Genomic DNA, 223,729 nt, shown 5'->3' on the forward strand with positions numbered 1-223,729 from the left:
TTTAAATTATCGTTTAATTCTACTGACGCCTTAAGAGCTGGTTTTGCAATCTGCGTTACGCTGCGCGGCTCTCTGAACCGGCGGCCAACCACATCCTATCGTAAACAATTATTAACTATCTCGCCCGATGGTCTGCAGTGTGCAAAAAAGCTGACAGCACCTTGGGGGGTGGCGGATTTTGTTGACTGGTTTTTCGCTGCGCGTTGCAGCCGTTTGTTTCTCTCGCAAGCACTTGATCGGGGGCGCCCTTGGCGCTGCCGCCGCTCTAAGCGCGTCTCCCGCGGCCGCGCAGGTCATGGAAATCGCCGACGATGGCACGGTTTCAGTCCGTAATGGCGCGGGCGCCTCCAGTTTCGAGGTCGTCACACCCGCGTCCGACAAGATGGTAGATGAGAGCGGCGCACCCGTCGTTCCGGCCTTCGCGTTCACCGCCGTCGCTCCCGCCCCAGTGCCCTCGCAATTCGCCGGTGCCCTGATGCAGGCCGCTGCCGCCAACAACATCAGCCCGACCCTGCTCTCGGCCCTCGTGTGGCAGGAAAGCCGCTGGAACCCGCAGGCGCTGTCCCCCAAGGGCGCGATGGGTCTTGCGCAGCTGATGCCGGCAACCGCGCGCTATCTCGGCGTCAATCCTGCAGATCCCGTCGCAAATCTCCACGGCGGGGCGCGATATCTTCGCCAACTCCTTGATCAATTTGACGGAAATGTGGAAAAGGCACTGGCGGCGTACAACGCCGGGCCCGGCCGTGTCCGCAGCGCTGGGGGTATTCCCGCAATCGCCGAAACCCAGAATTACGTGTCGTCGATCGTGCGCCGCATCGCAGCCAGCTCCGGAGGCAATCAATGAAATCCGTCCGCGGTCTCGCCGCTCTCCCGATGATTCTGACCAGCGCCCCCGCGTTCGCCGCTGCGCAAGACCCGCAGGGGTCGGGCCCGATCGTCAATGCCTTGATGTGGCTGCAGGGTACGTTGCTCGGCAACGTCGCCACCGCTGTCGCGGTCATCGCGGTCGCCATGGTCGGTTTCATGATGCTCACCGGCCGGATGAACTGGCGCTTCGGCGCGACGGTCATCATCGGCTGCTTCATCCTGTTTGGCGCCGGCGCGATTGTCAGCGGCATCCAGGCGGCGTCGGCGGGCTAGGCGCGCGTGGCCATCTCCCGCGCCCCCGTCTTTCGCGCCCTGACCCGGCCGCAGATGTTCGCGGGCGTGACCTACAGCTATTTCATCATCAACGCCGCGGTGACGACGGAAGCGTTCCTCATCACCCGCAGCCTGCTCGCGCTGCCGGTGGCGCTCGCCGTCCACGTGATCGGCTATTTCGCCTGCCTCCGCGAACCGCGGATTTTCGACTTGTGGATCACCAAGGTCAGCCGTTGCCCCCGCACCCGCAATTGGAAGCGGTGGGGCTGCAACAGCTACGCGCCTTGAGAAGGAAGACGTTGAAACCATGACCAAATGGTTGGGACCCGCAGCCTGGAACAAGCGCGAAGCCCGCGGCGGCGATCGCTTGCCCTACGCGCGGCACATCGACGCTTCGACGCTTCGCCTGCGCGATGGCTCCCTGATGCGCTGCATGCGCCTCGCCGGCTTCCCGTTCGAGACCGAGGATGACGAGGTCCTCAACCACCTCCTGGCCGTGCGCGACGTGGTGCTGCGTAGCGCGCTCAATTCCAAGGCCGTGCTTTACCACCATCTGATCCGCCGCCGGGTCGAGGTGGATCTGCAGGCACGCTCGCCCGACGCTTTCTCGGCCGATCTCGACCGCCGCTGGAAGGATCAGCTCAACCAGGAGCGGCTGTTCCTCAACGAGCAGTTCCTGACGATCGTCATCCGCCCGCCGCGCGGCAAGGCCGGTCTTCCGGAGCGGCTCAGCCGCCTCGGTGGCGGCAAACAGGTCGGCGAGCATCTGACCGGCGCCGAAGCGCTGGAACTGGACTCGACGACCGCTGCGCTCAGCGCGGCGCTGCAGTCGTACGGTGTCCGCGTGCTCGGCACCTACGAGACTGAGACGGGCATTTATTCGGAGCCGCTGGAGCTGCTGTCGGCACTCTACAACGGCGAGATGCGGCCGGTGCTCATGCCGCGTCCGGAGCAGGATCTCGGCCAGCATATTCCCTACGCCCGCGTGAGCTTCGGCCTCGACGCGATCGAGGTGAGGGGGCCCGGCCGCCGCGGGTTCGCCAGCATCCTCGGCATCAAGGAATATCCGGATTCGAGCCGCGCCGGCCTGCTGGACTCGCTGCTGCGCGTTCCGCACGAGCTAGTAATCACGGAAAGCTTCGCGCCGATCGAGCGCCAAACGGCGCGTGAGCGGATCGACCTTTCGCTTCGCCGTCTGCGCAGCGCCGACGAAGGCGCTGCGACCGAGCGCGCCGAAATGCTGGCTGCCCGTGACGCCGTTGGCGCGGGTCAGCTGACCTTCGGCGATCATCACCTGAGCCTGCTGGTTCGCAGCCCGACATTGGAAACACTGGAAACCGCGACTGCCGACGCCGCTGCGGCGCTGGCCGACATCGGCGCCGTCGCCGTCCGCGAGGACGTCAACCTGGAGCCAGCCTTCTGGGGTCAGTTCCCGGGCAACGAGCAATATGTCGTTCGCCGCGCACTCATCTCAAGCTCGAACGCGGCCGGTTTCATCTCCCTGCACGGCTTCCCGATGGGCCGCGCGCGCGGTAATCATTGGGGCGACGCGGTCACGACGTTCGAAACAACTAGCTCGACGCCCTACTTCTTCAACTTCCACGAGGGCGACCTCGGCAATTTCACGATCATCGGCCCCTCGGGTTCGGGCAAGACCGTGGTGCTCAACTTCCTCGCCGCCCAGGCGCAGAAGTTCTCGCCGCGCACGATCCTGTTCGACAAGGACCGCGGCTCGGAAATCTTCCTTCGCGCGCTCGGCGGCCGCTACGAACGGATCAATCGCGGCGCACCGACCGGCTTTAACCCGCTGCGCCTGCCGGACGAAGCAGGCAACCGCGCTTTCCTTCGCGACTGGCTGAGCGGCCTGCTCGAAGCCAAGGGCGAGGAAGAGGGCGCCATCGCCAAGGCGATCGACGAAATCTACGCGCACGGCCCCGAGCTTCGCCAGCTGCGCTTCATGCGCGACCTGCTGGGCGGGGGACGCCGCCCGGAGCCGGGCGACCTGCCGTCGCGGCTCGACCCGTTCATTTTCGACGGTGAGCATGCCTGGCTGTTCGACAATCGCGAGGACGAGCTCGACTTCAACAATCGCGTGCTCGGCTTCGACATGACCGAGCTGCTCGAGGACCGCCGCCTTCGCACCCCGGTGCTGCTCTATCTCTTCCACCGCATCGAGCAGCGGCTCGACGGTTCACCGACGATGATTCTCATCGACGAGGCCTGGAAGGCGCTCGACGATCCGTTGTTCGCGGCGCGCATCCGCAACTGGATGAAGACGCTGCGTAAGCGGAACGCGATGATCGGCTTCGCGACCCAGTCGGCCGCCGATGCGCTCGACAGCTCGATCTCCTCGGCGATCGTCGAGCAGACTGCGACCGCGATCTTCATGCCCAACACCAAGGCGCGCGAAGAACATTATTGCCAGGGCTTCGGCCTTAGCGCGCAGGAATTCGAGTTCATCCGCAGCCTGCCGGCGCACAGCCGCTGTTTCCTGGTGCGTCAGGCCAACCGCTCGGTCGTGGTCCGCCTGGATCTCAATGGCATGCCGGATGTGCTGACGGTCCTGTCGGGCCGCGAATCCAGCGTCCGCCGCCTCGACGAGATCCGCGGCGCGGTCGGCAACGATCCCGCCGTCTGGTATCCGATGCTGACCCGCACGCCCTGGCCGGGCTCGCCCGCCAGCGACGATTATTGGCTGGCCGCCGCCGAATGAGTCAGTGCGAGCCTTTTGGCGCCGACGGGCCTGCCGGGATCGCCGACGCGCTGTCGAAGATCGACTGCCTCGCCAATGATGCGACGGCGGTGAGCTTCGGCCGCCTGTTCGGCGCGCACGGCAGTTTCCAGACGGCACTGACAATTATCCTGACGCTCTACATCGGTCTTCTGGCCTTCAACCTGCTCACGGGCCGCTCGGCGCTGCGCCTGTCGGTGCTGACGCCGCGGATGATGACGCTCGGCCTCGTGCTGACCTTCGCGACCTCATGGATCGCCTATCAATCGGTCGTGTGGAACCTCGCCACCGGCGCACCGGACGAGATCGCCAGCGTGCTGGTCGGCTCGAAGGGTAGCGCGACAATGCTGTTCGCGCAGCAACTCGACGGTTTCTTCACCGCCATCTCCGACGCGGCGACCTCGGTGACGCCGGTCAATCCGGCTGTGGCCGCTGCCACTCCGACGATGGCTTCGCCTGCCAATCTGCTGTCGCTCGGCGCGCTTATCATGCTGCTTGGCACCGTGGGCGTGCTGGTCGTTTGCCGGCTCGCGCTCGCCGCGCTCCTGATTATTGGCCCGGTGTTTATCGTGCTCGCGCTGTTCGAGGGGACGCGGGGCCTGTTCGAAGGCTGGCTGAAGAGCGTCGCCATGTTCGCGCTTGTGCCGCTGCTTACCGTGGTCATGGGGAGCGGGGCGCTCGCCGCCATCTCGCCGATGGTCACGGCGCTCGATCAGGCGAACGGCGTCATTCCGCTCCGCACGGCCGTCACCATCCTGACCGCCTCGATCATCTACCTCACGCTGATGATCCTGGTGTTCAAGGTCGCGGGCAACCTGACCAAGGGATGGCGGATCGGCCGTTTCGCGGCAGCGACTCCGGCGAGCCATGCCGCTGCGCCTGTCGCCGCGCATCAGGAGCGCGCGTTTACGCCGTCGACGGTCACGGCCACCAATGCCAACATCACTTCGGATCGCGTCCGCAGCACGGTCGCCAGCATCGAGGCGACGGCCATGAGCAGCCGTCTTCCGGCGCCGGCCATGGCCCGCATCGCGGCTTTGCCGGCTTCGGCACCGATCCCGGCGCTTCCGGGGCCGAGCGATGCGCGGGGTCAGATGCGCTACCTTCATCACCGGGTTGCCGGTGCCACCAACAATGTTTCGCGAGAGATTTTTCGATGATCCGCAAGGTTTGTTTCGCCGCGCTTGCGCTCCTGGTTTCGACGGCTTCCGTGGCCGCAACGGACAGCCGCATCCGCTCTGTCGCCTACGATCCGGAGCAGATCGTCCGCATCGTCGGCAAGTCCGGCATCCAGTCGACCATCGAATTTTCGGGCGACGAGAAGATCGAGAATGTCGCGGTGGGCGATTCCTCCAAGTGGCAGATCACGCCAAACCGCCGCGCCAGCCTGCTCTTCGTCAAACCGCTGGCGCAGCACAGCCGCACCAACATGACCGTCGTCACCGACAAGCGGACGTACATGTTCGACCTCGTGGCGGGTGAAGCGTCGGCTTCCGCGGTCTACGCCATGAAGTTCAGCTATCCGAACGAGAAGAAAGCTGAGCTGCCCAAGCCGACGCAGCAGGTTGCCGCAGCAAACACGCGGCCGACCGCAGCGGCGGTCGCGGAGAAGCTGCACTTCGACTGGAAGAGCAACGGCAACAAGGGCCTGCTTCCGGCGCGCGTGTTCGACGACGGCTCGTCGGTCTATCTGGCGTGGGACAAGGAAACGCCGCTCCCCGCGATCCTGACCCAGAATGAGGATAAGCAGGAAGGCCCGGTCAACTATCAGCTTCGCGGCGAATATATCGTGATCACGCCGGTGCCGGCGAACCTGGTGCTCCGCTACGGCAAGCGCAGTGCCGCCCTCTGGCCGACCCGCCAAGTCGTCCCGCAATCGCGCGCCGCCACAGCCGACACGCGCGTTGCGCAGCAGGCACCCGCGCCCGCCCCGGTGGTCAGCGAGGCCGCGCCTCCGCCGGCGCCGCAAGCAGCGCCCGCGGTGAAACTCGCCAACATGACTTCGCTCTACAGCGACAAGGTGACCGACAATGGACGCTAAACGGGTCGTCACTGAGGATCTCGGCAACGGCGCCGTCCGCGGCCCGTGGGAAGATCCGGTTCGCAGCTCTCTTCCGGCGATCGTCCCGCAAACCGATCCCCGGCTCGAGATCGACGAGCAGGCGCTCGTCATCGCCAGCCAAAATGCATACCCCGTCGTCGCGCGCCAGAAGAGCCGGAAGGATAGCCTGGGTCTGGCAGCGGGTGGAGCCGTGGCCTTGGTGCTCGGGGCGGCAACTTTCATGTCGCTGAGCTCGCATCGCAGCGGACCAGCGACCGCTCCGGCGGTGACCACGGCTAAGCCAACTGCCTTGGCGCCGGCTGTGCCAGGCGCAGCAACGATCCCCGGGCGCCCCCTTGGCCTGCCAGTCGAGCCGGGCGCTGTGCCGACGATGGCTCCGCAGCCGATGCCAATGGCCGGCGCGAACCCAATGCCGGGTTCGATGCCCATGCCAGGAATATCTCCGCAGTCCGCACCGGTCCTCGTCTATGACGGGAGCGGGTCTTCAGCTGCTACGACAGGCGCCGTCATGAATGGCGCTCGCGATGTCAGCGGCGCCCCGGCATTGCTTGCGGGCGGCGCGGCCGCTGCCGGGGTGGTCGGCGATAATAGTTCAGCGCGGTCGAGCCGTTTGGTCGAGCCGGCGAGCACGGTCGTCCAGGGCACGCTGATCCCAGCCGTTCTTGAAACCGCGATCAACACCGACGTTCCCGGATACGTCCGCGCGGTCGTCAGCCAAGATGTGCGATCATTCGATGGTACTCGAGTGCTAATCCCGCGCTCTTCACGCCTGATCGGCGAGTACAAGGGTGCGACGCAGGCGGGCCAACGCCGGGCATATCTCATGTGGACCCGACTCGTCCGTCCGGATGGAGTTTCTGTAGCCTTGGCCTCGCCCGCAGCGGACTTCGCCGGTCAGGCTGGCGTTGGCGGCCAGGTTAACAGCCATTTCTTCTCGCGCTTCGGCTCAGCGATTCTGCTCTCCGTGTTGGGCGGCGCTGGTGGCTTGATGAGCGGAGGAGCCTCGACGGTCGTCGTGGGCGGCGGCTCAAGCGCAGCCTCGGCTGCCATTCAGCAAAGTGGCAACCGCGGCCCGACCATCAGGGTTCGCCAGGGTGAACCGATTCGCGTGTTCACCGCGCGGGATCTCATCTTCCCTGAGGGCGCCAACGGGTGAGCGTTACCGCGCTCCCGACAAACAGGCGCGACGGGATCGACCCGTTTCTCGACGCGTATTTAGAGCCGTTCCGTGCCTGGTTGGCGCAGGATGACGTCACGGAAATTCTCGTGAACCGGCCGGGCGAGGTCTGGGTCGAGCAGCGGGGCAAGATGACCCGTCATGCGTCCGACAAGGTCGACGACAATCTCCTGCAGCGCTTGGCTGAACAGGTGGCCAGGGTCAGCAACCAAGGCATCAGCCGCGAGCGGCCATTGCTGGCAGCGATGCTGCCCAACGGCGCCCGCGTCCAATTCGTCGCTCCTACGGCGACAAGAGCGCACTGGGCACTCGCGATGCGTCGGCATTGTCTTTTGGATTTGCCGTTGGACGCGTACGCGACGGGGCCATTGAAGCCGCAAGCCGTCGAGACGAAGATTTCAGCCGAGGAAGACCCTGTGGGCTTTCTCCGGCAGGCGGTCAAAGATCGCAAGACGATCCTAATCAGCGGCGGTACTTCCACCGGCAAGACCACTTTCCTAAACGCCATGCTTCGTGAAGTTCCGGTTGAGCAGCGCGTGATCGTTGTCGAGGACACCGCCGAAGTTCAGCTGCACGGCCCCAATGACCTCGGTTTGATAGCGGTAAAGGGCGAGCTAGGTGAGGCGCTCATCAACACTGATGACTTGCTGCAGGCCGCGCTACGCCTGCGGCCAGATCGTATTCTCCTAGGCGAGCTTCGCGGCAAAGAGGCGGTCAGCTTCCTGCGGGCAGTGAATACTGGTCACCCTGGGTCGTTCAGCACCATCCATGCTAACTCAACGAGCGGTGCACTTGAGCAACTGTCGCTAATGGTGATGCAATCGGGTCTCGGTCTCTCGCGATCGGAGACGATTGAGTACGCACGGTCTGTGATCGACGTCGTAGTTCAGCTTGGCCGCGATGGACCGGATCGCAAAATAGTCGCGATCGACGAGCTCGCTGCCGCTTAGTTGCGGACGGCGCGTTCCGACCGATTGGGGATGATTTTCGCGGGCACGCCAATCGCGGTGTGTCCCGGCGGCACATCCTTTGTCACCACCGCATTGGCGCCGATACGAGCGCCGTCGCCAACATGAACTTTGCCTATGATTTTTGCGCCTGCGCCAATGTAAACGCCGTTCCCGATACTTGGCACTTCGCCCTCGCCGATCATGCCAATGGTCACCTGCTGCATTATCATGCAGTCATCGCCAACGACAGCATCTTCATGGATCACGACGCCGTTGGGATGCGGAAGCTGCAACCGTTGACCAAGCTTCGCGTGCGGGGAGATGTCGGAGTGTGTCAGGAAACTCCATCCGACGTGTCGCAAGCGAGCAAGCCGCCGCAACATCTTGTAAACGAGGCCGCTCTGGCTTCGGTAATGGCGATATGCTTCGCCGCTAGCTAAGAGTCTTCGGGTAAAGCTGGTCATGAGGCTTCAAAGGCTATCCGCTTAGCCTCGCCCATGTCTTGCGGTACCAGCGTGGAAATTTCGTCGAGCATGTCATACCGACGACGGTACATAGATCGTTTTTTTGGTGCGACTTCTTCCAGCTCGCGGCGCTTCGAGCTTATGGGCAATTCATATGACGAGCTAGACGATCGCACTGCTCCGCGATCCTCCCAGATTTCATTATAATTGAGGCCGCCGCTGGCGCCGCCGTAATATGCGTGGCGAGATATTTTCGCTTCGTCGGCGACTGCATCAATGCGTGCGATATTGAGCTTAGACGCCAGCTCTCGGAGCATTTCTATAATGAGGTCGCGCGGGCGTACACCGTTAAAATCCTTGGTAAGGTCGCGATAGGTCGACAAGATGTCTTTGTCTTGCCGGCCTTGAATACTGCCGACAAATATCGAGGGGACAGGATTTAGGTTTATTGAGAAAGTGAGGGTGAAAGCCCGAAAATCGTTCTTGAACAGACTGACTGTCAAATGGCCCTCACGCGATAGCCAGCGAGGTCGATCAATTATGATCCTCGTGCCCTCGCTGAACTTATGCAGGTCAGCGACCACCAGCTTTTCATCCGGCTTCAACCAAAGGCCGGGGATCGACCTTATCGCCTGCAGATGGGCGGCAATCCGTTCAAAGCGGGTTTCCGGGCTCCAAGCGGCGCACTGATAAGGCGCCAACAGGAAACCCAACGTTTCCGGCCACTCTTGGATTAGGCTCCCTAGCGGTGACGCGGGATCTTCGCTTTGTAGATCCTTGGCGAGCTTCCGATGACGGGCGGCAGCTAGCGCGAACTTGGCGCGCCACTTGAGGTCAGGGTCGACGTCCTTGCTGACGCCCCAAGCCCAGCCGATCACCCGAATAACCGATGGGCGAAGCGCTGCAGGCGCGGCGGGACCCAATCATTGACCAAATGGTGTCGCCTTATCCGCCAGTCCGCTTTGTCGGTGCTGCCGGGTCGAGCGCGGAAATTCGTCGTTCGCTTTGGCAGAGCCACAAGACCTTCCTCGGGCGCCGAGTAATAATACGTGGCAATCGATCGCCGCGAGCGCTCCGGTGGACAGTTCAGAGGATCAGGGTGTCCATGGAAACTATCTAGGTCCGTGTTGAAAATCACCGCTCGCCCAAAGATAGGGCTGACCCGGACCGCGCAGCGTTGCATCTGCTTATCCCAGAGTTCGAGCTGTCCCCCGTATTCGTCGGGCCAATCGTCATTGAGATATATGAGCAGATTTAATCGTCGCTGGACTTTCAATCGGTCATTAACATTGAAATCCGCGTGCACTCCCAAGTGACCACCGCGTTTCGTCTCGTGCAGGCCTCCACCTTCAAATCGGGGATCGGGTATCAAGCCGGTAATGCCCGTGAGTTCTTCTAAGAAGCTCAGAAACGCGCGGCTATTCAATTCAGCGAATAGATTACGGATGACACCTGAATCTATTGTGTTTGGCTCGAACTGGAACTTTAGCCTTTCCTGCTCGCGGTCGAAGAAGTCCTTATTCCTGTTGGACGGGAATTCGCCGAGGACCGCTCGAAGAGGTTCAGCCTCCATGAAATTGTCGATGACGATGTGCGGGAACGGCTCAGCATTCCGATACTTTTCCGAAAGGGACCGCCCGAAACTCAAGCATTCTTCTTCGTTGAACGCGAGATATCCGCCTGTTTTAGCGAGGTGTAGCATATCGGGCATTGTACAGTTCGGCCTTGGCAAGCCAAGTGGTCAGGCCGCGCGGGGGAGCATCTGTCACGGAGAGGGACGCCTAAGATTGAACTGTTACAGATATGTAGACGCGTGACGGCTTGGGCGACAAAGATTGGCCCGTGAAAGCTGCCAATGGACAAATGGGCGGAGCAATTAGCCGCGTTTGCGCGATCATCGTCAATTACCGGACGCCCGATCTGACGAAGCGGTGCGTCGAAGCGCTGGAGGCGGAGAAGAACTCTCTTCCAAATTTGACGGTCATCGTCGTTGACGGTCATTCGATGGATGATTCAGTTGAGATTCTGGCTGCCTTTTGTTCGTCACCCAAACGCAATGAATGGGTGAGATTTTTGCCCTTGCCGATCAATGGAGGTTTCGGCTGGGCGAACAATCAGGCTATCTTGATTGCAGCGAAGGAAACGCCGGCTCCCGAATTCATTTACTTGATTAATCCGGATGCGACGGTCGAGCCTAATGCGGTGGTATCGCTTGCAGCCTATTTGAATGCCCATGCCGAAGTTGCTGCGGTCGGGAGCCAGATGCTCAATTCCGATGGCACTACCTCAGGTAGCGCATTCAACTTTCCAACCGTTCGTGGAGAATTCGGAAGAGCAGCAAGGACAGGCTTGGTCGAAAAAGTGCTACGGATACCCCCGATCTCCGTCGCAGCGACTCAAGCCAGGTATGTCGATTGGGTGACAGGCGGAAGCGTGATGCTTCGGCTAAGTGCCTTGCGAGAAGTCGGCCTCTTCGATGAAGGCTTTTTCCTCTACAACGAGGAAGTCGAATTGATGTGGCGCCTTAAAAAGCACGGCTGGCGTGTAGCCACGGAACCTTCGAGCCGCGTCCTACACATGGGCGGCGCAGCAACTGGGGTTGGTGGAGTCAACCCGGACGTGAAGCTTGGGAAACGATTACCGCGCTATATCTTTCGATCGAGGTCACGGTTCTTCGGCCTTACTAGAGGCCTAGAGGGCGCGACCGCCGCTTACCTAGCTTGGACCGCCGGTAATTTGTTTTGGTGGATGCGGCGCTTCCTCGGATTGGCGAAGGGAGCGCCGATCGATCATCAGTTGCGCGACCACCTTCGTGCCGCTTTTCCTCGAATTCATGATGCGGAGCCTAGCATCGCAACGTTGGCCAGCCACCCGGGACAACCTCCTGCCTGGATGATAAATCGATGGCAGTGAGCGGTAATCGTATTGTTGCGGTCGTAATCGGCCGGAATGAGAGCAAATCATTACAACTCAGCCTCGGCTCTATCCAGAGTCTCGGCCTGCCCGTGGTCTATGCTGATTCCGGTTCGGTAGACGACAGCCCTGGCATTGCGAAAAGACTTGGTGCGGAAGTCGTTGAGCTGTCGAGCGATCGCCCTTTTTCCGCCGCTCGCGGACGCAACGAGGGGCTGGCCTTGGCGCTGACAAGGTGGCCGGAAGCCGAATTTGTCATGTATTTGGACGGAGATTGCACGCTCCACAGCGCTTTTCCCGAAGCGGCGATGGACGAGTTTGATCGTGACGCGAAACTTGCGATCGTGACCGGCCATCTGACGGAGAGAAATCCACAAGCTTCGCTCTACAATCGACTTTGCTCGATCGAATGGCGCTCCCCAGCAGGGCGGATCGAGAATATGAACGGCTTAGGTGGTATCATGATGGCTCGCGTTGCCGCTCTGCGCGAAGTCGATGGTTTCAATGAGATTGCCATAGCGGGAGAGGAACCGGATCTCGGCGCACGTCTCAGCCTGGCCGGCTGGAAATTGCTTAAGATTGATTGTCCGATCGCGACCCATGATGCGGATATGATGCATTTCGGTCAGTGGTGGCGTCGGGCAGTGAGAGGTGGCCACGCGATCGCTCATCGGTACGATCGCCACGGCACAAGCCCTATGCGCGATGGACGGCGCGAGGTTCTCAGCGATCTTTTTTGGGGGTTGGTGCTGCCGCTGTCAGCCATAATTCTTCTTTGGCCAAGCCATGGGATCTCACTGCTGCTTTTGGCCGGGTACGGGCTGCTGTATCAGCGGGTCCTAAGGCATTATCACGCGACAGGACTAAGTTCGGACGATGCGCGACTTGTGTCGAGATTTACGATCTACAGCAAATTTGCGCACGTCGTAGGTATCGTTCGCTATCTGCGCGCTCGGCTATCGGGCCAGTACAGGATCATCGACTGGAGGTGACCTGCCGAAAGATTATTGAGCATTCTCAGCGATGAGTTGAGCGTTCCGACTGGCATCGTGCATTGCCAACACGCGCGCGCGCCCAATCTGGCCCATGGAAAATAGATCGTCCGTCGAAGTTTCCAGAGCAGATTTCATGGCGTTGACGAGTGCCTCCTCCGATCCGGCGGGTATGACCCATCCGCACGTTTGGTCGACGAGCTCAGGAATGCCGGCGATCGACGTCGCGATGACCGGACGGGCGAGGGCGAGAGCCTCCATGATCACAACCGGCAATCCCTCGGCAAAGCTCGGCAGGACAAATGCGCGGGCGGATTGCAGCGCTTCTTGAATTTCCTGTGAGGAGCACGAACCGGCAAGTTTGATTGTTTGCTCAAGACCTCGATTTTTGATTTCGCTATCGATCTGCTCCCGCAATTCTCCGTCACCGATTAAGGTGAGCGAGAAAGACTTACCGTCTCGTTGCAGTCGTTCGCAGGCAGAGATGAGCAGCGGTAAGCCCTTCTGAGCCGACAGGCGAGCGACGCAGACAAAGCTTTTGGTATCATCGGGGAGGGGGAGCGGCTGTCTAACCAGAAACGAGGCATCAAGTCCGCAACGCACAATCTTAATCTTGGGCCAATCCGCCAGGTCAGCCCATCGTTTCAACTGGGCGGAGCCGAAACTGCTGATTGCCGCCACGAATTTTGCACGCCTGATTTTTTCCGTCAGGGATAGACCAACTGGAGCATCAAACTCATCCGGGCCATGCACGGTGAAGCTAAAAGGTGGGCCTCCCCAAGCCTGCGCGATAGTAGCTACGGCAGCCGGGTTGGTCCCGAAGTGAGCATGGAGATGCTCGATATCGTATTTACTCATTCGTCGGAGCAGCCACGCGGCTTCAGCCCAGTAAGCTAGGTGACGAGCTTTCTGCTTGAGTCCCGAACTGCTCAGGCAATAGGCTGTGTTTAGCGATCTGAGGCTAAGTATTGGCCGAGTCACGATCAGTCTTACCGCTGAAAGCAGAACATCGAATTTGTTGCTAAGCGCGGCTTCGGTGATTTCAGCCTCGCGGAGATCTTTGGAATCTTTGAGCGTGCCGTGTGGGCGCAGGCTGAAACGCCAAACTTCATGACCCGCAGCTTCCAGGCCTTCAATTTCGCGGCGAACGAAAGAGTGGCTGATGGCCGGATAAACATTGCACAGATAGGCTAGGCGCAAGATCGCTCCGCGTGTCGATGGTCGGCGCGTATACTGAGGAAGCTCAGTGGAGAAGTAAAAGGCCGAGCTTAGATATGCCCGCCGGACAGTGCCTTAGCCACCAAATGCGGCTTGTTACGCGCGTTGAGCTTGTTGCGCAGATTTTCGACGTGGCGTTCCACTGTGCGGGGGGCGATGCCGAGCTCTACCGCGCATTGCTTGGATGACAGGCCTCGGGCAATGCACTGCATCACTTCCCGTTCGCGCTCCGAGAGCGTCACGAAGTCTTCCTGTTGTCCCAGCTGGTTCACCATTCACCCCTTAGTGGGTCGTCCTGAGTAATTTTCTCCTAGTAGGCCTAGTTACCTAGGCATTACAGGTCGTTGAACCGCGCTGTGTCACTTCAGGACACGAGGTCTCCGTTCTTGGCTGAAAGCGATGCCACTTTTCCAGGCCGCGCTCTCACAGCTGCCAAATCGATGTACAAATTTACGTAGGGAAATTTCAGTCGACTTCTCGGCTTGTGGTTAACTAAGAATTATTGCGAATCGTTAAAAAAGCGTTTATCCGCAACTTACTTCGAACTGGTCGGTCAATTGTCGACGAGTCGTCGTGGCGGGGGCCGTCACCTTCAGTTGCATCTGGTGATGGCGGATCCCCTTCAGGGGCAAGAAAGGGATTTCTATGCGACGTGTACTATTGGCAGCACTTGCGACTGCAGCGATTGGGATGGCCACCTCCGCCAATGCTGCGGGGACGCTGACAACTGCAACCAGCAACCTCAACACGCACATCCAGGCGCAGGGTGCAGTTGCCGGTGATCCACTCTCGACCATTAACGATGCGTTGTCGGTATATGGAACGACCGGCATCACTTCTTCCGACGTCAAATTTACTGGCGATACCGCGATCCACATTACGGACGGCGGCGGCTTCGCCTTGATTCGTGACTCGAACCAAGACGATGCGACGCTTTTCAAAATGCTCGTGATCGATCCGAATCTGAATTTCACCGCACTGCAATTCAGCGCTTCGCTGCTAACAGCATCGAATATCCTCGTGCAGTATTCGACGGTTGCGGGTGGCGCGAACAATTGGATTAACGCGATCATGGGCGCGGATAATCCCCCGCTCCAAGGTGTTTCCAATCCGATTGGGCAGAATGCGAACACGAACAAGGACTATACGCTGACCGCAACGGGCGGCGATATCTTCACCGCGGTCCGCATCAGCACCTGCGCCGGAACTACGATTGCGACCTGCACGCCGGGCACTGGTGGTGGTTTCCAGTACATCAAACAGAATTCGATCACTCTGGCTCCAGGCGCTGTTCCGGAGCCCGCTACCTGGGCGATGATGCTGCTTGGTTTTGGCGGGATCGGCATGACCATGCGTCGCAAGCAGCGCCGCACCGGCGCGCTGATGCAGGTCGCATAAGCTAGACTGAACAGTGTAATCCTTGCGGCCCGGCTTATCACCGGGCCGCATTTTTTTGTCCGCTTCGCCAGCGATGTTAGTGCTTTTGCCTAACAGCCTGCTGCGGCGGCCCCGACGCGGAGGTCATTCTTTCCAAGCGGCGAAACTTTTTGGCCGCCGGCCGCAGAGCAATCGACCGCTTGCCTAGCTTTCTTCGCTGCCGAAGTCGGCGCTGGTCCGCCGAGAAGGAGCGTGCTGGTATTGGTGTCTGCCACTAGCGGCGAAACGGGTACCGGAGCAGCTTTCTCGACGTCCTTGATCCCGCTCGTGACGCCGTCGTCCATCAGCGTGCTCGCAAGATCCTCAGGCACAGTCGGTGGGGTGCTCACCAGCGACTCGTCGGGTTTCGGTGGGAGCAGGGGCTCGTGACCTGCATAGCGTTGAGAGAACGCATTTCCGTCGCCATAGGCCCCGCGGAGCCGATAGAAGATGTGCCGGCCGATCTGCACCGTCTTGTCCAGCGAGTCCGCCCAATAGGGGACGACATAATCGGCATGATAGTGCGTGGCGTGCCCCACCGGCGCGAACACTTTGCCGGCCAAGGCTTCCTGAGCGATCTTGCGGGACCTGTTCCACAGCGCCGCTGCGGGCGGGCGGAGCAGTGAGCCATCGCACGTGAAAGTGAACTGGCAACCGGTTGCCCGTTCCGACCCTTGATAGATCACACCACAAACGCTCGCGGGGTATCCAGGGTGACGCATGCGGTTAAGGACGATTTGGGCCACCGCCCGGCCGCCGTCCGTTCCTTCGCCGGCGGCTTCGTAATAGACTGCCTGCGTGAGGCACGTCAGTGCCCGGTCCGCCTCGTCCGCCGCGACCTTAAGCACAAACTTGCGCGCCGCGGAGTCCGGTCGGTTCACGAACGGACGCTCCGCATTTTCGCGAGCCGCTTCTTCGGGCGTGATGGGCCGGACAAGATCGGGGGGTGGAAGACCGACGACGGCCTGCGCTGCTGCAGCCGGTGGCAGATCCGTCCGACTTGTTGACCTTGCGCCCGAATCGCCCAACGACGAGAGCGTTAGATAGATGGTCCAGCCCACAAACGCGACCGCCACCAGAGATGTCGTCACCACGAGCGGCTTGCGCCAGCGCAAGGTGCGCCCATGCCGCGAGTGAATTCCGGGCCTTTCAAGCAGAGGCACGGTCAAGAGGGTGCCCAACGCAAGAATATGGGTATGATGCGGAGGCCCTCGACCAGGTAGCGTTTCCACAGTCGACGCGGACTTCCTGCAAGTCGATAAGCCCATTCAAGGCCCACTGACTGAAGAAAGCGCGGCGCCCGCTTTTGGCTTCCGGTGACAAAATCCAGGCCAGCTCCGATGCACAGGCCGAAGCCACGCGCGGACGGGTGTTGGCGAACCTCGTGAGCTATCATTTCCTGCTGTGGGCTGCCGACCGCGATCAAGGTGAATCTCGCGTTTGACGAAGCAACGAATTCCGCAGCCTTCGTTCTAGCTTCGGCGTTCGTGCGTAAACCCATCGGCGGTTCATGATGAACCACTCGGATCGCCGGGTACATGGTTCTGAGTTTCGCGACCGCGACACTGCTACCGCCCACGACAGCTATAGTGTCGCCTGGATGGATAAGATCGTCGAAGAGCGCCTGGCAGAGATCGCTTCCGCGTACCAACTCAAGTTTCACGCCGCGCAGACGGGCAAGCATCCGGAGTATTTGACTGTCGCATACGCATAGATCCGCGGACGCCCAACTGTTCATCAGGGATGGCTGCCGATGCAGCAGTACGACGTGATCCACGTTCGGTGTGACAACGTACCGGTACGGGCTTTCAGATGTCGCCTGGCGTAACACGTCCTTCACGGCTTCAAAGTTGAAGCCGTCGAAATTCACGTCCAGGAAGTTGACCGGCTCAGTAAGCATCTTTGTCGAACAGCACGGCGCGGACGGTGGCGAGCAGGATCCACATGTCCAGCCAGAAAGACCAGTTGTCGACATAGTGCTTGTCGAGTTCCACGCGGCGTTTGGCACGTTCGATCGTCCGAACCTCGCCGCGGAGGCCTTTGACCTGAGCGTAGCCCGTGATGCCAGGTTTCACCCGATGCCGTCCGGCGTAGCCACGAACGGCATCGTGATAGAAGCGGTCGCCGACCATCATCTCGGTGCCGTGCGGCCGCGGGCCGACGAGCGACATACTGCCCTGCAAGACGTTGAATAGCTGCGGCAACTCATCGATGCTGAGACGGCGCAGCCATTTGCCAACGGGCGTAATGCGGGGATCGTCTTTCGTAGTCGTCTGCCGGGCACCGATGTCCGTCATGTGCGTGTACATTGTGCGGAACTTGAACACGCGGATGGTCTCGTTGTTGAAGCCGACGCGCGGCTGCACGAACAGGATCGGACCCGGGCTGGTGAAGCGGATCAGCAGCGCAGCGAGGGCGAGGATCGGCGATAATAGAATAATCGCGACGACGCTGAAGACGAGATCCTCAGCCCGTTTCATCACCTGACTCATGTCGCGGAAAGGGCGCTGCCAAAGGGTCAGGACCGGCACCGTGCCTAGCAAGTTGACGCTGTAGTTCGGTGCGAGTTCGATGGCTTGGGCCGGAATCAATGACACGTCGACGGCGACTTCGCTCAACCCTTCGACGATCTGCTCGAGCCGCGAGGTGGTGAAATTGGCGCCGCTGATGAGAACCTGATCAACTTCTCCGTCGCGGGCGAGATCACACAATCTGGCGAGGTCTCCGAGCATTGGCAGACCTTCGAGCTTCGTCTCTCGCGCGCGATCGTCCGCAATGCCGACGAAGCGAAGATGTGGAAATTTGAGAGATTCAAGCAGTTGCCGGGTGAGGGCTACTGACGCAGGATCGGCTCCGTAGAAGGCGATGCGCTGTTCGATCTGACCACGCTCGGCAAGGCGGGTGATGAGCCGGTGGAGAAGTGGTCGCGATACCGAAAGCGCAAGGACCACCGTTAAAAGGAAGAGTAAGGCGATGCCCCGCGAATAGTCTTCGACGAGGCCGCCTTGCCAGATCAGCGCCGAGGCAATCAGACTGCTGATGACAGCATCGAACGTCGTGTCGCTGCTGTCACGCAAGTCGAGCAAGCTGCGGCGATAGGCTTGGCGCGACAGTCGGATCAGCAGGAAGCTGCCCAGCATGAGAATGAACGCCGTCACGTGCACCGAAACGGCGTAGTTCGAGGAACGGACGAGGGAATATGCCGTGAGCGCGAGCGGAACGCTGAAAACAAAACAGAGAATGTCGGTTAGCAGGTAGAGCGTGCCGACCACGTTCGATGTGAACCGGATGCGTCGTCGGCCGCGGGAGGGTGCGTTCGCGATGGTAGGTGGGACCTGATTTTCCGCAGGCACCAGACTTTGCTTGTCCACCATACGCATCACGCGAAGCCTCTACTTAGGTTCGCGTCGCGCTGGCGGGCGAATTCATCTTGCAACTCCTGGGTCGCATTAGCATCGCCCCGGCGCGTTGCCAGCAGCGCATTGAAAATCGATTGGTTCGCGGGAATGTCCTGAAAAGCTGCCCACAAGGTGCGTTCGGCCCAGGGCTTGTTATCGGCGGCCATAAAACTCTTGGCGAGGAGCAGCCGCGCATCAGCGTCGGCGGGCACGACCGTGACCAGCTTCTGGGCATCCTTGACCGCTGCATTCGCATTACCTGTGCGTAGGAACAGGTTCGCGCGACCCTCAAGCGCAGTTGCGTTTCCAGAATCAAACGCAAGCACGGCATCGAACCGCTGTCTCGCCTCTGCGACCTTTCCGGCGCGTCCCAAGGCATCCGCCGCGACGGCATTCGCCTCGGCATTGGCAGCCGAGATGGGCATCGTGGCCAGCGGTGCCGCGAGCCGAAAAGCATCCTGTGGCGCGCCCCAGAGGCTGAGGTAGCGGGCATACACCATTTGCTGTGCGGGACCTGCATTCGCAGCAAGCTGCCGGGCCTCAGCCAGTCGCTGCGGTCCCGCCCAGTCGCTATCCCAAACGTCGAGAACCGACGCGATCAGGACTGGCAAGCTGGCCGGCTTCAATAACTGCGACGACGCCTGCCGTGCCAACGGTGCATTGTCCGATCGCAAGGCAGCCCTGATTAGCATCAACAGATTGTCTTGGTCCCCCGGCGCCACCGAAGCCAACTTTTGAGCCGTGGCGGCCAGTTGCGGCCAATCGCCGTTTCGCTCGTACAGACGCTCAAGCAAGCGCATGCTGCCGGCATCGGACGGTTGGGCTTCGATCTGTTTTTCAAGCAGGACTGCAGCATCGTTGCCGCGGCCCAACCCGATCAGGGCCCGCCCCTTGAGGACCGTTGCCGACGGGTCGAGCGGCATTGTTGCTAGCAGGGCATCGCTAGCCTCGAGCGCCTTGTCGAATTGAGATTGCGCAATCGCCGCCCATCCGCGCGTCAGCTTTACCCAAGGATCGTCCGGCGCCAAAACTTCGAGCTCGGAAGCTCGACGTTGGGCAAGCTCGAGGTCGCCACCCTTCAAGGCTAGCTGCGTTACGGCGCGCACCAGGTCCGGGTTGCGCCGGTCAAGCTCATAGGCGCGCGTGAAGGCGTAGTTGGCCTCGCCGAAACGGCCCGCGTTCAGTTCAAGCTTGCCCAGTTCCGTCCAGTACTCGGGGACATCATCCTTGGCGGCCACGAGCTTGAGCAGCGCTTTGCGAGCCGCGGCCACATCATTGGCGGCGGCAGCAGCCTGATAATCGTTCATCGCCGCCTGCGCCTTGCGGTCAGACGTGTCACAACCGGACAATGCCCCGAGCAGGCATAGGCAAGCGACAGCGCGCGTTATAAAGGCATTCGGCAAGAACAAGATTGGCTACCTCGAGGCCGGGATTATCCTTTTTTAAATTTAACAAGACAATACAGTGGGTAGGCACGTGCCCCATCGGCAGGGTAAGTTGAGTGCGGATGTTTCAGAAAGGGACGCGTAGTGATTAGACAGGCGCTAGCGCTAATGATTGGGCTGCTGATGGTCGGCTGGAGCGCGAGCGCAGCTGCGCAGGCGCGCCCGGCGCCCGCTGCCGCACAAGCGTCCGCCTATCGGATCAATCCGGGTGACGAGCTAGAGATCCTCGTCTGGGGTGACGAGCGGCTGCAGCGCAGTGTGCTCGTTCTGCCTGATGGCACATTCGCATTCCCGCTGGTCGGGCAGGTGACTGCTATCGGACGCCTGCCGAGCGAAATCGAGCGTCAGATCACTGTGGGCTTACAACCGCAGTACAAGGGGCCGGTCCCCCAGGTCACCGTCTCGGTGAAGAAGGCCAGCGGTTATCAGTTCTCGGTCATCGGCAAAGTGCGCGGTCCAGGCACTTTCACCCCAGGCCGTTACGTCAATGCGCTCGAAGCGCTGGCAATTGCGGGAGGACCCTCGGAATTCGCCAATACGAATGGCGCACGCATCATTCGCAAGGCGGGCGACCGTCTTTTCGTGGTGCCTGTCCGTATTGGAGACGCACTGCGCGGCGACACTGCACGGATTAACCAGACCGATCTGCCGCGCATCGAAAGCGGCGACACATTGGTGATACCCTAATGGGTGCGCTCGTTGCCGTTGCGTTGGCCGCCCAAGCGACCACAGTGCAGCCATCCCCGCCGCCCAGTTCGGCACCGCCGGCCGCCGCCTCGACGGCCGAGCCCATCTCCCGCGGAACGATGACTTACGTCGATCTGGAGGCTGGCGCCGGCTATTCGACCAATCCGACGCTTAGCATCACCGACGCCAAAGGTGCCGCTTTTGGGCGTCTGTCCGCCCGGGCTGTGCACACCCGGATCACGGATCGCACGACCACTGTTTTGACAGGGTTCTTGCAAGGCCAATTTTATACGCGTGGGCAGTCATCTCAGAAGACGGTCAATTTAAGCGCGAGCCACGATGCGCGCGTGAGCGAGAAGCTTCGCGTATTTGGCGACGCCTCACTGGGCTACGACGAGGGCGGGCAGTACGATAACCGCGTCTTCAGCGCACCGAATGTTCCTCTCCCGCCCGGCGTCATCCAGCCGCCGATCGTGATTGGGCCGGGGGGGGGATTTCTTTTCCGTTAGCTCCAAGTCGTATTCCGCATCAGCGCATATCGGCGGCCAGCTTGCGATTAGCGCGCGCGACTTCTTGACGGCTTCCACGGGTCTCAATCACCTGGTCACCAAGAATGGGGCGTTCGACACCCGCTACACGACGATACCCGTATCCATTGGTTGGGATCGGCAGTTGTCGACCCGGACCACGGTCGGCGCGCGCGTGGCGGCGTCCTACACAGACTACAATGGACCGGTGAACATTCGGACCGTATCGCCGCAGTTCACCATTCAGTCGCTGCTGTCTGAGCGTTTGTCTCTCAATGCAGCCGTTGGCGTGGCATTCTCTCGGACGGACAATGGGATCACGACGCGGCGATCGACAGGTCCTTCGGGGAATGTCTCGCTGTGCTGGCGTGGCGAGAAGGATAATATGTGCGCCGACGCGTCGATTGATCAGCAAACGGCAACGGCAGCTGGTCCGGCCAAGAGTGTGTCGGTCGGCGTAAATTACTCTCGGCGGCTCGATGCGGATCAGACGCTTGCGTTCTCGCTGAGCGCAAGCCGCTATTCAAACCCGGTACTGGTGACGAACGTCTATTCCTTCAGTCGCGCGACCTACCTCCGCGCAGCCGCAGATTACTCGCGCCGGATCGGCAATCGACTCTTTGCGGGCGCAACCTTGGCGGGGCGTAAGGTCGGTCAAACTGGACCAGATCCAAAGGCCGATTTCAGCGGGTCCCTCTACATTCGCTACCGATTGGGTGACATTCGATGAGCGATATCGAGCTCACTGAACGCGAAGGCAATTCGGGATGGATGATCAACCATCTACCGATCATGCTTTGGCAGCGTCGCTATCTGGTGCTGGCCTGTATGGTTGCGTTGCTGCTTGCCGGCATCGTCGCGGCGTTCGCTTTGCCACGAACTTATCGGTCAACGGCGACCTTGCTCGTGCAGTCGCAGGATCTACCGGAATCTATCGTTGCAGCTCCTGAGTCCGGGGAGGTCGAGCAGCGCATCGCCCGAATTCGCGAGCAAGTCCTAAGTCGCGGTGACCTGATCCAGCAGATCGAGCAAAATGACCTGTATCCAGAGGAACGCCGGTCGAAGCCGCTGTCGACGATCATTGAAAAGATGCGTCATTCGACGTCAGTCGCGGCGCTATCGAGCGACATCGGCCAGCAGTCGGGGTCGAAGAACAACACGATCGCGATCGGGATGAGCTTTGACTACACGGATCCAGCCAAGGCCCAGGCCGTCCTTCAGAGTTTTGTCACAAAGTTCCTTAGCATGAGCAGCGAGGACGTCGAAGATCAGGCGACCCTGACCGTCCGCTTTCTGCAGGATCAAGCCAACAAGCTTCAGGCGCAGATCTCGTCGATCGAGGGCGAGCTCACCTCGCTCAAGGCCCGCAACGGCGCAGCGCTCGCCAACAGCGGTGCGCCACCACTAATTGATACCGGCAGCTTCAGCGCGCAAATCACCTCGCTTCAAAACGAGAACCGGCAGTTGATGCTTCAAAGCCGTCGGCCCTCTGCGGGCAGCAGCCCGCTGGCTGCGGCGGAGGCGGCGCTCGCATCGGCGCAGGCTCAGTATTCCGATACTCATCCGGATGTCGTCGCGTTGAAGGAGAGAGTGGCTCAGCTTCGCCGATCGCAGCAGACTACCAACGACTCCTCGATGATCGCCGAGCAAATTGCAGCCAACAACGCCGCCATCCATCAATTGATGGGGCAGCGCGATGCAGCGCTCTCGCGCGCGAACGCAGCCATGGCCGGCCAGTCGCGCGCACCGGCGATCATGGAACAGGCGATGCAACTGGAAAACCGGGCGTCGACTTTGCGCACTCAGTACCAGCAGGTTTCCGAGAACCTCTTGAAAGCGCAGAACAGTTCCCGGATGGCGACTGAGCAGCGCGCCGAGCGGCTTTCGCTTGTCGAGCCGGCAAGCCTTCCGGACAGCCCGGCATCGCCGAATCGACTTCTGCTGATTGCCGGCGGCGCAGCTGCCGGACTTGGTCTGGGCCTTTTGCTTGCACTCGGACTGGAACTATTAACGAAGCCTATTCGCAGCCCACGTCAGATCGAGCAGTTGGGCCTTCCCATCATCGGTGTCGTGCCGATGATTACCCCAAAGGGGCGAACGCGCCGTTTCCCCGCAATCTTCTCGCGGGAGAAGCGACTTGCAGCATAGTAATATCGACTCTCGGACAAGTGTCGGAGATCTCCACGCGGTGCGCTCCGCTCCGACTTTCCCGACGCTTGCCCAGGCGAATCCAATCGCTTGGAGTCCGTTTGAAGCGCGCGAGCGGCTCGTTCACGGGTTTGACAGCCGTAACGCGAGCTCGCGTAGCTTCAACTTGATCCGGTCGAAGCTCGTCGCGCTGCATCGTGAGCGCGGCTGGCGGATGATCGGCATCGTTTCGGCGACTCCGAGTGTCGGCAAATCTTTTGTGGCCGCCAATCTGTCGGCGGCCATGAGCCGTGATCCGCGCTTTCAGACTTATCTGGTGGATCTCGACTTGCGCCGCGGCACGATCAAGGACATTTTCGGGTTTGAGCCAGAGCGCAGCCTGGTTGAATATCTTGAGGATCCCAAATCGTCGGAGAGCCTCCCCGGGTATGTGCCCGATGGGCAGGAACTCATCATCGTTCCGAGCATCGCCAGTGGCGTACATTCGGCTGAATTGCTTGCCGGTGAGCGGGGGTTGGCCCTGTTCCGGGCCATGCGCAATTCGGACGAACGCAATTACTTCGTGTGCGACTTACCGCCCGTCTTTGCGAACGACGACGCTTCGATCGTGATGGAATCGCTCGACGGCTATGTAATTGTCGCTGAGGACGCCAAGTCGACGCAGCGTGAGGTCGAGTCCGCGGCCGGGATGCTAGGTCTCGAGCGCCTGGGCGGCGTGATCCTGAACAAATATCGCGGCGGTTTGCTCAGCGAAGGTTACGGCATCGAGGATCGCTACGCGCAATATTACGCGCGCGATCCCGACTGAGCGTCCTTATTTCTTCGGCGGTTCGAAGCCCGGCTGATATTCGATCTTCGCGCCAGTCTTGAGGCCCTTCACGCGATCCTGCAGGAAGGTGCCAACTTGCTCCCGCTTCATCGCCGCGATAGCCACTTGGCGCGTCTGATCGGGCGTCAAAGGGTTAGGCTGACGTTCGGTGATCACGCTGGCGACGGCCTTATCGGGGCCCGGCACGATGAACGCCTCGTTCGGCTTAAGATTGGACAGCTGCGTGTAAATTGGCGGCGGGAGAACGGCGGTGTCGATCTGGCGCGTTGAGCGCTGGAACTGAACCTTCGCCCCAGTCAGCGCATCGGCGACCTGGTCGAGCGTCTGAGCCGCCTTCAGCTTGGCAGAAACATCGGCACTGACCGGCAGCGGGTACACGATCTGTGACAGCGTCCAGCTCTCCCGGCGGCCGAACATCCCTGGGTGGCTGGCTTCAAACGCGTTGATTTGCGCCGGTGTCGGAACGTCCGTCGTGTTCACTTTCCGTGAGACGAGCATGTTGATCAGCAGGTCCTCGGTCCCGCGCCGCTGCTGGTTGATGAATTCAGGCGACTTATCGAGGCCGTCCTTCTTCGCCTGCTGAACAAGAAGTTTGCGATCGACCAACTGCTGAAGGACGGCGGCACGCGCCTCCTTCGTGTTCGCTCCTTGAGGCGCGTTCTTGCTCAACGCGTCATTGAGTTCGGCAGCAGTGATCTCTTCACCGTTGACCACGGCGACGGTCTGGCCGGAAGCCTCCTTTTTACAGCTGGCTGAGATGATCGCGACCGAGAGAAGAAATAGAATACGCTGACGCATAAAAGATGCCCCGTTGAATTAGATTAGTTTGAGCCATAGCATGCGCTTTTTAGCCGTTCCAGCGGCGGCGAAGGGGATGCGCATTGAGCACTGTCTATGATTGGGTCTCGCTGGGGATCTTCGCGGGCCTAGTGGTGCTGTTCTTGCAGCGGTCCACGGGCGAGGGTGCAGAGAAGGACGCGTCGCTCTTATACTATCTTGGAGCAGGCGTCGGATGCGCCGCGGCCAATTACTTTGGGAACGAGAAGCAGCACGTGATCGCGATCGCGCTACTTGTCGCAACCATCGGCTTCATCATTTACTTCTTGAAGCCTTTTCCCACGAAGCCGGCAGCGTGACTGTCGGACTTACTATGCAGTGAAGACCCGCTGCATTTGCGAGGGGACGGCAGCAATCATCGCCTTTGTGAATTCATCGATTGCGGCATACGCCGTCGGACCGTCGTCAGATACCGCGGAGATCCTGATCAGGATCGCATCGGGAATGATGCCTTCCAGGTTCTGGATCGCGACTGCCAGTTTTTGATCTCGCCAGCTGGGTGGAATCCTGCTGCCGACGCGAGTCCAATATACGATGTGCTCAGTTCGTCCCTCTAAATCCGCCTCCATGCTATTCGCAGGTATAACCTTCGAACCAACGTTAATCGGATGACGCTTTAACGGCGAAATCTGGTACCCGCCCGCAGTGTAACAAGTTTCCGGACGGTGGATCTGCAAAAATCCTGTCTGGCTTCCATTTTGCGCCAGCAACAGCATGATCGGCGGCCCCTCGCCATCAGAATACACTCGCGTGAGCTGCTGCGCGTATATTGCTTGGGCTAGCTGGTCTTGTGGCGGCACGACTAGTCCGCTCGACGTCACAAACTTCCATCGACCGATTTGTTCGGGGACAAGTTTGTCGAGCTTAGCTTTGCCGAGATAATCAATCCGCTCCCGTGGCTGCCGTGCTGCAGCGACACCGGCGGCAGAGCATAACAACAACCCCACCATGAACTTACGACGGTTCATTTCCGGCTGAACAAACTTGTCGAGGGCCGGCTTCATTGCCCGTAGCTTCGACGTAAGCGGGCGACGATCGGTGTGACTAGCATATCGAACCCGAAGATGGTCGCCAGGGCCACGGCGAACATCAGCAGGCCGGCGAAATCATGAAGGAACCCTTGAGCTGCAGCGTCACCCATGTGGTAGGTGATGAGCACCAACAACAGCACGCGAACAAAGTTGGAAATAACGGCAACCGGGATCGCGGCGATCGCAATGAGAATGAAGGCGATCGGATCGGACCGGTGGCGGAGATACACATAAAACAGGCAGAGTGCAGTCAGTGTGATGATGGAGTTGAGTCCCGCGCAAGCCGCGGCGACCAAGAGTTCGTACTGTCCAATCTGAATAGTGACGCCCGTGCTGGCGACCGGGTAGCCGAACCAATGGAGAAGCGAGACAGCGGACGACGAAATGGCGATTTTGATCGGCTGAGTGATCGCCGCGACCACCGTGTCCGGCGGCGGCAAGGTAAAAGCGAGATAGACGAGCGGAAACCAGATGGCCTTGAGCAGATTGCCACCCCAAAGAAGGTAGGCGCCCGCGATAAGGGCCCCATACATGGAAAATGCTTCGACCTCGAGAATGCCAGTTACGCGAGCCAAGATGAAAAGGCTCGATGTGAAAACCAGCGCGGGCAGCCCGATGAGAAGCCTTCCGGGCGCTAAGTGAAGGTCTTTTCCCTTAAGCTCTCGCCACACTGCCCAGAGGCCGGTGGCTAAGACTAGTGGTCCATGGCCACCCTGCTCAGTCGACCATGTATCGCGCGCGACCTGAAGCATTGTCGGTGTAAGTATTGCCAGGAGCCCGACGGCGAGCACCAAGTTTGCGGCCGAGACCCAGCCCTGCGGGTCTGGCGAAGGCAGGACCTCTGCGGCCGACGACGGCGTCTCGAATTTGATCCTTGCCTCCATGCGCTCGCGCTAACGCTAAACTTTGGTAGTTTTAACCGCAAGTTACGCAATGTCTCGTGTAGAGACGCACTTGGCCGCAACTTAAGATAGAAAGCCACCGTGACACTGATCGTCGTCTTGCTTTTGTTGCCATTCGCAATCCCCACGCTGTGTTTCGCGATAGAGCTTTTCGCGGGCCTGCGGCCAACCACCCGAAGTTCAAGCAAGCCAGAGACTGACGTCCGAGCCTTTATTGTCGTGCCGGCGCACAACGAGGCTTCTGGCCTGCGTGGAAAGCTTGCTGCCTTGAAATTGGCTGCAGAGCCGGTTCCGATTCTCGTCGTTGCAGACAATTGTGATGACTCCACGGCGTCAATAGCGCGCGAAGTAGGCGTCGACGTCATTGAACGGTTCGACAAGAACCAGCGCGGCAAAGGCTTCGCATTAGATTTTGCGCGAAATCATCTTGAAAAAGATCCGCCGGAAATTGTCCTTATCGTCGACGCCGACTGCTCAATGGATGCCCCGAGTATTAAGGCTTTGATCGCGCGTTGCGCCGCAAGCCAGACAGCCTGCCAGGCAATCAACTTGCAGAAGCCTAGCGGGAACGCATCACCGAGCGTCCAGCTTTCTACCTTCGCTTTCTTCGTCAAAAACGTGATTAGGCAGCGCGCGCTGATGCGGCTGGCAGGAAGGGCGAGCCTGCTGGGTACGGGAATGGCGCTTCCTTGGCATCACTTTCAAAAGGCTGACTTGGCGACCGCTAGCATCGTCGAAGATCTCAGGCTGGGGCAGGAACTGAGTGATTTTGGCCATGCTCCGATATTGGTTGAGGACGCGACGGTATGGAGCGCTGCTGAGACAACCGCGAACACTTTAGCGCAGCGGAGACGCTGGGAAGGGGGGTTTCTCGCGGAAGCATTCGTCACTGGCCCGTCGCGGCTCTGGCAAGCAATTCGGCGCCGCGACCCTCAGGCCGCTTGGGCCTCGCTTAGCATCATGGTGCCACCTGTAGCCTTGCTCATGCTGTTGGATATCGTGGTTCTCGCGACCGTTGCGCTGCTGCTGGGGCTCGTCGCTGGTTCGTACTGGACCCTGTTGATTTTGGCTGGCCCGCTGTTCGCTGCCTGCGTTGGCTTGTGGTTGGTCTGGCGAAGCGGCGGCTCACAGTTCGTGAGCGCGAGCGCAATACTGCGGGCACCTCTATATATCCTGTGGAAGCTTCCGATGTATTTGGGCTTTGTTCGAAGGGGCGCACCACGGGAATGGGTTCGGACTAGCCGCGACTAAACGCTGCCTTCGATTGATTTCATCCCGCTACTGAATCGCTTCGCCGATACATCTGGTAATCGGCGTGTTAAAGCCTTCTCAACCATTCGCCTCCACCCTAGCAGCAAATCGTTACAAACGAACGATTTTCTGTTAATTCGGGGTGGGTGGAAAAAATGGTGAGCAATATGTTGCAGCGCGCAGCGTGCGCGGGGCTCGTGTTGTGCCTGTTGGCGACGACAGGTTGCGGGTCTGAGAGCGCCGCTGCGTCGGCTCCGACGGCGCCGCCAGGTGTCACTGTAGCTACACCTGCTAGTCAGCCAGCAGCCACGCCACCAGCCGCAACCTTGGTGCAGAATGCTGCGGGATTGCTTGGCGAAATTGGAGTTGATGACAACTTCGACCTAACGGGCTGGTTGGAGCCGGGTGAGCCGCCAGTCGCGAGTCCCGACGAAGTCGGCGCGTTCCGCTTTAACTGTTTAGCGGGACACGTGGCAAAGGACGATCCCATTGTTTACCCGGGCCGGCCAGGCGCTTCTCACATCCATCAATTCTTTGGAAACACGGATACTGACGCGAACTCGAACTACCAAAGTCTGAGGACTAAAGGCGGCTCAACCTGCACGAGAAGCACCGGTACGTCGCCACAGCGCTCCGCGTACTGGATGCCGGCCATGCTCGATGGCGCGGGTAACGTAGTCAAAGCGGACTGGATGAATACTTACTACAAGCAGTTGCCAGCGAATGATCCCAATTGCGCAGTAACAATGGACCCGGCCGTTACCGGTCGGTGCATTGGGATGCCAAACGGCATCCGTTTCATACTTGGCTATAATATGCAGACAATGAGCGGCGGGCCGGCGGACACGAAGAGTCGCGATTGGTGGGCGATGGGGTTCGATTGTGTGGCCAAGCCAACCGGCGGCGACAGTTTCACAGGCATCAAGCACACGATCAAAGAGATTGTCGATAGCGGCAAATGCCCCGCCGGCGCATGGTTACGCGTGTTCGTCGCTTTCCCGCAATGCTGGGATGGCAAAAACCTCGACACGCCTGATCACCGGTCGCACATTGTGATGCCACCGCAATCGATCTGCCCTGGCGATCACCCCTACCGTATACCCGAAATCGCAGTTTCCGCTTTCTTCACCGTCGACGAGAATTTTTTCCAGGGTAAGTGGCACCTGGCCAGCGATGAAATGATGCCGGGGGCAGTGGCGGGATCAACGCTCCACATGGATTACTGGGAAGCGTGGAGCCCGACCTTCAAGGGCTTGTGGCAGAGGAATTGCATCGACGGCCATCTAACCTGCTCAATCGGCAACGTCGGCGACGGACGGAAGATCAAGGGTATGGGCTTCGACGGCCCGCCGCCCGAGCACGTTCTGCTGCCGGTCTCGTCAATCAAGTAACACTTCCGGATATCCGCTACTCTCTCATTAACCAAAGGTATCAGGGGAATTCGCACCCCTCTCACCTAGGCTGACCCCGTGCAGTCGAAAGATGTCGACACTACGGGGGTTGGGGAATGAAGAGTCGGGTGTTTGTCGCGATTTGCGCGATGCTGATAAGTGGATGCAAAAGCGATACTAGCGCGCCGGTCGCAACGGCGGACGCGACCGGTAGCGTGGCCGCAGCCAAGGTTACGACTTGTCCTGACGGGACAGTCTTGAAAGGCAACAAGAATTGCCCGACGGCTCCGCCGGTCGTCAGTTCTCCGACAACCGTTTCGACGGATCTTACCGCGCCGGCCGGTCTCACTGGCGAAGTTGCGATTGCTGATAATTTTGACCTGAGCAACTGGCTCGAACCGGGCGAAAGTCCAGTCGCCTCACCCGACGAAGTCGGCGCTTATCGCTTCAATTGCCTGGCCGGCCACATCGCGAGAAACGATCCCATCGTCTATCCGGGCCAGCCAGGCAAGTCGCACATCCATCAATTCTTCGGCAACACCAACACCGACGCAAACTCAAATTACAGCAGTCTGCGCACGACGGGCGGTTCGACCTGCACGCGTAGCACGGGTACCTCGCCGCAGCGTTCGGCGTATTGGATGCCGGCGATGCTCGACGGAGCCGGCAACGTCGTCAAGGCGGATTGGATGAACACCTATTACAAGCAGCTGCCGGCCAATGACCCGAACTGCAAAATCACGCTCGATCCCGCCGTCACGGGCCGCTGCATCGGCATGCCCAACGGCATTCGCTTCATCCTCGGCTACAACATGGCGACGATGAGCGGCGGCCCGGCCGACGTGAACAGTCGCGATTATTGGGCCATGGGCTACGATTGCGTAAGCAAGGCTTCGGGCGGGGGCGATAGCTACACCGGCATCAAACGCACGATCACGGACATCTTGGCGACGGGTAAATGCCCTGCTGGCGCGTGGCTTCGTGTGTTTGTCGCGTTCCCGCAATGCTGGGACGGCAAAAACCTCGATAGCGCCGACCACCGATCGCACATCGTGATGCCGCCGCAATCGATTTGCCCTGGCGATCATCCCTATCGCGTACCGGAAATCGCTGTATCAGCCTTCTTCACCGTCGATGCGAACTTCTTCGCCGGTAAATGGCGTCTCGCCAGCGACGAGATGATGCCAGGAACGGTTCCGGGCTCCACCCTACACATGGATTATTGGGAAGCCTGGAGCCCGACGATCAAGGATTTGTGGCAAAAGAATTGCATCGACGGTCACCTGACCTGCTCGATCGGGAACGTGGGCGACGGCCGGAAGGTCAAGGGAATGGGTTTCGACGCACCACCGCCGGATCACGTCTTGGTGCCTATTTCGTCAATCCAGTGACGACTGAGTGGCTCGGTGGCGCAAGCTAAGTCTTGCGGTACCGAGCTTGCACTTCGAACGTGAGAAAGCTTCGGAACAGCCGAAATGTCGTGAGATTGATAGCCCGATAAACGTTCCGCTTGAAGAAACTGAAGTCGTAAAGATCGAACTCAGCCTCTTTGGTGAGGCCGGCGTCCCGGCACCACCGATCGAGCCTCTTATGGGTCATTACCTGAATGTGGGTCTCGTCGAATATACCCAGTGGGTATTCCGGCCAGTCCCCTTTGAAAAGTAGCGGCACGAGCGCTTCGACATAACGGTTGTTAGGGACGCTAATGACCACCCAACCGCCTGGCTTAACTGCTTCCATCAACCTTCGGAGCCTCAGCCATGCCATCGGCATGTGCTCCAGCACATCGGCCAGTATTAGGCCGTCCAGCGAGTTTGCCTCGAACGGGGTTTCGTCAGCCGGCTTGATCACACGTGCGCTCGTCAAGCGCGACTTTGCCACCTCGATTGCTTCGGCAGAAACGTCCACGCCGTGAACCTCTCTGCCGTCGCGAACGAGCTGCAATTCAGTCGCCGCGCGCCCGCAGCCTATCGTTCCGATAAGTTTCCCGTCAGGCGGGATCATTCGGTAAATATCGGGACGAGGTTCATCCAGATATTGATAGTCACTCATCGGATCCCCCGCTCTAGTAACGCCGAAGCAGGTTGTAGCCGCGGCGCAGCAAGGCAGCGAGCGGCTTCGTTGCGCTCACGCGATCGAGCAACATGCTTCCGGGGGTGATGTCCGACGGCGAGCTCCGCTGCCTACCAAGGGTCGGAAAGGCCGCGACGGTGACATACTCGGGATTCAGCATCCGGAACACGGTGTAGGCTCCATCGACGTGCATGGGTCCGTAATCGGGCGACCCCGCCGGGCGAGTCAAAATGCCTTCAAGAAAATTGACCAATGGCGCGATGACCCGGGCTGAAAAGCCCAAGCAGGACGCAGTCATCACCGGCTCATTCGGCGAAAGTTTCTCGAGGCCTTGCCGGCCATCCGCCGCAAGTACGTGCGCGCCGTAGAAAAAGTCCCACGAGCTGGCGTTCAAGTTGGTGGCCGTTTGGCTCAGGCGGTTCCGGCCGTCGCGGTTGAAATCGAGGTCGTCCTCAAGTAGTAGAAGGCTCCCGGCTTTGGCATCTCGCGCCGACCTCAGCACTGCGAGGTGGCTCTCGAAGCAGCCACGAGCTCCGAGGCTTGGGAATTCACCGGGCGCGCCTGGACGTCGAGCAACATAAAATTGGAGGTTGGTAGCCGAGGCGCCGATGCGGGTCAGCTGCGCGGCCATCTCCTCGCGTCGATCTGGCCGGTCTACCAGATTAATGACACGTACTTGGCCAAAGGAGTCAAAGAACGACGTGGTCAAAGAACGGCTCCAACAAAGCAATTTTTTGACTTTGTCGGAGGTCGCAGCAATAGCAAGACCATAGAATTCAGCTGACTAGCGCGTTCCAATGTGAGCCAGTGCTGTTTCTCCCGCGACAAGGTCTACCGATTTCCGCGCAGCGGTGGCATTGAGGTTGCAAAGGGGGGGCATGCGACAAAAAGTCCAGCGTTTCGGGAAGCATGACAATGCGTTTGGCTTGCTGCGCCTGATCCTCGCGTCGCTCGTGATCGTTTCCCACACGCCTGAGATCGTGGATGGGAACCGCAATCGCGAGCTTTTTACTCGCGTATTTCACACGATTTCGTTCGGTGATTTTGCCGTTAACGGCTTCTTCGTGATCAGCGGGTTTCTCATCACAGGCAGCTACCTAAGCAGTTATAGTCCGTGGTCGTACCTGTGGAAGCGAGTGGCGCGGATCTATCCCGGGTTCATCGTCGCTTCGCTATTTTGTGTGCTCGTCGTAGGACCAGTCACCGGCGCTTACTTCACTGGAGGGTTAGTTGGCGCGATAGTTTCGATCGTTGGGCACATCGCATTGCTCTTGCCGCCTGCGATGAAAGGCGTCTTTCCCGGAACTAATTATGCCGTCCTAAACGGCGCGGCTTGGACCATTCAGTACGAATTTGCCTGCTACCTAGTCATTATTTTACTGGGACAACTTAAAGTCCTTCGGTCCGGTCCATTCGTCGGATGCGCGGCAGTCCTCTGTTTAGCGCTGGCAACCTTTGCGCCTTCAGCCGGCGAATTTCTGAATAGTCTACCATTTAACAATCTAATTTTGATCGGTGACCGGATCGCCATCCTACGCCTTCTAGGCCTCTTTCTGGCAGGCGGATTTTTTTATCTTAAGCACGATCAGATACCTGTAAAGCTGAGTTACGTGGTCATTTCAGTAGTACTTCTTTCAATCTCATTGCGCTCTCCCACTTTTGTCAATTTTGGTTTCGCTATTTTTGGGGCCTACGCTCTAATGGCGATCGCTTCTCTCGGGTCGGGAACGGTTTTGTCGAAGATTAATAACCGTAACGACATCTCTTACGGTGTTTATTTGTACGCGTGGCCGATCGAAAAAATGCTTATCTGGGCCGGGTTTGGCACTAGCGTACTGTTTTTGGGGACCGCCACGTTTGCTCTGGCTGCCATCGCCGGGGCCGTAAGCTGGTTCGTGATCGAAAAACCCGCCATGAAACTTGGGCGTCCTTCGATATATCAACAGTTTGCACGGCGCGATGGGGGTCTACCATCGACCCATGATCTGAAGAGAGAGAGTCCGCCGCCGGGCTCAATTTGATTGACTGCGCGTAGTCATAGTCCAACACCAATCTGCCACGCGATAAAAATGCGGTGCGTAAGGCGGTCAGCCATAAAGGTTAAATGTTCGCATTGAGATGGCCGGTCGTTTTTAACTAAGCGTCAACCGAAGAACTTCAGCTAATCCATTTCGCCGATCGTAAAATGGGTCTCCAAGCTGATCGCATGCGTCGACCTTAGACTGCCACAGACTACGATCTTGAGCGAGCGCCAGAACCCCGGCGGCGATGCTAGTTGGATCATCAGGCTTTACTTCTACGGAGGCAGGTCGAAGTAACTCGAGCGCCGGAACCACACAATTAGTCACAAGGGGACGATAAGAAAGGATCGCCTCCACTGCACTCATTGCCAGACCTTCGGTGAAACTGCTCTTCGTAGGAACGATTACCGCTTGGCAGTCGGATCGCAGGGCGACCTGTTCCTCGCCGTTCACAAATCCAAGGACGTCGATGGGCAAACCTTTCGCCTCTTGCCGCAATCGATCGACAGCGGACCCGTCTCCGCATATCGTCCAGTGAACTATGTTTCCGCAGATTTTCGCTGCCTCCACAATATCGAAGACGCCTTTGTCTACTTCGACGCGACCGACATACAGCACATTGAAGGGTGCCTTGAATTGCGGCGGACTTATCCGGGCAAAATATTCCCGGGTGAACTGAGCGCGCATTTGGTGGCCCCGGCCCACTTGCCTGTAGACTGCCGGCGAAACGCTGATCGGACGACTCAGCCTGATCGCTGCTTTCGAAAGGGGAAGGGTTAGGCGTGATAAAGCGGATTGTCCCTGCACAGGCCTCAAGGTGTTATGAAAAACAGGCACAACACGCATCCCCGACGCGCTGAACAGCGCCAGCATTGGAAGGGGCATGGTACCGCTGTCGATGATTGCTGTGTCAGCGTTAAAGTTTCGAGCTAAGCGAAGCAGTCTCAATCCGTAACGGATATGTTCGAGGTGCCAGCGCACGCCGTGAGCTGGCCAACGTGGCTCATGTTTGATCACGAAGCGACCGTCAGTGGTTGATTGTCTATCAGGATGCCCCGAAACCATCATGCAGTCAGCGCCTGCTCGATCTGCGAAAGTGGCAATTTGACCGGAGAATGGAAGCGCGACGCTGTCCTCGGTGCCCTCCCGCCAATGGCGATGAGCCTCCATAAAATCGGCGCCGGCCGACGTGGCGTAAAACAGGCGCACGACGTCAGCTATCGCGGTGCTTGGCGGCCTTGAAGAAACCCCAGGCTATGAACAGCCAGAAGATCCCGCCTATGAATTTCTCAACCACCAAACCTCGCTTAATGACGATTGCGAAATTATAGGCAAGCCACAGAGCAGCGAGGCTCCTGCGTAACTCAATAATTTGCGCCGCGCGTCGCGGAAACCTAGCATCATTCAATGATATCGCGAAACACCCCCTACTCATGAGACCAGACGCCAATTGGTTTGCGGTGATCGCCCTTTTCGGGTGGCCGCTTGTGTGCCCTTATCTGTTTACTAAGTTGCCGTTTGCGAAAGCGGTCATCTGGTCTTTGCTTGGCGCTTATTTCCTCTTGCCTTCGGCGTTGGACATCGATCTCCCACTGCTGCCGTCTCTCGACAAGATGAGCATCACTGCGGTGGCAGTTCTGTTGCTATGCTGGGTATATGGCGCGGAAGCGCCTCGACCGACGCGATCGCCGATGCTCTACCTATTCGCCACGGCGTTCATCATCTCGCCGATCCTGACCAGCTTTACGAATAGCTACGAGTTGTCGACCGCGGGTAAGAGTATTCCCGGATACTATCCATTGGATGGTTTGAAATTTGCCGGCCGCAATGTTCTTCTTCTGGTCCCGATGTATATCGGCTCGCGCTTTCTCTCGACAAACTATGCGCGGGCGGCCCTTCTCAAGGCGATGCCGGCAGTGGCGCTGGTCTACAGCCTGCCTATGCTCTTCGAGATCCGCATGAGTCCGCAGCTCCACCGATGGGTTTACGGCTATTTTCCGCACGAAAGTTTCGCGCAACAGATCCGGGGGGGCGGTTTCCGCCCGGTCGTGTTCCTCAACCACGGCCTGGCGCTCGCGACCTTCATCGCGCTTGCACTGTTGGCGACCGTCGTCTTGTGGCGAATGAAGGCCCGGATATTCGGGCAAGCGCCGGCGCTGGTCGCGCCTTATATCGGTGGCTTGCTCATTCTGTGCAAATCGCTGGGGCCGGTCATCTACACCGTGATCTTCGCACCGGTGATCATGTTCCTGCGGCCGCGATCATGGGTCAAGATCGTCTGTGCCGCATCCTTGTTCGTCTGCGCTTACCCATTCCTCCGTAACAACAATTTGAGTCCGCTCGACTTGGTCTCGAAGGTCGCGAGTTCCGTTAGCGCCGATCGGCTCGCTTCCTTCGACGTACGCGTTGAGAACGAGGACGCGCTGCTTGCCAAGGCCAATGAGAAGCCGTTTCTGGGGTGGGGCGGCTGGGGCCGAAATCGCATTTTTGATCAGTGGACCGGGCAAGACATCTCGGTGACCGATGGCGGCTGGATCATCTATTACGGCGTTTTCGGCTGGTTCGGATATCTGTCGCTGTTCGGCCTGATAGCTGTCGCGTCATTTCGAGCCTTGAAATACATCGGAAAGCAGATGACGCCGGAGAACCTCACTCGCGGGGGCCTGGCATTGTTAATGGGAGTCTATGTGCTCGATTCCATTCCAAACGGCGCCCAGCTTACATTGATCTTCATCATCGCTGGGTCGATCGCGAGCACAGCGAAAGAAAAGGCGTCACGACCATTGCGACCGTCCCAACTGGCGGTCGGGAAACCGGCAACGGTCTGATCTTCAAAGTTTTGGGAAGATCGCCAAGGCGGCCATGTCGATTAGTAGGCCGACTATCAACCCCGCCACGATCGTCGCGACAAGCGATAATTCGCGCCCCCAGCGGATCTGGTGAAGCTGCGACATCCGGAACAGTCCGAACGCGTAGATGGGGATTTCGAGTAACCCAATTGTGAAGACGAGAACAGCCGGCTGGCCGCGGAAGAAAGCGAGGCCAGCGGCGCCCAGCAGGCAAACAACGCGCAAGACGTTGAATTCGAGCGCCACTCGCTGATGACCGCTCGCCACCTGAACCGATTCCATCGACCGCGTCGTCATCTGCAATGCGGTACTGACAGCGAGGATCGATAGATAATGCGCGGCTGGCAGATAGCGCGGGTCATAGAGGATGCGGATCAGCAAGTCGGCGACCCCGACCAATGCTCCTCCTCCGAATGCATATAAATAGAAGAAGCGGCCCCAGCAGCGGTAATAGGCGTTCGCTATCGAACGGGACCCGCGCGTTGCGACTGCTGCAGCAGGATAAACGATTGCTCCTGCGTAATTTGCAGCGAATGCGATCGGTGCCGCCGATAAAGACGCAGCAATAACGTAGATGCCAAATTGGCTGAGCGGGAGCATCCGAGCCAAGACGAGTTTATCGACCTGCCCGATGATGAGTGTGAGCGCACTTGAGACAGCAATAACCTGAGAAAACTTCCACAGGTCAGCGGCAACGGTCCGGTCGGGCCGAAAGCGGAAACGGGAGCCAGGGAAAAGAATGTAGCCGGCCCAAAGCTTCATCGCGCTCGCCACGAACATCGACGCCACGATGGCCCAGACGTTTCGAAAAAAGAACGCGAGAATGATCGCGGACAGCGTTTGGCTGGCGGCACTAACCAAGTCGATGAGCGAATAACGCTGAACGCGCCCGTCGCGAAGGCCGCGGAACTGGTGCAGCGTCACCTGTCCATCGATGATTAGTACAAGCGATGCGACCAGAAGGGGTAAGGTGAGCTGCGGTTTTGCAAGCGCGACGGACAACGGCCAGGCAAGCGCCATCCCGATTGCGGCTAAAACAAAACCGCGCACCGCGTGGATCGTCCACACAGAACTCAGAAAGTCAGGGTCGTCGCTGCGCTGGTGACGCACAACGTAGGCCTGCAAGCCAATATCGGTCACCATGTTGATCATGTAAAAAACCGACATGATAATGCCAGTGATGCCGTAGACCTCCGGCGCGAGCAGACGGGTCAGGCAAACTGTGCTGACGATGCGCAGCATATTTGCGAAGATTGTGCTCAGAGCGAGCGCTGAACTGCCCGTAAGCCGAACCCGCGGAAGAGCGAAAGCAGTCATCGGCCGAGGACCAGTTTGGCGAATTCGCGCCAGCTCTCTATTCGCCCGGGCGCCATCTTCAGGGACGCCAGTGCGTAGCGCAGGGCACGTCGTCGATCGCCGGCCTCAAAGGCTCCCCGCGCCCATGTTAGCAGAACGTACGGAAGGAGCTTGCGTTCATCGCCGCTCTGGACTGGGGGTAAGGTGACTTCTTCCCCAAGCTGGAGCCGATCGCTCCCTTGCTCGCGCCGTTCTTCTGCGAGTTGCAATATTATCCTGCAGATTTCAGGCCAGTTCTGTCCGTAGGCCGTGCATGTGTTAAGAAGATGTTGCCGGTAGACGTAGAGTATTTCGGTGAGGTTGCTGACCCGGCCGCGCTCAGCAACGCGAAGTAGGAAGTCCAAATCCTCGCCCATGCGAAATGGATGCCGGAAGCCTCCGGTATCCAACGCTACTGAGCGCTTCTGCATGGTCGAGGCGAAGCGGAGACCATTGCCGGCCGCCTGATCGGACCGGATTGCCGAATCCTCGGCCGGATAGTGCTCGATGCCCAAGCTATGACCGTCAGGATCGATGCGCTCGACGTTGGTCCCGACACAAACGAGCGAAGTGTCGACTTCGAAGGCACCGACCTGCTTTTGCAATCGATCCGGATGCGAGAGGTCATCAGCATCCATCCAAGCAATCAGATCGCCGCTTGCCTCTGACAGCAATTCGTTGCGGGTTTCGATAAGGCCTCTGTTCGTGCGTTCGATTAGACGCGTTCTAGGGTCCTGCTGAGCGAACGCTCTGAGTATCTCCGATGAGCCATCGGTAGACCCGTCATTTACGATTACCAACTCGAAATCTTTGAAAGACTGTCCTCGAATACTTTCTAGGGCGTCCGGTAGGTAAACTCCCGCGTTGAATACCGGCATCAAAATGCTGACCCGAGGCATCTAAGCGATAGTAACTTTGGAGGGGGTGGGCAAAGTGACGGCCTCATCAAAGTCGAGGTCAACTACCCCGCGAAACTTTTCATACAGATGCAAAGCAGCGTGGCTCCAAGTAAATAAACGTGCTCGCTTCGCAGCTGCCGCTCCCATTGATCGGCGCAGCTCTTCGCTCGTTGCTAATCGGGTGATTGCATTAGCAAGTTGATCGACACTGAGTGGGTCGACAAGTAAACATTCGATATCCCCGCGTACGATGCGTCCTGTGCCCATTGGGCTGACGATTGAGGCCAGTCCGCAACCGGCAGCCTCGTAAACGACTTGGGGCCCACCCTCTTCGTGCGTTGGAAATACGAACACGTCGGCTGCGGCATAAACCTCAGCAATATCCCCGACGTAACCTAGTGTTACGACGTCTGGTCGCGAAAGTGTGTCAGCGTAAGCATTGCGAAGGTCTTCGTCGACATTCCCAGCGATTAGCAATGTGCCGTCGATGTCGGCCCGCTTCCACGCCTCGAGCAAGACGTCAAAACCCTTCCGGACTATGCCGAGGCCGACAAACGCAAAGACTGGGCGTCTCTTTGGTCGATCAATATCGATAGCGCTCGCCAAGCGCACAGGGTCAAAGCCGTAGAAAGTGTCGAGAATTCGTGATTGATCAATTCCAGATTCAAGAAGGCTCTGCGCGACGAGGGCATTTGGTGCGGTGATGTAGTCGCACGCGAGCATTTGTTGATGCTCCTCAGCGATCTCTTCCCGAGTGTACCAGCTTGGCGGGAGTTCATGTCCACGACGCGCGAAGGCCGCGACCAGTCTTTCACGGCCCATTGGTGCCATGCAGTTGGTCCGTTCCGCCACAACGATGGCGCCTCGCTCCCGCGCGTCTTTGATCAGACGAATGTCGTACGGAGGCCAAACGTACATGATATCGCCCGGGCTCAGCGCGGACAGCACTTTGGCGCCGGCTACCCTGCCTTGAAAGTGAGCAGGGGCCTTAACCTTGCATAGCATCCGATAAACCAAGGGTGAGAGCGCCGATTTGAAATACGGACGCGGCGAAAGTGGACTGCCGCCTAGATACCAAAGGGTTTTACCTACCCCATTCTCGGGCATGTTGTTTAGGAGCTCGGTTAAGGCGTGAGCGACGGACCCGTGACCGAGGGTATTCCAAAAAACCGCTTGTACCTGCATCGGCCCCGGTTGCGGCGATGTCTCGACCCGAGCCCGGGCGTCCGCCATGGTCAAAAACCCTTCTAAGCTGCCGATGTGATCGCCGATTGTCTCGACCGGGATTGGTGGTCAATTAATCCGCATGACTTGAAAATGAGTGAATTCGCGCCCTAACGGCCTCGATCAACGAGGAAAAGTGATTTGCGCGGGTGAAACGCGGACCAAAGCTTCTCTATTTCTTTCGCGGCGACGAGCATTCCGGCCGGCCAGGTTTTGGCGCAGAGCTCGAACGTCGCGGATGGCGCGTCGACTGCGTGCCGGTGAGTGATGCGGCAGCTCTTCGGGGCATCCCCGAAGTGTTCGCCAAGAAGCACGATTTGTCAGAATATGACGTTGTTGCTGCCAGCGAATATTTTCTCACTTGGGCGCTGAGTCTGCGCGCATTGCTCAACCGCAATGTACCTGCGGTTGCCGCGCTCTCCTTTAATCAGTCTTCGCGGCGGCTGATCGAAACCCACATTCGCCCGGTCGACTGGCTTCTGAACCGCGTCTGGCGACGTGTGGCGCTTTTCGTCGTGCACTCCCGGGCTGAAGCGGACATGTTTGCCAAGGTCCACGACATTCCTGGCGATCGGTTCGTCTTCTCGCACTGGGGTTACGATCTTCCTGCTTTCCGTGAAGCGAGGGTTTATAGCGACCCAACGCCTTATGTGACGATGATCGGCCGAAATAATCGCGATATTGCCGCGTTTTGTGAGGCGGTCCGCCTAGCTGACGTGCGCGGTGTTCTCGTCACGGCTGGTTACATGCTCGAGCGCAATCCACTCAGCGTACCGACGAACGTCAAAATACTGACAGACCGTTCCATGGAAGAATGCCTGAGCTTGGTCGCTGGCTCATTTGCACATCTTGTTCTGGTGACTGACGCAAAACGCGGTGCCGGACACATCAGCGCCGTCAGCGCAATGTTACTCGGCAAGCCCCAGATATTCACCGAGGTCCCTCCGCTTCAGGATTATTTGATCGACGGCTTCAATGGCATCGGCGTTCCTCTGTCTGACGCGCAAGCCGTCGCTCAAGCAATCTGCAAGCTTCGCGATGATTCCAACTTTGCTGATCAATTAGGGACGGCCGGTAGGCGCTTTGCGCTCGAGAAAATGTCTAATGCTGGCTCGTCCGCTCGAATGGCAGACGCAATCGAAGCCGCCCTTAAGCCCGGCGCTCGTCTTGCCTAGCGTTTTTCGGAAGGTCGGACGGTCAAGCTAACGAGCATTTGTTCGCAGCACCTCGCGTACGGCCCGAAGCTTTGGTGCGGTCGCCTCGAGCTGGCCTTGATACTCCATAAGGCCAAACCCTGCCTTTCCGACGCCGCCAGTCAGCGTGAACAAGGCCATTGTATCCCCGATCTCACTGTTCCATCTACTTAGATACGCCCTGTAGAGCGCGTACATTCGAGGGTCGCGCTCGATTTGCGCAACGAGTTGCTCGCGATCATTAAGCCAGACATGCTGACCGCCTTCATAAGCAATGTATCGTTTGCGAAATTTATTCGCGACTGCCTTTTGTTTTTTCGCCCACTCAAGGCTTTCGGACAATTTTTCTGGCAGTAGTTTATCCATCACATCGTCCAAGCTTTTGCCGCCAACATCCTCATCGCCAGCACCCCAATATGGTGCGGAAGCAAGCGCATCCACGCTCTCTGCGGTACCTGCCGTTGAAAGAATGTATTCCGACCAAAAAGGGCTCACGTTCTGCGCGCTAGCCACCCGAACGAGGCGGTCCATCTGCCCTACGAATACGCTGCCCCAGATCTGCATAACGTGACGGGTCTTTTCAGCGTACCGAGTCATCGCCTGCCCGTAGTTGCCGTGACTGGCGTCTAGGCCTTCTTTGATGCCTTCCTGCTGAGCTTGGAGCATCACGGGGTAGCCACCGTTCCACACCTCGTTGCTCACCTCGACATAAACGCGGTGGTTAAGATCGAGGTTGTCACGCACATAAGTCGCGAACTTTGCGACATAGTCGTCGTCGGCGTTCCAAGGCATTGCGAACCACGGATCAGCTCGCAACGAGTTGGCCAGCGTGACCATATGCTCCACCGGGACGCCGTCGTTCAGGCTGAAGTCGCCATCCCCCGGTTTGTTGCGGTGCGCCCAATTGACGGCAGTGTTGGCCTCGACGGCCCGCTGCCACTTCATAAAGCGAATGACCGAAAAGCCCTTCAGCAAATTTGTGAATGTCGGATCGAAAACTGCTGCTGGGTTATCCCCGTCTTCGCGACAGTCGATGTTACGAACGTAATTGGCTGAGTTGACTGTGTAGGAAAGGTAGGCAGGCCTAAGCGTGCCAGCGTAACTGGAGGTATAGTCGAAGCGGAGTTCTCGCGATCCCGCTATCCGTCGAAAACGGACGGCACCGTTCGAATCTGACACTTGCATGGTATCGCCGTCATCGCCGTCCCAGCGACATACGATGTCTGCAGGTTGTACCGGAATTGATAGAGCGCGGACCGCTTTTGCTCCGGGCGGAAGGAGTTTAACCCAACCGTTGGTGTCAAGATTGGCACCTGGGATCGTCATCCCAGCGCCATTGGCCGTCTTCATCTCCCAGCCTCCACCGTAGATGAGATTCTTGAAGGGTCGGCTGCCATCCCAGAACGCAATCGTGCTCACGTTGGCGCCGATATTATTCCCTGGGGGTGCAACCCCCGAAACTTGCGCCCGACCGCATGCGGAGAGCTGAATCATCGCTCCGACTATCGAGACATGTAAAATCCAGTGAGTAGTAGAACCGGCCACGACTGAAGGCTGGACCTATCGCCGCATGTCATCAACAATAATCGCGACTATCATAGTGTCTGACTGACCTGAGAGGCGTGATGAGATACGGCCGAATACTGCTGGGGACTGCTGCCATCGCATTCACGGCCTGCAGCCGACAACCTGCGGGCGAATCTGTCCGCGTCAGCAATCAGAGCGCTGCTGCTTTCCAACAGCCTGCTGATCCGTTCGGCTGGCCAATCCTTGATGTTTCGGGCCGCCGCGTGGGGACCATCTTCACCAAGCTAGCTCAACAGGGTGTGATACGTGTATCCCTCGACACCGCTGGACTACCACCAGGCGCGCATGGCGTTCACATCCACGAGGTTGCGAAGTGCGAAGGACCAAATTTCGAGAGCGCGGGCGCTCATTGGAATTGGAGCGGCAAAAAGCACGGTCATGCCAATCCCTCGGGCCACCACGCGGGCGACCTCGGCAATTTAATTGTTGGGGTGGACGGAAGAGGCCAGGAGACCTTTTCTATAGATCCAAGGGAGTGGGACCCAAAAGCTAACGGGCCTCTTTCATTGGTGATTCATGCGTCGGAAGACGACGAGAGAAGCGACCCTAGCGGCAACAGTGGCGCTAGAATCGCTTGTGGTACATTTTATCTGCGCAGACATATTTAAGCCAAGAGACGTCCACTGACCATCTCAGGGTCTGCGGCGCGCTAAACAAGGCGAACGACGAGCGAACTCTTTCGCAAGATCAAGCAAGCTTAAGTCGTACTTCTGCTCGAATGAAGTTTCCCCAGTCCTGTGTTGCTCAGCATGGTGATCGCGGCACAGGCTCACCGTCCATATATCGGACGGCTTGAGGCCCATTCCGCCGTCGGATCCTCGCCGGACGTGCGCGCATTCGATTGGCGTCGAATTGCATCCCGGTACTGAGCAGTGATGGCTTGCAACCCACTTGCGGTGAGCGGGGATGCTCCCCGGCTGCGATTTTTTGGGCAACCGAGGTTTGCGCCTGGGGAACCGCACCTCAGGCATTTTCGAGCTCACCTGTCGGGACCTTGGACCCGCGCTGTGAGGAGACGGTCTTTGATCGCCGTTTTGGTTTAGCGAGTGTCTGCCGACGTCTATCGAACGATTTGCCGAGATCTGCATAAAGGTCATCCCTTTCCCGCGCGAGCGCCGTCAGAAACTCCCGGTGGCGTTCCTGCACCAAACTAAGTGCCTGCTCGCTTTCGCAGACCTCTATGATGTCCGTAATATCGCGGACCCATTGCTCCCAACCTTGGGGAGGCGCCGCGATATGCCTTTGCGCATTAGCCCGGTAGCTCGCTTTGTCCGGCTCCTCCGAACCCGCAAAGGGGATACAGAAAGTCTGCACCATTGCACTCTTGTAAGCAGCGGACATGGCTTTCGCTGTTGCCTTGTCGCTTGGGTCCAGGGCTTCGCCAAATGCCTCGACGATTTGTTTCGAGCCGTCGTCAACGCTCGTGAGCTCGAAAGCCACCCTAAGCACGGTATGGAACAGCGAGCGATCTGCTTCATCATGCCGCTCTGCCGCTTCGCGTTCGAGAACGCGCGGAGATATGCATAGCCGGTGCTTGGCCAACAGCGGCGCGAGCCTGTCGAGCACATCATCGATGGACCGGTACTTGTAATCATCGACTGCATTGGTGTGGGTCTTGGCGATACCGCTCTGCGCTAGCTCGGCAGAAACGGCGTTGATTGCGCCGTAGACGCTCGGAGCAGCCATTATGCGAGCTCCCGGATGCTGATTGCACCGGACTTGCTGCGCTTGGCCTCGATGCCATGGCCGAAGGCCCGTGCGACATCATCTTCAACCAGAGACTTGATGGAGGCGCACGCTGAAGAATGCAGCTTGGCCGCCTCGCGATGCTTCAGCCAATCGAACGCCGCGGATGCCCAGGCGTTATTCCCTTCAAGGCAAACCTCACGAATGCCGATCGGTCGCGGGGCTGGCGGTGGAGTTGCCGGCACCGGCTTTTTACCGCTTATCACGCAGTCCCAGAAGCGATGCTCAGCATCGAGCAGCTCCAGCTGGTAAAGCCAGTCAGACGCGATCTCGAAGATCTCGAACCGCTGGTTGCCGAAAATCACCGACAGGATCGCGCGCTCGACGCCAACGACTGCCATGTTGTGTTGCAGCTGGGGCATGTACCGCTCCAGCACTTCGTCGTTCTTGGCGAATGCGCTCGTATGCTTGGCTTCCCATATGGCACCGTCGGGCTTCACCAAGCCATCCACCGTACATCGCCGCCAGTGATAGCGTTCGCAGGCGAAGCTCTCTCCAACCGCACCAATCTCTTCATTGGTCAGCTGCTCGTACCAAGCTCGATTGAAAGGCTCTGTCCAGCACCCGAGCATGACGTGAAGCTTGTCGGATAAGTCGGGCGGCGAGGCTTCCCCACGCTTCTCCAGCCAGAGCTCGCGAATTCTATCCGGATGGCCTGACAGGATGACATTGGCATCGCTGCCGCCGACGCCTCGATTGCGCGCGCGCTGCTGCTGGTCGCTCAAAAGAAGGCGATGCATCTCCGGCCACCGCAGCTTTTGCGAGGTGCCTCGCGCTTGTCGCCTGCGCTCTTTGGACGGCTCGCTCAGTAATTTGTCCACCGTAGGATTGTTATGCACCGCGCGCCGGCTTTCAGCCGCCGCCGCGCAAGTAGTTTCAAAGTTATCCACAGACTTACATCCTCCAACAGATTACAAGACAAGCGAGTCGCGTACTTGTGTTGCTCTGGTAGAAGATTGTCTCAAGACTATATTTCACTACTAGTACTATTCACAACAGCTACTACAATAAGCTGGTGCGTAAAGTTCACAAATTGTTCCCGTGAGCTTTTTTCAGTAACCTTTCCAGTGCATCAAACTCCTCGTCATCAAGCAAACTGAGATCTGGTTCGCAATCGGAGGCTCCAATAGCATGTCGTTCGATAAACTGGAGGGTTGGAATTAGCAAAGTACGCGGACCCAAAACCGCTTCTCGCAACAACCGCATCACGAGAGCTTTAACGATAGGGACCGACTTTCTCTTATCACCGACCTTAAGGTCGACGGTTTCAGTCAGCTCGCCTTGTAGGATCGCGGCGAAATCAGACGTTCTTTTCTTTCTACCCCGCGGATTGCCAGAAATGCCTTTCTGAAATTGGTGAGCTTTGGGTGGGCGTTTGTACCCAACGCGATCTTTGTCCGAACGCGCGCCGTGCCCTGGGCCATGTATCTTCGTCACTGCCCGCTTCCGGAATAGCTCTTGTTGGCTGCAGTTTCGACACTCTGCCCTGTCCAGACATTCGTGGGTGGATCGCCAGTCGCCTTGAAGTATCGCCGCAAGGTAACATCCACATACCGTGGTTCCAGCTCGATCAGCCGAGCGCGTCGACCTGCCTGCTCGGCTGCCAGCAGCGTTGTGCCGGAGCCACCGAATTGATCTAAGACTATGCCATTGCGACTGGAACAATCGTAAATTGCGTCGCGGACCAACTCGGTTGGTTTGACGGTGGGGTGCATTGCAAGCTTCGCGTCGCGATCTTTCTGGAATCCGTTCATCCCCGCGTAGTTCCAGACGTTTGTGCGGCATCGTCCATGCCGGCCGAGCTCAACGTTGTTTACGTGCTTTGCTTCTCCAAATTTGAACACGCCGACCAGCTCATGCTGCGATCGGTAGAGCGAGCCCATCCCGCAATTGGATTTTACCCAGACGCACAAGTTCTTGAACTCTGAGTAGACGCCGGCGCTCGCGTTTAGGAGCTCTCCGACGTGTCGCCAGTCGATGCACATAAAGTGAATTGCGCCATCAACAGAAACGTCAGCAGAGTTCCGCATCGCCGTGTTGAGAAAGCTCGTGAATTCGCCGCGAGACATCTCACCTGAAGCCATTAGAAAATCTGGATGGCGCTGACTGCCAAGCCCCAACACATGCCCTCTTACCGGGACGTTGTAGGGCGGATCAGTGAAGACCATTTGGCATTTTTCGGAGCCTAGAAGCACGCGATAGCTCATCGGATCGAGTGCATCGCCGCAAAATACTCGGTGGTTCCCCAGCGCCCATAGGTCTCCCGGCCGAGTCACAGCCGGAGCATTGCTTAGTATGCTCGAGTCTTCACTTTGTGAGTCGTCGTCATGGCGGGCGCGTTCGATCAGCACCTCCATTTCAGGCATTTCAAAACCTGTATCCGTAAGGTCGAAGTCCAAATCGAGACTGAGTAGGTCGCTAAATTCGACCGCTAGCAGTTGCTGATCCCAACCCGCCAGCTCGGCCAGCTTGTTGTCGGCAAGTAAGTAGGCCCGCTTCTCTTCGGGACTCAGGTGATGCAGTCCCACAGTCGGAACCGTATCCAAGCCCAACTGGATCGCCGCGAGAACGCGACCATGGCCAGCAACAATTTCTCCCCGTGAATCGAGTAGGATCGGATTATTGAAGCCGAAAGTTTTGATCGACTTCGCGAGTTGACCGACCTGCTTGGCGCTATGAGTCCTCGAGTTGCTCGCAGAGGGTGTCAGCGATTTTGGGTCGCGATAGGTGATTGAGAGATTTTCGGTACGATAATTCATGTGGGCAGAATGCCATTCAAGGCACCGCTTCGATAAGACCGAACGATTAAAAATAGCTCAAATCTAATTTCTTTAGGGAATTCAAATAGATGCCGTCGCCACCGCTCGAGTAAGACCAATCAAGCTCTCATTTATTTGGCGCGAGCCAACGGCGGGCGGTGGCTAAATGCCCGCGTACCATTCGTAGTCGACGTTATCTTCCCAGTAGCCGCCCTTGCCTCCGTAGATGTCTGAAAGACTCTCAACCGCCTGGACGCGCTCTACGTACTTGGCGTGTTTATAGCCTAGCTGGCGCTCAACTCGCAGGCGAAGCGGCGCGCCGTTCGGGATTGGCAGCAGGTGCCCGTTCATCCCCCAAGCAAGAATCGTCTGCGGGTGGAACGCGTCCACGAGATCGATGCTCTCGTAGTAGGGCTTGTCGCCAAACCGATCCGCGCAGTGGAATACAATGTACTTCGCTCGAGTACTTAGTCCCGCGTACTCCAAGATGCGCGATAGCTGCACGCCGTGCCACTTGCCGATGGCACTCCAGCCCTCGACGCAGTCATGACGGGTAATCTGGGTACGAACGGGGAGGCGGCGAAGCGTCTGAATCGGAACCGACAGTGGCCGCGTTACCAGGCCATCGACCACCAGCCGCCAATTGGCGAACTGCTCAGCGGCATGACGGGCATAAGCATCTCCGCCAGGCACGCGGGTCCCATTGGACCGGAAGATCGGCGACATGTCTGCTTCACCATACTCGCGCGCCAATGCATCGCGCGACGAGATCAGCCGCTGGCTTGCCATCGTGAGCTTCTCCGCGGAGCGCAAAACGCCGCGGAAATTGGAACTGTTATTCAGTCTGTCACAACCACCCACCATCAGGCCCGCCGCGCCGGTTGCGATGAACCTCCGCCGCTCGATCATGACACTGTTTCCTCAGGAGGAACGCGAAAGCGTCCTGTTATCATCGACGTGATCTCATTCATTGGACCAGCGAGTAGCACCATCACGAGATGCACTATGATAAACGCCAGCAACGCAGCCGCGCAGATGAAATGGATGGATCGCGCAGACTGCCGTCCTTGGAAAACGTCGAGTAACCACGGCCACGCCGCGTCCATGGCGGGAGACATGGCGAGCCCTGTCAGCACCATCATCGGAATTAGGACGAAGATTACCGCAACATAGCTTAGCTTCTGCAGAATATTATACCGAAGCGCCGCTTCGCCCGTCGGGAAGCGCAGGCGCGCATGCTCCTGAATGTCTTGCCAGATGTGGCGCGGCTTAATCTCATCAGCGCTTGGCTTGAGATCACGCTGCGCGTGGCGATTCAGAAAACTGGCTATCAAAAACAGGATGAGGCCGATTGACAGTAACCAGGCGAAGGCGAGATGCCACCGCCGTGCAGCTGCTAGATTGTAGGTTGAAGGAATAGTCGCCCAACCGGGAAACGGACGTCCCGGGAATGACAGCCATGGGTGATCAAAATTCGCGCCAAACTGCCCCCAGTACAGGTGCGGATGCGCGTTGAAGATCATCATTCCGGACATTAGCAGCACCATGACCGTAAGCGCGTTTATCCAGTGCCACAGCCTGGTTGCTAGTGCATGACGGTAGACCGTCCTTCGAAGGGGCCGCGAACGCTCGGTCGACAATGTCTCCCGTTCAGGCCGTTCCGTCGGGTCGGACGCAGATTCTTCCATCAGAACTGCCGCACATAGCCGAGATAAGCATCCCGGTCATGTTCGCATGCAACCACCGGGGACAGCTTACGAAGTGGCGGGAATTACCAAGTGTTTTCAGGATTAACAAAGGCCCTTAATTTGTTTAAGGATTATTTAACCGTTGAGTCGATTCGCGGGGCAACAGGGAGTTTACTCATGAAGCGTTATCTACTTGCAGCAACGGCCGCGGCCGCAGTTGCTTTCGCCGCGACGCCTGCCAGTGCAGCCGTCTGCATCGGCATTGCCGTAAATGGCGGTGCAATTTCCAATGTCGGTTGTGATGGCGGCACAGGTTCGGCCAGCTACGTATCGACCAGTGGTCCCGGTGGCTATCTGTACAACATTGGCGGCACCGGCGCTCCAGCGCTCACGATGCCCCAGTTGCTGACCCAGTCGATCAACATTCAGCAAGCTAATGCCGCAAACGCGATTATCGACGTTTACGTCACCCAGAGCGATCTCACTTCGCTCAATTCCAGCTTGCTGAGCGCGTTCACTTCGAACACGCTGCAGGGTTTGTCTGCTACGATTAGCTCATATTACAGCACCACGAACGCGCTTTTTGGCGGCACGTTGCTGCAAAGCTCAGTATTCAACGGTACTGGCGTTTTCAGTGGTGCAAACGCGCTGAACGTCACCGGTCCGTGGTCAGAGACGGTTCGTTACAGCCTTAACTTCAGCGGTGGTCCAGGCTCGAACTTCAACGGCACGGCCAATCTTCGCGCAGTTCCGGAACCGGCGACTTGGGCCCTGATGCTGATGGGCTTCGGCGGAATCGGTTTTGCGATGCGTCGTCGTCGTCAGCCGATCCTCGCGCAAGTCGCGTAAGGCACCACCTAAACTTTAGCAGCGGCCCCGGTAACTCGGGGCCGCTTTCATTTTTTGCGATCAAGGGAGCGCTAAGCGTGCGCTTGCCCAAGGCGCATGCCGGCAGGGCGGCCAGAATCGACCTTCGCGGCCGCCCTGCCACCTCATGAATTGGCTACTAGACCGAGCGCGCGCTAGACGCGCTGGCGCTCAGGTAAATGTGACAGCCGCACTGTTGGATTAACCCGGCAGAGCTGCTCAAACTCAGCTGCGTTCTGCAGCCTTTCTTCAAATAGGTCCCGCGCAGCTTGCAACTGTAGCCAGTACTCCGCCGTGAGCCCCGTCGCTATTTCCAGCCGTATCGCGGTGTTTGGCGTTATCGGCGTTTTCCCTTTCAGGAGGTAGTGCATTCGCGCGCGGGAGATCCCCATGGCTGCCGCGAGTCCGACGGGCGCCAGGCGAAGATCCTTAAGCAGCGCCGACAGAACCTTTCCGGGATTAGGTGGCAATTCTTGGGATTGCATCTTCGCGAAAATGCCAGCGAACCGATACCTCCGCAACGATCAATGATGGAGAACGCTGCTCGTCGTTGTGCCCCGGATTTTAGCTATTTTCGGCGCCCCCGAGCTAGCGGTTCAACCGGATTCAGGCGTAAATCGGCGGCCGGGCTGCCACTTTGCCCTAAAGTTGAGCCATTCGCGCAATCAGTGGAGAACAAGAATGCATTTTGGTTTCACCGAAGGCGAAAGAGGAATGCGCATTGTGGCGCTTCAAACGCCGCTGGCAGCCGATTGCGCGGCAGATGAGGAGGTCGATGCTGTCATTGATGAGTTGCGAGCGGACCTTGATCGTCTTCGCGACGTCATGAAGCAAAAGCTGAAAGAGCGACCTACAAAATCATTGTTCGGCAGGTTTCATTCCTGACCGGCTGCTTCCCTGATACGGAGCAGCTCATTCCCTGTTAGGTCCCTGCAAATTCCCTGTTACGCACGAGCAGGGAAATCAGTAAAAATCAGCGAATTTCTAACATTTTCAGCCGCGAAATTCGGCCGAATAGAGCGATTCTGAACCGCTTTCCCTGTAAATTCCCTGCAAAACAGGGAAAACAGGGATGCGCAGGCCGCGGCGCGCCACGCGTTGAGTCCAAAGATCGAGGAGCCCGCTCCGCGCCGGAGCAGGCAATCAAAGATCAGGAGCGTCAGCCTAGTCGCTGCCTATCAGCGGAAGTTGTCGGCGTACGCCTGGAGTTTCAGCCGCACCGGCTGCGAGGGAATCAGGTGGTAATTCAGCCCGTGCTTCTCGCAATAAGCGACGGCTGCTTCCTTCGTTGGGAAATTCATCCGGACCTGTGGGTTGGTGTCGCCAGAGCCGTTCCATCCCGTGAGCGGATCAGGCCGCAACGGTTCGCGCCGCTCGAACTCCAGGAGCCAGCGGCCGTTGTAGGCCTTGCCGGACTGGGTCGTCTTGCGTTCGAGTTCGGAAATGCGCGCGATCATGCACGGACGAGTGGCTGACTGTGGTCGCGGAATCAAGGTCTAGCCGACGCGCGCTTCGTCTTGAGCGTTGGGGCGGCGGCGGCGGGATCGTCGGGCCACGGATGCCTTGGGTAGCGGCCACGCATGTCTTTCGCCACGTCGCGCCAGCTCCCGCCCCAAAAGCCAGGCAGGTCGCGTGTGGTCTGGATCGGCCGGCCCGCGGGCGAGGTTATCGAAAGAATCAGCGGTACGCCGCCGCCCCCAATCATGGGGTGGGCGGACAGGCCAAACAACGCCTGCGGGCGAACTTCCACGGTGGGTCCTCCAGCGGCTGTATAGTCGATCGCGTGACGGCTTCCCGCCGGGCTGACGAAATCGGCCGGCGCGAGCGCCTCCAGACGACGGGCTGCCGCGTAGCTCAAGAGGGCCATGAGTCCCGATTGAAGTGCAGCCGGCGAAATATCGCTGAGCCGTCGCTTTCCCGTGAGCAGCGGCGCCAGCCATTCGTCGGCGCAATCGAGCAAGCTTTGGTCGTCGAGAGTCGGAACCGTTTCTTCAATCTGAGCGGCAAAAGCGGCGCGGGCGCGGAATTGCGGCGTCTGTTCGTTCCAAGGCAGCATCTCCAAGCCATGTTCGCGGACGCCGCCGAGAAGCGCCTGCTCGATAGCATTGGTATCGGGGTTCGGATCGGGACCGCTAGTAAGTCGGATCGCGCCGAGGCGCCGGGAGCGTGTCGGCGTCACCGCGCCGGTCGCCGCGTCGAAGTCGCCCTCATGCCTGGTTTCGATGCGGTCGCCGAACAACTCCAGCACCGCGTCCTCAGCTATCCTAACCGCGGAAAGAATGCGTGGCCCGGACGCATGGCCCGCGACCTCGCCAACGGCCAGCCATTGGCTTGCCGCAAGTGAGGAGGCGGGGTCGAGGCGGAACCCTCGGCCACCCACGGACTGCCAATGCTCGCCCGATGCATCGCGCCGGCGAGACACCCGGTCGGGAAAGGCGAGTGCGAGTGCGGTGCCAAGCTGGGGCTCGCTGACGCTAGCGTCAGCTACCTCCAGCCGCTTGCGCCAGCCTGATGCGAGTTTGCGGGCAGCCTCGGCACGGGCAGACCGATCCGAACGCCAGCGCCGCCAGCGGAGTTCGAGATCCGGGTCGTTACCCCCAAGCCCGCGTTCGCTAAGCAAAGCCGCGACATCCGCTGCCGCCGCGCCGAAGCCGCGATCCCGCGCTTCCAGCAACATGTGTGCAAGGCGCGGCTCAAGCGGCAGTCGCGCAAGAGCGCGGCCATGCGGCGTAACGCGCCCGTCTTCGCCAACCGCGCCGAGGTAAAGGAGCCGCCGCTTGGCCTCGCTGAGCGCCGCATCCGTCGGCGGATCAAGGAACGGCAGTTGTCGAGGATCGGCTGCACCCCACAGCAGGCACGTCAGCAGCAAGCTTGAGAGATTTGCCTCCAGGATCTCCGGCGGATCGTGGGCGGGAAGGGAGGCATTGGCCGCTTCCTCCCACAGGCGGATCGCGACGCCGGGCGCCTGGCGCGCCGCGCGGCCTGCTCGCTGGGTCACTGCAGCGCGGCTGGCCCGCTCGGTGGTGAGCCGCGTCAGCCCGGCGCCGCGATCATAGCGCGGGCGACGCGCCAAGCCGCTGTCGACGACGATGCGAACATCTTCGAGCGTCACGCTGGTTTCGGCGATGCTGGTGGCGAGCACGACCTTCCGGCGGCCAGTCGGTGGCGCCGCCAGCGCCGTACGCTGCAAGACGGGTTCGACCCCGCCGTGAAGCTTATGGAGGTCGACATCGGCGGACAGGTTTTCCAACGCCGCGGCGGCGCGTTCGATCTCCGCGACGCCGGGCAGGAACGCCAGCAACGATCCTTCGCGGTCGCGAAGGGCTGATCTTATGGTCGCCGCCATCTGCGGTTCGAGCCGCGCCGCGGCATCGCGGCCGACGTACTCTATTTCTAGCGGATAGCTGTTGCCTTCGCTGACGACCGTCGGCGGATACTCGAGGAGTCTTTCGAAGCGCTCGACATCCAGCGTTGCCGACATTGCCACGAGCTTCAGATCCGGGCGCAACGCAGAAGCGGCGTCCAGTGCCAGCGCGAGCGCAAGATCATTGTCGAGGCTTCGCTCGTGGACTTCGTCGAACAAGACGGCCGACACGCCGGCCAGCTCCGGATCCGACTGGATACGCGCCAGGAACACGCCATGGGTCATGGCCACTACGCGTGTGCCTTTGCCCATCCTCGAATCGAGCCGCGTCGCATATCCAATGGTTTGACCCGGCGCTTCACCGAGCTGGGCGGCCATGAATTCGGCGGCCGACCGCGCGGCCAAGCGTCTCGGCACCAGCAGGAGAACTTCTCCGGTGCACCAGCCCTCTGCCAGCAGCGCCGGAGCGACTTTTGTCGTCTTGCCGGCGCCGGGCGGCGCAATCAGCAGCGCACGCGCGTTGCCCTGCAAGGCTGCCAGCAAGTCTGGCAGGACTTGGTCGATCGGCAGTATCATCCGCGAATGTTCCGAATGTTCACAGTGACGGGCCGGTTTCCGCGCCTTCCTGCCATCATGATCACGCGGCGGTCGAGTTCATCGAGGCGCCGCTGTTGCGCAAGCACGGGCCTGTAGGACAGCGCCTCAGAAAGCGCGGGCGACCGCGAATTCGGCGGCCTCGGTCAGCGCGGCCTTGGCCTTGCCGGCGGGGAACATGGCGAGCGCATCGATTGCCCGGCGGCCGTAGAGCCTCGCGCGTTCCAGGGTGTCGGCGAGCGCGTCGGTCTGGCGAAGCATCCGAATGGCCAACGCGAGGTCCTCGTCGTCCACACGCTTGCCGCCGATGGCATCGCGCCAGAAGTCGCGGTCGTCGTCGCTGCCGCGGGCATAGGCGAGGATGACCGGCAGCGTCATCTTGCCGTCGCGAAAGTCGTCGCCGACGCCCTTGCCCATGGTCGCGGCGTCGGAGTCGTAGTCGATCACGTCGTCGCTTAGCTGGAAGGCGATGCCGAGATTGCGGCCGTAAGCTTCGAGGGCCTGCTCCGCATCTTCGCCCGCTTCCGCGACCACCGGCGAGATGCGGCAGGCGGCGGCGAATAGGGCGGCCGTCTTGGCGCTGATGATCTGCAGATAATGGTCTTCGTCGGTTTCGATCCGGCGCTGCGCTGTGAGCTGATCGACTTCGCCTTCGGCGATCACCGCGGAGGCGTGGCTGAGGATCCGGAGCACCTTTAGGCTGCCGTCTTCCACCATAAGCTCGAAAGCGCGACTGAACAGGAAATCGCCGACCAGAACGCTGGCCGGGTTGCCCCAGATGAGGTTGGCCGTGCGCTTGCCGCGCCGCATGCCAGAGCCATCGACGACATCGTCGTGGAGCAGGGTCGCGGTGTGGATGAATTCGACGGCGGCCGCGAGCTTGTGATGACGGGTGCCGGGGTAGCCGAGCAATGCTGCGCTCGCGAGGGTCAGCATGGGCCGCATCCGCTTGCCGCCGCCGGCGATCAGGTGACCGGCAAGCTCCGGGATAAGCGCGACCTTGCTCTGCATGCGGTCGAGGATGACGGCGTTGACGCCGTTCATGTCGCTGGCGACCAGCGCCATCAGCGCTTCGAGCGACGGGGGCTTGCGGACTGGAAGGTCGTGAATGGTGGCGGACACGGCGCCGCCCTAGCCGGACAGCGCCGTTTTATCAAAGCCGCTTACCAGACGTGCACGCGCTCCTCGGGCGGCAGGTAGAGCTTGTCGCCAGGCTGCACGTTGAACGCCTTGTACCAGGGGTCGAAATTGCGGACGATTCCGTCCACCCGGTATTGGTCGGGGCTGTGCGGGTTGCTCAGCAACTGCTGTCTCAGCGCACCCTCGCGGCGCTTGCCCTGCCATGCTTGCGCGTAGGCGATGAAGAAGCGCTGGTCGCCGGTGTAGCCGTCGATGATTGGCGGCTCGCCGTGACGCGCGACGTAGCGGCGGTAAGCGGCGTAAGCCGTCTCCAGCCCGCCAAGATCGGCAAGGTTCTCGCCTAGCGTCAGCCGGCCCTTGATATGCACGCCGGGGATCGGCTCATACTGATCGAACTGGGCGGCGAGGCGGTCGGCCTTCACCTTGTACTTGGCGGCAGTCGCGGGCGTCCACCAGTCGCGCAGGCGTCCCTTGGCGTCATATTGGCGACCTTGGTCGTCAAAGCCGTGGCCCATTTCGTGGCCGATCGTGGTGGCGCCGGTCTCGGCGTAATTGACCGCCGGATCGGCGTTCGCGTCGAAGAAGGGCGGCTGCAGGATCGCCGCGGGAACGGTGATCTGGTTCAGGGTCGGATCGTAATAGGCGTTCACCGTCTGCGGCGTCATTTCCCACAATCCGCGATCGACGGGGTTGGGGAAACGCTTCAACTGAAGCTGCCACAGGAAGTTTTCCGTGGCGATTTCGTTGGCGAGCGGATCGGTGCGGCTGATCTGCAGAGAGGAATAATCTATCCACTTCTTCGGGTGGCCGATGCGCGGATCGAAGGTGCCGAGCTTTTCAAGCGCCTTGGCGCGGGTGGTCGCGTCCATCCACGAAGCGCCACTGATCTTCTCACGATAGGCTTCGCGCATGTCGGCGACGAGCTCGTCGGCCATGCGGGAGGTGTTCGCCGGCCAATATTGCGCGACGTAGAGCTGACCGACCGCTTCGCCGAGGCTTTCGTCTAGCAACTCCATGCCTCGCTTCCAGCGGGCACGCTGCTCGGGAACGTCATTCAACGTGCGGCCGTAGAAACCGAAGCGGGCGTCGTCGAACGCCTTCGGCAGCTTGTCGGCATGATCGCTGAGGAACCGGAAGGTGAGGTATTCCTTCCAGGTGCTAAGCGGCACGTCGGCGATGCGCTTACCCGCGGCGGCGACCGCGGTTGTTTCCGCCACGTCGACCTTTTTTGCCGCGCCGAGGCCCATCGACTGCAGCGTTTCGGCCCAGTTAAACTGCGGCGCGAGCTTCATCAGTTGCGCGCGGGTCATCGGATTGTGCGTCGCGACCGGATCACGGCGGCGCTCGGGCGTCCACTGGTCCTTCGCCAGCCGCGTCTCGAGCGCGATGATGCGGTCCGCGCGGCCGGCGGCGTCGGGCAGGCCAGCGAGCGTGCTGAGATCGATGATGTACTGACGATAGGCCTTGCGGATCTTGTCGTACTTCTCGCCCGTCAGCAGGTAATAATCGCGTGTGGGAAGGCCAAGGCGCGCCTGGCCGGCCACGGCCGTGTAACGGGTGGGATCGTCCTGATCCGTGGAGATGCCGAGGTAGATGGGCGCGGCATAGGAAGGCTGCGCCATGAGCTTCACCAACTCGGCACGGTTCGCAACAGCGTCGATCTTGGCAAGGTAGGGCTTGGCCGGATCGAGGCCGCGGGCCTCGATACCCTTCTCGTCCATCCACGCGGCGTAGGCATTGCCAATCTTCTGCGCGATCGGCGAGCCGGGCTTGGCCGTCTCGGCCTCGACCATCTTCTTGACCTGCTGCTCGATCTCGTCCGGCAACTCGTAATTATAACCAGCGCCCGTCTTGTCGGCCGGAATCTGATAGTTCTTCAGCCAGGTGCCTTCGGCATATTCGAAGAAGCCGTCGCCCGGCTTCACGTTCTTGTTCATGTCCTTGGTTTCGACGCCCCAGGTGCCGTAGCGCGGTCCGGCGGCAAGCAGGATCGACGGAATTGCAGCGGCAAGCGCGCCAGTCAGCAACAAGTGGCGGAAACGCATAGGAAACTTCCTCCCCGAATCATTGGCGCGAACCCTAATCGCGGCGCTTGGCCGTGCAATCGCCAATTCGACGAAAGGGCCGTCTGCGCTAACCCGCGGGCAGGCTCAGCCGAGCGAGAAGGCCACCGAGGTCCTCACTCTCTTCGAGATGGATCGTGCCGCCGTATATTTCCGCGACGTCTCGCACGATTGCCAGGCCAAGGCCTGTCCCCGGCTTGCCAGTGGTGTCCAGGCGAGCGCCGCGTGTGAACAACTCTCCGCGCCTGTCTTCCGGTATACCGGGCCCATCGTCTTCGACGAGAATGTCGATCATCTTGCCCTTTGGCTCGACCGTTACGAACACCCGGCCGCCCCCGTATTTCGCAGCATTCTCGACGAGGTTGCCAAGCATTTCATCAAGGTCCTGGCGCTCGACCCGAACCTGCGCCGCGTGATCGCCCGCGATGTCGATCGTCACGCCATCGTGCAGCCGGTCGACCGCCCGCTGCACTGCTTCAAGGCTGTCCCAAACGCGAGCGCGCGATTGCGCGGCGGCACGGCGTCCGATGGCGCGCGCGCGCGCGAGGTGATGGTCGACTTGCCGCCGCATGACGGACGCCTCGCGAACGACGGTGCGAACGAGATCGGGGTCGCTGGCCGTGGCGGCGTTGGTGATCACGGTAAGCGGCGTTTTGAGCGCATGGGCAAGATTGCCGGCGTGGCGCCGCGCTTCTTCCGCCTGCGCCTCGCTATGGGCCAATAGCTGATTGATCTCTTCCGTCAGAGGCCGGATCTCGGTCGGGAATTCATCGCTGATCCGGGTTTTGTCGCCAGACCGGATCGCCGAAACCTCGTCGCGGACGCGGCGCAGCGGCCACAGGCCATAGAAGGTCTGCAAAGCGGCCAGGACGAGCAGGCCTACGCCCAAGGCGGAGAAACTCCAGATCAAGGTCGAACGGAGTCGGCGGATCTGATCGTCGATCGTCTCGCGCGACTGCGCCACCTGAAAACGCCAGCGCACGTTCGAGCCGGGAAGGATGGCGTCCCGTTCCGCGACACGGATCGGCTCGGCATGGTCGCGGGTCGAGAATTCATCGCTATCGTAAAGGTGCGGCTTCACGTCGGCATGGCTGTCGCTGACGCGGAGCCGCCGGTCCCAGAGCGATCGGGACGGGAAGGTTTCGGCGCCGGAGCCGCTGATCTGAAAATAAAGCCCTGAATAGGGTTCGACAAAGCGTTGATCGGCCGGCGCTCGGTTAAAGCGAACCTCGCCCTGATCGCCGGTATCGGATGGACCGATCTCCGACGACGCGATCATCGAATTGAGCACGAAGACGAGCTGATTGTCGAAGCTGTCGACGATCGAGCGGGTCAGCACTCGGTCGAGCGCGAAGCCGCCGATCAGCAAGAGCGCGCCGATCCACACGCCGGCGATGCCGATCATGCGGCGGTTGAGCGAGCCCGTTACCCGCCGCCTGGCGGCTGGCCTCTTTTCGGCCGCCGCCGTCACCGGGGCGGCTTGGTCGTTCAACTCGTCGGTTCTTCTAGGCTGTAGCCGAGGCCGCGGATGGTCGTGATGACGTCGGCGCCGAGCTTCTTGCGGATACGCGTCACGAACACTTCGATAGTGTTAGAATCCCGGTCGAAATCCTGATCGTAAATGTGCTCGATCAATTCTGTCCGGCTGACGACCTTGCCTTTGTGGTGCATCAGGTAAGAGAGGAGCTTGTATTCCTGAGCGGTCAATTTGACCGGCTCACCATCCTTGGTGACCTTACCCGAGCGAGTGTCGAGGCGGATGTCGCCGGCGATCAGCTCGCTCGACGCATTGCCCGAGGATCGGCGGATGAGCGCGCGCAGGCGGGCGATCAGCTCTTCGGTCTGGAACGGCTTAGCCAAATAATCGTCAGCGCCGGCATCGAGCCCGGCCACCTTGTCCGACCAGCTGTCGCGCGCGGTCAGCACGAGCACCGGCATCTTGCGCGCTTCCTTGCGCCAGCGGTCGAGCACTGTGAGCCCGTCGACCTCGGGCAGGCCGAGATCGAGGATCACCGCATCGTAATTCTCGGTCGAGCCGAGATAATGGCCGTCCTCGCCATCGGTGGCGAGATCGACCGCATAGCCGGCGCCTTCCAGCGTCGAGCGCAGTTGGCGGCCCAGATTGGGTTCGTCTTCGACGATCAGAATGCGCATGGAAGGTCCCCGGAGCTGTTCATATTCGCGCCGTCAACCGTTGTTGCGACGAGAAGTTGCTTATCCGGAACAACTGGGAACTGCGGCCGAGAAGTCAACCGCGAAGGCTTTAGTGGTCGCGCGAACGGCGGACGACGCGGCCCTGGCCGTCAACATCGACCCAGATCACGCGGCCGTTCTGCATGAACTTGAAGCGATAGGTGTCGCCGTTCATCTCGGGACCGAGATAATCGGCACCGCTGCCCATCATCGGCATGACCCGACGCTCGAGCTGCGGCAGCGGCATCGACCGGCCCTGCTCACGCGAGCGGAAAGCCCGGTCCGCATCGCGCGGGGGATCGGCCAGCGCCGGAGCGCTGGTCAGGCCACCGGCGACGGCCGCGGCAAGAAAGATGGTACGCAACAGTTTCATTGACCGACTCTCAGTTCGGAAGCGTTTCTAACACCTTGCATTGAATAGGCTATGAATACTGCCGTCGTGCCGCGTTCATCGCTTGAGGCACCGGCAGTGCTCGCTTAAGCGCCCGCCATGGCCGCGCCTGTATTATCTTATGAAGACCTTGGCTTGATCCAAGGTGAAGGCTGGCTGTTCCGCGGTTTGGATCTGTACATCGGCGAGCGCGACCGGCTGGCGCTGATCGGCCGCAACGGCGCGGGCAAGACGACGTTGCTCAAGTGCCTCGCCGGGACGATCGATACCGACGAGGGCAAGCGCACGATCAAGCCCGGGACGCATGTCGTCATGCTGGAGCAGGATCCGAACATGGCCGGCTTCGATACGCTGGAGGCGTGGGTGCTCGGCGGCAAGGATGCGCCGGAAGCGCATGAGGCGGCGGCGATTGCCGACCAGCTCGGTATCGACCTGTCGCGTCCGACGGCGACGGCCAGCGGCGGCGAACGGCGGCGCGCGGCAATTGCGCGGGCGCTGGCGCAAAACCCGGACGTGCTGCTGCTCGACGAGCCGACCAACCATCTCGACCTCGGTGCGATCGAATGGCTGGAAGAATGGCTGAAGCGTTTCAAAGGCGCTTTCATCGTCATCAGCCACGACCGCACGTTCCTGACCCGGCTGACGCGTAGCTGCATCTGGCTGGACCGCGGCGGCCTGCGCCGCGCCGAGATCGGATTCGGCGGGTTCGAGGCGTGGACCGAGCGCGTCTATGACGAAGAAGCGCGCGCGGCGGAGAAGCTGGACGCAAAGCTGAAGCTGGAGCTGCACTGGTTGCAGCGGGGCGTGACCGCGCGGCGGCGGCGCAACCAAGGGCGGCTGACGAAACTGCACGAAATGCGGGCACAGCGGGCAGCGATGCTGGGGCCCGCGGGGTCTGCAAAGCTGGCGCTGGCGAAGGACGACGTCCGGTCCAAGACGGTCATCGACGCAGAGCAGGTGTCGAAGAGCTTTGGCGAGCGGCCGATCATCCGCGACTTCACGCTGCGCATCCAGCGTGGCGACCGGATCGGTGTCGTCGGCCCGAACGGGGCGGGTAAGACGACGCTACTCAAGCTGCTGACCGGGGAGATGAAGCCGGACAAAGGCACGGTGACGCAGGCGAAAACCCTCAGCGGCATCGTCATCGACCAGCAGCGCAAGTTGATGGACCCGGCCAAGCGCGTGAAGGACGTGCTCGCCAATGGCGGCGACTGGATCGAGGTGCGCGGAGCCAAGAAGCACATCAAGGGCTATCTCAAGGAATTCCTGTTCGATCCGTCGCTGACCGATGCGCCGATCGGTTCGCTATCGGGCGGCGAGCGGTCGCGGCTTTTGCTGGCGCGAGAGTTCGCGCGTGAGGCGAACCTGCTGGTGCTGGACGAGCCGACCAACGACCTCGACCTCGAAACGCTCGACCTGCTGCAGGAGGTGATCGCGGATTATGACGGCACGGTGCTGATCGTCAGCCACGACCGCGACTTCCTCGACCGCACGGTGACGATCACGCTTGGCCTCGACGGCTCGGGCAGGGTGGATGTCGTCGCAGGCGGTTACGAGGACTGGATCAAACAGCGGTACGAGGCGGCGCGTGCGCCGGCCAAAGCGCCGTCAAAGGCTGCAGCTGCGGAAGCGCGAGCACCGGCGGTCGCAAAGAAGCTGACCTACAAGGATCAGCGGGATTACGACCGGTTGCCGGGCGAGATTGATCGCCTGCAGGCAGCGGTCGCGGCCGACGAGGCGGCACTGAATGACGCCGACCTGTACACCCGCGATCCCGACCGCTTCGCCAAGCTGACGGAGCAAATCGCGCGCAACCGCGCCGAGATCGAGGCCGCAGAGTTGCGCTGGCTCGAAGTCGCGGAAATGGCCGAGGCGCTGGGCGCTTAGGCCAGCGCTCGCGCCCGCTCTTCGACACGCCGTTCCAGGATCGTCAGCGGCATCGAGCCGTCCTTGAGCACCTCGTGGAACTGCTTGATGTCGAACTTGGCGCCGAGGATGCTCTTCGCTTTCTCTCGCGCGCGGAGCCAAGCGAGGTGACCGACCTTGTAGCTGCAGGCCTGGCCGATCGAGATGCAGTAGCGCTCGACTTCGCGTTGAACGCGGGCGCGCGGGAAGCCGGTGGTTTTGGTCATGTAATCGACCGCCTGCTCACGGCTCCAGCCTTTGCTGTTGAGGCCGGTGTCGACGACGAGACGCGCCGAGCGGAAAAGGAAGGACTGCAAGTAGCCGCCCTTTTCGATTCCCTTGTAGCCGCCGAGCTCGTCAGCGAGCTGCTCCGAATAGAGCGCCCAGCCTTCGATGTAGGACGAGTAGAAACTGAGCTTGCGCAGCATCGGGATATCTTTCGACTCCTGCGCCAGGCTGATCTGCAGGTGATGTCCAGGGACGCCCTCGTGATAGGTTAGCGAGGGCAGCGAATATTTGGGCCAGTCGCCGGTCGACTTGAGGTTGATGAAATAGATCGCCGGGCGTGAGCCATCGAGCGTCGCGGGGCGGTAATAGCCGTTCGACGCGCCGTCCTGAATTTCCGGCGGTACACGGCGGATTTCCAGCGGCTGGCCGGGCAGGGTGGCGAAGGCCTTGGGCAGCAGGCCCATCATTTCCTTCACGTTCGCATTGAGGCTGGCGATCAGCTCGACGCGGCCTGGATCGGTATTCGGATAAAGTTGCGCTGGAGAATTGTTCAGCGTCGCGAGGCGCTCACCGACCGTGCCGGTCGCGAAGCCCGCCTGCTTGAGAACGGAGTCGAGCTGCGCCGTATATTCGGCGACCTGGGACAGGCCGAGCTGGTGCACCTCCTCCGGCGTCATGCTGCTGGTTGTCGCCTGCGCGAGTGCGGCCGCATAGATTTCCGCGCCGCGGGGCAAGCGGGTCGCGCCATCGCCCGGCCTGGTCGTCGGCTTAAGCTTGCGGACGGCGGCCATCTGCCGGTCGAGCGCGGGGTATACTTGCTGCTCGACGATTTTTGCAGCGCGGGCGCCCCAATCGCCGGCAAGGTTCTTCGCCTTCGTTCGGCGCACGAGCGACTGCACCATGTCGCTCTCGGCGGCCGCCGGTTTGCGCAACGCTTCCATCTGACCAAGCGCGAGGTCGAGCGACCATGCCGGGGCGAGGAAGCCGCGCTGCGCCATCTCGATCTGATCCTGGGTGTCGAAGTCGAGCAGCTTCCCGAACTGGCCGAGGCGGGTGAGGTAAGCTTCCGCGTCGCTGCGGGTCTCGATCGGATGCGCGCTGTTGAGGAAGTCGGGGATCGAGAAGTAGGCGCCGCTCTGCTGCGAGATGATGTAGGGCTGCTGGACGGAATCGATCTTGAACTTGTCGTAGGACGAGAGGTTGGTTTCGAGGTCGTAGATGACGATTTCGCGATTGAGCTGCGCGGTCGGCGAAAGCGTCGATGGCGCGATCGCGCGGACGGCGGCGAGGGCGGCCCGATCACGCGCGGCATTGGCCTTCCGCTGCACATTGGGCGGGCGCATGTCGAAGGTCGAGCGCAGCTTCGCATTCGCGCCGTTGTCGAGCCCAAGATAGGTCGCGAACGTCGGGGATTCACGGACCTGCCGCTGAAAGATCTGGTCGAACAGAGCGTTGAGCTTGGCGTCGTTCGCGCCCTTTGCCGCTTGCGCGATGGCACGCGTGTCGATCAGCGGGAGCAGCGCAAGCGTCGCGCTGCTGGCGAGAAATGAACGACGATCCATCGAGAGTCCCCTTCTTGTGGAAGGACACTTACCGCCGCCGTTTCGCCGCGCAAACTCCGCCGGTCGAAAAGGTCCTTACGCTTGCAGACGATATTGTTTCAGCAAGTCGTAAAGCGTCGGCCGGCTGATGCCGAGAAGCTTCGCGGCGCCCGAGATATTGTTCTCGGTCCGCGTCATTGCCTGACGGATCGCCTTGCGGTCGGCCACTTCGCGCGCGGCGCGCAGGTTGATCGGTAGCACATCGTCACTCGGCACGACGCCAGCCTGAAGGTCGAGATCGCCCGCGGTGATGCTCTTGCCGTCGGCCATGATCACCGCGCGCTTGATGCGGTTCTCCAGCTCGCGAACGTTGCCTGGCCAGCCGTAGACGTCGATCGCTTCGGCGGCTTCGGGGCTGAGCGACAGAGGCCCGACATTCAGCTCGCGGCCGAAGCGGTTGATGAAGTGGCGCGCCAGCAGCACCGCATCGCCCGCGCGCTCCGCGAGGGATGGGATCTTCACCACGATCTCGGCGAGGCGGTAGTAAAGGTCTTCGCGGAAGCGCCCGTCGGCCTGCATCGCGGCAAGATCCTGGTGCGTCGCGCAGACGATGCGCGTGTCGACCGCGATCGGCTGACGCCCGCCGATCCGTTCGATCACGCGCTCCTGCAGAAAGCGCAGCAGCTTGACCTGCAGCGGCAGCGGGATGTCGCCGACCTCGTCGAGAAAGAGCGTGCCACCCTGCGCGACTTCGATCTTGCCGATGTTCGACTTAACCGCGCCGGTGAACGCACCGCGCTCATAACCGAACAACTCGGCTTCGAGCAGGTTTTCGGGGATGGCGGCGCAGTTGATGGCGACGAATTCGCCCTTTCGGCCGCTCTTCTCATGGACCGCACGGGCGAGCAGTTCCTTGCCGGTGCCGCTCGCGCCGAGGAGCATGACGGAGACATCGGCCGACGCGACACGCTCGATGGTCTTGGCGACCTTCTGCATTTCCGGAGCGGCGGTGATGATCGAGCCGAGCACGGTCGCGGCACCGGTCTCCAGGCGGCGGTTCTCGCTCTCGATCTCGTGCAGGTGGAACGCGCGGGCGACGATGAAGCCGAGTTCGTCGATATCGACCGGCTTCTTGTAAAAATCGTAGGCACCCATGGCGACAGCGCGGGTGGCGCTTTCGCGCGCGCCGTGGCCGGTGGCGACGACGACCTTGGTGTCCGGCTTGAGCTGCAGAATCTCAGCCAGCGTCGCGAAACCCTCGTCCGTACCGTCGGGATCGGGCGGCAGGCCGAGGTCGAGCGTGACGACCGCCGGCTCGTAGGCGCGCAGCATTTCGATGGCGCTTGCGCGGTCGCTGGCGACGACGACCTGATAGCCGTCGTAAGCCCATTTAAGCTGGCGCTGCAGGCCCTCGTCGTCCTCGACGATCAGCAGGACTTTGGATTGGTCGGTCATGCGCTTTTCCTAATTGGCTCAGCCAGTGCCTCGGGGGCGGGGAGCAAGATGGTGAAGGTGGTGCCCCGGCCCGGACGGCTGTCGACGGACAAGCGGCCGCCCATGGCAGCGACGAGCGATCGCGCTTCGAAGGCGCCGATGCCAAAGCCGCCGGGCTTGGTCGAGGCGAATGGCTCGAACAGACGATTACGGACGAAGTCGCCGTCCATGCCGATGCCCTTGTCAGCAATGGCGATAGTGACGCCCGATGGATGCCGATCGACACGCGCCGTCACCGCCTCGCCGCTGCTTGCATCCAGCGCGTTCTGCAGCAGGTGCCCAACGGCTTGTTCGAGCGCGACCGGATCGACCAGCGCTTCCACATTGGCGTCGCCGAGTAGTTGGACTTCCCGGTCGCGGCGCTTGGCGGCGATTGCGGCTGTCAGGATGGGGCGAAGGATCTGCGAGTCCACGCGCTGCACGCGCGTCGCCGAATGCGGCGACAGTCGCGCCAGCAGGTCGTTCATCTTGCCGACGGACGAGCGCAGCGTCGCGACCATGTCGGCGCGGAATTCAGGATTGTCGGCATGCCGCTCGGCGTTGCGCGCAAGCAGCGACAGCTGGCTCACCAGATTCTTGATGTCGTGCAAGATGAACGCGAAGCGGCGGTTGAACTCCTCGAACCGCTGCGCGTGGTTCAGCGCTTCCTGACCCAGTGCTTCGGCAAGCGAACTGGCGGCCTGAATTCCCGCCGTCTTCAACAGATCGAAATCTTCCCAATCGAGCTGACGGCGGAATTCCGGCGCGGCGAGCACGACGAGGCCGATCGGCCGCTGGTGATGAAGCAGCGGCACGCCGACCCATGCGGCCGGTTCGTCTAGCAGCCATTGCGGAACGACGGGCGTTCGTTCGCGCTCGCTGCGCAGCGTTCCGAAGCCTTTGAACTCGATCACGCGGCCGCTGGCTTCCATTCCATTCCAGAAGTCCGGTGCGCCGTCGAAGGCGTCCGGTCCCGGCGTCAAACCCGGCCAGTTGCTGGTGTCGGCGACCGCCAGACCCGCACCCTCACGAACGAGGAGCATTCCGCCTGGCGCGTCGACCACGTCGGCAAAGGCGGTCACGATCCGCTCGGTCAGCGGCGGGGCGTCGGCGCCGTCCCGGCCGAGCGTTTCGGTAAAGCGCAGCCATTCGACGCGATAATCGTAGCGGTGCTCGAACAGATGCTTTGCAAGCTTGACCTTGAACCAGGCGCGAGCCTTCGCGCTGGGCAGCAAGACCATTGCTCCAATTGTCATGCCGGCAAGGAGCAGAACCGTCGCGACTGACGACCAGTCCGCGCTGCTGCCGCGCAGGGCAGTTGCCAGGATCGCCATCAGCGCGAAGTAAGCGCAGATCGCGAGCAGGGAGAGAGACTGGAAGGTCGCCGCGCGTGATAGCCTCACCCGCCATTGACCGTGGTTCCGCATCGAGGCCGCAAACAGCGGCGCGGCCAATGCAATGGCGATGCCGCGCCACTGGAGTAGACCCGGGCTCGTCCCGGCGATGTAGGACAGCGTGTAAAGGTTGAGGTCGTAGGTCCAGATCAGCGCGAGGCCGACCATCGCCGAGCGGATGTGCGAGCGGCTGGCAGGCGCCGCCTGGCCATAGACGTTGTGGACGAGGACCAGCGCGCCCGCGGCCGTCGTAATCCGCAAAACGACCGCCGTTTGCGCAATGGACGCGCTTGGACTGAATGCCTGAAACAGGCCGCCGATTAGCTGCAGCCCGATGACGCCGGCGACGGCGCCGTAAACGAGCTTCAGCGCCTGTTGGCGATCCTTTTCGGCGGATGACAGACTGTAGAGGACGCTGATCCAGATGAGATTGCGGGCGCTCTCGGCGAGCGATGTAAGCTGATCGTCGGGTACGACCGCAGCAAGCCAGGCCCAGCAGGCAGTCATCGCAAAAGCGCCAGCCAGCAGCCGCTGTTCGGGCCGGCGTGCCGCCTCGCCAAGCCGCCACAAGGTCAGCGCAGCAAAGCAGGCCGCGCCGAGGGCGTGACTCCAGAAGGTGATCAGCGCGTCCATGCGCGATCCGCTGTCAAAGCGCCCGACATGTGCCGGGGTGTCGCTAAACTTTACAAAGGAATGGTGAACGCGGCGGAAAGAAAGCGGCGAATCAGCCCTTCTTCAGGATGTCGAGCGTGGCCACGGTCATTGCTTCTGTAGCGGTGGAGATCACGGCTTCGGCGTCGGGTGCCCAGAAGGGTGAGTGCAGCGAGGGCAGCTTGGTCTCGTCGCCCTTTGCGGCGTCCCATTTGTCGCGCGGCGTGCCGCCGACCCAGAACAGCAGTGACTGCTTGCTCTTGTCGGCAAGCCAGTAGCGGCTGAAGTCTTCACTCGCCATGATCGGCCTGGATTCGACCACCCGATCGGCGCCGAAATGCTGGCTGAAGACGCCGCGCATACGCTGGCCGAGTTCGTCGGTGTTGAAGGTCGAGGGCGCCGATTCCGGCACAGTCACCTCGGGCATCTTGTCCTCGGGAATGCCGGCGGCGATGGCCTCGCCGCGGACAATGCGGCGGATGCCGGCGATCAGTTTCTCCTGCACTTCGGCCGGATAAGAGCGGACGGTCAGCTGCAGCTTGGCCTCGTCGGAGATGATGTTGTTCTTCGTGCCCGCATGGAAGCTGCCGACCGTCACCACCGCGGGTTCGAACGGATTGTTCTCGCGACTGACCAATGTCTGCAGCGCTTCGACGATGCGCGCGCCGAGCACGATCGGATCCTTGGTCGTGTGCGGATAGGCACCGTGCCCGCCGACGCCGTGGATGGTGATGTTGACGCTCGAAGAGTTAGCCAGGGCGTAGCGGGGTGTAATGCCAATTTGCCCAGCCGGAAGGGCCGCCGCATCGTGGAACGCGACCATGTAATCCGGCTTCGGAAAGCGCGTGAACAAGCCGTCGTCGAGCATGGCCTTGGCGCCGAGGACTCGCTCTTCGCCCGGCTGCAGGACCATGACGAGAGTGCCTGACCATTGGTTCTTCATGGCAGCGAGACGGCGAGCGGTCCCTAGCCAGGTGGTCACGTGCGTATCGTGCCCGCAGGCATGCATGACGGGCGTCTCGGTACCGTCCGGAAGCTTGCCCATGGCCTTGGAGGCGAAGGGCAAACCGGTCTGCTCCTTGACCGGGAGCGCGTCCATGTCCGCGCGGAGCATGAGCACCGGGCCAGGACCGTTCTTCATGACCGCTACCACACCCGTCTTGCCGACATGCTCAGTGACCTCGAAGCCGAGCTTGCGCATTTCCGGCGCAAGCTTTGCGGGCGTGCGCACCTCCTGCATCGACAGTTCGGGATTGGCGTGCAGGTCCCGATAAAGGTTCATCAGCATCGGCATGTCCGCGCGGATGGCGTCGGAGAGCGCGGCGGCGCCGGCGGGGACGGGAAAAGCGGTCATGGCAGCGGCGAGCCATAGCATGGACTTCAAGGCGTTGCTCCTGCGGGAACGAGTTCCATCACATCGATGCGCGATTCGAACCGCGGCTCGGGCATGATCAGCCGCCAGCGCTGCGGGCCGATCCGTTCAACATAAGCGGCGACGTCGCGCTGCTCGTCCTGGCCATATTGCATGGCCCGCGTCTCATCGCCCAGGACGAGCGTGCCGAGAAAGACGTTGCGGAGCGCGTCGCCCGGGAAGATCAGACCAACGTAGCGCTGCGATCCCGTCAGCTTGGTCAGCCGTTGCAGTTCACGCTCGGCGCGGACCCGGCAGGTAAATGCGGGATAGCTGACGAAGGTGAGATTCTCGGGCTGCCTCGCGCCGAGCTTGATCACGCGGCAGCGGTAAATACCGTTCGGCAAACCGGGCTGGGTCAGCGCCGCATCCGGATTGAGCAGCGCGCCTTCGCGGTCGATCTCGGCGCTGTGGCCGGTCGCGCGAGCGCTCGCCAGCGCTTCGGTGAAGCTGGTTCGCCAGTCGCGCAGGCGCACGCGATCGTCGTCGTGGATGATCTGGCGATAGGCGGTGGTCCAGCGCGGGATGAGTCCCGACGGCTGCTCGACGACGCTGCAACTCGCAAGGACCGAAGCGGCAGGGAGGAGCAGGGCGAGGCGCATGGCGGCGAGCTTAAGCGGCGGTCCAGCCACCGTCCATGCTGACGTTCGTCCCCGTCATCGCCGAAGCCTCGTCGCGGCAGAGGAACAGCGCCAATGCGGCGACCTGTTCGGGCGTCACGAACTGCTTGGTCGGCTGAGCCGCCAGCAGCACGTCGTTCATCACCTGCTCGCGGGTGAGGCCGCGCGTCTTCATCGTGTCGGGGATCTGCGCCTCGACCAGCGGCGTCCAGACATAGCCGGGCGAAATGCAATTGGCGGTGATGCCGTCGCGCGCCATCTCCAGCGCGACGCTTTTGGTGAAGCCGGCGATGCCGTGCTTGGCCGCGACGTAGGCGCTCTTGTTGGGCGAGGCGATCAGGCTATGCGCGCTCGCCGTGTTGATGATCCGCCCCCAGCCCTTGGCCTTCATGCCAGGGACCGCGAGGCGCGTCGTGTGGAACGCCGCGGTCAGATTGATGGCGATGATCGCGTCCCACTTCTCCGGCGGGAAATCCTGGACCGGCGAGACGTGCTGGATGCCGGCATTGTTGACGAGGATGTCGGGTCCGCCGAGCTCCGATGCGCAGCGCTCCATCATCCGGGCGATGTCGTCAGCCTTGGACATGTCGGCACCGTCGTGGATCGCGCCGAGCTCTGCGCACTCGCGGTCGATCGCCGCCTGGTCGCCGAAGCCGTTGATCATGAGCTTCGCGCCTTCCGCCGCGAGCGCTTTGGCGATGGCGAGCCCAATGCCCGAGGTCGATCCGGTGACGAGTGCGACTTTGCCTTCGAGCAGCATGCGAATGATCTCCTTTGCAGCGATCCCTTGCCGCGATGCCGGTCGATTGCAACCGCCGCCGCGCTTAAGCATTACGGCTGTGCAACAGGAGGGTTACCCATGCGGCTAGGCGACGGTGGCGACAATTTCGACGATCGCACGGGACAGAGCGGTGGCGGATTTGGACTGGGTGGCGGCGGCGGCAATGCGCTTGGCTGCCTGCTTCCGCTAGTCGCTAGCCGCTTTGGCATCGTCGGAGTGGTCATCCTCCTGCTCGGCTACTGCGCGCTGACACAGCTTGGGGGTGGCGGCGGTGGACTGATCCCATCGGGACCGAGCACGACACAAAGCGCTCCGAACGGCCAATCAACGCTGACGCCGGATCAGCGCCACATCTTGTCCAGCGCGGTCGCATCGACCAATCAAGTGTGGGGCCAACTCTTCCAGCGTGCGGGCGAGCGGTACACGCCGCCGCGGCTGGTTGCGTATACGAGCCGTGAGCAAACCGCGTGTGGGATGGGCCAAGCGGCAATGGGTCCATTTTACTGCCCGAATGACCAACGCATCTACATCGATCCGGAATTCTTCACGGAGCTAAGTCAACGCTTCGGCGCACCTGGTGACTTCGCGCAATATTATGTCGTTGCTCACGAGGTCGGCCACCACATCCAAAATCTGGAAGGGACGCTCGACCAGGCGCACAATTCACAGGCGCGCATGAGTGAGGCGCAAGGCAATGCGGAGCAGGTCAAGGTTGAGCTGCAAGCCGACTGCTACGCCGGCGTGTGGGCCGCAAACGCTAAGGATCCTCAGGGGCAGCGAGCGATCGAACCGGGCGATGTCGAAGAGGGTATGCGTGCCGCCGAAGCGATCGGCGACGATACCTTGCAAAAGCAGACGCAGGGCGTGGTCGTTCCGGAAAGCTTCACGCACGGCACCTCGGCCCAGCGGATGAATGCCTTACGGACGGGTCTCCAGTCGGGCGACCCGGCCGCCTGCAAGTTCAACGGCTAAAGCCGGACGAGCATCTTTCCGGTGTTCTGGCCTGTGAAGAGGCCAAGAAAGGCGTCGCGCGTACTGTCGAGGCCGTCCATCACGGTCTCGCGTGACTTGACCGTGCCGTTCGCCACCCACGGGCCCATTTCGGCGTAGAAGTCCGCCATTTTCGGGAAGAAGTCGAAGACTATGAAGCCTTTCAGCATGATCCGCGCGGCGATGATGCGCTGGATGAAGCGCAAGCTCATCGGCTCGGCGGCGTTGTAGCTGTCGATCATGCCGCAGATCGCGAAGCGGGCGTTCTGACGCGCCACCGCCAGCGCCGCATCCAGATGGTCCCCGCCAACGTTATCGAAATAGACGTCGATGCCTTCTGGAGCGGCTGCGGCTAGACCCTTGAGGACCGAGCCGCCTTTGTAATCGATCACATGATCGGCCCCGAGCGAGCGGACGAACTCGCATTTTTCCGGTCCGCCGGCCGAGCCGATGACGGTCATGCCCTTCGCCTTGGCAATCTGCACGACCGCGGAGCCCACAGCACCTGCTGCGGCGGAAACGAACACGACGTCACCAGCCTTGGCTGCGGCGGTTTCGAGCAAGCCGAAATAAGCCGTGGCGCCCGTCACTCCAAGCAGTCCGAGAAACATCTCGGGAGGTGCGCCTAGCTCGGGCAGCTTCTGCGCGGTGCGGGCATCGATGACCGCCTCGTCCCGCCAGCCAGCCATGTGCTGAACCAGATCGCCGGCTTTCAGACCGTCTGCCTTGCTGTCGACCACTTCGCCAATCGCGCCGCCCTCAAGGGGCTCGCCGACCTGAAACGGAGGGACGTAGCTTTTCACGTCGTTCATCCGCCCCCGCATATAAGGATCGACCGACAGCCAGCGGTTGCGCACGCGCACCTGGCCTTCGCCGAGTTCGGGTAGCGAGAGGTCCTTCAGCTCGAAATTGTCGGGGGTCGGCATGCCGCTGGGGCGGCTCTTCAGGTGCCAGGCGCGGGCCATCGCTCTTCTCCTCAAGGATCGCGGTCGGCCTTACGGGCTGTACTCCAGATACAAAAGACCCGGCGGAAGGGGATGCCGCCGGGTCTCGTGTCAGCCCCCGCTGACCGGAGGCTTGCGTGCTACCGGATTAGCGGTAGGTGCCCTCGAAGCTTCGATCGAGAATACGCGGGCCCATCTCGCCCTGGTCGTCACGCTCGAACAGCGCGCGGCTACGGCTTTCGTCGCGCCAGTTCTTGCGCGCCTGGTCCGCCGAGCAGTCCAGGATGACGCGATTCTCTTCGATCCGGTCGATAGTCGAGCAACTGAGCGAATGGTGAGCTCCGCCGGCGTCCGGGTCGGACTTGGTCAGGATGATGCGATCGCCCGCGACCTTGTCGACCGTGCCGACGTGCTGATCATCGTTGCCGACGACTTCCATGTGCTCGCGGACTTGACCGAGCAGACCGCGCTTCTGCTGACGAGTTTCGCGCCAGCTGCCGAATTCGCTCTCGAACTTCGACTGATGCTCGCGGCGATAGTCGTCATAGTCGCGGTCGAGCTCACTCATCTGGCGATCGCGCCAGTTGCGATAGTGCGGGTCCGTATCGCGGTCATGACGCGAGCGGTCGGACTGGTCCCACGTCCCGGCGCGGCTGGTGTTGCGATAATCGTCGCGGCCCCAGGGGGTGCGGGCGTTGTCGCCGCCAAGATCATAGCTGCCGCTGCGCTCAGCGCGATCGAAGTTCCTGTTCGACGAGAACCGGTCGGATTCATATCCGCGGCCGTAATCGCCGGTCATCGGCCGGTAATCGCGGTCGCGTTCGCCGAAGCGGTCCGAACGATCGTCATCGCGGCCGCGGCTCCACATGCCGCTCAACGAGCCGCGGCCGTAGTCGCGTTCGCTCGAGCCGCCGCGGGAAAACAGACCGCGGTTCTCGTTCCAGTCGCGACCGCGGTCGCGGTCGCGGTCCTGGCCGCTGAACCCGCGCTCGCGCTGATCGCGCATCTGGTCTTCGCGGCGGCGGCGTTCGGCATCGTCATCGCCGAACCAGGACGAAATCTCGTCGCCGGCACGTTCGAAAAAGCCGCGCTCATCACGGCGGCCGCTGCGGTCGTTGCCGCGCCAAGCACGTTCGGAATTGCTGTCGTCTCGCCAGCGCTGGCGGTCGTCGCCGCGGTCGTAACGGTCATAAGCCATGAAATGTCTCCTGTACTCGGACTGGCCGCAGGGGATCGGCCAGGCACAGGTTTTGAAACGAACAGCCGTGGCTCGCCGTTCCTATCGTGACGGCTCGGCAAGGACGCTTATTCGATGAGGTGAGGGATGCGCGGGCCAGGCGATTGCAAGGCCGGAAAATCGCGGCTAGGGAGCCGCTTCCTCGCGGGTCCGATCCCATCGGCCCGATGCCAGGCTGGAAGGCGCGGGGCTGTAGCTCAGATGGGAGAGCGCTGCAATCGCACTGCAGAGGTCAGGGGTTCGATTCCCCTCAGCTCCACCAGCCCATGCTTAGACTTAACGGGGGCGCGCCGTGCCCTGGGCCGCCTTTGGCCGAAGAACCTTGGGTTGCGCTAGCCGTGTTGCCGTAACCGCGATGGCGAGAATGGCGTTCATTGCCCCGAACTCCTGTGACTCTCGACGCAATTATGCGCCTTCTGGCAGCTGAAGTCACGCTGCGCGCGCGGAGTCGTCCCTGAATGAACCGCTGCGCGTTAGTCCTGGAGTTCCGCCAGATCACTCAATCGGCGGGTCAACGATGCGAGAGTGTACGGTTTCTGCAGCACCGGCCGAGAGCGATGCTTGTCCGGCAACTGGCTTTGCTCGCCGTAACCGGTGGCAAATATATACGGGATGCCAAGCTCGCTGAGACGGTTCGCGATCGGCACGCTGTCGTGATCGCCAAGATTGATGTCGAGGATCGCGATGTCCGGGCGCCGCGTCTCGACGGCGGCGATTGCGCCCACCGCTGACGACTCCGTGTGCACCGAAGCCGCACCGAGACGGTCGAGGAGGTCCTCGGCGTCGAGGGCGATGATGAGACTGTCTTCGACGAGCAGGACGTTCTTGCCGCGAAGCAATGCGCTCACTTCCCGCGCTTCAACCGGCGGCGTGCCGGGCAGATTGATCTTGTTGCCGGCCGGCGATTTGGTCTGCACGACGTGTTTAGCCGGGATGAGAAAATCGGCACGGAGACCCTCTCGAGCATAATCGACCTTGGCTGTCCCGCCGAGATCGTAGGGCACGCTATGCTCGATAATGGTCGTGCCGAAACCTTTGCGTTGGGGAGGCCAAACTTCCGGGCCGCCTTGTTCCCGCCAACAGAAGTCCAGGTCGCCATTCTCCTTGACCGACCATTCAGCCAACGCCTCCCCGCCTGAAACGGATAAGCTGCCATATTTCACGGAATTGGTGACGAGTTCATGGACCACGAGAGCGAGGGTCGAATAAGCCTGCGGATTGAGCAGCACAGGCGGCCCATCGAGGATCAGGCGGTCCTTCTGCGTCGTTAAGAACGCAGCGGCCTCGGCTTCAAGCAGATTCTTGACCGGTGCGGGACCCCAGTGGTCGTCAGTGATCTGATTGTGCGCGCGCGCCAGTGCGTGGACCCGCCCGTCGATCACGGCGACGAAATCCTCCACGGTAGTGCCGTCGGCAGGCTTCGACTGGCGGATCAGGCCGCGGATCAGTGACAGGATGTTGCGGACGCGGTGGTTGAGCTCGGCGATGAGCAATTCCTGCCGGCTGGTCGCTTCGCGCCGGTCGGCATCCGCCTCGTCGGACAACCGCAAGACGACCTCGATCAAGGTCGCGCGCAACGTCTCAGCCACGCGGATCTCCGAAGCGGAGAAGGGCAGGGACTTGCCCACGACCGTCTCTTTCCACTCCTCGAAGCTCTGGCGAGGACTGAGGCGCGGGCCGTTGGGGCCGTATTCGACCGGCTTGTGTGGATCGCCGCCCCAGCGGACCGATCGGACGAGTTCCTGCCGAAAGAGGATGACGTAATCGCGTGGCGCGCGCGAGATTGGAATCGCCAGCACGCCCGCGACGGGCGACTTGTTATTCTCCATTTCCGGCACCAGCGCCGCAATCCGCTCGGTAGCGTAGACGCGCCCGGCGGCCGTCGCATTTAGCGCTTGCACGATCCGCGCGAATTCGCCGGTCGTGGGAGTGAGGCCGCTGAACGCATAATTGCCGTTGATCCAGACGCCGACACCGTCCGCGGGAATTGCACTCGTCAGGATGGAAGACAGCCATTCGGGATCGTTGAGCAGCGTCTCATCCGACGCCACCGCGCCAAGCAGCTGGTCGGAGATATCACGGGCGCGCCGCTCATACTCGACGACCATCTTTCGTTCGCGCGATTCAATCCGAAGTGCGAACATCTGAGCGAACAGCTCGGCGACTGAACGACGTTCAAAGCTCGGGCAGCGCGGCGCATAATGGTGGCAAGCGATGAGCCCCCACAACTTGCCTTCGACGACAATCGAAATCGACATCGATGCGCGGACGCCCATATTGCGCAAATATTCGATGTGGATTCGCGACACCGACCGCAGGACCGACAGCGACAAATCGACTGGCTCGCCCTTTTCGTCCGTCGCAGGAAGGATGGGCACTGGCACGGCGTCGATATCCGTGATGATGCGCAGCAAGCTTCGAAGATATAGCTCTCGCGCCTGCCGCGGAATGTCTGATGCTGGGTAGTGAAGCCCCAGGAAACGGCCAATGCCGCCCTTGGCGCTTTCAGCGACGACTTCGCCGGACCCGTCTTCCGAGAAACGATAGACCATGACACGGTCGAAGCCGGTCAGCGCGCGAATCTGGCGCGCACCTTCGTTGAAAAAGGCGGCCATGTCATCGGCCTGCTCCAGGCGGCCGATCATGCCGCGAACGGTGCCGGTCGCGTCGCCGTAGTCGTGCTCCGCGCTTTCTTCGGCCTCGAGGATGATGCGCGATCCCGACATGTGCAGCGCGACATCGAACACGCGGTCGTTGTCCTGCAGCGACATCCTGAACACCCGTTCGAGGGCATCCTTGCCGCGAAGAAGTGCCAGGCGGTTGCGCAGTGTGTGAATGGCGTTTTTGGTGAAGACCTCCGTGGCCGGGCGGCCGATCAGCGTCTCTTCATCAATGTCTAGGAATTCCCCGATGTTGGCGGAGACGTTCGAAATCATCCAATCGGCCGTGAGGACGACCAGGAAACCGATTGGCTGAATTTCACCAAGCTGATGGATCGGCTCGCGATCGCAATTGGTGAGGTCGACATTGCTGTTTTCAACGAGCGCCTTGGTACTCATCAGATCCCGGCCTCAACCGCTACGCTTAAGAACAGGGTGAAGCAGCGACGCGCGGCACTTTCTGCTTCACCGATCAGAGCATCCGAATAGAGGTGCCGGTCCAATGCGGCAACTACGGCCGGCCAGGCACCGAGCGTATCCTCGTCCTTGAGGAAATCGGCTGGCATTCCGTCGCCCACCTGCTTCCGCAAAACGCGGCCGCCCAGGCGCGAGCCTTCAAGAACGTAGGCGGTGCCAAGCAAAGCGGCCACACTTGAAACCGGCGGCGGTTCGCATGGCGAGGGCATTGGCTCGCCAAGGGCCGCGAGGTCGGATTTTAGTGCCGTCGTGCGTCGTGCGCCTTCCCACCCCTCGATCAAATCACCGAGGCCGCCCGCTGCGAGCGCTGCCTCAATTGGCGGCACGGCGCGCGCCTGGACGCGGAGGAACTGGCAGTAGTCTTCGCGCCTCCCGAGATCGAGGCGCGACAGACGGTCGTCCAACTCACGGTGAACGTCGTCGGTCGCGGCTTTGAGAGTGAAGCGAGATTTCAAGGGGCAATAGCTCGGATAATTCTGCAGCCGATACGGTCTCGAATAACTTAAATCAATGCGAATGAAGGGCTTAGGTGGGGTGCGGTCAGTGTCCCGCTTAAGCACAGCGGCGTCTTTGCGATTGCCTGACCGCGAGACGCGGCCATTGATCGGTGCAATCAGTAGGAGCGTTGCGATGCGGAATTTTGGAAAGCGGATCGATGGCATTGGTGGACGCCGGCGGATCAAGCGGCGGCCGGTAAGCATCCAGGCCACCGCATCCAGTGTTGGAGACGCCACGCGCGGACTGATCATCGAGGACATTTGCCTCAACGGTGCTCGCGTAATGGGCCGCAACTTGCCGCGCGAAGGCGCCGAAATTCTGCTTCGTCGCGGCAGCCAGGCGTTGCTGGGCGAGGTCGTCTGGGCAGCAGAAGATCGTCGCGGGATCGTATTTAGCGGCGCGCGGCGCTGAGCCCGGGTCGCGCCAACTAGACGGCGAGACCGGTCTTCCAGAGCATGTAGGCGGCAACGAGGAAGATGAGGGCGGCAAAGACGGTCGAAAGGTGACCGCCGCCCGACAGGCGCTTGGCCGCTCGGGTGCCCGCCATGCTACCGAGGAAACCGCCGGCGATGAACAAGCCTGCGAGGGGCCAGTCGACCAAGCCCGACAGCGCATAATTGGCTGCCGTCGTCAGGCCAAAAGCCGTGACCGCCACGAGCGATGAGCCGACCGCGTTTAACATTGGCATGCCGGTGGCCGCGATCAGGCCGGGCACGATCAGGAAGCCGCCGCCGATTCCAAAAAAGCCGGAAAAAAGGCCAGCGCCGAAGCCGAACAGCAAAAGCTTTAGCGCATTGTCGCGCCCGAGGCGCACGCCGGCATTGCCGGTATGCGCGCGGCGGCGGAGCATCAGCACGCCCACGACGATCATGACCAGTGCAAACAGGAAGAGCAGCTTTTGACCATCGAACGCCTTGCCGAGGGTCGAGCCGATCGCGGCACCGACAATCCCCGCGACGGCAAATAACGCCGCGCAGCGCCACTTGACGTTGCCGATCCGGTGGTGACTGACCAGGCCCATCGCTGCGTTGGCAGCCACCGCGAGCGCGCTGGTGCCAATGGCGACGTGCGGCTGTGGCACGCGAACAAGGTAAACCATCAGCGGCACGGCGAGGATCGATCCGCCTCCGCCGACAAGGCCGAGAACAAACCCAACCAGCGCGCCGGAAAATGCGCCAAGCAGATACTGAATGGGCTCCAGCGCCATTAGGCCGCGGCGCCCTGCTCAAGCCTGGGCCTGAGGGCTTCGATGTCGTACCCGGCTTCCTTCACTGTCGAGATAATCTCGTCGGCACTGCGCTGACCGGCCTGCGAAAGGGCCCACAGCATGGTGGACCGGGTGCCGGTGCGGCAAAATGCAAGCACTGGTCCCTCGTGCTGGTCTAGCGCCCCGGCAAATTTGTCCACGTCGGAGGCGCCGATTTGCCCAGGGACGACTGGAATGTGGACATAATCGAGCCCGACCTCGCGGGCGGCATGGGCGATGGACTCGGAGGAGGGTTGGCCGGGTTCCTCACCGTCGGGGCGATTGTTGATGACCGTCCGGAAGCCAGCCGCCGCGCGCGCAAGTTCGGCCGGTGGAACGAACGTCGATACGGACAAGGTCTCGGTCAGCTTTTTCACGGTCATTGACGCGCTCCTGCGATGTTGGGAGGGAAACCGTCGCGAGCCTCGGCGTAGCGCTGGTGCAGCCACATGCCGGCAAGCATGGCGGCGACGAACAGCCAGTTCTGCCAATAGCCAAGTACCAGACCCGCGATCGCCGGTCCGGGACAGAGGCCGGCCAGCCCCCAGCCGATGCCGAAGAGGGCTGCGCCGGCAAGCAGGCGCGGTTCGATCTCGCGGTTCTGCGGAATGCAGAATTCGGTTGCCATCAGGGGCGCGCTCATCCGGCGAACGATTGCGTAGGCAATGGCGGAAGGAACGAGGGCGGCAGCAAGAACGAAGGCGAGCGCAGGGTTCCAGTTACCGGCAAGATCGAGGAAACCCAGCACGCGCGCGGGATCGATCATGCCCGACAGCGCTAGACCCGCGCCAAAGAGCACGCCAACGATCAGCCCAGGCAGTCCGTGGCGCATCAGCTCGCCCCCGGCAGGTGACGGACGACGTAAACGGTGACGAAGCCGGCCGTCATGAACGTACCGGTGGCGGCGAGGGAACGGGGCGACAGACGGGCTAAACCGCAGACGCCGTGACCGCTCGTACATCCGTTACCCAGGCGCGTGCCGAATCCCACCAGCAAGCCGGCAACGATCAGCACAGGCATTGAGGAACTGATGGTTACGGAAGGCCGGCCAAGCGCCGCGACGACTAATGAAGTACCGGCGAGGAGACCAAGAATGAAATTGGCTGCCTGGAGCCAGGGAGGCCCGCGATCGGCGATTCGAACAGCAGTCGCCGCTATGCCGCTGACGCCCGCAATGCGCCCCGACAGTATCAGCAGAAGACCGGCTGCGCTGCCGATCAGCAGACCACCAGCGCTCGCCCAGATGATGTCGTGGCTAGTCACGTCCTCTACTCAGAACAGGTTGATCGGGAGCTTGAGGTAGCGGGTGCCGTTAGACTCCGGCTCGGGCAGGTGACCGGCGTTGATGTTCACCTGCAGCGATGGCAGGATGAGCTTCGGCATCGACAGCGTGGCGTCACGCTCGGTGCGCATGCGGACAAAATCGTCCTCGCTGACGCCGTCGTGCAAATGGACGTTGCCAGCCCGCTCGGCGATCACAGTCGTTTGCCAGACGTATTCGTCGCGATTTGGCGCCTTGTAGTCATGGCAGAGGAACACCCGCGTCTCGTCCGGCAGCGACAGCAAGCGGCGCACCGAGCGATACAGCTGCCGCGCATCTCCGCCCGGGAAATCGGCCCGTGCCGATCCGTAGTCGGGCATGAAGATGGTGTCGCCAACGAAGGCGGCATCACCGATGACGTAAGCCATATCGGCAGGCGTGTGGCCGGGCACGTGGAGTGCCACGAGCGCCAACTCGCCGATCGCCAGTCGGTCGCCGTCCTTGAGGAGCAGATCGAACTGCGATCCGTCGCGCGCGAACTCAGACCCCTCGTTGAAGATTTTGCCGAAGACTCCCTGAACTGCGATGATATCTGCTCCGATCGCGATTTTTCCGCCAAGCCGCTCTTGCAGATAGGGTGCCGCCGACATGTGATCCGCATGCGCATGAGTCTCGAGAATCCATTCAAGCTCGAGACCGCTTTCTTCCACATACGCAATCAGCGCGTCCGCGGAGGAAAAACCGATTTTCCCAGACGGCTGGTCAAAGTCGAGGACGCTGTCGATGACTGCCGCTTTGCGGGTCATCGGGTCGTGAACGACGTGTGTAGCCGTAAATGTCGGCTCGTCGAAAAAGGTCTTCACCTGGGGCTGCGGGAGAACGCCGGTAATCGTTCGCTCAACGAGCACGTTGGCGTCGCGAAGGGCGGGATCTGCAGCCAGTGACCGGTCTCGATTCATCATCGGTCTCCGTTTCCCAATTCTGGGCAATAAAGTTCATGTAAAACCGCGAGGACGCGATGGACCTTCGGATCGGCGACCCGATAGAAGACCGTTTGCGCATCCTTGCGGGTCGCAACGAGGCCATCCTCGCGGAGCCGGGCCAAGTGCTGCGAAAGCGCCGACTGGCTCAGTCCGACGCGACGCGTCAGCTCACCGGCTGAAAGCTCATAGCGCTCGCTGAGATGGCACAGAACGAGAAGCCGCGACACATTGCTGAGCGATCGCAAGACGCCCGCGGCTTCTGCGGCCTGCAGCGAAAAGTCCGAGAGATTTGTATCCGCCTCAGCCATCGACACTCCCTTCGTTGAGTTATTTAGCATATTCTAATATACATTCAAGGGCGACGACTGCGCCGTTTGATGAGCAACGCCCCGGCAATGACCGCGGCGGCCAATGCAATGATCATTCCCAACCGCAAATTGGGAAGCGGTGCCGCCTGGCTAGCGTTCTTCGGCTTGGCGAGAGGCGGCTCCGTCGGGGCCTGCGCCGACAGTCCAGCGGTGGGCGAGGCTGGGGATAAAGAGGCGTCGGCTTTTGCGCGTGCTTCCGGCTTCGGCGGCGGGGCGGACCGGATCAGCGAGACGCGATAGCTTGAAAGGCCATCCGTAACGACACCGTCGATGCGCCCGATCTTCGTGCCCCCCGGGATCGAAATTTCCACTGGCTGCGCATTGGAAATTCGAGCTTGCGATGGATCGAACAGGCCGTTCTCGTCTGGAAAGAAGTGGGCGGTCCGTGGACGGAGGCGAGCCAAGTCCGGCATCGCCAGCGTTATTATGTTGCCGGCAATCCAGTATCGTCCTCCGGCAAGCTTGCGTGGCACCTCGTCAGAGGCTCGCCGCAGCATCGGCGCGTCGGCTGCGGGGGTGCCGTTGCCCGCGATCATGTCCAGTGAGAACTGCGCGCCTCCCGGTACACAAAGGTCGTTGGAGCAAACTGCCCAAGTCAGGTCGGCGCGAACGGGAAGCGTCGCCCCAGGGGTCACACTGGACGGCACCTTCATGCGCGCCACGAGGATATGCTGTCCCGCGTGGACATAGCTGACCACCCCCATCGACTTGAACAGGGTCGGAGCCGGGTGGAGCAACGGGCCGAACGTGACGCCCTTGGGAGCGGTCCATCGGACTTCCGGCGCGATCCCGTTGCCGCCGGCGTTGCTCCAATAGCCATGCCAACCGGGTTTGGGATCCATGCGGAATCCAACCAGCACCGTCGATCCCGGGCGCGGCGACAGGGTGGAGGCGATCAGCTCGACCTTCATCTGCGGCGGGATCGCGGCCGTCGCTGGCGTCGTCAGAGTCAGTGCCGCTGCTGCCGCGGCAGATACTGCCATCCGTGGAAAGATGGTCACTTCGCGCTCGCGGCGCCCTTCAACTTCGCTCTCGCGTTGGCGACCGACTCTTGCAATTGCTTCAACGTCATTCCCCCGAAGCTTTGAACATCGCCGATGATGAAGCCGGGTGTGCCCTCCAGCGCGATCAACTGAGCCTGCTTGTCGTTGCGCGCCAGTAGGTCTTCGATCTCCTCGCTATGCGCGGAAATATCTCGCTGGATGCGGTCCCAATCGGCCCCCGCGAGCTTGACTGCTGCCCTGATCTTCTCATCGTTTAGGGGAAGCGGCGTTTGCATCAGCGCATCGTGGACGGCCTCGTGCTTGCCCTGATACTTGCTTCCGATAGCGATCAGTGCGGCTTTGGACGAAGCGGCGCCGAAATTGGGCCAATCGCGGTAAATCACGCGGACCTTGTAATCGCTTGCGAGCAATTGCTTCAACGGGCCGTGCGTCGCCCGGCAATAGGGACATTGATAGTCCATATATTCGACGATCGTGACGTCGTAGGACTTTGGCGTGACAGAGGGCGCTACGGCGTCGTCGGTAAAATAACGGCGCTGTTCCTCGACGGGTGCATTGTCGTCGAGCGTCGTCGGGGACGTCCAGGCAATTGCCGGGATTGACAGGAACAAGGCTAGGGCACCGACGACGCTTTTACTCACGCAAACAACTCCTGAAAAAATCAGACTTAGCTAAATTAGAATACGCTGATATTGTGTCAACCTTCGATCTTGGTTCGAATGGTCGATAGAGGGTGATCAATACGCGGAGAGCGATGAACCGAGGATGGGGAAAGCTGGTGACCGGGCGCCGAAGGCGCGGCTACACCAAAAGCTGTCGTTTTGCGCTTGGAAGGGAAGGCGGACGCTAGTCGCTTAGACCCAGCGGAACTGCCACTTGGGTCGGCTCGCTAACCGATCCCGCAGGGCTGGCAGCATGATCAGCACCAAGAGAAACAAGTTAATGAGGCTCACGGCCTTGCCTGCCGCCTCGGCAGGGGTCGAACCTAACTCCGCGACGCAGTCTTTTCCCCGGTAGCTCAACAACTTGGACTCCGGCGCTGGAAACCCGGCGGTCCGACGATTGCCGCAACTAACCTGCCATGCGGGGAAGTAGAAGCGGGCCTCCGTCGTCATGTCGCCCGTGACCGTTTTTGCCGGATGCTTCCGGGCGACGTCGCGGGCCCAAGTCGACGGCCAGCTGTAGGGACGATGGCCGGGAGGAAGGTTGTCCGGCACGTCCGCATGCGCGCGAACATCCGCCGCCGTGACGCCTTGATCGACCGGCTTCGCGGCGATCGTGAAGGCGCTGATCGTGAGAAGCGGCAACAGTCGCAGTGCCAAACCCTCCGACGCCCAGGGCAATCGGGCTATCGCTGTGGCGAGGCCGAATTCGGCGATGGGCAGCAACCGGAATGGGAACTGAACCGATCTTAGCATCGGCAATTCCCAAACGAGCGGTATGGTGCCGATCGTCAGCAACAGACACAGCAATCCAAGCACGGCCCATGCGCTGCGATTTCGACAGGCGAGCATGGAAAGCGGCAGCGCCAGCGAAGCGGAGATCACGAGAATCCCGATGTAGGCGCGACTGGCGCGGAACTCCGGATTCCAGAAGGTCCAGTTGCTGGGCTTTAAGATCGGATTCGACCAAAGGCTGGCGGAGTCGCGGTACGGTTCGAGCCAGAAGGCGGGGACCCAGTAAACCGCCGCCAAGCCGATCCCCGTCGCGAGGGCCAAAGCGATCGGCAGCGCATTGGCGCGTTCGCGATGGATGCGGGCGGCAGCCATTGGAGCGACAAGAAATAGGGACGTCAGCAGTGCCAGTGGAAGATGGGTCGCAATGAGGGCCGCGTAGCCAAGGGCAACCAGGATAAACGATCCGGATCGTGTCTGGTTTACGCGCCATACGCCCGCCGCAAGAAGCGGGATGATGGCCGTTGCCATGAACTCCGCGAGGGCGCCTCGATTGTAGCAGTTGAACGTATGGTAGGGCGCGACCATGAACACCAAGGTTCCAAGAAACGGGTTTTCGGTGTCGCGTCGAAGCCAGAAATACATGGCGGCGCCCGACGCAAGATATCCGGCGAAGAAGGTTGCTGCCAGCGCATCGCTGACCTTCAACCCAAGCAATAGGAATGGCGTACCGGCGTAGAAGGCCAAGGGCGGATAATAATAGAAAACAGGGGATCCGAGGCCGCCATGCGATTGGGGCAACCACCGGGGGTAAGCAACGCCGCGGCCAATCTCACGCGCGAACTGCTCTAGCCAAACCTGATCGATCCAGAAGGAGTCGTTGAGCCGCGCCGGTCCAATGGCCAGCGGCAATGTTAGGATGCACGCAGCAACGACGATGAATGTCGCGGCTTGTAGCCGACCGAAGTCCCGCGACCGCCGCTGCTCTTCGATGATCGTCGCGACCAACATCGGGAGGCAGTACGCAATCGTGGTTTATTCCGCGTAAACGTACGGCTTCGGCCCCCGACAGATCGCATATAAAAAAACGGCCCCGCGGTCATGCCGCGAGGCCGTCTTCATGGGCATTTGGTCTGACGTTTAGTCGTCGTTGCCCGTCAGGAACGCGGGGGCGAACTCGGGCGCTGGGCCGTTGTCGTCGCCACCACCCTCACGGTCACGGCGCGGGCCCCGATCACCCCGGCCTTCGCCGCGGGGACTACGGTCACGGTCGCCGCCGCGTCCGCCGCCTTCGCGCCGCGGACCACGGTCGCCGCCACGGCCACCGCCGCGATGACGGTCGCCACGGCCTTCGCCGCGCGGGCCGCGATCACCACCCTCGCGCGGTTCGCGCGGGGGGCGGGTGTCTTCGAGCTCGGCGCCGGTTTCCTGGTCGACGAGGCGCATCGACAGGCGAACCTTGCCGCGCTGATCGACCTCGAGCAGCTTGACCTTGACCTCCTGGCCTTCGCTGAGGACGTCGCGGACGTTCTCGACGCGCTCGTTCTTGATCTCGGACACGTGCACCAGCCCGTCCTTGCCGGGCATGAAGGTCACGAAGGCGCCGAAATCGACGATGCTGGCGACCTTGCCGGTGTAGATGGTGCCGACTTCCGGTTCCTGGACGATGCCCTGGATCCACTGGCGCGCGGCCTCGATCTGCGACAGGTCGGACGAGCTGATCTTGATCAGGCCTTCGTCGTCGATGTCGACCTTGGCGCCGGTCGTGGCGACAATCTCGCGGATGACCTTGCCGCCGGTGCCGATCACTTCGCGGATCTTGTCCTTGGCGATCTGCAGCGTTTCGATGCGCGGCGCGTGGGCGCTGAGCTCTTCACGGGTGTGGTCGAGCGCCTTGGCCATTTCGCCGAGGATGTGCGCGCGGCCGTCCTTCGCCTGGGCGAGGGCGGTCTTCATGATTTCCTCGGTGATGCCGGCGATCTTGATGTCCATCTGCAGCGAGGTGATGCCGTCGCTGGTGCCGGCGACCTTGAAGTCCATGTCGCCGAGATGGTCCTCGTCGCCCAGGATGTCGCTGATGACCGCGAAATCCTTGCCTTCGAGGATCAGGCCCATGGCGATGCCCGCGACCGGCGCCTTCAGCGGAACGCCCGCGTCCATCATGCTGAGCGAACCGCCGCAAACCGTCGCCATCGATGACGAGCCGTTGGACTCGGTGATGTCGGAGAGGACGCGGATCGTGTAGGGGAATTCTTCCAGGCTCGGCAGCATCGGGTGCAGCGCGCGCCAGGCGAGCTTGCCGTGGCCGACTTCGCGGCGGCCCGGCGCACCGAAGCGGCCCACTTCACCGACCGAATAGGGCGGGAAGTTATAGTGCAGCATGAAGCGCTGATAGGACAGGCCGTCGAGGCCGTCGATCATCTGCTCGGCGTCCTTGGTGCCAAGCGTGGTGGTGCAGATCGCCTGCGTTTCGCCGCGGGTAAACAACGCCGAACCGTGGGTACGCGGCAGGAAGCCGACCATCGCCTCGATCGGCCGGACGGTCTTCGTGTCGCGGCCGTCGATGCGGCGGCCTTCCTTGAGGATCGCGCCGCGGACGATGTCCGCTTCGAGGCTCTTCACGAGCTTGGAGGCGACGAGCTGCTCCTGCGGCTCGGCGTCGGCGAAGGCTTCCTTGGCCTTGTCGCGGGCGGCGTTGAGGGCAGCCGAACGCTCCGACTTGTTGGTCAGTTTGTAGGCGGCCTCGACGTCCTTGCCGATGAGGTCCTTGAGCTTGGCCTTGACCGCGCTCTTGTCGTCGGCCTGCGCCAGTTCCCACGGGTCCTTGGCGGCCTTTTCGGCGAGGCTGATGATCGCGTCGCAAACCTTGCGGCTGGCTTCGTGGCCGAACATCACGGCGCCGAGCATGACGTCTTCCGACAGCTCCTTGGCTTCGGATTCGACCATCATCACCGCGCCCGGCGTGCCGGCCATGACGAGGTCGAGGTTGCCCTCGGCGACTTCGGTGCTGGTCGGATTGAGGATGTATTCGCCGTCCTTGTAACCGACGCGGGCGGCGCCGATCGGGCCCATGAACGGAACGCCCGAAATGGTGAGCGCGGCCGACGCGGCGATCATCGCCAGGATGTCGGGCTCGTTCTCGCCATCGTAGGAGAGGACCTGCGCGATCACGAGGACTTCATTGTAGAAGCCTTCGGGGAACAGCGGGCGGATCGGACGGTCGATCAGGCGGCTCGTCAGCGTTTCCTTTTCGGTCGCCCCGCGCTCACGCTTGAAGAAGCCGCCCGGGATGCGCCCGGCGGCCGAGAATTTTTCCTGGTAGTGGACGGTCAGCGGGAAGAAATCCTGACCCGGCTTCACCGACTTGGCGGCGGTGACGGCGCACAGCACGACCGTTTCGCCGAGGGTCGCGAGCACCGCACCGTCGGCCTGGCGGGCAACGCGGCCCGTTTCGAGCTTGAGGGTCTTGCCGCCAAGATCGATTTCAGCAGTTTTGATATTGAACATTCTTGTTCCTTCAGTCCCGGCGGCCGGATGCCGACCGGTTCAGCATTTGCAGGCTAGCCGGCCTGCTGCGGTTCGGGGCGTCTAAGCTGCCCCATGGACGCCCCGCCGAATTGCGGGACTGAACATGTGCGAAGCGGCCCGCTTAACGGGCCGCCTCAGGGATTTGTTACTTACGGAGACCGAGCTTCGCGATGAGATCGGTGTAACGCTGCGCGTCTTCCTTGCGGAGGTAATCGAGCAGCGACCGGCGCTTGTTGACCATCATCAAAAGGCCGCGACGCGAATGGTTGTCTTTGGCGTGGCTCTTGAAATGCTCGGTAAGCGTCTGGATGCGGCTTGTCAGGATCGCGATCTGGACCTCGGGCGAACCCGTGTCGTTCTTGTCGCGGGCATGTTCCTTGATCACTTCCTGCTTGCGCTCGGCGGTAATCGACATCGTTTCACTCCTATTCTTTTAAAGGTTGAACCCCCTGACGACCTTCAGGCCGTCGGCCGTTGCTTCGACCAGCGCGACCGGGGTTTCGCCCAGCATCGCAAGCTGAAGCCCCGGCGTTGCGGGGAACCCGGCAAGCCTTTGCCCATGACGGAGCAACTGAGCCTGGTCGGGGGTGACGGGGAGGGCCGGGATGTCGTCCAGCGCCGCGGTCAGCGGCAGTACCGTCCTCGTCAGTGCGCGCGCCTTAGCGGTTTCTTCCAGAAAGTCCAGCGAAACGGCCTGTTCGAGCCCGAACGGCCCGGCGCGCGTACGCCTTAGATAGGAAACGTGGCCCACGGTTCCAAGCGCATGCGCGATGTCGCGGGCGAGCGAGCGGATGTAGGTGCCCTTGGAGACGGTGGCCGAGAGGGTGATTTCCTCCATTTTTTCGTCGTGCCAGCGAAGGCTGGCATCCATGTTCTCGAGAATTTCTGCCTCGGGCCGACATGGACCCCAGCCTTCGCTGGGGTGACGAATTGAGAGGGACTGGATCGTAACGCTGCGTGGCCTCATCTCCACTTCCTCGCCGGCGCGAGCACGGGCGTAGGCGGCTTTGCCGTCGATCTTCAGCGCGGAATAAGCCGGGGGGACCTGTTCGAACGGTCCGGTGAAGCGCGGCAGCACCGCCTCGATCTGGTCGCCTGCAGGACGCACGTCGCTCGTCGCGATCACCGCGCCTTCCGCGTCGAGGGTGTCGGTCTGTTCGCCAAACTTGATCGTGAAGTCATAGACCTTGGTGGCATCCAGCATTCGCCCGGCAAGCTTGGTCGCTTCACCGAGCGCGATCGGCAGCACGCCGCTGGCCAGTGGATCGAGCGTTCCGCCGTGGCCGATCTTGGTCTTCGGCTCGCTGGCCTGGCGCAGGATGCGCTTCAACGCCGACACGCAGGTCGTCGATCCAAGCCCGAGCGGCTTGTCGAGAACGATCCAGCCGTGGAGCATCAGAAGCGCGGGAGCTTGAGGCTCAGCTGGCGGGCTTCGCTTTCGCGAAGCCGCTCGAGGAAATGCTTGCGGCAGAGGGCGATGTAACGGTCGTTGCCACCGATTTCGGTCTGCGCGCCGGCCGCGACCGCGTGGCCTTCCGCATCGACGCGCAGGTTCATCGTCGCCTTGCGCCCGCATTCGCACACGGCCTTCAGCTCGACTAGCGAATCCGCCAGCGCGAGGAGCGCGGCGGAACCGGGAAACAACTTGCCCTGGAAGTCGGTGCGCAGGCCGTAGCAGAGCACTGGAATGCCGAGTTTGTCCGCGACGTCGCAGAGCTGCAGCACATGGCGCTGCGTGAGGAATTGCGCTTCGTCGACCAGAATGCAGTCGAGCTTGCGGCGCTTCAGCTCGTCGGTGATGGCCTCGAACAGGTCGACCCTTTCGTCGTAGACGTGCGCCGGCGCCGACAGCGCGATCCGCGAGCCGATGACGCCCGCCCCGGCGCGATCGTCGAGCCGCGCCGTCCACAGCATCGTCTCCATCCCGCGCTCGCGATAATTGTAATCGGCCTGCAGCAGCGTGGTCGATTTCCCCGCATTCATCGCGGCGTAGTAGAAATAGAGCTTGGCCATGCGCGTGGCTGTTTAGCGCGGTCGCTTCCGACCGGCCACTTCGGTTTAGCGGCGTCTGTCCATATCCTGCCGGATGGCGTCCAGCGCGGGATCTCGCCGGGCCACATAGCTTGCCCAGGTCGGCGGCGCAGCGATGTCCGGAGCCAGGCTCGCGACGTTCATATCGTCGCAATAATCCCTGGTTGGACAGGGCTTGGGCGACAGGCTGTGCGCCCCGTTGGCGAAGTGAACGTAGAGGCCCGAATAGGGCAGGATGATGTTGCCGCCTTCGGCCCAGAAATCGAGGCCGTCGCCTACCGGCTCGCCAACAATCCTCACCGGCCGCGCCTCGCGCAACACCGCCGCCGCGACGATACCAGCGGAGAAAGTGGCTCGACCGGTAACGATGTAGACCGGCACATCGGCAGGCGCGCTCTTCACTGCATCGACCAGCTTCGGCGTTATCGACCCATTGCCCCCGGTGTTGAAGCGGACGTCAACGACGATCACGCGCGGACGCTTCGCGGTGATGGCCGCTGCAACGCGCGATGCGAAAGCCGAAAGCTTCTCGTCAGGCGCGTCGGCCGCGCGGTTGTACTGGATGAACAGCATCCCGTCGGTCGACTGGTCGTCGAACCAGTAGTTCTTGTCGGGATGGCTTAGGTATAGCGGCGGCGCAGATCCGGCGAGCTGCTGCTTCCAGTCATCCGGCGGGCCAGCATATTTCGGCGCGAGATCCCACCAACTTTCGAGCGGCTTCGCGGATTTGGCGAGTGGCAGCGGGGCGATCTCTGCTGTGCCGGAAGCCTTGCAGCCGCTGAATTGGTATCGGACCTGATCGGCGGTCGGAACGATGCCCGCGCCGTGCAGGACATCCGACGACGTGAGCGAGTAAGCGCTCATGTACGTCCGCCACGTTGGCGAGCCGGCGAACAGATCGTCGACTTTGGCCTTCGCCGCCAAGGCTGCCTGGCCACCGACGCGGTCGATCCGGCAGCCAAGATAGCGCGCATATTCGGGCGCCGCGCGGACGACGCGCAGCTCCTTGCCGAACCACCACGCGCGGATCGGCATCCGGCGGACTTCCGTGCGGTTGCGAAGGATGTAAAGCCGAGTGTGAGCATTGTTCGCCAATGCGGCGATGCGCGCGATCTGAACGACGATTGCGTCATCGGAAAGCCGCGGCAGTTCCCTGCGCAATTGTTCGATCGCGCGCTTCGCCGCCGCTTTCTCCGCCGCGTCGAAGCTACGGTCGAAGGCGAGGACGCGATCGCGGATGGCGTCGAGGTCGCGCGACCAGCGGACGACCCTGTCTTCGGTTGGCGGATAGCTCGCGATGCGCTGCAGGCTGAATGCGAACGTCTTGCCGGACTGGCTCATGCTCCCGACGAGCCGGTCGCCTTCAACGTGACCGGTTACGCGCAGCGCATCGCGATCTTTGCCGATTGTCGTGTCGAGGGTGGATACGTCCAGCGTTTGCTTAAGATCGATGGTCTGGCCCAGAACGAACAACGTCGCGTGACCGTGATCTCCCGGCTGGATCTCCAGCCGGAGAAAGGTAGGCCAGAGATCGGAAGCGGCTTCGCCTTCCCAATTGCCCGCAACCGGTGTGGCCCGAGCCGACGTGGCAATCATCAGCAATGCCAGAAGGCCTACGCGAACAAACATGAATCGTCTCCTGTCCGGATGCACATCGTGACGCGCTTCAACTGCGCTACAAATGTCGCGCGACGAACGGGCGGCGGGGTTAGATCAATGAACTGAGCCTATCGAAACGGCTGTTGGAACGCGGTTTGCTGGCGGCTGTTGCGTATAGATGCATCACGACCAGCCGTTCCAACTGTTCGGCGTGACACTAATTGGCGCGACGGCCGAGAACGGCCGCAAGCTGCTGTTGACGATTGTCTTCGTGCTCGTCGCCTGGATAATCTCGAAGCTTCTGCGACTGATACTTGCGCAGTTTATCAGAACCCGGACCGGCACTCGTTTTAGGTTCTGGGCCAAGCAGGGTGTCAGCCTAATCATCGCGGCAGCCGTGCTGATCGGCATCGCTTCAATCTGGTTCGACAATCCGACGCGGCTAGCCAGCGTAGTCGGCATCATCGGCGCTGGCATCGCCTTTGCCATGCAGCGCGTAATCACCGCGATCGCCGGCTACTTCGTGATCCTGCGTGGCAAGACGTTCAATGTTGGCGATCGGATCGTCATGGGGGGCGTTCGCGGCGACGTGATCGACCTCAGCTTCATGCAGACGAGCATCATGGAAATGGGGCAATCCGCGAAAGAGCAGGGGGACGCTCCGTCCATGTGGGTGCGAAGCCGCCAGTTCACGGGGCGCATTGTCACTGTGACCAATGACAAGGTCTTCGACGAGGCCGTGTACAATTACACGCGCGAGTTCCCCTACATCTGGGACGAGCTTAACCTCCCGATCAAATATGGAGACCAGTGCGGTCGAGCCGAGGAAATCCTGCTGAAGTCGGCTCGAAAGCACGCGTTGTCCGGTCGGCAGCTCGGCGATGAGGAAGTCGGTCGCCTACGCGAGCGGTTCGGCATCCAGCCCGGGGAAATCGATCCTCGGGTCTACTGGCGGGTCACGGACAACTGGCTCGAGCTCACGGTGCGTTTCTTAGCGCCGGACCATGCAATACGGCCCATCAAGGATGCTATGAGCCGGGAGATTCTGGCGGACCTGACCAAAGCGGGTATCGGCATCGCTTCGGGCACCTACGAAATCGTCGGGGTACCGCCACTGAGGGTCGAGACTGCGGCGCCAGAAGGGGCTGATACGCCGTTAACATGAACAAACTGTAATTCGGTCCCTGACATCCCTGTCAGTATGCTGCTCAGCGAACTGGCCAGGGCGGAGGGCGCCAACATGTGCGGCATTGCAGGCTGGTATCGCCGACAATCGCGACCCGTGACACAACCGGTTGTGGGCGCGCAGTGCGATCGCCTCATCCATCGTGGCCCCGATGACGCTGGCTATTTGATTGACGGCGACTTCGGCTTCGGGATGCGACGCCTTAGCATCATCGACGTTGCGGGCGGGCATCAGCCTATCGACAGTGCGGACGGCCGATACGCGATCGTCTGCAACGGCGAGATCGTAAACCACCTCGAACTTCGCCGCGCGCTGGACGACTATCCGTTCCGCAGCGGCAGCGATGTCGAGACATTGCTTGCCGGTTACGCGGCGTGGGGCGACGACGTCTGGCTGCAAGCCGAAGGAATGTATGCGGCCGCGATCTGGGACCGGGCGACGCGGACGCTGCTGCTGGCGCGCGATCCGCTGGGCATCAAGCCGTTGTTCGTGAGCGAGCAGCAGGGCGGTATCGCATTCGGGTCCGAGATCCCCGCGCTGCGCGCGGTGCCCGGCTTTCAGTTCGATGTCGATGAAGCCGGGGTCGACGACTTCTTCCGCTTCGGTCACGTGCTCAGCCCGCGCTCGATCTTTCGGCAGGTTCGTTCGGTGCCGCCCGGCCACCTCCTCCGCCTGGGTCCCGTGGGCGAGGCGACTGAAACGCGATTCTGGTCACCGCGGATCGCGCCGCTGGCGGGCCGCAGCGACGGCGCCTGGATCGAGGAAACGCGAGCGCGCGTTCTGGAGACGGTCGACCGACACATGATCGCGGACGTGCCGATCGGCGCCTTTCTGTCGGGCGGCGTGGATTCCGGCGCGATCGCGGCTGCGATGACCGCGTCCGCGGGCCGCGGCGTGACCGTGTTCACTGCCGGCTTCCCCGGGTCGAAGATCGATGAAACCGAGGCCGCGCGCGAGGTGGCTCAGCATCTCGGATGCAACCACGTCGTGCTGCCCATCGAGCCGGAGACGGCGGCCGACATCCTGCCCGCAGTCCAGCGTGCCTTCGACGAGCCGACGGCCGCCAATTCGGCGGTGCCCCTGTGGTATCTCTCGCGAACCGCCGCCCAGCATGTGAAGACGGTGCTGTGCGGTGAGGGCGGGGACGAGGTATTCCTCGGCTACAACCGGCAGCGATGGGCGGAGCGGATGCGCCGCGCGGCGCCGATCGTCCGCGGTGCGGGAGGGTTGGGCTTTCTCGACCGATTGCAGTTCGGCTCCCGCAAGATGAATTACCTGCGCGATTATGCTGTCCGGTTCCGGGATGGAGCACTGCTACCCGGCGGATGCGATCGGTTCTTCGCGGCGGTCACGATCACGCCGCCTGCCGTGCAGGATCGACTTTACGATCACGACTTTCGCGAGCGGCAGCATCGCGTGGCGCACGCGGAATGTGCGGCGCTCTGTGCTTCGGCACCCAGCGAGATCGACCAGTTCATGCTGGGCGACATTACGGTGCACATGCCATCGTCGCTGTTGCAGCGGCTCGACCGCGCTTCAATGGCGCATTCGCTGGAAGCGCGAGTTCCATTCCTATCGCACAAGTTTGTCGACTGGGCGCTGACCATGCCCGCATCGATGAAGATGCGCCACGGCGTCGGAAAATATGCGCTTCGCCAGGCTGTGCGGCCTTGGTTGCCGCAGCGGGTGCGAAAGGGTCCGAAGATGGGTTTCCAGATGCCGCTGGCCGACTGGTTTACCGGCGGATTCAGCAATTTCGCCTTGGAAGCGTGGACCCAGTCCGGCGCGTCGCAGGCAGGTTTTCTCGACGAGCGGGAGGTGGAACGGCTGTTCGACGAGCATCGCCAGGGCTTCGCGAACCATGGGCGCCTGCTTTACGCCATCGCCATGTTCGGATGCTGGTGGAACGATCAACGCGCGACGCCAGGGTCACCGATACGTCGCGAGATCGGCGTCGCCGCGGCGGCATGAGGCACTATTGGCTGCTCCCGCTTTGTGGGGCTGCTCTGATCACCACGCCTGCGCATGCGGATCCGAAAAGCTGGAACACCGTCAGCAATATCGGCCGGGACGGGTTGGTGGTGGCCGCGCTCGGTCTGCCGGTCGTCCAGCGCGACTGGCGAGGCGCGGAACGGTCGGGCCTGTCGATGGGCGCGGCAAGCATCGTCACGTTCGCCCTAAAACGTTCGATCAATGAGCGGCGGCCCGATGGCAGCGACATTCAGAGCTTCCCGTCGGGTCACACGTCGGTGAGCTTCGCGGCAGCGGCGACGCTGGAAAAGCGCTACGGTTGGGCGGCGGGGATACCGGCGCACATCGTCGCCGCACTGGTCGGTGTTGCGCGGGTCAAGGCGGACAAGCATTTCGTGCATGACGTCGTTGCCGGCGCGGCGATCGGCGAGGCCTCAGGCTGGCTACTGACCAGGCGCAAGAACGATCGCGTCCAGTGGCTGCCGTGGGGAGACGCGCACGGCGGCGGCATGGCGATGTCGATGCGGTTCTAGCCCGCGAAACCTTCCCATTCGTCGCGCAGGATTGCGAAAAGGACCGTGTCGCGGACGTGGCCGGTCCAGGTGATGCGATCCGCGCGAAGCAGGCCTTCGCGGACGGCACCGAGTTTCTTCATCGCCGCCTGACTGCGCGCGTTGCGATGGTCGACTCGAAACTCGACGCGACGGATGCCCGCGCTGAACGCGCGTTCGAGCATCATGGCTTTAACGCGGCGGTTGAAGCCGGTGCCGCGCAAGTTTGGACGGTAATAGGTGCCGCCGATCTCCAGCACCTGCCGGCCGGGATCGATGCCGAGAAAACTCGACATGCCGGCAAGCTCGTCGCCATCGAACAGGACGAAGGTGCGGTTGGCGGGACTGGCGACGTAGCGGTCGATGCTGGCGTCGAAGCTATCGGGACCGAAGTTGTTGGCGTAGATCTGCCAGATGTCGCGGTCCTCGGCACAAGCGGCCTTCAGGGCTTCGCGCTGCGGCTCGGCAAATGGCTCGGCGCGGCAATTCTCGCCGAACATGGGGGCGGCGAGGGCGGCTAGATCCAGCTCAGCCATTGCGCGCGAACTCCAGGATCGCTTGTGCCTGACGTTCCGAGGCGGGAACGGGGCTTTCATCTATGGACGCGGCGAGGCGCTCGCGTTGCAAGGCTTCGAACTGCGGTTGGACCTCGTCCGCGCGGGACAGTGCGGCGGGCAGATCGGCCAGGTCGTCGATGACTTGGCCGAAATGCCAGTGAGCGTAGGCCGGGTCGTCTTGCCAGTCGCGGCGATCGAGGTTGAGGAAAATGCACGGGCGCGGGGTGCAGATGAACTCGTAGACCTGGCTCGACACGTCGCCCATGTAGACACTCGCGCCCTGCGTATATGTCATGTCGATCGAGCGAACGCTGCCGCGGTCGATGATGATGTTGGGCGCGCTTGATGCGACAACGGGGCCGCCGCGAAGCCGCACGTGGGGGGCAGCGACGAAATTCCAGTCGGCAATGGTTTCCATCGCGCGCACGACCTCGGCGCCGTGCTTGATCCAGGTGGCGACCTCGGCGTCGAAATGCGGGTTGTAGAGCGCGATCGGGTGGTCGTTGGCGAACAGGCGCGCGGGGGTCGGCCGCACCAGCTCGAACTTGCCGTAGCCGACGACCTTGATGTTTTGGTCGGTCCCCAGGCCGCGGTCGATCAGGCGTTGCTTGTCTTTGGGCCCATTGACCAGCGTCAGGTCGAAATTGGCGTGCTTCGGGTCGTAACCACCCTCGCGGTCGCCTGCGCCATGCTTGAGGTGGATCATTCGCGGGTGGAAGCCTGGCAGATGCCGCAACCAGGAACTGGTCGTCTCCGTGGTGACCAGCACCGGAAAGCGAGCAAAAGTCGCTGCATTCAGTAGCAGAACCTTCAGGCGCCAGGGCGGGTCGAACAGGCCGCCGCCCGCGCCACGCAGGAGCCTGATTCGAAGGCTCCCATCCGGATCGAACGAGCGGACATAATCGGCACCGACGTGTGTAGAAGACAGGACGGTCACACGCACGCCGGGCTCCCGCGCGAGACGGAGCGCGGCGGGCAGCCAGTGCGCGAACTGATGCGCCTGGGAAATGGCGATGAACCCAATGTCGATGGTGCCGCCGTTCGCGGCGCCACGGCTCATTCCTCGCCGAGGTCCTGCGCCACCTTGTCCGACCGCAATATGCGATCGATGTGGCTGCTTTCGTCGAAGCTCTCGTCGATGATGAATTTCAGGCGCGCGGCATATTTCATGCGCACGCGGTGCGCGACTTCGCGCTGCAGGAAGGCGGTGTTTTGGCGCAGCGCCTTTAGCACCGCCTGCTCGTCCTGGCCGAGCAGCGGCTTCACGAACACCGTCGCGTGGCGAAGGTCGGGCGACATGCGGACTTCCGTCACGCTGACGAGGTGCGATTGCAGCGTGTCGTCATGCACGTCGCCGCGGGCAAGCAGCTCGCTCAGGATGTGCCGCACCTGCTCGCCCACGCGAAGCAGGCGAACGCTGCGGCCTTCCTGAGTTTCGGTGCGGCGCATTTAGAGCGTCCGCGCGCGTTCCTCGACCTCGAACACTTCGAGGCTGTCGCCAGCCTTGATGTCGTTCGTGTCGGCGAGCAGCACGCCGCATTCGAGACCCGCGACCACCTGCGCGACGTCGTCCTTGAAGCGCCGCAGCGAACTGATCGTCGTCTTGCTGACGATGACGTCTTCGCGGGTGAGGCGGGCATTGAGGCCCTTGCGGATCTGGCCTTCGAGGACGAGCAGGCCGGCGGCCTTGTCCTTCTTGCCGGCCGGGAAGACTTCCTGGACCCGCGCACGGCCGACCACCGTCTCGATGATCTCCGGACCGAGCTCGCCCGCCATCGCACCCTTCACCCAGTCGGTGAGGTGGTAGATGACGTCGTAGTAGCGGAACTCGACCTTGTTGCGCTCGGCGACTTCACGCGCCTTGGCGTTCGGGCGGACGTTGAAGCCGATGATCGGCGCGCCGCTCGCGCTGGCGAGCGTGACATCGCTCTCGGTGATGGCGCCGACGCCCGAGTGGAGGACGCGAACGCGCACTTCGTCGGTGCCGAGGCGATTGAGGGCCTGGACGATCGCTTCGACCGAGCCCTGCACGTCGGCCTTCACGACCAGCGGCACTTCCTTCACGGTCGACGCATGCGCCGCGAACATGTTCTCCAGGCTGACCGGAGCACTGGTGGTGCGCTTCCGGTCGAGCACGCCCTGGCGGTAGGACGCGACTTCGCGGGCGCGGGCCTCGTTCTCGACCACCGTGAACGGATCGCCGGCTGACGGCACGGCGGACAAGCCGAGCACTTCGACGGGAACCGACGGGCCGGCTTCCTTCACCTGCTTGCCATGGTCGTCGATCAGCGCGCGGACCTTGCCGCTTGACGCGCCCGCCACGAACACGTCGCCGACGCGCAGCGTGCCGCGCTCGACCAGCACGGTCGCCAGCGGACCGCGGCCCTTGTCGAGCCGGGCTTCAATGACGGTGCCGTCGGCGGCGCGGTCGGGATTGGCCTTGAGCTCGAGAATTTCCGCCTGGAGCTGAATTGCCTCGAGCAGCTTATCGAGGTTGGTCTTCTTGAGCGCCGAGACTTCGACGTCCTGCACGTCACCGCCCAGATCTTCGACGATGATCTCGTGCTGCAGCAGCTCTTCGCGGACCTTCTGCGGCTTGGCTTCCGGCTTGTCGATCTTGTTGATCGCGATGATCATCGGCACGCCGGCGGCCTTGGTGTGGTTGATCGCCTCGACCGTCTGCGGGCGCAGGCCATCGTCCGCCGCCACCACCAGGATGACGATGTCGGTGACGTTGGCGCCGCGGGCGCGCATGTCGGAGAAGGCTTCGTGGCCCGGCGTGTCGAGGAAGGTGACCTTCGACTTGTCGGGCAGCGCAACCTGATAGGCGCCGATGTGCTGCGTAATGCCGCCGGCTTCGCCCGATTGCACGGAAGCGCCGCGGATCGCGTCAAGCAGCGACGTCTTGCCGTGGTCGACGTGGCCCATGATGGTCACCACCGGCGGGCGCGCCTTCAGCGTCTCCGCCGCATCGACGTCCTCGGACTGGTCGATGTCGACGTCGCTTTCGCTGACGCGCTTGATGCGGTGACCAAATTCGGTGACCAGCAGCTCGGCCGTGTCCTGGTCGATGGTCTGGGTCAGCGTGACCGGCGAGCCCATCTTGAACAGGGCCTTCACCAGATCGGCGCCGCGTTCGGCCATGCGATTGGCGAGTTCCTGCACCGTGATCGCCTCGGGGACGACGACGTCGCGGACCTGCTTGGCCGACGGGCCGGATTCCATGTGGTGCCGCTTTTCCTTTTCGCGCGCACGGCGGAGCGCGGCCAGCGAGCGGGCGCGGCTGTCGTCCTCGCCCGAAAGGGCACGGGTGACAGTGAGTTTGCCGCGCTGGCGTTGGTCGTCGCCGCGGCCGCGGCTCGGGCGCGCGGGCTCGGGACGGCGCGGGGCGGGGGCATGACCGCCGACCGGGCGGCGAACCGGCGCACCCCCCGTGCTTTCGCGGGCAGCGGGAGCCGCCGGCTGCTCGGGTTCGGCCGGCGCTTCGGCGGCGCGGCGCGCTTCTTCCTCGGCAGCCAGGCGCGCCTGCTCGGCGGCGGCTTCCTCGGCTTTGCGATTCTCCTCGGCGCGGCGCTTCTCGTCCTCGCTCTGGGCAGTTTTCGAGCGCTCCTCGCGCTGGCGCGCTTCCTGCGCCAGGCGCAGGCGGTCTTCCTCGGCCTCGCGCTGCATGCGCTCAAGGTCGGCGCGACGCTGCGCGATCTGCTCGGCTTCGGACAGGCGGCGCTGCGGCGGCGCGGCGGGCGCAGCCGGCTTCGGCGCCGGCTTGGGCGCTTCGGCGACGGGCTCGGGCTTGGGCGCCTCGACCGGCGCGGCCTCGCCCGGCTTGCCCAGGATGCGGCGCTTCTTGACCTCCACGACCACCGTATTGGAGCGGCCGTGGCTGAAGCTTTGCTTGACCTTGCCGGTCTCAACCGTGCGCTTGAGGCCCAGCGGCGGCCGGGTGCCAAGCTTCGGTTTGTCGGTCTGATCGCTCATTCTATTCCTTCGTCAATTTGCTTCAGCCGAGCCGTCTTCCAAGGCGGGTTCGCCGCCTTCAGGACCACGATCGGGGCCAGTAAAAGCCCGCCAACGCTTGAGCGCGTGCTGGACACGCGAAGCGGCGGCGGGATCGGTCAGGGCGACATGTACCACATTGTCGCGCCCAAGTGCCATGGACAAGATAGTGCGCGACGCGGGGAATATCACCCCCTGCGCCGCGCCGCCGCCCACGCGCCAGGCCTGGTCGAGCTTGCGGTTGCCGTCGTCGCCAGCATCGGCGGCATGGATCAGCAACGCGACCTTGCCGGAGCGTGCGGCGACCTCGACCTTGTCGGAGCCGTTGATGAGGTTGCCGGCGCGCGCTTCCATGCCGAGGCGGTCGAGCGCCGACTGGCGAAGCGCGGCCTCGGTCCGTTCGCCGAGATCGGCGGGGACCGACACCTCGTTCGTCTTGAACGCACGCTGCAGCGCCGGCTTCAGCTTGCCCTTGGCGTTGGCCAGATCGATCTCGCCGCGGGTTACGCCAATCCAGGCACCGCGGCCCGGCGCACGGGCACGGACATCCGGCGCTACCGAGCCGTCCGGGCCGAGCGCGAGGCGGATCAGCTCGTCGCGCGACGCGGTTCGGCGCGACAGGATGCAGGTGCGCTCGGCGACGTGCCGGTCGCGCGCTTCCGGATTGTCGGGGCTTAGATCGTCATTGCGAGGACTCCGCATCGGCGGCCTCCTCAGTTTGGGCCGGCGCTTCTTCGTCTTCGAACCAGTGCGCGCGAGCGGCCATGATGATCTCGTTGCCCTGCTCGTCGCTCAGGCCATAGTCGGCGAGGATGCCGCCCTTGTCCTCGGGCCGGTTGCTCGGCTCGCGCTGACGGCGCTGTTCGGGGCGCTTCTTCTGCACCAGTTCATCGGTGGCGAGATCGGCGAGATCGTCCAGCGTTTTGATGCCGGCCTTGCCGAGCGTCACGAGCATTGCTTCGGTCAGGTGTGGCATCTCGGCCAACGCGTCCTCGACGCCGAGGGCACGACGCTCTTCGCGGGCGGCGGCTTCGCGCTTGTCGAGCGCTTCGGTCGCGCGGCTCTGCAGCTCGGCGGCGATGTCGTCGTCGAGGCCTTCGATCGACGCGATTTCGTCGATGTCGACGTAGGCCACTTCCTCAAGGCTGGTAAAGCCTTCGGCGACCAGCAGCTGCGACAGCGTCTCATCGACGTCCAGCTCGTTCTGGAACAGCGACGAGCGCTCGACGAATTCGCGCTGGCGCTTCTCGCTGGCATCGGCCTCGGTTAGGATGTCGATCTGCGAGGCGGTGAGCTGCGAGGCCAGGCGGACGTTCTGGCCGCGGCGGCCGATGGCGAGGCTCAGCTGGTCGTCGGGAACGACGACTTCGATGCGGCTCTCTTCCTCGTCGATGACGACGCGGCTGACGGTCGCCGGCTGGAGCGCGTTGACGACGAAGGTCGCCGTGTCCTGGCTCCACGGAATGATGTCGATCTTCTCGCCCTGCAGTTCCTGGACGACGGCCTGGACGCGGCTGCCCTTCATGCCGACGCAGGCGCCGACCGGGTCGATCGAGCTGTCATGGCTGATGACGCCGATCTTGGCGCGGCTTCCCGGGTCGCGGGCGGCGGCCTTGATCTCGATGATGCCGTCGTAAATCTCGGGCACTTCCTGCGCGAACAGCTTCTTCATGAACTCGGGGTGCGCGCGGCTCAGGAAGATTTGCGGGCCGCGCGCTTCGCGGCGGACGGCCATGATCAGCGAACGAATGCGGTCGCCGACGCGGACCATTTCGCGCGGAATCTGCTGGTCGCGCCGGATGACGCCTTCGGCTCGGCCAAGGTCGACGACGACGTGGCCGAACTCGACGCGCTTGACGACGCCGGTGATGACCTCGTTCGCGCGCTCCTTGAACTCTTCATACTGGCGCTCGCGCTCGGCGTCGCGAACCTTCTGGAAGATCACCTGCTTGGCGGCTTGGGCGGCAATGCGGCCGAATTCGATCGGGGGCAGCGGGTCGACGATGAAGTCGCCGATCGACGCGCCCTTCTGAAGCTTCTCGGCACCCTTGGGGTCGATCTGCTTGAAGTGATCCTCGGGCTCCTCGACGACTTCGAGGACGCGCCACAGGCGGAGGTCGCCGGTGTTGGCGTCCAGCTTGGCGCGGATGTCGTTCTCGGCGCCGTAGCGGGCGCGGGCGGCGCGCTGGATGGCGTCTTCCATCGCCTCGATCACGATGCCCTTGTCGATCAGCTTCTCGCGCGCGACGGCGTCGGCGATCGCGATCAGCTCGGCCTTGTTGGCGCTGACGGCAGCGGGTGCGGTGGCCATGGAAATTATTCCTCTATCGTCTGGATTGAGTCGGCGCCCTCGGTGCTGAGCGGCGCGGTGGCGTTGATGAGCTTGTCGGTCAAGAGCAGCTTGGCCGACGAAATGGCGTCGAACGGAAGCGTATGCTCGCGTCCGCTCTTGTCGGTGAATTGCACGGTCTGGCCGTCGATGCCGTTGAGAATGCCGGAATATTGCTTCCGGCCCTCACTGGGTTCGGCGAGCGTGATGCGCGCTTCGTGGCCGGCCCAGTCGGTATAATCCTGCAGCCGGGTGAGCGGACGGTCGATGCCCGGCGAGCTGACCTCGAGGCGGAAGGCGCCGTCGATCGGGTCGTTGGCGTCGAGCCAGTCGGACAAGCGGCGCGAGATGATCTCGCAGTCGCTGAGGTCGAGTTGCCGCGTGTCGGGCTTCTCGGCCATGATCTGAAGCGTCGGGTCGGACGTGCCGCCGATCATCGCGACGCGCACGAGCTCGTAGCCGAGGCTCTTCACCTCGGGCTCGATCTGCTTGGCGATGGCCGCGATGTCGTTCACGCACACTCCGTGGAAATTCAAAACCTCTCTCGGACCGGAGCCGGTGGGCCCCAGCCTCAGGCATCTAGCGATGTCGAGGAGAGAGCCGCGATATAGGCGCGAGTCGCCGGGGCCGCAAGCGGCGGCTTAGCGGCCGAGCGCCGTGTTCTCCGCGCGGATGCGGACGGTCAGGATCGCGGCGTTGAGAAGCGAGAAGATCAGCGCCACCTGCCACAGGCCAAACACCAGCGGCAGGACCGCGATCTCGGCGATGACGACGAGGTAATTGGGATGGTTCACCCAGCGATAGGGACCACGCCGGACGAGGACTTCTTCCGGCGGCACGATGATCCGCGTCGTCCAGCGGGAGCCGATCGAATAAAGAACCCAGATCCGCGCCAGCTCGATCAGGACGAACATTCCCAGCCAGAAGCCGTCCACGGGACGCGGCAGCGCGAAGAGCCAGAGCGCCAGCAGCCAGGCGGTGTGGAGCGCGACGATCAGCGGGTAATGGCCGGGTGCATGCTCGCGAGCGCCGTTGGCAAGCAGCCGCGCGGTATTGCGCTTGGACAGCCACAACTCACCCAACCGCTGCGCCGTGACCAGCGTTAAGATGATGATGTTGAGCGTCACGCGGCTTCGAGCATGAGGCCGCCGCAGGTGAAGCCCGGCCCGAAGGCGGTCATCATCACGCGATCGGGCAGGCCCTCCTTCATCAGCCGATCGAGTACGAACAACACGGTCGGTGCGCTCATGTTGCCGTAGTCGTGGAGCACTTCGCGCTCGAGATTGAGCTCGCCCTGCGGCAGCTCGAGCGCACTTTCGATGGCGTCGATGACTTTCACCCCGCCTGGGTGGCAGCAGAAGCGGTCGATCGCGCCGCGCCTGGTGCCAAGCTCGGCGCACATGGCGTCGATCGCGCTAGCCAGTTCCTGCTCGATGAAGGGCGGAATTGCACGGTCGAAGACGACCGACAGACCGGGGTCCTCGACGTCCCAGCCCATGATCCGCAGCGTATCGGGCCACAGCTTCTCGGCAGAGCCGGTAATCAGGTTTTTGCTCTGCTCACCGCTAGTGATCACCGCCGCGGCCGCGCCGTCGCCGAAGAGCGCGGTTGCAACGACTGCGGCGGGATCGTCACTGTCGAGGCGGATGGAGATCGAGCAGGTCTCGACCGTGACGAACAGCCATACGCTGCCCGGATCGGCGGCGGCGAGACGGGAAGCCAGCGACAGCCCATTGACCCCGCCCGCGCAGCCGAGACCGAACACGGGCACGCGGCGAACATTCTCGCGCAACCCGAGACGACCGGCCACGCGTGCTTCGAGGCTGGGCGTTGCGATTCCGGTGGTCGATACGGTCACGACGCCGTCGATATCGGCTGGCCTTAGGCCCGCCTTGTCGATCGCCGACGCGGCTGCTTCGAGGAACAATGCTTCCGCGGCGTCTAGGTAGACGGTATTGCGTTCCTCCCAGCCGTGGCTCGTCGAATACCACTCGGCGGGCGCGACAATATGACGCCTGGCGATCCCCGCATTGTCGAACACGCCGGAAAGCCGGTCGAACAGGTTCTTGCGGCGGAACGCGTCGCGGCCAAGCGCCTTGGCCTCCGCCTGCTCGATGAAGAACGGGGGAACCGCGGTCGCCACTGAAAGCAGGCTGGAATGTTGCACCATGCCTCCTAGAGCGGTGGAAGCGCGTTTAAGTTCAACAGTACGGTCTAAGGGAGAGGATATGAAGCCGCATCCGGTGCACGCAATAGGGCTGTTGTTTCTCGCTGCGTGCAGCAGCGCGACGCCAAGCGATGCCCAGGAAGCCTCCGTCGGCAGGGCCAATGCCGAACCGGCCGCGGCGCCCTTCATGACAACCCCGATCGCCACGTTCGATGCACCCTGGGCCATGGATTTCCTGCCCGGCTCGTCCCGCGCGTTAGTCACGGAAAAGGCTGGCCGCCTGTGGCTGATTGACGTCAACGGCGGCGCGAAGAAATCCGTCGCGGGCGTGCCGGCCGTCGTTTCCGATGGGCAGGGCGGGCTTCTGGACGTCAAGGTGGGTCCAGGCTTTGCACGGGACGGCGGGATCTATTTCACCTTTTCGGAAGCTTCGCAGAATGGCGGAAGCCAGCTCGCTTTGGCTCGCGGCAATCTGATCGATGGGACCGGCGCCGCCCGGCTCGACAAGGTGCAGGTCATCTGGCGCAACCCGACCGGCGGCAAGGGCGGGCATTTCGGTGCGCGCATCGCCATCGCGCCCGATGGCAAGTCGCTGTTCCTTAGCGCCGGCGAACGGCAGCGCTTCATGCCCGCGCAGGATCCGAACCTGCCGATGGGCAAGATCCTGCACCTGACGCTCGACGGCAAGCCAGTTGCGGCGGGGCGGCCCGGCGCCTCGAGCGTAACCGTAATCGATCCGCCGACAGACAGCGAGGTCGCGAAGCAGGCCACGGGGCGCACGGTTACATGGCCCGGGACGAACAATACGCTAGCGGAGACGTGGACGTCCGGACACCGCAACCCGCTCGGCTTGGCCTTCGCGCCCGATGGCAGGCTGTGGGAGATCGAGATGGGGCCGAAGGGGGGCGACGAACTGAACCTCATCCTCAAGGGCCGCAACTACGGCTATCCTCGGGTTTCGAACGGCACCAATTACAACGGCGTCGATATTCCCGATCACAAACCGGGCGACGGCTTCGAAGCGCCCAAGGCGTGGTGGAACCCCTCGATCTCTCCGGCCGACTTGCTGATTTATTCGGGCACGATGTTCCCGCAATGGACGGGCGATGCGCTTATTCCGGCGCTATCGGGGCAGGCACTGATCCACGTTCCGCTGCGCGGGGATCGGGCCGGCAAAGCGGAGCAATGGGACATGGGCAAGCGCATCCGCGCGGTCGACCAGGGGCCGGACGGCGCGGTTTATCTGCTGGAGGATGAAGCGGGCGCCCGCCTCCTCAAGCTGACCCCCACTCAGGCGCGGCGGTAACGGAGATAATAGGGTTGGCGACCCTCGCGGCGTGACTTGGCGCCGTAGCGGGTCTCGATCCAGCCGCCGGGCGGACCGAGGAAATCCTTGGGCCGCTCGGCAAGCCATTCGAATTGCTTCGTGTGCCGCTGCATGACCATCAGCGACCAGGTCAGGTAGGTCGGATCGTCGGTCGCCAACCGGAACTCGCCACCGGGACGCAGCTTGGCCGCAAACAGGTCGACTGGACCGTCGTTCATCATCCGCCGCTTCGCGTGCCGCGCTTTGGGCCAGGGGTCGGGGTGCAGCAGATAGATGAAGCTGAGCGTGCCGTCGGGCACCCGCGGCAAAACTTCCAAGGCGTCGCCACGCCATAAGCGCACATTGGCCAGATGCTTGTCGCGCACATGCCCGAGTGCAGTGGCGACGCCGTTGAGGAACGGCTCGACGGCGATGAAGCCGTGGTCGGGCAGCATGTCGGCGCGGTCAGCCAGGTGCTCACCGGAACCGAAGCCGATTTCGAAGTGCAGCGGACGGTCTTCGCCGAATAGCCCAAGCGCGGTCAGCTCGCCGTCAGCTGGTATCTCGAGCTGCGGCAACAGCCGGTCGATCAGCTCTTGCTGGCCCTGCCGAAGCTTGTGCCCACTGGAACGACCATAAAGCCGGTTGAGAGTCAGCGGATCGCCGGATTTGAACGCGGTCATCAGGCGAGCGCGCCTAGGCCGTTCATGAACTTCCCGCAACGTTCGGAACCGTTCGGCGTGCTCTCGCGTCACGCTACCGAAAGAGAGGAAAGCCATGGCCGAAATCGTCGAAGAACGACCGGCGCGGCGCGTCGGGATCGCGGGTCATCCGTACAGCGCGCTGTTCCTGCCGGTGCCCATCGTATGTTTCACCGGAGCGCTGCTTACCGACATCGCGTACGTGAATAGCGAAGGCAATTTGCTGTGGCTGAACTTCTCCAGCTGGCTGCTCGCCGCCGGGATGCTGTTCGCGGTGATTGCCGGCATCCTGATGCTGATCGATCTCGCACGGCTCCCGCAATTGCGGACGAACATCGGCTGGGGCTCGCTCGGCCTGCTTGCAGCGGCCGGCATCGTCGAATTCATCAACAACCTGATCCACGCGCGCGATGGCTGGACGGCAGTCGTCCCGGCCGGCCTCATCCTGTCGGCAATCGGCACGATCCTCATCATGTCGCACGGGTGGCTTTGGCACGAATCCCGCTACGGGGTGGGAGGCCGGCCATGAACAGGCTGATCCTCGCCGCGCTCATCACCGCTCCGCTTGCTGCTTGCGGAAATCCTCAGGACAAGATTGAGCCTTCGCAGCAGATGGGCCGGAACCCCTTGCTGCCCAAGCCGGCGCAAGGGCTGATCGCCGACGTCGGCGTACCCAAGGTCGTAGGCTGGAAAGCAGGCGAGACGCCAACAGTGCCGGCAGGCTTCCACATCGAAGCGATGGCGACGGGACTGGTCAATCCACGCACCATTCTGCCTTTGGCTAATGGGGATGTCCTTGTGGTCGAGGGTCAGCGCACCGGGTCGGAGCCGGTGGACCGGCCGAAAGATCCGATCCGCGACTTCATCATGTCCATCGCGCACGGTGGTGGCGGGGCGAAAGAAACGTCGGGCAACAACAGCGGTCCGCCGCAACGGATTACGTTGCTCCGCGATGCGAACGGCGATGGCAAACCGGAACTGCGATCAGTCCTCGTTGACCACCTCAATGCGCCGTTCGGCGTCGCAGTGGTCGGCAACAACCTGTACGTGGCGAACACGGATTCGATTGTCCGTTATGCGTTCACGCCGGGCCAGGCGCAGATTGCGGAGCGACCGCAGAAGGTCATCGACCTGCCTGGCGGCCTGATCGACCATCATTGGACGAAAAGCCTCGTCGCGAGTCCTGACGGATCGAAGCTCTATGCCGGCGTTGGTTCAAACAGCAACGTCCAGGAACGGGGCCCCGAAGCCGAGACTAATCGCGCCGCGATCTGGGAAATCGATCCCAGCACCGGTGCCTTCCGAGTCTTCGCCAGCGGGCTGCGCAACCCGAACGGCCTGACCTTTTACCCCGGCACCAATGTGCTGTGGACCGTGGTCAACGAGCGTGATGAGCTCGGTCCCAATGCCGTGCCAGACTATATGACTTCGGTTCGCCCGGGCGCGTTCTACGGTTGGCCATGGAGCTATTATGGGCAGCACGTAGATCCGCGACCGCGTCCGCAGCGGCCCGACATGGTCGCGAAGGCCATCCCACCCGATTATGCGCTCAGCTCGCACGTGGCGGCGCTGGGTCTGGCCTTCTACACCGGCAATACGTTCCCTGCGGGTTTCCGCGGCGGAGCGTTCGTCGGTGAACATGGCAGCTGGAACCGCAACCAGTACAACGGCTATCACGTCGTCTTCGTGCGGTTCGCCCAAGGTCGCCCTGTCGGCCTACCGATGGAATTCGTCGGCGGCTTCCTCAACGGCAAAGGCGAAGCGCGCGGACGCCCGGTCGGCGTTGCGGTCGATCGCACGGGTGCCCTGCTGGTTGCCGACGATGCCGGCAACACGGTGTGGCGTGTGACCTATACGGGCGGCGGCACTCCCAAGCCCGCCGCCTGATCGTCAGGCAACGGCCGCCTTCAGGTCGTCGACCAGGTCGACGCGTTCCCACGGGAAGTGGTCGCCGTCGGCATCGCGGCCGAAGTGACCATAAGCCGCGGTCGCCTGATAGATCGGCTTGTTGAGGCCGAGGTGCGTGCGTATGCCGCGCGGCGTCAACTTGCCGAGCTTGCCGATGCTGCCGATTGCAGCCTCGATGCGGTCGTCGCCGACCGTGCCTGTGCCGTGCGTATCGACATAGAGCGATAGCGGCTCGGACACGCCGATCGCGTAGGCAAGCTGGATCGTGCAGCGCTTGGCAAGGCCGGCCGCGACGATGTTCTTGGCGAGGTAGCGCGCGGCATAAGCCGCGGAGCGGTCGACCTTGGTCGGGTCCTTGCCCGAGAAGGCGCCGCCGCCGTGCGGAGCCGCCCCGCCGTACGTATCGACGATGATCTTGCGGCCGGTGACGCCCGCGTCGCCGTCTGGCCCACCGATCTCGAAGCTGCCGGTCGGATTGATGTGGTAGACCGTCTCGTTGCCGAGTAGCTGCTGCGGCATCACGCGGGCGACCACGTCCTTTACGTAGGCGTGGAGCTCGGCCTGCTTCTCGCCACGGTCGTAGCCCGGCTTGTGCTGGGTCGAGACAACGATCGCCGTGGCCTTGGCCGGCTTGCCGTCTTCAAAGCGGAACGTAACCTGGCTTTTGGCGTCGGGCTCCAGGAACGGCGCGGCGCCGCTGTGGCGGTCCTTGGCCATCTCCATCAGGATCTTGTGGCTGTAGTAGAGCGTCGCCGGCATCAGGTCGGGGGTCTCGTCGCAGGCGAAACCGAACATGATGCCCTGATCGCCAGCGCCTTCGTCCTTGTCGTCACCGGCATCAACGCCCTGCGCGATATGGGCCGACTGCGGGTGCAGGTGGTTGGCGAAGTCGAGACGGTCCCAATGGAAGCCGTCTTGCTCATAGCCAATCCGCTTCACGGTATTGCGGACGGCGTGCTCGATCTCATCGCGGACGCCTGGCGCCCAATTGCCCGCTTCGTCCATGATTCCCTGACCGCGGATTTCGCCAGCCAGCACCACGCGGTTTGTCGTGGTCATCGTCTCACATGCGACGCGCGCTTCGGGATCTTTCGACAGGAACAAGTCCACGATCGCGTCGGAAATCTGGTCGGCGACCTTGTCCGGGTGGCCTTCGGAAACGGATTCGGAGGTGAACAGGTACGAGCTGCGCATGAGCGAGGCGAGTCCTCAAAATGTGGGATATAAGGAAAGCTTTATATGTCGCCTCTAGCGGCGGCGGCGGCCCACCGCAATGCCGCCGATGATCAGCAGGAAACCGAGCAGGATCGGGATCGCGTTGCCGAAACGCGCGAAGGGGGGCGGGGCCAGCGATGCGGCCGGGATCACCGCGTCGATCGCGCCGGAGGTCCGCCACGGCAGCGACTTCACAAGATTACCACGGGCATCGATCACCGCGCTGATGCCCGTCGGGGTCGAACGAATAACGGGCACACCTTCTTCCGCCGCTCGCAATCTCGCCTGAGCAAGGTGTTGCGGTGGACCCCAGCGGCCGAACCACGCATCGTTCGACGGGTTGAAAATGAAGCTGGGCCGATTGCGCTCATCGACCACATGGCCGGAGAAAATGATTTCGTAACAGAGCTGCAGTCCGACCCTGCCCCAAGGTTCGCCGAGGTCGATCGAGCGGGGGCCTGAACCGGAGGTGAAGTCGACGTCCCCAGGCGCGAGCCGCGACAGGCCGATAGCCGACAGCAGCGGACGCATCGGCAGATATTCTCCGTAGGGGACGAGGTGCGCCTTGTCGTAGCGGCCCACGATCCTGCCGCCCGGCGCCAGCGCGTAAATGCTGTTTGCCGCTCCGTTCAGATGCTGACCATCGCGCGACCACACTGCGATCCCGCCGGTCAGCAACTTGTCGTTCGGCCCAAGAAGCGAAGCCGCCTGCGCACGCTGGAAGGCGGCGAATGCCTGCGGATCGCCCGGCCGATTGTCCTGCAGCGGATCGGTGATCGCAGCCTCGGGCCACAGAAGAAGCCTATCGTCGCCGGGCCGTCCGGACAGCAACGCTAGCCGCCGGGCGGCTTCCTGGTCGAACCCGGGGCGCCACTTATCTTCCTGACCGATATTCGGTTGCACGATGCGAACATTGCGCACGGTCAGCGGATCGGCTGGGACGACGTCCGCCGGAAGGAGCCACAGCAGGCCGGTCGCCGCGACGATCAGGACGAGAGGTAACCATTGCTTGCGATATTCCAGCCAGATTGCGCCGCCGAGCAGCACCACCAGGCCCGACAGCCCATAGGTGCCGATCATCGCGGTAATGCTGATCAAGGTTGTCGGCGCCAAAGACGCGGCGGCGGGGTTCCACGGGAAGCCGGTGAACATCGTGCCTCGCAGCCATTCGGTAATCGCCCAAGCCCCACCAAGCGTCAGAACGAGGGCGACCCGGTTGTCGCGCCCGAAGCGCCAGGCAATGCCCGCGGCCATTGCCGGATAGATGGCGAGATAGATGGACAGAAGAACGACCGCGATCCAGCCAAGCCAGGCCGGCATCGCTGCCTGAAAGGTGAATGCGGTCGCGATCCAGTTAAGGCCGACCACGAACTGGCCGAGCCCGAACGCCCAGCCGAGCAACAGGCCGCGGCCGAGGCTCTTTGCGCGGCAGATGAGCTCGCAAAGAACCGCGAAGGCGACGGGCAGCAGCGGCCAGAGCGCCATGGGCTCGAATGCGAAAGCCGAGGCGGCGCCGGCCAGGAAGGCGTAAAGGACGAACTTCATCGGCGAAGACGGCTAGCCGTTGGCGCGCCGTTACGAAAGCCTCGACAACCGACGCTTTCTCGCGGCAGTGCACGGCCATGTCTTTGCCACCATTCCACATCGCGTTCCCCGTCGACGATTTGGAAGCGGCACGACGCTTCTACGGGGAACTATTCGGCTGTCCGGAAGGGCGCAGCGCGGATCACTGGATCGACTTCAATCTCTACGGGCATCAGATTGTTGCGCACCTCGCGCCCGACGCGGCGCCAGGCCGGGCCACGAACCCCGTCGATGGCGAAGCAGTCCCGGTCCCGCATTTCGGGGTCGTGTTGCCGATGAGCGACTGGCGCGCGCTCGCGGATCGCCTGCAGGCTGCAGAGGTCGATTTCGTGATAGCTCCAACCGTTCGCTTCGCGGGCGAGCGTGGCGAGCAGGCGACCATGTTCCTGCTCGATCCCGCGGGCAATGCGCTCGAGTTCAAGGCAATGGCCGATCCCGCCAACCTTTTCGCGAAGAACTAAGCTTCTTCGACCGGCTCACTTTCGGGCGCGTGCAACCGCACACGGATGATCCGCCGCGGATCGGAATCGACGGACTCCAGTCTCCATCCCGAGGAATGGACGAGGCATTCGCCTTTCGCCGGGATGTGACCGGCAAGCAGGAACATCAGACCGCCAAGCGTGTCGACTTCGTCTTCATCGGATGAGAGTCGGGGGTCGACGGCCTGCGCCAGTTCTTCGAGCTCGATCCGCGCATCCGCTTCCCACACACCGTCGTCGAGCATGGTGAGCTGACCAACCGCATCCTCGTCATGCTCGTCCTCGATCTCGCCAACGATTTCCTCGACCACGTCCTCGATGGTGACCAGGCCTTCGGTACCCCCGAATTCGTCGACCACGATCGCGAGGTGGATTCGTTGGCTGCGCATGCGGGCGAGCAGTTCAATAACGCCCATCGATTCGGGCACGAACAAAGGGTCGCGCATCAGCGCGGCGATCGAGCGGTCGCGTTCGGCATCGACGCTGGCCACGAACACATCCTTGATGTGGATCATGCCGACGACCTTATCGAGGCTGTCGCCATAGACGGGCAGGCGGCTGTGACCGGCGTCGGCGAACGCCGCGACCAATGCTTCGAAGCTGATCGTGTCCGGCACGGCGATGATATCTCCGCGTGTGACGCCGATATCGCCGGCGGTCTGCTCGCCGAAGTGCAGCAGGTTGCGCAGCATCTGCCGCTCGGCCGGGGAAAGGTCACCCGCGACGGGGCGGGCGTCCTCCGCCTCGTCGATCGCTTCCTCGATCTCCTCGCGGAGCGTGGACTCGCTGTCCTCACCGAAGATCAGGTGACGCATGCCGCGCCATAGTCGGGAACCGCCCGCTTCGTCGTTGCGCGTCGCCATCAGGCCGCGACCTTGTAGGGATCAGCAATGCCAAGCCGGCTCAGGGCGCGGACTTCGCGCGCTTCCATGTCCTCGGCGGTTTCATCATCCAGATGATCATAGCCCAGCAGATGAAGCGTCCCATGGATCAGAAGATGCGTGGCGTGGTGATCGACGCTAATGCCCTTGTCGGCGGCTTCGGCAACGCAAACGCCGCGAGCAAGGACGATATCGCCAAGCAATAGTTCGGGACCGGCAACCATTGCCTGCCTGAATTGCTCAGGCTCCGCGAGCGGGAATGAGAGGACGTTAGTCGGCTTGTCCTTATCGCGCCAGGTGTCGTTGAGCGCCCGCACTTCCTCGTCGCTGGTCAGCCGAACCGACAGTTCGATCGGCCGCTCGGTTTCCGCGAGATGAAGGTAAGCGCTTTCGGCGATAGCCGCTTCGGCGGCGCCGCGGACGAGCTCGGCCCAAGGCCTGCTACTGTCCCATTCCTCGTCGGCTTCGACGTCGATCTCCAGCATCGTCCCTATGCCTCCGGGCCTTCATAGGCTTCGACGATGCGCCCGACGAGGGGGTGGCGTACGACGTCGGCCGCGCCAAATCGAACCATGCTGAGCTTCGGAATACCTTCCAGCTTTGCGACCGCATCGGCGAGTCCCGATTCCACGCCGCGCGGAAGGTCGGTCTGGTTGGGATCGCCGCAGATTACCATGCGGCTACGCATGCCGAAGCGGGTGAGAAACATCTTCATCTGCTGCGGCGTGGTGTTTTGCGCCTCGTCGAGGATGATGAAGGCGTCGCTCAGCGTCCGTCCACGCATGAAGGCGATCGGGGCGATCTCGATCTCGCCGGATGCGATGCGGCGCTCGACCTGCTCGGTCGGCAGCATGTCGTACAGCGCGTCGTAGAGCGGACGCAGATAGGGATCGACCTTTTCCTTCATGTCGCCGGGCAGGAAGCCCAGCCGCTCGCCAGCCTCGACCGCCGGGCGTGACAGGATCAGCCGGTCGACCTGACCGGTGATCAGCATCGCTACCGCCTGCGCGACCGCCAAGTAGGTCTTACCCGTCCCCGCGGGGCCGAGCGCGAAGATCATGTCGTCGCGGGCCAGCGCTTCCATATAGACGGTCTGGACCGGCGAGCGCGGAACGATCGTCTTCTTGCGCGTGCGGATCATCACCTTGGGCGCGGAGGTAACCTCGTCTTTGATGATCCCGTCCAGATTAGGTTGCGCGGCCATGCCGAGAACGGCTTCGACTGCTTCAGCATCGACATCGTGACCCTGATCAAGCCGGTTGTAGAGCCCGACCAGCACGTCGCGGGCGCGCGAAGCCGCGTCGGGCTCGCCTTCGATCTGCACCCGATTGCCGCGCGCATTGATGTGCACGCCCAGCCGATTCTCGATATTGATCAGATGGCGGTCGTAGTCGCCGAACAAGGGGCCGAGCAGATAGGGCTGGTCGAACTCCAGCTCGAGCCTGGCGCGACCCTCCTCATTGGCAGGGACGGCGGCGAGGTCGCGGCGGGCCATCAGGCGGCCACCCGCCGCAGCTCGGCGCCCGTCAGGCTGTTCTGGCCTGCGCCGACGATCGCGACGTCGATGATGTCGCCGGGAACAGCGCTGGTTTCGACATGGACGGACTGCAACCACGGCGAACGGCCGATCATCTGCATGCCGTGACGTCCCTGGCGCTCAATCAAAATTTGCGTGTCGCGGCCCACTTTCGTCCGGTTGAACGCCAGTTGCTGCTCGATGATCCGTGCCTGCAGCCGTTGCAGGCGATCGTCCATGATTTCGCGCGGGATCTGGTCCTCCATCGTGGCGGCTGGCGTGCCGGGCCGCGGACTATATTTGAATGAGTAAGCCGATGCGTAGCCGACGGCATCGACCAGCCGCAGCGTGTCCTCGAAGTCCTGCTCGGTCTCGCCGGGGAAACCGACGATGAAGTCGCCGGAAAGCGCGATGCCGGGCCGGACTGCGCGCATCTTTTCCAGCGTGGCGAGATAGCTCTCGACCGTGTGACTGCGATTCATGGCTTTAAGAATGCGGTTGCTGCCCGACTGCACGGGGAGGTGCAGATAAGGCATCAACTTGTCGACTTCGGCGTGCGCAGCGATCAGCGCCTCGTTCATGTCGGCCGGATGGCTGGTGGTGTAGCGGATGCGGTGAAGGTCATCGATCCGCGCCAGCTCGCGGATCAGGTCGGCGAAATCCCTACCGTCGTACGCCCAGGCGTTGACGTTCTGGCCGAGCAGAACAAGCTCACGCGCGCCGCCGTCAACCAGCTCATGCGCTTCGGCGACGATGTCCTGCCACGGGCGGGAGATCTCCGCGCCCCGCGTGTAAGGCACGACGCAATAGGTGCAGAATTTATCGCAGCCTTCCTGGATCGTAAGGAACGACGACGGCGTCGCCTGCCGGCGCGGCGGTAGCGCATCGAACTTGCTGATCGCCGGCATGTCCGTGTCCACCGGGCGCGCGCCGCGCGCCACCTGCGCGACCATCTCGGGCAGCCGGTGATAGGCCTGCGGGCCGACGACGATGTCGATCATCGGCGAGCGGCGCTTCGCCTCGGCGCCTTCCGCCTGCGCGACACAGCCCGCCAAGGCGACTAGCGGTCTCGACCCATCCTCGCGCCGCAACCGGCCCACGTCCGAATAGGCCTTGTCGGCCGCTTTCTCGCGAATGTGGCAGGTGTTCAGCACGACGAGGTCCGCCGCTTCCGTGTCTTCGGTCACGGTTAGGCCCTGCTGCGACAGCAACTCGGCCATGCGGTCGCCGTCGTAGACGTTCATCTGGCAACCGAAGCTTTTGATCTTAAAGGTCTTGGGCGTCATTTGTCGTCACCTATAGGCGACTGCCCCGCAGACGTTAAGCGAAGCCTTTCGGCAATTGCGCCGTGAGCGGCTGCCGCTAGGGCCTTGCGGCCGCCGGTGCGATCGAGCGGTTCAAGGACATTGACGGTAACTTGGATGATCCCGGGCCTGCCGAGGATGCGCAGGACGTTGTTTTTGCCTGCCTCATGCCACCAGCCGACTTCTCGCGCTGTCTCGCCATAATCGATCGCAACCGGCCGGATCGCCACATCCCTTGCGGCGTAATTGGCGGCCTCCAGAAGCGTCGACCGGAAAGGCAACATGTGGGTGCCGGGCCCTGTGGTTCCTTCGGGGAAAAGCGCGACCGGCTGCTCATCTTCCAGCGCGCGCGCAATCGTGATCGCCTGGTCCTTCGCGCCTTTCACATGGCTGCGCTTGACGTAAACCGTCGCGTTCTGATCGGCGAGCCAATGGATAAATGAATGTCCGAGCGTGTCCTTCGATACGAAGCGACACCTGGTCGCAGCGCACAGAATGAGAATGTCGAGCCAACTGACGTGATTTGCGATTAGCAACGTGTGAGGTGCGATTGGTTCGCCTGATCGTTGCACGCGGGCCCCGACGATCCAGGCTGCAATTGCCAAAAAGCGCGAGGGCCATGAAGACCGGCGAAGTAAGGCCTTCGTGATCAGGTGAACTGGCGCTAGGCAAATAAACAAGCCGATTAGGCCGCCGATGCGCAGCATTGCGCGCCCGTTCAGCCGCGCTGCGGGATGACTATCGATCGCGGTCGACGGCGACGCCGTACAGCTCCATGCGGTGGTCGACGAGCCGGAAGCCGAGCTTTTCCGCGATCCGCTTCTGCAACGCCTCCAGCTCGTCATCGACGAATTCGATGACCTTGCCCGTCTCCACGTCGATCAAATGATCGTGGTGCGCATCGGAAGCTGCCTCGTACCGCGACCGGCCGTCGCCGAACTCGTGCCGTGCCAGGATGCCCGCTTCCTCGAACAGACGGACTGTCCGGTACACCGTGGCGATCGAGATGTTGGGATCCACCGCGGCCGCGCGGGCATGCAGCGTCTCGACGTCCGGATGGTCCTCGCTGTCGCCGAGCACCCGCGCAATGACCTTGCGCTGCTCGGTGATGCGCAGACCCTTGTCCGCGCACAGGGCCTCAATGTCGATCGTTCGCGCCATGACGCCAAACTAGGTACGCGTAGGGCGTCCGTCCAGCGCGCCGATCACTTTGCGCCGCGCGTACGCCGCCGCTTGGTTCCCAGACCGATCGACTTGGCCAATGTACGGCGCTGCTCCGCATAATTGGGCGCGACCATCGGATAATCGGCGGCAAGTCCCCACTTCTGCCGATACTGGTCGGGGGTCATGTTATAGTGCGTCATCAAATGCCGCTTGAGCATCTTGAGCTTTTTCCCGTCTTCGAGACAGACAATATAATCAGGCTTGATCGAAGCACGGATAGAGACCTTCGGTTCAGGCTTTTCTTCGTGAACTGTGCTTCCACCGGAAATACCAGACAAGGCCGCGTGCACGTTCTGGATCAGGTTCGGCAAGTCATTGACCGCAACACTATTGTTGCTGACGTGCGCTGCAACGATGTCGGCAGTCAGCGTCAGCAGCGTATCGTCAAAATTGTCAGTATCGGCCATTTCGAAATTCTCTCCGAGCAGAGGCTGTCCAGTAATTAACTAACAGCACAATGTTCAGGATAATGAATACGGCAGTTCTTAGCAATGGACGGCGAGTGCTAAGGAGAGTTTCGAAAGTTTAACTAAAGTTGTAAAGCAAGCGTAATCGCGTCGTGGCGTTCGCCGCCCGGCGAATGATAATAATTGCGGCGGCGGCCAACCGCTTCGAAGCCGCCCTGACGATACATGACCGTCGCTGGATTACCGTCGCGGACTTCCAGATGCACTTTGCTCAAGCCGCAATTCCTGGAGCGCGCCAGAAAATCTTCAAGCAGGTTGCGGCCGACGCCGCGGCGATGACGCTCGGGCAAGACGGCAAGCAAGAGCAATTCGGCTTCGTCGGCAACGCGCCGGTCCAACGCGAAGCCGACGATCTGATGATCGCGCATATCGCAGGCGACGCTTAGGGACACACCGGTCATGGGCAGGATCCCCGCAAGTTGCGAGCGGGTCCAGGCCTCGCCGTAGGTTCTCCCGAATGCGGCTTCCATCACGGTCATCACCGCGTCCAGATCCGCCGAAGTTCCCTCGTTGATCCGGACGTCGCTTTCGACGGTGGCCATCAGGCGGCGGCCGGCAGGCGCGCGTCGGGCGCGCGAGCGTATACAGGTCGAGGATTGAGCGTGCGCAACTCCGTAGGCAGTCTCAGGGCATTGGCGGCGGCGGGCCAAGCCTCGCGCGATGAGCCAAACCCCCTCGCGCTGACAAGAGCCCCCGCGCCTGACCCGAGAACCAGAGGAGCGCTGGTCACTTGGCCGGCATCGGCGGGCTGCGCGTTAACGACTTCCGTGGTCGGGGCCAGGGTTTCGCCGTTGAATTGCTGCACGAAGATTTCCCCGTGGCCACCAAGCACGGCGGCGGCGACTTGCTCGTCAGTTGCTGCACCGGCTGCAATCAGCGCCAGCGAGCTCATTCCTGCAAGATGAGCGTTCCACCCGATCGCTAACCCATGAGCCGCCGCGATGGCGACGCGGATGCCGGTAAAACTCCCCGGGCCCACGCCGACCAGAATGTGCGTCGCCGCTCGACCTCCCATGACCTCGGCAATCAGCGGCATCAACCGCTCGGCGTGTCCGCGTCCGATCACTTCATCGGCCGATGCCACGCAGCGTCCTTCGCCGTCGAACAGGGCAACGGTGCAGGCGGCGCTGGACGTGTCGAAAGCGAGCAGCATTGGTGGCGTGATAGTGGTCACAAGCGCGTCATCGCTGCAACCCCTGCAAAAGCTCAGACGGCTTCGACGCTTTCGACTTCAGGCACGTAATGGCGGATCAGGCTCTCGATCCCGCGCTTGAGCGTAATGGTCGATGAAGGGCAGCCCGCGCAGGCGCCATGCATCGACAGGTACAGGTGGCCGTCACGATAGCCCTTGTAGACGATGTCGCCACCGTCCTGAGCAACGGCGGGACGCACACGCGTTTCGATCAGTTCCTTGATCTGGTCGACGATATCCGCATCGGCGGGGTCTTCCTCGAAGTCCGCGTCGACGTGGATTGCTGCCGCCGACCCCGCCGCGAACAGGGGCGCACCCGTGACAAAATGATCGAGCAGGGTTTCCAGCACCAGCGGCTCGAGATCGGTCCACGAAACGCCGGGCGCGGCGGTAACTGACACGAAGTCGCTCCCGTAGAACACGCCCTCAACCATCCCGCTGTCGAACAAGGCCCGGGCGAGCGGCGATGCCTCGGCGCTCTCGGTATCCGCGAAATCACGGGTGCCGTTGTCCATGACGGCCTGTCCCGGGAGGAACTTGCGGGTGGCGGGGTTTGGCGTTTGCTCGGTGCGAATCAACATGCTGGCGATGTGGTCATCGACGGTTGGTCAATCAACCACTGAATGGCGGGGCGCCGGCAATCACCCAGCGCGTGATGCCGATTGCGATGAGCAGGCAGACAACGGCCACCCACCACTTTCCCGGGCGCATGACGGGCAGGTTGGCGTCCACATCGCTGCGCCCACTAAGCATTGCCGGCAACAGTCTGCGACCGCGCACATGATAAAAGACGATCGCTGCCAGATGGAGGACGATCAGCGCGAGCAGGACATAGAACCAGCCCTCATGTAGTTCCCGCGCCCAGTCCGACGTCTCGACGCTGACGAGCTTGTAAAGGGGACCCGTGACGATCCCATCCTCGTCCTCCGCGATGAGCCCAAGTCCTACCTGGACGGCAGTGGCTCCGAGCAAGGCCAGCACGCTGATCGCGCCGAGTGGATTGTGCCCGATGCCATCCCAGCTGCCGCGCAAATAGCCGGCGATCGCCCTGGGTCCGCGGACGAAGCTCGCGAAGCGAGCCGTCGAGCTGCCGACGAAGCCCCACAGCAAGCGAAAGATCAGCAGCGTGAGCACGCCGCAACCCGACCAGATGTGCCAGTCGCCGTGATGATATTCCGCCGACCACCAGCTAAAGGCGATCAGCGCGGCGAGGAGCCAGTGGACGAGCCGGACCGGAAGATCCCAGACCGGCTGCCGCTTAGCGCTCAGTGCTTCATCTCCGCACGATACTTGTCATGACAGGCCTTGCAGGTACCGGCGAGGTCGCCGTAGCTGGCCTTCGCTGCCGTCAAGTCGCCCTTCGCCGCAATGGCTTTGAACGCCTGTGCCGATTGCTGGAAGGCGCGGTTCTTCGCGACGAAGTCGGGCCAGTTCTGCCAGATTTCGGGCTTTGCGCCATTCTTGCCGACTTCGGGTCCGCTGCCCTTGGCAAACCAGGTTGAGGATTTGGCGGCAAGCGAAGCGACCTGATCGGCCGACGCCTTCACCGCCGCGGCATTCGGCGCCGGCGAATCGAACTCGCGGCGAAGCGCTTTGAACTGCTTGCCGATATTCTCCATGCCTTCGTGGCGCTCATGCGCAATTTGCTTGGCCTTGGTGCCGCTAACCGCGGCGACACCGGCCGTCGCGGCGATCGCCGCAAGGGTTGCAACTGCAATCGGAACGATGCGCATGGGCACTCCTCGTAAGAAACAGCCTTAGTCTTGGGGGACTTTCCAGCTGTCGTCGATCATTTTGATGATGCCGGAAAAATCCTTGTTGGCGCCGCCGCGGTCCACGAAGCGCTGGTATAGCTCCTCGGCTTCCGCGCCCATCGGCGTGTAGGCGCCGACGCTCCGGGCCGCATCGGCGGCGAGCTTTAGGTCCTTGAGCATCAACGCCGCCGCGAAACCGCCCTCGTAATCGCGGTCGGCCGGCGTTTCCGGACCGACGCCGGGGACGGGGGCATAGCTAGTCATCGACCAGCTCTGGCCGGACGCCTTGGACGAAATGTCGAAGAATACCTGCGGGTCGAGGCCGAGCTTCTGCGCCAGCACGAAAGCCTCGCAGGTCGCGACCATCGTCGCGCCGAGGATCATGTTGTTGCAGATTTTCGCCGCCTGGCCGGCGCCGAGCTGGCCTGCGTGAATTACGGCCTTGGCCATCGGCTCGAGGAAAGGCTTTGCGCGCTCGAATTGCTCGTCAGTGCCGCCGACCATCAGGGCTAGCTGCCCCGCCGCGGCCGCGGCGATGCCGCCGGACACTGGCGCATCTAGGAAGTCGAAACCCTTGGCCGCCATCTGCGCACCAACGTCGCGGGCGCTGTCCACGTCGATGGTTGAGCAATCGATCAGCAATGCGCCTCGCTTGGCATTCGGCGCGACATCGTCGTTGTAGACGGCGCGCACATGCTTGGCCGCCGGGAGCATGGTGATGACAACATCCGCGTCCTTAACCGCGTCAGCCGCCGACGCTGCGGCGCTGCAACCGGCTTCCATCGCTTTGTGCACCGCCTCGGGAACGAGGTCGAACGCGCCAACCTCATGGCCGGCCTTGGCGAGGTTCGGCGCCATCCCACCACCCATGTGACCCAAGCCGATGAACGCAATCTTCGCCATGCTTTAACGACCCTTCCAATTGCCCGGCCGCTTCTCGACGAAGGCGGCCATGCCTTCCTTCTGATCCTCAGTCCCGAAAAGGCCGTGGAACAGGCGGCGCTCGAAATTGATGCCTTGGCCCAGCGGCATTTCGAACGTTGCGTTGACCATTTCCTTGGTCGCGACCGCCGCCAGGGGAGCCATGCCGGCAATCTGTTCGGCGACCTTGAGCGCCTCGTCCAGCAGTTCGGCGGCGGGCACGACCTTGGCAACCAAACCTGAGCTCTCGGCCTCGGCGGCGTCCATCATCCGCCCGGTCAGGCACATTTCCATGGCCTTGGCCTTGCCGACCGCCAGCGTCAGCCGCTGCGATCCGCCCATTCCCGGCGTGACACCGAGCTTGATTTCCGGCTGACCGAATTTGGCGGTGTCGGCGGCAATAATAAAATCGGCCATCATCGCGACTTCGCAGCCCCCGCCAAGCGCGAAGCCGTTCACCGCCGCGATCCACGGCTTGCGGGTGCGCGTCACCTGTTCCCATCCGGCGAAGAAGTTCGCGGAATACATGTCGGCGAACCCTTGGGGCTGCATTTCTTTGATGTCGGCCCCGGCCGCAAAGGCCTTGTCGCCGCTTCCCGTCAGCACCAGACAGCGTTGCCCGGCGTCGGCGTCATAGTCGGCGAATACGTCGATCAGATCCTTCAGCACCTGGCTGTTGAGGGCATTCAGTGCCTGCGGGCGGTTGAGCGTGACCAAAGTCACAGCACCCCGCCGCTCGACTAGAACCGTCTCGTAACTCATCGTCGCTCCCTAGAAATCGAACGGACGCCACTGCTCCTCGGTCGGCAGCGGCTCGAAAAAGGCTTTGACGTCGCGGTCGCCGATCACCTCGGGCCGCGCCGGTCGCCAATTGGGCTTGTTGTCCTTGTCGATCAGGAGCGCGCGCACGCCTTCCTTGAAATCCGGATGGTGGATCAGGCGGACCATGATGCCATACTCCATCCGCATCTCGTCGACGAAATGCAGCTGATACGGGCTTTCCTGGAGCAGCCGCAGGCTGACCTTGCAGGCCATCGGCGACTTGCCGCGGATGGTCGCGGCTTCCTTCTCCGCCCAGGCATCTCCTTCCGCCGCCCCGCCGTCGAGCGCGTCGAGAATGTCCTCCAGCCGGTCGGACGCGAAATAGCGGTCGATCTTTTGCAGATTTCCCATGATGCGGGCTTCGGGGACATATTCCTCGCTGAGCTCGTCGAGGACGGCCTGCACCCGGAACGGCTGCTCGATCATGCGTTCCTTGGCTTCTTCGAGCCGGTCCGAAGGCAGATAGTGCGTCGCGAGCCGCAGCCGCAGGCACTCCGCGCCGTCCAATCGCGCACCCGTGAGCGCAAGGAATTGTGCCAGGCGCCCGCGCAGCCGCGACAGATACCGACCGCCGCCGACGTCGGGGAAGATGCCGATCGTCGTCTCGGGCATCGCCAGCACCGTTCGCTCGGTCGCGATGCGATAGCGGCAGGGGCAGGCGATGCCCACGCCGCCGCCCATCGTGACCCCGTCCATGAAGGCGACGCCCGGCTTGGCGTAGGTATATTCGAGGTGGTTGAGCCGATATTCGTCGAAGAAGAAGGCGCGCGCGGCCGCTTCATGGCCTTCGACATCCTGGCTGATCCCCACCACGTCGCCGCCGGCGCAGAAACCGCGCCCTTCCGCATGATCGATCAGGATGATGCGGACGTCCGGGTCGTCGCGCCATTCGATGAGCGCGTTCGCCATGTCGCGGACCATTTGGCGGTTGAGGCTGTGCAACGCGCGCGGCCGGTTGAGCCGCAAACGCCCGGCGAGCCCTTGCTTGAATGTCAGCATGTCCTGGTTGGTCACCGGCATATCCATCAGGGCATCATCGCATAGCGGCCGGGGGCCGGCTCGATGCGGTTCTCCGGCTGACGCGCGGCTACGCTTTTCTTGCTCCCGTGCGCGCTCAGCCACTGGGTCCACCACGGCCACCAGCTGCCTTCGTGGTGCTGCGCAACTTCGAGCCAATCCTTCGCGTCCGCAGGCTGGTCATCGCCGGTCCAGAACCCATGCTTGTTGGCGGCCGGCGGGTTGATGACCCCAGCGTTATGCCCGGACCCGCCAAGCACGAAGTCGGCGCCGAGGTGGCGCGCGCCGCGATAGACCGCGTCCCACGCCGACACGTGATCGTCCTTGAGCGCGATGACGAACATCGGCGTCTCGATCGCGCCGAGATCGATTGGCGTGCCTTCGACCTCAAACCCCGCGGGGTCCTTCAGCTTGTTGTCGAGCAGCAGGTCCCGATTGTAGCTCTTGAGGAACGCGGCGGGGATCCGTGCACCATCCTCGAACCAGTAGAGCAAGTCGGACGGCGGGGCAGGGCGGTCGAGCAGATAATGGTTCACCACCGACGACCAGATCAGATCGTTCGCCCGCATCGCCGCGAACAGGCGCTGCAGCTCCAGGCTGTCGACATAGCCTTGCTCATCGAGATGGTCCTCGAGCGCCGATAAATGGCTCTCGTGCACGAACGCGGCCCAGTCGCGCATGTCGGAGAAGTCGACGAGCGACCCGATCAGGGTGGCACTGTTAACCTCGTTTCCGCGCCCCTTCGCCGCCAGATAGGCGAGCGCGATCGCCGCCAGCGTTCCGCCAAGGCAGAAAGAGAACAGGTCGGGCGCAGCGCTGGTGCGCTCGCGGACGGCGCCGATTGCCTCGACGATGCCTTCGACGACATAGCTGCCGACGTCCTTGTCCTTGTGCGCGTTGCCTGGATTGACCCAGCTGATGACGAACACGGTGCGGCCCTCGTCGACCAGCCACTTTACCAGGCTCTGCCGCGGGACGAGGTCGATCATGTAGAAGCGGTTCACCAGCGGCGGCACGTAAAGCAGCGGCTCTGCAGCAACCTTCTCGGTCGTCGGCGTGTATTGGATCAGCTGGAACAGGTCGTTCTCGAACACGACGGCGCCCGGCGTCGCGGCGATCGTCTCGCCCTTCTGGAACGCGTTGGGATCGGTGCGGCGCTGGACGATACCCTTGCCGCTGCCGATATCCTCCATCAGGTGCGCGAAGCCCTGGACGAGGTTCTGGCCCCCCGTTTCCTTCGTCCGCTTTACGACCTCGGGATTGGTCGCCGCGAAGTTCGTGGGCGCGATCGCGTTCAGATACTGATCGAGCATGAAGCGCGCCATCGCGCCTTGCGAGGTGTCACCGGTCGTCGTCTCGACCGTGTCGCGCAACTGCTTCGACGCCAGCAGATAGGCATCGCGGATGGCGCGATAATAAGGATCGTCCTGCCACTCGGCAGCGGAGAAGCGACGGTCCCGCGGCTTTTCCGTCGGCTTGCCCGACAGGGCGTTGGTCCAGAAGTCGCCCCACTGCCTGGCGGCGTTCAGCTGGACATTGAGCAGCTCGGTCGGTCGGGTCGCAAAACCCAGCGCCGTCTCGCCCGCCGCCTGGGCGAGCGCGAACGGGTCGAACGGGAGCGTCGGCTTGCGGCTGGCCATGCTACTGGCGCAGCATGTCGCGGCTGACGATCACCCGCATGATCTGGTTGGTGCCTTCCAGGATCGAATGGACGCGCAGGTCGCGCCAGAAGCGCTCGATCGGATAATCCTGCAAATAGCCGTAGCCGCCGTGCAGCTGCAGCGCGCGATCGACCACCGACGAGCCGGTGTCGGTCGCTAGGCGCTTCGCCATCGCGGCAAAGCGCGTCTTGTCCGACGCATTGGCGGTCACCTTCGCCGCAGCAACATAGAGCAGGTAACGCGAGGCCTGCAGCTCGGTCTCCATGTCGGCCAGCGTGAACTGCGTCGCCTGGAAGTCGGCGATGGGCGTGCCGAACTGCTTGCGCTCCTTCGTATATTTGACGGCCTCGTCGAGGCAGCGCTGCGCGCCGCCCAGTGAGCAGGCGCCGATATTCAGCCGCCCGCCGTCGAGTCCCATCATTGCAATCCGAAAGCCTTCGCCCTCGCCGCCGACGCGGTTGGCTACGGGCACGCGGACCTCGTCGAAATTGACCTGCGCGGTCGGCTGCGAGTGCCAGCCGAGCTTCTTCTCCTGCGCGCCGAAGCTGACGCCCTTCATGCCCCTGTCGATGACCAGGCAGGAAATGCCCTTGGGGCCTTCCTCGCCGGTGCGGACCATGGTCACATAGACCTCGTTCTCGCCGCCCCCCGAAATGAAGGCCTTGGACCCGCTGACGACATAATGGTCGCCGTCCAGCACCGCCTTGGTCTTGAGCGCCGCAGCGTCCGACCCCGACGACGGCTCGGTCAGGCAGTAACTGCCCATCCGCTCCATGGTGATCATCGACGGCAGATACTTCTGCTTCACCTCGGCCGAGCCGAAGCGGTCGATCATCCAGCTCGCCATGTTGTGGATCGAGATGAAGGCGCTGGTGGAAGGGCAGCCATAGGCCATGGCTTCCATGATCAGCGCGGCTTCCAGCCGGCCGAGGCCGATGCCGCCGCTCTCCTCGCTGACGTAGATCGACCCGAAGCCGAGTTCCGCCGCCTCACGGATAGTGTCGCGCGGGAAGATGTGCTTCTCGTCCCACTCGGCGGCGTTGGGGGTGATGGCGTCGGCCGTGAACTTGCGCGCCATCTCCTGGATCTGGAGCTGGTCGTCGGTCAGATCGAATTGGGTCATCGGCGGGCGCTCTAGCCCGCGGGTTCGCGTTCCAGCAAGCCTTCCAGACGCAGCACCTGCTGAACCGAGGGGCGCTTCATCATCCGCGCGCGAAACGCCTTCAGGTTCGGCCAGCGATCGAGACCGCCGAGCATCTTCTCCGCCCAGCCTGTGATGACGAACAAATAAGGATCGGGCAGCGTCAGCTCCTCTCCGAACATGAAAGGCCCGTCGCCCAGCCTCTCGTTCACGTAGTCGAGCTTCTTGCCGAGATCCTTGATCACCAGCTGCTTCATCTCGTCCGTGGCTTCGCGGTTGAACAAAAAGCCGAAACGCTTGTGCAGTTCGGTCGTGATGAAATTGACCGCTTCCAGCACGCGATAGCGGCGGAAGTCGCCGAGCGGCGGCAGGACCTCCGGCCAGTTGGTGCGGTCGCCGAGGAACTGCAGGATCACGGCGTTCTCGGTGAGCACCTCACCGCTTTCAAGCTCGAGCGCCGGCACCGCGCCCTTGGCGTTGACGGCGAGATAGTCGCTGCCGTCTTCAAGCGTCTTCGCTCGTAAATCGACCCGTACGGACTCCTGCGCAGCGCCAATCTCGTGCAGCAAAATGTGCGGCGCCTGCGAACACGCCCCGGGCGAATAGTAGAGCTTCATGCCGTCCTCCCGCTAATTGCCGTTGCCGAGGTCATTGACGTCCGGATTGTCCTCGCCAGCGTTCAGCTCTTCCGGCGAAGTGCCGCTGCTTTCGTCGGGCGGCAGCGTTTCGATATCCGCATTGGCAGGCAGGCCGGTCGTCAGATTGTCTTCCATGGCGATATTCTGGTCGCTCGCCCGATCTTCCGCCTTCTTGCCGCAGGCCGCCAGCAGGGCAGCCAGCGCGAGCGCGGTTAGCCTAGACGCATTTGGCATAAGTGAAGCTCGCCGTTGGATTGGACTCGGTGCGGATCAGCTTCTGGCCGTCGACCTTGATCGCCTCGTATCGGGTCCAGGCCTGGCCCTCGCCGGTGAAGTGGAAATTGCCGCTGACGATCTGCGGGCTCGTCTGCACGTCGCCACCCGGCACTGCCCGCGACTCGTAGAACTTCAGGTCGCTCGCGGAGATGGTCATGAGACCCTTCGCATCGGCGCGTCCCGGCTCGCAGTCCGCGGGCGTCAGGCCCCACCGGCCCTGCATCGCGGCAGGGAGCGCAGCCTGGGCGGCGGGCGCGGATGTTGCCGGTCTCGTATCGGCATGCGGCTCGCCGGCCGCGCTGGGCGCCTGGACGTTGATGTCGGGCAGGCCTGCGGTGTTGTTGGCGGTCTCGTCGACCGGATCGTTGCGGCTGCACGCAACGATGGCGAGGAAGGCGACGCAGGAAATGAAGGGGACTCGGATCACCCCCCTAGAACAACCGGCACGGGCGCTGGTTGCAGCGGCCCGCGCCGGGACAGCTCAGACCTAGCCGAAGGTCGGGATGATGAAGGCGCTGTCGCCGTTGCTGCCGCCATCGGGCCAGCGCTGCGTGACGACCTTGTTCTTCGTCCAGAAACGCAGGCCTTCCATCCCGTACTGGCCGATGTCGCCGAAGCCCGAGCGCTTCCAGCCGCCGAAGCTGTGGTAGCTCACCGGCACCGGGATCGGCACGTTGACGCCGACCATGCCGACATTGACGCGGCTGACGAATTCGCGGGCGGCGTGGCCGTTGCGGGTGAAGATGGCCACGCCGTTGCCATAGTCATGCTCGCTAGGCAGGCGTACCGCTTCCTCGAAGTCGGCGGCGCGGACGATCTGCAGAACCGGGCCGAAGATTTCGTCCTGGTAGCTCTTCATGCTCGGCTTCACGTGGTCGAACAGGGTCGGGCCGACGAAGAAGCCGTCCTCATGCCCCTGCAGCGAGAAGCCGCGGCCGTCGACGACCAGCTCGGCGCCCTCGTCGATGCCCATCTGGATGTAGTTTTCGATCCGCTCCTTGTGCGCCTTGCTCACCACCGGCCCGTAATGGGCTTCCGGGTCGGTCGAAACGCCGACGCGCAGGCCGGCGATGGCCGGGATCAGCTTCTCGCGAAGTCGCTCGGCCGTCTCGTCGCCGACCGGAACAACGACCGGCAGCGCCATGCAGCGCTCGCCCGCCGAGCCGAACGCGGCGCCGGCGAGATCGTTGACCACCTGGTCGAGGTCGGCGTCGGGCATGACGATGCCGTGGTTCTTGGCCCCGCCGAAGGCCTGCACCCGCTTGTTGTTCGCCGTGCCGCGCGAATAGATGTACTGCGCGATGTCGCTCGACCCGACGAAGCTGACCGCCGCGATGTCCGGATGATCGAGGATCGCGTCGACCATTTCCTTGTCGCCATGGACGACGTTGAGCACGCCGTCGGGCAAGCCCGCTTCCTGCATCAGCTCGGCTAGGCGGACGGGGACGCTCGGGTCGCGCTCCGACGGCTTCAGCACGAACGCATTGCCGCAGGCGATCGCCATGCCAAACATCCACATCGGGATCATCGCGGGGAAATTGAACGGCGTGATGCCCGCGCCGATGCCGAGCGGCTGGCGCATCGAATAGACGTCGATCCCAGGTCCCGCGCCGACCGTATATTCGCCCTTCAGGGCTTGCGGAATGCCGCAGCAGAATTCGATGACCTCGAGGCCTCGCTGAACGTCACCCTTGGCGTCGGCGACGACCTTGCCATGCTCGCTCGACAAGAGCTCGGCGAGCTCCTGCATGTTCGCTTCGACCAATTCCTTGAACTTGAACATGACCCGCGCCCGCTTCTGCGGATTGGTCGCGGCCCACGCCGGCTGCGCGGCCTTGGCGGCATCGACGGCCTTCTGCAGGTCGGCGGACGAGCCGAGCCGGACCTGCGCCTGCGGCTGTCCCTGATTGGGGTCGAACACGTCAGACTGACGCTCGCCCGAAGCGAAGCTGGAACCGCCGATGAAATGGTCGATGCTGCGAAGCATGGGTGTACGCGTCCTCGTCGTGACTGGTGAATTGCCGCGGCCACTAGACCCGCTGCCGGTCAAATGCCAGTTGCCAGCCTGAGGAGAGGGAGACTCGCGATGCGTCAATTCGCCGTTCTTGGCCTGTTGCTGATGGGCGCCGCACCGCCGCCGTCCGTCGATGCGAAACTGCGCGCCATCGCCGCGCCAGTCAGCCAGGCCGAGCTGCGGAGCACGATCACCGCGCTGGTCGGCTTCGGCACGCGCCACACGCTATCGTCGCAGACCGATCCCAAGCGCGGCATCGGCGCGGCGCTCAACTGGACCGAGGGACGCTTCAGGAGCTTGGGCCTGCCGACCGTCCGCCCGTGCGAGGTGATGACCAACCAGCGCGTGCCGACGCCGACTCGCATCTGCGACATGGTCGCGATCCAGACGGGGACCGAGCGGCCCAACGACGTTGTCATCATCCAGGGCCACATCGACAGCCGTGTCACCGACGTGATGAACTTCACCTCCGACGCCCCAGGCGCCAACGACGACGGCTCGGGCACCGCCGCGGTGATCGAGGCGGCGCGCGTCCTCTCCAAGCGCAAGTTCCCCGGCACCATCGTCTACGCCGCGCTGTCGGGCGAGGAGCAGGGGCTGATGGGCGGCAAGGTGCTGGCCAATTACGCGAAGGCGCAGGGCTGGAACGTCGTCGCGGTCCTCAACAACGACATCATTGGCAACAGCTGCTCGTCGGACGGCCTGTGCGACGCCACCCATGCGCGGGTGCTGTCGGAAGGGCCGCGCTCGCAGGGACAAAGCGATCTCGCCGCGCAGACGCACAGCCTCGGCGGGGAGAATGACGCGCCGTCGCGCAACCTCTCGCGCTACCTCGACAGCCTCGCCGACCGGCTGAAAATCGGCCTCGACGTCCGCCAGATCTGGCGCACCGACCGCTTCGGCCGCGGCGGCGACCACATTCCGTTCCTCGAAATGGGCTATCCCGCCGCGCGGATCAGCGTCGCGATCGAGAATTACGACTGGCAGCACCAGGACCTTAGGACCGAAAACGGCAAGCGCTACGGCGACACCATCGACCACGTCGACTTCGCCTATCTCGCCAAGATGGCCAAGCTGAACGTTGCCGCGCTCGCGAGCATCGCCAGCGCCCCGCCGCCCCCCGAGCCGAAGGTCGAAGGTGCGGTCAGCACCGATACGACCCTGACCTGGCAGGCGGTCCCGGCAGCGGCATCGTACCGGGTGTGGTGGCGCCGAACCGATGGCAATCGGTGGGAGGTTTCGCGAGAAGGCAAATGCGGGTCCGGAGAGCACTCAGGCGCCGCCGAAGGTTACGTTTCACCCTCCTCTGCTACGGTCGCTTTCGTCCCGCCAAGTTGCAGAGCCGTTCTTCCTCACATCCGTGTCGACGACTGGGTATTCGGCGTCTCGTCCGTCAGCACGGACGGGTTCGAAAGCCCCGTCGCCTCGGCAGTTCCGGGCGGCACATTCAAGCCATTCGTGGCGCCGCCCAAGAAATAATGGCGAAACAGGTAGCGCGGGAAAGCGACCGGCCCGCCGAACAGCGACCGCTCGCGGGCATCGCGCTGCGGCTGCTGACGGCGTTGCTGCTGGCGATCATGTTCGCGCTGGTGAAGCTGGTCGCCTCGCGCGGCGTTAACGTCGTGGAGAGCCTGTTCTACCGCCAGTGCGGCTCCGCGCTCTGCGCTGCGGGCTATGTCGCCGCCGGCCCCGGCTTCGCCTCCCTCAAGACCGAGCGCGTCTGGGCGCACGTCGGTCGCATGGCGCTCGGCGTCGCGGCAATGGGCCTCAACTTCCTCGCCTTCATCCTGCTTCCGCTGGCCGAAGCGACGGCGATCGGCTTCTCGGTCCCAATATTCGCAGTCGTGCTGGCCGCGCTCGTCCTGCACGAACCGACCGGCCGCTGGCGCTGGAGCGCCGTCGCGGCGGGCTTCGTCGGTGTCCTGATCATCGTGCAACCGACCAGCGGCGAGGTCCCCTTGCTCGGCGCCTCGGTCGCGCTCGTCGCAGCGCTGCTGACCGCCTCGGTCACCATCGTCATCCGCCGCCTCGGCAAGACCGAGCGCGCAGCGACGACCGTCTTCTGGTTCGCCTTCAGCTCGCTCGTTCCGCTCGGCCTCGCGATGCTATTCTTCGCCCGGACTCACGACACGGCCACCTGGCTGCTGCTCGCCGCCCTCGCCCTCGCTGGCGGCCTCGCCCAGCTCACGCTAACCGGCGCACTTCGCCTCGCGCCTGTCGCGCTGGTGATGCCGATGGACTACACCAGCCTACTCTGGGCGCTGCTGCTCGGCGCCTGGATGTTCGCGGAAGTGCCGACGCCTTGGATCTGGATCGGCGCGCCGATCATTATCGCCAGCGGCCTCGTCATCGTCTGGCGCGAGCATCTGCTCCACCGCCGGGCGGCGTTGTCGGCGGAGGCCGCGGCTCCCACATAGGAAGCCAGGAGCGAGACATGGCCGGTGGATGGACCCGCGACGGCGCGGTGCAGGATCAGATCGACGATACGGTGAAAGACGCCGTGCTCCGCGCCCGCGCGCTCACCCCGCACGGCGAGAGCGCCGAGGAATGCGACGATTGCGGAGAGCCGATTCCGAAGCGCCGGCGCGAAGCCCTGCCCGGCGTCCGCACCTGCATCGCCTGCCAGTCGGAGCGCGACAAGGCCGTGGCTCACTCGACCATCAACCGTCGCGGCAGCAAAGACAGTCAGCTTCGCTGATCAGCGCCGGCGGCCGGAGGGGCGGCCCGCCAGAAACGCGCAGGCGACCACGACGGCGATACTGGCGAGCTCCAGCGTGTGATTAACCTTGATTCCGCCGAGATGCCGCGCGAGCAGCCAGTCGATCCGGTCAATGGAACTGGCGCGCACCAGGACGAACAGCAGGATAAGAGCGATACCGACCACCGCGCCGCGGACCACCGGCCTGTCGCGGCGAGATCTTAGCATGAGGATAAGGACGACCGCGGCGAAGGCTGCCGCAAGCCCGGCGATGAAACCTTCCTGGTAATCGCGTCGATTGGCGTACCAGCCTTGAACCTTCGCCATCGCTCTGGCGACATCGGTGAACAAAGTCTGCAGGTCGAGCTGCTTGTTGATCGCCAGGAACGCCAGCAACGCCGTCGCAAAAAGCCAAAAGCGCCGCTCGCCAGTCGGCCCACGCTTTGAAGCGCGCCAGCACAGGATCGCCCCTAAAGCGTACGCGGCCGCGACTACCCACCCATAGACCGTCGGGTCGCCGATCCCGGGCTTCCAACCAAACACGATTTTCAGTCCTCCCCGGGGCCGCTTTGCCAAGCGTCTTCAAGCAGGACAATGCCCCTACGAACGAACCGCCACCGCTTCGAAAATTATGCCCCACGATCGCTTCCTCCGCTAAGCATGGCGCCGATGAACACCCTTTTCGCCTGCAACCTCCGAAGCCGCACAGCGTAGAGCGTCCATGCCGCGCCATCGCTCCGCAGGGCTTCCCTCCCGCAAGCAGATCCTCGATTTCATCGCCTCGTCCGATCAACCCGCGGGAAAGCGGGAGATCGCGCGGGCATTCGGCCTGTCGGGGCAGGTCAAGATCGACTTCAAGCGCTTGCTCAAGGACATGGCGGACGAGGGGCTGATCGACAGCTCGCCTGGGCGTGCTTTCCACCAATCTGGCGGCGTCCCGAAAGTCACCGTGCTGCGGGTGCAGGCGGTCGACGATGGCGGCACCGTCTGGGCGGTGCCCGAGCAATGGCATGCCGAAACACCGGCCCCGCGGCTCCGCGTGCTGGAACGCGGGCTAAAGGGCGCGTTGGGTATCGGCGACCGCATCCTCTCGCGGACGGAGGAGCGCGGGCAGGGCTTTGTCGCTCACCCAATGAAGAAGCTGGCGCGCTCGGCCGAGCTGGTGCTGGGCGTGGTCAAGCAGGAAGGGACGCGCTTCTGGCTGTCGCCGGTCGACAAGCGCGAACGGCGCGAACTGGCAATCGCCGACCTCAAGGACGCCGAAGTCGGCGACCTCGTCCTGTGCGAAGTCTCGGGCCGCCCACCGCGCGCCCAGGCACGGGTCGACGCGGTGCTGGGCGATCCGTTCGCGCCGCGCAGCTTCAGCCTGATCGCGATCCACAAACACGGGCTGCGGCACGAATTCGCGCAGGATGCGATCGACGAGGCGCACCGCGTCGCTCGGCAACCGCTCGGCGACCGCGAGGACCTGACGCACTTGCCCATCGTCGCCATCGATCCCGAGGACGCGCGCGACCACGACGACGCCATCTGGGCTGAGTCGGACGGGGAGGGGGGCTGGAACGCGGTCGTCGCCATCGCCGACGTCAGCTTCTACGTCCGGCCCGGCTCCCAACTCGACCGTGAAGCGCGGGCGCGGGGAAATAGCGTCTATTTCCCCGATCGCGTCGTGCCGATGCTGCCGGAAGAGCTGTCGGCCGACATCTGCTCGTTGAAGGAAGGCGAGGACCGGGCTGCCATGGCGTGCCACCTCAAGATCTCGAAAGACGGTGAGATCAAAAGCTGGCGCTTCAGCCGCGCCCGGGTGCGGATCGCGGCCAATATCGCCTACGAAGACGCGCAGGCGGCGATCGATGCCGCAGGCGAGGAGCGGGTCGAGGTCAGTTCACCGACGTGCGCCATGCCGCCAATTGCGGGGCGTGTGCCGCAGTCGCTCGTCGATGGCGCGCTCAAGCCGCTGTGGGCCTGCTGGCGTGCTTTATTTGCCGCGCGCACCAGGCGCGATCCGCTGGAGCTCGATCTGCCCGAACGCCGCGTCGTCCTGGATGAAAAGGGGCGCATCGCCTCGATCGATGCGCGCGAACGGCTCGATGCGCATCGTCTCGTCGAGGACTTCATGATCGCCGCGAACGTCGCGGCGGCGCGCGCGCTCGAAGCGAAGAAAGCGCCGGTGATGTACCGGATTCACGAGCCGCCCAGTCGCGAGAAGCTGGTTGCACTGAAGGACTACCTCGCCACGTTCAGCCTCGAATTCACCCTCGGGCAAGTGGTCAAACCGGTCACCTTCAACCGCATCATCGAGCGGGTCGGAGACGGCGACGGCCGCGAAGAGATCATGGAGCAGCTGCTGCGCACGCAGATGCAGGCGCGCTACGGCCCGGAACGGCTCGGGCACTTCGGCCTGGCTTTAGCAACCTACGCTCACTTCACTTCACCGATCCGCCGCTATGCGGATTTGTTGATTCACCGCGCGCTAGTGAGCGCGTACCGGCTCGGCGATGGCGGTTTGCCGCCGGGCGAGGACGAACGCTTTGAACAAATCGGCGAACAGATCTCGATGCTCGAAAGGCGAGCAATGGAGGCTGAACGCGAGACGATCGATCGGTACGTCGCCGCCTATCTCTCCGACCGCGTCGGGCAACTGGTCGACTGCAAGATCACCGGCGTGCAGCCGTTCGGTTTCTTCGCAGCCGTCGAAGGCCTCGGCGGCGATGGGCTAATCTTCGCGAAGGATCTGGGCCGCGAATATTTTCGCTACGACGAAGCTTCGCGCGCGCTTGTCGGTGACGAAACCGGTGAGACCTATCGCGTTGGCCAGCGGCTCACGCTGCGCCTGGCGGAGGCCAATCCGGTTAGCGGCTCCTTGCGCTTTGCACTGCCGGAGGGCAGCTATGGCGGCGGCGGGGCACCCCTTCGACGTGCCCGGACGCGGGCGACCGGCAAAAGGGGGCGGCCCCCCAACATCCGGCATCAGTCGCGCCGGCGATAGGAGGACGAATGGCAACCTCGGCGGCAGCGGTAATTGCGGCGGCGCGCCGGCGGGTCGAACGGCAGTTCTTCGACAAGGACGCCTTCAGCCCGGATCGGGCCATCGCGATCGACACGCCGCGCTTCGCCCAACAGCGCTTCCTCGATCAACTCAAGGATGAAAACGTCGTCCATGAAATCGAGCCCGGCCGCTACTGGCTCGATCTCAAAGCCTATGAGGAAATGCGGCGTGCGCGGATGATCGCGGTGTTCAAGATCATCGGCCTGCTCATCATCGTCATGGTCTGCGTCGCGGTCGTCAACAGTATGCGATAAAGGCGCAACTTTCGTTCGACCGGCGGATTGGGGCGTGCATCACAGGAGAACGTCATGGCCTACAAGATCGCGATTATCGTCGGCAGCCTTCGCGAAGGCAGCATCAACCGCAAGGTCGCACGCTCGATTTGTGGGCTGAAAGACAATCTCGACTGCTCGATGATCGAGATCGGCGACTTACCGCTCTACAACCAGGATCATGACGCCAATCCGCCGGAGCAGTACGTCCGGTTCCGTGAACAAATTGCGGCGGCTGACGGCGTGCTGTTCGTCAGCCCGGAATATAATCGCGGCATCCCCGGCGTGCTCAAGAACGCGATTGATATCGGGTCGAGGCCTTATGGGCAGAGCGTATTCGACAAGAAGCCCGCGGCGATTGTTACCGCCTCGCCTGGAAGCATTGGCGGGTTTGGCGCCAACCACCAGATCCGCCAGGCCTGCGTGTTCCTCAACATGCCCGTCATGCAGCAGCCGGAAGCCTATCTCGGCCACGTTACCGACGACAGCTTCGATGACAGCGGCTGCCTGAAGGAAGGGCCGCTGAAGGGGCTGATCACCAACCTGGCGCACGCCTTCCACGACTGGGTCGATATGATTCACCGTTCGCGACGATTGCTCGCCGAAGATTCGGCGCACGTTGCGCTGGCGGAGAAGGCACACGCGTGATCCTTCTTGCCGCCACCGGCCTGTCCGGTAAGCATGCGTAACGAATTGGAGGCACGGCACCCATGGAATTCACCTGGCTTTCACGCTGGCAACCGCAGCTCCATGCAATCCTGCGCATCATGGTCGGCCTGCTCTTCCTTGAGCATGGCATGCAGAAATTTCTGTCGTTCCCGCCCGGCGAGATGGCAGGCATGGGTTTGGCGCTGAACAACCTTGCAGCCTATGCCGGCATCATCGAGTTGCTCTGCGGCTTCCTGATAACGATCGGCCTTTTCACCCGCCCCGCGGCCTTCCTGGCGTCCGGGACGATGGCGGTCGCATACTGGTATGCGCATGCGCCGAAAGATTTCTTCCCGGTCAACAACATGGGTGACGCGGCGATCCTCTATTGCTTCATCTTCCTCTACCTCGCCGCAGCCGGCGCCGGACCGTGGAGCGTCGATGCCTCGCGGAACCGGTCGACGATCAGGTGACCTTCGAACGTGCTTTGAAGCGGGGCTCATCCCACTCGCCGGTACTGAGTACTTCGGCGAGAATTTCGGCAGCCCGAAAAACGTCGGAAAAGGAATTATAGAGCGGCGCAAAGCCAAACCGCATCAAGTCCGGCGCGCGGAAATCGCCGATGACGCCGCGGGCGATCAGCGCCTGCATGACCGCATAACCTTCGAAGTGCGAAAAGACGACGTGGCTGCCCCGCCGCGCTGGATCACGCGGCGAAGCGAGGCGAACCTCGTTGCCGCACCCGGCCTCCACCGCGTCGATGAACAATTGCGAAAGTTGCCGTGACTTTGCCGCAAGGGCGGTCATGGCAATGCCCTCGAACGTAGCTAATCCGGCGTCGAGAGCGGCCAGCGCGAGAATGGATGGCGTACCGGTCAGAAATCTGGCGATGCCCGGTGCAGGACGGTAGTCGTCGACGAAGGCGAAGGGGTCGGCGTGACCCATCCAGCCTTGCAGCGGCGACCGAAGTTCGTCCTGAAGATCCCGGTCGACGAACATGAAGGCTGGCGCGCCAGGACCGCCGTTCAGATATTTGTAGCCGCATCCCACTGCCAGTCTGGTGCCCGCTGCAATCAGGTCGATCTCGATAGCGCCGGCGCTGTGCGACAGGTCCCAGATCGCGAGCGAGCCCGAAGCATGGGCAGCCGCATTGACGGCGGCCATGTCGTGGACGACGCCAGACCGGTAATCGACATGCGAGATCAGGACGGCCGCGACGTCTTCGTTGATAGCCTCGAGAATCTCATCGGGACCGACTGCCCGGACCTCCAAATCAAGCATCGATGCCAGACCTCGGGCGACGTAGAGATCGGTCGGAAAATCCCTCTGTTGGACGACGATCGTCCTTCGTCCTGACCGTGCCTGCACAGCTGCCGCCAGAAGCTTGAACAGCGACACGCTTGTGGAATCCGCAATCACCAATTCGCCGGGACGAGCTCCAACGATAGGGGCCAGGCGGGCCGCGACATGAATCGGCCAATCAATCCAGCTATGATCGTTCCAACTGGCGATCAGATCTCCGCCCCACTGCCGATTTACGACGTCCGCCAGCGCGGCCGGCGTCATCGCAGGCAGGGCCCCAAGCGAATTGCCGTCGAGATAAATGACACCGTCCGGCAACCGGAAGCGGGCGCTCGCAAATCCCAGCGGGTCGGCCGCGTCTAGGGCCTCAGCGTCGTCGACTGTCACAGCTTGGGAAGGGTGACGCCCTTCTGGCCCATATATTTGCCGGCGCGGTCGGCGTAGCTGACTTCGCACGGCTCGTTGCCCTGCAGGAAAAGGAACTGGCACGCGCCTTCATTGGCGTAGACCTTGGCCGGCAGCGGCGTTGTGTTGGAAAATTCCAGCGTCACATGGCCTTCCCAACCGGGCTCCAGCGGCGTCACGTTCACGATAATGCCGCAGCGTGCGTAGGTCGACTTGCCAAGGCAGATCACCAGCACGTCGCGTGGCACCCGGAAATACTCGACCGTCCGCGCCAGCGCGAAACTGTTGGGCGGGATGATGCATACGTCGGTCTGGCGGTCGACGAAGCTGTTGCTTGCGAAATCTTTCGGATCGACGGTCGCCGAATCGACATTGGTGAAGATCTTGAATTCATCCGCCACGCGCGCGTCGTAGCCGTAGGACGACAGGCCGTAGCTGATGCAATTCTCGCGTCGCTGCGCCTCGACGAACGGTTCGATCATCGCATGGTGCTGGGCCTGCTCACGAATCCAGCGGTCGGACAAAATCGCCATGCCGAGTGCCTAACGGGGCGGGCCGAATGCGGCAATTTCAGGCCGATTATTTCTGTGGATGCGGACTTCGTGACAGTTTCCGGACTTCCCGCGAACTGAATGCTGATTCATGCACAAGCTATCCACAATCGTGCTACTTATGTTCCGTTTGGGTTGCTGCCCGCACAAGCGTAGGGACCGCCGCCATGGCTGAAATTGTTCGCATCGCAGAACCGGTAGAACCGGCGCCCAATTCGACGCTTCCGCAGAACGTCGAGGCGGAGGCCGCGCTTCTCGGCGCGCTGATGATCGACAACCGGCTGGTCGAGGATGTCCAGCTAAAGCTGAAGTCCCACCATTTCTTCGAGCCGCTGCACGGCCGCATTTATGACGCGATCCTGCGCCTCACGGACAGCAATCGCGTCGCCAACCCCGTAACGCTGAAGCCGCTGTTCGAGACTGATGAAGCCATCAAAGAGGTCGGTGGCCCCGCCTATCTGGCGCAGCTGACCGGCTCGGGCGCGGCGGTCATCGGCGCGCGCGACTTCGCGACACAGATCTACGACCTCGCGCTCCTGCGCGCCCTCATCGGCGTCGGGCGCGATCTCGTGGAAGGCGCGCTCGATACGAGTGAGGACGTTGCCCCCCTCGCTCAGATCGAGCGCGCCGAGACCGAATTGTACAAGGTCGCCGAAGAAGGCGGTGCGGAGGGCAAGGCGAAGAGCTTTGCCGAGGCCACCAAGGATGCGCTGCAACAGGCGGAAAAGGCGCTGAACAGCGGCGGCCACCTGTCGGGCTTCACCACCGGTCTCGAAGCCCTAAACTCGAAGCTTGGCGGCTTGCACAAGTCCGACTTGATCATCGTCGCCGGTCGTCCGGGCATGGGCAAGAGCGCGCTCGGCACGAACATGGCCTTTGCGGTGGCACGGCGGTTCCTACGCGATTCCGCCGACGGCATCGAGGCCAGTAAGTCTGCCGGTGCGCCCGCCGTGCTGTTCAGCCTGGAAATGTCGGCCGACCAGCTTGCCACGCGTATTTTGTCCGAGCAGTCGGGCATCACGTCCGAAAACTTGCGTACCGGCAAGATCAGCCAGCAGGAGTTTCGCGAACTCGCGCGCGCCGCGGCCGAGCTTGAGAGTCTGCCGCTGTACATCGACGATACTCCCGGGCTGACGATCGCCGCGCTGCGCACCCGCGCCCGGCGGCTCAAGCGACAGAAGAATATTGGCCTCGTCGTCGTCGACTATCTCCAGCTGCTCCAGGGCAGCGGGCGCAATGGTGCGGAGAACCGGGTGCAGGAAATCTCGGAGATCAGCCGCGGGCTTAAGCAGCTGGCCAAGGAAATCGACGTTCCCGTGATCGCGCTGTCGCAGCTCAGCCGTCAGGTCGAGCAGCGAGAGGACAAGCGGCCGCAGCTGTCCGACCTCCGTGAGTCCGGCTCGATCGAGCAGGACGCCGATATCGTCATCTTCATTTATCGCGAGGATTATTATTTGAAGGCGGTCGAGCCCGACATGCCGTCGCCCAACGAGACCGACAAGCTCGCCAAATACGAAGAGTGGAACGCCAAGTTCGCGGCAGCCGCAGGCAAGGCAGAAGTGATCGTTGCCAAACAGCGTCACGGTTCCACCGGTATCGTCCGCGTCCGCTTCGATGGCCGCACCACGAAATTCAGCGACGCGGTGGACGAGGGCTACATGCCTGAGTTGCGCAGCTAGACGCCAACACCTCGGGAGGGTGGGGATGGGGGCGCCGGAGCGATCCGGCGCCCCTAGCCATTACGGGCCGACGTCGTCGCTGCTCTGCGGCTGGCGGATCTTGTGCGGCGGGCCGGGCGCGAGGTCGAGCGCCTTCGCGATATTCTCGTCCCATCCGTACAGGTCCGGCCGGAAGCGAACCGCGGAACCGTCCCAGAAAACGGTTTGATAGAGTAGGCGAACCGGCAGGTCCTTCGGCATCTTCACGAAGTTCTGGTCGGTTTCCTTCTGCATTGCCTGCTGGAATTCATCCTGGATGCCGGCATCGGCCGCCAGCATCGTGGCGAACTGGACCGCGTTCTGCACGCGGACGCAGCCATGGCTGCGATGGCGTTCAGGCAGATTGAAAAGGGCCTTTGCGGGCGTGTCGTGCAAATAGATCTGCTGATCGTCGGCCATGTCGAATTTGACGAGGCCCAAAGAGTTCTTGTCGCCTGACCCTTGGACGTAGAAGCCGTCCTTATTGATGGTGAAGTCGTTGTCCTTCAGCCATTGCTCACCCTTTGTGGCGAGCTCCTTGTCCCCGATACCCTTGGGCACGGTCCAAGTCGGCTTTGCAACGAGACGGAAAATCGGCGCCTGCAACTGCGGTGTTGGCTTGTCGTGTTCGCCCACCACCACGTTGCGAGTGTCGACCAGCTTTCCGTCGCGCCAGTATTGCAGGACGGCCGACGCCGTGTTCACGTCGATGCGTGTCGCCGGCGGTGTTCGCTGCAACCACCGCAGCCGCTCCATCGCCACCGCGATTTCACGGGCGCGATAGGCTGGGTCAGCGTTAACCGCATCAAGCGTGTCACCGCCGATGACACCGTCCTGCTTGAATCCGAAGTCACCCTGAACCTTCTTCACCGCCGTGACGAGGTTGGGAGAGTAGGTGGTTGATGCTGCGTCAGGCTGCGCGCCGGGCTTTGGTTCAGGAGCGGCCGGCAAATAGCCCACGCCGCTCAGGGCGGCCACGATCTGCGGCATGCGCGGGTCGCTTTGGCCAGGCTTGATCGGCTTGCCGTCAGGGATCGGCTGATACTTTACCTTCGACGCGAGTTGGCCGAAGTGGATGTAGGCCTCGCCCAAAGCGCGATATTCATCCGTCTGCGGTGGCAATGTCGCGAGCCAGCCCTTCACGTCACCTTTCTGCAAGGCCTGCTGCAGTCCCTGACGCACGTCGACCTTTTCGTGCGGCAGCGTGTAGACGTCGTGCAACTTGTTCGGATCAGCATACCCATTGGCGAGGGCCGACGCATATTTTAGCGCTGCTTGTGTCAGCGCGGCGCCTTTTTCCCCGCCTTTGAGGAATAGATCCGGGTTCAAGCCGTTCGCTGGCGCCGTGGCGATCGCGTCGCGGAGCTGCTTTTCCGTGTCGGATTTCCAAGCATCATCGATTTCGGGCGAAGCAGGTGCCGACGCGCTCTGGTTGGACGTGTCCTGCACCGAGCAGGCGGTGAGGGCGGTGGTGCACAGGGCAAGGCCTAAGGCCGCGCCGCTCCAGGTTTTTATACTCATCGCCGCAAAGAACGCCGCCGGGCCGCAAAGCGATCCACGGCCGTTACGCCTTGTCCCGTTTCAGTCTTCCTGAAAATTGGGGTCGGTCAGGCCTTCGCTGATGGTGGCGCGGACCCGATCGCCCTCGACACTGGTGACAGGATAGGCGCAATAGTCGGCAGCGTAGAAGGCGCTTGGCCGGTGGTTTCCGGATAAGCCGACGCCCCCGAACGGGGCATTTGAGGGCGCGCCGTTCGTCGGCTTGTTCCAGTTGATCACGCCCGCACGGACATTGGCCCAGAAGGTGTCGTAAAGCTCCGGACTTCCGCCGATGAGGCTTGCCGCCAGTCCGAACCGCGTGTTGTTCGCTTCGGCGATCGCCTGGTCGAATGTCTGCACGCGGATGACCTGCAGTACCGGGCCGAAGATCTCCTCATCGGGGCGATCGCGAACGTCGGTGACGTCGATGAGGCCGGGGGTGAGGAAAGGCTTGTCCTTTTCCGGCCGGTCCAGCCGCGCGAGAGGCTTTGCGCCCTTCATCATCAGGTTGAGCCACAATTCCTGAACGTGGTCGGCGGCGGCATTGTCGATCACCGGGCCCATGAATGGGGCGGGTTCGGCGAATGGCTCGCCAAGGATCATTCGGTCGAGCAGTTTCCTGATCGCAGCGATCAGCTCGTCGGCCTCGTCTTCCTTGACGATCAGACGGCGCGCCGCCGTGCAACGCTGTCCGGCCGAGAGATAGGCCGACTGGACGACGAGCGCCGCCGTCGCTTCCAGTTCCTTGGCGTTCCACACCACCAGCGGATTGTTGCCGCCGAGTTCGAGCGCCAGGATCTTGTGCGGCATCTCGGCGAATTGCTTGTGCAGAGCCATGCCGACGCGCGCGGACCCGGTGAACAGCAGCCCGTCGATGCCCGGATCGCCGGCCAAGGCGCGGCCTTGATCAGGGCCGCCGATCAGCAAGCGAACGACACCCTCTGGAATCTTCGCTTCGTGGAAGCAATTGACGAGGAATTCACCGACCGCCGGCGTCTTTTCCGAAGGTTTGAAGACGACCGCATTCCCGGCGATCAGGGCAGGAACGATATGGCCGTTCGGGAGGTGTGCCGGGAAGTTATATGGACCGAGCACCGCAAGCACGCCATGCGGTTTGTGGCGGACGGTGACCTTGTTGCCCAGCGCAGCTTCCATCCGGCGCTGCGGGGTCCGCTCTGCGTAGGCGTCGACTGAGATTTCGACCTTGTTGACGACGGCGCCGACCTCGGTCGTCGCCTCCCACAGCGGCTTCCCCGTTTCGCGCGCGATGAGCGTCGCGAAGTCAGCCTCGTTCTTGCGGACGACATTGGCGAACCTGCGTACGGCTTCGATCCGGTAAGCGTGCGAATGCGCGGCCCACTCCGGCCAGGCCGACCTCGCGGCAGCAACTTCGGTCGCGGCGCTACCGGCGCCACCTGACCACAGTTCCGCACCAGTGGCTGGCTCGTAGGAGGTTAGTGTCGCGCTCACGTCCGCGCTGCCCCTGTCGTACGCTGCGTTTTCAACGGTGCGGTGCATCCTGCTTGATTGCGGCCCCCATGCGCCGAATTGCCTTAACCTTGTTGTTAAACGCTTGCCAATCGTCACGCTCGGCAATGTCGGACCAGATTCGCTCCACCTCATCGATGGGCATGGAGCATGGCGCGGGATCGGACCAATATTCGTGCGTCGGCGGTATGCCGCGCCCCTCAAGCAATTTGGCGAGCGCGCGAAATTCTTCCGCAGGATATCGGTCAGCGCCCGGATCGCAGCCGCCGCGCCAGTCAAAGAAGACGCGGTCGATCGAGGCGGCCTTCGTCGCCAGCGCACGTATCAGCGCGCCAGCGACCGGTCGGTCGTTATCCCCCGCTACGATGCCGAGGCGGGCGACGAGCGCTTTCGTCAACTCATCCTCGAAACGACTGCTCCATGACCCGAGCAGCTCAGAAAGCGCCGGCGCGGCGGCATTGATCGCCAGGCACCCAGCCAATTGCGCAATGTCCCAGTGAATCGCTTCCGGTTGCCGTCCGAAAGCGTAGAGGCCGCCATGGTCGAAATAGGCGGCGGTGAATTCTGGATCCCAGAAGGGCGTGAATCGCCACGGACCATAATCGAAGCTTTCTCCGGTGATGTTGATATTGTCGCTGTTGAGCACGCCGTGCACGAATCCGACAGCAAGGTAGGACGCGGCCAAAGTCGCGGTGGCCGAACAGACGCGATCGAATAGCCGCGTGGCATTTCCTGCGTCGTCTTCGCCCGGTTGCGCGCCGTAAAGCTCGTCCAAGCAGTAGCGGGTCAACGCCTTCAAATTGTCGGCCTGACCGAAGAAGGCGAGGCGCTGAAAGGTCCCAATGCGGATGTGGCCATGGCTGAGCCGCGTCAGCACCGCCGACCGTGTGGGGGAGGGCTCATCGCCACGCTCCAGCTCTTCGCCGGTTTCGAATAGCGCGAAGGTCTTCGACGTGTTGACGCCGAGCGCCTCGAGCATCTCGGTCGCCAAAACCTCGCGCATTCCGCCCTTGAGCGTCAGGCGACCGTCAGCGTGGCGGCTGTAAGGCGTCTGGCCGGACCCCTTGGTGCCGAGCTCGAGCAGCCGGCCTTGGTCATCGCGAAACTGGGCGAAGGTGAAGCCGCGCCCATCTCCAATGTCCGGATTGTACACGCGAAATTGGTGACCGTGATATCGGAGCGCCAGCGGCTGCGGCAGATTGTCTGGCAGGGGCTCGAAGCGGCAGAAATGACTGGCCCAGCCAGCTTCATCCAGATCAAGACCGATCCGCTTCGCCCATCGGGTGTTGGCAAAGCGTATCGTGCATTGCGGGAAGTCGGCCGGCTGGACGGCGTCATAGAAATCCGGCCCAAGCGTCACGATTTTCGGGTCGGGTCGCGGGTCGGCCATAGGAAGCAAATGGGATCGTGCCGTGCCGGTTCCAACTAGCGCACGAGCGCTTTCAGTTTCTCTATCGCCGACGAATCGGGCTCGTCGGGAGCGATCGTGCTGGCGAAATTTCCATTCCGATCGAACAGCAGCGCTGTCGCCGTATGGTTCATCTCCTTGCCCATCGCCGCGTGCGGCGTCGGCTCGGCGAAAATCCCGAACTGCTTTTTGACTTGATCGATTTGGGCCTGATCGCCGGTGAGTCCGATGATCGGCGCGTTAAACAGGCTGGCATACTGGCCGACCTCTTTGGGTCCGTCATTCTTTGGATCGATGGTGACGAACACAAGGCGCAGCGCCTGATCGTTGGCGGCTTCCCGGCGCAGTTTTACCAGTCGGGAAAGGGTCGTCGGGCAGACATCGCCGCATCGCGTGAAGCCGAAATAGATGGCGTAAGGTTTGCCGGCCAGCGCCTGACTGGAAAAGCTCTTCCCATTTCCATCGACGAGGGTGAACGGACCGCCGAAGCTTGCTGCTCTGCCCGACGCCGTCGTTGGAACCGACGCGGTCTGCTCACGCGGGATGAGGTATAGCGCCGCGGCACCGGCGGCCGCGATCGCGACAAGCACCCACAGCAAGATACGCACGGTCCGGGCGGTCGATGTCTTGGAAACTTGCTCGGTCAACGGGAGTCCTTTCCGCAGGGCGCCCTAAACGTTTACTCTCTGGCAGCAACCGTCTGATACTCCGGCCTCAACCGGCGAGGATTTCATGGCAAGCAGCGCACCAACATCCGCGAAAGACGATCCCTTTGCGGATCGTCGCGTTTATCCGCGGGTGCCGGTCGCCTTGCCCGCATTCCTGCAGGCGGACGGAAAGCGGCACTTCGTGCAGATCCTCGATCTGTCGGCCGGCGGCGCGAAACTGAACTGCTCGCAGAAATTGGCGTCCGGGACTGCCGTGGTGCTGGATTGTGGAACGCTGGGTCGCGGCGCGGTGGTTCGCTGGCAGAATGGTGACGCGCTCGGTCTCTGCTTTGACCGCGAACTCGATCCCCGCGACGTGACGGCGCTGGCAGAGCGATCACAGGCGTTGGCAGCCTTGATCAAGACACGCGAAAGCTGACCGCGCGCGTATTGCAAAGATTTCATGGGAACTTGCGGGAAGTCCCGGCGCTTGGTGCCTATGCTGCGGCGCACAATCAGGTCGAACTTACAGGATAGCCGGTTCAGCGCGAACTGATCCCGTCATGAAAGTCATCCCCAAATTCCTTTGCCGCAGGATCGGCCATCGCCGGTCTTCGCGTGGCGCTTACCTCGATGAGCAAGAACATCGCTGGCGTTCGGTGTGCCGGCGATGCGGCGTGCCGCTGCGCAAGCACGGTCTTCGCGGCTGGGAAGAGGTTCGGGCGGAGGAGGAAGAAATGGAGGCCCGAGCCGGAATCGAACCGGCGTGCAAGGATTTGCAGTCCTCTGCGTAACCACTCCGCCATCGGGCCGGGGAGAGCGCGCGCTTTGGCGCGACCGTGCGGCTCAGGTCAACCCCGTCCCTCCCTTTGTCTTTCGATGAATGATGGTTGGCGCGGGTGGCGCTGGCCGATATGAGCCACCACATCGCCGGCCTTCGCGAAGCGCGCAGGTCGCGCTTGAACTTTAGGTGTGTTAGCGGCATATAACAGTTATGACGGTGCAGAGTCCGATCCCCGATTTCGCCGTGGCCCGCGAGGCGATGGTCGAAAGCCAGCTTCGCCCGCAGGGCGTGACCGATCCCGGCGTCCTTGACGCGATGGGGAAGGTCGCGCGCGAGAAATTCCTGCCGAGCCATACGCGGCCGCTGGCTTATGTCGATCGCGCCGTTGGGCTCGGCGGCAACCGCTTCCTCCCCGCGCCGGCGGTGCTTGGGCAATTGCTGACCCAGATGCGGCCTGAAGCGGGGCAAAGCGCTTTGGTGATCGGTGCAGGAACCGGCTATTCCGCGGCAGTGCTCACAGCGATTGGGCTGCGGGTCACGGCAATCGAAAGCGATGCGGAACTCATAGCGGCCGCAGGGCCGGGCGTGAGCCTCATCTCCGGCAATCTTGAATCGGGCTCTGCGAACGGCGGCTCGTTCGACCAGATCCTCATCGATGGCGCTGTCGAATATATTCCAGAAGCCATCATCGAGCAGCTGGCCGATGGTGGCCGGCTCGGGGCGGCACTGATCGACCGCGGAATCACGCGGCTGATCGTCGGGCGCAACGCTGGCGGGGCGTTCGGCTATCTTTCCATCGGCGATGCCGGAGTGCCGGCGCTGCCCGGTTTCACCCGGCGGCAGGCTTTCAGTTTTTAGGGGACGAGCGTGGTTCGCAAGCTCATTTCGGGGGCGCTCATCGCTGCGCTCATGGCAGGAACGGCCAGCGCAGATACGCTGCGCGAGGCGCTGGTCTCGGCTTACCAGACCAATCCGACGCTAAATTCGCAGAGAGAAACGCTGCGCGGAACTGACGCTACCGTCGCGATCGCCAAGGCCGCCGGCCGGCCGCAGGTGAGTGGACAAGTTGGGTTGAACCGCAACCTTACGCGCAGCGGCGTGATCGCCCAGACCCAGGGAAATTCTCATAACATCAGCCTGAGCGGCGGCATCGACATAACCTATCCGTTGTTCAACGGAGGTGCTGTCCGGAATAACGTGCGCGCAGCAGAAACGCGCGTCGAAGCGGGCAGGGCAACCCTGCGGGCGGTCGAAGGCGACGTGTTCACGCAGGCCGTGGCCGCGTACATGGACGTGATCCGCGACCGTGCGATCGTCGAGCTGAACCAGAACAACGTGAAGGTGCTCGACACGAACCTGCAGGCCACGCAGGACCGGTTTCAAATTGGAGATTTGACGCGCACCGACGTTGCGCAATCCGAAGCGCGTCTCTCGCTTGGTCGTTCGCAGCTGGCCACGGCGCAGGGCCGCCTGATCGGCAGCGAGGCCACCTACCGCCAGATCGTTGGTCATGCGCCGGGCGTACTGGCGCCGCCGCCGCCGCTGCCTCCGCTGCCAAAGACTGCCGACGAGGCGGTGCAGATCGCGCTCGCCAACAACCCGGACCTTGTGGCCATCAGTCGTCAGGCGGTTGCTGCCGGCTATGACGTGAATGTGGCGCGTGCAAGCCGCCTGCCCACCGTTGGCGCAGTCGCTTCAGGCGATTACGTCAACCAGATTACGGGTGGGACGAATGGTCTGAGCCGGGCCGGTACCGCCACTTCGATTGGCCTTTCCGCCAACATCCCCCTGTTTCAAGGCGGTCTACCTGCGGCGCGGATCCGTCAGGCGCAGGCACAGCAAGGCGCAGTGCTGGAACAGGTTGTTGGCACCGAACGCGCGGTGGTGCAGGCGGCAAGGGCCGCCTTCGCCAACTATGACGCGGCGCAGCGCGCGATCCAGGCAAATACTGTTGCGGTCCAGGCGAACCAGCTGGCGCTCGAAGGTAACCGTGCCGAGCAGGGCGTCGGTACGCGTACCATCATCGAAGTCCTGAACGCGGAGCAGGAATTGCTGAACGCGCAGGTGCTGCTCGTGACTGCCAAGCGCGATGCCTATGTGGCGGGTTTCCAGCTGCTCAACGCCATGGGTCAGGCACAGGCTCAATATCTGGGACTGGACGGCGGGCCGTTGTACGACCCGCTTGGCAACTATCGCACCGTTTCGAAGAACTGGAACGACTGGGCGAGTGATCCGCGTCATCCAACGATCTCCACCCGTACGGTGGCACCCGAGGAAATGCCGGCCGCGCCGATCGTGACTTCCGAGGTAGGAACACCGAGGATCGACCCGACCCCGCCAGTAATCACGACGGGCGTGACTCCGACCCCGCAATAACGTTACTGCTTGGCCATGCAGTCGCCAGGCCGTGAACCTTCGATGGAAGACATCCTTGCCTCGATCAAGAAAGTGATCGCGGAGGAGAAAGATTTGCGCGCGGCGCCGGCGCCTGAGCGAGTCGAGGAAGATTCCTTACCAGAGGATGTGGACGGCGACGACGTGCTTGAGCTCGACGAGCCGCTTGCACCACCCATCGACCTGGGTCCGCCGCTGGTTGATGAGCAAGCCGCTGGCCGGAGCCGCCAGCGACTGGAAGAGCTCCAAACCGTCGCCGCGACGGCCCCCCCCCCGCCGGCTGGCCCCAACCCCCTTGAAGAAATCATTCGCGGGATGCTCCGCCCGATGCTGAAGCAGTGGCTCGACGAGCATTTGCCGCAAATGGTCGATGAGCACGTGAAGCGCGAAATCTCCCGGATCACCGGACGCCCACTCTAATCTTCCCGCTCTGCCGCGGGTTTGCTACGCCACCGGCATGATTCAGTTCAAAATGCTCCTCGCCGTCGCAGCTTCCGCGCTTGCGACTTCCCCGCTCGTCGCCAGGCCGATGACCGCGGCCGACATGCAGTCGATGCACCGCGTCGGCGCGCCGGAAGTTTCGCGCGACGGGCGCTACGCGGTCTTCACGATCTCGGACACGGACTGGAGCAAGAACAAGCGAAGCAACACGCTACATCTGCTCGACCTGCGCCGCCCGGGTGCCGCGCCGATACCCATCAAGGGCGCGGAAAAGGCGCATGATGCGGTGTTCGGACCCGATGGTGCCCTTTACTTCCTAATGGCCGCTGGCGACCAGGATCAGCTATTCCGCATGCCTGTCGGCGGCTCGCCTGTGCAGATCAGTAACTTCAAGGGCGACATCAGCGGATTCCGGCTGGCGCCGAACGGGTCGACCGTGGTCGTCTGGGCTGATCGCGACCTTCGGTGCACCGACCTAGCCTGCGCCGGATTGCCGGCCAAGCGGCCGACCGGATCGGGCCGCACCTATGACCAACTGTTCGTCCGGCACTGGGATACGTGGGCGGAGCCGGGCGTGAAGTCGCGGTTGTTCAGCTTCGCGGTTTCGGGCGGCAAGCTTGTCGGGAGCGGCACGCCGCTTACTGGGGCACTGGTCGGCGACACGCCGTCCAAGCCATTCGGGGGAGCCGAGGAGATTTCGCTCTCGCCCGACGGCCGCACCGTCTTCTTCACACTTCGGGAAGCGGGCCGGATCGAGGCCAAGTCAACCAACCTCGACATCTTCCAGGTGTCGGCGGACGGGTCCGCGGCGCCGATCAACCTGACCGATGCGAACGACGGCACCGACACGTTGCCGACAGTCTCGCCGGACGGACGTACGCTGGCCTACGTCGCGATGGCGCGACCGACGTACGAGGCCGACCGCCAAGTGCTGCAACTGCGCGACCTCGCGACAGGCCAGACCCGCGCGATCACGCAAAAGTGGGATCGTTCAATCGACTCGATTGCCTGGTCGAACGATGGACGCTCGCTTTTCGTGACGGCCGGCGACACGCTCGAAGAACCGGTGTTCCGCGTCAACGCTTCGACCGGCGCGGTGACCCGCCTGACGGGCGACGGCCACTACGGGAACGTCCGTGTGTTGGCCGGTGGCGGCCTGCTCGCGACAATGAACAGCATCATGGCGCCGGATGACATCTACCGGATCGATGCCGGCGGCCGGAACGTCAAGCTGACCGACGTCAATCGCGAGTTGTTGGCGCAGCTCGACCCGGTCACCTTCCAGAAATTCAGCTTCAAGGGCGCCAACAATGACACCGTCTGGGGCTGGACTTTGAAGCCGGTGATGAACCGGCCACTGCCGATCGCCTTCCTGGTGCACGGCGGGCCGCAGGGCAGCTTTTCGAATAGCTGGTCGTACCGCTGGAACCCGCGGCTGTTCACTGCGCCCGGCTACGCCGCGGTCAGCGTCGATTTCCACGGGTCGACCGGATACGGCCAGGCCTTCACCGACGCGATCAATCGGAACTGGGGCGGTTGGCCGCTCGAGGATCTGCAGAAGGGCCTTGCCTACATCACTGCCAAGGACCCGCAGCTGGACGCGGCGAACGCCTGCGCACTTGGCGGATCCTACGGCGGCTACATGATGAACTGGATCGAAGGCCGCTGGCCCGACCGTTTCAAGTGCATCGTCCAGCATGACGGCGTGTTCGATGCGCGGGCCATGGCCTACGAAACCGAAGAGCTATGGTTCGACGAGTGGGAGCATGGCGCGAAGGCCTATTACGAAGCTCCGGCCGAGTTCGAGAAGTGGAACCCGGTCAATTACGTCCAAAACTGGCGGACGCCGCAGCTGGTGATCACGTCGGAAAAGGACTTCCGCATCCCCTACACGCAGGGCATCGCGGCCTTCACCGCATTGCAGCAGCGGAATATCCCCTCGCGGCTGCTGATCTTCCCGGACGAGAACCATTGGGTCCTGAAGCCGAAGAACTCGGTGCAGTGGTACGACGAGGTCTTCGGCTGGATGGGCCGGTACATCGGCGGGCAGATGCCGGCGGTGCAGCCGGTTCCAACGCCGACGGCCAAGACCAAGCCCGAGCGTGGCTAGCGAACGCTGATCGTCCGCAGCTGGAGTCTGCCGCGAACGACGGCGAGCTTCAGCCGGTTGTCGCCACGTTGAAACAGCGTCGGCGGTAGCGTCAGCGTCTGCCAGCCAGTGGTCGCCTCTACGTTGAGGCGCAGCGTGGTGCCGCCGCCAATGTTGACGGTGAGTTCGGCAGGGGCTTCGGAGCCGAGGTCGAGGGAAACGGTTCGTTCTGCCTGTCGATCGGCTTTGACTGTGTACTGCATCCATTCGCCTGCTTCGAAGGCAGTCACGTAAGGCTGACCCGCCTCGTCGCGAGCGATGTCGACGCCATCGTTGCGATAGGTGCGGCCGTCATTCCATTCGACCCGCTCTCCGCCGGTCGTGACGTGGTAATTGGCATCGACCTTATCGAAATAGGCGACGCCCGGAGGCCCGAGGTCGTAGTCGACCGCGGCGATGGTCAGCGGCGCCGCGCGCAAGCGATGCGGCTTGAACGCGATTGCGCGATCGTCATGCGGTTGCCGGAACATCGCGTCGATGACATCCGGGTGCACGATGTTGTTCGCGTAAGCTATGTCGTGATTGGCTAACGTAAGCATTGCCGCCCGCGCCTCGCTGGCAGTGGGCTTCGGACCCTTGCCGGTGAGATAGGCGACGACGCGCTTCCAGCCCGGATTGGGCACGACCTCGAGCGGATTGTTGAAACCGAGCTTCTTGAGCGGCCACCAGGCCCAGCCGATCTTGTGCCGTTCGACGAGCTTGATCGCGTCCCGGTACCAGGCGTTCGAATTCTCGCCGCTCTCGCCGAGCCAGATCGGGCGGCCCGTCGCCTCGCGCAGTTTGAGGATGCCGTCGATCGAAGCATTGTCGTTGCGGTTCCAATATTTGTGGAAGCTGAGGACTAGCTTGCCGTCCCAGTCGGGCATGATGCCTGCATAATTGTTGCCCCAGCAATTGCCCTCGATCACGATCAGGTGGTCGCGGTCGTGCTCACGAATGGCCGTCGTGATTTTCTTGTAGAGCGCGGTGATTGGCGCGTTCCTTTTGTCCTCGCAGCCGTGTCCGCCTCCGGGGCCGTCGAAGTCCCAATTGGGCTCGTTGAGGATGTCATAGCCACCGACCCACGGGTTGTTCGCGTAGCGGCGGGCGAGCTCGCGCCACAGCGCCACCGTGCGCCGCTGGTTTTCCGCGCTGTCCCACAGAGAGGGCTTGCTCGGGTCGCGGTCGGAGATGGCGAGGTCGGTGCCCTGGCCGCCCGGCGCGGCGTGTAAATCCAGAATCACCCACATGCGGTTGGCGGCGGCCCATTCGAGCAGGCGGTCGACCCGCCGGAAGCCATCTTCGCGCCAGCGGTCCTGCCCGGCCGGCGCGTCAGTGTCGAGGAACAGTGCCTGATGCATGGGGAGGCGAACCGCGTTGAAGCCCCACCTTCCTAGGGCATCCATGTCTGCTCGGGTCATGTGATTGTCGAGCCAGGCTTGCTGGAATTGATCCACGGCGTCCTGCCCGGCCAATGCGGCGAGCTTGCGATGAATGACGTGCTGCTGCCCTAGTTCGCCGAGGTTCAGCATATAGCCTTCCTGCAGCATCCAGCCGCCGAGACCCATGGCGCGAAGGATTACCGGCTTGCCGGTACCGTCGACGATCTCCTTGCCGCGAACGTCGAGAAAGCCCTCACGCGCGGTTGCCGCAGTGGAGCAGCCGATGGCTAGCAAAGCCGCGATCAGGCGCCGACCGATCACATCGCCCTCCTGTGAACGTTCACACGACGCAGCATCGGCCTATCCTCGCGCGACCGCAAGGCCGGGTTGTCACTGTGGGGCGCCTTGGTTAGTCGCCGCGCATGGCCGAACTCCCCAAAACCTTCGAACCCCGCGCGATCGAGGATCGCTGGTACGCGCACTGGGAAAGCACGGGCCTGTTCCGACCGCACCGGCCCGACGCGACGCCGTTCACGATCGTCATGCCGCCGCCCAACGTCACCGGCTCGCTGCACATCGGCCATGCGCTCGACAATACGCTGCAGGACATCCTGACACGGCGCGAGCGGATGCGCGGCAAGGACGCTCTGTGGGTGGTCGGCACGGACCACGCCGGCATCGCCACGCAAATGGTCGTCGAGCGCAACCTGGAGAGCCAAGGGATCAAGCGCGCGGACATCGGCCGCGAAGCCTTTTTGCAGCACGTGTGGGAGTGGAAGGCTCAGTCGGGCGGCGCGATCACGCGCCAGCTTCGGCGGCTCGGCGCCAGCTGCGACTGGGCGAATGAGCGGTTCACGATGGACGAGGGCTTCTCGAAGGCGGTGATCAAGGTCTTTGTCGAGCTCTACAACCGCAAGCTGCTCTACCGCGCCAAGCGGCTGGTGAACTGGGACCCCAAATTCCAGACGGCGATCAGCGATCTCGAGGTCGAGAACCGCGAAGTCCCGGGACACATGTGGCACTTCAAATACCCGCTCGAAGGGGGTCAGACCTACACTTACGTGGAGAAAGATGCGGACGGAAACGTCACGCTTCGGGAAGAGCGCGACTATATCTCGATCGCGACGACACGGCCGGAAACGATGCTCGGTGACGGCGCGGTCGCGGTGCACCCCGACGACGAGCGCTATCGGCCGATCGTCGGCAAACTTTGCGAGATCCCGGTGGGTCCGAAAGAGCATCGGCGGCTGATCCCCATCATTACCGACGAGCATCCCGATCCGAACTTTGGGTCGGGCGCGGTGAAGATCACCGGCGGGCATGATCTGAACGACTATGGCGTGGCGCAGCGTAACGGGCTGCCCATGTACCGGCTGATGGATTCGACCGCGCATATGCGCAGCGACGGGCCGTCCTATGCCGCGTCCGCCGAGCGCGCGCAGGCTATGGTCAGAGGGGAGCAAGTCTCGCCCGAGGAAGTCGATGCGCTGAACCTCGTTCCGGAAGCTTACCGCGGGCTCGACCGCTACGATGCCCGCAAGCAGGTCGTTGCGGACATCGACGCCGAAGGCCTGATGCTTCAGGTCGAGGATAAGATGATCATGCAGCCGTTCGGCGACCGCTCGGGCGTGGTCATCGAGCCGATGCTCACCGACCAATGGTATGTCGACGCGGAAACGCTCGCCAAGCCGGCGATCGAAGCGGTTCGTTCAGGCAATATCGCTGTCGTGCCCGAAACCTGGAAGAAGACATGGTTTAACTGGCTGGAGAACATCCAGCCATGGTGCGTCTCACGCCAGTTGTGGTGGGGACATCGCATTCCGGCTTGGTACGGTCCCGATAAGGATGACGAATCCTATCGCGAAATTGTGCAAGGCGGCGTCGGAAAAGCCAGAGTTTTCGTGTCCGAGAATGAAGCGGATATCCGCGCTGAAGCAGCGGCCTATTATGGCTTGGCTCCGGACCAGATCGTTCTCGAAGATTCGGATGAAGCGGGCGCTGCCGGGCTCCGTTGGTTGGACGAGCCAAATCCCTCGGTCGTCCTTTGGCGAGATAAAGACGTGCTGGACACCTGGTTCTCGTCCGCGCTGTGGCCATTCGCGACGCTCGGGTGGCCGGACAACACGCACGATCTCCAGCGCCACTATCCGAACGACGTGCTGATTTCGGGCTTCGACATCATCTTCTTCTGGGATGCCCGCATGGCGATGCAGGGCTTCGAGTTCATGGGTGAGCGCCCGTGGAAGACGCTCTATCTCCATGGCCTCGTCCGCGACGCCAAGGGTCAGAAGATGTCCAAGTCGAAGGGCAATACGGTCGATCCGCTCGGCCTGATCGACCAGTACGGCGCCGATGCGCTGCGCTTCACGCTGGCGGCCATGGAAAGCCAGGGCCGCGACATCAAGCTCGATGAGAAGCGGGTCGAGGGCTACCGCAACTTCGCGACGAAGCTGTGGAATGCGGCGCGCTTCCTGCAGATGAATGGCGTGGGCGCGAGCGAGAGCATCGCGGCGCCTGAAGCTTCCCTACCGGTCAACCGTTGGATCATCGGCGAAGTGGTCGAAACGCTGGGCAAGCTCGACCGCGCGTTCGACGACCTGCGCTTCGACGACATGGCTAGCGCCATCTACCATTTCGTCTGGGGTACGTTCTGCGACTGGTACGTCGAGCTGATCAAGGGCGCGTTTGATGAGGAGACCAAGCGCGTCGCGGCCTGGGCGTTCGACCAGATCCTGGTGATGCTCCACCCGCTGATGCCCTTCATTACCGAGGAACTGTGGAACGCGAACGAGCGGCCATACGAACTGATCGTCGCTAAGTGGCCTGCGCCCGAGGCGTCCATAGACGCGGATGCAAAGGCCGAACTGGACTGGCTTGTTCGGCTGGTCGGCGAGCTGCGGTCGGCGCGGACCGAGCTCAATGTTCCGCCTTCGGCCAAGTTGCACCTGTTCGCTGCGGACGCATCTGAGGCGACTGCGGCGCGACTAGATCGACAATTTGCGACGCTGCAGCGGCTGGCGCGGCTGGAGTCGATCCAGCTCTCGACATTCGCCGGCGCCGGGGCGGCGCAGGTTGTCGTCGACGAAGCGACCTACGCGCTACCGCTGGAAGGCGTGATCGATCTCGCGGCCGAACGCGATCGTCTGGCCAAGGGCGCGGCGGCGGCAGAAAAGGAACGCGACAGCCTAGCCGTGCGTCTGGGTAACCCGAACTTCACCGAGCGTGCGAAACCGGAGGCCGTCGAAAAGGCGCGGGCCGATCATGACGCGAAGGCGGCCGAGGCCGATCGTCTCCGCGCGGCGCTGGAGCGGCTCGGCTAACAGGAGCAGAGGATGGCGAGCAGAGCCGGGGGCGCCCCGAAACGCGGCGACCTCACGCAGGGCAACATCGGCCCGACGCTGCTCAAGTTTGCGCTGCCGACGCTTGCCTCGTCGATCCTGCAGTCGCTGAACGGGACGATCAATTCGATTTGGGTCGGGCGGCTGCTCGGCGAGGGTGCGCTGGCCGCGACGTCCAACGCCAACATGGTCATGTTCCTGCTGACGGCCTTCGTCTTCGGCTTCGGCATGGCCTCGACCATTCTCATCGGCCAATATTGGGGTCGGAAAGACGTCGACGAGGCGCGGCGGATCTTCGGCACCGCCATGGGCGCCTTCACCGTAGTCACTATCCTGGTCGGCATCGCCGGCTACTTCCTGGCGGGTTCGATCTTGAAGCTGCTCGGCACGCCGGGCGACGCCGCGAAGCTCGCGCTCGATTATCTGCAGGTCATCTTCCTCGCCATGCCGGCGCTGCTGCTGCTGACGCTAATGATGATGGCGCTGCGCGGGGCGGGGGACAGCCTGACGCCGCTATGGTTCATGATCATCGCTGTCGTGCTCGACAGTGGGCTCAACCCGTTCTTCATCCGCGGCTTCGGGCCGATCCCCGCGATGGGCATTGCAGGATCCGCTCTGTCCACGCTGGTCGGCAATTACGTCAGCATGATCGGGCTGCTGATCTACATATACGCGCGCGACCTCCCGCTTCGGCTGCGCGGCGCGGAGTTGCGTTACCTCCTGCCCAAACCGGCTATTCTCAAGACGATCATCGTCAAAGGGTTTCCGATGGGCCTGCAGATGGTCGTCATCTCCCTTTCCGCGCTCGCGCTGATCGGGATCGTCAATAGCGAGGGCGTCGATACGACCGCGGCCTTCGGGGTCGCGATGCAGCTGTGGACCTATGTCCAGATGCCGGCGATGGCGATCGGCGCAGCGGTCAGCGCCATGTCCGCTCAGAACATCGGCGCAAGACTGTGGGACCGGGTCGGGCAAATCACGAAGAGCGGCATCGTGTTGGTGCTAATCATCACCGGCGCGCTCATCGTGTTGCTGACGCTCGCAGACCGGACTGTGCTGGCGTTATTCATGGGCAGCGACAGCCCCGCGCTGCCGATCGCGCGGCATATCCACATGCTGGCGACGTGGAATTTCCTGCTGTTCGGCGTGACCATGGTGCTGTTCGCGACCGTGCGCGCGAACGGCGCGGTGTGGGCGCCACTGATCGTGCTTGGGATCGGACTGTTACCGGTGCGGTTCGGGTGGATCTTCGCGACCCGGGATTGGCTGGGCGCCGACGCTATCTGGCTAAGCTTCCCCGTCAGCTCGACCGCCAATGTCGCGATGGCGGCGCTATATTATTGGAAGGGCAATTGGCGGAAAGCGCAATTGCGGGCGGAGCAGGTGCCAAGCACGGACGAGTGCATCGAGCACGCCGAAGCAACGCGTGAGCCGGGCGGCGCGCTCAACCCGTCGGGTTAGGATCGCGCGGCGCGGCGACCTCGATGCAGGCGTCGGCGATTTCGATGGTTACGGGTGTCTTGGCGACCAGCTCGCCATCGACGCTGATTTTCTGCGCGGGATGGGCGTCCAATTGCAGCTTGCAGCCGCGCCATTCGGTGACGGTCTGCTCCTTCGCGCTGAGCTTGAGAAGCGTCGCGAACCAGCTCCATGCCAAGCGTATTAGGCTGCGGCCGGTCACGGCCTGGATGACGATGTCGCCGCTATCCAGCTCCTGGCTCTCGACTAGCTCGACCCCACCATGATGCGTTCCATTGGCGATCCGCGCCTCGGTCGCCCACACGCGATGCCGCTTCCTCTCATCATCGGTGACTATCAGCCGGAATGGCCGGAACTTGAACGCCACGCGTACCGCCCACAGCATGTAGCCGAACATGCCGAGATAGCGCTTGAGCTTGTGGGGTACGGTGTCGGCGATCAGCGGCGACAGACCCAGCGCGGCTGCGTTTGCAAAATAGTCGCCGTCGATCATGCCGAGGTCGATCCGCCGACGCTGCCCGTTGGCGATCGCGTCGACGGCAGAGTCGAGATTGTCGCCGATGCCCAGGGTCTTGGCGAAACTGTTGGCGGTGCCCAGCGGCAGGATTGCGAAGACCGTGTCCTTGCCTACGAAAAAGTCGACGTTGGAGCTGAGCGACCCGTCACCGCCCCCGATGATGACCATTGGCGCCTTGGCGATCGCCGCTTTGACAGTCGGCTCCATTTCCTCCGGCTCGTGGACGGCGTGGCTATCGATCAACCGCACACCCGCAGCGGTCAGCTTGTCCCGTGCCTCTTCGAAGACGTCCGCGCCTCTGCGGCTCATCGCGTTAACGATGAGAATTGCCTCCTTCGGAAGATCAGCAGTTGCGGACATTCGCCTCACAACAGGCGATGGCCCTTTTGGGTTCACCCGGACAGGAGAAAGACCTAGAGGCGCGGACCATGACCGCTTCATATCCCGCCCTTCGCATGCGCCGCGGCCGCTCCAGCGGCTGGATGCGTTCGATGCTTGCCGAGAACCGGCTTCATCCAAGCGATTTCATCTGGCCCGCGTTTATCTGTGATGGTCAGGATTGCGAGCAGCCGATCGGGGCGCTCCCCGCGGTCAGCCGCTGGAGCGTCGATCGCATCGGCGCCAAGGCGAAGGAAGCGGCTACCCTCGGCATACCCTGCATCGCACTGTTCCCCAACACGCCCGAGGGATTGCGCACCGAGCGCGCGGAAGAGGCGCTTAACGGAGGCAACCTCATCTGCCAGGCGATCAAGGCGATCAAGGATGCGGCGCCCGAGATCGGCGTGCTGACCGACGTCGCGCTGGATCCCTACACGGCGCACGGTCACGACGGGATCGTCGATGTGCAGGGTAACGTCATCAACGACGAGACCGTCGAGATCCTCGTCGAGCAGGCGCTGGTGCAGGCCGCGGCGGGGGCGGATATCGTCGCGCCGTCGGACATGATGGACGGCCGCGTCGCTGCGATCCGCGAGGCGTTGGAGCGCGAGGGGCATCAGAATGTCGCGATCATGGCCTACGCGGCGAAGTACGCCTCGGCTTTCTATGGACCGTTCCGCGATGCCGTCGGCTCGCGCGGGCGGCTGAAGGGCGACAAGCGCGGATATCAGATGGACCCGGCCAACATCGAGGAGGCCCTGCGCGAGGTTGAGCTGGACTTAGCGGAAGGTGCCGACTTCGTAATGGTGAAGCCGGGGCTTCCGTATCTCGACGTAGTCGCGCGGGTGAAGGACGCGTTCGGCGTTCCTACCTTCGCGTACCAGGTGAGCGGCGAGTATGCGATGATCGAGCATGCCGCGGCTGCGGGCGCGGGCGATCGCGACGCGCTGATTCTCGAGACTTTGCTGGCGTTCAAGCGGGCCGGCGCGACCGGCGTCCTGACCTATCACGCGCTCGACGCTGCCCGGCTTATCAATGGCTAGGATCGTCGCGCAGACCGAGCGGTTGCGGCTCCGGGAGTGGGATGCCGACGACGAAACACGCTTTTATGAGGTGATGAACCGCCCCGACGTGATGACCCATCTGGGTGGCGTCCAAACCCCGGAAGAATGGTGTGCGGCCTATCAGCGCGTGGTCGCTTTCCAGGAGGATTATGGCCACACCTTCTGGATCATGGAGGATGCGGATGGCTATCAGATCCTCGGCTTCTGCGGCATCAAGCGATCCAACGCCCCGGGCGCCGGCAGCCTGACGGGAAAGCATGAGATCGGCTGGCGGCTGCGGCCGGAGGCGTGGGGAAAGGGGCTCGCGAAGGAAGCTGCGATCGTCAGCCTCGATCTGGCGTTTGGGCAATTCGAGGCACCGGACGTCATTGCCACGACGCTGAAAGAAAATAGCGCGAGCCAGGGCCTGATGAAGCGGCTCGGCATGACCCGTCGTGAAGACCTGGATTATATCGATACGCGGTTCGGACCGGAGATGAACCCGAGCATCGTCTATCTGATCTCGGCGGACGACTGGCCGGCCGCGCGCGTTGCCGCGCTCAAGCCGCTGGGCTAGCCTACCAGCGGCGGTTCGCCTTCCGGGGCGCCTCGGTGTCGCGAACTTGCGGCGTTTCAGGCGTGGGCGGCGGCAGCGCTTCGTTGCCGCTCATTTCCAGGAAGCTGCGAACGGCTTCGGCGGAGATGGCGCGGCCGAACAGCCAGCCTTGCGCCTCCGAGCAGCCAAAGTCCGCGAGCGCATTGCGAATTTGTTCGGACTCCACGCCCTCCGCGGTGATCGGCACGTCGAGATTGTGGCCGAGCCCGGCGATCGTGCTGACGATGGCCGCGGTCTGCTCGCTCTTCACGATGGTCGTGATGAAGCTCTTGTCGATCTTGATGCGATCGAGAGGCAGGCGATTGACTTGCGCGAGGCTCGCGTAGCCCGTGCCGAAATCGTCGAGCGAGATGCTGACGCCGACATTCTTGAGGCTGCGGATGATGGTCAGGACCTGGTCGCGGTCTTCCAGTAGTGAGCCTTCGGTAATCTCGACTTCAAGGCGATTGGCCGGGAAGCCCGATAGGCTCAGAAGGCGGAGGATCTGCTCGGCGAGCGTCGGGTCCCGGAACTGAATTGGCGACACGTTCACAGCGAGCCGAAGGTGGGGTGGCCATTCACGCGCTTCGTTGAGGGCGCGTTCGAAGACCGACATCGTCAGCGGAGCAATCAGACCGGTACGCTCGGCCGCCTCGATGAACGCCTCCGCTTCCTGCAGGCCGCGAGATGGCGAGCGCCAGCGAGCGAGCGCTTCGAAGCCGATGATCTGGCGCGTCTTGAGGTCCACCAGCGGCTGAAAGAACGGAATAAACTCGCCGGATTTGATGCCGAGGCGAATGTCCTCCTCTAGCTTCAAACGCTCGGTCAGTTCGCGCTCAAGTTCGGCGTCAAACCAAGCGGCATTGTTTCGCCCAGCGCGCTTGGCCGCATAAAGTGCAACGTCGCTGCTGCGCAGAACGCCCTCATCGTCCTTGCTGGACGACAAATGTGCCAGACCCAGAGAGGCAGTGACCGTTATCTGCGCGCCCTCGACGAACATCGGTGTAGCGAGAGTCGACCGAATCTTCTCCGCGACGGCCTCCGCAGCTCGATCGTCCAGGCCTGGCAGAAGCACCGCAAATTCGTCGCCGCCGGTTCTGGCGCAGCAGGCGTTCGCCGGCGCCGATTTCTGGAGTATTTCGGCCAACCGAAGCAGAACCTTGTCTCCGGCCAAGTGGCCGTAGAGATCGTTCAGACGCTTGAAATGGTCGAGATCGAGCACGAGGAACACGCCATTGCGACCGCTCTCGAGCGCTTCACCGAGCGACCGCATGAGTTCGCGGCGGTTGGCGAGTCCGGTGCCCGGATCGGTATTGGCGTTTCGCTGCGCGACGCGCTCGGCTTTTTCATAGGCGTCGAGCGCATTCTTCAGATCCTTTGATCGGCGCCAGCCGAACAGAATGATCGCAATATTCAAAATGAATGCGATTTTCAGGGTGTTCGCGGAGTCGGTCAGCTCCGCGCCGAGGAGCGCTGCCGGCAACACCTGACTGCCCAGCGCAACAAACAGCAACACCGCCGCCAGCGTTGCGCAGGTTGTGATGACATGGCTCCCGGCCATGCGAACGGTTTTGTTCTGAACCTTGCGCAATTGACTGAAGTCCACTTCGTTGCCCCCGCGTCCTAGTGGCAGGAAGAAGTGAAAATTATCCTATCAGCGCTAGGCCGACTGCTTCAGACGTTCTTCGACAAGGCGGATCGCGGCGGAAATTGCTCCGTCGGCGTCGAGGTCGCTGGTATCGAGCGTGATCGCGTCGCCAGCGGCCTGCAATGGCGCGACTTCGCGACCGGCATCACGCTCGTCCCGCGCATGGATGTCGGCCAGGACGTCGTCATAGTGCGCGTTCATCGAGCGCTGAAGCAGTTCCTTCAGCCTGCGCTGCGCGCGGACTTCCGCTGAGGCTGTAACAAACAGCTTCACATCGGCGTGGGGAGCAATGACTGTGCCGATGTCGCGGCCGTCAAGCACTGCCCCGCCCGGCTGAGCGGCAAAATCCTGCTGTCGCTTTAACAGCGCAGTGCGAACGGATGGGTAGGCCGAGATCATGGAAGCGATTTTGGAGACTGGCTCACTGCGAAGTTCGGGATCGCCGGGATCGAAGCCGAGATCGTCGCAAGCGCGCAGCGCCTCGAACTCATTCCCTGCGTCTCCGCCCCAGCGCCACAGGTTCAACGCTACCGCGCGATAGAGCAGCCCGGTGTCCATGTGCGGGAGGCCGAAGCGATCGGCGAGCGCGCGTGCGATCGTTCCCTTACCGCTTGCGGCAGGGCCATCGACGGCAATGACCGGCGCCAGGTTGACCCTGTCCTTCAATGTCGCTTCCTCGCCCAAGGGCGCCAGCTTTGACAGGGGCATATGCCTATGGCAAGGCGCGCCGCCGATGGCAGGGCTCGGCCCGGCCCACCGAAAATTTGCATTGGAGTTCAAACCCTCATGGTGAAACCCGAATGGGGCACCAAGCGCACTTGCCCCAAGTGCTCGACCCGCTTTTACGATCTCGGCAAGGACGATCCCGTCCATTGCATCGAATGCGGCACCGATTTCGTGCCGGACCCGGTCCTGAAGTCGAAGCAGCCGCTCGCCTTCGAAGCGGCCCCGACGGCCAAGCAGCAGCCGGCGCAGGATGACGAGCTGGCGGCGGACGATCTGGCGGTCGATGAAGACGCCGAAGTCAGCGCCGACGAAGAAGTCGATCTGGAGACGGGCGACGACGATTTGGGCGTCGAAACCGGCGGCGACGACGACGAAAATTGATTGATTGCGGCCGGGCGGAAGCCTGGCTGCGATATTCCCCCTTTTCCAGTCGGGGGAAGTTCGCCTAAGGGCGACATCCAGGACGTGGGGCCGTAGCTCAGCTGGGAGAGCGTCGCAATGGCATTGCGAAGGTCAGGGGTTCGATCCCCCTCGGCTCCACCATCCTCCTCCCAACAGGATGAACTTGCCGCTTAAGCTCCTCTAAGCTAAGGCGCGCAGCGTCCGGCGGGCGATGACCCGCGGACAGCCCGTCTCTCTGGCGAGCGCGTACGGTGTTTCGGCTCGGCCGGCGCTGGGACGCGCTCTTTGCCATGGGGCTGTCTGCAGCGAATACTCGACGGATGTCTCCTGCACATGGTGTGCCGGGGACAATGAACCAGGTCCGCATGTTGGAGCCCGCCATGGTGGCGCGGCGCGGCAGGCCGATTTGATATTACGAGAGACCACAATTTTATGGCGACCACGACATTCCCGTCCCGCGACGATTTCGCGGCCCTTCTGAACGAAAGCCTTGGCGGCGAGAACGAAGCCTTCGAAGGCAAGGTGGTGAAGGGCACCGTCACCGGGATCGAGAATGACCTGGCAGTGATCGACGTCGGCCTCAAGAGCGAAGGCCGCGTTCCGCTGCGCGAATTCGCCGCGCCGGGCCAGAAGGCCGACCTCAAGGTCGGTGACGAAGTCGAAGTTTATGTCGACCGCGTCGAGAACAGTGCCGGCGAAGCGATGCTGTCGCGCGACCGCGCCCGCCGCGAAGCCGCGTGGGACAAGCTCGAGAAGGAATTCGAAGCCGGCAACCGCGTCGAAGGCGTGATCTTCGGCCGCGTGAAGGGCGGCTTCACCGTCGACCTCGGCGGCGCCGTGGCCTTCCTGCCCGGTTCGCAGGTGGACATTCGTCCGGTCCGCGACGTTCAGCCGCTGATGGACCTGCCGCAGCCGTTCCAGATCCTGAAGATGGATCGCCGCCGCGGCAACATCGTGGTGTCGCGCCGCGCGATCCTCGAAGAGACCCGCGCCGAGCAGCGTTCGGGCCTCATCCAGAGCCTGGCCGAGGGTCAGGTCATCGAGGGCGTGGTCAAGAACATCACCGACTATGGTGCGTTCGTCGACCTGGGCGGCATCGACGGCCTGCTGCACGTCACCGACGTCAGCTACAAGCGCGTCAATCACCCGTCGGAAGTGCTGAACATCGGCGACACGGTGAAGGTGCAGATCATCCGCATCAACAAGGACACGCAGCGCATCTCGCTCGGCATGAAGCAGCTCGAGAGCGATCCGTGGGAAGGCGCCGCCGCCAAGTATCCGATCGACGGCACGTTCCGCGGCCGCGTGACGAACATCACCGAATATGGCGCCTTCGTTGAGCTGGAGCCGGGCATCGAAGGCCTGGTGCACGTCAGCGAGATGAGCTGGACCAAGAAGAACGTCCACCCGGGCAAGATCGTCAGCACCAGCCAGGAAGTCGACGTCAAGGTCCTGGAAGTCGACCAGGAAAAGCGCCGCATCTCGCTCGGTCTCAAACAGGCCCAGTCGAACCCGTGGGAAGCCTTTGCGGCTGCGCATCCGGTTGGCTCGGTCGTCGAGGGCGAAGTCAAGAACGCAACCGAATTCGGTCTGTTCGTTGGCCTCGAAGGCGACGTCGACGGGATGGTCCACATGTCGGACATCGCCTGGGGCGTGTCGGGCGAAGAGGCGCTGGCGCTTCACCACAAGGGTGAGACGGTCACCGCGCAGGTTCTCGACGTCGACGTCGAGAAGGAGCGCATCAGCCTCGGCATCAAGCAGCTCGAAAACGGCGGCGGCGCGAGCGCCGGTGCCGGCGGCGCTCCGTCGGTTGGCGGCGTGAAGAAGGGCGAAGTCGTCACCGTCGTCGTCCGCGCCGTTCAGGATGCCGGTCTCGACGTTCAGGTCGGCGACGACGGCGTGTCGGGCTTCCTCAAGCGGGGCGACCTTGGCCGCGACCGCGACGAGCAGCGTCCGGAGCGCTTCCAGGTCGGCCAGAAGTTCGACGCCATGGTTACGGGCTTTGATCGTTCCAAGAAGCCGAACTTCTCGATCAAGGCGATGCAGATCGCCGAAGAGAAGCAGGCCGTCGCGCAGTACGGTTCGTCGGACTCGGGTGCGTCGCTCGGCGACATCCTCGGCGCCGCGCTCAAGGAAGCGCAGGCCGGCAAGACCAGCAAGAAGAAGTAAGTGTTTCAATATGCGGCGTTCCTTTCGGGGGACGCCGCATGAAACCATCTTGCGTGGGACAGAATATCCTGACAGCGTGACGGTCAGGCGGCTCCGGGGGGCTTGGGGCCGGTGCATTCAATGCGGGGACGCCGATGATCCGTTCTGAACTGGTGCAGAAGCTCTGCACCGATTTTCCCGACCTCACCCAGCGTGAAGTCGAAGGCGTCGTCAGCGCCATTTTCGATTCCATCACCGATCAGCTGGCCAAGGGCGGCCGCGTCGAGCTGCGCGGCTTCGGCGCCTTTTCCACGCGGAATCGCGACGCGCGCGTCGGCCGCAACCCGCGGACTGGCGAGAGCGTGTCGGTCGATGCCAAGCGCGTGCCCTACTTCAAGCCGGGCAAGGAAATGCGCGAGCGGCTCAATCTTCAGGAAGTCACCGCGGAATAACGGTTGACCCGCCGGCCCTGTCGAGTGGACAGGGTGAGTGTTGCGGACGTGGCGGAACCGGTAGACGCTGGAGACTTAAAATCTTCTGCCCTTTGGGCGTGCGGGTTCGAGTCCCGCCGTCCGCACCATCGAAGGTTAATGCCGCCCAGGCGTAGCAGGCCAATTATTTAACCCTTGTTCGCTAATGCTCGCGCTCACGTAGTCGTAGCGGGTCCTCGGTGAGCAAAGCGAACAATTCCAGGTTGATCAACGCGCGCCGCGACGTCGTCGTATTGGCGGTGCTCATCACGGCCGTGATGATGCTGATCTGGAACGGCAGTTCCTTCTTTCACCGGCTCAACATCGGTGGTGCGCAATTCGGCCCGCAAATCCGTCTGGCCAGTACGGCGCTGACGCTGAATGTCGCTTTGATCCTGTTCGGCTGGCGGCGCTACGTCGACCTGCAGCACGAAGCTGAAATGCGCGCCGAGCATGAACGCCGCGCCGTCGTGCTTGCGACGACCGACACCATCACCGGGCTCTATAACCGCAAGGGTTTCGCGGATCGTGGGGGCGAACTCTGCGTGGAAGCGGCGGAGCGCGGCGATGAGATGGTGGTGATCTCGTTCCAAATCCACCGGTTCAAGACGGTCAACGATCAGCACGGCTATGAAACGGGCGATCGATTGCTGAAGACGATCTCAGTGGCCTTGGCCGACGAGCTTGGGCCGGATTCGGTCCTCGCGCGGCTTAGCGGCGACGAATTCGCCGTGGCCTTGGCGCTTGCCGACGATCAGATCAGCCGCGCGGACAAGCTCGCCGAGAATGTGCTCAAGATTGTAACCAAGCCACTGCTGTTCGACGACAAGATCATTCAGGTCGGGGCGTTCGCCGGCATCGCATCGGCCAGAGGCGGCGACGTCCGCATTCCGGACCTGCTGCGACGCGCCGATATCGCGATGGACCATGCGCGTAGCGGCCGCACCGCGCGGCCGATCTGGTTCGATGCCGGCATGGAGCGCGCACTGATCGCGCAATCGGAAATCGAGCAGGGGATCCGCGTCGGCCTCGACCACGGTCAGTTCGTGCCGTTCTTCGAGCCTCAGGTAGACCTATCGACTGGCCAGATCGTCGGGTTCGAAATGCTCGCCCGCTGGAACCATCCGTTGTCGGGGATGATCGGGCCGGACGTTTTCATCGCGGTGGCTGAGGAGATCGGTCTGATCGGGCGGCTTTCCGAGCATGTCATTGCCGAAGCGCTGCGTGAGGCGGCAAATTGGGATCCGTCGATCAAGATTTCGGTCAACATCTCTCCGTTTCAGCTCGCCGACGGCTGGCTGGCCCAGCGCATCGTCCGAACGCTCGCCGACACCGGATTCCCCGCCGAGCGCTTGGTCATCGAGATTACGGAAAGCTCCCTGTTTGCCGATATCGATCTGGCGCGGACGATCGTCACGAGCCTGAAGAACCAGGGTATCCGACTTGCGCTCGACGATTTCGGCACCGGCTTTTCGTCGCTTGCCCACCTACGCTCGCTGCCGTTCGACATCATTAAGATCGACCGCAGCTTCGTCACGCAGATCAATGCCAAGCGCGAGAACACGGCGATCGTGCGAGCCGTGAGCACCCTGGCAAAGGCGCTTCAGGTGCCCGTTTGCGTCGAGGGTATCGAGAACGAAGAATCCTATCGCACTGTCGTGCAGCTCGGCTGCGAAATCGGGCAGGGCTGGTACTTTGGTAAAGCGATGCCGGCCGAAGCGGCGCGGGAGATGCTCAACGCACGCGAGCGCAACAATGAGGTTCCCTTCCGCAGCGTAAGCGCAGGCTAAGCACTCTACGACCAGACGTTTTGGCGTCCCGTCGCGGGACGTAGGGAGCCGCTTGCGCTCGACGTGGTTTTTGACATGGTAAAGACCACGTTAGGAACTGTCCGACCATGCAGCTTGCCCGGCCCGTAATCGCAGCCAATCCGCGCCAATTTGGCCGCGGACCGTTTCGCTGGGATCATCTGGTGCCGGCGCCTGCACGGCAGTTTTCTTCGGACCTTAAGCTGTTCGCGATGACTTTCGCTGCCGGCTTCCTGTTCGTGTCGATCCTGATCGGCTGAGGATCAGTCGCAGGCTTGGTGGAGCTTCCAGCCCAGCCAAGCGGAAACCACGCACATTGCCGCCACCAACAGCAGCTGACTTCCCGGTCCGAAGCCGAGGCTGCTGAGCCCGAATGCCAGCCCGGATCCGACGACCATCGCGCCGGAATTGACGATATTGTTGGCGGCGACAGTACGGGCGGTCTCCGACTGGTCGACGGTTGTGGTCAGGAAGGCGTAGAGCGGCACCACGAACATGCCGCCGGTTATCGAGATCGTCAGCAGCGCCAGGATCATGAGAGGCGCGCTCGGCTGGTAAAGGAAATTGCCGAGCGTGATCAGTTCGCCGTCCGCGTGGTCCGCCCAGCTCTGGGCCACGAAATAAAGGAACAGAACGCAAACGCCCATCGCCAGCACGGAACCCGGTGCGAACCGGGCCGACACCTCGCTCTTGAGCAGCCGGTTGATCAGGATCGAGCCGATCGCAATTCCGATCGAGAAAATGGCGATGAATAAGCTTGCCACATGCTCGTCCGCGCCGAGGACGTTTTTGACGAGCGGCGGAAAGATGATGATCATCACCGCGCCGATGGTCCAGAAGAAGCTGATGGCGCAGATCGCGAGGAACAGCCGCGGAATGTGCATGGTCCCGCTCACCAGCCGAACCGACGCACGAAAAATATGCCAGTCCGGTGGGCGGGCGTCGCTATGCGGGGGAGCCGAGGGCACCTGACGTCCGGTCAAAAAGCCGACCGCGGCAATGATCACAGTAGCGGCGGCCGCAATCTTGGGGAAAGCGGCCAATCCGCCGGCCGCAATCGTGCCGCCCAAAATGGCGAGGTAGGTTCCTGCCTCCACTAGGCCCGTGCCGCCCAGCACCTCGTCCTTGTGCAGGTGCTGGGGAAGGATGGCGTATTTAATCGGGCCGAAGAATGTTGAATGGACACCCATGGCAAAGACTGCGGCGAGCATTAGCGGCACGCTTGCGAAAATCAGACCCGCGCCGCCGACCGCCATGATAATGATCTCGGCGAGCTTCACGATCCGAATGAGGTGTGCCTTGTCGCGAATGTCCGCCAGCTGTCCGGCGGCAGCCGACAAGAGAAAAAAGGGCAGGATGAACAGCCCCTGCGCGATCGCGTTGAACTGCGCTTCCTTCGTCGCGTCCGAATAGAGCTGATAGGTGACGAAAAGGACGACGCCCTGCTTGAACAGACTGTCGTTGAACGCGCCGAGAAACTGCGTTGCGAACAGAGGCACGAACCGCCGCGCGCGGAGCAGATGGGTAACGTTCTGGATCAAGTTGAGGCGATTACTGCAATGAAGAGAGGAGCGAGGGCATAGCCAGCTTTGCCTGACGCGCCAAACCCTTCTAACGCTCGCGTCCGAAAACGATGCTGTCGCTGCCGAACCTCCTCACGCTGTCCCGCATCCTCGCGGTGCCGATCCTCGTCTTCCTGCTGTGGCGGCCGGCACCGATCGATTACGCGATAACCTTCGTGCTCTACTGCCTGGTCGGCATCACCGATTATTTCGACGGATATCTTGCGCGGGCCTGGGGCAGCATCTCGCGCCTTGGCCAGTTCCTCGATCCCATTGCCGACAAGATCATGGTGGTTGCAGTGCTGATCATGCTGATCTCCAGCCGCAAGGCGAACCCTATTCCCGAGATCGCGGGCCTGCACATCATCGCCGCGCTGATCATATTGCTGCGCGAGATCATCGTCTCTGGGCTGCGCGAATTTCTGGCATCGCTGCAGGTGTCGGTACCGGTCAGCGCGCTGGCCAAGTGGAAGACGACGATTCAGCTCATTGCGCTCGGGGCGCTGATCCTTGGCGGGGCAGTCCCGCACATGCCGTGGGTTCATACTGTTGGACTGGTCAGCCTGTGGGCCGCGGCTGCCCTGACGCTGATCACCGGCTACAGCTACCTGCGCACCGGTCTGCGCCACATGGACTAAGCTGTAATCGATTTTGTGCGTCTGACTGAACGACTTTAATCGTTTCAGCCGTTTGATCGACACGCCTAGGCAGCACCTCGACTGAGTCACAATCGGAGAGGTTTGCGAGCATGGACGCGAAGACTGGCGAAATGGGTGGTTGCCCGATGGGTCATGGTGATGGTGGCGTCCGCGCGCTTCTTGGGCGGCAGAACCGCGATTGGTGGCCGGATGCGCTGGCCGTCGACATCCTCGCGCCGAACGGCGCCGCAAACCCGCTTGGCGATGACTTCAATTATGCCGAGGCGTTCCAGAAGCTCGATTATCAGGCGCTGAAGGCCGATCTCACCGCACTGATGACGGACAGCCAGCCGTGGTGGCCGGCGGATTATGGCCACTACGGGCCTTTCTTCATCCGCATGGCCTGGCACGCAGCGGGCACCTACCGCACCGGCGACGGCCGTGGCGGCGCCAACAGCGGTCAGCAGCGCTTCGCCCCGCTCGATAGCTGGCCCGACAACGGCAACCTCGACAAGGCGCGCCGCCTGCTGTGGCCGATCAAGCAGAAGTACGGGAACAGCATCAGCTGGGCCGATCTCTTCATTCTCGCCGGCAATGTCGCCATCGAATCGATGGGCGGGCCGGTGTTCGGCTTCGGCGGTGGCCGCGCGGACGTCTTCGAACCCGAAAAGGACATCTACTGGGGCGACGAAGACAAGTGGGTGAACGAAGGCGTTCAGACCCGTATCGACGAAGAGCGTGGGCTTCAGGACCTCGACGGTCCGCTCGCCGCAATCCAGATGGGCCTCATTTACGTCAATCCGGAGGGTCCGGGCGGCAATCCCGACCCGCTGAAGTCTGCCCGTGACATCAAGGCGACGTTCGAGCGCATGGCGATGAACCATGAGGAGACCGTTGCGCTCACCGCCGGTGGTCACACGTTCGGCAAGGCGCACGGCAATGGCGATCCCTCGACGCTCGGCGCGGCGCCTGCCGGCGGCGATCTCGCGGCGCAGGGCTTCGGCTGGGTCAGCGGCGAGGAGCATGGCGGCATCGGTGAGCACACCGTGACCAGCGGCATCGAGGGTTCGTGGGTGAACACCCCCACGCAGTGGTCGGAGAACTACTTCCGCCTGCTGCTCGACTATGAATATGAGCTCGTCCGCTCGCCTGCGGGCGCGCAGCAGTGGCAGCCGATCAACCAGAAGGAAGAGGACATGGCCCCGGCGGCCTGGGATCCTTCCAAGAAGGTTCCGACGATGATGACCACTGCGGACATGGCGCTGAAGATGGACCCGGAATTCCGAAAGATTTCGGAAAAATTCCGCAACGATCACGAAGCGTTCAAGGACGCGTTCGCGCGAGCGTGGTTCAAGCTGACCCACCGCGACATGGGTCCGAAGGTCCGTTACCTCGGCCCGGACGTCCCTGCGGAAGACCTGATCTGGCAGGACCCGATTCCGGCCGGTAATACGCCTTCGGACGCCGATGTCGCTGCGGTGAAGGCGAAGATCGCGGACAGCGGCCTGACAGTTCAGCAGCTGGTGAAGACGGCTTGGGCGTCGGCTTCAACCTACCGCAAGTCGGACCATCGCGGCGGCGCCAATGGTGCGCGCATTCGCCTGGCTCCGCAAAAGGACTGGGAAGTCAACGAGCCGGCCGAGCTGGCAAAGGTGCTGAGCACGCTCGATGGGTTGCGCGGCAATCTGTCGATGGCAGATGCGATCGTTCTTGGTGGGGTCGTTGGGCTCGAGAAAGCCGGCGCGAAGGACGTTCCGTTCCTCGGCGGCCGCGGCGACGCGACGCAGGAGCAGACGGACGCCGACAGCTTCAAGTGGCTCGAACCGGAGGCTGACGGCTTCCGCAACTATCTGCCGAAGAAGCTGCGGGTGAAGACGGAAGAGATGATGCTCGACCGTGCCGCTCTGCTCGGCCTTTCGGTGCCGGAGATGGCCGTTCTAGTTGGCGGTCTTCGAGTACTCGGTGCCAACTACGGCAACAGCCAGCACGGTCACTTCACGAAGCGCACCGGTGTCCTGACCAACGACTATTTCGTCAATCTTCTCGACATGACCAATGTCTGGAAAGCCGTCGATGGGTCGGGCGACGAGGAATATGTTGCCACCGATCGCGCCAGCGGCGGCGAGACTTGGCGCGCAACGCGTGCGGACCTGGTGTTTGGCTCGAACTCGGAGCTGCGCTCGGTCGCGGAAGTCTACGCGCAGAAGGATTGCGAGCAGAAGTTCGTTCGCGACTTCGTCAAGGCTTGGACGAAAGTGATGAACGCCGACCGCTTCGATCTTCAGCAGAAGGCGAAGAAGGCGGAGCCGATCGGCATCGCCGAACCGGCCAACGCGTAAGCATTGATTGGCGCTCGGGCTGGCTCAGGCCGGTTCGAGCGCCGACACATCGACCCGTCGCATTTCAGGCGCGACGTCCCCCACAATCTGGCGAAGTGACGCCGCGAGCATCTGGAATTCGCTCTCGCGCGGGCTCGAGCGGCGCCAGATCAACGCGATCCGACGAAACGAATGCGCGGATTCCAGTGGTTTTGCATCCACGCCGGTTCCGGAAAGAATGCCGGCCTCGATCGCCATTCCCGGAATGAAGGTCAGGCCCAACCCATTGTCGACCATCTGCACCAAAGTGTGCAGCGACGTTCCCATCATCGCCGCCTGAGCGCGCAAATCCGGCCGATTGCAGGCCGAAAGCGCGTGGTCTTTCAAACAGTGTCCATCCTCCAGCAGCAGAAGGCGATTCTCGTCGATGGTCGCGGCATCGATGACGTCTGCCGTCGGCGCTTCCCCGCGCGGGTAGGCGACGAACAACGGATCTTCGAACAACGCGACGCTGTCGATCTCCCCGCAAGGGAAGGGCAGGGCGAGCAGGACGCAATCGAGCTGACCGCGATGCAGCGCCTCACACGCGGCGCCGCTAGTCTCCTCGCGTAGGTAGAGTTTCAGCTCCGGCCACTGCTCGCGGAGGCGTGGCAGCATCGTTGGCAGGAGGAAGGGAGCGATGGTGGGAATGACCCCCATCCGTAGCTCACCGTGAAGAGGGCGTCCCTGCGCGCGCGCCAGTTCCGCCAACTCTTCGGTCTCACGGAGGACCTTGATCGCCTTGTCCGATATCTTCTCGCCGAGCGACGTGAAGCGCACAACGCGTCGCGTCCGCTCGACCAGCGTCACGCCAAGCAATGTCTCAAGCTCGCGAATGCCTGCCGACAGGGTCGACTGCGTTACGAAGCAGGCATCGGCAGCCTTGCCGAAGTGACCGAGCCGCCGCAGCGCGACGAGATACTGAAGCTGCTTGATGGTGGGCAGGTGGACGATCATTAATCGAAAAATCCAATCACACGGAGGGTGGTAATGGACTTGAACGATTTACGCGAGTCACCACATCCCATGTGCCTCCTCGGAGGCGCGCTGGCCGCCTTGCCCCCTGAGAAGGCCAGCGTTCAATAGGGGCGGGCACTCTCCCCAGGCCCGCCCCTAAAATCCTTTAGCCAAAAGCACGGTAGAGGCCGAACAGGCTGATTATCGTCAGCAGCGCACCGACAAAGGTCAGCAACCGATCGGGATCGACCCGCTTGGCGATGGGGGCTCCAAAGGGAGCTGCGACCACGCCGCCGATCAGCAATCCCAGCGTCGCGGTGGTGAAGGCCGCCCAGCCAAGCGTCGCCAGGAACGTCGCGCTGATTGTCACGGTCAGAAAGAATTCGGCGGTGTTGACGGTCCCGATCGTCTTGCGCGGGTTGCTTCCCTGGACGAGCAAGTTGGACGTGACGATCCCGCCCCACCCGCCGCCGCCCGCGGCGTCGAGGAATCCCCCGATCAGGCCCAGTGGCGAGATAACCCGCGGCCGCCGCTCGGTATGGCGATGCATGATCCCGCGGTAGAAAAGATAGATGCCAAGGATCGCGAGATAGCCGAGCACGAATGGTTTGGCGGTTCCGGCCGGTAAGGCAGTCAGCACATAGGCACCGAGGACACCCCCGATCACGCCCGGGATGACGATCTTGAAGAAAAGCCACCAGTCGACGTTGCGATGCGCGACGTGGCTGATCCCGGAAACCGCCGTAGTAAAGGTTTCCGCGGTATGCACGCCCGCGGACGCTGCTGCTGGCGGCATCCCCATGCTGATCAGCAGGGTGCTTGAAATCTGGCCGTACGCCATGCCCAGCGCGCCATCAACGAGCTGCGCGGCAAAGCCGATCAGGATGAATGGAAGGAGCACCGACGGGTCGGCAACGATCGAAGGCAGGATGCGCGTCGCTCCAGCTGTGGCATGTTCGTTTCGCCCAACGCCGGTCCGCCAACAAGGCTCCGACGCGCCGCTCGGCCCGCGCCCGCTGGTATTCGGCGCGTCGGCGACATAAATTAAACCGGAAGTTGAAGGACGTTTAAGCTTGTCGTCGAGCCTGATTGCTTATCTGGACTCCGTAAAGTCGCGCGACCCAGCTGCCCGTTCGCGGTGGGACGTGCTGTTCTATCCTGGGGTCACGGCCCTTGGGCTGCACCGTGTCGCGCATTGGCTATGGGAGGGGCGCCTGTTCTTCCTGGCCCGCCTCGTCAATCATTTGTCGCGTTTCCTGACGAGCATCGACATCCATCCAGGCGCGAAGATCGGCAAACGCTTCTTTCTCGATCATGGCTTCAGCGTGATCGGCGAGAGCGCGGAGATCGACGACGACGTCACGATCTACCAGCACGTGACTTTAGGCGGGACCAATCCGACCACTGGGATCGGCGGAAAGCGCCACCCGACCTTGCGCTCCGGCGTCGTGGTGGGATCGGGCGCGCAGGTGCTCGGTCCGATTGAGGTCGGCGAAGGGGCGAAGATTGGCGCGAATTCTGTTGTGACCAAGAGCGTCGAGCCGGGTCAAACGGTCGTTGGCATTCCGGCGAAGCCGGTCCCGATCGACGTCGTCCACTATAGTCCCGGGTTCATGCCTTACGGTACGCCGTGCGGCGAAGACGTTGACCCTGTCCGCGCCAAGTTGTGCGAGATGGAAGAGGACATCGGCAAGCTTCGGGCCGAGTTGCAAGCCCTGCGCGCTACGTCCCAGCCCCAGCCGAAGGTGAAGAGCGCTTGAGCATCATCGCGCCGTTCCCCCTGGCTTGGGACCGGCGCCCCGTTGCCACTTTCGATCGCAAGGAGCTGATGCGGATCCTCGATCTGTACGGCCGGATGGTCGCCGCCGGGCACTGGCGGGATTACGCACTGCGGATCGACCCTGACGTGGCCGTCTTTGCGGCCTTCCGCCGCCATTCGGAACGTCCCGAGGTGCGCATAGAAAAACGCCCCGCACTTCGGCTGAAGCAGGGGGCGTTCGCGTTGATCGGTGAACATGGTGCCGTGCTCAAGCGGGGCCAGGAACTAAACAATATCCTGGCCCCGCTCGAGCGGCGGCTCATGCGGCTGATTGACTGATCGCCGGACGATCCAGGTTCGGCAACCGCTCTTGCAGCGTCGCCGGCAGCCGGGTGACGATCAGGCGGCGGGCCTGATGCCAGAAGGCCGATAGCAGCAGTAGCGCAGAACCAATGACGAGGAACGTCAGCGCGACGTTGAGCTCCACGGCGCCCACGCTCTTGAACAGCTCGATCAGCGCATAGAGCACATAAGCAAGCGCCGAGACCAGCAGCGCCCGGCGATCCACCGCCAACGCCGTCAGGCCGAACAGCACGTACAGCGCAACGACCCCCAAGGCTTCGCCCGGACCGACGACGCCATTGTTCAGGCCCATCAGCGTGAAGATCGGGTGCGCGATCATCGGTGCGGCCAGCAGGTGCAGCCAGAAGGCGACGTCGGAACGACGGGTCAGCCGCGCGCGGTCCGACGCATCCCACCACATGGCGAACAGGAACACGCCGATGCCGAGCAGCAAGATGAAGCCAAGGATCAGGTTCTTGGCGCTCTCACTGTCGCCGGGCTGAACCACCGCGAGGACAATCGCGAGGAAAATGCCGGCGACGGCGGCGGCACCCGCCGCGACGGTGATCGGCACGTGGAATCGGCGCCAATGAAGGTAAGCGCCGCCAGCCGCGACGAGCGCGCTGACGCCGCCGACCATCGCTGCCAGTGCTTCATTGTCGTTGTTGAACGAGGCGGGACCGATTAGCTGAACCAGCAGGAATGCGGTCGTGGCAAGTACGGACCCGACGAAGGCCAGCAACAGCAGGATCGACGGCAGCGCCATCCGACGCCTGGCCGTGAAGTAGGTGGCCAATGCCCAGGCCGTGGCGGCGATAAACAGTGGCGCGAGGAAGCTCGGTCCACTCTCGCCATGTTCGGAGACGATCATGTGGGTCGCTTGACCGATGCTCTGACCGATCCAGCCAACCGCGATCAGCAGGATCGCCGCAGCGATCGAAACGAAGATATCGTTGAAGCCGGTGATGAGCCTGAACTGCTCCTCGTCCGGAATTGCCGTTGAGCGTTGCGCTTCGACGTGCGCGCGCAGGGCGTCGGCGGCGCTCGCCGTAATCGCGCCGGATGCGACCGCATCGTCCAATTCCTGTTGTGAATACATAGGGCCCTCCTGTTGGACGCAACTCTAGCGCTCGGTGTATTATCGTGTCAATACACCATGGCGGACACGAATTGCGGGCGGTGGGATACGGCCTCGCTCGCGTGAGTTAAGGTCCGCAGACAGTTTTCAGGAGCGAATTCATGGCCAAGGCATCTACCGCCAAAAAGGACAGCAGACGAACCGAGAAAGAGTCGCGGAAGACGGGCACGTCCGTCGTTCGGGCGCGCGCAGCATCTGAGGATCGCCGCGAGAAGTCTTCGGAAGGTTTCGACGCAAGCGACGCGTTCATTAAATTGCTGCAAAGTCCGCTGGTGGCTGAACTTGTCGCCGTAGCTGCAACTGCTGCGCTGGCTGCGCTGGCGGAGAAGGGGTACTCAACCAACGGCAGCCGCCGTGGCCGTGCAGGCAATGCCGTCAAGGCGGCCGGCAAAGCGGCCGCCGCAGCAGTCGGGCGGCGGCTAAGCACTGAAATCGACGAGATTCGCGCTGCGGCGACGGCGTCTAGGGACGGCGCAGCAGCGTAAGTCGGGCGCGACCAACGTCACGGACGGTATCGATGACCAGCGCGCCAGGGTCGACCTGATCGGCGCGGCTGGTCTCGATGCTCATCCAGCCGCCGGGTGTTAGCCAGTCTGCGGCAAGCACGGAGCTTACGAGCGTGTCCGCGTGGCCCTGGTCGTAAGGGGGGTCGGCAAGGATTAAGTCGAATCTCTTGCCCCTCGGCAGGGACAAAGCGGAGCCAGGCAGTATCTCGACGTCCGCTCCGAGCTTGGCGGCGTTCCGGCGGATGACGCCTATCGCGACGGCATCTTTTTCGACAAAGGTCGTGGCCGCCGCGCCCCGGGACATCGCTTCGAATCCCAGCGCGCCACTGCCGGCGAACAGATCCGCCACTCGCAATTCGTCGAATCCGCCGAGGCGGCTGGCCAGCATTGAGAACAAAGTCTCGCGTACGCGGTCGGCGGTCGGTCGTGTCGCTGGGCCTTGGGGCGCTTCGAGCGGACGACCACGCCAGCGCCCGGCGATGATCCTCATTTCAGCGTCTTGCGGAATGCCTCGAGCGCGCCTTCGGGCACTTCGTCGATGTCGCCCGGCTGCAAATCGTCGACGGTTAGCGGGCCGTAGGCGGTTCGGATCAAACGGGACACACGCAAACCGAGGTGGGCAAGGACGTTGCGAACCTCACGGTTTTTGCCTTCGGTGAGGCTCATCTCGACCCAGCAATTGCTGCCGGTTCGCCGCTCGAGATTGGCGTTGATCGAGCCGTAGTGGATACCGCCCACCGTCACACCATCCGCCAGGTCTTCAAGTTGCGCCTGGGTCACCTGGCCATAGGCGCGAGCGCGATAGGTCCGCACCACGCCTGTTCGCGGCAGCTCCAGCTGGCGCTTCAGCTCGCCGTCATTGGTCAGCAGCAGCAGCCCCTCTGTAAGGAAATCGAGGCGTCCCACCGGCATCACCCGAGACATTCCGGGTGGGAGGCGATCGTAGATCGTCGGACGGCCCTTGGGATCGTGCGCGGCCGTGATTGTGCCCTGCGGCTTGTAAAAGCGAAACAGGCGCGTGGCCTTGGCTGGACGCACCGGACGGCCATCGACAGTAATCCCGCTAACGTCGTCGACTAGGGTCGCCGGCGTCATCAGCTTCTCGCCGTTCAGCGCAATGCGGCCCTCGGCAATCATCCGCTCGATCTCGCGCCGCGATGCAATGCCCGCGCGCGCAAGCAATTTCGCGATGCGCTGCGGTCCGCCTTCGCCCTTCTGTGGCGCAGCGGGCACAGCCGGGCGGTTGTTGTTTCGGCGCGTGGGCACTGCTTTGCGCTTCGTTCGTTGCGGTGGCGTAGTCATGTGGGGTTCGGATGCTGTTCGGGAAGCGTAAGCAGGTCGTCAAGCGGATCCTCATCGTCGAGGATGAGCCGCTGACGGCGTTCGACAACGAAAATACCCTTGCGGCCGAGGGTTATGAGATCGTCGCGACGGTCGATGACCTCGACGAAGCGCTCGACGTGCTGGAACGCGAACAGGTTGATCTCATCGTCAGCGACGTGCGTCTACGTACGCAGAAATCCGGCATCGAGCTTGCCAAGACGGCCAAAGGAATGGGCGTTCCGACCCTTTTTGCTACCGGCCACGCCTATCCAGGAGCGGCTGAAATCGCGGTCGGATGTTTGCTCAAACCCTATACGGAGCGGCAACTGTGCAAAGCGATTGCCTCCGTCGATCGGCATCTTCAGGGTGAAAAGGTCAAAAAGACTAAAGGCCTCGAGCTGTTCGGTCGTGTCGACGAAGCGGAATAGTCACCTCTAGCCAGCGCTTCCCCGGCTGCTAACATCGCTTCACTAGCGCCGAGGGGAGGAAACATTGGCCACTGCATCACAGGAAGCCGGCGGCGGCTTCGTCGCGGGCATTCGGCCGTATCTTGAGCCGGCGCCTTTGACGGCGCTGTTTCTCGGCATCTCGTCAGGTTTTCCGTTCACGCTGCTGGCTGCGACACTCACGCAGCGGCTGTCCGAAGCGGGCATCGAAAAAAAATCGATCTCGGCGTTCGCGCTCGCGCTGCTGGTGTACAGCTTCAAATGGGCCTGGGCACCGCTGATCGACCGCATCAAGCTGCCGGGTTCGAAGACCTTCGGACAGCGCCGAACCTGGCTGTGGCTCGCGGCGTTCTTCGTTTCAGCCGCAGTCGTTGTGCTCGGCTCCGCCGATCCGACGAAAGACATTCAGTCCGTGGTCGTCGGTGCCTTGCTTCTCGGCTTCGCCGGCGCGACGTTTGACATCGTCATCGACGCCTATCGCATCGAGGTGCTGGAACCACGACAGCTCGGCGTCGGCTCCGGCATGTCGCAATATGGGTGGCGGCTGGGTGCATTTTTCGCGGCCTCGATCGCCTTGTTCGTTGCCGCCCGCAGCAACTGGACGATCGGCTATCTCGCCTGCATCCCGCTGGCCTTCAGCGGCCCGATCGCCTCGCTGTTCATGGGCGAGCCGGAGCGGCACCACGAGCCCAAGCCGGTCAAAGGCGCGCGTGCCCTGCTTGACGCTTTCTGGGGTCCGCTTGGCGACTTCCTGAAGCGCGAGGGCGCGCTGCTCGTCCTGTTGTTCGTGCTGATCCACAAGATCGGCGACACCATGGCCAATTTGATGATCCGCGACCTGCTCGTCGGTCTCGGCTTCACCAAAGATGAAATTCTCTACGGGGACGTCTGGGTCGGTTTCTTCGCGCTGCTTGCCGGCATCTTCGTCGGCGGTGTGCTGTACGCGAAGATGGGCATGAAGCGTTCGGTGCTGGTCAGCCTCGTGCTGATGGCCATCTCCAACTTGAGCTTCGCCGGTCTCGCCGCGATGGGCCACTCGATGCCGATGCTCGCCTGGGCGGTTGGGTTCGAGAATTTCGCCAGCGGCATCGGTGGGGTCGTCGTGGTCGCCTACCTCTCCGCGCTCTGCAACCTTCGCTACACCGCGACGCAGTTCGCGCTGCTTTCGGCAGCAGCTGCAATCGTCGGCCGCTTCCTCACTGGCACCACCGCCGGGTCGCTCATCGAGAGCATGGGCTACGTTAACTTTTACCTGCTGACGACGGTCATCGCGCTGCCTGGCGTGTTTCTCTACGCGTACATGCTGAAGGCGGGCCTGATCGACGAATCCATCGGCGATGCAGGCACCGAAGGTGAGGGCGACGCCCGCGCGGAAGCCAAGGCCTAGTCGGGCAGCTCGTCGTTCGCGGCGAGCACCTGACCCGCGAGATAGAGAGAGCCTGCGATCAGCCTCGGGCCGGGAATCTGCCTCAGCGCAATTTCGACCGAGGGTGACGCTTGCCCGCCGAACTGTCTTGCCAGCGCGATTGGATCGTGGTGCGCGTGTTCGATCACCGGAACGAACGTCAGAGAAAGCGCATGCGGCTTCAGCGCATCGACGATGCTGGCCGCATCCTTGTTGGCCAGAATTCCAAGGACAACGTGCATTGAGCCGCGCTCGGACAGCACGGCCGCAAGGGCTTCCGCGGCTTGCGCATTGTGCGCGCCGTCGATCCAGGTCGCGCCCAATTTAGTAAGCGGGCCGTCCTTTAAGCGCTGAAAGCGTGCCGGCCATTTTGCGCGAGTGATCGCCTCTCGGAAGGTGGCGTCTGACACGGACACGGCATTTTGCGCGCTAAGCATCTGCCACGCGAGACTTGCGTTTTGCCGCTGATGCGGCCCTTCCAAAGCTGGACGGAGTTCAGGATCGGAAGCCCAGTCGCGTCCTTCAAGGAGAAGCGTTGCGCCGCGGTCTCCCGCGACGCGGATGATTGCGGTTTCGGCTTCGGCTGATTGCGATAGACTGACCAACGGCACGCCGCGCTTAGCGATCGCGGCTTTCTCGGCAGCGATCTCAGCCATTGTCTCGCCGAGCAGCTGCTGATGATCGAGGCCGATGCTGGCGATGCCGGTCGCAACGGGCGCTTCGATGACATTGGTCGCGTCGAGACGCCCGCCCAACCCCACTTCGAGGACACAGGCATCAGCCGGCGTGCGAGTGAAGGCGAGAAATGCTGCGATAGTCGCGACTTCAAAGAAGCTCGGCTGAATATCGATGCCCGCGTCGATGACCTCGGTCAGCAGCTCGGCCAGCCAGTCGTCCTCGATCAGCCGACCGGCCACCCGGATACGCTCGTTGAAGCGAACTAAATGCGGACTGGTGAAGACGTGGACCGACTGTCCCGAGGCTTCGATCGCCGTACGCAGGAACGCTACGGTCGAGCCTTTGCCGTTGGTCCCGGCAACGTGGAACGTCGGCGGCAGTCGATCTTGTGGTCGGCCCAACCGGTCCAGCAGCGCGGCGACCCGCTCGAGCCCGAGCCGATCGCCGGCAGGCGATGTCATCGAAAGCCGGTCTAACTGGGCTTGGACGCCCGGATGCACCGAGCGCGCGAAGTCGGCCATTAGGCGGCCTTCCTGTCCTCCGGCGAGAGGTAAGCGACGAGCAGGGCAAGCTTTTCCTTCAGGTCGCCGCGCCAGACGACCATGTCGATCATGCCGTGCTCCAGCAGATACTCGGCGCGCTGGAAGCCCTCGGGCAATTTCTCACGGATCGTCTGCTCGATCACTCGCTGCCCGGCAAAGCCGATTAACGCCCCTGGCTCGGCAATCTGCACGTCGCCCAGCATCGCGTATGACGCCGTGACGCCTCCGGTGGTCGGGTCGGTCAGTACGACGATATAGGGCAACCCCGCCTCGCGCAGCTCCGCCAGCGCGACCGTTGTGCGCGGCATCTGCATCAGGCTGAGGATACCTTCCTGCATCCGCGCGCCGCCCGCGGCCGTGAACAGGATGTACGGCGCCTGATCGGCAATAGCCGCGCGCACGCCCGCGACGAACGCCGCGCCAACGGCAATGCCCATCGACCCGCCCATGAACCCGAAGTCCTGGACGCCGATGACTACTTTTTGCCCGTCGAGCTTGCCGCGCGCATTCACCAGCGCATCTCGCTCACCATTCGCGGCGCGCGCGGCTTTCAGACGATCCGTATAGCGCTTCGTATCGCGGAAGCGCAGCGGATCCTCGCGAACCTCCGGTGCTGGCAACAACTCATATTGCGCGGCATCGAACAATTGCTCGAACCGGGTCGTCGGGCCGATCCGGTCGTGGAAGTTGCAGCGCGGGCAGACGCTATAATTTTCTTCCCATTCCTTGACGAACACCATCGTCCCGCAGCGCTTGCACTTGTGCCACAGGTTTTCGGCGGTCTGCCGCTTGGGCAAAAAGGGGATGCCGTTGCGAACCCGGTCCAGCCAACTCATGCGATGTTCCTCTAATTCAGGCGGGCATCTGCGACAGGCCCGCCGCGATGTCCACAATCGCCTGTGCGGGGTCCGCCGCTTCCGTGATCGGACGGCCGATGACCAGCACCGACGCGCCATCGTCGAGCGCTTGCTCCGGCGTGACAACGCGCTTCTGATCGCCAGCCGGTCCTCCGCTTGGCCGAATTCCGGGCACGACAAAAAAGCCCGATGGCCACTCAGCGCGCGCAGCGCCAACCTCAGCGCCGGAGCAGACGATACCGTCGACACCTGCGTCGCGGGCGATCCATGCCAGCCGCGCCACCTGGTCGGCAGGCGACCGTTCGATCCCGAGATCATTCAAGTCGCCGGCGTCGAGGCTGGTGAGCAGCGTCACCGCAACGACCTTCGTCTCCGGAGGCGCGGCCCGCTTCGCCGCACTCAGCATTTCGCGCCCACCGGCCGCGTGCACAGTCAGGATCGCCGGTCGAAGTGGCGCCAGGGCCGCGACGGCTTTTGCGACGGTATTCGGGATGTCGTGTAACTTCAGGTCGAGGAAGATGGGCAGTCCAAACTCTGCGATGCGCGCGACGCCCGCGGGCCCGTTGGCCGAAAAGAATTCCAGCCCGACCTTCAACCCGCCCGCATGCCTTTTGACCGCCTCGGAGATGTCCTGCGCACGCCTAAGGTCCGGCGTATCGATGGCGACATAGATCGGGTTCATGCGACGGGCGTCTCGGCTGAATCAGCAACGGGCTCTGGCGTCAGCGCCGCGACCCGGTTCCGCTCCAATGCGTCGACACGGCGGTCAAGCGACCAAATCCGCGCGCGCAGAATCAGCCAGGTCGGAAGGAATCCGACCAGGAAGATGATCAGCATTAGGACCGGCAGTTTGACGTCGGCCTGAATATCGCCCCAGAGATTGAGGGTGACGGCGGTCCAGTTACGGCTTGCGAAGAGCGCGATCAGTACCGCGATCAGGACCCAGAAAAGGGTCTTCAGAAATTGCATGGTGGGTCATTTAGGCCAGCCGTGCGTTGAAGGCCAGCCGCGAGGCATTCCACCGCGCAGGCGAGTCGCTTCGTCGCAAGCGAGCAATCGCGGCGTTGAGAGGGCGAGGCCCCACAGCCACAACCATTTCCGGGTGGGGAGAAGAGTAGTTTTGCAAAAGGCACATAAGTACGGTCTCGGCGCGTTCGTGCTGTTGATGGGCGCGTCGCTGCTGGCGATGCGGCCGCATCCGGCCGAACCAGTTTCGCCAAAGCCCACCGCGGCCCATCTCAAGCTTGCAGCCCTCTCGACCGATGCGCGGCGAGATGTCGACTATCGCCTGCTGGACGCGCGTCTTCGCCAGCTGATCACCAAGCCGACGATGGTCGGCCTTGCGGTCGGCGTCGTTGAGAACGGCCGAATCACCTTCCTGAAGGGCTACGGCGAAACCGCCGCCGGCTCGGGCGATCCCGTTACGCCGGAAACCGTGTTTCGCTGGGCGTCCTGCTCGAAGGGGGTCGCGGCGACAATGGTCGCCAAGCTCGCCGAGCAGGGCAAGCTCGACCTCAACGCTCCGGTCGCGAATTACGCCCCGGACTTGAAGCTGCCGGCAGGCAACGAATATCGCGCCACCGTCGGCGACGTGCTCTCCCACCGCGTCGGCCTCTATCGCAACGCCTTCGACAACAAGCTCGAAGAGGGGCAGGATCCGAGCATGTTGCGCGCATCGTTGTCGCAGCTCAACGCCACCTGCCAGCCCGGTACTTGCTGGTCCTACCAGAACATTGCTTACGATTCTTCGAGCGAGATCGTCTCGCGGCTTACCGGCATGCCGTACGAGCAGGCGGTTAAGCGCATGCTCTTCGATCCGATCGGCATGACGAGCGGCAGCGTCTCGATGAACGGATTGTTGTCGAACAAGAGCTGGGCGCGCCCCCACAGCGTCGGGCGGCGCGAGCTGCCCATGGTCGATACCTATTACAAGGTACCTGGCGCCGGCGGCATCAATAGCAACATCAAGGACATGTCGCTCTGGATGCTCGCGCAGATGGGCGAAATGCCCGACGTCGTCGACAACAAGGTGCTCGACACCATCCACGCGCCCTACGTCGTCACCCCGACCGAGCGCGGGCGCATGCGCAAGTTTCTCGAGCGGCTGGGTACGGCCTGGTACGGCTACGGCTGGCGAAGCTACGATTATGCCGGCCACCGCATCGTCGGCCACCGCGGGGGCATCAACGGCTATCGCTCGCTGATCCTCTTCGATCCGGCCAAGAAGAGTGGTGTCGTCGCGCTGTGGAACAGCAATACCAGCCAGCCTGGCGGCGTCGAGTTCGAGGTGATGGACATGCTCTATCACCTCCCGTTTCGCGACTGGCTCGAACTGAACAAGAGTCCTGCGCAGTCGGTTGCAGCTTCGGATGCCGAACCCGAAAACGGCGGTGGCGACCGCTCGTAGCCTAGCCGCCGATCCGTCTTTGAATGGCCGCTACCCGCGCGGCCTGCCGAGTTCCGATAGCCCCGACCACATCCGCGGCCTGCTTGATGGCTTCGAAATCAGCGGGCGCGATCCCGCCCTTGTTTTGCAGCGCACTCGCCGCAATCGCATCGATATCGCCCGCCGCGCGGGCCGCTGGCTCGCGAGCGGCAACCGCCGCGCTTAAAGCCTGCTGGGCAGCGATCCAGCTCTCGCTGCGTGGGGCACCTGCGGTGGCAGCTAATCGTTCAGCCTGGTCGGCCGCCTTATCGAATGCGCCGCTACCGCCCTGTGCCTGACCGACCAGCGCGGCAAGCCTGTCAGCCAGCTCGGACGATATCGGCCTGTCGTTCAGTGGCCGCGCAACCGGCAAACGCGGATCGATAGTCTCGGCGGGCCGCGGCTGCAGAGACGGGTAGGGGCCGCCCGGCGCGCTGCAGGCAGTCACGATGAGGATCGGCGAAAGGATTACACGGCGCATCGGCGCCGATGTCTAAATGTCCTGCTCTGACCTGACAATGAATTGGAGCGTTACTCGCCCAGACGAGGCTTCCAAAGCACCGGCGCGTACGCCACGAGGAAGAGCAACAGGGCGGCGCCCCAAGCCGAACCCGCAACGTCCATTCCGATCCGATAATCGATGAGGGTGAGCGAAGCGCTGACGCGCAAGACTGCGCCAACGGTGACGAGCACGTACAGCGTGATCGTCGCGGTGTTCGCTTTAAGCTCTCGTGCGGTGTGGCCAAGACTGGCGCGGGTCATCACCGCCAGGATCGTCGTCGCCATCGCGCCCGCCGTCAGCGCGTGAACGGCCGCGCTACGGGGAACGTAACTCATCAAGCTCAATCCGAGCAAAGTCAGTCCGATCGGCAGCCACGCGTAACCGACGTGCAGGATGAAAACGAGCGGATCCGCAAGCGTCCGGATACCGCTCCACCGGGCCAGTCTCACGGCCTGCAGGACCGCCGCGAGCAGAACCAGCATTCCAGTCGGTGCTTCCGCCGGACCACTCAGCCAGGCGAGTAGCGCGATTGCCGTGGTGCCGATTACGGCCCTGTCGAATTTGCCGGGCTGGGTCGGCAGATTGTCACGACGGTCGCGCTTCACCATCCAGTTGCGGGTGAACGAGGGAATAATCCGCCCCCCGATCAGCGAGATGAGCAGCACGACGATCGCAATTGCCATCTGCCACCCAAGATCACTCGATGAGATCATCCCCGCCGCGGCGAGATAATCGAAGGCGTTGGCGACAGCGAATAGCAGGACCATGCCAACGACAGGCGCATTGCGATTGTTTGCCGAAAGCACCTCGCGGGCGGCGAGCAGGCCCAAGGTCAGAAAGAAGCCGACGTCTAGAATGGCGCAGGGCCATAGACCGGTGAAGGTTGAGAATAGCAGCGCCAGCCGCGCCGCGACCCATAGGCCGAACAATCCGGCCAGTGGCCAGCCGGCAATTGGCAGCCGACCGGTCCAGTTCGGGATCGCTGTCAGCAGGAAGCCGGCAATCACTGCTCCCACGAAGCCGAACAGCATTTCGTGCCGGTGCCAGGCCAACGCACCAATGGCGGCGGGGATAGTGATGGCTCCCGACAACGACAGCAGCCAAATAGTGAGAGCGATTACAGCCCAAGCGGGTCCGCCGAAGAAGAATGGGCGAAAACCACCGCGAAAAAAAGGATGCGCCGCCGCCATCCGCCGCCGCCGCAACGCGAGCATTTGCTCGCCGCGCGTCACCGTCCCGCTCAATCGTAGCACTGACATGCGCGGGCACTAATCGGAGCCTATGCGGACACCCAATACGTAGAACCCCTGAACAGGCTTGAACGGAAAGAGAAAATGGCGCGCCCGGAACGATTCGAACGTCCGACCCTCAGATTCGTAGTCTGATGCTCTATCCAGCTGAGCTACGGGCGCGCGGGGTGCCGGAAACCGGCAGGGGCGCGACATAGGAGAGGGTTTGGATCGGCGCAACCCTCATCATCTAAGGGGTCGCGCGAAGCGAGACTTAGCTGGCGATCGCAATGTCAGGAGCGAACACTGGACCAGGGCAGGCGACAGCCCGCTGAGCAAAATCTTCGGCTAGCTTGCTGTGCCAGGCGCGCGCCGTTTCGGTCATCGCCCGCTGCGCCGCCATCCGCTCTTCAACCGCCCGGCGGCGGTAATAACGCTCGTTGGACTCCACTTGCCCCTCCGCTCCGCACCGGCAGACCATCGCCCCCGAATGGCTAAACAATGGTTAATATCCACAAGCCCGAAAAACCGATTGTCGCGCTCCCGAAACGGTTCCTCGCGGTTCGTCCCGCGTTGAAACAGGTGCGTGTCGCCAGAGTGACACCCGGAGCGCAAACACGGATCGTCGATGAAACCTAACGATTCGACGCTCGTTGATGGTTCGAAATGGTTTCGAAGGAACACACGATGCTTAGTCCGATCGAGTCTCGCCGGCCGGCATTCAACCCGAGTTCGCGGGGATATCACGCCGTCTATCATGATGGTGAAGTGAATCACTGTCCCGGCTGCGGTCGCACGCATTGGATCATTGGCCGCTTGTCTGCCGAATGCGCCTTCTGCTCGACCGCGTTGCCACTCAAGGATGCGCTCACCAACGGTCCGGCGTCGGCGCCGGTCTTCTGGAGCGGAACGCGGCGGACTTACACCGACCTCGCCGCCTAAGCCTCGTCAAATTAGCGATATTCGCGTCACGCGTCCGGACTATACTCGGACGCGTGAAGCGACTCTGGCTCTCCGTAACCGCTGTCCTGATCGCATCTCCCGCAGTCGCGGGCGGCGCGTCGGATTTCATGCTCGTCAACGGCACCAGCGTGCCCTTAACCGATCTTTCGATCACGCGGGCGGGCTCGTCGGACTGGAAGTCGCTCGGCCCAGCACCGTCGGCAGGGGCGCGGACCTCTCTAAAGTTTAAGGATCCGGATTGCGCGTTCGATATTCGCGCCAACGTTCAGGGAGCCGGGCAGACGACCTGGACCGGCGTCAATCTGTGCGGCGCGAAATCCGTGACACTGAACCGCGACGGTTCGGCAGGCGCGTGGGTCGATTACGACCAGTGACGTCGTGACGGCGTAACGGGGCACGCTGGGATGCGGTCGCGATTGCCGGCTCTGGCGGACGAACGCTGTCCAGCAACTTCCCTCCGGCAATGAAGACGACGCCCGTGCAAGCCAGGGCCAGCACCCACCCGCCATATCCCGGATAGGCGTCGAGGTAGAGCCGGCCGCGCTCCACCGCGCCAAGCGCAATGGCATAGATCACCAGCCACGCTTCGGTGCGTGTCTTGATCTGGAAGAGGCGACCGATCTTTTTCAGCATACCCATCGTTAACGGTTGAACGCCGTAACGACGGTTTTGAGCCGGAAATTTCTTACTGGATAGCGTTAAAATGGAATTAAGAAGAATCCCGTTCCGGGACTAAGCGAGCTCCTGCAGGGAGAGCGCATCCAGCAACCTCAGTCGTGCCTCCACGACCTGCGCGACAAGCGCCGGCTGCTGAAGATCGGCGTGATGAATTTCGTCCGGCCAGTAGCGGGTCACAACCTTCGCTAGAGCATCCAGCTTCGCTTCATCAGCCAGAAAGCGCGGGTCGACCGAAGAGGGGTCGGCCACCACGCGCAGGCGTAGGCAAGCCGGTCCGCCACCGTTCGCCATCGACTGTCGCACATCGACGACTTCCACTCGACGAATTGGACCGTTGCCGGCCAAGTGGCGTTGCAGCCATCCCCAGACCGCAGGAGTTTCTTGCGCTTCAGCCGGGACGACGAGTGTCGGTTCGCCGTCGGGGGTCGTCAGCAGCTGGGCATTGAACAGGTAAGATCGGATCGCCTCCTCAAGGGACACTTCCGCTGCCGGCACTTCGACATATTCAAAGCCGGGCACCAACTTCTGGAGTTTGGCGACTAGCGAGTTCTTGTCGGCAAAAGCGAGTTCGTGGGCAAACAGGACCCGCTCATTCGCGACAGCAACGACGTCGTTGTGGAACGCACCAGCTGCGATTGCCTGTTCTGACTGCTCAGCAAAGAGCGTGCGTTCGGGGTTTAGCCCATGCCGCCGAGCGATCGCCTTCGACGCTTCCAGATGCTGCCGCGCAGGATAGGCGCCGCCTGAGACGCCGTAGACGAAAACCTCGACCCCCGGTTCGCCGTGGCTCGCGCAGAGCCGCATATGATTGGCCGCCCCTTCATCGCCAAAGGCCGGAGGAACCGGAGCATGCACCGCAAATTCCGCGACCGCGAACGCGAGCTGCAGTTGAGCGAGGGTCGCCGGCCATTCGTGGCTTCGGTGTGGCATTGTCTTTAAATTGGCGACGGTGAGGTGGCAGCGTCGGTCGGCCGTGTCCGGCGATGGCGACACGGTCGCCGCATTGGCTGCCCACATTGCCGACGCCGACATCGCATTCGCTGCGAGCACGGGGTCTGCATCTTCAAGGGTGGTGCCGAGCGCTTCCAGCCAGGTGCGGTTCGGGCGTGGGTGTGGAACGAACAGTCCCTGGACCAAGCCCAGCGTCAGGTTCGCGCGCATTTTCTCCAGCCCCTGGAGCGCAGCAGCACGAGGTCGCGAAACTTCCCCGGCGTTCCGCGCAGACGCGAGGTTGCCGAGGCTGAGACCCGCATAGTTGTGGCTTGGCCCGACGATCCCATCGAAATTGATTTCACGCAGCGGCATGCGTCAGCGATCCGCCAGCCACACGGTATCGCCTGGCTTGGCGCCGAGCATCGCCTGCGCTTCTGCGTCGATCGAGACCTGCCCGCCGCCGCAGTCCGCGACCCGGCCGTAGCAGGCAACGAAATCCGCCAGCTGTCCGCAGGCGATCATCATCGTCTTGCCATATTCGGCCGGCTCGTCGGCCAGTGTGGCCTGCGAGCACTCACGGATCGTGCGAATGTTGTCGGTGCGCGCGGTGACGGTTGGGCCGCCGTCGAAGACGTCGACATAGCTGTCCCACACGAAACCTTCGGTCTCCAGCATCTTAAGGGCAGCGCGGCCAGTCGGATGGGGCTGACCGATCACGGCCCGCGCACTTTCCGGAAGCATCGAGACATAGATCGGCGTCTTCGGAAACAGATCGGCGATGAATTGCGTGCCGTGCACGGCGTTGAACTCGTCGGCCTCGGGAAAGGTGAGGCCGAAGAAACGTCCGCCCAGCGCGTCCCAGAAGGGCGCATTTCCAGCCTCGTCCATCACGCCGCGGAGCTCGGCGAGAACGGTGTCGCCAAACCGTTTCCGGTGCGCCTTGATGAACAGGTAGCGCGACCGCGCCAGCAACATTCCCAGCCCGCCGGCGCGCTCCTGCGGGTGCAGGAACAGGCCGCCGACCTCACTCGACCCTTCGAGGTCGGTCGTTAGAGTGAGGGTCTGGTTGCGGAAGGTCCGGCCGAGCTCAGCGCTCTTCTGCGTGAGGGTCGAGATCAAGTAGCTGTAGAATGGCGACTCGCTGCCGACAGCGCCGAACACCTGGCAGGTCCCAATGATCTGCTTGTCCGCGACGCGCTCCAGCATGAAGATGTACAGGTCGTCGCCCGGTGTATTGCCCGCCCGGTCGAACCCCGCGGCGCTCCGCGCAAGCTTCCGCTCTAGAGTAGCCTTTTCGGCAGGCAGATTGGTGAAGCCACCACCCGTGAGTTTCGACAGATTGTAAAAGGCGCGCAGGTCGCTTTTGCGGGCTGCTCGGATCCGGCAGCTCATGACCGCGCCAGGCGTAGGATGGTCAAGGCACTAAGGGCGGCCCGCTCGGCCAGGCTCTCGACGATCAGATATTCCTCCTCGCTGTGGATCTTGCCGCCGCGTACACCCATGGTGTCCACGACGGGCACCCCGCATGCGGCAATGTTGTTGCCATCACATACGCCTCCGGATGGCTGCCAGGCGATCGTCTGACCAAGATCGCTGCCAGCTTGTTTCACAATGTTGAAAAGGCCTTCGGCATTCGGATCGAGCGGCTTGGGCGGTCTACCGAACCCGCCATGAATTTCGATCGCGACTTCATGTTCCGCACGGACCATCGCGACCGACCCGTCGATGATCGATCTGGCGCGCGCTTCGTCTTCGGGTGTCGCCGGTCGCATGTTGACCCGGAGCAGTGCGAAGTCGGGCACCACGTTGTTTGGGCTGCCACCTTCCATACGTGCGGGATTGATGCTGAGCCGCGGGCCTTTCGCCTTCGCCAGCCGCAGCGCGAGATCGGCGGCCGCAAGCAGGGCGTTGCGGCCGTCTTCCGGGTTCCGGCCAGCGTGCGCGGAACGTCCCCGAATGACGAAGTCGAAATTGCCGCTGCCGGGCCGCGCGCCAGCGAGCGTGCCGTCGGGCAGCGCAGCCGGCTCATAAGTGAGGGCAGCTTTCTTTCCTCGGGCGGCGCGCGTCAGGAGGGGGCCGGAAGACAGCGACCCGACTTCCTCATCGCTGTTAAGCACAACCTCGTAGCCGAAGTTCCGTGCGAACTCGGTTGCTTCGACCGCCTGCAACGCGGCCAACATCACGGCGATGCCGCCTTTCATGTCGGCGACGCCAGGGCCATTCAGCACTCCATCGTCCAATCGGCGGGTCGTCTGGAAGGCGTGGTCGGCGCCGAAGACCGTATCCATGTGCCCCGTAAAAAGCAGCTGTACCGGCGCTTCGGGCCGAACAGTCAGATGCAAATGCTTGCCGTGCTCGATTTCGAATGCTTTGCCGGCCGCATCGACGCCGGTGACTGGAGCCGGCTCCTCCGGCATCAGCGATCCGGGAAGCACGGAAAATGCATCGGTGAGCAAGTCGGCCATCGCTCGCAAGCCGGCAAGATTACGCGACCCGCTGTTCACCGCTGCCCACGCCAGAACCTGATCCAGCATAGGTTCCGCCGCCGCGCGTTCGACGGCCTGCTCTTCTACTGCCGTTAGCCCCATGCGGGAGCCCTAGCCGTGCCCTGCGCCGAACACCACACCGTGCAATTGTTCATGTGCTCGAATACGGTCCTCACGCATCTCTCTCGCGTCAGCTGCGTTCCGCAGGACAATCGTGGACCAGCAAACTTCCTCCTCATCCCGCGCACAAGTGTCGGACGGGCTGCCGATCCCGCGTCGATACTGGTCGATGCTCAGCATCTGGCTGGCGCTTACCATGGCCGTCCTCGATGGCGCGATTGCGAACGTCGCGCTGCCGACGATCGCGCGGGAACTGGGCGTCTCGCCAGCCGCCTCGGTGTGGGTCATCAATGCGTATCAATTGACGATCACCGTGCTGCTGCTTCCCCTGGCTGCGCTCGGTGATCGCATCGGTTACAAGCGGGTTTATCTGCCCGGCCTCGCACTCTTCACGCTTGGGTCGGTCGGCTGCGCAATGGCGGGAAGTCTCGCGCAGCTGATTGCGTCGCGCGCGTTCCAAGGGATCGGCGCGGCCTGCATCATGAGCATGAACGCGGCGCTGGTCCGCGCGACCTATCCTGCGAAGCTGCTGGGACGCGCCATCGGCTATAACGCCATGGTGCTGTCGATGGCCGCGGCAGCCGGACCGACACTGGCTGCGCTGATCCTGGGCGTTGCTTCCTGGCCGTGGCTGTTCCTGATCAATCTGCCGATCGGTGCCGCCGCGCTGGTCGTCGGAAGCAAGGCACTGCCGGGAATGCGGGGCCATGGCGAGGCCTTCGATTGGGGCTCGGCCCTTTTGAGTGCGGCGATGATGGGCTGCGTTGTTTTTGGCGCTGAGGATTTTGCCCGCGAAGGGCGCGTCGGATCACTGGCGCTCGTCGCTGTAGGTTTGACGGCCGGCGCCGTCTTGGTGCGGCGGGAGTGGCGCGATCCCAAGCCGCTCATTCCGCTAGACCTGCTGCGAATTCCGATCTTCAGCCTCTCGATCGCAACCTCGGTGATGAGCTTCGCAGCCCAGATGCTGGCCTATGTCGCCTTGCCATTCATGCTGCAGAGCGTGCTCGGCCGATCGGTGATCGCGACCGGCTTGTTGATGACGCCTTGGCCGATTGCCGTCGGAATCGCCGCAAGCTTTGCCGGGCGACTGGCGGACCGGGTCAATGCCGGCCTGTTGGGCGGTGTCGGCCTTGTCATCTTCGCCCTCGGTCTGCTCTCCTTGTCGCTGCTGGGCAGCTCACCTGACAATGTTGATATCGCGTGGCGAATGGCTGTTTGCGGGCTCGGCTTCGGGATCTTCCAGTCGCCGAACAATCGGACCATCGTCAGTGCTGCGCCCAAGGCTCGATCGGGGGCGGCGGGCGGGATGCTGGCGACGGCGCGGCTGCTCGGCCAGACCACGGGCGCGGTAGCTGTCGGTGCGGCATTTCACGGTTCTGGCGTCGGTGCGGCACCGCGATTGATGCTGGCGGCATCGATCGTGGCTCTGGTCGCGGCTGGGTTGAGCCTCGCTCGACTCCGCGTGAACCCGCCGGGACGCGTGGCCATCTATAAGCCGATCATCGACTAGGCGGGGCTTTCATCGCCGAAACGCCTTCGCTAGCGCAGCAGGGTGACCGCGCTCGACATCTTCGTCTTCCTCCTGCTGTTCGGCGGCGGTGCCGTCGGCTTCGTGCGCGGCTTCGTGCACGAGGTCGTGTCGCTGTTTGCCTGGGTCGTCGCGATCGCGATGCTCAAGCTATTTCACACGCAGTTGTGGACCGGACTGATCAACAGCTTTCATTGGGACAACGCGGCGGCGGCGGTGTTGGCCTTCGCCATCCTCTTCATTCCGAGCTTCCTGCTGGTGAAGCTGCTGGCGCGGTCGATCGGCGGGCGGACGCGGCGGCACGCGTTGCTCGGGCCGTTCGACCGGGTGCTCGGTGGCGGCTTCGGCGCGCTCAAGGGGCTACTCGGCGCGACCCTGTTCTTCCTTCTCGCCAACCTTGCCACTGATATGGTCTACGGCCCGCAGTCCGACCGGCCGGAGTGGATGACCAAGTCCCGCACCTATCCGCTGCTGAACGCGAGCGGGCGCGGCATCGTCGACTGGGTGCAGGCGCGGCGGCTCAAGCCCAATAAGGTTGGCGAACAATGATCAGGCTTCACGACACCCTTGCGCGGGAGAAGCGCGAGTTCATCCCGCAAGACCCGAAGCGGATCACCATGTATGTGTGCGGACCCACGGTCTACGGCCGTGCGCATATCGGGAATGCGCGTCCGTACGTGGTCTTCGACACGCTGGCGCGGCTGATCCGGCGGGAATTTGGCGAAGACAGCCTGGTCTACGCGCGGAACATCACCGACGTCGACGACAAGATCATCGCTTCTGCGGCTGCAGAAGGCGTCGACCCCTCAGTCATCACTGCGCGGTACGAGGACCACTTCCTTGATGACATGCGCGCGCTCGGCGTGCGCGATCCGGACATCGCCCCGCACGCGACGCGCGAGATCGCCGAGATGGTGGCGATGATCGGGCGGTTGATCGAGCTTGGCCACGCCTATGCCGCGGAGGGCCATGTGCTGTTCTCGGTGCCGAGCGACCCTGATTATGGCGCGCTGAGCAAGCGCGACCGCGACGCGATGGTCGCCGGTGCGCGCGTGGAAGTTGCCCCTTACAAGCGCGATCCTGCTGACTTCGTGCTGTGGAAGCCCAGCACCGAAGGCATGATTGGCTGGGATTCGCCATGGAGCCGGGGGCGGCCCGGCTGGCATATCGAATGCTCGGCGATGATCCGCGCCCATCTGGGCAAGACAATCGACATTCACGGCGGCGGACTCGATCTCATCTTCCCGCACCATGAGAACGAGATCGCGCAGAGCCGCTGCGCGCACGGTGGGGCCCCGCTGGCGCGCTACTGGGTGCACAACGGCTTCGTCGACATGGGCACGGAGAAGATGTCGAAGAGCCTCGGCAACATCATCACGCCGGGTGAGCTTCTGGCACAGGGGCACAAGGGCGAGACGCTGCGGCTGGCCCTGCTGAGCGCGCATTATCGCCAACCGCTGGCTTGGAGTGAGCGCCTCTTGGAAGATGCCGAGACAATACTACGAAAGGCGACCGACGCGCTTCGCTTTGAGGAGACTTTTCCAGCAGTTCAACCTGAGACCAGATTCATCTCACTCCTAAAAGATGATCTAAATACGCCAGGGGCATTGGATTATATTCGGGTGAAAACGCGAAAGGTTAGAGCGCTTGCGAGCGCCCAATCTTTTGGATCGCCATTTAGCGCTTACAGAATCTCGGGCGCGGAGTTGTTGTCGGCGTTCGAGATGCTTGGCATTGATCGGCAAAGCATATTAGGCACATTAGACGAAGATCAGGAAATCACGGACCTGATTCAACTAAGAGATGCAGCCAAGGCCAGCCGAGATTTCGCGACGGCCGATCGCATCCGCGACGAGTTGAAGGCGGACGGCATCGTATTGGAAGACGGCCCGGGCGGCACCACTTGGCGTCGTGGATGAGTGCGCAGCTTTACACCACGGACATCCTACGCCTGGCGGCCTCTTTACAGGAGCCGCGACAACTTGACCGCGAGGACGGGCGCGCCGAGGTCCGTTCGCCCACCTGCGGCAGCCGGATCTGGATGAGCGTTCAGCTCGACGACGATCGCCGGGTCGAGCATGTCTCGATGCAGGTGCACGCCTGCGCCTTCGGCCAGGCCTCCGCCGCGCTGGTCGAGCGCCATTGCCGCGGACGCGATCACGATCAGGTTTCCGAGGCGATGTTGGCGTTGAGCCGCTGGCTGGCGAACGAGCATAACGAAATCGACCACTGGCCCGGCATTGCCGTGCTTGAGCCTGGACGCGGAACCAGCGGCCGGCATGGGGCCATCCTGCTTCCGTTCCGCGCCTTGCTGGCTGCGATGGAAGACGCGCGTTGACGACACCGGCCGAGACCGCGCAGGCGACGACCGCAATCCTCGAAAGCGGTGCGATCCTCCTTGGCGCGGCGCTGGTTTTCGTGACGGTATTTCGTCAGCTCAAGCTCGGCGCGACCTTGGGCTATATCGTCGCTGGCGCGCTCATCGGGCCGCGGTTGCTGGGGCTGATCAAGGACCCCGAGCAGCTCACCAGCGTGACCGAGATCGGTATTGCGCTGCTGCTGTTCATCGTCGGGCTCGAATTGAAGCCGAGTCGTCTCTGGCGCTTGCGGCGGGATATCTTCGGTCTTGGTCTCATCCAGGTGGTGGCCTGCGGCATCGTGCTCAGCTCCCTGCTTTATTTCGCCCTCGGCATCTCGCCGCAGGCCGCGCTGGCGATAGGTTTGCCGCTGGCACTGTCGTCGACCGCGCAGGTGTTGCCGATGCTGCGCGCGGACAATGAGTTGAACACGCCGCAGGGGGAACGAGCGTTCTCCGTGCTGTTGTTCCAGGACCTGGCGATCGTGCCGATGATCACCATCATCGCGGCGATGGCGCGGACGCCACCGGACCCGGGCGCGCCGGTCGGGTGGATGCTGGCGCTCTATACGTTGGCGGCCGTGATCGGGCTGGTGATCGTGGGGCGCTTCTTGCTGAACCCGTTGTTCCGACTGGTCGGCCGTCTGGGCGAGCGCGAGCTGTTCGTGGTCGCAGGCCTGTTTACGGTCGTGGGCGCTTCCGCGGTCATGCACAGCCTGCACCTTTCGGTGCCGCTGGGCGCCTTCGTTGCGGGCGTGATGCTCGCCGAGTCGCCGTACCGGCATGAGCTGGAGGCGGACGTCGAGCCGTTCCGTTCGATCCTCCTTGGCCTGTTCTTCCTGTCGGTCGGTATGCTGCTCGACCTCGGCATGATTGCCGAGCGGCCGCTATTCGTCCTCGGCATCGCGGCCGCGGTGATCTCCACCAAGACCGCGCTGATCAGCCTGATTGCGCGAGGCTTTCGTGCAAGCTGGCCGAATAGCGTCAGGCTTGGGCTGCTTCTCAGCCAGGCTGGCGAGTTTGGCTTCGTTCTGTTTGCGCAAGCAACCAATGCGCAGTTGATTGAACGAGAGGCCGCCTCACTGTTCGGTGCCGTCGTAACGCTATCCATGGCGACGACGCCGTTCCTGATGCGCTTCATCGACTTTCTTGAGCGGCGCGAGGAGACCCGCGTCGACCTCGACGGTCCAGAGAAATCGCCCGAGACGAGTGCGATCGTCGTTGGCTACGGCCGTTTCGGGCAGACGGTCGCCCAGATGATGATGGCGAAGAGCATCGGCGTAACGCTCATCGACAAGAAGCCGGGGCAAATCGAGCTTGCCGGCGAATTCGGCACGAAGGTCTATTACGGCGATGGAGTCCGGCTGGACCTCCTCCGGACCGCGGGTGCTGAAACCGCGCGTGTGATCGCATTTTGCAACGATAACAAGGATGGCGATCTAAGCGCAGAAGCTTTGCGCGCGGTGCTAAATGCCTTCCCCCAGGCAGCTGTCATGGTTCGCGCATACGATCGCCTGCACCTCATTGAGCTGGACCGACTCGACCTAGCTTTCGCTGAGAGAGAACTTTTCGAGAGTGCCGTCGCGATGGGCCGCGCCGCGCTGAAGGCGAACGGCATTCCTCTTGGCGAGATCGACCGCGTCGAGCGGGAATACCGCGGGCGCGACTGCGAGCGGCTCGAGCGTCAGGCGGCCTCAGGCGACATCCGCGCCGGTTGGGAGCGCGCGTTCGCGCCCGACCGCGCACTTGACGATGAAGACGGCGGGCCTAGCCCCGATCCGCAGCCAGGAACGTCTCCAGTTCCACAATGATCGCATCGACCACGTCCTTGTGGGCGCCGTCACCGCTTTTCACGTGGATATGCGCCTCCTCGTAAGATGGGCGGCGTTCCTGCGACAGGCGTTCGAGAACGGCCTTCGGGTCACCGGTGCGGAGCTGCACGCGGGTATCGCGGCGTGAGGTGCGTTCGGTCAGGACGTCGACCGGAGCATCGAGCCAGACCGTTATCGCGCGCTGGTTCAGCAGTTCGCGGGTGCGCGGATCGACATAGGCCCCGCCGCCGGTTGCGATGACGCGGACTTCGCCTTCGATCAATCGAGCCACCAGTCGACGTTCGCCGTCTCTGAAGTCGCGCTCGCCGTAACGCTCGAACACCTCGGCGGCCGGGAGCCCTGAGGCATCCTCGATTGCCGAATCGCTGTCGACGAAAGACACACCTAAGCGCTTGGCCAGGCGGCGCCCGACCGTCGATTTGCCAACCCCCATAAGTCCCACCAGCACGACGGGCCGGTCGAGACGCTTCGACAATTCGGTCACCGTTAAGGGCTATACAGCGGCGCGCGCGCTGGGCAAAAGCCGCGTCCATGCCGCGGATACTCATTCCCATAGTCCTGGTGCTTGTTGTGCTGGGTGTGCTGTTCTTCCTGTCGACGCTGCCGAAGGAGCAGCCGACCAAGCCGATCGAGGTTCAGGTCACGCCGGGCGCAGGCACTGGGGGCAATGCTCATTAAGCCCGTCTGGCTGGCATCCGCGGCGCTGCTGCTGGCGCTGCCCGCGCTCGCGCAACAGGCGAACGTAACGCAGCCGGCGCCGGCTGCGACGCCATCGACGCCCGCTCCCGTCCGCCAGGCCGCTCCGGCGGAATCGGGTGGCGATGAAAGCGCGGTTGAAGAGGTCGCGGCCGTGAACATTCCGCCGCCGGTGCCGCCGATCGAATATCCTGGGTGGGCACGCCGCGATCCGTGGTCGGTCGGCGCGATTTCACCACAAGCCGCGGGGCTTACCGACGACGCTTGGGGCGGCGCCAATGGACCATTTCTTTCGACATTGATGCGGCGGATGCGTGCCCCGCTCGCGTCGCGCTGGGCGCACATCGCCCTTCGAGACGCCCTGCTGGCCAAGCTTCATGCGCCCGTGAATGTCAATCCGATCGACTGGACGGCCGAGCGGGCCTGGCTGCTGCTGCGGATGGGCGAAGCGGACGCGGCGCGGATGCTCGTTGCCGGCGTCGACGTCGACCGCTTCACGCCAAAGATGACGCAGGTGGCTGTCCAGACTGCCCTGGCCAGCTCGGACCCGTCGGCCCTGTGTCCACTGGAAGATGGCATGCGGAAGGCCGAGCCGGGCGTGCTACGTTTGGTGCAGGCAATGTGTGCGTCGCTGGCTGGACAGCCGGAATCGGCGTCAGCGACAATCGATCAGGCGCGGCGTTACGGTCGGATCGGCGGGATAGACCTTGCGCTGGCGGAGAAGGTTGTCGGGGCCGGCGCGAACGGCCGGACCACGACACTCGAATGGGATCCAGTAGACTCGCTCACAGCCTGGCGTTTTGGGCTCGCTACCGGCACCGGTGCCGTCCCGCCGGACCGTCTGATCAACGCCGCGTCGCCGCAGCTGAGGGCTTTCCAGGCTCGGGCACCCATGCTGACCGCTCAGCAACGGCTGCCGTCGGCCATGATCGCGGCTGGGATGGGTGTGTTCTCCTCTCAGTCGATGGTCGATCTTTACTCATCCATCTACGATGCCACGGATCCTGACGACCTTCCCGGCAGTGACGCCTGGCAATTGCGTCTCGCGTACGTCGCCAAGGATCCCGGCGCGCGTACGGCAGCGATCCGCAAGCTGTTGGGCACCGGCAAAGGCCGATACGACAAGGAAGGCGCGCGTGCGCTGGTCGCCCGCGCGGCGTCGATGGTCCGCCCGGACGCCAAGCTTGGCAAGGATGCCTGCGATCTGATTTCCGCGATGCTTGCGGGCGGCTACGATCAAGCGGCCGCGCGATGGATTCCGATCCTCGATGACCTCGACGACGAAGCGAACGACCGCTGCTGGGCGATGCTGGCTCTGGCCGCGCCGAATGTGGCGGAAGTCACCGCGCGGCGCGTCAACGCCTTCATTAAGCGCGACAACAGCCGCGATCACGTCCGTAGCGCCTTGCTGGTCGCAGGCCTTGCAGGGCTCGGGCGGCTGAACGCCGAGACCGCCAACTCGATCAACCGGAGCAACGGACTAGGTCTGGGCCACGTGACGAACTGGACCAGAATGATCGACGCAGCCGCAGCGCGCGGGCAGGGGGGCACCGTACTTGTGCTGACCGGAACGGGCTTTCAGACGCCTGCGTACGACAGGATTCCGGCGTCGCATCTGTTTCACGCCGTGTCGGCGCTTGGGAAAACCGGGCAGGGCTTCACCGCCCGGATGATCGCCGCCGAGGCCCTGTCAAGGACGTGACGCCCGACGACCGCGCCCTGGTCGACCGGTTTCTCGACATGATGGCAGTGGAGGCCGGCTCGTCGCGTCACACGCTGGCGGCCTATCGTAACGACCTCGAACGGGCGGCGGAGGATGCCGGTGTGCTTGGCGACGCGAACACCGAGAAGCTCCAGCAGCTGGGGGCCAAGTGGAGTGACCTCGCGCCGTCGACCGTTGCCCGCCGCTCAGCAGCGCTCCGCCGCTTCTACGGGTTCCTGATCGACGATGGGCTGCGCAAGGACGATCCTTCGGCTGCGCTGCCGCGCCCCCGCCTCGAACGGCCGCTTCCCCGTATTCTGGATACCGCGGAAGTGGAGCGAATGTTTGCAGCTGCCGAGGATCGCGCGGCGAGCGGGGAGCCGAACGGGTTGCGAAACCTCGCGTTACTCGAACTATTATACGGATCGGGCCTGCGCGCTACCGAGCTTGTCAGCCTTCCGCGCGTAGCGGTTCGGCCAGACCAGCCCTTTCTAATGGTGCGCGGTAAAGGATCGAAGGACCGTTTGGTGCCGATCTCCACGCGGGCGCAAGCTGCTGTCGCGAATTGGCTGGAGATCGCGCCGGGCGGCCGCCCCTGGCTTTTCGCCAGTGGCAAGTCGCACCTCAGCCGCGTGCGCCTGTTCCAGATCGTCCGTGCCATGGCAGCCGACGCAGGCATCGCGCCCGAACGCGTCAGCCCACACGTGCTGCGTCATGCTTTCGCAACCCACCTCCTTTCCGGCGGCACGGATCTCCGGGTCCTGCAGTCGCTGTTGGGGCACGCCGACATCGCCACGACGCAAATTTACACCCATGTCGACAGTGCCCGGCTGGTCGAGCTCGTCAACACCCGGCACCCGCTGGCGACGCGCAATCGCCAACCGCCGCGTTGACGGCCACCGCAGCTTGCGCCTACCCGCCCGCTCCACATGCTGAATTATCTCGATTTCGAAAAACCGATCGCCGAGCTGGAAACCCGCGTGGCGGAGCTGCGCGAAACCGCCAGCAGCTCCGACATCGATATCGATGCGGAGGTCGGCAAGCTCGAGGTCAAGGCCAACAAGCTGTTGCGCGACACCTATGCGAAGCTGACGCCGTGGCAGAAGGCGCAAGTCGCGCGCCATCCAGACCGGCCGCACTTCAAGGATTACCTCGGGGGAATCGTTGACGAATTCCTCCCGCTGGCTGGCGACCGCGCCTTCGCCGATGATCCGGCAATCATCGGTGGCCTGGCGAGGATCGACGGACGCCGCGTGATGATCCTGGGGCATGAGAAGGGCGACGACACGGCGACGCGCCTCAAGCACAATTTTGGCATGGCCAAGCCCGAGGGTTACCGCAAAGCGATACGGCTGATGCAGCTGGCGGACCAATTCGGCATCCCCGTCGTGACGCTTGTCGACACCCCGGGCGCCTTCCCGGGCGTACAGGCCGAGGAGCGCGGGCAGGCGGAGGCGATCGCCCGCTCAACCGAAGAATGCCTGAAACTTGGCGTTCCGATGGTAGCCGTCGTTGTTGGTGAGGGTGGATCGGGTGGCGCGGTCGCAATTGCGTCGGCCAACCGTGTGCTAATGTTCGAACATGCTGTCTATTCCGTCATTTCGCCCGAAGGCTGCGCGTCCATCCTTTGGCGAACGGCCGACAAAGCTGCCGATGCGGCGGAAGCGATGAAGATCACTGCCGCCGACCTCCATGCGCTCGGCGTCGTCGACCGTGTCGTCGATGAGCCTCTGGGGGGCGCGCATCGCGATCGCGACGCGGCAATCGGCGGACTGAAAGGTGCGCTCATCGAAGAATTGGACGGCCTCTCGGCTCTCAACAGCGATGAACTCCGCAAACAGCGCCGCGCGAAGTTTCTCGCCATAGGCTAGAGCAGGCCGGAACCCGCTTCAGTCATTCTCCGTTCAAAATTTGCGCGCTTTATCGGCGCGAGAGCGAGGGACTATGGCTGTTTTGCGTAAGAAACTGCTTCTGTTTGCCGCGGCGTCTTTGGCGCTCACGCCGGCCGCCGCGCAGCAACTCCGCTATCTTGATCCCCGCGACGTAGCCGAAGCCCAGCGCGACAACGCCCAGCTCGTACAGGACTTGGGCGGTGCCGAAACCGGACCGCGCGCGGCTTACGTCACGAGCATCGGCAGACGAGTCGGCCAATTTTCCGGCGTCGCCAATCCTAATCAAGCCCTTCACTTCACGACGCTAAATTCCGCGGTCGAAAACGCGCTGTCCGTTCCCGGAGGCTACGTCTACATCACGCGCCAGTTGCTGGGCCTGATGAATGACGAGTCCGAGCTGGCCTTCGCGCTCGGTCATGAAGTCGGTCACGTTGCGGCCAACCACGCCCACATCCGGGAACAATATGCGCAGCGCAATCCGCTCGGGGTCTTCGGTGCCATCGTCGGCGCGATCTTCGGCGGAGGCTTCTCCGATATTCTGTCCGCGCGTTCCCGCATGGACCTGCTCAGCTTCTCCCGGGATCAGGAATATCAGGCAGATACCCTGGGACTGCGCTACATGCTCATGGCCGGCTATGATCCAGCCGGTGCTGCCGGCGTGCTGGGAGCGCTCACGCGGCAGAGCCGGCTTTCGGCGCTGGTCCAGGGACGCACCAACCGCCAGACTCCGGAGTGGGCGAGCACTCACCCACTTAGCGAAAATCGGATGCAGCGCGCCTTGGCTGAGGCGCGGGCGACAGGCCGGCTAGGGACGGGCATTCGCAACCGCGATGTCTATCTCAACCAGATCGAAGGCGTCTTTGTCGACGATGACCCCGCGCAAGGCGTAATCGATGGCGCGACCTTCACACACCCGGATCTGCGCATCCAGTTCACGGTGCCGCAGGGCTACCTGATGTCCAACGGCACCGATGCCGTTACCGTTTCTGGATCGGCGGGGAAGGCGCAGTTCAAGGGCGGAGCGTTTCGCGGGAATCTCGACGACGCAGTATTGCTGGCATTCAGGGGACTTACGCAGGGTACCGCGAACTACCCCGTGCCGCCGCCACGACACGTCACCATCAACGGCATGCCGGCAGCGGTCACGACGGCGCGCTTTAACGGGGAGTCCGGGCCGATCGACGCCAGCGTCGCCGCCTATCAGTGGGAACCGGGCCGAATCTACTTCTTCGTGATGATCACGCCGGGCGGCTACGGGATTGGCCCGTTCGCCCCAATGATCAACTCACTCCGCAAGATCACCCCGGGCGAGGCTGCAGCAATCCGCCCGCGGGTCATCCACGTCGAAACTGTACGTCCTGGCGATACGCTTCAGTCGTTGAGCGCCCGCATGGCTTACCGGGATTACAGGCTCGAGCGGTTCCTCTCGCTCAACGACCTCAACCCCGGCAGCCGGTTGGCGCCAGGGCAAAAAGTCAAACTCATCGTCTACGGGTCGCGCCGAAGCTGATGCGCCCGCTTAGGACGGCATGTGTTCGTTAGCGGCGTTGCCGAGCTTGCCCCACATGCCACCGACGCCACCGCCCATCGACTGAAGTCCCGTCATCATCGCGATGACGATCAGGGCGGCAATCAGTCCGTATTCGATCGCAGTCGCTCCGCGCTCATCGGCGCGCAGCTTGCGCAACATTGTCCGGATAGCGATCACGCCACCCTCCTCTGGTCCACGTCCACATTGGCCGTTTATCCCAGCCAGAGTTAATAACTCTTCGGGCTATAGGGTTAACGCACCTGCAGGCTTGTCGGCAGCCCAAGCGGCGAAATGCAGAATTTCGACGGTTTCAGTCGTTCGACCGTCGCGACCGGCCGCGGAAAAGCTCGTCGCTGCGGCGGTGCGGCCCGCCCTTCTGATGAAATGTGGTCGGGCCGCTAGCACATTGGTCAGCCCCATGGCGCGCAGGTCGCGCACGAGACCTTCAATAGATTGGTATGAAAGGTTGACGCGGTCGATATCGACGACCGGGTTAGCGAGGCCACTCTCGGCAAGCAGAGAGGAGAGCGCCGAAGGTTCTATCCGAGGGTGAACATGAGGAGCTGCAGCGCCCGTCGCCTCATCCGCCGCCCGCATGGCCTCCCTCAAACGCGGAAGCGTTTCGCCGCCCGCCATCGCGCCGATGAGCAAACCCCCAAGGCTCAGCGCATAGCTCGTCAGGCGTAAGGCCAGCGGCAGATCGTTCACCGTATCAAGGGTGCCCACCGAGACGATTAAATCGTAACCTTGCTCCGGCGGGAGCCAAGCATCCTCGATTACCGCGGAGCCTCCGGCGGCATCGGCAAAAAGGGCGCCGGGATCGAGGATTTGAACGTCCGGTCCGAGCGCCCGTAGGCGCTTTGCCCAGGTCGGATCGGGACATCCGATTAGAAGCGCGCGTTCAAACTGCCGTTGCATGAGTTCGATCCGCTCAAGGCAATCGGCGAATGCGCGTTCATATAGGAAAAGTTCGACCCCCGATCGCGCCGCCCGATCGCGTCGCATCGCCCGGATCCTCATATCGAACAGTTCGGCCATGGCGGCGCTTGTGCAGGTCGTGCGCTCGGGCGACAAGAAGGCATGTTGTGGGCTGGCTTGAAGACATCCGCACGCGTGATCCTCGACTTCGCGCTGCCGCCACGCTGTGCGGGTTGCGGGACGATCGTCGGCGACGTGCACAGCTTTTGCCCGGACTGCTGGAAGCAGGTCGAATTTCTCGGCCACACCGGTTGCCAGACCTGCGGGATGCCCTTGCAATCCACTGAGCAGGCAACGTGCGCCCGTTGTTTGGCGCACGCTCCGAAGATTGCCCGGACGCGTGCAGCGGTCGCCTATGGAGATTTGACGAGGGGCCTCGCGATCCGCCTCAAATATGGACGCAAGGTCGCCATCGCTCGCACCATGGCGCGGTTCATGGCTCCGCTGGTGGGCGACAGTGAGAACGAGCGCCTTCTTGTTCCGGTCCCGCTTCATCGCACGCGCCTTTGGTCACGGGGATTCAACCAATCGGCTCTGGTGGCAAAAGAGTTGTCGCGCCGCTTGGGCATCGACGTGCAGCCGGCCGCCCTTCGCCGCACTCGACGCACTCCGCCGCTGAAGGGGATGACCGCGAGCCAGCGCAAGAAAACCGTGTCTGGAGCTTTTTCGATCGCTGATGAGGCCAGGATTAGGGGGAAAACGATAATCCTCGTCGACGATGTGCTGACCACTGGCAGCACGGCCGAGGCATGCGCGCGAACACTGCAGCGGGCGGGTGCGGCGCGGGTGGAACTGGTCAGTTGGGCACGTGTGGTGAAACCTTCGCAGTTGATGCGTTGAGTGCTCTGCCTAAATATCCACGGAAAGGGAGCGAGCGCGTGCCGGTTGTCGAGATCTATACGAAGGGCTTCTGTCCGTACTGCTGGCGGGCGAAGGAACTGCTGGATGCCAAGGGTATCGAGTTCCGGGAGATTTCGGTTGATTTTGGTGGTCCTGACAAGCAGGCGATGGTCCAGCGTGCGCGCGGCCGCACTACGGTGCCACAAATCTTTATCGACGATCGGCATGTCGGCGGCTGCGATGACTTGATGGCGCTTGATCGCGCCGGCAAGCTCGACGAGCTTCTCGCCGCCTGACGGATGACGCGCGTCGCGGTCTTTCAGCCGACTACGGGAATCGATCCGGCCGCCAATACCGCTGCGCTTGTAAAAGCGATTGAAAAGACTGCCGCTGGCGGCGGCACGATGCTGTTTACGCCTGAGATGTCGGGCCTGCTCGATCGCGATGCGAAACGGGCGTCTAGCGCCTTGAGAGAGCCGGAACGCGATGAGGTGCTATCGGCCTGTCGGGACGCGGCGGCGAAGCACGGTCTCTGGCTGCATATTGGATCGCTCGCGGTCCTCACCAGCAATGGGAAGGTAGCCAACCGGGCTTTCGTAATCGACGCGGCCGGCGAAATACGGGCAACCTACGACAAGATTCACTTGTTCGACGTGGACTTGCCCACAGGTGAGAGTTGGCGCGAGTCCAATGTGTATGCCGCCGGTGACCGAGCAGTCGTTGTCGACGACACGCCCGTCGGAAGGCTCGGGCTGACGATTTGCTACGATCTCAGATTCCCCGATTTGTTTGCGCGGCTGGCCGAGGCTGGAGCCGACTCCATTGCCGTCCCGGCCGCATTTACGGTCCCAACGGGCATGGCGCACTGGCACGTCCTGCTGAGGGCCCGCGCGATCGAAGCTGGTCTGTTCGTGATCGCTGCCGCACAAGTGGGTCATCACGAGGACGGACGGAATACGTTTGGCCACAGCCTCGTCGTCGATCCGTGGGGCGAAGTGCTGCTCGATCTGGGTGATCAACCGGGTCTCGGCTTCGTCGAGATCGATCGCGCGAGAATAGCCGACGTGCGCTCTCGCGTGCCTGCACTGGCGCACCGCCGGTCGATCCCAAATGTCACTCACCAATGATCGTCTTCGACCTGCAATGCCGGGAAGATGGCCAGATTTTCGAAGCCTGGTTCCGCTCGTCGGACGACTATGAGGACCAACGGCAGCAGGATCTCGTCATTTGTCCCCTTTGCCAATCTTCCAACGTGGGCAAGGCACCGATGGCGCCCCGGGTACCACGGAAGGGATCGGACAGCCCGTTGAGCCGGTTGGCTGCCATGCAGGCGGAGTTGCTGAAGAAGTCTCGCTGGGTCGGCGATCAGTTCACCGACACTGCGCGCAAGATCCACGCCGGCGAGATCGAACCGCAGCAAGTTCACGGAAATGCGACATTGGCGCAGGCAAGATCCCTGGTTGATGAGGGGGTCCCCGTCGCGCCGCTATTCGTGCCCGTCACTCCACCGGATCAGGTAAACTGACACGCGAATTGATTGGGCGGACATCGTCCCTTATTCCGGCCGCCAGTGACCCCGTAGCTCAGCAGGATAGAGCATCAGATTCCTAATCTGAGGGCCACTGGTTCGAATCCAGTCGGGGTCACCAGAAGCAGGGACAGGAGTTATGGCGACCAAGCAGCAGCAGGCTAGGCAGCACCACGCCGCGCAAGGCGCCGCGCACCGACTATTTGTGGAACACCCTCGTTCCCTCGGCATGACTTGGGGCGGACATGGTCTCGGCGCGGTTAAGATCGGCGCTGAATTGATCAGTGCCGGCTGCGCGGCCATGGTCCATGCCATCGTCCCTGGCCTGTTCACCGACACCGCCGGGCGGACCGTTGCGCGCATTTACGATCATATCCAGTCGCGAAAGGCGAGCGCGGCCAATCCGGAGAGTTGGCCTGACTACGAAATCTGATCGCCGCGCTGTCGCAATCGCTGGCGGAGGGGCTTCCGGAACTATCCTTGCGGTGCAGCTTGCCCGGCGCGGCATCAGCTCTGTCCTGATCGACGGCAGCGGGCGCGTAGGCAAGGGCGTGGCATATTCGACGACCGAGCCCGCGCACCTTCTCAACGTTCCAGCCCAAGGAATGAGCGCGCTGGCAGATGAGCCCGATCATTTCGCCCGCGCCTTCGAAGCCGCGGGCGGGCACCGCCGCGGCTTCGCGCAACGGCGCTTCTTCGGCCAATATCTCGGCGGATTGCTCGGGCACGCGGAAGCGAGCGGCAACGTCGCGTCCCTGAACGCCACAGCGACGGCCGCGAACCAGGTCGCTGACGGCTGGCGCGTTAGCTTGGACGATGGTTCTTCCCTGGAGGCGAGCGCTCTGGTGCTTGCGACCGGCAATCAGGAACCGGACGGGTTGCGGGCGTTCGCGGATGCTGGCAGCCGGTTCATCCGCAATCCATGGGGCGATGAAGCTCGCAACGCGATCGCGAATCTTGCCAGCAATGGCGAGGCGGCGCTGATCGTCGGCACCGGGCTGACGATGGTCGATCTGGTGCTGTCCCTCGATGCCGCCAGTTATACAGGCCGCATTGTCGCGCTTTCGCGGCGCGGGCTTATTCCCCGCACCCATGCGGATTTTGATCCCGTGCCTGTAGCGTTGGAGGACGTCCCGCAAGGCGATGTTCGCGGCCTGACGCGGTGGCTTCGGGAACGTGGCGCCCGGATAGGTTGGCGGGCCGCCGTCGACAGCCTTCGCCCGCACAGCCATGCCCTCTGGCAGCGCCTCGACACTACGCAACAGCGCCGGTTCCTCCGCCACGCCCGTCCGTGGTGGGACGTTCACCGTCACCGGATCGCGCCCGAGGTCGGCTCCACGGTTGCGCAAATGGTGTCCAGCGGCCAGCTTGAGATTGTCGCCGGCCGAATCGAGACTGCGACGGTCACCGACAGTAAGCTCGAGGTGACCTATCGGCGGCGACGCGCGAGCAAGCCGCAGCGCGAAACATTCGCCTACGCATTCAATTGCACGGGTCCGCTGCACAGCATGACGCACACCCGTGATCCGCTTCTGCGCAGTCTGTTGAATGCGGGAGCGGTAAAGCCCGATCATCTCGGAATTGGACTCGAAGTCGACGGAGTCTGTCGCGCGGCAAAGCATCTGTGGGCGATGGGTCCGCTGACCAAAGGCCGGTATTGGGAAATCATCGCGGTGCCCGATATCCGCGAGCAGGCCGCGCGGGTGGCGGCAGACATTGAGCAGGAGCTTTGCGCATGAGCGGCGATCCAGTGGATGGCGATCTGGTCGAACCGCCCCCGGCGGACGCCGTACCGGCAGACGTTGCGGAGGCGGTGAGAACGATCATTCGTTGGGCCGGCGACGACCCGGACCGCGAAGGCTTGCTCGACACGCCGCGGCGGGTTGCACGGGCCTGGCGGGAATATGCGCGCGGCTATCTCGAAAACCCGGCCGATCATTTGAGTCGAACATTCGAGGAGGTGGGAGGTTATGACGAGATCGTCCTGCTGAAGGGCATCCCATTCCAATCCCATTGCGAGCACCACATGGCGCCGATCATCGGGACCGCTTCGATCGCCTATCTGCCCCGTGACCGCGTCGTCGGGATCAGCAAGCTGGCGCGCGTTCTACATGGCTTTGCGCGGCGGCTGCAGGTGCAGGAGCGGCTGACCGCTCAGGTTGCCGACGCTATTTGGGAGCATCTTGAGCCGAAGGGCGTGGCGGTCGTCGTCGAGGCTAGCCACGCCTGCATGACAGCGCGCGGCGTCCAGACGCCGGGTGTGATGATGACGACCAGCCGGATGATGGGCACGTTCCGCGAGGACGAACGCAGTCGCCGCGAGGTCCTCGCCCTGATGGGTTATTGAGAAACGCAGGCGGGGCAGCGTCGCTGGCCTGATCGCTGCCCCGCGCCCCACCCCAAACGGAGGGGGTGTTCCGCGCCTTAACGTTTAAGCGTTGCTCGGAGTTTCCAGCCCGTGCTTCAGCTGGCTGATCTGGTCGTGGCCCTGCTTCACCGACTGATAGCATTGCTCAATCACCTGGCGGCTCTCACCTTGAATGCCATCGGTGTGCAGCGCAGCCTGCCACTTCTCCTTGAGATAATCCTCGCCGCGTTCGACCTCGTTGATGATCGACTTTTCATCGCGGCCCGTAATGGCCGCCTTCAAATCTTCGAAACGCTGGTGGGTCTTGCCAAGGAATGAGCCGTCATCCTCCGGGTTTCCACCGAGGCGCTGCACTTCCGAACGGAGCTTTGAAACGACTTCCTGCCGCTCATCGGCGCGCTGGCGGAAGATTTCGCGCAGGCGCTCATTGTCGATATTCTTCGCGCTGTCTTCATATCCGTTCACGCTGTCGATGGTCGTTGCGATCAGCGTGTTGAGTGCGGTGATAGTTTCTGAATGTTCAGCCATATGTACCTCCAATGGTGATTAGCTGAGACTTCAACGTGCGACAGCGCGGGACGATGCACGTGCGCCGACGAATTCACTCCCCCGTATCCGGCAAATAGGGCAGTGTGCCGCAGCTTTTGACCGAAGGGGGCGAGTCGATGGCACTGACACGCAGGGGATTGCTTGAACGCATTGGCCACGCGGGGGGCATCGGCGCCGCCTACATGGCAATGGAGACATTGGGCTTGGCAATCCCAACGGCGGCGGGGGCAGAGAATTTCGCGCTCGCACGGGCGGGCAATGGTAAGTCTGTAGTCGTCCTGGGCGCCGGCGTCGCCGGATTGGTGTCCGCCTATGAACTTCAGCGCGCGGGTTACCGGGTCACGGTGCTCGAAGCGCGCGACCGCATTGGTGGCCGCTCGTGGTCGATCCGCGGCGGTGACCGCATCGTCCAGATGGGCCGCGCCGACCAGCACGCTTCCTTCGATCCCGGGCTCTATTTCAACGCCGGCCCGGCGCGCTTGCCCTCATCGCATCGCGTGATTCTGGGCTACGCGCGCCGCTTCGGTGTCCAGCTGGAGCCGTTCATCAACGTCAATCGCAACGCCGGCTGGGACTTCGGCGGCAAGGTCCAGCCGGAGCGGCGGATGGTTGAAGATCTTCGCGGACACCTCGCGGAGTTGCTGGCGAAGGCCATCGACCGTCACGCCCTGGACGGGGTGGTGTCGAAGGATGAGCTGGCGATGGTTCGCCAATTTCTCGTTCCGTACGGTTCGCTGGACGACAAAGGCACCTATCGACCATCCGGGTCTTCGGGCTGGGCGACGGACGGCGGCGGTTACGCGCAGGCGCCAGTGCCGCTTGGTTCGCTGGCCTTCAAGGACCTCGCGCCGTCGCCCGCGGTGACGCTGCCTTATTTGTTCGAGCACATCTGGGACATGCAATCGACGATGCTGCAGCCGGTCGGCGGCATGGATCGCATCGCGCACGCCATTTATCAGCCGGTGAAGCCCTTGGTGCGCCTGAAGTCGCCCGTGACTGCCATCCGCCGCGCGGGCGATCGCGTCCGGATCGAGCACGGCCCGGGCAAACAGATCACCGAAGCCGACGTTTGCGTGTGTACGCTCGGCGCGAACCTGCTGACCAAAATTCCGAACGACTTCTCACCGGCCAAGCAGGCGGCGCTGAAGAAGGTCGAATATTTGCCCAGCGTGAAGGTCGCGTTCGAGGCGCCGCGCTTCTGGGAAAGCGACGATAATATCTTCGGCGGACTGGCCTGGACCGACCGAGATAATGAGAACGTCATCTACCCGTCGAACAACATCGGGGCCGCCAAGGGCGTGCTGGTGGGTGCCTACGTCGCCGGCTGGACTCATCGCGACAACCCGCAGAAATTTGCCGCCTACAGCGATGCAAAGCGGCTTCAAGTCTCGCGGGAATCTGTGGAGGCCCTGCATCCGGGACGGTCGAGGCTGTTAGGCAAAGGCGTGACGGTCGGCTGGGGGCTGGTTCCATATTCGGAAGGCGTGGGCGCGATCTGGCCCGATGGGCCCGGCGGCAATGGTGCGCGTGGGGCCGATTATGCCGAACTGCTGAAGCCCGAGGGGCCGATCGTCTTCGCGGGCGAGCATCTGAGCTATCAGGGACTGTGGCAGGAAGGTGCTGCGCTGTCGGCGCACGAAGCCCTCAAACTCGTCGCCGCGATGGCACGAGAGTCAGCGCCAGCCTAGCGCTTGTCGAAGAGAAGCGGCGGATCGGCGATTATCGCGTGATGACTGGCGCCGGCGCCCCACGGGCAATAAGGGGTCCTAACGAAGGGGAGAAATCATGCGCTTGCTGCTCATCGCTACTGCCGCCCTTGCCTTGTCGCCAATTGCCACCCTTGCATCCGCGCAGTCGACCTTGGCTGCTGCCGTCGCCGACACTGCCAACCGCACGCCGGACAACGTGAAGCTGGATGAATCCCGTAAACCGGCGGCGCTGCTGCAGTTCTTCGGGGTCAAGTCGGGCATCCAGGCGCTCGATATGTTCGGCGCCAACAGATATTGGGCGGAGATCATGTCGCCGGTGGTCGGGCCCAAGGGCCACATCACCGTCTGGCAGCCCACGCAGTTCCTGACTGACAAGAACCGCGTGCCGTTCGAAGATTTTGCCGGGCGCGCGAAGAACGTCAGCCTGATTTCCAGCCCATTCGAAGCGCCGGACCTGCCCAAGGCGAAGTTCGACTTTGCGCTGATCAATATGGACTACCACGATACCTATTGGGAAAGCGCCGAGCGCAAGATCCCACGACAGGATCCGAATGCCTGGCTCAAGCGGCTTTACGCCGCCATGAAGCCGGGTGGGGTCGTGGGCGTAGTCGACCACGTTGCGAACGCGAAGAGCGATCCGCGCGAAAGCGTCGAAAAGATGCACCGCATCGACCCGGAAATCATCAAGGCCGACTTCAAGCGCGCGGGATTTGTGCTCGCGGGTTCTAGCGATCTGCTCCGCAACGCCGCCGACGATCACAGCAAGGGCGTGTTCGATGCGTCGATCCGCGGCAAGACGGACCGGGCTGTCTTCAAGTTTAAGAAGCCGCGTTGACCGAAGCGGACGGTAAGCCGGCAAAAGAGGCCGGCGCGGGTCTGAGGGCTTATTATGCACTCGGTTCACTGGTGCTCGGCATTGTCGCGGGGATCTTCGCCAACGGATTAGGCGGCGGCTCGCGCGACAATGCGCTTGGCGTTGCCTCATTCGTCGGCACGCTGTGGCTCAACGGCCTGAAGATGACCGTCATTCCGTTGGTCGTCGCGCTGTTGATCGTCGGCATCGCCAAAAGCGCCGAAGCGGCTCAAGCGGGCCGTATTGCGGGACGTTCAGTGTTGTGGATCGTCATTATCTGCACCCTATCGTCGATCTTTGGCGCCATCGCGACCGTCGCCTTGACCGGCGTTTTTCCACTTTCGCGCGACACCGCGGGGCTGCTGCAGGTGGCGCTGGGCCATGTCGAGCAAACGGCATCAGGTCCGCTGCCTGGTGCTGCCGAGTTCTTTAAAGGGGTCGTGCCATCGAACGTGGTGGCTGCGGCCAGCAACGGCGATGTCCTTCCCCTGACGGTGTTTGCCGTATTGTTCGCACTGGCCCTCACCAAGATCGCGGCCCGCGGGCGCGAGGCCGTGGTGACCGTGTTCGAAGCGGTCGGGGAGGCGCTGCTGGTCGTGATCGGCTGGGTCTTGGCGGTAGCGCCAATCGGCGTTTTCGCCTTGGCCTTCACCGTCGGTGCGACCGCCGGAGGCGCCGCGTTCGCGGGACTCGGCCATTATGTGATCATCATCTCCGTGATCGGCATCCTCGTGACGCTTGCAGCCTATCCGCTGGCTGCGGTGGCCGGACGGGTTAATCTGGGCAGTTTCTCGCGGGCACTGATTGCGCCGCAGGCTGTCGCGATCTCAACGCGGTCATCCCTCGCATCGCTTCCCGCCATGCTTGCATCGGCGAAACAAATGGGCCTGCGCGACGAGGTCAGCGACGTATCGCTGCCGATCGCAGTGGCGCTGTTCCGCGCGACTGGTCCCGCCATGAACACCGCTGTCGCATTCTACGTCGCGCACTGGCTCGGCCTCGAGCCGACCTTTGCGCAAATGGTCGCAGCAACCGCCGTGGGCGCGGTCATGAGCTATGGTGCGGTCAGCCTGCCGGGCGAAGTGACCTACATCAGCTCGATCGCGCCAATCGCGCTGGCTCTTGGCGTTCCGATCGCCCCACTGGGGCTACTAGTGGCTGTAGAAATGGTGCCGGACATCTTCCGAACGGTCGGCAACGTTACTCATGACGTGACCCTCGCCAGCATCGTAGACCGAGAAACGCGTTAATCATTTTGAACGGTGGCTGACCACCGTTCGTCGATTTGGCCATTCACGAACGACCCTCGTCGAGCCGCCGATATTTAGCGCGTGCTTGGTCGATGATGGCGCGAATTCGCCGCCGATTTGCGCGATCTCCACCCTGCGACGCGGGGCGACCCTCTCCATTCCCCAGCTGTCCCGCGTCGCAGACAAAGGGAGTTACATGATGTTCAAAGCAATCCCCGCAGCCGCTGCGCTCGCAGTCGCGGCCGTGTTGGTGGTCCCGACCGTAAGCCATGCGCAGGATACCCGCTCCATGGCTGTTTCCTATGCCGACCTGAATCTTGCATCCGCCAAGGGCCAGGACAGGCTGCAGCGGCGGGTCAACCTTGCCGCCTCATACGTCTGCGGGCAGGCCGACACGCGCGATTTCAACTGGGCGCGCGAGGTTGAGCTCTGCCGCACCGGCGCGCTGGAAGGTGCGCAGCCGGCGATTTTAGCGGCAATCAACAATGCCCGTCATCCGAGCGTCGAAGTTCTCCAGGCCACCTCGCTAGTCGTCACGGCGAAGTGAGTCTCCTGTGCCGGCCGCCACGCTCCCACCAAGGGCGCGGCGGCTTTTTTGCTGCTTAGCGGCCGGCAATCGCCCGCACGCGATCCGAATACAGTCGGCCGACAGGTTGTTCGGTCCCGTCCGACAGCCGGGCGATCCAACGACCCGAAGGATTGCGCGAGAAACCCGAGATGAAGTCCTTGCGGACGATCGCCGAGCGGTGCAGCCGCACGAAGAGTTCGGGGTCCAGTCCCTCTTCAAGCGCAGCCATCGAATGGTGGATAAGCCAGCTGCGCCGCCCTACGTGCAGTCGCATGTAGTCGCGCTCCGCCGACACCCTGTCGACGTCCCGAGATGCGATCCGCACCAGCCCCGACAGGTCCGACGCCCAGAACTCTTCGAGCCATTGGGACACCTGCCCCGGCTGCTGTCCGGTCCGGCGCTGCTGGAGGTAGGCACGCGTTCGATCCAGCGCACGTTGCAGCCGGTTGGGATCGACCGGCTTCATCAGGTAATCGACGGCTTCGACCTCGAATGCGGCCACGGCAAACTGGTCGAACGCGGTCACGAACACGACCGCAGGCGACGGACATTGCGATGCAAGCGCCCGGGCGACGGCAATCCCGTCGCGGCCTGGCATCGCAATGTCGAGCAACAGCAAGTCCGGGTGGAGCGCTTCCGTCAGATTGATCGCGCTGTCGCCGTCGCTTGCGGTGCCCACCAGCTGCGCGCCTTCCGCCCGGGCCAGTAGCAACTGCAGCCGCTCCGCCGCAAGCGGTTCGTCGTCGGCAATGAGGACCCGCAGCGGTTCGGGCTCAGTCATGCATTTCCACCGGCATGGTCAGCGAAACCTTGTAGCCGCCGCCGTTCATCGGGCCATAGCGACAGCTCGCCCGCGTTCCCCAACGCGCTTCGAGCCGCTGGCAGACATTGGCAAGGCCGAGGCCCGTGCCTTCGTGCGTCGCCGCCGGCAGTCCATCCTTGCCGCCATGTTTCATCCGATTGCTGATTTCGAGCGACATGCGATTGTTCTCGATCTTGCGCGCCTCGATGCGGATGAGCACGGCTTTCCGGCTCTTTGACACGCCGTACTTGATCGCGTTCTCGACGATCGGCTGGAGGATGAGGGCTGGCAGCCGCGCTTGCTGGAGATCGGCGGGCACTTCGATCTCAACCGTCAGGCGATCAGGGAAGCGCGCCATCTCAATGTCGAGATAGAGCCGCTGGAGATCGATCTCTTCGGCAAGGCTGACGTCGGCGGTGGGATCCAGCGAAAGGCTGGTGCGGAAGAAAGTGGACAGCGCCAGCAACATGTTTTCCGCGCGGTCCGTACGACCCGTCATGACGAGCGAAGAGAGCGAGTTCAGCGTGTTGAAGAGGAAGTGCGGATTGACCTGGTAACGCAGTGCCCGAACCTGCGCGGCCTGCGCAGCGGACTCCGCGTCGGCAAGTCGCCGCTGGGCGCGCAACGCGGCCGCCTGCGCTTGGTTGGCTATGTAAAAGGCGCTCCAGCCGATGAAGAAGAACAGCCATGTGACGGCGATGTCCAGCGCCATGCGGACGCGCTTCATCGGGTCGATTTCGCGCATTCGCGGAACTGTCAGTGTGAGCGGCTCCTGAGCCGTTCGCTCGATACGGATCTGGTTGCCCCGCTCGACGACGGTAAAGCCCTCGCGCGCCTGGAACCGGAATTCCTCCTTGCTTTCGCGCATCCAGTCTTCGGCGGCCACCATGATGCTGCCGAGGGTCAGGGCGCCGATCATTGAGGAGACAAGTGCGATCGCGGCTTTGCGCCGGATGGACGATCCTTCGCCCAGTGTGCTGATCGCAACGTAAATGGCCAGCGTGATGACGATACCGACGCCAATCACGAGAAGCTTGTTTTCCAGCACCGTAAACGGATCAGCACCCAGGAAAGCACGGGCGATCACCGTCAGCGCATAAAAGGCCCAAAAGCCGACGATCGATTTCAGTGCGAGCGGCCAGTCGCTGAACCGGGCCGGCGCCACGGGTGGTCGTGTCATGAGCATTGGTACGTTCATGTCCCAAAACTCCTTGTGCGCAAACCGCCGCCTGCCCGTTGGCAGAAGCGCAAATGCAGCCGGTCGAAACCCCCGAGGAACGCACGAGGCTTTCCAGTCGTTGGCCTGCCGAAATCTATACCGGATGGAGGATTTGCTGTGAACGACGACACGCGCAAGGGGAACGTCCCCCCGCCGGTAATTTCAGCGCCGCCTGAAAGCGACCTGGAACAAAAGCTCAAGAAGAACCCGCAAGACGCCGATGCGAAAGTCGACGTCGGCAGTGACGAGTCCATGGATGCGTCCGATCCTCCGTCAGCCACGCAGCCCGGTTGCGATCAGGGACCTGCGCCGTCCTCCGGATTTCCCGACTGAGCGCCTAGTCGTTACGGTCAGGCCGTTGCAAATAATCAACAATCCACAGTTTAACGGCGCGCGGGCCATTTTTGCCTAGACGCTAGGACTCTCCTCTGATTCACTCTGAACGGGGGGTGGGACTGTGGTTAAGCAAGTTGCAACCATCAACGCCGCATGTTCCCGCCCGGGGTTAGAGGAGTCGGGGTCATGATTACGCGGACCAGCCAGCCGGCAAGCGGTGCGATGCTGATCACGGAGATGAAAGAGTTCGCGGGCTTTTCGAAGGCGACGCAGCGCTACATCCGTCGGTCGCTCGACGTGGCGTATGGCCGCCGTGACCCGATCGAATGCTGGGCTCGCGACGAAGGCGAAGCCGCCTCGATCCGCGCGCAGGCACGTCTCTACAAGCAGCTCGACCATCTGCGCCTGCAGGTCCCGGACGACAGCGGTCTCGACATGATCGAGCCGTTCGTGGGCATGCTGATTACGCTTAGCGCATTCGATCTCGGGCAGGATCGTCTCCCGAACTTCGCTGCCTATCGCTTCTTGTATGAGCGCCTCATTGGCGCCTCGGCGCGGCCGTGGCTGCCGTCGGCCTTCTGCTCCGCTGCAGCCCTTCCGCACCTCCACCCCGATCGCCGCCGCACCTTGCTGCAGTCGATCAGTGAGAGTGCGGCCACTGCGCCGGGTTGGTCGAGCCGCGAGCCGGTGTTCTGGCCGGAATGGGTCGAGAAGGTCGACCTGAAGGCCGCCGCCTAAACGCGGGTCGCGGCGGTTTCTGCCGCGATAGACGGGAAGATTTTCGTCAGCTGAAGGATGCTGTCTTCGGCATTCTTGTGATGCACGAAGATCATGCCCGCGGCCTCGTAGGTTGCGCGATGCTTTTCACGATCATCGACGAGCACGTCGCCGCGGTGCATGTGGCAATGCTTGTCCCGCGCCATGCAGGTAATGATCGGCACGCCTGGAAAATGGACTGCGGCCCAGGCGACCTTCTGTGGAGCTGCCCAGGTCCCGCGCGGCAGCCCGGTCAGGATCGTGGGATCGAGGTGTCGCACGGCAGCGAAAAGCTGCTGCGCGTCGGGCATCTCGTCCAGCCGCGCGTAGAAGTCCGGCGCCGCGTGCAAGCGTTTCCAGAATGCGTGCTGACCATGCTTGCGGATGTAGGCGTCGGGCGCGCTGCCCAGCAGCCTGCGCATGCCGCCATCGAAGTCGGCGAGCACGCCATCCGCATCGAGAAAGAGACGCGGCTGCATTAAAAGCGCGCGGGCTCTAGGTTGATTTCGAAGGGCTTCGTTAGCGGCTCCCAGCCGCGGTCCCGAAGGACGTCGTTGCTCTCCCGCGCCCGGCGGCCTGCGCCGAGCGACCATGTAATGTGATAGGTTGAGCCGTCAGGCCGGTCCGTCGTGCCGTCGATCGCCACCGTGAAGCATTCGACGCCGGCCCCGTCGTCGGCCCGCCCGACGATCTGCGCGGTCACCTGCCGCGGAAGCGGCGTTTCCGGCGTCGCCCCGCTGTTCAGAGTCACGTGGTCGGCGACGACATTCGGATAAGCCGGTTCAAAGCGCGCCAGCAGCATGTCGCGATCTTGACGGTCCAGCTTCCAGCCCGTCACGATTTTCCGGTTTGCCATGTCCGACCGACGCGGCGCGCCTCGATCAGTTCCGACCGCTGATCCGCGAGACCAAGTCCTCGGCGAAATCGATCAACGTATCGTCACGCGCGCCCATGATGAGGATGCGGTCGCCGCTCCTGGCTTCGGCAACGAGCGCGTCGCCAATGGCCGGACGCTCCGCGACATGATCCGCCTTTCTGCCGCAATCCCTCACCTGCGCGGCGAGCCAGTCGGACCCCCGGTGCCGCTCCGTGGTGCCGCCCTGATAAACCGGGTCGGGAAGGAATAATCTGTCATCGGCTTCCATGCCCTTGGCCAGGCTGTCAGCGAGTTGCTCGCCCATCTTCGATAGCGGTCCAAAGCCGTGCGGCTGAAACATGATGAGCAGCCGGCCCGGTTGCGCTCTGAGCGTGGCCAGGGTCGCATCAATCTTGTCGGGATTGTGCGCGAAATCGTCGATGACCGTAACGCCTTTTGCCTTGCCGACCGTCTCAAGACGGCGCTTCAGCCCTTCGAACCGGCCCAGCGCATTGGCCGCGTCCTCGATGCGCACACCGAGCAGCGAAGTGGCGGCGATGGCGGCGAGCGCATTCGAAGCGTTGTGGCGACCCGGGACGGAGAGCCCGACTTCGTGCCGCGCACCTTCGGCGTGGACCGCGAAGCTGACGCCGTCGGACAGCAACTGCAAATCCTTGCCCATGAAAGCGGCCCCAGGGCTGTCGAAGCCATAACCGACGACCTTGTCCGACCCTACGGCATCGGCAAGCGCGCGGGTTTCTGGGTCGTCGAGGTTAAGCACGGCCTTCTTCGCGGCCTTCAGGAAGCCGGCGAAAAGCCCCCGCAGTTCGGCCATTTCCTTGTGATCGAGGCTGATGTTGGTCAGCACCGCAACCTCTGGCCGATAGAGCGAGATCGAGCCGTCGCTTTCGTCCACTTCGCTGACAAACAGCGCTGGATCACCGACCAGCGCGCTGGCAAAGGGCGCGGATGGCGTGACGAAATTCTTCATCACCGCGCCGTTCATGACCGTTGGTTGCCGATGGCATGCCTGAAGGATCCAGCCGATCATGCCGGTGACGGTTGATTTACCGCTGGTCCCGCCGACTGCGACGCTACGCTGAGCAGCGTTGAGCAATTGCGCGAGGAATTGCGGCCGGGTGAGATGCGTCAGGCCTAGCTCGCGAGCGCGGACGACGTCCGGAACCGTGTCCTCGACCGCCGCCGAGGTGACCAGCGTCATGCCGGGCTGCAGCCCCGATCCGTCCTGCGCGAACAACTGGATGCCGAGGGAACGCAAATAGTCGAATTTCTGCGGCGTGCGGCCGGCGTCGAGCGAGCGGTCGGAGCCCGCGACCCGCGCGCCGCCGGCGCAGACGATGGAGGCGAGGGGGAGCATGCCGCTGCCGCCGATGCCGCTAAAGAAAACCGGAGTGTCGATCATCGCCGCGGCCCTAATCGGCGATCGACGGGAAGGCTAGCGGCGGCAGGCGCCACCGCCCGGCCAGCCGGTCCAGCCCGGCCCGCGGACGAAACGCCCCGGCTTGGCGCCGGTGTGTTGGCCATCACGCCAGACCTGGACGCCATTGACGAACACGTCCTTCACGCCGGTGGCCAGTTGGTGCGGCTTCGCGAAGGTCGAGTTGTCGCGAATCGTGGCTGGGTCGAACACCACGACGTCGGCGTAATAGCCGGGCTTCAGCCAGCCACGCTGCTTGATCGACAGGTTGGTCGCCGGGAGTGAGGTCAGACGCCGAATGGCGTCGGGCAGCTGGGCGGCCTTCTCGTCGCGGACATACTTGCCGAGCAGCCGCGCGGTATTGCCGTAGGCGCGGGGGTGGGTGCTCGATTTCAGGAAAACACCTTCGGGCGCCATCGAACTGGCGTCGGAGCCAAAGCTCATCCACGGCAGGCTGACTTCGCGGCGGACATTGTCTTCGCTCATGCTGAAATAGACGACCTGGATGCGTGTGCCGTCCTCGACGATCAGGTCGGCCGCGGTTTCCTCGGGCGACTTGCCGCGCTCGCGGGCGACCTCGCCGAGAGTCTTGCCAGCGAGTGGCTTCAGCTTGTTCGTCTTGAACCCGACGAGAATGACCTTGTCCGGCTGCTTTACGACCAGCTCGCCATTTTCCGTGACCTTGTCGCTGTGCATCTCGGCCAGGGCCCTGGCGCGCTGCGCAGGATTCTTGAGGCGGGCGACCCAGGCTTCGATCCCGCCGTCCTGCATCCAGGTCGGGAAGGCCGCGTCGAAGCCGGTAGAGCTGGCCGGATAGGTGTACATGTCGGCGGTGATGCGGTGGCCCGCCGCCCGCGCAGCCTCGACCCGCGCAATGGCGGCGTCGAGCTTGCCCCAGTTACGCTGGCCCGCCTGCTTGAAGTGATAGATTTCCGCCGGCGCGCCAGACTTGGCGGAAATCTCGACCAACTCGTCGATCGATTCGAGCAGGCGCGGCCCCTCGTCGCGCATATGGCTGATGTACATGCCGCCGCACTTCGCCGCTTCAGTGGTCAGCGCGATCAATTCCGGCGTCTCCGCAAAGGTCGCGGGCGCGTAGATGAGCGACGAGCCGACCCCTAGCGCGCCTTCGCGCATCGCCTGCCGGACGAGCGCGCGCATGCGGTCCAACTGCGCGGGGGTCGGGTCAACATCGCGCTCGCCGAGTTCGTTGCGGCGCACGGTGGTGGCGCCGACGAACGATGCGACGTTTGGCGTGACGCCCTTTCGCTGGAGGAACTCGAGATACTGGCCAAGCGTGGTCCAGGTGATTGGGAACCGAATGTCGTCCTGCCGCTTGAGCTCCAGCCGCTTCATTTTGGGATTCCACGGGCCCATCGAACTGCCCTCGCCGAACACTTCCAGCGTGACCCCCTGCGCCGTGTCGCCGAGACCCCGCGCGTCCGCGATGAGCGCTTCGTTGGCCCAGCTCAGCATGTTGATGAAGCCGGGCGACACTGCCTTGCCCGTAGCATCGACAGTGCGCGCGGCACGGCCCGGCGCCTTGGGTCCGACATAGACGATCTTGTCGCCCCTCAGGCCGACGTCGCCCACGTACGGAGTACTGCCCGATCCATCATAAATCGTGCCGCCGCGAATCAAGACCGAATAGGCCGCGGGCGGCGCCGCCGAAATCGCGCCAAAAGCAGCGAAACAGACGGCTAATGCGATCTTTCTTTCCATTGATTCCCCCACGACCGATGCGCGAAGCCTGCACCAGAAGAGAGCAATCGGGCAAGCGAGTGCCGTAAGTTCATAAAGTTCACGCCAGGCAGCGCATTTACCGTGACATTAAGGCGCTCCTCGAGCGGACAATCCAGAATTACTCACACGGAATCCAATTAGGAAAGCCGCGCTTTTGACGGGGCTGAGCCGCCTTCATAAATACGTGAGGTCAGTTGCGTATGAGTGATCCCAGATGAGCGGCGCGCCAACTTCATCACTGCGAATTGCAGATGTCGCTTTTAATCGTGAAGCACGGACGCTTGACGCCGCGGGGCGCCAGACATTGCTGGACAACCGCTCCTGCAACATCTTCGTCGCACTTGCTGAAAATCTGGGAACGCCGGTCGACAAAGAGCGCCTGCTGCGAGCCGCCTGGCCCGATCAGATCGTCCATGAAAACAGCCTGGCGAAGGCTATCGGCAGGCTGCGGCAGGCACTCGCGAGTTCGCAGCTCGAAATCGTTGCATCCTACGGCGTTGGGTACGCGCTGCGTGAGCGTAAAGGCAAAGTCTGCGGCCCGGAGGAGCCCCCCGTTGCCGATGCCGCGCCGCACCTCTCGGCCACGCCCAGGCGGCTTCGCAGCGGACCGATCGGTGCTTCGCTCATGCTGCTCGTGATTGCTATCGTGGGGTTGCTGGCGTTGTCATTGGGAAAGCCCGCGATAGCGGTGAGGGAAACACCACCGATCACGCATGACGCACCCGACGCACGCGCAACCATCCTGTGGGTCGACGATCATCCGGCGAACAATCGGTTGGAAATCGCGCTGTTCAAAGAGCGCCGGTTAGCCGTGCACCTCGCGCACAACACCGAAGATGCGCTGAAGCTGCTGGCCGTTAACCATTACGACCTGGTGCTCAGTGATCTCGGCCGTGGCGAAGACCGGCTGGCGGGCTTGAAAATGACGCAGGAGATGAAGCAGCGCGGCATGAAAGTGCCGGTCATCATCTATACGGTCCGGCCGAAGGACCCGTCCGGCCAGGTGGCCCAGCGCCGCCTGGTGGCTGACGCTGGAGCCGCGGATCTGGCCGTCACTCCGACCGAGGTGCGCACCAAGGTTCTGGAGAGGCTGGCACCTTCCGCCTGACCCCGTGGTGCGCGTTCGTGATCAGGACACCATGCCGCTGATCGTGACGATGGCGATCGCGAAGCACAGGATCAGGAAGGGCAGCAGGAGCACAAGGATGGTCGCCTCGCGTGCCGAAGCGTGGCCGGTCGCGGTGACGATGCCGTTTTCGCGAAACTCCCACCAATCCATCGACCCGCGGCGCGACTGGCGCTTGCCGACACTCGGGAAGATCGCCGGGATGGCGAAGAAGGCCGCGAGGAATACGCAAATGACGCCGTAGACAACCGCCAGATGACCGCTGCGAAAGCTGGTGCCGAGCACGCCGACGAAACCGGCGAAAAGCGCGGCCATGGCGACGTAGATGCCGGTCGGAAGTTCGAAAGTCTGATCGGTGCAAGCCCGCTCAGCGGGCGGGCTGACGATTTCGCCGCGGGCGAGCAGTTGCTGGCGGGTTTGACGGCTTTCCATGTGGATGCTCCCCAGTTCGATTGTCTGTTCTGACAAATTGAACAGGAGCGGCCGCGCGCTCTATCCGTAATGTTCCCTAGCTCAGTCGCCTTCGGCAGCGAACGCGATGCGGAGTGCGTCCGACAGGCTGCGTACGCCAAGCTTGGTCATCACGTTTGCGCGATGGATTTCGACCGTCCGGGGACTGATGCCGAGATCATAGGCGATCGACTTGTTGGGCAGGCCTTTGGCCAGACCATCCAGCACCTCCCGCTCCCTGGCGGTCAGCGCCTGCAGCTTGACCGCCGCCTCGTCCGCATGCTCGCGGCTGTTTGCGGCATGGCGTAGACGGGAAAAGGCTTGCTCCAACGCGCCTAGCAGCACCGCTTTCTGAAATGGCTTCTCGATGAAATCGACCGCGCCGGCCTTCATTGCGCGCACCGCAAGACTGACGTCGCCGTGGCCGGTCATGATCACGACGGGAAGGCCTACGCCCTTCGCCTTCAGCGCTTCCTGCACTTCCAGCCCGTCCATGCCGGGCATGCGTATGTCGAGCAGGATGCAGCCCTCATCGAGGTCGCCAGCCGCCTTCAGCAGCGCAGCGCCGTCCTCGAAAGCGCAAACCTGAAATCCCGACGTCTTGAGCGCGAAGCCGACCGAGCGGCGGATCGCGTTGTCATCGTCGACGATGTACACCTGGCGTGGCTCGCCGGTCATTGGCGCGGTTCTCCTGCAGGGACGGTGAAGTGGAAGGCGGTGCCGCCGTCGGCGCGCGGTTCGACCCAGATGCGGCCGCCATGTGCCTCGACAATGGTGCGGCAGATCGAAAGGCCGATGCCCATGCCATTCTGTTTGGAAGTCACGAACGGCTGGAAAAGCTGCGGGGCGAGGGCCGGGTCGATACCAGTGCCAGTATCCTCCACAATCACTTCGACCAGATTCTTTGGCGCCGGCCGGGTGGTCAGCTTCAGGCATCGCTGGGGAGCGTCGATCATCGCATCGATGGCGTTCCGGATCAGGTTCACGAGCACCTGCTGAATCTGAATCCGATCGACGAACACCTCATCCGCCAGCGGGTCGAGGGCCATTTGCACGTCGATACCGTGCTCGCGCGAGCCGACCAGTCCAAGCGCATTGGCTTCGTTGATCAGTCGCTGCAAGCTTTCGGCGCGGCGCTCCATTTCGCCGTGGCTCATGAAGTCGCGAAGGCGGCGGACGATCTGGCCTGCGCGGACCGCCTGTTCGGCTGCCTCATCGAGAGCTTCGCGCGCCATGGCGAGGTCTTCGTCCGTTGGGTTGCGGTCGAGCAACTCGCGCGCGCCTTCGCAGTAGCTGGCAACGGCGGTGAGTGGCTGATTGAGCTCATGCGCGAGCGAAGAGGCGAGCGTCCCCATCTCGGAGACGCGCCCGACATGAGCGAGCTCCGATTGCAGGTCCTGGAGCCGCAGCAGCGTCTGCTGGCGCTCGCTGAGATCGCGGATGAAACCGGTGAAGATGCGATGCTCGCCGAGCCAGGCTTCGCCGACAGACAGCTCGATGGGGAACGTGCTGCCGTCGCGATGGAGGGCCGTAGTGACCCGGCCGATCCCGATGATCTTGCGCTGCCCGGTGTCCAGGTAATTACTCAGATATCCATCGTGCCGCTCACGGTCCGGGGAAGGCATCAGCATCTTCACATTACGGCCAGCGACCTCGTCTTCGCCGAATCCGAACATCCTTTCGGCAGTCGCGCTGAACGACAGGATCGTGCCCTGCTCGTCGATGACGATCATGGCGTCCGGCACGGTCGCGAGGATCGAGCGCAAATGCGCTTCGGAATGCTCGGACGTGCCGTTCCCTGCTTGATCCATGACCACCACGCGTTCCACGTAAAGCCGGTTCGAACCGTCACCGCACCTAGGGAACTTACTTATCCAAAGCGAGCGTGAGGCGGATTAATCTGGGCCGCATGAGCGCAAAGCCCGATCCAAGCACCGACAAGGCCGACGACCTGACGACGCGGCTCGAACGGTATCGCCGCAGAGTCGAATCCGAAGGACGCAAGCGCTCGCTGCGGATCATCGACCGCGCGATCAGCGATGCAGCACCGAGCGAGCAGCTAGGGGATCCTACGTAAGGGATAGTCCTGATTTTGGCGATTGGAGCGCCCGCCTAGTCATTCGCCACGGGCCGTTCGCCCGAGAAATTTACCCAGGAGCAGCACGAATGAACGCGCCTTTCATCGATCTTAGCGTACATCATCAGCCCAAAGGCCTGTCCGATCGCGTCGCGTTCGGTTTCACCAAATTGCTGCGCTGGTGCGCGGACACCTTTTTCGCGGAACGCTATGGCCATCGCGCGGTGGTGCTGGAGACGGTCGCCGCGGTGCCAGGGATGGTCGGCGCCACCATCAACCACCTGCACTGCCTGCGCCGCATCTGTGACGACCGGGGCTGGATCCGCACGCTGATGGACGAAGCCGAGAACGAGCGGATGCACTTGATGACCTTCATCGAGATCAGCAAGCCGACCTTTTTCGAGCGGGCGGTGATCATGGGCGCGCAATGGGTGTTCTATTGTTTCTTCTTCGCGCTCTACCTGATCAGCTCGAAGACCGCCCATCGCGTCGTCGGTTACTTCGAAGAGGAAGCGGTGATCAGCTACACCCACTATCTCGCGGAGATCGACGAGGGCCGGTCGGAAAATGTGCCGGCGCCGGAGATCGCCAAGCGTTACTGGGGCCTGCCGGACAATGCGACGCTGCGTGATGTGGTGCTGGTCGTCCGCGCAGACGAAGCGCACCACCGCGACGTCAACCACGGCTTTGCAAATGAACTTGGCGGACTGCCAGTCGGGGCGGTCGCCGACTGCCCGCCCCACAATGAGCTTCAGCCGCAGTGGAAGCAGGCCGCGTAAGCCACATCAACTTAACGAAGAAGGGCGGTCCGATGTGGCCGCCCTTTTTTTGCCGGCAGGCGCATTGCAGTTTGGCGAACAGGCCCTCTAAGCATCCCTGATGCGCATCGCCGTCGTTGCTCCGTCCTGTCCCTTGAAGCCGGAGGCCGCCGAGGCGGTGCAGGCGATCGTGGCGGCGCGGGGCGATTGCGAGCTGGCGATCCACCCGCAATGCTATTTGTCGGACGGCCACTTTGCCGGACCGGACGAGGCGCGGTTGGCGGCGTTGCGGGAAGTCATGGCGGACCCAGCGGTCGATGCGGTGTGGTTCGCGCGCGGCGGCTATGGATCGAACAGGATCGCGGAAGCCGCGGTGACGGACCTTCCTACGGCGGCAAAAGGTAAGGTCTACGCGGGCTACAGCGATGCAGGCTTCCTTCACGCCGGATTGCACAAGGCGGGGCTCAGCGCCGTCTGGGCGCCGATGCCGCAGGACGTCTTGCGCAGCGGTGGCGAGGGAGCCGTCGGGCGAGCGCTCGACTGGCTGGTTCGTCGTGACGCGGCCGCGCTCGAGCCAGCGCTGGACGGGCCTGCCATGGCGTTCAACATGACCGTCCTGTCGAACCTGCTGGGCACGAGCCTGGAACCCGATTTTACCGGCGTCGACTTGTTACTCGAAGATCTGGGCGAGCAGCTCTACCGGACCGACCGGACGATGTTCCACATTACGTCCAGCCCGGCCGTGCAGAAGGTTCGGCGTATCCGCCTTGGGCGTGTGAGCGACATCTTGCCCAACGAGCGCGAATTTGCCGGCACGGATGTCGAGATCGTCGAGGATTGGTGCCGGCGATCGGGCATCGTTTTCGGTGGCCGCGCGGACATCGGCCATGATGGGGGGAACCGGGTCGTTCCGTTTACGCGCTGAAACAACCGCTTTTCCCTCTGCGCGGCATTGCAAAGCCCTGCGCTTTGCGCTCTATCCAAAGACAGGATCAACAGGAGGGCCAGTATGGCACAAGGCGCAAAGAAGGCAGGGGGCGGTCTCGCCCGTCCGGTTCAACCGTCGGCGGACCTCGCCGCGATCTGCGGTAATGACCCGCTGCCGCGCAGCCAGGTCGTTTCGAAGGTGTGGGACCACATTCGCAAGAACAACCTGCAAAACCCGCAAAACAAACGCGAAATCGTCGCTGACGACAAGCTGAAGAAAGTCTTCGGCGGCAAGGAACGCGTCAGCATGTTCGAAATGAACAAGCATCTGTCGAACCACCTGAAATAGATTTCAGGCGGTTTCAGAAAGAAAAAGGGATCCGCTTCGGCGGGTCCCTTTTTTGTTTGGATCGACACCGACTCGTCCGCGTCTCAGCTGCACAGGCTTCCGCCGAACTCGCCACGCCGGGCCAGGTCGAGGTGAAGATGGTCGCGGTGCTCACGGTTGTAATCCGGCGAGAGCGTCGTCGCGAATAGGCTGCACGCCCCGTCGCGCACGTTGCGCAGGAAGGCGGACTTAGACGAGTTGCCCGACCAGTCGGCCAGAACCGTAATGCGGGTGCCGTCAGCCAGCCGGAAGCTTGTGATGTCGACCGCATTGGCGCGGGCATGTTCGCTGAAGTTGCCATAATCGCGTCCATAGATTCGACGGCAGGAATAGCTGCCAGCATGGGTGATGGCGGTGACTTGGCTGCCGAAGTGCCGCGCTGCCGCCGGCTTCAGGACTTGCTGCTCCCAAATCGTGAGCGCTGCGGCCACTGGGCAACTGGTGACGAGGCCGGCTGGGCTGAAACTCGCCTCTCCTTCGCGGGCGACGAGACGCGTGCCGTCGGCGTAGCCGCAATCAGGGCCCGACTGGCGCGCGGGCGCTGGCTCATCCGCCGCGTCCGCATCGCGTAGCAGCATGCGGCATTGCGGCGTGTCGCTCGCAAGGGCGGCGAGCTTCCGGCCGGTGAACGGACCAATTGGATCGCGCAGAGTGAGGCGGGTCCAAGGGAAGTCCTGTGGGTGACGGCGGACATAATCTCGCCCGTAGATGTACGTAGCAATCGCGGCGCCAAGCAGCAGGGCAATCGTCAGGAGCGTGCGGACTAGCCGCGCCACAGGCCGTCCAGCCGCTCCTGCGTAACCGGATACCCAAGATGATCCGGGATCGTGATGAAGCGTTCACCGCCCCGCTCTTCGACCCAAGGTGTGACGGGTTCGATCGGATGAGCCTCGGCGTCACGGACGATGTCGTCGAACGAAGCGTGCTGGGCGAGCCGCTCAAGGTTGC

The 223,729-nt window shown here is 62.7% G+C and carries 228 protein-coding genes, 6 tRNA genes and 1 pseudogene (1 of these 235 only partly in view); 100 read left to right on the plus strand and 135 right to left on the minus strand.

Annotation, left to right across the window (positions count from 1 at the left end; all coding sequences use genetic code 11):
- Positions 1–232 precede the first annotated feature (232 nt).
- Genes QU596_RS11945 through virB11 form a run of 8 tightly spaced genes read left to right on the plus strand, consistent with a single transcriptional unit; the run spans position 233 to position 8,060 of the window.
- Positions 233–844 (plus strand): lytic transglycosylase domain-containing protein, encoded by a 612-nt coding sequence (locus QU596_RS11945; protein WP_308515753.1) that lies wholly within the window; start codon positions 233–235, stop codon positions 842–844.
- Entirely contained in the window at positions 841–1,140 is a 300-nt protein-coding gene (locus tag QU596_RS11950; protein WP_420030921.1) for a TrbC/VirB2 family protein, read from the plus strand. The genes QU596_RS11945 and QU596_RS11950 overlap by 4 nt, the downstream gene beginning before the upstream one ends.
- A gap of 54 nt (positions 1,141–1,194) precedes the next feature.
- A complete protein-coding gene (locus QU596_RS11955; RefSeq protein ID WP_420030984.1) occupies positions 1,195–1,428 on the plus strand; it encodes a VirB3 family type IV secretion system protein in 234 nt (77 codons plus the stop codon).
- Between the two features lie 19 nt (positions 1,429–1,447).
- On the plus strand, positions 1,448–3,853 hold the full coding sequence (locus QU596_RS11960) for a VirB4 family type IV secretion/conjugal transfer ATPase (RefSeq protein WP_308515756.1): 2,406 nt from the start codon (positions 1,448–1,450) through the stop codon (positions 3,851–3,853).
- Positions 3,850–5,031 carry a TrbL/VirB6 family protein gene (locus tag QU596_RS11965; protein ID WP_308515758.1) on the plus strand — a complete coding sequence of 394 codons (1,182 nt, stop codon included), beginning with the start codon at positions 3,850–3,852 and terminating at the stop codon, positions 5,029–5,031. Before QU596_RS11960 ends, QU596_RS11965 begins: the two co-directional genes overlap by 4 nt.
- On the plus strand, positions 5,028–5,912 hold the full coding sequence (locus tag QU596_RS11970; RefSeq protein WP_308515760.1) for a TrbG/VirB9 family P-type conjugative transfer protein: 885 nt from the start codon (positions 5,028–5,030) through the stop codon (positions 5,910–5,912). Before QU596_RS11965 ends, QU596_RS11970 begins: the two co-directional genes overlap by 4 nt.
- Entirely contained in the window at positions 5,902–7,089 is a 1,188-nt protein-coding gene (locus QU596_RS11975; RefSeq protein ID WP_308515762.1) for a TrbI/VirB10 family protein, read from the plus strand. Before QU596_RS11970 ends, QU596_RS11975 begins: the two co-directional genes overlap by 11 nt.
- Positions 7,086–8,060: a P-type DNA transfer ATPase VirB11 gene (virB11, locus tag QU596_RS11980; protein ID WP_308515764.1), complete on the plus strand. Its 975-nt coding sequence runs from the start codon at positions 7,086–7,088 to the stop codon at positions 8,058–8,060. The genes QU596_RS11975 and virB11 overlap by 4 nt, the downstream gene beginning before the upstream one ends.
- On the opposite strand, the gene QU596_RS11985 is transcribed toward virB11, so the two are convergent.
- The 3 genes from QU596_RS11985 to QU596_RS11995 form a co-directional block, all read right to left on the minus strand.
- Entirely contained in the window at positions 8,057–8,284 is a 228-nt protein-coding gene (locus QU596_RS11985; protein ID WP_308515766.1) for a serine O-acetyltransferase, read from the minus strand. The two genes, virB11 and QU596_RS11985, sit on opposite strands and share 4 nt — an antisense overlap.
- Positions 8,285–8,520: 236 nt before the next feature.
- A complete protein-coding gene (locus QU596_RS11990) occupies positions 8,521–9,402 on the minus strand; it encodes a DUF535 family protein (protein ID WP_308515768.1) in 882 nt (293 codons plus the stop codon).
- Positions 9,399–10,226 (minus strand): 2OG-Fe(II) oxygenase, encoded by an 828-nt coding sequence (locus tag QU596_RS11995; protein ID WP_308515770.1) that lies wholly within the window; start codon positions 10,224–10,226, stop codon positions 9,399–9,401. The genes QU596_RS11990 and QU596_RS11995 overlap by 4 nt, the downstream gene beginning before the upstream one ends.
- 119 nt (positions 10,227–10,345) lie before the next feature.
- On the opposite strand from QU596_RS11995, the gene QU596_RS12000 reads away from it, so the two are divergent.
- Complete coding sequence (locus tag QU596_RS12000) at positions 10,346–11,437, plus strand: glycosyltransferase family 2 protein (protein WP_308515772.1); 1,092 nt, start codon at positions 10,346–10,348, stop codon at positions 11,435–11,437.
- Positions 11,428–12,429 (plus strand): glycosyltransferase family 2 protein, encoded by a 1,002-nt coding sequence (locus QU596_RS12005; protein ID WP_308515774.1) that lies wholly within the window; start codon positions 11,428–11,430, stop codon positions 12,427–12,429. Before QU596_RS12000 ends, QU596_RS12005 begins: the two co-directional genes overlap by 10 nt.
- Before the next feature lie 12 nt (positions 12,430–12,441).
- On the opposite strand, the gene QU596_RS12010 is transcribed toward QU596_RS12005, so the two are convergent.
- Together QU596_RS12010 and QU596_RS12015 are read right to left on the minus strand one after the other, a co-directional pair.
- Complete coding sequence (locus tag QU596_RS12010; RefSeq protein ID WP_308515776.1) at positions 12,442–13,629, minus strand: glycosyltransferase; 1,188 nt, start codon at positions 13,627–13,629, stop codon at positions 12,442–12,444.
- A gap of 68 nt (positions 13,630–13,697) precedes the next feature.
- Positions 13,698–13,922 carry a helix-turn-helix domain-containing protein gene (locus QU596_RS12015; protein ID WP_308515778.1) on the minus strand — a complete coding sequence of 75 codons (225 nt, stop codon included), beginning with the start codon at positions 13,920–13,922 and terminating at the stop codon, positions 13,698–13,700.
- A 415-nt stretch (positions 13,923–14,337) separates the two neighbouring features.
- Between QU596_RS12015 and QU596_RS12020 the strand changes: the two genes are divergently transcribed.
- Positions 14,338–15,045 (plus strand): PEPxxWA-CTERM sorting domain-containing protein, encoded by a 708-nt coding sequence (locus QU596_RS12020; protein WP_308515780.1) that lies wholly within the window; start codon positions 14,338–14,340, stop codon positions 15,043–15,045.
- Between the two features lie 89 nt (positions 15,046–15,134).
- Here the strand turns inward: QU596_RS12020 and QU596_RS12025 are convergent, their stop codons facing one another.
- From QU596_RS12025 to QU596_RS12040, 4 genes and pseudogenes are all read right to left on the minus strand, one after another.
- The gene (locus QU596_RS12025) at positions 15,135–16,178 is read right to left on the minus strand and encodes a cell wall hydrolase (RefSeq protein WP_308515782.1); all 1,044 of its coding nucleotides are present in this window, start codon (positions 16,176–16,178) and stop codon (positions 15,135–15,137) included.
- Positions 16,179–16,228: 50 nt separating this feature from the next.
- Entirely contained in the window at positions 16,229–16,963 is a 735-nt protein-coding gene (locus tag QU596_RS12030; RefSeq protein ID WP_308515784.1) for a WecB/TagA/CpsF family glycosyltransferase, read from the minus strand.
- Positions 16,953–18,443, minus strand: coding sequence for an exopolysaccharide biosynthesis polyprenyl glycosylphosphotransferase (locus QU596_RS12035; protein WP_308515786.1), 1,491 nt, complete (start codon positions 18,441–18,443; stop codon positions 16,953–16,955). The genes QU596_RS12030 and QU596_RS12035 overlap by 11 nt, the downstream gene beginning before the upstream one ends.
- A 302-nt stretch (positions 18,444–18,745) precedes the next feature.
- Positions 18,746–19,768: pseudogene (locus tag QU596_RS12040) on the minus strand (tetratricopeptide repeat protein); the annotation flags it as partial.
- Between the two features lie 246 nt (positions 19,769–20,014).
- Here QU596_RS12040 and QU596_RS12045 point away from each other — a divergent pair.
- The 5 genes from QU596_RS12045 to QU596_RS12065 all read left to right on the plus strand — a co-directional run bounded on the left by QU596_RS12045 (position 20,015) and on the right by QU596_RS12065 (position 24,076).
- On the plus strand, positions 20,015–20,593 hold the full coding sequence (locus QU596_RS12045) for a polysaccharide biosynthesis/export family protein (protein ID WP_308515789.1): 579 nt from the start codon (positions 20,015–20,017) through the stop codon (positions 20,591–20,593).
- Positions 20,593–21,102: a hypothetical protein gene (locus QU596_RS12050; RefSeq protein ID WP_308515790.1), complete on the plus strand. Its 510-nt coding sequence runs from the start codon at positions 20,593–20,595 to the stop codon at positions 21,100–21,102. Before QU596_RS12045 ends, QU596_RS12050 begins: the two co-directional genes overlap by 1 nt.
- 64 nt (positions 21,103–21,166) lie before the next feature.
- Positions 21,167–21,850 carry a hypothetical protein gene (locus QU596_RS12055; RefSeq protein WP_308515791.1) on the plus strand — a complete coding sequence of 228 codons (684 nt, stop codon included), beginning with the start codon at positions 21,167–21,169 and terminating at the stop codon, positions 21,848–21,850.
- On the plus strand, positions 21,847–23,268 hold the full coding sequence (locus QU596_RS12060; protein WP_308515792.1) for a GumC family protein: 1,422 nt from the start codon (positions 21,847–21,849) through the stop codon (positions 23,266–23,268). The genes QU596_RS12055 and QU596_RS12060 overlap by 4 nt, the downstream gene beginning before the upstream one ends.
- Positions 23,269–23,434: 166 nt before the next feature.
- Positions 23,435–24,076: a CpsD/CapB family tyrosine-protein kinase gene (locus tag QU596_RS12065; RefSeq protein ID WP_308515793.1), complete on the plus strand. Its 642-nt coding sequence runs from the start codon at positions 23,435–23,437 to the stop codon at positions 24,074–24,076.
- A gap of 6 nt (positions 24,077–24,082) precedes the next feature.
- Here QU596_RS12065 and QU596_RS12070 read toward each other — a convergent pair whose 3' ends face one another.
- Positions 24,083–24,895: an EpsD family peptidyl-prolyl cis-trans isomerase gene (locus QU596_RS12070; protein ID WP_308515795.1), complete on the minus strand. Its 813-nt coding sequence runs from the start codon at positions 24,893–24,895 to the stop codon at positions 24,083–24,085.
- Positions 24,896–24,978: 83 nt separating this feature from the next.
- Here QU596_RS12070 and QU596_RS12075 point away from each other — a divergent pair, with 83 nt between their 5' ends.
- Positions 24,979–25,233, plus strand: a complete 255-nt coding sequence (locus QU596_RS12075; protein ID WP_308515796.1) for an XrtV sorting system accessory protein — start codon at positions 24,979–24,981, stop codon at positions 25,231–25,233.
- 12 nt (positions 25,234–25,245) lie between these two features.
- Here QU596_RS12075 and epsI read toward each other — a convergent pair whose 3' ends face one another.
- Together epsI and xrtV are read right to left on the minus strand one after the other, a co-directional pair.
- On the minus strand, positions 25,246–25,938 hold the full coding sequence (epsI, locus tag QU596_RS12080) for an exosortase-associated protein EpsI, V-type (RefSeq protein ID WP_308515797.1): 693 nt from the start codon (positions 25,936–25,938) through the stop codon (positions 25,246–25,248).
- Complete coding sequence (gene xrtV, locus QU596_RS12085) at positions 25,935–26,849, minus strand: exosortase V (RefSeq protein WP_308515798.1); 915 nt, start codon at positions 26,847–26,849, stop codon at positions 25,935–25,937. The genes epsI and xrtV overlap by 4 nt, the downstream gene beginning before the upstream one ends.
- Before the next feature lie 99 nt (positions 26,850–26,948).
- Between xrtV and QU596_RS12090 the strand changes: the two genes are divergently transcribed.
- The 3 genes from QU596_RS12090 (at position 26,949) to QU596_RS12100 (ending at position 30,900) form a co-directional block, all read left to right on the plus strand.
- Positions 26,949–28,118: a glycosyltransferase family 2 protein gene (locus QU596_RS12090; protein WP_308515799.1), complete on the plus strand. Its 1,170-nt coding sequence runs from the start codon at positions 26,949–26,951 to the stop codon at positions 28,116–28,118.
- Positions 28,119–28,447: 329 nt separating this feature from the next.
- Positions 28,448–29,509, plus strand: a complete 1,062-nt coding sequence (locus QU596_RS12095; RefSeq protein WP_308517994.1) for a DUF1996 domain-containing protein — start codon at positions 28,448–28,450, stop codon at positions 29,507–29,509.
- Positions 29,510–29,625: 116 nt separating this feature from the next.
- On the plus strand, positions 29,626–30,900 hold the full coding sequence (locus QU596_RS12100) for a DUF1996 domain-containing protein (protein WP_308515801.1): 1,275 nt from the start codon (positions 29,626–29,628) through the stop codon (positions 30,898–30,900).
- Positions 30,901–30,925: 25 nt separating this feature from the next.
- Here QU596_RS12100 and QU596_RS12105 read toward each other — a convergent pair whose 3' ends face one another.
- Positions 30,926–31,561 (minus strand): class I SAM-dependent methyltransferase, encoded by a 636-nt coding sequence (locus QU596_RS12105; protein WP_308515802.1) that lies wholly within the window; start codon positions 31,559–31,561, stop codon positions 30,926–30,928.
- Positions 31,562–31,574: 13 nt separating this feature from the next.
- The gene (locus QU596_RS12110) at positions 31,575–32,213 is read right to left on the minus strand and encodes a hypothetical protein (RefSeq protein ID WP_308515803.1); all 639 of its coding nucleotides are present in this window, start codon (positions 32,211–32,213) and stop codon (positions 31,575–31,577) included.
- Between the two features lie 247 nt (positions 32,214–32,460).
- Between QU596_RS12110 and QU596_RS12115 the strand changes: the two genes are divergently transcribed.
- On the plus strand, positions 32,461–33,603 hold the full coding sequence (locus tag QU596_RS12115; RefSeq protein WP_308515804.1) for an acyltransferase family protein: 1,143 nt from the start codon (positions 32,461–32,463) through the stop codon (positions 33,601–33,603).
- A 111-nt stretch (positions 33,604–33,714) separates the two neighbouring features.
- Here QU596_RS12115 and QU596_RS12120 read toward each other — a convergent pair whose 3' ends face one another.
- Entirely contained in the window at positions 33,715–34,812 is a 1,098-nt protein-coding gene (locus QU596_RS12120; RefSeq protein WP_308515805.1) for a glycosyltransferase, read from the minus strand.
- A gap of 302 nt (positions 34,813–35,114) precedes the next feature.
- On the opposite strand from QU596_RS12120, the gene QU596_RS12125 reads away from it, so the two are divergent.
- Positions 35,115–36,431 (plus strand): hypothetical protein, encoded by a 1,317-nt coding sequence (locus QU596_RS12125; RefSeq protein ID WP_308515806.1) that lies wholly within the window; start codon positions 35,115–35,117, stop codon positions 36,429–36,431.
- 3 nt (positions 36,432–36,434) lie between these two features.
- Here QU596_RS12125 and QU596_RS12130 read toward each other — a convergent pair whose 3' ends face one another.
- The 3 genes from QU596_RS12130 to QU596_RS12140 all read right to left on the minus strand — a co-directional run bounded on the left by QU596_RS12130 (position 36,435) and on the right by QU596_RS12140 (position 39,919).
- Positions 36,435–37,694, minus strand: a complete 1,260-nt coding sequence (locus tag QU596_RS12130) for an oligosaccharide flippase family protein (RefSeq protein WP_420030922.1) — start codon at positions 37,692–37,694, stop codon at positions 36,435–36,437.
- A gap of 71 nt (positions 37,695–37,765) precedes the next feature.
- On the minus strand, positions 37,766–38,686 hold the full coding sequence (locus QU596_RS12135; RefSeq protein ID WP_308515809.1) for a glycosyltransferase family 2 protein: 921 nt from the start codon (positions 38,684–38,686) through the stop codon (positions 37,766–37,768).
- Entirely contained in the window at positions 38,687–39,919 is a 1,233-nt protein-coding gene (locus QU596_RS12140) for a glycosyltransferase family 4 protein (protein ID WP_308515811.1), read from the minus strand.
- 140 nt (positions 39,920–40,059) lie between these two features.
- Here QU596_RS12140 and QU596_RS12145 point away from each other — a divergent pair, with 140 nt between their 5' ends.
- Entirely contained in the window at positions 40,060–41,085 is a 1,026-nt protein-coding gene (locus QU596_RS12145; protein WP_308515812.1) for a glycosyltransferase, read from the plus strand.
- A gap of 27 nt (positions 41,086–41,112) precedes the next feature.
- On the opposite strand, the gene QU596_RS12150 is transcribed toward QU596_RS12145, so the two are convergent.
- The gene (locus QU596_RS12150) at positions 41,113–42,522 is read right to left on the minus strand and encodes a hypothetical protein (RefSeq protein ID WP_308515814.1); all 1,410 of its coding nucleotides are present in this window, start codon (positions 42,520–42,522) and stop codon (positions 41,113–41,115) included.
- A 206-nt stretch (positions 42,523–42,728) separates the two neighbouring features.
- Between QU596_RS12150 and QU596_RS13710 the strand changes: the two genes are divergently transcribed.
- A complete protein-coding gene (locus QU596_RS13710; protein WP_420030985.1) occupies positions 42,729–43,298 on the plus strand; it encodes a superoxide dismutase family protein in 570 nt (189 codons plus the stop codon).
- Positions 43,299–43,322: 24 nt separating this feature from the next.
- Here QU596_RS13710 and QU596_RS12155 read toward each other — a convergent pair whose 3' ends face one another.
- The 7 genes from QU596_RS12155 to QU596_RS12185 all read right to left on the minus strand — a co-directional run bounded on the left by QU596_RS12155 (position 43,323) and on the right by QU596_RS12185 (position 48,883).
- A complete protein-coding gene (locus QU596_RS12155) occupies positions 43,323–43,661 on the minus strand; it encodes a DUF968 domain-containing protein (protein WP_308515815.1) in 339 nt (112 codons plus the stop codon).
- Positions 43,654–44,376 (minus strand): ERF family protein, encoded by a 723-nt coding sequence (locus QU596_RS12160; protein WP_308515816.1) that lies wholly within the window; start codon positions 44,374–44,376, stop codon positions 43,654–43,656. Before QU596_RS12160 ends, QU596_RS12155 begins: the two co-directional genes overlap by 8 nt.
- Positions 44,376–45,176, minus strand: a complete 801-nt coding sequence (locus tag QU596_RS12165; protein WP_308515818.1) for a YqaJ viral recombinase family protein — start codon at positions 45,174–45,176, stop codon at positions 44,376–44,378. Before QU596_RS12165 ends, QU596_RS12160 begins: the two co-directional genes overlap by 1 nt.
- Before the next feature lie 286 nt (positions 45,177–45,462).
- The gene (locus tag QU596_RS12170; protein ID WP_308515820.1) at positions 45,463–45,873 is read right to left on the minus strand and encodes a DUF5681 domain-containing protein; all 411 of its coding nucleotides are present in this window, start codon (positions 45,871–45,873) and stop codon (positions 45,463–45,465) included.
- Positions 45,870–47,195 carry a site-specific DNA-methyltransferase gene (locus QU596_RS12175; RefSeq protein WP_308515821.1) on the minus strand — a complete coding sequence of 442 codons (1,326 nt, stop codon included), beginning with the start codon at positions 47,193–47,195 and terminating at the stop codon, positions 45,870–45,872. Before QU596_RS12175 ends, QU596_RS12170 begins: the two co-directional genes overlap by 4 nt.
- Positions 47,196–47,357: 162 nt before the next feature.
- Positions 47,358–48,104: a molybdopterin-dependent oxidoreductase gene (locus tag QU596_RS12180; RefSeq protein ID WP_308515823.1), complete on the minus strand. Its 747-nt coding sequence runs from the start codon at positions 48,102–48,104 to the stop codon at positions 47,358–47,360.
- Positions 48,101–48,883 carry a cytochrome b/b6 domain-containing protein gene (locus tag QU596_RS12185; protein ID WP_308515824.1) on the minus strand — a complete coding sequence of 261 codons (783 nt, stop codon included), beginning with the start codon at positions 48,881–48,883 and terminating at the stop codon, positions 48,101–48,103. The genes QU596_RS12180 and QU596_RS12185 overlap by 4 nt, the downstream gene beginning before the upstream one ends.
- A gap of 120 nt (positions 48,884–49,003) precedes the next feature.
- Here QU596_RS12185 and QU596_RS12190 point away from each other — a divergent pair, with 120 nt between their 5' ends.
- The gene (locus tag QU596_RS12190) at positions 49,004–49,732 is read left to right on the plus strand and encodes a PEPxxWA-CTERM sorting domain-containing protein (protein ID WP_308515826.1); all 729 of its coding nucleotides are present in this window, start codon (positions 49,004–49,006) and stop codon (positions 49,730–49,732) included.
- Between the two features lie 173 nt (positions 49,733–49,905).
- Here QU596_RS12190 and QU596_RS12195 read toward each other — a convergent pair whose 3' ends face one another.
- Positions 49,906–50,235, minus strand: coding sequence for a HigA family addiction module antitoxin (locus QU596_RS12195; protein ID WP_308515828.1), 330 nt, complete (start codon positions 50,233–50,235; stop codon positions 49,906–49,908).
- A gap of 196 nt (positions 50,236–50,431) precedes the next feature.
- Here QU596_RS12195 and QU596_RS12200 point away from each other — a divergent pair, with 196 nt between their 5' ends.
- Positions 50,432–50,635 (plus strand): hypothetical protein, encoded by a 204-nt coding sequence (locus QU596_RS12200; protein WP_308515830.1) that lies wholly within the window; start codon positions 50,432–50,434, stop codon positions 50,633–50,635.
- A 293-nt stretch (positions 50,636–50,928) separates the two neighbouring features.
- On the opposite strand, the gene QU596_RS12205 is transcribed toward QU596_RS12200, so the two are convergent.
- From QU596_RS12205 to QU596_RS12235, 7 genes are all read right to left on the minus strand, one after another.
- The gene (locus tag QU596_RS12205; protein WP_308515832.1) at positions 50,929–51,207 is read right to left on the minus strand and encodes an ETC complex I subunit; all 279 of its coding nucleotides are present in this window, start codon (positions 51,205–51,207) and stop codon (positions 50,929–50,931) included.
- Between the two features lie 32 nt (positions 51,208–51,239).
- Positions 51,240–53,690 (minus strand): ATP-dependent helicase HrpB, encoded by a 2,451-nt coding sequence (gene hrpB / locus QU596_RS12210; RefSeq protein WP_308515834.1) that lies wholly within the window; start codon positions 53,688–53,690, stop codon positions 51,240–51,242.
- Positions 53,691–53,816: 126 nt separating this feature from the next.
- Positions 53,817–54,830 carry a polyprenyl synthetase family protein gene (locus QU596_RS12215; RefSeq protein ID WP_308515836.1) on the minus strand — a complete coding sequence of 338 codons (1,014 nt, stop codon included), beginning with the start codon at positions 54,828–54,830 and terminating at the stop codon, positions 53,817–53,819.
- Between the two features lie 41 nt (positions 54,831–54,871).
- Entirely contained in the window at positions 54,872–56,893 is a 2,022-nt protein-coding gene (locus QU596_RS12220; RefSeq protein WP_308515838.1) for a M13 family metallopeptidase, read from the minus strand.
- Between the two features lie 88 nt (positions 56,894–56,981).
- Positions 56,982–58,316, minus strand: a complete 1,335-nt coding sequence (locus QU596_RS12225) for a sensor histidine kinase (RefSeq protein ID WP_308517995.1) — start codon at positions 58,314–58,316, stop codon at positions 56,982–56,984.
- A gap of 83 nt (positions 58,317–58,399) precedes the next feature.
- Positions 58,400–59,065, minus strand: a complete 666-nt coding sequence (locus QU596_RS12230; RefSeq protein ID WP_308515840.1) for a response regulator transcription factor — start codon at positions 59,063–59,065, stop codon at positions 58,400–58,402.
- A gap of 109 nt (positions 59,066–59,174) precedes the next feature.
- A complete protein-coding gene (locus QU596_RS12235) occupies positions 59,175–59,477 on the minus strand; it encodes a hypothetical protein (RefSeq protein ID WP_308515841.1) in 303 nt (100 codons plus the stop codon).
- A 117-nt stretch (positions 59,478–59,594) separates the two neighbouring features.
- Here QU596_RS12235 and QU596_RS12240 point away from each other — a divergent pair, with 117 nt between their 5' ends.
- The gene (locus QU596_RS12240) at positions 59,595–61,382 is read left to right on the plus strand and encodes an ABC-F family ATP-binding cassette domain-containing protein (RefSeq protein WP_308515843.1); all 1,788 of its coding nucleotides are present in this window, start codon (positions 59,595–59,597) and stop codon (positions 61,380–61,382) included.
- Here the strand turns inward: QU596_RS12240 and QU596_RS12245 are convergent.
- From QU596_RS12245 to QU596_RS12270, 6 genes are all read right to left on the minus strand, one after another.
- Positions 61,379–63,190, minus strand: a complete 1,812-nt coding sequence (locus QU596_RS12245) for a DUF885 domain-containing protein (protein WP_308515845.1) — start codon at positions 63,188–63,190, stop codon at positions 61,379–61,381. The two genes, QU596_RS12240 and QU596_RS12245, sit on opposite strands and share 4 nt — an antisense overlap.
- Before the next feature lie 75 nt (positions 63,191–63,265).
- Positions 63,266–64,624, minus strand: coding sequence for a PEP-CTERM-box response regulator transcription factor (gene prsR, locus QU596_RS12250; protein ID WP_308515847.1), 1,359 nt, complete (start codon positions 64,622–64,624; stop codon positions 63,266–63,268).
- Positions 64,621–66,669: an XrtA/PEP-CTERM system histidine kinase PrsK gene (gene prsK / locus QU596_RS12255; RefSeq protein ID WP_308515849.1), complete on the minus strand. Its 2,049-nt coding sequence runs from the start codon at positions 66,667–66,669 to the stop codon at positions 64,621–64,623. The genes prsR and prsK overlap by 4 nt, the downstream gene beginning before the upstream one ends.
- Positions 66,670–66,760: 91 nt before the next feature.
- On the minus strand, positions 66,761–68,062 hold the full coding sequence (locus tag QU596_RS12260; RefSeq protein WP_308517996.1) for an amidohydrolase: 1,302 nt from the start codon (positions 68,060–68,062) through the stop codon (positions 66,761–66,763).
- Positions 68,063–68,067: 5 nt separating this feature from the next.
- Positions 68,068–68,730, minus strand: a complete 663-nt coding sequence (locus tag QU596_RS12265) for a DUF4893 domain-containing protein (RefSeq protein WP_308515851.1) — start codon at positions 68,728–68,730, stop codon at positions 68,068–68,070.
- Positions 68,711–69,478 carry a 3-hydroxybutyrate dehydrogenase gene (locus QU596_RS12270; protein ID WP_308515853.1) on the minus strand — a complete coding sequence of 256 codons (768 nt, stop codon included), beginning with the start codon at positions 69,476–69,478 and terminating at the stop codon, positions 68,711–68,713. The genes QU596_RS12265 and QU596_RS12270 overlap by 20 nt, the downstream gene beginning before the upstream one ends.
- Positions 69,479–69,577: 99 nt before the next feature.
- On the opposite strand from QU596_RS12270, the gene ypfJ reads away from it, so the two are divergent.
- Entirely contained in the window at positions 69,578–70,471 is an 894-nt protein-coding gene (ypfJ, locus tag QU596_RS12275) for a KPN_02809 family neutral zinc metallopeptidase (RefSeq protein ID WP_308515855.1), read from the plus strand.
- On the opposite strand, the gene QU596_RS12280 is transcribed toward ypfJ, so the two are convergent.
- Both QU596_RS12280 and QU596_RS12285 read right to left on the minus strand, forming a co-directional pair.
- Positions 70,468–71,454, minus strand: coding sequence for an NADP-dependent oxidoreductase (locus tag QU596_RS12280; RefSeq protein WP_308515857.1), 987 nt, complete (start codon positions 71,452–71,454; stop codon positions 70,468–70,470). The genes ypfJ and QU596_RS12280 overlap by 4 nt on opposite strands.
- 127 nt (positions 71,455–71,581) lie before the next feature.
- On the minus strand, positions 71,582–72,631 hold the full coding sequence (locus QU596_RS12285) for a DUF2171 domain-containing protein (RefSeq protein WP_308515859.1): 1,050 nt from the start codon (positions 72,629–72,631) through the stop codon (positions 71,582–71,584).
- Positions 72,632–72,856: 225 nt separating this feature from the next.
- On the opposite strand from QU596_RS12285, the gene QU596_RS12290 reads away from it, so the two are divergent.
- Positions 72,857–72,932 (plus strand) — tRNA-Ala (locus QU596_RS12290).
- A gap of 211 nt (positions 72,933–73,143) precedes the next feature.
- Here the strand turns inward: QU596_RS12290 and QU596_RS12295 are convergent.
- Together QU596_RS12295 and QU596_RS12300 are read right to left on the minus strand one after the other, a co-directional pair.
- Positions 73,144–75,729: an HWE histidine kinase domain-containing protein gene (locus tag QU596_RS12295; RefSeq protein WP_308515860.1), complete on the minus strand. Its 2,586-nt coding sequence runs from the start codon at positions 75,727–75,729 to the stop codon at positions 73,144–73,146.
- Entirely contained in the window at positions 75,729–76,262 is a 534-nt protein-coding gene (locus QU596_RS12300) for a biliverdin-producing heme oxygenase (RefSeq protein ID WP_308515861.1), read from the minus strand. The genes QU596_RS12295 and QU596_RS12300 overlap by 1 nt, the downstream gene beginning before the upstream one ends.
- 175 nt (positions 76,263–76,437) lie before the next feature.
- On the opposite strand from QU596_RS12300, the gene QU596_RS12305 reads away from it, so the two are divergent.
- Positions 76,438–76,716 (plus strand): hypothetical protein, encoded by a 279-nt coding sequence (locus QU596_RS12305; protein ID WP_308515863.1) that lies wholly within the window; start codon positions 76,438–76,440, stop codon positions 76,714–76,716.
- 16 nt (positions 76,717–76,732) lie between these two features.
- On the opposite strand, the gene QU596_RS12310 is transcribed toward QU596_RS12305, so the two are convergent.
- The 14 genes from QU596_RS12310 to QU596_RS12375 all read right to left on the minus strand — a co-directional run bounded on the left by QU596_RS12310 (position 76,733) and on the right by QU596_RS12375 (position 89,749).
- Complete coding sequence (locus QU596_RS12310; protein ID WP_308515865.1) at positions 76,733–77,512, minus strand: sulfite exporter TauE/SafE family protein; 780 nt, start codon at positions 77,510–77,512, stop codon at positions 76,733–76,735.
- Positions 77,512–77,934: a protein tyrosine phosphatase family protein gene (locus QU596_RS12315; RefSeq protein ID WP_308515866.1), complete on the minus strand. Its 423-nt coding sequence runs from the start codon at positions 77,932–77,934 to the stop codon at positions 77,512–77,514. Before QU596_RS12315 ends, QU596_RS12310 begins: the two co-directional genes overlap by 1 nt.
- Positions 77,931–78,383: a DUF6691 family protein gene (locus QU596_RS12320; RefSeq protein ID WP_308515867.1), complete on the minus strand. Its 453-nt coding sequence runs from the start codon at positions 78,381–78,383 to the stop codon at positions 77,931–77,933. Before QU596_RS12320 ends, QU596_RS12315 begins: the two co-directional genes overlap by 4 nt.
- On the minus strand, positions 78,383–78,814 hold the full coding sequence (locus QU596_RS12325; RefSeq protein WP_308515869.1) for a YeeE/YedE family protein: 432 nt from the start codon (positions 78,812–78,814) through the stop codon (positions 78,383–78,385). Before QU596_RS12325 ends, QU596_RS12320 begins: the two co-directional genes overlap by 1 nt.
- A 9-nt stretch (positions 78,815–78,823) precedes the next feature.
- Complete coding sequence (locus QU596_RS12330; protein ID WP_308515871.1) at positions 78,824–79,774, minus strand: MBL fold metallo-hydrolase; 951 nt, start codon at positions 79,772–79,774, stop codon at positions 78,824–78,826.
- Entirely contained in the window at positions 79,771–80,103 is a 333-nt protein-coding gene (locus QU596_RS12335) for an ArsR/SmtB family transcription factor (RefSeq protein ID WP_308515873.1), read from the minus strand. The genes QU596_RS12330 and QU596_RS12335 overlap by 4 nt, the downstream gene beginning before the upstream one ends.
- A gap of 44 nt (positions 80,104–80,147) precedes the next feature.
- Positions 80,148–81,146: a protein-disulfide reductase DsbD domain-containing protein gene (locus QU596_RS12340; RefSeq protein ID WP_308515874.1), complete on the minus strand. Its 999-nt coding sequence runs from the start codon at positions 81,144–81,146 to the stop codon at positions 80,148–80,150.
- A gap of 14 nt (positions 81,147–81,160) precedes the next feature.
- Entirely contained in the window at positions 81,161–81,808 is a 648-nt protein-coding gene (locus QU596_RS12345; protein WP_308515875.1) for a DsbA family protein, read from the minus strand.
- 213 nt (positions 81,809–82,021) lie between these two features.
- Positions 82,022–83,572: a 6-pyruvoyl-tetrahydropterin synthase-related protein gene (locus QU596_RS12350; protein WP_308515877.1), complete on the minus strand. Its 1,551-nt coding sequence runs from the start codon at positions 83,570–83,572 to the stop codon at positions 82,022–82,024.
- Positions 83,573–83,701: 129 nt separating this feature from the next.
- Positions 83,702–86,068, minus strand: coding sequence for a polyribonucleotide nucleotidyltransferase (gene pnp / locus QU596_RS12355; RefSeq protein WP_308515879.1), 2,367 nt, complete (start codon positions 86,066–86,068; stop codon positions 83,702–83,704).
- Positions 86,069–86,234: 166 nt separating this feature from the next.
- Positions 86,235–86,504, minus strand: coding sequence for a 30S ribosomal protein S15 (rpsO, locus tag QU596_RS12360; protein WP_308515881.1), 270 nt, complete (start codon positions 86,502–86,504; stop codon positions 86,235–86,237).
- Positions 86,505–86,522: 18 nt separating this feature from the next.
- Positions 86,523–87,485, minus strand: a complete 963-nt coding sequence (truB, locus tag QU596_RS12365) for a tRNA pseudouridine(55) synthase TruB (protein ID WP_308515882.1) — start codon at positions 87,483–87,485, stop codon at positions 86,523–86,525.
- Positions 87,485–88,102 (minus strand): thymidine kinase, encoded by a 618-nt coding sequence (locus tag QU596_RS12370; RefSeq protein WP_308515883.1) that lies wholly within the window; start codon positions 88,100–88,102, stop codon positions 87,485–87,487. The genes truB and QU596_RS12370 overlap by 1 nt, the downstream gene beginning before the upstream one ends.
- Positions 88,103–88,147: 45 nt before the next feature.
- Positions 88,148–89,749: a S41 family peptidase gene (locus tag QU596_RS12375; protein WP_308515884.1), complete on the minus strand. Its 1,602-nt coding sequence runs from the start codon at positions 89,747–89,749 to the stop codon at positions 88,148–88,150.
- Positions 89,750–89,897: 148 nt separating this feature from the next.
- Here QU596_RS12375 and QU596_RS12380 point away from each other — a divergent pair, with 148 nt between their 5' ends.
- From QU596_RS12380 to QU596_RS12390, 3 genes are all read left to right on the plus strand, one after another.
- A complete protein-coding gene (locus QU596_RS12380) occupies positions 89,898–90,884 on the plus strand; it encodes a mechanosensitive ion channel family protein (RefSeq protein ID WP_308515885.1) in 987 nt (328 codons plus the stop codon).
- Between the two features lie 117 nt (positions 90,885–91,001).
- A complete protein-coding gene (gene asnB / locus QU596_RS12385) occupies positions 91,002–92,876 on the plus strand; it encodes an asparagine synthase (glutamine-hydrolyzing) (protein WP_420030923.1) in 1,875 nt (624 codons plus the stop codon).
- Complete coding sequence (locus tag QU596_RS12390; RefSeq protein WP_308515886.1) at positions 92,873–93,409, plus strand: phosphatase PAP2 family protein; 537 nt, start codon at positions 92,873–92,875, stop codon at positions 93,407–93,409. The genes asnB and QU596_RS12390 overlap by 4 nt, the downstream gene beginning before the upstream one ends.
- Here QU596_RS12390 and QU596_RS12395 read toward each other — a convergent pair.
- The 9 genes from QU596_RS12395 to QU596_RS12435 form a co-directional block, all read right to left on the minus strand.
- On the minus strand, positions 93,406–93,963 hold the full coding sequence (locus tag QU596_RS12395; RefSeq protein WP_308515887.1) for a GNAT family N-acetyltransferase: 558 nt from the start codon (positions 93,961–93,963) through the stop codon (positions 93,406–93,408). The genes QU596_RS12390 and QU596_RS12395 overlap by 4 nt on opposite strands.
- Complete coding sequence (locus QU596_RS12400) at positions 93,956–95,044, minus strand: glycosyl transferase (protein WP_308515888.1); 1,089 nt, start codon at positions 95,042–95,044, stop codon at positions 93,956–93,958. Before QU596_RS12400 ends, QU596_RS12395 begins: the two co-directional genes overlap by 8 nt.
- The gene (gene rbfA, locus QU596_RS12405) at positions 95,041–95,433 is read right to left on the minus strand and encodes a 30S ribosome-binding factor RbfA (RefSeq protein WP_308515889.1); all 393 of its coding nucleotides are present in this window, start codon (positions 95,431–95,433) and stop codon (positions 95,041–95,043) included. Before rbfA ends, QU596_RS12400 begins: the two co-directional genes overlap by 4 nt.
- Positions 95,434–97,959, minus strand: a complete 2,526-nt coding sequence (gene infB / locus QU596_RS12410) for a translation initiation factor IF-2 (RefSeq protein WP_308515891.1) — start codon at positions 97,957–97,959, stop codon at positions 95,434–95,436.
- A 12-nt stretch (positions 97,960–97,971) separates the two neighbouring features.
- A complete protein-coding gene (locus tag QU596_RS12415; RefSeq protein WP_308515893.1) occupies positions 97,972–98,679 on the minus strand; it encodes a DUF448 domain-containing protein in 708 nt (235 codons plus the stop codon).
- Complete coding sequence (gene nusA, locus QU596_RS12420; protein ID WP_308515894.1) at positions 98,660–100,288, minus strand: transcription termination factor NusA; 1,629 nt, start codon at positions 100,286–100,288, stop codon at positions 98,660–98,662. The genes QU596_RS12415 and nusA overlap by 20 nt, the downstream gene beginning before the upstream one ends.
- Positions 100,289–100,293: 5 nt before the next feature.
- On the minus strand, positions 100,294–100,821 hold the full coding sequence (rimP, locus tag QU596_RS12425; RefSeq protein WP_308515895.1) for a ribosome maturation protein RimP: 528 nt from the start codon (positions 100,819–100,821) through the stop codon (positions 100,294–100,296).
- Positions 100,822–100,947: 126 nt separating this feature from the next.
- Positions 100,948–101,433, minus strand: a complete 486-nt coding sequence (locus QU596_RS12430) for an isoprenylcysteine carboxyl methyltransferase family protein (RefSeq protein ID WP_308515896.1) — start codon at positions 101,431–101,433, stop codon at positions 100,948–100,950.
- Positions 101,430–102,476 (minus strand): type III polyketide synthase, encoded by a 1,047-nt coding sequence (locus tag QU596_RS12435; RefSeq protein WP_308515898.1) that lies wholly within the window; start codon positions 102,474–102,476, stop codon positions 101,430–101,432. Before QU596_RS12435 ends, QU596_RS12430 begins: the two co-directional genes overlap by 4 nt.
- A gap of 58 nt (positions 102,477–102,534) precedes the next feature.
- On the opposite strand from QU596_RS12435, the gene QU596_RS12440 reads away from it, so the two are divergent.
- A complete protein-coding gene (locus QU596_RS12440; RefSeq protein WP_308515899.1) occupies positions 102,535–103,779 on the plus strand; it encodes a PQQ-dependent sugar dehydrogenase in 1,245 nt (414 codons plus the stop codon).
- Here QU596_RS12440 and trmB read toward each other — a convergent pair.
- Positions 103,764–104,462, minus strand: a complete 699-nt coding sequence (gene trmB, locus QU596_RS12445; protein WP_308515900.1) for a tRNA (guanine(46)-N(7))-methyltransferase TrmB — start codon at positions 104,460–104,462, stop codon at positions 103,764–103,766. The two genes, QU596_RS12440 and trmB, sit on opposite strands and share 16 nt — an antisense overlap.
- A 94-nt stretch (positions 104,463–104,556) precedes the next feature.
- Here trmB and QU596_RS12450 point away from each other — a divergent pair, with 94 nt between their 5' ends.
- Complete coding sequence (locus QU596_RS12450; protein WP_308515901.1) at positions 104,557–105,009, plus strand: DUF2231 domain-containing protein; 453 nt, start codon at positions 104,557–104,559, stop codon at positions 105,007–105,009.
- Positions 105,006–106,367, plus strand: coding sequence for a PQQ-dependent sugar dehydrogenase (locus QU596_RS12455; RefSeq protein ID WP_308515902.1), 1,362 nt, complete (start codon positions 105,006–105,008; stop codon positions 106,365–106,367). The genes QU596_RS12450 and QU596_RS12455 overlap by 4 nt, the downstream gene beginning before the upstream one ends.
- A 3-nt stretch (positions 106,368–106,370) precedes the next feature.
- Here the strand turns inward: QU596_RS12455 and metK are convergent, their stop codons facing one another.
- On the minus strand, positions 106,371–107,582 hold the full coding sequence (gene metK / locus QU596_RS12460; RefSeq protein WP_308515903.1) for a methionine adenosyltransferase: 1,212 nt from the start codon (positions 107,580–107,582) through the stop codon (positions 106,371–106,373).
- A gap of 54 nt (positions 107,583–107,636) precedes the next feature.
- A complete protein-coding gene (gene lnt, locus QU596_RS12465; RefSeq protein ID WP_308515904.1) occupies positions 107,637–109,148 on the minus strand; it encodes an apolipoprotein N-acyltransferase in 1,512 nt (503 codons plus the stop codon).
- Positions 109,149–109,225: 77 nt separating this feature from the next.
- Here lnt and QU596_RS12470 point away from each other — a divergent pair, with 77 nt between their 5' ends.
- A complete protein-coding gene (locus QU596_RS12470) occupies positions 109,226–109,648 on the plus strand; it encodes a VOC family protein (protein WP_308515905.1) in 423 nt (140 codons plus the stop codon).
- On the opposite strand, the gene QU596_RS12475 is transcribed toward QU596_RS12470, so the two are convergent.
- The 21 genes from QU596_RS12475 to QU596_RS12575 all read right to left on the minus strand — a co-directional run bounded on the left by QU596_RS12475 (position 109,645) and on the right by QU596_RS12575 (position 126,467).
- The gene (locus tag QU596_RS12475) at positions 109,645–110,529 is read right to left on the minus strand and encodes a hemolysin family protein (RefSeq protein ID WP_308515907.1); all 885 of its coding nucleotides are present in this window, start codon (positions 110,527–110,529) and stop codon (positions 109,645–109,647) included. The two genes, QU596_RS12470 and QU596_RS12475, sit on opposite strands and share 4 nt — an antisense overlap.
- Positions 110,529–111,032, minus strand: coding sequence for an rRNA maturation RNase YbeY (ybeY, locus tag QU596_RS12480; protein ID WP_308515908.1), 504 nt, complete (start codon positions 111,030–111,032; stop codon positions 110,529–110,531). The genes QU596_RS12475 and ybeY overlap by 1 nt, the downstream gene beginning before the upstream one ends.
- A gap of 5 nt (positions 111,033–111,037) precedes the next feature.
- Complete coding sequence (locus QU596_RS12485; protein ID WP_308515909.1) at positions 111,038–112,042, minus strand: PhoH family protein; 1,005 nt, start codon at positions 112,040–112,042, stop codon at positions 111,038–111,040.
- Positions 112,042–113,349, minus strand: a complete 1,308-nt coding sequence (gene miaB / locus QU596_RS12490; RefSeq protein ID WP_308515911.1) for a tRNA (N6-isopentenyl adenosine(37)-C2)-methylthiotransferase MiaB — start codon at positions 113,347–113,349, stop codon at positions 112,042–112,044. Before miaB ends, QU596_RS12485 begins: the two co-directional genes overlap by 1 nt.
- Positions 113,346–113,903, minus strand: a complete 558-nt coding sequence (locus QU596_RS12495; RefSeq protein WP_308515912.1) for a lysophospholipid acyltransferase family protein — start codon at positions 113,901–113,903, stop codon at positions 113,346–113,348. The genes miaB and QU596_RS12495 overlap by 4 nt, the downstream gene beginning before the upstream one ends.
- Before the next feature lie 202 nt (positions 113,904–114,105).
- A complete protein-coding gene (locus tag QU596_RS12500) occupies positions 114,106–114,528 on the minus strand; it encodes a Fur family transcriptional regulator (protein WP_308515914.1) in 423 nt (140 codons plus the stop codon).
- A gap of 44 nt (positions 114,529–114,572) precedes the next feature.
- Complete coding sequence (locus tag QU596_RS12505) at positions 114,573–114,998, minus strand: Ros/MucR family transcriptional regulator (RefSeq protein WP_308515915.1); 426 nt, start codon at positions 114,996–114,998, stop codon at positions 114,573–114,575.
- A gap of 122 nt (positions 114,999–115,120) precedes the next feature.
- On the minus strand, positions 115,121–115,600 hold the full coding sequence (locus tag QU596_RS12510; protein WP_308515916.1) for a GNAT family N-acetyltransferase: 480 nt from the start codon (positions 115,598–115,600) through the stop codon (positions 115,121–115,123).
- A complete protein-coding gene (gene tsaB, locus QU596_RS12515; protein WP_308515918.1) occupies positions 115,600–116,232 on the minus strand; it encodes a tRNA (adenosine(37)-N6)-threonylcarbamoyltransferase complex dimerization subunit type 1 TsaB in 633 nt (210 codons plus the stop codon). The genes QU596_RS12510 and tsaB overlap by 1 nt, the downstream gene beginning before the upstream one ends.
- Before the next feature lie 32 nt (positions 116,233–116,264).
- The gene (locus QU596_RS12520) at positions 116,265–116,831 is read right to left on the minus strand and encodes a NifU family protein (RefSeq protein WP_308515919.1); all 567 of its coding nucleotides are present in this window, start codon (positions 116,829–116,831) and stop codon (positions 116,265–116,267) included.
- Positions 116,832–116,862: 31 nt separating this feature from the next.
- Positions 116,863–117,519, minus strand: a complete 657-nt coding sequence (locus QU596_RS12525) for a cytochrome b/b6 domain-containing protein (RefSeq protein WP_308517998.1) — start codon at positions 117,517–117,519, stop codon at positions 116,863–116,865.
- Positions 117,516–117,983, minus strand: a complete 468-nt coding sequence (locus QU596_RS12530) for a c-type cytochrome (RefSeq protein ID WP_308515920.1) — start codon at positions 117,981–117,983, stop codon at positions 117,516–117,518. Before QU596_RS12530 ends, QU596_RS12525 begins: the two co-directional genes overlap by 4 nt.
- Before the next feature lie 24 nt (positions 117,984–118,007).
- Positions 118,008–118,907, minus strand: coding sequence for a 3-hydroxyisobutyrate dehydrogenase (gene mmsB, locus QU596_RS12535; protein ID WP_308515921.1), 900 nt, complete (start codon positions 118,905–118,907; stop codon positions 118,008–118,010).
- 3 nt (positions 118,908–118,910) lie between these two features.
- Entirely contained in the window at positions 118,911–119,687 is a 777-nt protein-coding gene (locus QU596_RS12540) for an enoyl-CoA hydratase (RefSeq protein WP_308515922.1), read from the minus strand.
- Between the two features lie 9 nt (positions 119,688–119,696).
- Positions 119,697–120,773, minus strand: coding sequence for an enoyl-CoA hydratase/isomerase family protein (locus QU596_RS12545; protein WP_308515923.1), 1,077 nt, complete (start codon positions 120,771–120,773; stop codon positions 119,697–119,699).
- On the minus strand, positions 120,773–122,404 hold the full coding sequence (locus QU596_RS12550) for a PHA/PHB synthase family protein (protein WP_308515924.1): 1,632 nt from the start codon (positions 122,402–122,404) through the stop codon (positions 120,773–120,775). Before QU596_RS12550 ends, QU596_RS12545 begins: the two co-directional genes overlap by 1 nt.
- A gap of 1 nt (position 122,405) precedes the next feature.
- The gene (locus QU596_RS12555; RefSeq protein ID WP_308515925.1) at positions 122,406–123,548 is read right to left on the minus strand and encodes an acyl-CoA dehydrogenase family protein; all 1,143 of its coding nucleotides are present in this window, start codon (positions 123,546–123,548) and stop codon (positions 122,406–122,408) included.
- A gap of 11 nt (positions 123,549–123,559) precedes the next feature.
- On the minus strand, positions 123,560–124,183 hold the full coding sequence (gene gstA, locus QU596_RS12560; protein WP_308515926.1) for a glutathione transferase GstA: 624 nt from the start codon (positions 124,181–124,183) through the stop codon (positions 123,560–123,562).
- Between the two features lie 12 nt (positions 124,184–124,195).
- The gene (locus QU596_RS12565; RefSeq protein WP_308515927.1) at positions 124,196–124,438 is read right to left on the minus strand and encodes a hypothetical protein; all 243 of its coding nucleotides are present in this window, start codon (positions 124,436–124,438) and stop codon (positions 124,196–124,198) included.
- Complete coding sequence (locus tag QU596_RS12570) at positions 124,422–124,907, minus strand: hypothetical protein (protein ID WP_308515928.1); 486 nt, start codon at positions 124,905–124,907, stop codon at positions 124,422–124,424. Before QU596_RS12570 ends, QU596_RS12565 begins: the two co-directional genes overlap by 17 nt.
- A gap of 60 nt (positions 124,908–124,967) precedes the next feature.
- On the minus strand, positions 124,968–126,467 hold the full coding sequence (locus QU596_RS12575) for a CoA-acylating methylmalonate-semialdehyde dehydrogenase (RefSeq protein WP_308515929.1): 1,500 nt from the start codon (positions 126,465–126,467) through the stop codon (positions 124,968–124,970).
- A 99-nt stretch (positions 126,468–126,566) separates the two neighbouring features.
- Between QU596_RS12575 and QU596_RS12580 the strand changes: the two genes are divergently transcribed.
- From QU596_RS12580 to QU596_RS12590, 3 genes are read left to right on the plus strand one after another with little or no spacing between them, the layout of a single operon-like run.
- Positions 126,567–127,973, plus strand: a complete 1,407-nt coding sequence (locus QU596_RS12580; RefSeq protein WP_308515930.1) for a M20/M25/M40 family metallo-hydrolase — start codon at positions 126,567–126,569, stop codon at positions 127,971–127,973.
- Positions 127,973–128,911 carry a DMT family transporter gene (locus QU596_RS12585; protein WP_308515931.1) on the plus strand — a complete coding sequence of 313 codons (939 nt, stop codon included), beginning with the start codon at positions 127,973–127,975 and terminating at the stop codon, positions 128,909–128,911. Before QU596_RS12580 ends, QU596_RS12585 begins: the two co-directional genes overlap by 1 nt.
- A 17-nt stretch (positions 128,912–128,928) precedes the next feature.
- Entirely contained in the window at positions 128,929–129,192 is a 264-nt protein-coding gene (locus tag QU596_RS12590) for a DksA/TraR family C4-type zinc finger protein (RefSeq protein ID WP_308515932.1), read from the plus strand.
- Here the strand turns inward: QU596_RS12590 and QU596_RS12595 are convergent, their stop codons facing one another.
- On the minus strand, positions 129,193–129,735 hold the full coding sequence (locus tag QU596_RS12595) for a hypothetical protein (protein ID WP_308515934.1): 543 nt from the start codon (positions 129,733–129,735) through the stop codon (positions 129,193–129,195). It abuts the gene before it with no gap.
- A gap of 178 nt (positions 129,736–129,913) precedes the next feature.
- Here QU596_RS12595 and QU596_RS12600 point away from each other — a divergent pair, with 178 nt between their 5' ends.
- From QU596_RS12600 to QU596_RS12615, 4 genes are all read left to right on the plus strand, one after another.
- Entirely contained in the window at positions 129,914–132,181 is a 2,268-nt protein-coding gene (locus tag QU596_RS12600; protein WP_308515935.1) for a ribonuclease R family protein, read from the plus strand.
- Between the two features lie 8 nt (positions 132,182–132,189).
- The gene (locus tag QU596_RS12605) at positions 132,190–132,495 is read left to right on the plus strand and encodes a hypothetical protein (RefSeq protein ID WP_308515936.1); all 306 of its coding nucleotides are present in this window, start codon (positions 132,190–132,192) and stop codon (positions 132,493–132,495) included.
- A 54-nt stretch (positions 132,496–132,549) separates the two neighbouring features.
- A complete protein-coding gene (locus tag QU596_RS12610) occupies positions 132,550–133,161 on the plus strand; it encodes an NADPH-dependent FMN reductase (protein ID WP_308515937.1) in 612 nt (203 codons plus the stop codon).
- A 62-nt stretch (positions 133,162–133,223) separates the two neighbouring features.
- Positions 133,224–133,634, plus strand: a complete 411-nt coding sequence (locus QU596_RS12615; protein ID WP_308515938.1) for a DoxX family protein — start codon at positions 133,224–133,226, stop codon at positions 133,632–133,634.
- On the opposite strand, the gene kynU is transcribed toward QU596_RS12615, so the two are convergent.
- Together kynU and dcd are read right to left on the minus strand one after the other, a co-directional pair.
- The gene (gene kynU, locus QU596_RS12620; protein WP_308515939.1) at positions 133,627–134,850 is read right to left on the minus strand and encodes a kynureninase; all 1,224 of its coding nucleotides are present in this window, start codon (positions 134,848–134,850) and stop codon (positions 133,627–133,629) included. The genes QU596_RS12615 and kynU overlap by 8 nt on opposite strands.
- On the minus strand, positions 134,847–135,401 hold the full coding sequence (dcd, locus tag QU596_RS12625; protein ID WP_308515940.1) for a dCTP deaminase: 555 nt from the start codon (positions 135,399–135,401) through the stop codon (positions 134,847–134,849). The genes kynU and dcd overlap by 4 nt, the downstream gene beginning before the upstream one ends.
- A gap of 185 nt (positions 135,402–135,586) precedes the next feature.
- Here dcd and QU596_RS12630 point away from each other — a divergent pair, with 185 nt between their 5' ends.
- Positions 135,587–137,098, plus strand: a complete 1,512-nt coding sequence (locus QU596_RS12630; protein WP_308515941.1) for a replicative DNA helicase — start codon at positions 135,587–135,589, stop codon at positions 137,096–137,098.
- Positions 137,099–137,158: 60 nt separating this feature from the next.
- Here the strand turns inward: QU596_RS12630 and QU596_RS12635 are convergent, their stop codons facing one another.
- The 4 genes from QU596_RS12635 to QU596_RS12650 are packed head-to-tail and all read right to left on the minus strand — an operon-like array spanning position 137,159 to position 142,198.
- Entirely contained in the window at positions 137,159–138,637 is a 1,479-nt protein-coding gene (locus QU596_RS12635; protein WP_308515943.1) for a L,D-transpeptidase family protein, read from the minus strand.
- Between the two features lie 60 nt (positions 138,638–138,697).
- On the minus strand, positions 138,698–140,125 hold the full coding sequence (astD, locus tag QU596_RS12640; protein ID WP_308515944.1) for a succinylglutamate-semialdehyde dehydrogenase: 1,428 nt from the start codon (positions 140,123–140,125) through the stop codon (positions 138,698–138,700).
- Between the two features lie 31 nt (positions 140,126–140,156).
- The gene (locus QU596_RS12645) at positions 140,157–141,533 is read right to left on the minus strand and encodes a protein adenylyltransferase SelO family protein (protein WP_308515945.1); all 1,377 of its coding nucleotides are present in this window, start codon (positions 141,531–141,533) and stop codon (positions 140,157–140,159) included.
- 35 nt (positions 141,534–141,568) lie between these two features.
- Positions 141,569–142,198 carry an SCO family protein gene (locus tag QU596_RS12650; protein WP_308515947.1) on the minus strand — a complete coding sequence of 210 codons (630 nt, stop codon included), beginning with the start codon at positions 142,196–142,198 and terminating at the stop codon, positions 141,569–141,571.
- 85 nt (positions 142,199–142,283) lie between these two features.
- Between QU596_RS12650 and QU596_RS12655 the strand changes: the two genes are divergently transcribed.
- Entirely contained in the window at positions 142,284–142,637 is a 354-nt protein-coding gene (locus QU596_RS12655; RefSeq protein ID WP_308515948.1) for a PilZ domain-containing protein, read from the plus strand.
- A 299-nt stretch (positions 142,638–142,936) separates the two neighbouring features.
- Here the strand turns inward: QU596_RS12655 and QU596_RS12660 are convergent.
- Positions 142,937–143,010 (minus strand) — tRNA-Cys (locus QU596_RS12660).
- 182 nt (positions 143,011–143,192) lie between these two features.
- Here QU596_RS12660 and QU596_RS12665 point away from each other — a divergent pair.
- From QU596_RS12665 to QU596_RS12680, 4 genes are read left to right on the plus strand one after another with little or no spacing between them, the layout of a single operon-like run.
- The gene (locus tag QU596_RS12665) at positions 143,193–143,840 is read left to right on the plus strand and encodes a protein-L-isoaspartate O-methyltransferase family protein (RefSeq protein WP_308515949.1); all 648 of its coding nucleotides are present in this window, start codon (positions 143,193–143,195) and stop codon (positions 143,838–143,840) included.
- 9 nt (positions 143,841–143,849) lie between these two features.
- Positions 143,850–145,358 carry a TolC family outer membrane protein gene (locus QU596_RS12670; RefSeq protein ID WP_308515950.1) on the plus strand — a complete coding sequence of 503 codons (1,509 nt, stop codon included), beginning with the start codon at positions 143,850–143,852 and terminating at the stop codon, positions 145,356–145,358.
- Between the two features lie 42 nt (positions 145,359–145,400).
- Positions 145,401–145,796, plus strand: a complete 396-nt coding sequence (locus QU596_RS12675) for a DUF2497 domain-containing protein (RefSeq protein WP_308515951.1) — start codon at positions 145,401–145,403, stop codon at positions 145,794–145,796.
- 37 nt (positions 145,797–145,833) lie between these two features.
- On the plus strand, positions 145,834–147,927 hold the full coding sequence (locus tag QU596_RS12680) for a S9 family peptidase (RefSeq protein WP_308515952.1): 2,094 nt from the start codon (positions 145,834–145,836) through the stop codon (positions 147,925–147,927).
- Here the strand turns inward: QU596_RS12680 and QU596_RS12685 are convergent.
- Entirely contained in the window at positions 147,924–149,648 is a 1,725-nt protein-coding gene (locus QU596_RS12685) for a cellulase family glycosylhydrolase (protein ID WP_308515953.1), read from the minus strand. The genes QU596_RS12680 and QU596_RS12685 overlap by 4 nt on opposite strands.
- Before the next feature lie 101 nt (positions 149,649–149,749).
- Here QU596_RS12685 and QU596_RS12690 point away from each other — a divergent pair, with 101 nt between their 5' ends.
- Entirely contained in the window at positions 149,750–152,647 is a 2,898-nt protein-coding gene (locus tag QU596_RS12690) for a valine--tRNA ligase (RefSeq protein WP_308515954.1), read from the plus strand.
- Between the two features lie 12 nt (positions 152,648–152,659).
- On the plus strand, positions 152,660–154,126 hold the full coding sequence (locus QU596_RS12695; protein WP_308515955.1) for an MATE family efflux transporter: 1,467 nt from the start codon (positions 152,660–152,662) through the stop codon (positions 154,124–154,126).
- Here the strand turns inward: QU596_RS12695 and QU596_RS12700 are convergent.
- Positions 154,110–155,021 (minus strand): diacylglycerol/lipid kinase family protein, encoded by a 912-nt coding sequence (locus QU596_RS12700; RefSeq protein WP_308515956.1) that lies wholly within the window; start codon positions 155,019–155,021, stop codon positions 154,110–154,112. The two genes, QU596_RS12695 and QU596_RS12700, sit on opposite strands and share 17 nt — an antisense overlap.
- 68 nt (positions 155,022–155,089) lie before the next feature.
- On the opposite strand from QU596_RS12700, the gene hemB reads away from it, so the two are divergent.
- Positions 155,090–156,082 carry a porphobilinogen synthase gene (hemB, locus tag QU596_RS12705; protein WP_308515957.1) on the plus strand — a complete coding sequence of 331 codons (993 nt, stop codon included), beginning with the start codon at positions 155,090–155,092 and terminating at the stop codon, positions 156,080–156,082.
- Positions 156,075–156,659, plus strand: coding sequence for a GNAT family N-acetyltransferase (locus QU596_RS12710; protein WP_308515959.1), 585 nt, complete (start codon positions 156,075–156,077; stop codon positions 156,657–156,659). Before hemB ends, QU596_RS12710 begins: the two co-directional genes overlap by 8 nt.
- A 1-nt stretch (position 156,660) precedes the next feature.
- On the opposite strand, the gene QU596_RS12715 is transcribed toward QU596_RS12710, so the two are convergent.
- Together QU596_RS12715 and QU596_RS12720 are read right to left on the minus strand one after the other, a co-directional pair.
- Positions 156,661–158,238 carry a putative bifunctional diguanylate cyclase/phosphodiesterase gene (locus QU596_RS12715; RefSeq protein WP_308515960.1) on the minus strand — a complete coding sequence of 526 codons (1,578 nt, stop codon included), beginning with the start codon at positions 158,236–158,238 and terminating at the stop codon, positions 156,661–156,663.
- A 99-nt stretch (positions 158,239–158,337) separates the two neighbouring features.
- Positions 158,338–158,991, minus strand: a complete 654-nt coding sequence (locus QU596_RS12720) for a (d)CMP kinase (protein WP_308515961.1) — start codon at positions 158,989–158,991, stop codon at positions 158,338–158,340.
- Between the two features lie 120 nt (positions 158,992–159,111).
- On the opposite strand from QU596_RS12720, the gene QU596_RS12725 reads away from it, so the two are divergent.
- The 7 genes from QU596_RS12725 to QU596_RS12755 all read left to right on the plus strand — a co-directional run bounded on the left by QU596_RS12725 (position 159,112) and on the right by QU596_RS12755 (position 164,139).
- Positions 159,112–159,432, plus strand: a complete 321-nt coding sequence (locus QU596_RS12725; protein ID WP_308515962.1) for a TIGR02300 family protein — start codon at positions 159,112–159,114, stop codon at positions 159,430–159,432.
- A gap of 86 nt (positions 159,433–159,518) precedes the next feature.
- A tRNA-Ala gene (locus QU596_RS12730) sits at positions 159,519–159,594 on the plus strand.
- Positions 159,595–159,885: 291 nt separating this feature from the next.
- Positions 159,886–161,622: a 30S ribosomal protein S1 gene (gene rpsA / locus QU596_RS12735; RefSeq protein WP_308515963.1), complete on the plus strand. Its 1,737-nt coding sequence runs from the start codon at positions 159,886–159,888 to the stop codon at positions 161,620–161,622.
- A 134-nt stretch (positions 161,623–161,756) separates the two neighbouring features.
- Positions 161,757–162,053 (plus strand): integration host factor subunit beta, encoded by a 297-nt coding sequence (locus QU596_RS12740; protein ID WP_308515964.1) that lies wholly within the window; start codon positions 161,757–161,759, stop codon positions 162,051–162,053.
- A gap of 42 nt (positions 162,054–162,095) precedes the next feature.
- Positions 162,096–162,181: transfer RNA gene (locus QU596_RS12745), tRNA-Leu, on the plus strand.
- 90 nt (positions 162,182–162,271) lie between these two features.
- Complete coding sequence (locus tag QU596_RS12750; RefSeq protein ID WP_308515965.1) at positions 162,272–163,861, plus strand: putative bifunctional diguanylate cyclase/phosphodiesterase; 1,590 nt, start codon at positions 162,272–162,274, stop codon at positions 163,859–163,861.
- 107 nt (positions 163,862–163,968) lie between these two features.
- On the plus strand, positions 163,969–164,139 hold the full coding sequence (locus QU596_RS12755; protein ID WP_308515966.1) for a hypothetical protein: 171 nt from the start codon (positions 163,969–163,971) through the stop codon (positions 164,137–164,139).
- Between the two features lie 3 nt (positions 164,140–164,142).
- Here the strand turns inward: QU596_RS12755 and QU596_RS12760 are convergent, their stop codons facing one another.
- A complete protein-coding gene (locus QU596_RS12760) occupies positions 164,143–165,417 on the minus strand; it encodes an MFS transporter (protein WP_308517999.1) in 1,275 nt (424 codons plus the stop codon).
- Positions 165,418–165,512: 95 nt separating this feature from the next.
- Here QU596_RS12760 and pgsA point away from each other — a divergent pair, with 95 nt between their 5' ends.
- Positions 165,513–166,079 (plus strand): CDP-diacylglycerol--glycerol-3-phosphate 3-phosphatidyltransferase, encoded by a 567-nt coding sequence (gene pgsA, locus QU596_RS12765; protein ID WP_308515967.1) that lies wholly within the window; start codon positions 165,513–165,515, stop codon positions 166,077–166,079.
- A gap of 110 nt (positions 166,080–166,189) precedes the next feature.
- Complete coding sequence (gene katG / locus QU596_RS12770) at positions 166,190–168,418, plus strand: catalase/peroxidase HPI (RefSeq protein WP_308515968.1); 2,229 nt, start codon at positions 166,190–166,192, stop codon at positions 168,416–168,418.
- Between the two features lie 24 nt (positions 168,419–168,442).
- On the opposite strand, the gene QU596_RS12775 is transcribed toward katG, so the two are convergent.
- Both QU596_RS12775 and QU596_RS12780 read right to left on the minus strand, forming a co-directional pair.
- Entirely contained in the window at positions 168,443–169,393 is a 951-nt protein-coding gene (locus QU596_RS12775) for a hydrogen peroxide-inducible genes activator (protein ID WP_308515969.1), read from the minus strand.
- Positions 169,394–169,559: 166 nt separating this feature from the next.
- A complete protein-coding gene (locus QU596_RS12780) occupies positions 169,560–170,324 on the minus strand; it encodes a sulfite exporter TauE/SafE family protein (protein ID WP_308518000.1) in 765 nt (254 codons plus the stop codon).
- Between the two features lie 142 nt (positions 170,325–170,466).
- On the opposite strand from QU596_RS12780, the gene epsC reads away from it, so the two are divergent.
- Entirely contained in the window at positions 170,467–171,153 is a 687-nt protein-coding gene (epsC, locus tag QU596_RS12785; protein ID WP_308515970.1) for a serine O-acetyltransferase EpsC, read from the plus strand.
- Positions 171,150–171,491 (plus strand): DUF2794 domain-containing protein, encoded by a 342-nt coding sequence (locus tag QU596_RS12790; RefSeq protein WP_308515972.1) that lies wholly within the window; start codon positions 171,150–171,152, stop codon positions 171,489–171,491. The genes epsC and QU596_RS12790 overlap by 4 nt, the downstream gene beginning before the upstream one ends.
- Here the strand turns inward: QU596_RS12790 and QU596_RS12795 are convergent.
- On the minus strand, positions 171,472–172,593 hold the full coding sequence (locus QU596_RS12795; protein ID WP_308515973.1) for a hypothetical protein: 1,122 nt from the start codon (positions 172,591–172,593) through the stop codon (positions 171,472–171,474). The genes QU596_RS12790 and QU596_RS12795 overlap by 20 nt on opposite strands.
- Positions 172,594–172,733: 140 nt before the next feature.
- On the opposite strand from QU596_RS12795, the gene QU596_RS12800 reads away from it, so the two are divergent.
- Complete coding sequence (locus QU596_RS12800) at positions 172,734–173,117, plus strand: hypothetical protein (protein WP_308515975.1); 384 nt, start codon at positions 172,734–172,736, stop codon at positions 173,115–173,117.
- Here the strand turns inward: QU596_RS12800 and rsmD are convergent.
- Both rsmD and QU596_RS12810 read right to left on the minus strand, forming a co-directional pair.
- Positions 173,095–173,628, minus strand: coding sequence for a 16S rRNA (guanine(966)-N(2))-methyltransferase RsmD (gene rsmD, locus QU596_RS12805; RefSeq protein WP_308515976.1), 534 nt, complete (start codon positions 173,626–173,628; stop codon positions 173,095–173,097). The genes QU596_RS12800 and rsmD overlap by 23 nt on opposite strands.
- Positions 173,625–174,404: a pseudouridine synthase gene (locus tag QU596_RS12810; RefSeq protein WP_308515977.1), complete on the minus strand. Its 780-nt coding sequence runs from the start codon at positions 174,402–174,404 to the stop codon at positions 173,625–173,627. Before QU596_RS12810 ends, rsmD begins: the two co-directional genes overlap by 4 nt.
- A gap of 47 nt (positions 174,405–174,451) precedes the next feature.
- On the opposite strand from QU596_RS12810, the gene QU596_RS12815 reads away from it, so the two are divergent.
- Both QU596_RS12815 and QU596_RS12820 read left to right on the plus strand, forming a co-directional pair.
- On the plus strand, positions 174,452–174,889 hold the full coding sequence (locus QU596_RS12815) for a response regulator (protein WP_308515978.1): 438 nt from the start codon (positions 174,452–174,454) through the stop codon (positions 174,887–174,889).
- Positions 174,890–174,953: 64 nt separating this feature from the next.
- A complete protein-coding gene (locus QU596_RS12820) occupies positions 174,954–176,294 on the plus strand; it encodes an AmpG family muropeptide MFS transporter (protein WP_308515979.1) in 1,341 nt (446 codons plus the stop codon).
- On the opposite strand, the gene QU596_RS12825 is transcribed toward QU596_RS12820, so the two are convergent.
- The 4 genes from QU596_RS12825 to QU596_RS12840 are packed head-to-tail and all read right to left on the minus strand — an operon-like array spanning position 176,291 to position 179,358.
- Entirely contained in the window at positions 176,291–177,511 is a 1,221-nt protein-coding gene (locus QU596_RS12825) for a bifunctional folylpolyglutamate synthase/dihydrofolate synthase (RefSeq protein ID WP_308515981.1), read from the minus strand. The genes QU596_RS12820 and QU596_RS12825 overlap by 4 nt on opposite strands.
- Positions 177,511–178,368 carry an acetyl-CoA carboxylase, carboxyltransferase subunit beta gene (gene accD / locus QU596_RS12830; RefSeq protein ID WP_308515982.1) on the minus strand — a complete coding sequence of 286 codons (858 nt, stop codon included), beginning with the start codon at positions 178,366–178,368 and terminating at the stop codon, positions 177,511–177,513. The genes QU596_RS12825 and accD overlap by 1 nt, the downstream gene beginning before the upstream one ends.
- A gap of 16 nt (positions 178,369–178,384) precedes the next feature.
- On the minus strand, positions 178,385–179,071 hold the full coding sequence (pyrF, locus tag QU596_RS12835; RefSeq protein ID WP_308515984.1) for an orotidine-5'-phosphate decarboxylase: 687 nt from the start codon (positions 179,069–179,071) through the stop codon (positions 178,385–178,387).
- A complete protein-coding gene (locus QU596_RS12840; RefSeq protein ID WP_308515987.1) occupies positions 179,068–179,358 on the minus strand; it encodes a lipopolysaccharide assembly protein LapA domain-containing protein in 291 nt (96 codons plus the stop codon). Before QU596_RS12840 ends, pyrF begins: the two co-directional genes overlap by 4 nt.
- Positions 179,359–179,509: 151 nt before the next feature.
- On the opposite strand from QU596_RS12840, the gene QU596_RS12845 reads away from it, so the two are divergent.
- The gene (locus QU596_RS12845; protein ID WP_308515989.1) at positions 179,510–180,796 is read left to right on the plus strand and encodes a serine hydrolase domain-containing protein; all 1,287 of its coding nucleotides are present in this window, start codon (positions 179,510–179,512) and stop codon (positions 180,794–180,796) included.
- A 1-nt stretch (position 180,797) separates the two neighbouring features.
- Here the strand turns inward: QU596_RS12845 and QU596_RS12850 are convergent, their stop codons facing one another.
- The 4 genes from QU596_RS12850 to QU596_RS12865 all read right to left on the minus strand — a co-directional run bounded on the left by QU596_RS12850 (position 180,798) and on the right by QU596_RS12865 (position 182,996).
- Positions 180,798–181,295: a hypothetical protein gene (locus tag QU596_RS12850; protein ID WP_308515990.1), complete on the minus strand. Its 498-nt coding sequence runs from the start codon at positions 181,293–181,295 to the stop codon at positions 180,798–180,800.
- A 50-nt stretch (positions 181,296–181,345) separates the two neighbouring features.
- A complete protein-coding gene (locus QU596_RS12855; RefSeq protein WP_308515992.1) occupies positions 181,346–182,575 on the minus strand; it encodes an NnrS family protein in 1,230 nt (409 codons plus the stop codon).
- Between the two features lie 76 nt (positions 182,576–182,651).
- A tRNA-Arg gene (locus QU596_RS12860) sits at positions 182,652–182,728 on the minus strand.
- A gap of 91 nt (positions 182,729–182,819) precedes the next feature.
- Entirely contained in the window at positions 182,820–182,996 is a 177-nt protein-coding gene (locus tag QU596_RS12865; protein ID WP_308515994.1) for a hypothetical protein, read from the minus strand.
- Positions 182,997–183,232: 236 nt separating this feature from the next.
- Between QU596_RS12865 and QU596_RS12870 the strand changes: the two genes are divergently transcribed.
- Both QU596_RS12870 and QU596_RS12875 read left to right on the plus strand, forming a co-directional pair.
- The gene (locus QU596_RS12870) at positions 183,233–183,487 is read left to right on the plus strand and encodes a hypothetical protein (RefSeq protein WP_308515995.1); all 255 of its coding nucleotides are present in this window, start codon (positions 183,233–183,235) and stop codon (positions 183,485–183,487) included.
- Positions 183,488–183,540: 53 nt separating this feature from the next.
- A complete protein-coding gene (locus tag QU596_RS12875) occupies positions 183,541–183,882 on the plus strand; it encodes a hypothetical protein (protein WP_308515996.1) in 342 nt (113 codons plus the stop codon).
- 358 nt (positions 183,883–184,240) lie between these two features.
- On the opposite strand, the gene QU596_RS12880 is transcribed toward QU596_RS12875, so the two are convergent.
- From QU596_RS12880 to QU596_RS12890, 3 genes are read right to left on the minus strand one after another with little or no spacing between them, the layout of a single operon-like run.
- A complete protein-coding gene (locus QU596_RS12880) occupies positions 184,241–185,491 on the minus strand; it encodes an N-succinylarginine dihydrolase (RefSeq protein WP_308515997.1) in 1,251 nt (416 codons plus the stop codon).
- 3 nt (positions 185,492–185,494) lie between these two features.
- Entirely contained in the window at positions 185,495–186,511 is a 1,017-nt protein-coding gene (locus QU596_RS12885) for an arginine N-succinyltransferase (RefSeq protein ID WP_308515998.1), read from the minus strand.
- Positions 186,508–187,707, minus strand: a complete 1,200-nt coding sequence (locus QU596_RS12890; RefSeq protein ID WP_308515999.1) for a hydrolase — start codon at positions 187,705–187,707, stop codon at positions 186,508–186,510. The genes QU596_RS12885 and QU596_RS12890 overlap by 4 nt, the downstream gene beginning before the upstream one ends.
- 112 nt (positions 187,708–187,819) lie before the next feature.
- Between QU596_RS12890 and QU596_RS12895 the strand changes: the two genes are divergently transcribed.
- The 5 genes from QU596_RS12895 to QU596_RS12915 are packed head-to-tail and all read left to right on the plus strand — an operon-like array spanning position 187,820 to position 193,420.
- Positions 187,820–189,235, plus strand: a complete 1,416-nt coding sequence (locus QU596_RS12895) for an MFS transporter (protein ID WP_308516000.1) — start codon at positions 187,820–187,822, stop codon at positions 189,233–189,235.
- A gap of 42 nt (positions 189,236–189,277) precedes the next feature.
- A complete protein-coding gene (locus QU596_RS12900; RefSeq protein ID WP_308516002.1) occupies positions 189,278–189,802 on the plus strand; it encodes a CvpA family protein in 525 nt (174 codons plus the stop codon).
- Positions 189,799–191,172, plus strand: a complete 1,374-nt coding sequence (gene cysS, locus QU596_RS12905) for a cysteine--tRNA ligase (RefSeq protein ID WP_308516003.1) — start codon at positions 189,799–189,801, stop codon at positions 191,170–191,172. The genes QU596_RS12900 and cysS overlap by 4 nt, the downstream gene beginning before the upstream one ends.
- Positions 191,169–191,591, plus strand: a complete 423-nt coding sequence (locus QU596_RS12910) for an iron-sulfur cluster assembly scaffold protein (RefSeq protein WP_308516004.1) — start codon at positions 191,169–191,171, stop codon at positions 191,589–191,591. Before cysS ends, QU596_RS12910 begins: the two co-directional genes overlap by 4 nt.
- On the plus strand, positions 191,588–193,420 hold the full coding sequence (locus tag QU596_RS12915; protein WP_308516006.1) for a cation:proton antiporter domain-containing protein: 1,833 nt from the start codon (positions 191,588–191,590) through the stop codon (positions 193,418–193,420). Before QU596_RS12910 ends, QU596_RS12915 begins: the two co-directional genes overlap by 4 nt.
- Here the strand turns inward: QU596_RS12915 and QU596_RS12920 are convergent.
- Positions 193,377–193,925 (minus strand): shikimate kinase, encoded by a 549-nt coding sequence (locus QU596_RS12920; RefSeq protein ID WP_308516008.1) that lies wholly within the window; start codon positions 193,923–193,925, stop codon positions 193,377–193,379. The genes QU596_RS12915 and QU596_RS12920 overlap by 44 nt on opposite strands.
- 47 nt (positions 193,926–193,972) lie before the next feature.
- Between QU596_RS12920 and QU596_RS12925 the strand changes: the two genes are divergently transcribed.
- From QU596_RS12925 to QU596_RS12945, 5 genes are all read left to right on the plus strand, one after another.
- Positions 193,973–194,119 carry a hypothetical protein gene (locus QU596_RS12925; RefSeq protein ID WP_308516009.1) on the plus strand — a complete coding sequence of 49 codons (147 nt, stop codon included), beginning with the start codon at positions 193,973–193,975 and terminating at the stop codon, positions 194,117–194,119.
- Entirely contained in the window at positions 194,109–195,839 is a 1,731-nt protein-coding gene (locus QU596_RS12930) for a hypothetical protein (protein WP_308516010.1), read from the plus strand. The genes QU596_RS12925 and QU596_RS12930 overlap by 11 nt, the downstream gene beginning before the upstream one ends.
- 38 nt (positions 195,840–195,877) lie before the next feature.
- Complete coding sequence (locus tag QU596_RS12935) at positions 195,878–196,732, plus strand: tyrosine-type recombinase/integrase (protein WP_420030986.1); 855 nt, start codon at positions 195,878–195,880, stop codon at positions 196,730–196,732.
- Positions 196,733–196,768: 36 nt separating this feature from the next.
- A complete protein-coding gene (locus QU596_RS12940) occupies positions 196,769–197,710 on the plus strand; it encodes an acetyl-CoA carboxylase carboxyltransferase subunit alpha (protein ID WP_308516013.1) in 942 nt (313 codons plus the stop codon).
- A 73-nt stretch (positions 197,711–197,783) separates the two neighbouring features.
- Positions 197,784–199,241: a M48 family metalloprotease gene (locus QU596_RS12945; RefSeq protein ID WP_308516014.1), complete on the plus strand. Its 1,458-nt coding sequence runs from the start codon at positions 197,784–197,786 to the stop codon at positions 199,239–199,241.
- Between the two features lie 9 nt (positions 199,242–199,250).
- On the opposite strand, the gene QU596_RS12950 is transcribed toward QU596_RS12945, so the two are convergent.
- Positions 199,251–199,439, minus strand: coding sequence for a Flp family type IVb pilin (locus tag QU596_RS12950; protein ID WP_308516015.1), 189 nt, complete (start codon positions 199,437–199,439; stop codon positions 199,251–199,253).
- A 66-nt stretch (positions 199,440–199,505) separates the two neighbouring features.
- On the minus strand, positions 199,506–200,300 hold the full coding sequence (locus tag QU596_RS12955) for a methyltransferase domain-containing protein (RefSeq protein ID WP_308516016.1): 795 nt from the start codon (positions 200,298–200,300) through the stop codon (positions 199,506–199,508).
- Between the two features lie 57 nt (positions 200,301–200,357).
- On the opposite strand from QU596_RS12955, the gene QU596_RS12960 reads away from it, so the two are divergent.
- The 8 genes from QU596_RS12960 to folE all read left to right on the plus strand — a co-directional run bounded on the left by QU596_RS12960 (position 200,358) and on the right by folE (position 204,955).
- On the plus strand, positions 200,358–201,080 hold the full coding sequence (locus QU596_RS12960) for a ComF family protein (protein WP_308516017.1): 723 nt from the start codon (positions 200,358–200,360) through the stop codon (positions 201,078–201,080).
- 38 nt (positions 201,081–201,118) lie between these two features.
- Positions 201,119–201,376 (plus strand): glutaredoxin 3, encoded by a 258-nt coding sequence (gene grxC / locus QU596_RS12965; protein ID WP_308516018.1) that lies wholly within the window; start codon positions 201,119–201,121, stop codon positions 201,374–201,376.
- A gap of 3 nt (positions 201,377–201,379) precedes the next feature.
- Positions 201,380–202,207 carry a carbon-nitrogen hydrolase family protein gene (locus tag QU596_RS12970; RefSeq protein WP_308516020.1) on the plus strand — a complete coding sequence of 276 codons (828 nt, stop codon included), beginning with the start codon at positions 201,380–201,382 and terminating at the stop codon, positions 202,205–202,207.
- The gene (locus tag QU596_RS12975; RefSeq protein ID WP_308516021.1) at positions 202,204–202,605 is read left to right on the plus strand and encodes a DUF1178 family protein; all 402 of its coding nucleotides are present in this window, start codon (positions 202,204–202,206) and stop codon (positions 202,603–202,605) included. The genes QU596_RS12970 and QU596_RS12975 overlap by 4 nt, the downstream gene beginning before the upstream one ends.
- A 47-nt stretch (positions 202,606–202,652) precedes the next feature.
- Positions 202,653–202,729 (plus strand) — tRNA-Arg (locus QU596_RS12980).
- Between the two features lie 108 nt (positions 202,730–202,837).
- Entirely contained in the window at positions 202,838–203,041 is a 204-nt protein-coding gene (locus QU596_RS12985; RefSeq protein WP_420030924.1) for a DUF6356 family protein, read from the plus strand.
- 52 nt (positions 203,042–203,093) lie between these two features.
- Positions 203,094–204,347 (plus strand): FAD/NAD(P)-binding protein, encoded by a 1,254-nt coding sequence (locus QU596_RS12990; RefSeq protein WP_420030925.1) that lies wholly within the window; start codon positions 203,094–203,096, stop codon positions 204,345–204,347.
- Complete coding sequence (gene folE, locus QU596_RS12995; RefSeq protein ID WP_308516024.1) at positions 204,344–204,955, plus strand: GTP cyclohydrolase I FolE; 612 nt, start codon at positions 204,344–204,346, stop codon at positions 204,953–204,955. Before QU596_RS12990 ends, folE begins: the two co-directional genes overlap by 4 nt.
- 84 nt (positions 204,956–205,039) lie before the next feature.
- Here folE and QU596_RS13000 read toward each other — a convergent pair whose 3' ends face one another.
- Entirely contained in the window at positions 205,040–205,504 is a 465-nt protein-coding gene (locus tag QU596_RS13000) for a PA2169 family four-helix-bundle protein (RefSeq protein ID WP_308516025.1), read from the minus strand.
- 137 nt (positions 205,505–205,641) lie between these two features.
- On the opposite strand from QU596_RS13000, the gene QU596_RS13005 reads away from it, so the two are divergent.
- From QU596_RS13005 to QU596_RS13020, 4 genes are all read left to right on the plus strand, one after another.
- Positions 205,642–207,213, plus strand: coding sequence for a flavin monoamine oxidase family protein (locus QU596_RS13005; protein ID WP_308516027.1), 1,572 nt, complete (start codon positions 205,642–205,644; stop codon positions 207,211–207,213).
- 97 nt (positions 207,214–207,310) lie between these two features.
- Positions 207,311–208,069, plus strand: a complete 759-nt coding sequence (locus QU596_RS13010; RefSeq protein ID WP_308516029.1) for a methyltransferase — start codon at positions 207,311–207,313, stop codon at positions 208,067–208,069.
- A complete protein-coding gene (locus QU596_RS13015) occupies positions 208,066–209,337 on the plus strand; it encodes a dicarboxylate/amino acid:cation symporter (protein WP_308516030.1) in 1,272 nt (423 codons plus the stop codon). The genes QU596_RS13010 and QU596_RS13015 overlap by 4 nt, the downstream gene beginning before the upstream one ends.
- A gap of 196 nt (positions 209,338–209,533) precedes the next feature.
- Positions 209,534–209,884 carry a UrcA family protein gene (locus tag QU596_RS13020; RefSeq protein ID WP_308516032.1) on the plus strand — a complete coding sequence of 117 codons (351 nt, stop codon included), beginning with the start codon at positions 209,534–209,536 and terminating at the stop codon, positions 209,882–209,884.
- A 55-nt stretch (positions 209,885–209,939) separates the two neighbouring features.
- On the opposite strand, the gene QU596_RS13025 is transcribed toward QU596_RS13020, so the two are convergent.
- The gene (locus QU596_RS13025) at positions 209,940–210,686 is read right to left on the minus strand and encodes a LytR/AlgR family response regulator transcription factor (protein ID WP_308516034.1); all 747 of its coding nucleotides are present in this window, start codon (positions 210,684–210,686) and stop codon (positions 209,940–209,942) included.
- Positions 210,679–211,905, minus strand: a complete 1,227-nt coding sequence (locus QU596_RS13030) for a sensor histidine kinase (RefSeq protein WP_308516035.1) — start codon at positions 211,903–211,905, stop codon at positions 210,679–210,681. The genes QU596_RS13025 and QU596_RS13030 overlap by 8 nt, the downstream gene beginning before the upstream one ends.
- A gap of 138 nt (positions 211,906–212,043) precedes the next feature.
- On the opposite strand from QU596_RS13030, the gene QU596_RS13035 reads away from it, so the two are divergent.
- A complete protein-coding gene (locus QU596_RS13035) occupies positions 212,044–212,259 on the plus strand; it encodes a hypothetical protein (RefSeq protein ID WP_308516037.1) in 216 nt (71 codons plus the stop codon).
- 189 nt (positions 212,260–212,448) lie between these two features.
- Positions 212,449–213,000 carry a P-loop NTPase family protein gene (locus QU596_RS13040; RefSeq protein WP_420030926.1) on the plus strand — a complete coding sequence of 184 codons (552 nt, stop codon included), beginning with the start codon at positions 212,449–212,451 and terminating at the stop codon, positions 212,998–213,000.
- Here the strand turns inward: QU596_RS13040 and QU596_RS13045 are convergent.
- The 4 genes from QU596_RS13045 to QU596_RS13060 are packed head-to-tail and all read right to left on the minus strand — an operon-like array spanning position 212,997 to position 217,034.
- Positions 212,997–213,497, minus strand: coding sequence for a 5' nucleotidase, NT5C type (locus QU596_RS13045; RefSeq protein WP_308516039.1), 501 nt, complete (start codon positions 213,495–213,497; stop codon positions 212,997–212,999). The genes QU596_RS13040 and QU596_RS13045 overlap by 4 nt on opposite strands.
- On the minus strand, positions 213,497–213,874 hold the full coding sequence (locus QU596_RS13050; protein ID WP_308516041.1) for a hypothetical protein: 378 nt from the start codon (positions 213,872–213,874) through the stop codon (positions 213,497–213,499). The genes QU596_RS13045 and QU596_RS13050 overlap by 1 nt, the downstream gene beginning before the upstream one ends.
- 25 nt (positions 213,875–213,899) lie before the next feature.
- Positions 213,900–215,297 (minus strand): Mur ligase family protein, encoded by a 1,398-nt coding sequence (locus QU596_RS13055; protein WP_308516042.1) that lies wholly within the window; start codon positions 215,295–215,297, stop codon positions 213,900–213,902.
- Positions 215,298–215,330: 33 nt separating this feature from the next.
- Complete coding sequence (locus QU596_RS13060; RefSeq protein WP_308516043.1) at positions 215,331–217,034, minus strand: N-acyl-D-amino-acid deacylase family protein; 1,704 nt, start codon at positions 217,032–217,034, stop codon at positions 215,331–215,333.
- Positions 217,035–217,269: 235 nt separating this feature from the next.
- Between QU596_RS13060 and QU596_RS13065 the strand changes: the two genes are divergently transcribed.
- Positions 217,270–218,163 carry a response regulator gene (locus QU596_RS13065; protein ID WP_308516044.1) on the plus strand — a complete coding sequence of 298 codons (894 nt, stop codon included), beginning with the start codon at positions 217,270–217,272 and terminating at the stop codon, positions 218,161–218,163.
- Positions 218,164–218,184: 21 nt separating this feature from the next.
- On the opposite strand, the gene QU596_RS13070 is transcribed toward QU596_RS13065, so the two are convergent.
- The 3 genes from QU596_RS13070 to QU596_RS13080 form a co-directional block, all read right to left on the minus strand.
- Positions 218,185–218,613 carry a hypothetical protein gene (locus QU596_RS13070; protein ID WP_308516045.1) on the minus strand — a complete coding sequence of 143 codons (429 nt, stop codon included), beginning with the start codon at positions 218,611–218,613 and terminating at the stop codon, positions 218,185–218,187.
- Positions 218,614–218,694: 81 nt separating this feature from the next.
- Positions 218,695–219,309, minus strand: coding sequence for a response regulator transcription factor (locus QU596_RS13075; RefSeq protein WP_308516046.1), 615 nt, complete (start codon positions 219,307–219,309; stop codon positions 218,695–218,697).
- Positions 219,306–220,442 carry a PAS domain-containing sensor histidine kinase gene (locus tag QU596_RS13080; protein WP_308516047.1) on the minus strand — a complete coding sequence of 379 codons (1,137 nt, stop codon included), beginning with the start codon at positions 220,440–220,442 and terminating at the stop codon, positions 219,306–219,308. The genes QU596_RS13075 and QU596_RS13080 overlap by 4 nt, the downstream gene beginning before the upstream one ends.
- A gap of 98 nt (positions 220,443–220,540) precedes the next feature.
- On the opposite strand from QU596_RS13080, the gene QU596_RS13085 reads away from it, so the two are divergent.
- The 4 genes from QU596_RS13085 to QU596_RS13100 all read left to right on the plus strand — a co-directional run bounded on the left by QU596_RS13085 (position 220,541) and on the right by QU596_RS13100 (position 222,742).
- A complete protein-coding gene (locus QU596_RS13085) occupies positions 220,541–220,708 on the plus strand; it encodes a hypothetical protein (protein WP_308516048.1) in 168 nt (55 codons plus the stop codon).
- 89 nt (positions 220,709–220,797) lie between these two features.
- On the plus strand, positions 220,798–221,487 hold the full coding sequence (locus QU596_RS13090) for an alternative oxidase (RefSeq protein WP_308516049.1): 690 nt from the start codon (positions 220,798–220,800) through the stop codon (positions 221,485–221,487).
- A gap of 100 nt (positions 221,488–221,587) precedes the next feature.
- A complete protein-coding gene (locus QU596_RS13095; RefSeq protein ID WP_308516050.1) occupies positions 221,588–222,391 on the plus strand; it encodes an LD-carboxypeptidase in 804 nt (267 codons plus the stop codon).
- A gap of 84 nt (positions 222,392–222,475) precedes the next feature.
- Complete coding sequence (locus tag QU596_RS13100; protein ID WP_308516051.1) at positions 222,476–222,742, plus strand: SWIB/MDM2 domain-containing protein; 267 nt, start codon at positions 222,476–222,478, stop codon at positions 222,740–222,742.
- 83 nt (positions 222,743–222,825) lie between these two features.
- Here the strand turns inward: QU596_RS13100 and QU596_RS13105 are convergent, their stop codons facing one another.
- Together QU596_RS13105 and QU596_RS13110 are read right to left on the minus strand one after the other, a co-directional pair.
- On the minus strand, positions 222,826–223,557 hold the full coding sequence (locus QU596_RS13105; protein ID WP_308516052.1) for an extensin-like domain-containing protein: 732 nt from the start codon (positions 223,555–223,557) through the stop codon (positions 222,826–222,828).
- Positions 223,545–223,729, minus strand: partial view of an NUDIX hydrolase gene (locus tag QU596_RS13110; protein WP_308516053.1) — the final stretch only. Its footprint extends 556 nt past the window's final position; 185 of the gene's 741 nt are visible here — the last part of the coding sequence; its start codon lies off the right edge, out of view — the gene reads right to left on this strand; it ends in the stop codon at positions 223,545–223,547. The genes QU596_RS13105 and QU596_RS13110 overlap by 13 nt, the downstream gene beginning before the upstream one ends.

This window comes from Sphingomonas flavescens (genome assembly GCF_030866745.1).
GTDB classification, from domain to species: Bacteria; Pseudomonadota; Alphaproteobacteria; order Sphingomonadales; family Sphingomonadaceae; genus Sphingomicrobium; species Sphingomicrobium flavescens.

What these genes read in the sequence shown, in the direction of transcription:
- QU596_RS11995 (WP_308515770.1), bottom strand. Translation starts at nt 10,226, where the DNA reads ATGCTACACCTCGCTAAAACAGGCGGATATCTCGCGTTCAACGAAGAA.
- QU596_RS12070 (WP_308515795.1), bottom strand. Translation starts at nt 24,895, where the DNA reads ATGCGTCAGCGTATTCTATTTCTTCTCTCGGTCGCGATCATCTCAGCC.
- QU596_RS12635 (WP_308515943.1), bottom strand. Translation starts at nt 138,637, where the DNA reads ATGAGTATAAAAACCTGGAGCGGCGCGGCCTTAGGCCTTGCCCTGTGC.
- QU596_RS12605 (WP_308515936.1), top strand. Translation starts at nt 132,190, where the DNA reads ATGGCAACCTCGGCGGCAGCGGTAATTGCGGCGGCGCGCCGGCGGGTC.
- QU596_RS12935 (WP_420030986.1), top strand. Translation starts at nt 195,878, where the DNA reads ATGATGGCAGTGGAGGCCGGCTCGTCGCGTCACACGCTGGCGGCCTAT.
- QU596_RS12955 (WP_308516016.1), bottom strand. Translation starts at nt 200,300, where the DNA reads ATGGCCGAACTGTTCGATATGAGGATCCGGGCGATGCGACGCGATCGG.
- QU596_RS12165 (WP_308515818.1), bottom strand. Translation starts at nt 45,176, where the DNA reads ATGCATCGCCTTCTTTTGAGCGACCAGCAGCAGCGCGCGCGCAATCGA.
- QU596_RS13100 (WP_308516051.1), top strand. Translation starts at nt 222,476, where the DNA reads ATGGCACAAGGCGCAAAGAAGGCAGGGGGCGGTCTCGCCCGTCCGGTT.
- QU596_RS12580 (WP_308515930.1), top strand. Translation starts at nt 126,567, where the DNA reads ATGCGTCAATTCGCCGTTCTTGGCCTGTTGCTGATGGGCGCCGCACCG.
- QU596_RS12775 (WP_308515969.1), bottom strand. Translation starts at nt 169,393, where the DNA reads ATGATCGTCCACCTGCCCACCATCAAGCAGCTTCAGTATCTCGTCGCG.
- QU596_RS12610 (WP_308515937.1), top strand. Translation starts at nt 132,550, where the DNA reads ATGGCCTACAAGATCGCGATTATCGTCGGCAGCCTTCGCGAAGGCAGC.
- QU596_RS12185 (WP_308515824.1), bottom strand. Translation starts at nt 48,883, where the DNA reads ATGGAAGAATCTGCGTCCGACCCGACGGAACGGCCTGAACGGGAGACA.
- QU596_RS12240 (WP_308515843.1), top strand. Translation starts at nt 59,595, where the DNA reads ATGGCCGCGCCTGTATTATCTTATGAAGACCTTGGCTTGATCCAAGGT.
- QU596_RS12695 (WP_308515955.1), top strand. Translation starts at nt 152,660, where the DNA reads ATGGCGAGCAGAGCCGGGGGCGCCCCGAAACGCGGCGACCTCACGCAG.
- QU596_RS12175 (WP_308515821.1), bottom strand. Translation starts at nt 47,195, where the DNA reads ATGAATTATCGTACCGAAAATCTCTCAATCACCTATCGCGACCCAAAA.
- QU596_RS13090 (WP_308516049.1), top strand. Translation starts at nt 220,798, where the DNA reads ATGAACGCGCCTTTCATCGATCTTAGCGTACATCATCAGCCCAAAGGC.
- QU596_RS12970 (WP_308516020.1), top strand. Translation starts at nt 201,380, where the DNA reads ATGACGCGCGTCGCGGTCTTTCAGCCGACTACGGGAATCGATCCGGCC.
- QU596_RS12220 (WP_308515838.1), bottom strand. Translation starts at nt 56,893, where the DNA reads ATGCGTTTCCGCCACTTGTTGCTGACTGGCGCGCTTGCCGCTGCAATT.
- QU596_RS12130 (WP_420030922.1), bottom strand. Translation starts at nt 37,694, where the DNA reads ATGCTGCGCATCGTCAGCACAGTTTGCCTGACCCGTCTGCTCGCGCCG.
- pyrF (WP_308515984.1), bottom strand. Translation starts at nt 179,071, where the DNA reads ATGAACCCGATCTATGTCGCCATCGATACGCCGGACCTTAGGCGTGCG.
- QU596_RS12015 (WP_308515778.1), bottom strand. Translation starts at nt 13,922, where the DNA reads ATGGTGAACCAGCTGGGACAACAGGAAGACTTCGTGACGCTCTCGGAG.
- miaB (WP_308515911.1), bottom strand. Translation starts at nt 113,349, where the DNA reads ATGACGCCCAAGACCTTTAAGATCAAAAGCTTCGGTTGCCAGATGAAC.
- QU596_RS12550 (WP_308515924.1), bottom strand. Translation starts at nt 122,404, where the DNA reads ATGGCCAGCCGCAAGCCGACGCTCCCGTTCGACCCGTTCGCGCTCGCC.
- QU596_RS13050 (WP_308516041.1), bottom strand. Translation starts at nt 213,874, where the DNA reads ATGGCAAACCGGAAAATCGTGACGGGCTGGAAGCTGGACCGTCAAGAT.
- QU596_RS12110 (WP_308515803.1), bottom strand. Translation starts at nt 32,213, where the DNA reads ATGGCCGCGCAGCTGACCCGCATCGGCGCCTCGGCTACCAACCTCCAA.
- epsI (WP_308515797.1), bottom strand. Translation starts at nt 25,938, where the DNA reads ATGAAGCCGGCCCTCGACAAGTTTGTTCAGCCGGAAATGAACCGTCGT.
- QU596_RS12590 (WP_308515932.1), top strand. Translation starts at nt 128,929, where the DNA reads ATGGCCGGTGGATGGACCCGCGACGGCGCGGTGCAGGATCAGATCGAC.
- QU596_RS12395 (WP_308515887.1), bottom strand. Translation starts at nt 93,963, where the DNA reads ATGGCTGAGCTGGATCTAGCCGCCCTCGCCGCCCCCATGTTCGGCGAG.
- QU596_RS12160 (WP_308515816.1), bottom strand. Translation starts at nt 44,376, where the DNA reads ATGGCTGCTCCGAGCGTCTACGGCGCAATCAACGCCGTTTCTGCCGAG.
- QU596_RS12060 (WP_308515792.1), top strand. Translation starts at nt 21,847, where the DNA reads ATGAGCGATATCGAGCTCACTGAACGCGAAGGCAATTCGGGATGGATG.
- lnt (WP_308515904.1), bottom strand. Translation starts at nt 109,148, where the DNA reads ATGAAGTTCGTCCTTTACGCCTTCCTGGCCGGCGCCGCCTCGGCTTTC.
- QU596_RS13000 (WP_308516025.1), bottom strand. Translation starts at nt 205,504, where the DNA reads ATGGCTGAACATTCAGAAACTATCACCGCACTCAACACGCTGATCGCA.
- QU596_RS13085 (WP_308516048.1), top strand. Translation starts at nt 220,541, where the DNA reads ATGAGCGCAAAGCCCGATCCAAGCACCGACAAGGCCGACGACCTGACG.
- QU596_RS12020 (WP_308515780.1), top strand. Translation starts at nt 14,338, where the DNA reads ATGGCCACCTCCGCCAATGCTGCGGGGACGCTGACAACTGCAACCAGC.
- QU596_RS11975 (WP_308515762.1), top strand. Translation starts at nt 5,902, where the DNA reads ATGGACGCTAAACGGGTCGTCACTGAGGATCTCGGCAACGGCGCCGTC.
- ybeY (WP_308515908.1), bottom strand. Translation starts at nt 111,032, where the DNA reads ATGCTGGAGATCGACGTCGAAGCCGACGAGGAATGGGACAGTAGCAGG.
- QU596_RS12665 (WP_308515949.1), top strand. Translation starts at nt 143,193, where the DNA reads ATGACGGTGCAGAGTCCGATCCCCGATTTCGCCGTGGCCCGCGAGGCG.
- QU596_RS13005 (WP_308516027.1), top strand. Translation starts at nt 205,642, where the DNA reads ATGGCACTGACACGCAGGGGATTGCTTGAACGCATTGGCCACGCGGGG.
- QU596_RS12340 (WP_308515874.1), bottom strand. Translation starts at nt 81,146, where the DNA reads ATGGCAGTATCTGCCGCGGCAGCAGCGGCACTGACTCTGACGACGCCA.
- QU596_RS13065 (WP_308516044.1), top strand. Translation starts at nt 217,270, where the DNA reads ATGAGCGGCGCGCCAACTTCATCACTGCGAATTGCAGATGTCGCTTTT.
- cysS (WP_308516003.1), top strand. Translation starts at nt 189,799, where the DNA reads ATGATCAGGCTTCACGACACCCTTGCGCGGGAGAAGCGCGAGTTCATC.
- ypfJ (WP_308515855.1), top strand. Translation starts at nt 69,578, where the DNA reads ATGCGGCTAGGCGACGGTGGCGACAATTTCGACGATCGCACGGGACAG.
- QU596_RS12440 (WP_308515899.1), top strand. Translation starts at nt 102,535, where the DNA reads ATGAAGCCGCATCCGGTGCACGCAATAGGGCTGTTGTTTCTCGCTGCG.
- trmB (WP_308515900.1), bottom strand. Translation starts at nt 104,462, where the DNA reads ATGACCGCGTTCAAATCCGGCGATCCGCTGACTCTCAACCGGCTTTAT.
- katG (WP_308515968.1), top strand. Translation starts at nt 166,190, where the DNA reads ATGGACGCGAAGACTGGCGAAATGGGTGGTTGCCCGATGGGTCATGGT.
- QU596_RS12680 (WP_308515952.1), top strand. Translation starts at nt 145,834, where the DNA reads ATGATTCAGTTCAAAATGCTCCTCGCCGTCGCAGCTTCCGCGCTTGCG.
- dcd (WP_308515940.1), bottom strand. Translation starts at nt 135,401, where the DNA reads ATGGCGATTTTGTCCGACCGCTGGATTCGTGAGCAGGCCCAGCACCAT.
- QU596_RS12195 (WP_308515828.1), bottom strand. Translation starts at nt 50,235, where the DNA reads ATGCAATCCCAAGAATTGCCACCTAATCCCGGAAAGGTTCTGTCGGCG.
- rbfA (WP_308515889.1), bottom strand. Translation starts at nt 95,433, where the DNA reads ATGCGCCGCACCGAAACTCAGGAAGGCCGCAGCGTTCGCCTGCTTCGC.
- QU596_RS12350 (WP_308515877.1), bottom strand. Translation starts at nt 83,572, where the DNA reads ATGTTGGTCGCGACGATCATCGAAGAGCAGCGGCGGTCGCGGGACTTC.
- QU596_RS13710 (WP_420030985.1), top strand. Translation starts at nt 42,729, where the DNA reads ATGAGATACGGCCGAATACTGCTGGGGACTGCTGCCATCGCATTCACG.
- truB (WP_308515882.1), bottom strand. Translation starts at nt 87,485, where the DNA reads ATGCTCCACGGCTGGATCGTTCTCGACAAGCCGCTCGGGCTTGGATCG.
- QU596_RS12630 (WP_308515941.1), top strand. Translation starts at nt 135,587, where the DNA reads ATGGCTGAAATTGTTCGCATCGCAGAACCGGTAGAACCGGCGCCCAAT.
- QU596_RS12400 (WP_308515888.1), bottom strand. Translation starts at nt 95,044, where the DNA reads ATGAGCCGTGGCGCCGCGAACGGCGGCACCATCGACATTGGGTTCATC.
- QU596_RS12035 (WP_308515786.1), bottom strand. Translation starts at nt 18,443, where the DNA reads ATGCGTATGGTGGACAAGCAAAGTCTGGTGCCTGCGGAAAATCAGGTC.
- QU596_RS12880 (WP_308515997.1), bottom strand. Translation starts at nt 185,491, where the DNA reads ATGCCGCTGCGTGAAATCAATTTCGATGGGATCGTCGGGCCAAGCCAC.
- QU596_RS12370 (WP_308515883.1), bottom strand. Translation starts at nt 88,102, where the DNA reads ATGGCCAAGCTCTATTTCTACTACGCCGCGATGAATGCGGGGAAATCG.
- QU596_RS12470 (WP_308515905.1), top strand. Translation starts at nt 109,226, where the DNA reads ATGTCTTTGCCACCATTCCACATCGCGTTCCCCGTCGACGATTTGGAA.
- QU596_RS12540 (WP_308515922.1), bottom strand. Translation starts at nt 119,687, where the DNA reads ATGAGTTACGAGACGGTTCTAGTCGAGCGGCGGGGTGCTGTGACTTTG.
- QU596_RS12180 (WP_308515823.1), bottom strand. Translation starts at nt 48,104, where the DNA reads ATGATCGAGCGGCGGAGGTTCATCGCAACCGGCGCGGCGGGCCTGATG.
- QU596_RS12815 (WP_308515978.1), top strand. Translation starts at nt 174,452, where the DNA reads ATGCTGTTCGGGAAGCGTAAGCAGGTCGTCAAGCGGATCCTCATCGTC.
- QU596_RS12245 (WP_308515845.1), bottom strand. Translation starts at nt 63,190, where the DNA reads ATGGATCGTCGTTCATTTCTCGCCAGCAGCGCGACGCTTGCGCTGCTC.
- QU596_RS12645 (WP_308515945.1), bottom strand. Translation starts at nt 141,533, where the DNA reads ATGGCCGACCCGCGACCCGACCCGAAAATCGTGACGCTTGGGCCGGAT.
- QU596_RS11970 (WP_308515760.1), top strand. Translation starts at nt 5,028, where the DNA reads ATGATCCGCAAGGTTTGTTTCGCCGCGCTTGCGCTCCTGGTTTCGACG.
- QU596_RS12335 (WP_308515873.1), bottom strand. Translation starts at nt 80,103, where the DNA reads ATGGCTGAGGCGGATACAAATCTCTCGGACTTTTCGCTGCAGGCCGCA.
- QU596_RS12105 (WP_308515802.1), bottom strand. Translation starts at nt 31,561, where the DNA reads ATGAGTGACTATCAATATCTGGATGAACCTCGTCCCGATATTTACCGA.
- QU596_RS12545 (WP_308515923.1), bottom strand. Translation starts at nt 120,773, where the DNA reads ATGGATATGCCGGTGACCAACCAGGACATGCTGACATTCAAGCAAGGG.
- QU596_RS11985 (WP_308515766.1), bottom strand. Translation starts at nt 8,284, where the DNA reads ATGCAGCAGGTGACCATTGGCATGATCGGCGAGGGCGAAGTGCCAAGT.
- QU596_RS12030 (WP_308515784.1), bottom strand. Translation starts at nt 16,963, where the DNA reads ATGCTTACTGAGCCGGTCAACTTCCTGGACGTGAATTTCGACGGCTTC.
- rpsO (WP_308515881.1), bottom strand. Translation starts at nt 86,504, where the DNA reads ATGTCGATTACCGCCGAGCGCAAGCAGGAAGTGATCAAGGAACATGCC.
- QU596_RS12675 (WP_308515951.1), top strand. Translation starts at nt 145,401, where the DNA reads ATGGAAGACATCCTTGCCTCGATCAAGAAAGTGATCGCGGAGGAGAAA.
- QU596_RS12390 (WP_308515886.1), top strand. Translation starts at nt 92,873, where the DNA reads ATGAGGCACTATTGGCTGCTCCCGCTTTGTGGGGCTGCTCTGATCACC.
- QU596_RS12530 (WP_308515920.1), bottom strand. Translation starts at nt 117,983, where the DNA reads ATGCGCATCGTTCCGATTGCAGTTGCAACCCTTGCGGCGATCGCCGCG.
- QU596_RS12485 (WP_308515909.1), bottom strand. Translation starts at nt 112,042, where the DNA reads ATGGCCCGCCGCGACCTCGCCGCCGTCCCTGCCAATGAGGAGGGTCGC.
- pgsA (WP_308515967.1), top strand. Translation starts at nt 165,513, where the DNA reads ATGCTGTCGCTGCCGAACCTCCTCACGCTGTCCCGCATCCTCGCGGTG.
- QU596_RS12985 (WP_420030924.1), top strand. Translation starts at nt 202,838, where the DNA reads ATGACTTGGGGCGGACATGGTCTCGGCGCGGTTAAGATCGGCGCTGAA.
- QU596_RS12260 (WP_308517996.1), bottom strand. Translation starts at nt 68,062, where the DNA reads ATGCTATGGCTCGCCGCTGCCATGACCGCTTTTCCCGTCCCCGCCGGC.
- QU596_RS13055 (WP_308516042.1), bottom strand. Translation starts at nt 215,297, where the DNA reads ATGATCGACACTCCGGTTTTCTTTAGCGGCATCGGCGGCAGCGGCATG.
- QU596_RS12295 (WP_308515860.1), bottom strand. Translation starts at nt 75,729, where the DNA reads ATGAGTACCAAGGCGCTCGTTGAAAACAGCAATGTCGACCTCACCAAT.
- QU596_RS12310 (WP_308515865.1), bottom strand. Translation starts at nt 77,512, where the DNA reads ATGGCGCTGGAGCCCATTCAGTATCTGCTTGGCGCATTTTCCGGCGCG.
- QU596_RS12740 (WP_308515964.1), top strand. Translation starts at nt 161,757, where the DNA reads ATGATCCGTTCTGAACTGGTGCAGAAGCTCTGCACCGATTTTCCCGAC.
- QU596_RS13095 (WP_308516050.1), top strand. Translation starts at nt 221,588, where the DNA reads ATGCGCATCGCCGTCGTTGCTCCGTCCTGTCCCTTGAAGCCGGAGGCC.
- QU596_RS12415 (WP_308515893.1), bottom strand. Translation starts at nt 98,679, where the DNA reads ATGCGGAGTCCTCGCAATGACGATCTAAGCCCCGACAATCCGGAAGCG.
- QU596_RS12795 (WP_308515973.1), bottom strand. Translation starts at nt 172,593, where the DNA reads ATGTATTCACAACAGGAATTGGACGATGCGGTCGCATCCGGCGCGATT.
- prsR (WP_308515847.1), bottom strand. Translation starts at nt 64,624, where the DNA reads ATGACCGACCAATCCAAAGTCCTGCTGATCGTCGAGGACGACGAGGGC.
- QU596_RS12100 (WP_308515801.1), top strand. Translation starts at nt 29,626, where the DNA reads ATGAAGAGTCGGGTGTTTGTCGCGATTTGCGCGATGCTGATAAGTGGA.
- xrtV (WP_308515798.1), bottom strand. Translation starts at nt 26,849, where the DNA reads ATGGAGGCAAGGATCAAATTCGAGACGCCGTCGTCGGCCGCAGAGGTC.
- QU596_RS12005 (WP_308515774.1), top strand. Translation starts at nt 11,428, where the DNA reads ATGGCAGTGAGCGGTAATCGTATTGTTGCGGTCGTAATCGGCCGGAAT.
- QU596_RS12475 (WP_308515907.1), bottom strand. Translation starts at nt 110,529, where the DNA reads ATGGCGACGCGCAACGACGAAGCGGGCGGTTCCCGACTATGGCGCGGC.
- QU596_RS12850 (WP_308515990.1), bottom strand. Translation starts at nt 181,295, where the DNA reads ATGCGCCGTGTAATCCTTTCGCCGATCCTCATCGTGACTGCCTGCAGC.
- accD (WP_308515982.1), bottom strand. Translation starts at nt 178,368, where the DNA reads ATGAGTTGGCTGGACCGGGTTCGCAACGGCATCCCCTTTTTGCCCAAG.
- QU596_RS12855 (WP_308515992.1), bottom strand. Translation starts at nt 182,575, where the DNA reads ATGTCAGTGCTACGATTGAGCGGGACGGTGACGCGCGGCGAGCAAATG.
- QU596_RS12330 (WP_308515871.1), bottom strand. Translation starts at nt 79,774, where the DNA reads ATGATGAATCGAGACCGGTCACTGGCTGCAGATCCCGCCCTTCGCGAC.
- QU596_RS13020 (WP_308516032.1), top strand. Translation starts at nt 209,534, where the DNA reads ATGATGTTCAAAGCAATCCCCGCAGCCGCTGCGCTCGCAGTCGCGGCC.
- hemB (WP_308515957.1), top strand. Translation starts at nt 155,090, where the DNA reads ATGACCGCTTCATATCCCGCCCTTCGCATGCGCCGCGGCCGCTCCAGC.
- QU596_RS12710 (WP_308515959.1), top strand. Translation starts at nt 156,075, where the DNA reads ATGGCTAGGATCGTCGCGCAGACCGAGCGGTTGCGGCTCCGGGAGTGG.
- QU596_RS12885 (WP_308515998.1), bottom strand. Translation starts at nt 186,511, where the DNA reads ATGAGCTGCCGGATCCGAGCAGCCCGCAAAAGCGACCTGCGCGCCTTT.
- QU596_RS12940 (WP_308516013.1), top strand. Translation starts at nt 196,769, where the DNA reads ATGCTGAATTATCTCGATTTCGAAAAACCGATCGCCGAGCTGGAAACC.
- QU596_RS12575 (WP_308515929.1), bottom strand. Translation starts at nt 126,467, where the DNA reads ATGCTTCGCAGCATCGACCATTTCATCGGCGGTTCCAGCTTCGCTTCG.
- QU596_RS12270 (WP_308515853.1), bottom strand. Translation starts at nt 69,478, where the DNA reads ATGCTGCTCGAAGGCAAAGTCGCACTCGTCACCGGATCGACCTCGGGC.
- QU596_RS13010 (WP_308516029.1), top strand. Translation starts at nt 207,311, where the DNA reads ATGCGCTTGCTGCTCATCGCTACTGCCGCCCTTGCCTTGTCGCCAATT.
- QU596_RS12435 (WP_308515898.1), bottom strand. Translation starts at nt 102,476, where the DNA reads ATGGTGCAACATTCCAGCCTGCTTTCAGTGGCGACCGCGGTTCCCCCG.
- QU596_RS13040 (WP_420030926.1), top strand. Translation starts at nt 212,449, where the DNA reads ATGATTACGCGGACCAGCCAGCCGGCAAGCGGTGCGATGCTGATCACG.
- rpsA (WP_308515963.1), top strand. Translation starts at nt 159,886, where the DNA reads ATGGCGACCACGACATTCCCGTCCCGCGACGATTTCGCGGCCCTTCTG.
- infB (WP_308515891.1), bottom strand. Translation starts at nt 97,959, where the DNA reads ATGAGCGATCAGACCGACAAACCGAAGCTTGGCACCCGGCCGCCGCTG.
- QU596_RS12135 (WP_308515809.1), bottom strand. Translation starts at nt 38,686, where the DNA reads ATGCCTCGGGTCAGCATTTTGATGCCGGTATTCAACGCGGGAGTTTAC.
- QU596_RS12910 (WP_308516004.1), top strand. Translation starts at nt 191,169, where the DNA reads ATGAGTGCGCAGCTTTACACCACGGACATCCTACGCCTGGCGGCCTCT.
- QU596_RS12505 (WP_308515915.1), bottom strand. Translation starts at nt 114,998, where the DNA reads ATGGCCGATACTGACAATTTTGACGATACGCTGCTGACGCTGACTGCC.
- QU596_RS12565 (WP_308515927.1), bottom strand. Translation starts at nt 124,438, where the DNA reads ATGCCAAATGCGTCTAGGCTAACCGCGCTCGCGCTGGCTGCCCTGCTG.
- QU596_RS12500 (WP_308515914.1), bottom strand. Translation starts at nt 114,528, where the DNA reads ATGGCGCGAACGATCGACATTGAGGCCCTGTGCGCGGACAAGGGTCTG.
- QU596_RS11960 (WP_308515756.1), top strand. Translation starts at nt 1,448, where the DNA reads ATGACCAAATGGTTGGGACCCGCAGCCTGGAACAAGCGCGAAGCCCGC.
- QU596_RS11965 (WP_308515758.1), top strand. Translation starts at nt 3,850, where the DNA reads ATGAGTCAGTGCGAGCCTTTTGGCGCCGACGGGCCTGCCGGGATCGCC.
- QU596_RS12045 (WP_308515789.1), top strand. Translation starts at nt 20,015, where the DNA reads ATGATTGGGCTGCTGATGGTCGGCTGGAGCGCGAGCGCAGCTGCGCAG.
- QU596_RS12115 (WP_308515804.1), top strand. Translation starts at nt 32,461, where the DNA reads ATGCGACAAAAAGTCCAGCGTTTCGGGAAGCATGACAATGCGTTTGGC.
- QU596_RS12320 (WP_308515867.1), bottom strand. Translation starts at nt 78,383, where the DNA reads ATGCGCCACGGACTGCCTGGGCTGATCGTTGGCGTGCTCTTTGGCGCG.
- QU596_RS12925 (WP_308516009.1), top strand. Translation starts at nt 193,973, where the DNA reads ATGCCGCGGATACTCATTCCCATAGTCCTGGTGCTTGTTGTGCTGGGT.
- QU596_RS12285 (WP_308515859.1), bottom strand. Translation starts at nt 72,631, where the DNA reads ATGGCTTATGACCGTTACGACCGCGGCGACGACCGCCAGCGCTGGCGA.
- QU596_RS12280 (WP_308515857.1), bottom strand. Translation starts at nt 71,454, where the DNA reads ATGGCCCGCGCCTGGCACCTGAAGAGCCGCCCCAGCGGCATGCCGACC.
- pnp (WP_308515879.1), bottom strand. Translation starts at nt 86,068, where the DNA reads ATGTTCAATATCAAAACTGCTGAAATCGATCTTGGCGGCAAGACCCTC.
- QU596_RS12380 (WP_308515885.1), top strand. Translation starts at nt 89,898, where the DNA reads ATGCATCACGACCAGCCGTTCCAACTGTTCGGCGTGACACTAATTGGC.
- QU596_RS12600 (WP_308515935.1), top strand. Translation starts at nt 129,914, where the DNA reads ATGCCGCGCCATCGCTCCGCAGGGCTTCCCTCCCGCAAGCAGATCCTC.
- QU596_RS12975 (WP_308516021.1), top strand. Translation starts at nt 202,204, where the DNA reads ATGATCGTCTTCGACCTGCAATGCCGGGAAGATGGCCAGATTTTCGAA.
- QU596_RS12455 (WP_308515902.1), top strand. Translation starts at nt 105,006, where the DNA reads ATGAACAGGCTGATCCTCGCCGCGCTCATCACCGCTCCGCTTGCTGCT.
- QU596_RS12615 (WP_308515938.1), top strand. Translation starts at nt 133,224, where the DNA reads ATGGAATTCACCTGGCTTTCACGCTGGCAACCGCAGCTCCATGCAATC.
- QU596_RS12930 (WP_308516010.1), top strand. Translation starts at nt 194,109, where the DNA reads ATGCTCATTAAGCCCGTCTGGCTGGCATCCGCGGCGCTGCTGCTGGCG.
- gstA (WP_308515926.1), bottom strand. Translation starts at nt 124,183, where the DNA reads ATGAAGCTCTACTATTCGCCCGGGGCGTGTTCGCAGGCGCCGCACATT.
- QU596_RS12715 (WP_308515960.1), bottom strand. Translation starts at nt 158,238, where the DNA reads ATGGCCGGGAGCCATGTCATCACAACCTGCGCAACGCTGGCGGCGGTG.
- QU596_RS12200 (WP_308515830.1), top strand. Translation starts at nt 50,432, where the DNA reads ATGCATTTTGGTTTCACCGAAGGCGAAAGAGGAATGCGCATTGTGGCG.
- QU596_RS12235 (WP_308515841.1), bottom strand. Translation starts at nt 59,477, where the DNA reads ATGAAACTGTTGCGTACCATCTTTCTTGCCGCGGCCGTCGCCGGTGGC.
- QU596_RS12510 (WP_308515916.1), bottom strand. Translation starts at nt 115,600, where the DNA reads ATGGCCACCGTCGAAAGCGACGTCCGGATCAACGAGGGAACTTCGGCG.
- hrpB (WP_308515834.1), bottom strand. Translation starts at nt 53,690, where the DNA reads ATGATACTGCCGATCGACCAAGTCCTGCCAGACTTGCTGGCAGCCTTG.
- QU596_RS11955 (WP_420030984.1), top strand. Translation starts at nt 1,195, where the DNA reads ATGTTCGCGGGCGTGACCTACAGCTATTTCATCATCAACGCCGCGGTG.
- QU596_RS13025 (WP_308516034.1), bottom strand. Translation starts at nt 210,686, where the DNA reads ATGACTGAGCCCGAACCGCTGCGGGTCCTCATTGCCGACGACGAACCG.
- QU596_RS12890 (WP_308515999.1), bottom strand. Translation starts at nt 187,707, where the DNA reads ATGGGGCTAACGGCAGTAGAAGAGCAGGCCGTCGAACGCGCGGCGGCG.
- QU596_RS12725 (WP_308515962.1), top strand. Translation starts at nt 159,112, where the DNA reads ATGGTGAAACCCGAATGGGGCACCAAGCGCACTTGCCCCAAGTGCTCG.
- QU596_RS13045 (WP_308516039.1), bottom strand. Translation starts at nt 213,497, where the DNA reads ATGCAGCCGCGTCTCTTTCTCGATGCGGATGGCGTGCTCGCCGACTTC.
- QU596_RS12700 (WP_308515956.1), bottom strand. Translation starts at nt 155,021, where the DNA reads ATGTCCGCAACTGCTGATCTTCCGAAGGAGGCAATTCTCATCGTTAAC.
- QU596_RS12450 (WP_308515901.1), top strand. Translation starts at nt 104,557, where the DNA reads ATGGCCGAAATCGTCGAAGAACGACCGGCGCGGCGCGTCGGGATCGCG.
- QU596_RS12655 (WP_308515948.1), top strand. Translation starts at nt 142,284, where the DNA reads ATGGCAAGCAGCGCACCAACATCCGCGAAAGACGATCCCTTTGCGGAT.
- QU596_RS13075 (WP_308516046.1), bottom strand. Translation starts at nt 219,309, where the DNA reads ATGACCGGCGAGCCACGCCAGGTGTACATCGTCGACGATGACAACGCG.
- QU596_RS12555 (WP_308515925.1), bottom strand. Translation starts at nt 123,548, where the DNA reads ATGACCCAATTCGATCTGACCGACGACCAGCTCCAGATCCAGGAGATG.
- QU596_RS12140 (WP_308515811.1), bottom strand. Translation starts at nt 39,919, where the DNA reads ATGGCGGACGCCCGGGCTCGGGTCGAGACATCGCCGCAACCGGGGCCG.
- QU596_RS12205 (WP_308515832.1), bottom strand. Translation starts at nt 51,207, where the DNA reads ATGATCGCGCGCATTTCCGAACTCGAACGCAAGACGACCCAGTCCGGC.
- QU596_RS12870 (WP_308515995.1), top strand. Translation starts at nt 183,233, where the DNA reads ATGCTTAGTCCGATCGAGTCTCGCCGGCCGGCATTCAACCCGAGTTCG.
- rsmD (WP_308515976.1), bottom strand. Translation starts at nt 173,628, where the DNA reads ATGAGGATCATCGCCGGGCGCTGGCGTGGTCGTCCGCTCGAAGCGCCC.
- QU596_RS12155 (WP_308515815.1), bottom strand. Translation starts at nt 43,661, where the DNA reads ATGCCTGAGGTGCGGTTCCCCAGGCGCAAACCTCGGTTGCCCAAAAAA.
- QU596_RS12050 (WP_308515790.1), top strand. Translation starts at nt 20,593, where the DNA reads ATGGGTGCGCTCGTTGCCGTTGCGTTGGCCGCCCAAGCGACCACAGTG.
- QU596_RS13080 (WP_308516047.1), bottom strand. Translation starts at nt 220,442, where the DNA reads ATGGATCAAGCAGGGAACGGCACGTCCGAGCATTCCGAAGCGCATTTG.
- QU596_RS12585 (WP_308515931.1), top strand. Translation starts at nt 127,973, where the DNA reads ATGGCGAAACAGGTAGCGCGGGAAAGCGACCGGCCCGCCGAACAGCGA.
- QU596_RS12945 (WP_308516014.1), top strand. Translation starts at nt 197,784, where the DNA reads ATGGCTGTTTTGCGTAAGAAACTGCTTCTGTTTGCCGCGGCGTCTTTG.
- QU596_RS12825 (WP_308515981.1), bottom strand. Translation starts at nt 177,511, where the DNA reads ATGGCCGACTTCGCGCGCTCGGTGCATCCGGGCGTCCAAGCCCAGTTA.
- QU596_RS12800 (WP_308515975.1), top strand. Translation starts at nt 172,734, where the DNA reads ATGGCCAAGGCATCTACCGCCAAAAAGGACAGCAGACGAACCGAGAAA.
- QU596_RS12690 (WP_308515954.1), top strand. Translation starts at nt 149,750, where the DNA reads ATGGCCGAACTCCCCAAAACCTTCGAACCCCGCGCGATCGAGGATCGC.
- QU596_RS11950 (WP_420030921.1), top strand. Translation starts at nt 841, where the DNA reads ATGAAATCCGTCCGCGGTCTCGCCGCTCTCCCGATGATTCTGACCAGC.
- mmsB (WP_308515921.1), bottom strand. Translation starts at nt 118,907, where the DNA reads ATGGCGAAGATTGCGTTCATCGGCTTGGGTCACATGGGTGGTGGGATG.
- QU596_RS12305 (WP_308515863.1), top strand. Translation starts at nt 76,438, where the DNA reads ATGCGGAATTTTGGAAAGCGGATCGATGGCATTGGTGGACGCCGGCGG.
- QU596_RS12840 (WP_308515987.1), bottom strand. Translation starts at nt 179,358, where the DNA reads ATGCAATTTCTGAAGACCCTTTTCTGGGTCCTGATCGCGGTACTGATC.
- QU596_RS13030 (WP_308516035.1), bottom strand. Translation starts at nt 211,905, where the DNA reads ATGAACGTACCAATGCTCATGACACGACCACCCGTGGCGCCGGCCCGG.
- prsK (WP_308515849.1), bottom strand. Translation starts at nt 66,669, where the DNA reads ATGGACGCGCTGATCACCTTCTGGAGTCACGCCCTCGGCGCGGCCTGC.
- nusA (WP_308515894.1), bottom strand. Translation starts at nt 100,288, where the DNA reads ATGGCCACCGCACCCGCTGCCGTCAGCGCCAACAAGGCCGAGCTGATC.
- QU596_RS12225 (WP_308517995.1), bottom strand. Translation starts at nt 58,316, where the DNA reads ATGATCGGCATCGCCGGCGTGTGGATCGGCGCGCTCTTGCTGATCGGC.
- metK (WP_308515903.1), bottom strand. Translation starts at nt 107,582, where the DNA reads ATGCGCAGCTCGTACCTGTTCACCTCCGAATCCGTTTCCGAAGGCCAC.
- QU596_RS12230 (WP_308515840.1), bottom strand. Translation starts at nt 59,065, where the DNA reads ATGCGCATTCTGATCGTCGAAGACGAACCCAATCTGGGCCGCCAACTG.
- QU596_RS12315 (WP_308515866.1), bottom strand. Translation starts at nt 77,934, where the DNA reads ATGACCGTGAAAAAGCTGACCGAGACCTTGTCCGTATCGACGTTCGTT.
- QU596_RS12520 (WP_308515919.1), bottom strand. Translation starts at nt 116,831, where the DNA reads ATGTTGATTCGCACCGAGCAAACGCCAAACCCCGCCACCCGCAAGTTC.
- QU596_RS12375 (WP_308515884.1), bottom strand. Translation starts at nt 89,749, where the DNA reads ATGTTTGTTCGCGTAGGCCTTCTGGCATTGCTGATGATTGCCACGTCG.
- QU596_RS12755 (WP_308515966.1), top strand. Translation starts at nt 163,969, where the DNA reads ATGCAGCTTGCCCGGCCCGTAATCGCAGCCAATCCGCGCCAATTTGGC.
- QU596_RS13060 (WP_308516043.1), bottom strand. Translation starts at nt 217,034, where the DNA reads ATGGAAAGAAAGATCGCATTAGCCGTCTGTTTCGCTGCTTTTGGCGCG.
- QU596_RS13070 (WP_308516045.1), bottom strand. Translation starts at nt 218,613, where the DNA reads ATGGAAAGCCGTCAAACCCGCCAGCAACTGCTCGCCCGCGGCGAAATC.
- folE (WP_308516024.1), top strand. Translation starts at nt 204,344, where the DNA reads ATGAGCGGCGATCCAGTGGATGGCGATCTGGTCGAACCGCCCCCGGCG.